This is a genomic window from Ensifer sp. NPDC090286 (assembly GCF_044769565.1).
Taxonomy (GTDB): domain Bacteria; phylum Pseudomonadota; class Alphaproteobacteria; order Rhizobiales; family Rhizobiaceae; genus Ensifer.
In genome coordinates, this window is record NZ_JBIVYF010000001.1 from 1498428 (window position 1) to 1714979 (window position 216552).

A 216552-nucleotide genomic window follows, 5' to 3' on the forward strand; every position below is an offset into this window, starting at 1 on the left:
CGGCCGCGCACTTGCCAACCTTGTCACCGGCGAAACCTCGGCGATCCCGCTCGCCGAAACGCCTGTTACGCCCGACACCTGGCGCACGGTGAAGTCCGCCTTCTACCACGCCGGCGCCCAGGCCAAGCACTTCATCGACCGGCGGTTTTAAGGCGACCCTCAATCTTGAAGGCCAAAACCGCTTGCGATTTGAGATCAGTCGGCGTAGCCTGAACTGATCGCACATCGCAAGCAGACCCGTGTGAACGCGCCATTCAAGACAAGGAACTGGCCATGGCTAAGCTCGTGTTCGGAATGAACCAGTCGCTGGACGGCTACGTCGACCACATGGAGTTTGCGCCAAGTCCCACGCTCTTCCGCCACTTCATCAAGGAGGCCGAACAGCAGACGGGCAGCCTGTACGGACGCCGCATCTACGAAATCATGCGCTATTGGGATGAAGAGTATCCTGAGTGGGATGCCGACAGACAGGCCTTCGCAGCGGCGTGGCGGAAACAGCCGAAATGGGTCGTCTCGCGCTCGCAGCCATCCGTCGGCCCCAATGCCCGGCTCATCGACGGTGATCTTGGCGACGCAGTGCGCAAGCTGAAGGCCGAACACGACGGCGAGATCGAAGTGGCCGGCCCCGTCCTGGCGCACAGCCTCACTGAGCTTGGGCTGATCGACGAGTACCGGATCTACCTGCACCCCGTCGTCCTTGGTCGCGGCAACCCCTATTTCGCCGGCCCGCGCCCACGGCTTCGCCTGATCTCTCATGACCGGATGGGCGAGGATGTGGTGAGGCTGGCTTACGTTCCGGCTTAGTCTTGCGACGAACCTTTCCGAAAAGCAAAACGCCCCGGACCATTCCTGACCCGAGGCGTTGCGGCAAACCAGGCCGCCGCATGCCGAGCCGACCAGGCCGCTGGCAGAGAAGCCAAAATCGTTGGACAGTGGCCCGACTAAAGGTTCTCCTGATAAAACGGGATAAGCCTGGCGAGAGCGATGGCGACAGGCTCGGGCTTGTCGTAGAGATCGTAGTGTGACCAGCCTTCAGCGACGACAAGCTCTTTCTTTTTAGAGGCGGCCCGCTCGATGATTTCGCAACCATCGCGATACGCGCCGAAGGCGCCGACCTGATCTCCGACGACCACGCAAAGCGGCTGCGTCAAAAGCACTTCGGCGAGGTGGAAGGCGTCCCATCCGACGGCGGCGGCCTGATGTGACAGAAGCGAGCGGTTCAGCCCATTTGGCTTCTGTCCGCGCGTTGTGCGGTAGTAGTCGGTTGCCTCCAACGGATCCCGGTCGGTGACGCCCGCCGCGCGGGCCTGCTCCACCGAGGGCGCAAGCAGGTCATCGACGTGGAGGGTCTCCCCCCGCGCTTCGGCTGTTCGCTGTTTCGCCATTCTTTCCATCGCGCCAATCGGGTCGAGGCGGGTAAAGTTGCCCCGCATCAATCGACCGTAGTTTGCACCCGTCACCGTGCCAACAGCCTTGATCCGGCGCTCGGTCATGGCAGCGTTGATGGAATAACCGCCGCCGCCGCAGATGCCCAGCACACCGATCCGCTCCTCGTCGACATAGGGCAGCGTCACGAGATAATCGACGACGCGACGGAAGTCTTCGACGCGCTGCACGGGGTCCTCGATGGAGCGAGGCTCACCACCGCTCGCCCCCTGGAAGCTGGCGTCGAAGGCAATGACAATGAAGCCTTCCCTGGCCAGGGCGAGAGCATAGACATTGCCCGAGGTCTGCTCCTTGCAACTCCCAATGGGGTGGGCGCTGATGATGGTGGGATACGTCTTGCCCTCGTCGAAATTCGGCGGAAAGTGGATATCGGCGGCAATATCCCAGTACATGTCTTTGTTTCTGAAACTGACAGTCTTCATCTGTTGCCTCCTCATTTCAGTTCGGCCTGCGCTGGTTGGCCGCGGCATCGTTTGTTTATGGCGACAAAGATAAAGCCGTGGACGGCAGCGAAAAACCGGGGCATTCTTCAATCAGTTTGAAGCAAGCCTTCATAATAGAGCCCCATGGATCGCAACCTTTTGCCAGCAATTGCGGCGTTCGCAGAAGTTGCGCGCGCAGGCAGTTTTACCCGTGCAGCGTCGAAACTGAACATCTCACCTTCCGCGTTGTCGCAGACGATACGCGTTCTGGAGGAAAGGCTTTCGGCGCGGTTGCTCAACAGGTCTACGCGGTCCGTGTCCCTGACGGAAGAAGGGCGAAAGCTACTTGCGGATATCGATCCCAGCCTGGCGATGATCGAACATGCGGTCGGAGCAATCCAAGGCACAAAGGACCGGCCCGAAGGCGAGATACGTATCAGCAGTTCGCGGGTGGCAGCCCAGCATTTCCTCGACCCGTATCTCGGCGAGCTCGCTCGCCGCTATCCTTTGGTAAGGCTTGAGGTGGTGATCGACGATGGTTTCGGAGACATCATCCGGGATGGTTGCGACGGCGGAATACGGCTTCGCGAGAGCGTGGGCGACAGCATGATCGCCATCCCCATCAGTCCACCGGTCGCCATGGCTGTCGTTGCCTCACCCGCCTATTTTGCCACGTGCCCACCGCCCGGAACGCCCTATGATCTGGAGCGTCACAATTGCCTTGGTTTCCGGCACGGCAACAGCAGTGCCCTGTCCTCCTGGGAATTTACTGACCCCAATACGAGCCGTGACTTCGCCATTGAACCCAACGGCTCATTCGTTACCAATGGTGACGATATGATGTTGAGTGCCGCGCTCCAGGGCGTTGGGCTTGTCATGCACTTGGATTTTGCCGTTCGAGATCACGTTGCGCGCGGCGCATTGGTCCGGGTGTTGGAGCCTTGGTGTCCACCGTTTGACGGGTTCGACCTCTACCTGCCTTCGCGTGACCAAATGCCTGCCAAGCTGAGAGCGCTGGTTGATTTCTTGACAGAGAAGAGGCGGCGGTGAGCCACCCGCGGGCCGACACTGGGACACGGGCGCTGTTGGCGCGAAGAACCCCTCACCGGATGCGGACCTGATCCCGTTCCGCACCTGGTCCCGCAACGCAAAACGCCCCGGATCATCCCTGACCCGAGGCGTCGTCTATCAAAAGAGCAACGTGCTTAAGCCGCTGCGCGATAACCCGAAGCGGCGCTGACCTGCACCTGGCCGGACGTGCGGAAGGCGCGAAGACGCGTGGCGATCGTCTCGGCCTCGCCCGTCAGCGCCTGGCTGGCGGCGTTGGCCTGCTCGACCATCGCGGCGTTCTGCTGGGTGATCTGGTCCATCTGGGTGATGGCGGTGTTGACCTCCTGCAGACCGGTTGCCTGTTCGGCGGTGCTGGCGCGGATAGCGCCGAAGACGGAGCTGACTTCGACCACCTGGGCGACGATCTGCTGCAGCGACTGCGCCACCTGGTTGACCGAGTTGACGCCGTCGTCCACCTGGCCGCGCGACTTGGCGATCAGGCCCTGAATGTCCTTGGCGGCATCGGCGCAGCGTTGCGCCAGTGCCCGGACTTCCGAAGCGACGACCGCAAAGCCCCTGCCCGCCTCGCCGGCACGGGCGGCCTCGATGCCGGCATTGAGCGCCAGAAGGTTGGTCTGGAAGGCGATCTCGTCGATGACGTCGACGATCCGCGCGATGCTGGCGGAAGACGTCTGGATCTCCTGCATCACCTCGATCGCGTGGCTGACGATCTCGCCGCTCTGTTCGGCATTGGCGCGTGCGGCAATCACGGTCGAGTTCGCCTGGTTGGCGCCTTCGGCCGTCTGCTTGACGGTGCGCGTCACCTGCTCGACGGCCGCGGCCGTCTCTTCGAGGTTGGCCGCCTGGCGCTCCGTGCGCCGGGCAAGGTCGTCGGCAGCCGCCGCGATTTCCTTGGCGCTGGTGTGGATCTGGCTGGCGCCGGCCTCGATGCCGCCGATGGCGCGCGCAAGCTCGCCGATCGCGTGGTTGAAGTTTTCGCCAAGCTCCTGATAGGCAACCGGCAGGTCCGCGCCGATGCGCGCCGTCAGGTCGCCATCGGCGATCTTCTTCAGCGCCGCGCCGAAGGTCTTGCTGATCAGCGCGCGTTCGGCGGCCAGCACTTCTTCCTGCACGGCGCGCTGCTTGGTGACGTCGGAGGCGTCCATGTAGACGGAGATCGACAGATCCATGTCGAGGAAGACGCCCTTGATCAGGCTCGACAGCATCGCGCCCATGTCCTCGGCCGAGGTCCCCTTGCGCGAGAACAGGCCGGCCTTCGGCCAGTGCGCCTTGACGATTTCGGTGATCAGATGCTCGGCGACCAGCGCATAGCCGCCGATGTACCAGCGCGGCTCGAGCCCGATGCGGGCGTGCACCAGGCCGATGGTGCGAACCTTGGCGCTGTAGTCCTCGTTGAAATTGGCATCGACGATGTTGGCCCAGTGGCCGACCTGCGCGCCCTTGGCGCGGTCGATATGAGCGTCGGAGGAGAAGAAGCTCTTGGTCTCGGGCGTCGTCTTGACCTTGACGTAGAACTTGTCGAGCGCGGGCTTCAGTTCCTTTTCCAGGATCGGCTTCAGCGCCTTCAGGCTCGTCTTGGCGGCGTCATCGAGCGCCATGAAATTCAGACGACCGGCAACGTCTTGCGTGCCGGCAGCGGCGTGTTCCGTTTTCATGCGCGAACTTCCCTGCATGCTCATTTCTGGATCATGGAGACAGGATCAAGGGCGCTTAAGCGTCTGAGATCATGGCCGCAATCATGGCGGCTGGTTACCCCGTAGCGGCGATCGCAGGGGCAAGCTGTATCCTGCGCCACTGATAGAAGCGCAGGGTAAAGGAAGCCTTACGCGAAACAGCTATTTCGCGAGGCCTGAAATACAACTCAACCGGAACTGACGAATATCAATTCCGGTTGATACGCAATAAACGGTGGGACGCCAGGGGATCAGGCGGCGTTGCGCGAGGCCCAGGACGGCATGCGCGCAGCCCAAGAGCGGCGCGCCTTGACCGGCATCAGCGCCTGCACTTCCTTGGCAAGGGCTGCGGCGTTTTCGCGCGCCTTGTCGAGATTGCTGACCCGGTTCGGATCCATGGTCTGCAGCGTGCCGCCACAGTCGAAGATCTCGCGATAGGCGGCGCGCTCGACGATCGGCGTATCGAGCACCGAGACGCCGCGCTCGGAAAGCATCGCCTTGATCGTCTGCAGCGCGCGCGTGGTGACCAGCGAATTGACGCGGGTGAGCACGACCGAATGGTTGATCTTGAGGCCCGAACGGTCCTGGATCTGGCGGATCAGCTCAAGGATCTGCGCCGCACCCTTGGCGTCCATGGCACAGCCCTGCACCGGGATCAGCACCTGGTCGGAGATGGCAAGCGCAAGCGCTACGATCTGGTCCTTGGCGCCCGCGAGATCGATGACGATGTAATCCGCCTCGTCCTTCGCCTCGCGGATATGACATTCGAGCGAGCCGGGCGTGATGTGCGAAATGACGGTGAGATTGGCGATATGGCCGGAAGCCTCCGACCAGCTGGTGATCCAGCGCTGCGGATCCGCATCGAGGACGACCACCCGGTGCCCCTGCCGCGCCAGTTCCGTCGACAGGATCAGCGCCGCGGTCGTCTTGCCCGCGCCACCCTTTGCATTGGCGAAAGTGATGACCGCCATGATATTCCCCATTCTCTGCATGTTTCGCGCTTACCACGGAGCGCAGGGCTGGTGGTTCGCTTCTTAACGAAACCTTACAGAAGATGGTTAACGAAACGGTAACGCCGGCACGTCAAACCTGACAGTCTGCCTTAAAGTTGCGTGGCGGCGACACTGCTATGACGATGAAAATACTGGGGTTCTGGCCTCAGACCGGAAAAATCGCCGGTTCGCTTACGTGCTGTGATCGATAGCACATCGACGAGAACGGCCCGTGCCGTACTTCCTCGCCTGCCGGGCTGAGCAGCATCAGCACGTCACTGGCAAACGTCTGGGCGTTGGCCTGCGCCTTGGCAAGATTGCTGACCTTCGCGGGATCGAGGGAGGAGAGCGTATCGCCCTGCTCGAACAGTTCGCGGAAGGCGGTGCGTTCGACGAGCGGGGTATCGACGAGCCGGATACGGTTCTCCGAAAGCAGCAGCTTGACCCGGCGCATCGCCCGCGTCGTGACGATCGGGTTGACACGCGTCAGGAACACGGCGTGGTTGATGTTGGCGCGCGCGTTATTTTCGATGTAGCGGATCAGGTCCAGCACCTGGATGGCGCCACGCGCATCCATGACGCAACCCTGTACCGGGATCAGTGTCAGGTCCGAAAGGCCGATCGCCAGCGCCACCAGCACGTCGGCCGCCCCGGAGAGATCGATGATCACGTGCTCGACCTGGCCGCGCAGCCGCCGGAGATGATCGCTGAGCGTCGTGGTCGCGACACCGGAGAGAACGAAGAGATTGCCATCGTTGCGGCCGTGACGGAACCAGTCGGTCATGCAAGCGAGTGGATCGCAATCAAGAACCGCAACGCGATCGCCGCGCCGTGCCAATTCGCAGGCAAGCAGCAAGGCTGCCGTTGTCTTGCCGGCTCCCCCCTTCGCATTCGCGAGGGAAACAATCGCCATCGGTCGACCCTAACTCAACGCAGGCCCGGATTTTCTCGGGACCAATACATACGCACACCCTAATGCAAGCGTTCCAGACCGCGGTAAACAAAGCGTAAAGAAAACGCTCCGTGAGCCCGAAACGTGACAGTTCGATGACGATTAGGTGACAGATCGCCCGCAATGGCAAGTGGTATTTTGGGGCTAACTAAACCGGGCGTCCGACGCCTTCGCCAGGCGGCAAAGGCGTCGGAAATCGTTCAGATGCACTCGCGGAAGAGCTTCTTCGCCGCGTCGAGCGTGAGCTCCACCGGGTTGCCGCCAGCCGTCGGGTCGACGATCGCCATTTCCGACATCTCGTCGATCCGGTCGGTGCCGACGCCGAGGGCCGAGAGCTTGTCCGGAACGCCGAGTTCCTCGCGCAGCTTCAGCACGTAATCGTAGAAGCCGTCGAAGCCGCCGGAAATGCCGAGATAGGCGGCAGCGCGCCCTATTCTGTCTTCGATCGCCGGGCGGTTGAAGCGCAGCACCGGCGGCATCACGACCGCATTGGTCATGCCGTGGTGGGTGTTGTAGATCGCACCAACAGGATGCGACAGGGAGTGAATGGCGCCAAGCCCCTTCTGGAAGGCGACGGCGCCCATGGCTGCCGCACTCATCATATTGGCGCGGGCCTCGATGTCCGTGCCGTCCTTGTAGGCGCGCGGCAGGTATTCCTTGACGAGCCGCATGCCTTCAAGCGCGATGCCGGCCGACATCGGGTGGTAGAAGGGCGAGGAATAGGCTTCCAGGCAATGGGCAAAGGCATCCATGCCGGTGCCGGCGGTGATCACCTTGGGCATGCCGACCGTCAGTTCCGGATCGCAGATCGTCACTGCCGGCAGGAACTTCGGGTGGAAGATCACCTTCTTCACGTGGCTTGCCGAATTGGTGATGACGCTGGCGCGGCCGACTTCCGAGCCGGTGCCGGCGGTCGTCGGCACCGCAATGATTGGTGCGATGCCTTCGACGCTCGCGCGCGTCCACCAGTCGCCGATATCCTCGAAGTCCCAGACCGGGCGGCTCTGCCCGGCCATGAAGGCGACGCACTTGCCGAGATCGAGGCCCGAGCCGCCGCCGAAGGCGACGACACCGTCATGGCCACCGTCCTTGAAGGCCTTCACGCCAGCTGCAAGGTTGACGTCGTTCGGGTTCGGGTCGACGTCGGCGAAGATCGCCCGGCCGAGGCCGGCAGCCTCGAGAATGTCGAGCGCATTCTGGGTGATCGCCATCGGCGCGAGGCCCCGGTCGGTGATCAGCAGCGGCTTCTTCATGCCCACCGCCTTGCAATGGTCGGCAAGCTCCTTGATCCGGCCGGCACCGAACTTGATGGACGTCGGATAGCTCCAGTTGGCGGTGATGGTCATGCGGTGACTTTCTTCAGATGGTAGGATTTCGGACGGGTGAGGTTCTGGAAGCCGATGACCGACAGCGAACCGCCGCGGCCGGTTTCCTTGACGCCGGTCCAGCAGAGCGCCGGGTCGAGATAGTCGGCGCGGTTCATGAACACGGTGCCGGTCTCAATGTCGGCGCCGATGCGCGCGGCGCGCTCGGCATCGCGGGTCCAGAGCGATGCGGTGAGGCCGTACTGGCTGTCGTTCATCAGTTCGATCGCCTGGCTGTCGCTCTTCACCTTCATGATGCCGACCGCCGGACCAAAGGTCTCTTCGCGCATGAAGGCCATGGAGTGGTCGACATTGACGAGGACCTGCGGCGCGAGATAGGCGCCGCCGTCATCGGCCGGGAACAGCTTCGGATCGACCAATGCCTTGGCGCCCTTAGAGATCGCATCGGCGATCTGCTCACGCACAGTCGCGGCAAAGCGCTTGTTGGCCATCGGCCCGAGCGTCGTTTCCGGGTCGAGCGGATTGCCGAGCTTGTAGTTGGAGACCCAGGCGACCGACTTCTCGACGAACGCGTCATAGAGAGACTCGTGCACATAGATGCGCTCGATGCCGCAGCAGCACTGGCCGGAATTGTAGGTGGCGCCGTCCATCAGCGTGTCGACGGCCGCGTCGAGATCCGCATCTTCCATGACGTAGCCCGGATCCTTGCCGCCGAGTTCGAGGCCAAGCCCGGTAAACGTACCGGCGGCAGCCCGCTCGATCGAGCGCCCGCCTTCGACCGAGCCGGTGAAGTTGACGAAGTCGAAGCTCTTGGCCGCGATCAGCGCCGCGGTCGTTTCATGGTCGAGGAAGATGTTCTGGAAGACATCGGCGGGAACGCCGGCTTCGACGAAGGCGCGCACCATGCGCTCGCCGACGAGGATCGTCTGGCTCGCGTGCTTGATGATGACCGTGTTGCCGGCCATCAGCGCCGGCGCGACCGTGTTGATCGCGGTCATGTAGGGGTAGTTCCAGGGCGCCACGACGAAGACGACGCCATGCGGCTCGCGGGCGATGCGGCGCTCGAAGCGGTCGCTCTCTTCGATCACCAGCGGCTTCAGCGCATCGGCTGCGATCGTCGCGACATAGTTCGAGCGCTCGTTGAAGCCCTTGAACTCGCCGCCATAGCGCACCGGCCGGCCCATCTGCCAGGCAAGCTCCGGAACCACCTCGTCGACCATCTCGTTGAGGCGCGCGACACCGGCCAGAACCAGATTGACGCGCTCGTCGAGCGGACGGCGCGCCCAGGCCTTCTGCGCCTGGCGGGCGCGGGAAACCACCTGCTTTGCCATTTCCAGCGGCATTGCCGGGCGTTCCGCGTAGACCTCGCCATTAACAGGCGAAATGCACTTGATCATGCTCATGATCGTCTTCCTGCTTTCATTGCGAATGATGCGATGGCCGCTCCGGTCAGGAACGGCCATCCTTGTGAGTGATTGTGTCGCGGGTCAGGCCCGTTCGAAACCGCGCGCGACCTCCCAGTCGGTGACGCGGCGGTCGTATTCTTCCTGCTCCCAGCGCCCCGCCCGTGCATAGTGCTCGATGACCTCGTCGCCAAAGGCAGCACGCAGCATCTTCGATTCCGTCAGGGCCGCCGTCGCGTCACGAAGCGTGCGCGGGATCTCGCGCACATCCTTGCCGCCATAGGCGTCGCCGACGAAGGGCGCTTCCAATTCCATCTTGTTCTCGATACCGGAAATGCCGGCCGCGATCAAAGCGGCAAAGGCGAGATAGGGATTGAGATCGGAGCCGCCGACGCGGCATTCGATGCGGATCGCCTTGGTGTCTTCGCCGCAAAGGCGATAGCCGGCCGTGCGGTTGTCCTTGCTCCAGACCGCCTTGGTCGGCGCGAACGTACCGGCCATGAAACGCTTGTAGGAGTTGATGTAAGGCGCAAGGAAGTAAGTAATCTCGCTCGCATGGGTGAGAAGGCCTGCCACATAGTGGCGCATCATCTCCGACATGCCGTATTTGCCGCTCTCGTCGTAGAACTTCGACGACTTGCCGTCGGCACTCCAGAGCGACTGGTGAATATGCGAGGAGGAACCCGCAGCCTGATAGTTCCACTTGGCGAGGAAAGTGATCGCCTTGCCGCGCGACCAGGCGATTTCCTTGCAGCCGTTCTTGATGATCGCATGGCGGTCGGCCATCGTCAGCGCGTCGGCGTAACGAACGTTGATTTCTTCCTGGCCGGCCGATGCTTCGCCCTTCGAGTTCTCGACCGGGATATCGGCCCCCTGGAGACCGTTGCGGATCGCCCGCATCACGTCCTCTTCCTTGGTCGTCTGGAAGATGTGGTAGTCCTCGTTGTAGCCGCTGACGAGCTGCAGGTCGCGGTAGCCGGATTGGCGGGCGTCGTCATAGGACTGGTCGAACAGGAAGAACTCGAGTTCGCTCGCCATATAGGCCTTGAGGCCCATCTTCTCGAGCCGCGCCACCTGCTTCTTCAGGATCGCGCGCGGCGAATGCGGCACTTCCTCATGGGTGTGATGGTCGAGCATGTCGCAGAGCACCAGCGCCGTGCCTTCGAGCCAGGGAATGCGGCGAAGCGTCGAAAGGTCCGGCTTCATCGTATAGTCGCCATAGCCCTTTTCCCAGCTTGTCGCCTTGTAGCCGGGAACGGTCTCCATCTCCATGTCGGTCGCAAGCAGGTAGTTGCAGCTATGCGTTTCCTTCCAGGCGCCATCGACGAAGAACTGCGCATGGAAGCGCTTGCCCATCAGCCGGCCCTGCATGTCGACCTGGCAGGCAAGCACCGTATCGATGCGGCCGGCGGCGACGTCTTCCTTCAACTCGTCAAACGTATAGCTCATCAACTTCCATCCCATGTTTGGTCACGCGGCCGTTCCCTTGGTGACGATATTTTTGGGCCGCGTGAACGTGATCCGTTCAACCAACCGGAGCAGTTCCGGCAAAAGAAAAGGCGGAAGTCGCGGTCGCGCTCCCGCCTTGTTGTTGTCGCTTAGACCTGGCCGACAGCCTTTTCGGCGGCGGCGATCTCGGCCTGGCGGCGTGCCACTTCGTCGCCGATCGGCGGGCCACGGAAGCGGCGGCTTTCAAGGCCGAACCAGATCAGCGCCGTCAGCACCAGGAAGCCCACGGTGATGTAGAGCGCCCAGTCGTTCGGCGGCTGAACGCCGAGGATGAAGATCAGCACCATCGCGATGATCGACAGGACGGCGAACAGCTTGAACATGCTTTCGCCGAGGTTCCACGGGCCCATCTTGTCCCACTTCGAGGTTCCCCAGGCGAAGAGGCCGAGCGTGATCGGGATCGCGAAGGAGAAGAACAGGAAGATGACGGTGCACGAGACGACGATCGTGTAGACCGGGGTTTCGCCGATCGAGACGAGCGAGGAGCCCCAGACGAAGAGGACTGCGAGGATCGAACCGACCCAGATCGCCGCGACCGGCGTGCGGTAGGTCGGGCTCACCTTGGCGAGCGCCTTGGAGGCCGGCAGGCCGCCGTCACGCGAAAACGCAAAGATCATGCGCGACACCGAGGTCACCGTTGCCAGGCCGCACAGCCACTGGCTGACGAGGATGGCGAGGTAGAGGATGTCCTTGATGATCGGGTGAACCTGCGCTTCCATCGCCCAGAAGAATACGTTCCAGCCCTGCTTGGCAGCGTCGTCCATGTTCGGGATCATGAGTACGAACGAGCACAGCATGATGTAGCCGAAGAGCGCCGACCAGAGCACCGAGGAGACCATGCCGCGCGGCACCGAATGGGCCGCCTTGACGGTTTCTTCCGAAGTATGCGCCGAGGCGTCGTAGCCGGTGATCGTGTAGATCGGCAGCAGCAGGCCGAGCAGGAACACCCAGGTGCCCGAGGTTTCCGGCCAGACATTGCCGCCCGCTTCACCGGAATAGTTGGAGAAGGTGAAGAGACGGGCGATATCGTAGCTGTCGGCTGCGGCCAGGCAGACGACCGCAAGCAGGATCGCGGTTGCAAAGATCAGGTAGCCCGAGAAGTCCGTGAGCTTGGCGGTCAGCCCGATGCCCATGTGGTTCACCAGTGCCTGCCCGCCGGTGATGATGGCGAGGAAGACGATGCGGGTCAGTGTCGTGTCGGCGAGGCCGAAGTACGGCGTGCCGAAGGAACCCATGAAGAAGTAGTAGGTGCCGACGTTGATGGCGCCGAGAACGGTGACGAGACCGAGGAGGTTGAACCAGGCGGTCAGCCAGCCTGTGAAGCGGTTGCCGAGGATCGAGCCCCAGTGATAGAGGCCACCAGCCGTTGGATAGGCCGAGCTGATCTGTGCCATGGCAACGGCGAAGACGAAGGAAATGAAGCAGCCGAGCGGCCAGCCGATGCCGATCGCCGCGCCCCCCGCGCCTGCGGTCGCCTGGGCGAGCGAGTTGATGCCGCCCGAAAGAATGCAGATGATCGAGAACGACACCGCGAAGTTCGAGAACTGGCTCATGCGCCGCTCGAGCTCCTGGGCATAGCCCATCGAGTGCAGGACACTCATGTCCTGCTTTTTGTCTGAATCGCTGTAGTCCGACATTTTTCTTCCCCTGATTTCTTCAGACCACGCCGCCCCATTGCGGCAGGGTCCCATCAACCACCTGCCCCGGCTGGCCGGAACAGGACCGCGGCAACGCCGCTCCCCAGGGTCTTTTATTGTGCCGAAAGTGCCGCCGTGCCCTTGCGCAGCAGCCCTTCCAGGTAATCGGCCATGACCCTTTGGCCGATGTCATTGCGAATGAGATCGTTGCGGATCTCGATCATCACATTCGGCAGTCCGTTGTGGACGCCGTATTCGATCAGGCTATGGGTAACGCCGTCGGCCGGGCCATAGGGCTCGTTGCGACGGATATCGTAGGCGACCTGCCCTTTCGTGGCGGTCGCAAGCATGTGGTCGGCGAGCCGGCTGTCGGCATCGTGCAGCACGCCCACTTCGACGGCGCGCGGCTTGCCGAAATAGACGGGCGTGAAACTGTGCATGGTGACGAGAACAGGCGGGCGTCCCGCGGCCTTGCGATCGGACACGAACCGCGCGACCGCATCGTGGAACGGCCGATAGATCTCGTCGACCCGGGCCTGGCGTTCGTCGGCCGACATCGTCCGGTTTCCCGGTATCTCGTAGACCTCGCTGACGGCAGGCATCGCCGCGTCCGCTTCCGGCGGGCGATTGCAGTCATAGGCAAGGCGGGAGAAGCGTTGATAGATCAAGGACCCGTCGAGCTTTGCCGCAAGCAGCTTGGCGACCGCAAGCGCGCCGGGGTCCCAGGCGATATGGCTTTCGAGCGCCTGCTCGCTGAGGCCGAGCGTGCCCAGCCGTTCTGGAACCAGGCGCGAGGCATGCTCGCAGACGAGCACGATATCGCCCTTGCCTCCGGCGTTTTCGATCGCAACCGGATCGCCATCTGCTTCGGTCAAAAGTCGCGTCAACACCGGCATCCCCTCTTGCCCCGTTAGACGTTCGTTAATGAAAAGAATTCTTCAGAGGATGGCACATGTCAATCAAAATCTGAAACGATCTCTTCAAAATTGCGATTGACTCCAATTGTGACAGCGATGTTTAATCTGTCACAAACCGGCTTAAGATCGGTTCAGGGGAGACAATTTGAGCAGCAAGGCGACGTCCACCACCGTGTCGGATGTGATCAACGCCCACTTCACCGTGCTGACCCGCGCGGAGAAGCAATTGGCGGAGACGCTTCTCGACAATTATCCCGTTTCGGGACTCGGTTCGATCACCACGGTTGCCGAGAACGCCGGCGTTTCGACCCCGACGGTCGCCCGCATGGTGCAGAAGCTTGGCTTCCGCGGTTTCCCGGATTTCCAGGCGCGGCTGCATCAGGAACTGGAAGCGACGATTTCCAATCCGATCGCCAAGCACGACCGCTGGGCCGCCAATGCGCCCGGCACCCACACGCTCAACCGCTTTGCCGACGCGATCACCAGCAATCTGCGCGAGACGCTGACCCAGATCGAGCCGCAGGAATTCGACGCGGCAGCGGCCCTCATCGCCGACCGCAAGCGCAGCATCTACCTGCTTGGCGGCCGCATCACCCGCTCGCTCGCCGACTATCTCTTCACCCACCTTCAGGTCATCCGCCCGGGTGTCATCGAGATCGCCTCCAATGCCAGCGCCTGGCCGCACTACGTGCTCGACATGCGCCAGGGCGACGTGCTGATTCTCTTCGACATTCGCCGCTACGAGCAGGAAATGGTGACGCTCGCCAAATCCGCCCGCGAGCGCGGCGTGGAAATCATCCTTTTTACCGATCGCTGGAGTTCGCCGGTCGCCAAGTCCGCCTCCAGAGTGTTCCGCTCGCAGATCGAGGTGCCGTCCGCCTGGGACAGCTCCGTCGTCATCCTGTTCCTGATCGAGGCTTTGATCGAGGCCGTACAGAGTTCGAACTGGGACGAGACCCGGGATCGGATGAAAACGCTCGAGGGACTGTTCGATTCCACCCGCATCTTTCGCAAACCGGTCTAGGAGAATTCGCCGACACGTTCACAGGATTTCATGCAGTTATGCGACAGTGGCCCGCCGAAGCCAAAAAAGAAATGTTCTTACAACGACATACGCGGCGCGAACGGATAAACCCCTGTCACATTACTTTCATCGCATCTCTTTAACAGCTTCGCCGAAATCGACTGAAACCCCACGAATTTGACTAAACCCATAAGGAGAACACCAGTGATTTCAAAAACCCAACGCCTGCTTTCGCTCTCCACCGCCATTTTCCTGGCAACGACCGCAATCGCCGCTGCCGAGCCGAGCGCCGAGCTCATCGAAGCCGCCAAGAAGGAAGGCATGCTGACGACGATCGCCCTGCCCCACGACTGGTGCGGCTACGGCGACGTCATCGCCTCCTTCAAGGCCAAGTATCCGGAAATCCAGGTCAACGAACTGAACCCGGATGCTGGCTCGGCCGACGAAGTCGAAGCCGTCAAGGCCAACAAGGACAACAAGGGCCCGCAGGCTCCTGACGTTGTCGACGTCGGTCTCGCCTTCGGTCCGCAGATGAAGGCCGAAGGCCTGCTGCAGCCCTACAAGGTCTCCACCTGGGACGAGATCCCGGACAGCGTCAAGGACGCCGAAGGCTACTGGTACGGCGACTATTACGGCGTCATGTCCTTCCTCGTGAACAAGGACCTCGTCCAGAACGCACCGAAGGACTGGACCGATCTGCTGAAGCCGGAATATGCCGGTCAGGTTGCTCTTGCCGGTGACCCGCGCGCCTCGAACCAGGCGATCCTCGGCGTTCTCGCCGCTGGCCTCGCCAAGGGCGCAAAGTCCGGCAAGGAAGCCGGTGAAGCCGGTCTCGGCTACTTCGCCGAACTCAACAAGAACGGCAACTTCGTTCCTGTCATCGGCAAGTCCGGCACGCTCGCCCAGGGCTCGACCCCGATCGTCGTCGCCTGGGACTACAACGCTCTCGGCTGGGCAAAGACGCTCAACGGCAACCCGCCGACCGAAGTCGTCGTTCCGGCCAGCGGTGTTCTCGCCGGCGTCTACGTTCAGGGCATCTCGGCCTACGCGCCGCACCCGAACGCTGCCAAGCTGTGGATGGAGCACCTCTATTCCGACGAAGGTCAGCTCGGCTGGCTCAAGGGCTTCTGCCACCCGACCCGCTTCAACGCCATGGTCAAGGCCGGCAAGGTTCCGCAGGAACTGATCGACGCCCTGCCGCCGGCAGCAGCTTACGAAAAGGCCTACTTCCCGACGCTCGAAGAAGTCGACGCCAACAAGGCTGCCGTCACCGGTGGCTGGGATGCCGTCGTCGGCGCGAACGTCCAGTAAGCCTTTCCACAGACATGTCGCCCCGGCCGGTTTTCCGGCCGGGGCGCATAGGTTATTCGTAAGAAATTCAAGTCTTTGGAGCGAGATCCGGAATCTGCGTGCGGCTTCCGTCTTCATCCCGCTTCTCGCTTGCAACAATCGATAACGCCCGCGTCGATAACGCGGCTTCAGGGGCGCGAACGGAATGTCATCTGCTAAACCCGACGCCAGCCCGCCGGCGCGTCGCCTACCGCTTCACTGGCTGGGCATTCTGCCCTTTGCCGCCTTCGTGACGCTGTTCCTGCTTCTGCCAACGATGAAGATCGTGGTCGGCGCGTTTCAGACGCCCGATGGCGGCTTCACGCTCGACAACATTCGCGGCCTGTTCACGCCGTCGATCCTCGGCGCCTACTGGATCTCCATCAAGATCAGCATCGCCTCCGCCCTTCTCGGCTGCCTGATCGGTTTTGCCATGGCGTCAGCCATCGTCTTCGGCGGCTTGCCGAAGGGGATCCGCGGGCCGCTTTTGACCTTTTCCGGCGTCGCCTCCAATTTCGCCGGCGTGCCGCTCGCCTTCGCCTTTCTCGCGACGCTCGGCCCGGTCGGCATCGTCACCGTCTTCCTGCGGTCGAACTTCGGTCTCGATCTCCGGATGCTTGGCTTCAACCTGCTCTCCTTCTGGGGGCTGACGGTCACCTATCTGTTCTTCCAGATCCCGCTGATGATCCTGATCATCACGCCGGCGCTCGACGGGCTGAAGCGCGAATGGCGCGAGGCCGCAGAAATCCTCGGCGCAACCGGCCTGCAATATTGGCGTATGGTCGCCTTCCCGATCCTGCTGCCGTCGCTGCTCGGCACGCTGGCGCTGCTGTTTGCCAATGCCTTCGGCGCCGTTGCGACCGCGATCGCGCTCACCGGCTCGTCGCTGTCGATCGTGCCGATCCTGCTTTTCGCCCAGATCCGCGGCGACGTGCTCGGCAATCCGCATCTCGGCTACGCTCTCGCCTTCGGCATGATCGTCGTCACCGGCATCGCCAACGCGATCTATATCTGGCTGCGCAGCCGCAGCGAAAGGTGGCTGAAATGAAGAAGATCTGGGCGTGGGGAGCCCTCGTTTTCGGCCTCCTCTATTTCATCTTGCCGCTCATCGGCATGACCAACTTCTCGCTCAAGATGCGTCGCGGCGAGTACTCCTTCGACGCCTACGCCAAGGTCTTTGCCGATCCGCGTTTCCAGGAGACCTTCACCTATTCGGTGATGCAGGCGCTATTCACCATCCTCTTCGGCGTGCTGCTCGTCGTGCCGACGGCCTATTGGGTGCGGCTGAAGCTGCCGCGGCTGCGTCCCATCATCGAGTTCATCACGCTCTTGCCGCTGGTCATTCCGGCGATCGTCATCGTCTTCGGCTACATCCGGCTCTACAACACCTCGAGCTGGCTGCCGCTGACGGGCTCGCTCACCGGCACCAACATCCTCCTGATGTTCGGCTATGCGACGCTTGCGCTGCCCTACATGTACCGCGCGGTCGACACCGGTCTTCGCACCATCGATGTCGCCACCTTGACCGAGGCGGCACAGAGCCTTGGCGCCGGCTGGGTGGCTATCCTTGCCAAAATCATCCTGCCGAACGTGCTCGTCGCCGTGCTTTCGGGCGCCTTCCTGACCTTTGCCATCGTCATCGGCGAGTTCACCATGGCGGCGCTGCTCAACCGCCCGGCTTTCGGCCCGTACATGCAGCTTCTGGGTGCCAACCGCGCCTATGAGCCGGCCGCACTCGCCGTCATCGCATTCGGCATCACCTGGGGCTGCCTCGGCCTCATCCAGCTCGTTTCGCGCTTCCAGAAAAGCGCGCCTCCAAAGGCCTGAGGACCGACCCATGAGTTTCCTGTCACTCACCAGCATCAAGAAGTCCTTCGGCCCGGTTCAGGTCGTGCATGATTTCAACATGAACATCGAAAAGGGCGAGTTCGTCTCGTTCCTCGGGCCGTCGGGCTGCGGCAAGACGACGGTGCTGCGCATGATCGCCGGCTTCGAGACGCCGACCAGCGGCCAGATCGTCATCAACGGCCGCGACCAGAATTCGCTGAAGCCCAACCAGCGCAACATCGGCATGGTGTTCCAGGCCTATGCGCTGTTTCCCAACATGAACGTGCATGACAACGTCGCCTTCGGTCTGAAGATCGCAGGCACAGACAAGTCGGAGATCGACGCGAGGGTGAAGCAGATGCTCGGGCTGATCAAGCTCGAGCACCTAGCGGACCGCTTCCCCTACCAGCTCTCCGGCGGCCAGCAGCAGCGCGTTGCGCTTGCCCGCGCGATTGCGGTCAAGCCGCAGGTGCTGCTGCTCGACGAGCCGCTTTCGGCGCTCGACGCCAAGATCCGCGTGTCGCTGCGCGAGGAAATCCGGCAGATCCAGCAGCAGCTCGGCATCACCACCGTCTTCGTCACCCACGACCAGGAAGAGGCACTGTCGATCTCCGATCGCATCGTGGTCATGAATGCCGGCCGTGCCGACCAGATCGGCACCCCCTTCGAGATCTACAACACGCCGGCGACCCGCTTCGTCGCGTCCTTCGTCGGCACGCTCAGCATCATCGAGGGCAAGGTGGCGGACCCGGCCGCGGGCTCGGTCACCATCGGCAACCAGCAGGTGGCGCTGAAGGACCCGATCGCCGGCATGAAGGGCGGCGACAGCATTTCGCTGGCGCTGCGTCCCGAAGCGGGCTCGATCGCCGAAGGTGCCAAGGGCGACACTTCGCTTGCCGGCGAGGTCGTCTCGACGAGCTTCCTCGGCTCGGTCATCCGCACGCGCCTCCGCGTCGGCGGCGACGTCATCTCCTTCGACATGTTCAACAATCCGGGCGTCGCCCCGCCGGTTTCCGGCGACAACGTCACGCTGCGCTTTGCCGCCAAGGACCTGCTCGTCATTCGCGAGTAGCGCGAGACAATGCGACAGGCCGGCGCGTCACGCGCCGGCCTGAAGCCATCGTGGCGTTGCTGCGGCAAGGTACCCGCCGACGAGGTATCGAGACCATGGCCAAGGCCGAACCCAGCGCCTTCGTCCGGCATATCCAGGATGAACTCTCCGGCATCGGGCCGGTCCAGATCGACCGCTTCTTCGGCGGCTGGGCCTATCTCGTTGCCGACAAGCGCTTTGCCGTCAGCATCAAGGACCGCCTTTACTTCCGGGTCGATCGGGGGCTGAAAGATGCGCTCGTTGCCGAGGGTTGCCAGCCCTTCAGCTACGCGAAGGGCGGAAAGACGGTGGTCGTGCATCGCTTCTACGAAGCGCCGCTGGATTGTCTCGACGACCGGGACGCACTGCTCCATTGGGCCAATCGCGCGCTTGCCGCCGAAGACGACGATCTGCGCTGATCATCATGCATCCGCTCTCGACCACCGGCCGAGGCGGCTCCACTTCGGGGAACGAATTTGCCGTCGCTCCGTCGCACAAGGAAAAATCTGTCGTGATTTCCGGCATTTTCGTCGCACCGTGCGTTTGACCGCGCGCGGTCGCCCTATATAGTCGCGTTGTTCTCAGGGCGGGGCGAAATTCCCCACCGGCGGTAGCGGTCGCAAGGCCGAAGCCCGCGAGCGCCTTGGAGCTTACGCTCCAGGGGTCAGCAGATCCGGTCAGATTCCGGAGCCGACGGTCACAGTCCGGATGGAAGAGAGCAAGCAGTACCGTGGGTTCCCGCGAAGGGACCTCGCGCGCATGCATGTTCGCCCGACGGGATCATTGGAAAAACGCCAAACCCTGAAAGGCTTGAGACCATGACCATTCTTTCCCACCCCACAGCCAAGATCGCGATCGTTCGTGCCCGTTGGCATGCCGATATCGTCGACCGCTGCGTCGATGCCTTTGTTGCGCAATGGACGAAGCTCGGCGGCTCGGCGGCCGATGTCGAGATCTTCGACGTGCCGGGCGCACTCGAAATCCCGCTGCATGCACAGACGCTGGCCAAAACCGGCCGCTATGCCGCGATCCTCGGTACTGCCTTCGTCGTCGACGGCGGCATCTACCGCCACGATTTCGTCGCCGGCACCGTGCTCGACGGCATGATGCGCGTGCAGCTCGACACCGACGTGCCGGTGCTTTCGGCCGTGCTGACGCCGCATAATTTCCAGGAAAGCGAACCGCTGATCGCCTTCTTCCGCGAGCACTTCGTCACCAAGGGCACGGAAGCGGCCAACGCCTGCGCCCAGATCCTCGACGCCCGCGCCAAGCTGGCGCTGGTCAACGCCTGATCGACGGCTGCCGCCACCTTCTCCCCGCTCGCGGGGAGAAGGACACGCTTAAGGAACCGCCGCCTAGCCGCCCGGTGCCATCAAGCACGGCGTTCCAGAAGCTCCGAGCTTATGAGGGTTCTCGCCCCCTGTCCTCGCCTGCGAGGAGAGGATTGGTCCTCGGATTGAACCCGCGGAGAGGGGCGGATCGCGCCAGCAACCGTAGCTGAATCAACCTCTGAAGCCGCTGAATCACATCGCCAGCAACAGCGAATAACCCGCTGTTTCGACTCGCAAAATCAATGCACCGCATCACTCTTGTGCAGGCTGCGCTCCAGAGCCGCCATGCGGTGGCGATGCCCAGCCACTTCGTAGCCGACGATGGTGACGACCGGTGCCAGCATCAGGATGATCAGGCACTTGGCCATGTCGAGCCCGGCGATCGCCGCAACCACGGATGCTGCCAGCACCAGCGCTGTGCCGGCGAGCAGCCAGAGATGCAGGCGGTCCACCTGCTGCATGAGATAGGCGTACATCGCGTAGAGCAGCCCGATGTAGCACGCGACAGGCACCGCCACCGTCAGCACCGTTGCGACCGAACCGATATGCGCCTTGTGTTCGATGTAATAGGCCGCCACATGCAGGCCGGCACCGGTGGCGACGATCGATGCGAAGATCGGCATGTGGCCGTAGCCCCAGACGAAGGCCCGCTTGAGACGGTAGTGGTGCAGGATCTCCGCACTCGGCAGCAGGAAATAGATCCACCACATGCCGAAGGTGAGCCCCGTGCCGGCGAGGCAGACGAGCGCGACATTGAGGTCCCAGCCCTGCCCCTCGACCACGGCCGAGATCGAGGCGACCGTGCCGACGACCCCTTCCCCAAGGGCGATGATGGCAAGAAGCCCGTAGCGCTCGGCGATGTGGTGCGCATGCCAGGGCGTGCCGCCGTCCCGCGTCTCGGCGAAATAGGGGCCTAGCATTTCGATCGCCGTGAGCCCGACGACCATGGCGAAGGTCACCAGCAGCGAGAAGTCGACGAAGATCAGCACGATCCAGCCGATCTGGGCGACGCTGATCGCTTTCACATAGGTGAGGCAGGCATTGCGCCGCGCCGGGTCCTGGCGGCTCGCGCGCAGCCACTGGAAGAGCATCGCCACCCGCATGACGACGTAGCCGAGCACCATGATGCCATTGTCGAGATGCGCGCCCTTGTCGATCGACTCGAACATCGGCGGCAGGCCGATCGCAAGGATCAGCACGCCGACCATCTGCACCATGGTAACGGTGCGGAAAATCCAGTCGTCCGTGTCATAGGCGGAGGCGAACCAGCTGAAATTGATCCAGGCCCAGCAGATCGAGAAGGTCGCAAGCGCAAAGCCGAAGAGGCCGGCAAAGATGTGCCCCTCGGCAAGGAAATGGGCAAGCTGCGAAGCAGCCAGGCTGAAGGCAATGACGAAGGTCAGGTCGAACAGCAGCTCGAGCGTCGTCGCGGTCCGATGATGTTCATGCGTGTCGCGGCCGCTCATGCGCGCCACGTGGTGGTGCGCGCTTTGATGCGGCTCGGTCGAGGTGGTTTCACTCATGCGGCAGCGCCCCCCATTTGACGATCCGCAAGAATATTCAAATATTTGCAGAAGCCTCGTCAAGACGAAGCGCAAGACCGGACATGAAAACGCCCGGCATCGCTGCCGGGCGTGTCGTCACGATGCCTGAGGGAGGATCAACGGCATCGCGAGATAGGGTAAGCCTTGAACCGGGAACCGGATGCAGACGGCAAGCCGTCCGCCCTTTTCCTCAACCGGCTCGCGCCGCATCCAGGCGGTTGATCGCCTCGACATTGCCGGCCGAAGAGCCGTTCGGATCGAATTCGGAGGCGAGCCAGGTGTCGACGATCGACTTTGCCAGTTCCGGTCCGATGACGCGGGCGCCCATGGTGATGATCTGGGCGTTGTTCGACTTTGCCGCACGCTCGGCCGAATAGGTGTCGTGCGTCAACGCCGCGCGGATGCCCGGCACCTTGTTGGCGGAGATGCACACGCCGATGCCGGTGCCGCAGAACAGGATGCCGCGGTCATGCTTGCCCTCGACAACCTGCTGCGCCAGGTTCTGCGCGAGGTCCGCATAGAAGCCGGACTGGCTGAGGTCGACGACTTCCACGTCGCTGCGGCCGCTCAGATGGGCGGCGATGACATCCAGCAGGGGCTTGCCGGCGCTGTCGGCTCCAATTGCAATCTTCATGATTGTTCCTTTCGTTCTTCTTGAGCTGCAACGGCCGGAGGCTCAGATCGCCTTGGCGACGCGCTGCAGAATGTCGAGATAGCCATTCACGTCCCAGGCGGAACGGCCGATGAAGAGGCCGTCGATATGCGCCTGGGTGATCAGTTCTTCGCAATTGCCGGGATTGACGCTGCCGCCGTAGAGCACCGGCACGCGCCGCCCGAGGGCCGCTTCCGCCACCTCGGCAATGCGCTTGTGGCGCGCGTCGGCATAGTCTGCCGTCGCCGGAATGCCGTTGACGCCGATCGCCCAGACCGGCTCATAGGCAAGCAGGATCGTCGCCGACTTCGCCTCGCCCTCAAGCAGCGTCAGCGCGCCTTCGACCTGGCGCTTCAGCACCTGGTCCGCCTCGCCCGCCTCGCGCTCGGCAAGCGTCTCGCCGATGCAGATCAAAGGCACCAGGCCATGGCGCACGGCGGCTGCCGTCTTCAGGCCGACGGTGCGGTCGGTCTCGCCGAAATGTTCGCGACGCTCGCTGTGGCCGAGCTCGACCACGTCGAGGTTGCAGTCTTTCAGCATCAGCGGCGACACCTCGCCGGTCCAGGCGCCGGCATCGTCCCAATGCATGTTCTGCGCACCAACCTTGACGCTGGTGCCGGAAAGTCGCGCCTTGACCTCGCGCACCGCGGTGAACGGCGGAATGACGAAGCGCTGGATGCGCTCGTCACGCGATGCGTCGGCGGCCGCAAGCCCCTCGGCAAAGGCCATCGCCTCTGCGAGCGTCTTGTTCATCTTCCAGCTGGTTCCGACCCAGAGGCCCGACTTCTTCATGCTTTCTCCTTGGAATTGTCGATCCTGACCAGCCGGATGCCCGCCTCTTCGAGCGGGGCGGCATGCTCGGCGGCAACCTCGGCGCCGGTCAAAACCGCGTCGAAGGCATCGAGCCCGGTCAGGAAATGCAGCGCCGAGCGCCCGAATTTGTCGTGATCGACCAGCAGGTATTTGCGCTTGGCCGCCTTCACCATCAGGCGCTTGGCCTGCACCACTTCCTGATCCTGGTGGAAGGCGGTCGTGCCCTCGATCGCCGAACTCGACAGGAAGGCGACATCGACGCGCAGCGACCTGAGCGCCTCGTCCGTGACGATGCCGAAGAAGCCGTTGAACTTCTTGCTGTACTGGCCGCCGAGCGCGATGACATTGATGCCGGGTGCGCCCGAGAGGCTGGTGATCACGCCGAGATTGTTGGTGATGACCGTCAAGGGGCGAATGTCGCGAATGCATTCGGCGATCGCGCCCGTCGTCGAACTGTCGTCGATCAGGATGCTCTGCCCCGGCTCGATGAGCGACGCCGCATGTTCGGCGATCCGTCGCTTTTCGGCGGTGGCGATCTTCTCGCGGTAGCGGAAGTCGCTTTCGAACTGCGGGCTCGACTGGATCGAGGCGCCGCCATGCACTTTGCGCAGGAGGCCCGCCTGCTCGAGGTCGTCGAGGTCGCGGTGCACCGTCATCTTGCTGACGCCGAAGCGTAAGGACAGGTCTTCGACGGAGGCCGTTCCCGCCTCCATCAGCACATCCATGATCGCCTGTCGCCTGTCTTCCGGCTTCATCGTCTCGGTCCCGATCGCGCGCAGCCTTGGCCGCGCTCACCGTGAGAAGATAACACCTATTTGTGATATTTCAATTTATCGAACGTGATTTTGTGATCTTTCAGTGTGATTTTTCTGTGCGATTGAAGCCCGTGTCGATGTGCGGCTCCCAGAATTCGACCGACTCCCGGATCATCTCGACGACGTTGTGATCCGTCGGCTCGCGCTCACGGAAGGAAAGCTCCAGGCAGATCTCGTTGTCGGTGCCGCCACCGGCTTTGATCGCGCCGATCAGCTTTTCCGGCGTGATCCGGCCGTCGCGGTTATAGGCGGCGGTAAACGGCCAGTGGCCGCCCTTGTTCATCGACGACTGCTTGATGTGGATGATCGGCGAACGCTCCGGGAAGGCCCCTGCCCAGGCATAGGGATCGATATCGTCCGGGTTGGCGGAGGTAACGTCGCCATGGTCGATATCGACCATCATCTTCATCGGGATCGGCAGCTGCGCTTCTGCGAGCCGCCGGTCGAGCGTCCGGCATTCCGCGATCGTGTGGCCGAACTCGCGGCCGACCGACATCGGCTCCCAGAAGACATAGGAAAGCCCCGCCGCCTTGCCGTGCTCGGCAACCTCCCGCCAGCAGTCGATGGCGATCCGCATCATCTCCTCGCGCCGCGCCGGGTCGTCATAATCCTTCAGCGTGAAGATCGCGAACTGCGTGCCCATGCCGGAGGCGCCAAGTTCGGCGGAGATATCCGCAAAGGTCTTGAACCAGTCGACATAGTAGCGCCTGACATCCGGATCCGGATGGCCGAAATGGTTGAGGCGGCCATAGGGGCCGGTCATGCCCGAGGTGATCTTCACGCCGGTGCGGTCGAGCGCCCGTCGAAACTGCCTGAGGGTCTTGGCGATCGTTGCCGCTGGCCAGCCCGGATTGACGAATTCGTGAGTGAGCTGCACGTAGCCGATACGGATCTTCTCGGCGATCGTGTCGATGAGGTCATCGGGCTCGGCGAAGCGGTTGACCAGCGGATTGGTGTTGAGCGACAGCGTGAAGGCCACGATCGGCTCCCCCTACCAGATGAATTTCGGAAGAATGAAATCGGGGCTGGCGCCGTGTTCGGCAAACAGCTGACGGCGCTCCTCGTCCGAGGCGTTCTCAAGGATCCCGGTCGTCACCAGCACCGAGTGAAGCCCTGCATTCGCGGCACCGGCAATATCGTGCTCGATACTGTCGCCGATCGCACAGACCCGTGTCGGTTCGGGCTGCCCGAGGAAATCGAGCGCGAGCGCATAGATGTCGGCGAAGGGCTTGCCGATCCAGCGCACGGTACCCCCGAGCTCCTCGTAGAGCTCGGCGATGCGGCCGGCGGCAAAGGCGTTCCCGGCCTTCGTCAACATGATCTTGTCGGGATTGGTGCAGAGGCAGGGAATGCCGCGTTTTGCCGCCGGGGCCAGCATCGCCTCATAGTGGGAGAGCGGATAGACGTCTCCCTCGCTTCCCGCCAGAAGCACGATGTCGGCGTCCGCACCGTTTTCGGTACGTTGGAGATCAAGCCCGGCAATCGGCGACTGGTCGTCGTCGCGGCTGACCAACAGGCACTTGCGCGTACCACTGCTCGCGCCCGCGCCCTCCCGCCTGAGGATCTGCCAGGCGACCTCGCCCGACGTCAGAAACCAGTCCCAGCTTCCCGGAACAAAACCGAGATCGGCGAGCCGACGGTCGTTTTCCGCCGAGCGTTTGCCGGAATTGGAGAGAATGATGATGCGCTTTCCCGCATCCTTCAGCCGAACCAGCGTTTCGGCCGCGCCCGGATAGGGCCCGCGACCATCGCGCAGCACGCCGAACTGATCGATCAGGAAGGCGTCGTAGCGATCGGCAATCTCGCCCAGTCCCTCGATTGCAGTCGCTTGGGAAAACGTCACAGCACACCAGCCTTTCTCGCGCCGGCCAGCGCCAGCCGCGCCGTGCCGGCGGCCGCCTCCTCGGAAGACGCGGACAGGAATGGCACGCCGAGCTTGCGCGCCCGGATCGCGCTCCAGACCGCGTTCTTCGCGCCGCCGCCGACGCTACGCAGCGACCGCAGCGCCGGCCCGCCAAGCGACGTCAGCCGCTGATAGGCGAGGCTCTCGACGCCGGCTATACCCTCGAAGATTGCCTTGAGGAAGATCGCGTCGTCGGCCGGTCGCGGGCTCATGCGCGGGGCGAAATCCGGATCGGCGATCGGAAAGCGCTCGCCGGGCTTCACCAGCGGATAATAGTCGAGCCCGGTGTCGATGGCCGGATCGATCCCGGCCGAAAGCGTTACGATCCGCTCCGGCGAGAAATGCTCGGCCAGCACCACGCCGCCCGTATTAGACGCTCCGCCCGCCAGCCACATCTCGCCGATGCGGTGGCTGTAGAGCCCGTATTCCGGCGCAAACAGCGGACGGTCGGACAGCATCTTCACCGTAAGCGTCGTGCCGAGCGCACTGACGCCGTCACCCGGCTGATCGGCGCCGGTGGCCAGGAACGAGGCGCAGCCGTCCGTCGTGCCGGCAACGATCACAACGTCATCCGAAAGCCCGAAAGCATCGGCCGCTTCCGGCGCAATCGTCGCGATCGGCGCGCCGGCCGGCAGCACATCCGGCAGCAGATCGACGCGTGCGCCGGTCCTTTCCATCCAGTCCGGCCAGGACCGCGACACCGGGTCATAGCCGGTCTTCAACGCATTGTTCTCGTCGGAGACATCGTAGAGCCCGGTGAAATGCCCCGAGAGCCAATCGGCCTGATGGATCACCCGGAAGACACCCGGCAGCGACTGGAAAGCGAGAAGCTTGGCAAGACCGGATGTCGCGCCATGGGCGGCACTTTCGCGCGGCGCATGGGCGGAGACCGCATCGAGAAGCGCGCGATCGGCAACCGGATCGTTGTACATCATCGGCGTCCCCAGCGGCGCGCCTCTCTCATCGATCGGCAGCATCGTGCCCGACGTGCCGTCGATCGAAAGTGCAACGACCTTCCGCCTGTCGATACCCCCAAGCGCTTCCTCAAGCGCCGCCTGCACCGCTTTCCACCAACCCACGGGATCGCGGTGATCCGCGGAGAAAGCCGAAAGCTTCGCCGCACCTGATGCGACGACGGTCCCGTCCACCGCCATGGCGACCGCACGGGCGCCCGAAGTGCCAAGATCGATGCCGATGACGAGCTTGTCCGATTGGCCGCTCATTGCAGCACCTGCCCGGCGCGATTGAGCTGCTGGCGGTATTTCTCGGCATCCCAGCCGAGAAGCTCGGCGTTCTCCGCGTCTGTCAAATAACGGAGCCGTGCATCCGCAGGGATGCGCGCCGTCACGTCCGCAAGGCATCGCGCCATGGCGAAGGCGCCGGCGGAGATCTCCTTCTGCACCAGCACGCCCTTGCCCGGGAAGAGCAGCAACGGCGGCAGGCTGTTACCTGCCGCACGCAGCTTCGTCTCGATCGAAAGCGCGGTCTCGCCGGGCGCGGCGACCACGACACCCTTGCCAAGGAAGATAACATGATCGGGGTAGAGGCTGCCGCCGGCGGCAAGCCGACAACTGTCGAGATCGGCGGCGACCGAATGCAGGGCAACGTCCTCCGGTAGACGGTAATCGCTATCGACCGCAAGGCGCGAAAGCGCCGCCACATCGGTGGCGGGAGCGATCCTGCGTGCGCCGGTCAGCCGACGGGTAATATCCGTGAGCAGGATCGCCACGTCGACCACGGTTTCAGCAGCGACCACCAGGCCGTGATTGCCGAGCACCAGCACCGACGTGTTGTCCTGCATACGTTCGGCAATCGCCCGCGCAAGCGGCAGGCCCGGGCGAGCATAGGGCACGAAAACATGGGGGTAGCCGGCAAGCCGCTCGGCAGCGATTGCCGCACCGTTGGTCTGCACCGCCGTCGCGATCGTCTCGACGCAGTGCACATGCACCACCACCTTTTGCGGCATCAGCGCATGCACGGTCGTTTCAATCGAGGGGCGCAGGCCCGAGGGGTTGCGCTCGGCGATCACGAAATCCTGCGCCTTCTCGGTTGCCGGGTCGTTCGCATCCAGTGCTTCGAGCAAGGGCTCGAGCGCCACCGGCACCATGACGTCGCGCTGGCGGGCATGCGCCAGCCACAGACCAGACGCCTTGATCCAGAGCGTTCCGCCCTCCTTGATCGAGGTGTTTCCGCCCGCCCCCTGCACCAGCAGCGGGTCCGCCCCGACGCGGGCCGAAAGATCGAGAAGCGCTTCGAATTCCAGACTTCGCATCCGTTCTCCTTCAGGCCGCGGCCTGCTGGCGGTCCAGCCAATGGGTAAAGGCCTGCCGCTCGGCCTGCGTCATGTGCAGACCATGCTTGGTGCGCCGGTCGAGAATGTCGTCCGCCGTCAGCGCCCATTCGTTTTCGATGAGGAAGCGCGCCTCGCATTCACGGAAGAGCGGGCCGAAGGCCGCACCGAGATCGTCGAGCGACGTGGCGCCAGCCAGCAGCGCATGTGTCCGGGTGCCGTAGAGCCGCGCGTAGTGCTTGGCGAGGTCCGATGGCAACCAGCGATAGCGCGCCTTAAGCTCGCCCAGGAATAAATCGAAATCGGCCTCCGCCATGTCGCCGCCCGGCAGATGCGCCTTCGCCGTCCAGGCTGGTCCCAGCTTGGGGAAGAACGGCTTCAGCCGTTCCAGCGCATGTTCGGAGAGCTTGCGAAACGTGGTGATCTTGCCGCCGAAGACCGAAAGCAGCGGCGCCTGCCCGTCGGCCGCATCGACCTCGAAGATATAGTCACGGGTGACCGCCGACGGGTTTTCGGCATTGTCGTCATAGAGCGGCCGCACGCCGGAGAAGCTGTGAACGATATCGTCCGACGTCAGCTGCTGCTTGAAGTAGCGGTTCACCGATTTCAGGAGATAGGCGATCTCGTTGTCGTCTGCGGCCACGTCCTCCGGCCGGCCTTCGTAGGGGATATCGGTCGTGCCGATCAGCGCCAGGTCGTTCTGGTAGGGATTGATGAAGATCACGCGCTTGTCCGGGTTCTGCACCAGATAGGCCTGCCGCCCCTCCCAGAATTTCGGCACGACGATGTGACTGCCCTTGACCAGCCGCACGCTGCGGCTGGAGTTTAAGCCGCCGATCCGGCCGATGACGTCGTTGACCCAGGGACCGGCGGTGTTGACCACGCAGCGCGCCCTCGCCTCGGTCTTGGCGCCGGTGCGCGTATCGGTCATTTCGATAGACCAGATCCCGTCGCGCCTACGGATCGCGCTGCACGCGGTGCGCGTCAGCACGCGGGCGCCACGATCACGTGCATCGAGCGCGTTCAGAACGACCAGACGCGCGTCGTCCACCCAACAGTCGGAATACTCAAAGGCCTTGCGATACGCACGCTTGATCGGCGCGCCCTCTGGCGCGGTCGAAAGGTCGAGGCTCCGGGTGCCCGGCAGCCGCTTGCGGCCGCCGAGATGGTCGTAGAGGAAGAGCCCAAGGCGAACGAGCCAAGCCGGCCGGTCCTCAGGGTTATGCGGCAGCACGAAGCGCATCGGCCAGATGATATGCGGCGCGGATTGCAGCAGCACCTCGCGCTCGATCAGCGCCTCGCGCACCAGGCGGAACTCGTAATATTCGAGGTAGCGCAGGCCACCATGCACCAGCTTGCCGGAGCGCGAGCTGGTTCCCTGGGCCAGATCGTCCTTCTCGCACAGCAACACCGAGAGCCCGCGCCCTGCCGCGTCGCGTGCAATGCCCGCACCGTTGACGCCGCCGCCGACGACGAACAGATCGTATATTCCGGTCTCGGAACTCAACGTCGTTCCTCCTGTCATCAGCACGGATTGACCGGCGGCAGACCGGCGATGTAGCGGCGGACTTCCTCGGCCGCCATTTCGGCGGCAAAGGTGACGGTGCGCACCGAGGCGCCGGCGATATGCGGCGTCAGCGTCACGTTCGGCAGTTGCAACAGCGGCCAGTCCTCAGGCACCGGTTCGATCGCGAAGGTCTCCAGCATCGCCGCCGACAGGTGGCCGCTCACCAGGTTCTCGTAAAGCGCGTCATAGTCGCAGAGCGGTCCGCGCGCCGTGTTCACGAAGATTGCGCCGGGTTTCATCCGTGCAAAGGTCTCGGCATTCATCATGTTGCGCGTTTCTTCAGTGACGCGCGGATGAAGCGTCACAAGGTCGGAGCGGGAAAGCAGCGCATCAAGCGAAACCTGCTCGACACCGGCGTTGAGATCGTCGGCCGAGAGCTGCACATAGGGATCATGCACCAGCACCTTGGTGCCGAAGGCCCGCAAGAGCCGCACCACCTTGGTGCCAATATTGCCGTAGCCGATGACGCCGACGGTCATCTCGCAAAGCTCGCGGCCGGTGCGATCGGCGCGGTAGAGATCGCCGCGCCATTCGCCCTTGCGCAGGGCCTCATGGCCGGTACGGATCAGCCGTGTCTCGGCAAGAATGGCGCCGAGCGTGAACTCGGCGACGGCGTTGGCATTGCGGCCGGGCGTATTGACGACACGAACGCCCGCATCGCGCGCGGCTCCCATGTCGATATTGACAGGACCGCCGCGCGAGACGGCGACGAGCTTAAGGCCGGGCAACGCCTCGAGCATTCCGCGCGACAGCGGCGCCAGCTGCGTCACCAGGATTTCGGCATCGCCGATGAAGTCGATCATATCCTCCGGCTTGCCGAGATATTCCTTGAGACCGTCCATGCCTTCGACGGCATAGCCGTGCTCCATCGGCACATCCGGCCAGGGCAGTTCGAGCGTGCGGATGTCATGGCCGTTGCCGGTTGCCTCGACGATCTTGTCGCGAAACACGTCCGGCAGCATGAACCGGTCGCCGATAATGGCTATCTTCTTCATTTCGATGTTTCCTGTTGAGTTCCCGCGGCCGCACCTTGGGAGAGTGCGTGCCAGACGGGCCTGAGCGCTGTGCGCGACTGCTGGTAGGTGGGGAAGAGTTCGTCATAGCGGCGGGCAAGCGCCGGGTCGGCGGCTTCCGCCGGCCGTTGATAGGGCGTGACCCAATCGCCGAGGCAATCAGCCATCGAGGGATAGATGCCGAGCGAGACGGCGGCGATCATCGCTGCACCGGCGGCCCCCGCCTCCTCCCGCTCGCTCGTCTGGACGCTAGCGCCAATTGCGGCGCCGAGAATGCGGCGGAGCGAAGCGCTGCGGGCAGCGCCACCCGTCAGGCGAATACGCCCGGGCAGCGGCCCCATCTCGGCGTAGCAATCGCGCGCGGCCATGGCGAGCCCGTCAAGGACCGCCTTCACCATGTCGGGAAAGCCGTGGTTGATCGAGAGCCCGACGAAGGAGGCACGCGCGGTTGCGTCGACGAAGGGCCCGCGCTCGCCGGCCTCCGAAATATAGGGCTGGAAGATGAGCGGCGTGTCCTTCGCCTCCGCCAGCCAGCCATCGACATAAGCGAGCAGCTCGCTCTTCGATTTCTCCACCCCCATGCCCTTCAGCAGGCCCGAGGCCAGCGAGAGGATCCAGTCGATATTCAGCGTCGCCGCCATGTTCGACTGCATCTGCGCGTAGGCGCCGGGGATCGGCATGCACATGGTGTAGCCGGTCAGATCCCGGTTCAGCCGCACATCGTCGGCGCCGTTGGCGAGCCGCATATGCATGCCAGTCGAGCCGATGATCGAGCAGCCCGTATCGGTGCCCGGATCATAAAGCCCGGCGCCAAGCGCGGTGCAGACGACATCGACGTAACCGAGCACGATCGGCGTGCCCTCGGTGAGGCCGGTAATGCCTGCTGCCTCCGCCGAAAGTGCGTGATGGGTCGCAGCACCATCGACGATCTCCGGCAGCACATGTTTCAGCTTTTCGAGCCCGAGAAAGCGGATGACATCGTCGTTGTAGCTGCGGGTGCGAAAATTGCCGAAGCTGAAATTGGCTTCGGAGGGATCGGTCGCCCGCTTGCCGGTCAGCTTGAAATAGAGCCAGTCCTTGCAGTGGAACGTGGTGGCGACGCCCGAGAGCATCTCGGGCGCATGGTCGCTCATCCAGCGCAGCTGCGGCCCCTGCTGGCAGGCGGCAAGCCCCGAGCCGGTGCTTTCGAACCGGGCGATGTCGCCGCTGTCGGCGCGAAGCCGCTCGACGGTCTCGCCGGCGCGCGCATCGAGCCACAGCCAGCCCTTGCCGACCGGGGCGCCCGCTCTGTCGATCATCCAGGTGCCATCGCCCTGACCGGTCACCGCGATCGCGGCGACGCGGCCGGCGAGGTTTTCGATCTTCTCGGAGAGCTGCTTCAGCGTCGTTGCCGCGTCGGCCCACGTGCGGTCGAGATCCTGCACGCTGCCGGCGCGGCCGACGGCCTCATAGGCGTTCGGCAGCGCCGCCGCGGCGATCTGCCGGCCGCGCAGATCGAAGGCCACCGACTTGATGACCGAGGTGCCCGCATCGATGCCGATGAGGATGTCCCGCATCAGGCGAGCTCCTGTCCATGGCTGATCGCCCGCCCGCTCTCGCCGTCGAAGACGTGCAGGCTCGACGGATCGAGATGGATGCCGATCGGCTGGCCGACATCGAGTTCGGTCCGGTCATGCTCGACGAGCACCATGGTGCCGCCGGCAAAGTCCGCGGCAATATGGGTCTGGTCGCCGAGCCACTGGTTGACAGCGACCCGTCCGGTCACACCATCGACGCTGCGGCGCACCGAATAGGGCCTGATGCCGAGCACCACCTTCTGCCGCTTGATCAGTTCGTCGCGCACCGCATGCGAAAAATCCGAAGCCGGATATTCGAGCCGCACGCCGTCCTTGAGGCCAAAGGCCATCTTGCTTTCGGAGCCGGTGACACTGGCTTCAAAGACGTTCATCGGCGGCTCGCCGACGAAGGTGCCGGTGAAGAGATTGGCCGGCCGTTCCTTGATCTTCTGCGGCGTGTCGAACTGCTGCAGCACACCGCCTTCCATGACGGCGATGCGGTCGGCAAGCGCATTGGCCTCGGTCTGGTCATGGGTGACGAGGATCGCCGTCAGCCCGCGTTCCTTGATGAAATGCTTGATGCGGCCGCGCAAAAGCGCGCGCAGCTGCGGCTCGAGCTGTCCCATCGGCTCGTCGAGCAGATGCAGGTTGGCATCACGGATGAGCGCCCGCCCGAGCGAGGCGCGCTGCTGCTGTCCGCCGGAAATCGAGCTCGGGTAGCGCCCGAGAATGTCCTCGATTTCAAGCAGCTTGGCGATGCCCGCCACCTTTTCGTCGACGACGCTCTGCGAGAGCTTCGAGGCTTTCAGCGCGAAGGCGATGTTCTCGCGCACCGTCAGCGGCGGATAGAGCGAGTAGCCTTCAAACGCCATGGCGACGTTGCGGCGCACCGGCGGCAGGGTCTGGACCTCGCGTCCGGCAAGCGAGATCGTGCCGCGCGATACCGCCTCGAAACCGGCGATCATGCGCAGCGTCGAGGTCTTGCCGCAGCCGGACGAGCCGAGCAGCGCGATGATCTCACCCTTCCGCACATCCATGTTCAGCTTCTTCACGGCGTGCACGCCGAAGTCGACCGGCCCGTAGAACTTGTCGACGTCCTTGATCAAAAGAGCGGTGTCGCTCATGCCGCTTCTCCATCGCGCTTGGCTGCAAGGTCGGCGCGCGGCAGCAGGACGCCGCTCGCCTTGTCGAAGAGGAAAGCTTGCATGCCATTGACGGCAATATGGGCGGGCCCTGCGGTCGGACCAGGCGTGCCGGCCGGGCGCGACACCAGGATTTCGCGACCACGGGCGGTCAGCGCCAACGTTACGGTCTTTTCATTGAGCGGCGTTTCCGCCTCCACCGTCACAGGGATGGCACCCGGTGCTGCCGCATCGACGAAGCTGATTGTCTCGGGACGCAGGCCAAGCACGCACTGGCGGCCGACGACATCGGCGCCGTAATCCCCAAGCCGCACCCGGACGTTCGAAAGCTCGACGAAGACGTCTCCGCCGCTGCGCTGCGGCGTGACATCGAGCAGGTTGATGGTGGGGTCGCCGAAGAGCCGAGCGATCTCGATATCGGCCGGCGCGTTGTAGATCTCCTGCGGCGTACCGATCTGGCGGATGCGGCCAGCGGCCATGACCGCGATCCGGTCGCCGAGCGCCATCGCCTCCTTGTAATCCTGGGTGACGTAGACGACCGTCGCGCCTTCCGCAGCCAGGAGCCGCGGCAGTTCCAGCCGCATCTCGAAACGCAGCTTGGCATCGACGTTACGCAGGGGATCGTCGAGCAGCAAAAGCGGCGGCGAGCCGACGAGCGCACGAGCAAGGGCGGTGCGCTGCTTCTGGCCGTTCGAAAGCGCCTTCGGGTGATGCGTCAGCACATGGTCGATCTTCAGCAGCTTGGCGACCTTCTGCACGCCGGCGGCGATCTTCTCCTTCGACGATCGCGTCGCCGTCAGCGGGCTTGCGATATTGTCGAAGGCGCTCATATGCGGGAACAGCGCAAAGTTCTGGAAAGCCATGCCGACGCCGCGGTGCTCGGCGTCCACATCGGTCATGTCCTCGCCGCCGATCAGCACCCTGCCCTCGTCCGGCTCGATGACGCCGGCGACCAACCGGAGCAGCACGGTCTTGCCGGCGCCGGAGGGGCCGAAGAGCACCAGCCGCTCGCCATCGGCAACATCGAGCGTGAGGTCGTCGAGAACCGTCTGGCTCTTGTAGCGCTTGACGATATTCTTCAGTTGCAGCGTGGTCATGAGTTACCCTTTCACCGCGCCGAGCGACAGGCCTTCGACAAGGTAGCGCTGGGCGTAGAGTGCAAGTGCGAGCGTCGGCGTGACCGAAAGCACGATGGCCGCGGCGATCTGCCCGTATTGGATGCCCGAGGAGGTGACGAAGGCAAGTGCGCCCACCGTCACCGGCTGCTTGTCGGCGGACGCCAGCACCAACGCGAACACGAAGTTGTTCCATGCGAAGATGAAGGCGAGCAGGCCGGCAGCGGCAATGCCCGGTCCGGCGAGCGGCAGGGCGATCTTGCGGAAGGTCGCAAACCACGAATGGCCAGCGATGCGATAGGCATATTCGACGTCGGCCGAGATGTCCTCGAAGTAGCCGCGCACGATCCAGAGAATGAGCGGCAGGCAGATCAGCTGGTAGACCCAGATCAGGCCGAAATAGGTGTTGGAAAGGCCGAGCCACTGGAAATACTGGGTCAGCGGCAACAGCACCAGAAGCGGCGGCGCGAAGCGGAAGGACAGCAGCGTGAACGCGATGTCTTCCGAGCCCTTGAACTTGTGCCGGGCAAAGGCATAGGCAGCAGGCACGCCGAGCACCAACGCCACGGCAACGGAGGCGACCGACAGGAAGATCGAGTTGCCGAGATTGCGCATGAAGGCGATGTCGAGCGTGCCGGCCGCCGTCTGCAGCTTACCGGTGATCAGCGCCGCATAGTTCGACAAGGTCGGCGAAAACACGACCGATGGCGGGATGGCCAGGATCGTCTCGTTCGTCTGGAACGACATCAGGAAGATCCAGAAGATCGGGAACATGAAAAAGATGACGACAAGCGTCAGGGCGAGACCGCGTAAAGTCCGTTCGAGCGGAGACATGGTTTCCATCGGTCCCTCCCTTAAGCTTCGCCGCGTGCGCGTTCGCGCAGCCGCAGCCAGTTCTTGATGAAGACGTTGGACAGCGTGTAGGTGATCGCCCAGAGGATGATCAGCAGCGCTGCCGAACGGCCGACATTGGTCGACTGGAAGAAGTTGAGATAGGCCTCGACCTGGAAGACGGTGAGCGTGTTGCCAGGCCCGCCTTGGGTCATCGCGTAGATGATGTCGAACTGCTGGATACTGTCGAGCAACCGGAACAGCGTCGCCGTCAGGATGTAGGGTGTGAGCATCGGCAGCGTGATGCGGAAGAAGACGAAGCTGCGCGGAACGCCATCGAGTGCCGCCGCCTCGAAGGGCTGGGTCGGCAGCGAGCGAAGGCCCGCAAGCAGCAGGATCATGATGAAGGGCGTATAGACCCAGATATCGACCAGCACGACGGTCAGCAGCGCGGTATCCGGCGAGGACGCCCAGCGGAAATCATGCAGCCCGATCAGGCTTGCGAGATAGCTGAGGATGCCGAAGCTCGGATTGGTCATCAGTTTCCACATCAAGGCGGCGAGCGCCGGTGCGATCATCAGCGGCAGGAGCAGCATGATCGAGATGAAGTTGTTGACCGCCGAGCGCCGCTGCAAGAGTAGCGCAATACCGAGACCGAGCAGCAGTTCCAGCGTCACGGTGAGGCCGGCATAGAGCAGCGACACCTTGAGCGTGTTCCAGAAAGCCGGATCGGTGAAGAAGTTGAGGTAGTTTTCGCCCCAGTTGAACTGGCGCGCCCAGGGCTGGCTCAACCGGTAGCGCTGGAAGGAGTAGATGACCGCCGTGAAGAACGGGATGAGGATGCCGATGCAGACGAGCAGCGCCGGCAGGCTCAGCACGTAGGGAAGCATCTTCCTGCTGATCCTGAAACCGGAGGCTGGTCTCTTGAGCGTTTCTGTTGAAGCCATGTCGAGCTCCGTTCCTGAAGTCTTTAAAGAGCACGCGGCACGCGGCGGCCTTCAGGCGTCGCGCCAGTTCCTCGGCATCTCAGGTTGATTTCGATGCGGCCCCAAATAGGTCGCAACAGGCCGGCTCAGCCGGCATCGCGGGATGCCCGGCGCCACCGGAGCGCCGTGCGTTCAGACGAACGCACGAAGGACGCTCTGGCACTCTGAGTGTGGCGCCGGGCATCGCTTGGGAGGCCTATCAGCCGAGACCCGCCTCTTGGAGCTGGCGGTTGATGCTTTCGACGAGCTGGTCGAGACCTTCATCGACGGGCACCTGCTTGGCCACCATCTTCTGCAGTGTCGATGCCCATTCGGTGGTGACGTCGAAGAACAGCGGCTGCGGCGTGAACTTGATGGAGGCGCCGGCGGCCGAGGCGTCGAACATTTCGACATAACCCGGATACTTGCCGTTGAGCTTCTCGCGGAACATCTCGTCCTTCCAGATCGACTGGCGAACCGGATCGACGAAGTCCATCTTGGTGGCGCCGAACAGCGCGTGCTCCGGACCGGAAGCCCATTGCAGGAAGTACCAGGTGGCGTCCTTGTCCTTGGAGAAGTTGGACATGGCGAGCGACCAGATCCAGATGTTCGGCGTCGAGGCGGTCGCTTCCGGGTTGGCGGCAAAGGCGGCATAACCGAGCTTGCCGGCCATCTTGTTGTCACCGCCGTTCATAAAGTAGCCGAGGCAATCGGCGTCGAAGATCATTGCCGAGGCGCCGGCGCCAAGGTCGGTGCCGACCTGGTACCAGGTGTAAGTCGACCAGTCCTTCGGACCGCTTTCCTGGATCATCTGCACGAACTTGGCGTGATAGGCCTTGGATTCCGCCGTGCCCATCGCTGCCGACAGCTTGCCGTCGGCCGAAACGTTCAGGTCCTTCTGGTTGAAGTTGGCGTAACCCGACAGGAAGCCCGGATGGATCGTCGCCCAGGAGCGCGAACCGCGAACGCCGATGCCGTAGATGCCGCCGATGTCCTTCTGCAGCTTGGCCGCAACCGTGATCATGTCGTCGAGATTCTTCGGCAGCTCGACGCCGGCCTTGTCGAACATCTCGCGGTTATAGGTGATGTTGTTCTGCTCGAATGCCCACGGAATACACCACTGCTTGGCGTCTTCCGAACCGAGCGCCCCGCCCGGCTGGCCGTTCCAGGCGCAGGAGTTCTTCACGCCGGCCAGGAAATCGTCCCAGTTGTAGTTGGGGTTGGTTTTGGCCGGGTCCTTGATCCACTCGTTGAGGTCGGCGATCCAGCCGGCCGGACCATAGGTCCAGGTCATGTAGGCGCCAGTCATGAAGGCATCGTATTCGGCCGAGCCGGACGACAGCGCCGCCGTCACCTTGTCGAAATAGACGTCTTCCGGGAACACGTCATAGGTAACGTCGATGCCCGTCAGGTCCTTGAAGGCCTGCAGGTTGGCAATCATCGCATCGGCGTAAGGGTGCTTGTTCAAAAGCAGCTTCAGCTTCTTGCCGGAATGTGCCTTCCAGTCGAAATCGGCGGCCAGCGCCTGCGTCGACATCATGTTGAACAGCGTGCCGGCCGTGCCGGCTGCCAGGCCTGCAGCCCCCAATCCCTTGAGCATGCCGCGGCGGTCCACCTCCCCACGCAGGAATGCGCTGATGAGGTCCTTCTCCTTCTCGTACATTCGTCTTCTCCTCCGTTGCGGGTATGATTGCGACTGCCGGCTACCCCACCGGTATTCCTCCCTTTAAGACCGTGGGCAGATCCTCCCTGCCCTCATGGCCTCGAATGTGTCAGCGCCTCATGCGCCGTCGGCGGCCAGCGCCCTCGCAGTCCTCTCGTCGGTAATGAGACCGCTCAAATGCCCGCTGGCGAGAACGGCGCGAATAGCGGGCACCTTGATCTTGCCGCCGGCCACAGCGACCGTGCGGCGGTTCTTCAGGTCCTCGCGGCTGAGCGTAAACGTGCGGTCGGAAAGCGTGGTCTCGACCGGCTTGCCGTCGCGGTCGAAGAAGTGGCCGAGCAGTTCGCCCATCGCCCCGCCCTTCTGGATGTCCTCGATCTCGCTCGTCTCGATCATGCCGGTCGAAACCAGCGACGCCTCGCGCTCGACGGTGCCGATGCCGACCATCAGGAGATCGGCTGTCTTGGCGAGATCGAAGACCTCGCGCACGCCGCGCTGGCTGAAGAGCACGTCGCGATCCTCGATCGTGTTGGCGAAGAACGGCACCGGCATGACATAGGCCTCGGCACCGGTGCGCTCGGCGAGCCGGTGGATCACGTCATGCGGGTTGGCGGAGAACTTGCGGGTGAGCCCGCCGAGCAGCGAGACGAAGCGGGTGTTGCCGCTTCCGATCCGCGGCAGGTATTCGACACAGGCGGCGAGTGTGCGGCCGTGGCCGACGCCGACCAGCGCGGTCTCGCCGCGCTCGATCTCGCGCTTCAGGAACTGCGCACCGGAAATGCCGAGCGCCTTCAAGGGCAGTTCGTCAGAGTCAAAGTCTGGCACCACTTCGCAGTAGTCGAGGCCAAAGCGGGCCGAAAGCGCCTGCTCGAGTTCGACGCATTCGGAGACTTCGCCGTCGATATAGACCTTCACCAGCCCTTCCTGGTTGGCCTTCATGATCAGCCGGTGGGCTTTCAGCGAGGTCAGCCCCAGACGCTTGGCGACCTCCGCCTGGGTCAGGCCGCCGGCATAGTGCAGCCACGCTGCCCGCGTCGCCATGCTGGTCTCGTCGTCCCGAATGCCTGTCCCGCCGATCGTCATTGTTTCCACCCGGTTCTTGTTGCGCTGCATGATAATTTTTGCACCGCGTGATATTTTTATCCGTTAATGAAAGAAATTTCATGACGTGAAAAAAATGTCAATAGCACCTGACAAATGAGCGATCACGTTTGTGAAGAGGCGGTTGAGCGGTCGCGACGGCTGCACGCAATGGCAGCGGCCGTCGGCAGGCAACGGAGATCAGGCGTTCTTGGGAAGTGGGAAAGGCACCGCACGACGGACGATCGACCGACCGTCGGCGGTGCACGGGTCGCCGGATTATTGCCCGAGGTTTCGGAGGTAGAGCGACAGCAATTGCGTCTGCGAGGAAATGCCGAGCTTGCGGTAGACGTTGCGGCGGTGGACCTTCACCGTGCCGGTGGAGATGCCGAGCCGGAGCCCGATCGATTCCGACGAATGGCCCTGCAGCACCAACTCGATGATCGAGGCTTCGCGCTCCGTCAGATTGAGATGTTGCCAGACGCCGTCGGCCGGCGGATGCGTCGCCTTGCGTTTGCTGCGCCCGGTTTTGGCCAGCGCCGCATCGAAGCGGCGGCCGAGATCGGCCCAATGATGGCGCACCAGGCCGGAGACCAGCGGCTCCACCTTTTTCAGAAGCGCGAACTCAGCAGTGCTGAAAGTCCCCGTCGCCTCGCGCCGCATCAGCGAAAGCACGACGGTGATCTGCTCGTCGACCGGCACGAAGAAACCGACCTCTTCGGCAAGCCCGGTCTGTACGTAGTAAGTGCGGTAGTATTCCGACGAGAAGAACCGGTCGGGCGCCAGCTCCCGCATCCGCCAGACGCCGGGCTCACTCTTGATCGCCGCGTGGTAGAACGGGTCGAGCAGATACGGCCCGGCCTGGTAGAGGCTGACGAAGAGCACGTGATCCCTGGCGTTGAAGGTGCTGTAGAGATCGATCGGCCGCTCCTTGCCGCGATAGGCGAAGACGACAACGTAGTCGAAGGTCATCAGCTTTGACATCAGCCGCCGATAGGTGGAGCCGACGGTCTCGTCGTCCATCGCCGCCCCCGCCACCAGCGGCGCCATGACCTGAAAAAGTCCTTCGAGATCGACGCTCAAACCGCCCTCCCGGCCGGTGTTTCCTGCTCTGGGGTATACTCCTCACACAGAGCAATCCGCGTTGAAATACCTCTCTCGGGGTATATACCGGCTAGGCATGTGGTGACTAGGCTGCGTGTCAATGACGGTGGAGTGCCGGGATACGAGATCCTGGCGACATCCGAAAACAACCGCAGGGAACAGACGTGACATCCGCTTCGACGAACGACATCGAGTTCCGTTCGGTCGCCAAACGTTATGGCGCCGTGACGGCCGTTTCCGACATCAATCTCGAGGTGCCGCGCGGCGCCTTCATGGCGCTTCTCGGGCCGTCGGGCTGCGGCAAGACCACCTGCCTGCGCATGATCGGCGGCTTCGAGCAGCCGAGCGAAGGCACGGTCTTCATCAGCGGCGAGCCGATGAACGGGGTTGCCGCCTATCGCCGCCCGGTCAACATGGTGTTCCAGCACTATGCGCTATTCCCCCATCTCGATGTCGAAGCCAACGTCTCCTACGGCTTGAGGCAGATGCGGCCGCGCATCGCCAGCGCCGAGATCGCACGCCGCGCCCAGGAGGCGCTGGAAATGGTGCGGCTCGGCGGCTTCGGCAAACGCCGCATCCACGAAATGTCCGGCGGCCAGCAGCAGCGCGTGGCGCTCGCTCGCGCCATCGTCAACAAGCCGAAGGTGCTTCTGCTCGACGAACCGCTGGCGGCCCTCGACAAGAAGCTGCGCACCGCCATGCAGATCGAGCTGCAGACCCTGCAGCGCGAACTCGGCATTACCTTCGTGCTTGTCACCCACGACCAGGAAGAAGCGCTGTCGATGAGCGATTTCGTCTGCGTCATGAACGCCGGCCGCATCGTCCAGGTCGGCCCGCCGCAGGAAATCTACGACCGGCCCGCAAGCCTTTTCGTCGCCGATTTCGTCGGCAAGACCAATCGTATCGATGCCACGGTCGACGGCACCTCGTCGCTCGTCCTTGCCAATGGCGCCCGCTTCGCCACCTCCGCCGTCAACGGCACAAAAGGTGCAGCAACGGTGGCGCTGAGACCCGAGGCGATCCGGCTCGCCCGCAACGGCGCGGCAAGCGCTGAAGCATTGGCCGGCACGGTCACGCACCGGATCTTCCTGGGGTCGGCGGTCGAATATTCCGTCGCCGTCGACGGTCTCGGCGATTTCCTGGTCACCGCCGACCGCCGCACGCTCGGGGACAGCGAACTCGTCGAGCCCGGCGAAAAGGTCGGCCTCGCCTTCGATCCGAACGCGCTTCACGTCTTTCCAGCCTGACATCGCCCGGCTTCGAAAAGCCGGTTCTGCCGCCTACGCATGAACGTCAAACGATAAAGGGAACAGCGTCATGAGCAAATGGTACAGAGAAAATGCCCCGATTAACGCCGACCAGCTCTCGGACGAACTGATGCGCCTGAAGCGCGGCTCGGTCACGCGCCGCCATTTCCTCGGCGTCACCGGCCTCGGCCTTGCGACCGCCGTGCTCGCACGCCAGCCGGGCCTCTTCAATTCCACCGCCTTTGCCGGCGATCTCGGCACGCAGATGTCGATCGCCACCTGGCCGAACTACCACGACCCGGCAACCTTCGAGGCCTTCCAGGCAGCAACCGGCGTTGCCGTCGAAGTCAACGTCTTCGGCTCCAACGAGGAGATGCTGGCCAAACTCCAGGCCGGCGGCACCGGCTGGGATCTCTTCGTTCCCACCAACTACACGATCTCGACCTATGTGAAGCTCGGCCTCATCGACGAGCTCGATATGTCAAAGCTTCCGAACTACGACGCCGCGACCGAGACCGCCCGTTTCACCAACGAGGGCACTGTCGATGGCAAGACCTATGCGGTGCCGAAGAACTGGGGCACGACCGGCATTGCGGTCAATTCGGCGAAGATCAAGAAGCCGGTCACCAGCTGGAAGGAATTCTTCGAGATCGCCATGACCGACGGCGACGGCCGCGCCATGGTGCACGACTACCAGCTCACCACCATCGGCAACGCGCTGGTGTCGCTCGGCTATTCCTTCAACTCGATCAAGCCGGAAGAACTCGCCAAGGCCGAGGAACTGCTGATCAAGGTCAAGCCGCATCTCTACGCCATCAACAGCGACTACCAGCCGTCGATGCGCGCGACCGATGCCTGGATGACCATGTGCTGGACCAATGACGGCGCACAGCTCAACCGCGACATGCCGGAAATCCTGTTCACGCTCGGCAAGGACGGCGGCGAGATCTGGTCGGACTTCTACGCGATCCCGAAGAGTGCGGCCAACAAGGCGGCCGGCTATGCGCTGCTCAACTACCTGATGGCGCCGGAAAACGCCATGAAGGAGCACATCGCCAACGGTGCGCCGACCACAGACAGCCGCGTCCTGAAGCTGCTGCCCGTCGACGTGACATCCAACAAGATCGTCTACCCGGACGAGGCATCGCTGACGCCGCTCGAATTCGGCGCCGCCGTGACCCTCACCGACCCCGGCCGCGCCGAACTGATGGCACGCTTCAAGTCGGCCTGATCAAACGCGACGGCATCTGAGGGAAGCGCCCCTTATCCGCCTGCCGGCACCTTCTCCCCGTCCTGACGGGGAGAAGGGACAAGCCGAGAGCTCCCTGCCCTCCTGCTTCTGCCGGAAGAAAGGGACCGGGCGGGCGCCACTAGTCCCCTTCTCCCCGCAAACGGGGAGAAGGGGGCCGGCAGGCCGGATGAAGGGCTTTCCTCACCGTTTAGCGCGACGACCAAAACATTCTGGAACACAACGGACCAAACCTTATGACCGCGGCAACGAATACGAAGAGAAACCTGGTGACGGCGGCGCTGGTGGCGCCGGCCGCGGCCTGGTTGATGATCTTCCTCGTGCTGCCCTTCATCGCCATGCTGGTCTTCGCCTTTGGCGAGCGCGCACCGGAAGGCGGCTACCAGGCGGCCTTCACCTTTGCGCAATTTGCCAACCTGCCGACGCGAGCGGCCGCCTTCTGGAACACGCTGATCCTGGCGCCGATCGGCGCGCTTGCCTGCCTGCTGATCGCCTACCCGGTCGCCTACTACCTTGCGGTCAAGGCGAACCCGCGCTACCGGCTGATCCTCGTGTCGCTCGTCGTCGTGCCCTTCTGGACCAGCCTGCTCGTGCGCACCTATGCCTGGATGTACATCCTCGGCTCCCGCGGCATCCCGAACCTGCTTTCGATGATCGGCATCGAGGACGTCCGGATGCTGAACACCCCGGGCGCAGTCCTGCTCGGCATCGTCTACGGCTACCTGCCGCTGATGATCATGCCGATCTATGTGAGCCTTGAAAAACTCGACCGCCGCCTGCTCGAAGCCTCCGCCGATCTCGGCGGGAGACCGGTCTCGACCTTCTTCGGCGTCACCCTGCCCTTGTCGCTGCCGGGCGTCATGACCGGCGTCGCACTGGTGACGATCCTGCTGCTCGGCGAGTACCTGATCCCGCAGCTCTTGGGCGGCGGCAAGGTGTTCTTCATCGGCAATGCGCTGGTCGATCTCTTCCTGCAATCGAGAAACTGGCCCTTCGGCTCGGCGATCGCCGTCACGCTGGTTGCCGTCGTCGTGGTGATCCTGATGGTGGCCATGCGCATCGCCTTCCGCGTCGCCGGCACAAGACAGGTGGATCTCGTCTGATGCGCGCCTTCATCTCCTCCGTCTATCTCTTCCTCTACGCGCCGATCGCGCTGGTCGTGCTGTTCTCCTTCAACGCCGGACGCAACGCCAGCGAGTTCACCGGCTTTTCGACCGCCTGGTACGGCAAGGCGCTTGGCAACACCTTCCTGGTCTCGGCCCTGCAGAACAGCCTGCTGATCGCTTTTACCAGCGCCACGCTCGCCGCGATCTTCGGCACCATGGCGGCCCTTGGCATGGAGCGGCTGGCGCCGCGCAACCGCGCGATCTTCGATGCGCTCTTTGCCGCGGCAATCGTCGTGCCCGGCGTCGTCATCGGCATTGCGACGCTGGTGGCGCTCGTTGCCGTCTTCTCCTTCGTCAACCCGGCGCTGGCGACGATCTGGCCCGGCGACCAGCCGCCGCAGCTCGGGCTTGGCTACGGCTCGATCATCGCCGCCCACGGCCTGTTCTCGATGGCGCTGGTGACGATGATCGTGAAGGCCCGCATCGCCAGCCTCGGCCGCGATATCGTCGAGGCATCTGGTGATCTCTACGCAACCCCGCTCACCACCTTCCGGCTGATCGTGCTGCCGCAGATCCTGCCCTCGATCCTTGCCGGCTTCCTCTTGGCCTTCACCTTCTCCTTCGACGACTTCATCATCGCCTTCTTCGTCGCGGGCTCGAAGACCACGCTGCCGATCTACGTCTTCGCCTCGATCCGCCGCGGCGTGACGCCCGAGATCAACGCGATCGCGACGCTGGTGCTCGTCGCCTCGCTGCTTCTGATCCTGACCGCCCGCATCCTGATGCGGGAAAAGAAAACGAAATCCGGGGAGTGAAACCATGATCCTGAAAGACCGGGTCGCGATCGTGACCGGAGCGGGCTCCGGGATCGGTCAGGCGGGTGCCGCCATCATGGCGCGCGAAGGCGCCCATGTCGTCGTGGTCGACCGCAGCCTTTCGGCAGCAGCAACCGCCGTGGAAGACATCGCCGCGAAGGGCGGCAGCGCCGAGGCGCTGGCGATCGACGTGACGGATGACGCTGCCCTTTCCGACGGCATAGCCGATATCCTCTACCGCCATCGCCGCATCGACATCCTGCACAACCATGCAGGCGCGCAGGTCGCAGGCGATCTGGAGGAGGTCGAGGTCGCAGGCTTCGACCGCTCCTGGAACCTCAACGTGCGCGCGCATTTCATGGCGGCCCGCCTGGTCATGCCGTCGATGCGGGCTGCCGGCCGCGGTGTCATCCTCAACACGTCCTCTTCCTCGGGCGTGCTCTACGACCGCGAGATGATCGCCTATACGACCACCAAACACGCCGTCATCGCCATGACCAAGCAGATGGCCGGCGACTACGCCCGCCACGGCATCCGCGTCAACGCGCTCTGCCCCGGCTGGGTCGACACGCCCTTCAACGAACCTTTCATCGCGCAAATGGGCGGCCGCGGCGCGATCGAATCCTATATCCGCGAAAAGGTCCCGCTCGGCCGCTGGGCCAGCGTAGACGAGATCGCCGAGTCGATCCTCTTCCTCGTCTCCGACCGCTCCTCCTACATGACCGGCCAGATCCTGGTGGTCGATGGCGGCGAGACGGTGGTGTAGCGAGCCGTTAGGACGGAACAACACCCCGGCAGGCCCACGCAACCGCCGCAAAGGACCGCGGCCCATCCGGCTGGCCGGCTTCGTAGGCGGCGCGAATGGCCGCGTCGAGCTTCGCCCGCATCCCCGCATCCAGCGAGCCGACATACTTGCCGAGCGGCCCCTCGCCTGCGGCAATCGGCTCCCAGAAATCGGCGAAGGACTGATAGTCCATGCGGATCAGCAGCGAGGTCTGCCGGACGTCCGCGAGGCCATTCGAGACGAAGCTCTGCATCATCTCACCCGGCCGCATCATCGGCTGGAAACAATAGCGACCGCGCACCTGCTCGGCATTGCCATCGAGCATGGCCGCCACATCGAGCACCATGCGCATGCCCGGCATGCCGCCGAAATGATCCCAGACAGCGGCCGCAACGACGCCGCCCGGCCGCGTGACCCGGCGCATTTCGGCAATAGCCTTGCCGGCTTCCGGCACGAAGTGCAGCACCAGCAGCGCCAGCGCCCGGTCGAAGGACGCATCGGAGAAGGGCAACGCGCAGGCATCGGCCTGCTGGACTTTGATCCGCGGATCGGAATTCGCTATGATCGTCGCCTCGACGAAGACGGGCGAGAAGTCAATCGCAACGATGTCGCTGACATCGGCCGCACGCGGCAGCGCAAATGTCAGACTTCCCGTGCCGCAACCGACGTCCAGCACCCGCTCGCCGTCGGCAACACCCGCAAAATCGATGAACAGCGGCGCAAGCTGCCGGCTCCATCGCCCCATCAGCTGCTCGTAACCGGCAGCACTCTGCACATTGAAGCTCGATGTCATGATCGCCTCCGGGCAGTGAGACCTGCATTGTAACGTGCCGCAGGGGCGACACCAAGACACCGGGTCACCGCTCGAGCACCGTCAGCATCAACGGTGCGAGCAACGGTCGTCCGGTCGCCTGCACGAGCGGGCGTGATTTCGAGAATGGCCAAAGCTGCAAGGAAGTCAGGAAGATTGAGGCGTCGGAAGCGGGTTGCCCGGGATCTGTCGCAACAATTCCGCCAATCGTTGTTGCCAATGCGGATTGCGCTGTCTCAGCGGCCCTAAAGCATCGCCTGACGCGTTCTCCATTTCGCTCATCAACGCGCGCGATGATCGAGCTTCTGCAAGACGCCCGGCAGCCACATAACAGCAGGCCAGCGTTTCCTGGACCGGTCGCCAGGACGGGCGCACCTTTTGGGCCTTCACGGCGGCAGCGAGCGCACTCGATCCGTCGCCGGCAAACAGGTGGGCGAGCGCCAGAAAATTCAGCCAGACGAAGTTCTGCGGGTCGTTGGCGTTCAACATGAGACCGTGTTCCAGCGGCGCTATGGCACCGGACGCGTTTCCCCTGAACAGCTCCGCCATTCCGCGGACAAGGTGGCCAAGGGCGAAACTCGGGCTGATCTCGATCGCCCTTTCGGCGGCAAGAATCGCCTGCTCGGGCGCATTCGCATAGGCGCTGCAGATCGCGAGCGCATAGTGTGTGTACGGGTTCTTTTCGTCGAGCCGAACGGCCGCCAAGGCGGCGTCCAAACCCTCCCGGATGTCATCGGAAGGATGCTCGCTCCATCCGTAGGCGACGATGCCGGCGCTTACGCGGCCAAGCCAGAGATGCGCTTCGGCAAGCTCGGGATCAAGCCGACAGGCCTCCCTGAACAGCTCTCGCGCCATCAGATGGGTCTGCTGGCCAACGTGGTGAAAGTACCAGGTCCCCTGCCGCACGATCTCCCACGCCGTCAAATTTCCCGTGTGCCGCGACGCCGCGGGGAGTGACGCCGTCTTCAGCAGTTCCGGTTCTATTGCGCCTGCAACTCTCTCTGCGATGGCGTCTTGAACTGCGAATGCCTCTTCCATTTCCAGGTCATACCGTTCGGCCCAGACCTGGCTGGCGCAGCTGGTTTCGACCAGTTGCGTGGAGACCCGAAGACGGCCACCGGAGCGGCGCACGCTTCCTTCGAGCACGTAATCGACGCCAAGGTCTCGGCCCACCTGCTTGGCACTCACCGACCTGTGCTTGTAGACGAAACTTGAATTGCGCCCGATGACCCGAAACCACCGAAATCGCGTGAGCGCTGTGATCACGTCTTCGGTGATTCCATCGACCAGATAGGACTGTTGCTTGTCGCTGCTCAGATTTGCAAACGGCAGGATCGCGATCGATGGTCTGCCCGGGTTCGCGGGCGACCCTGGCAACGCCGGCGGCGCATCAAGGGCAGCATGCAGGCAATTGACCCGGCCGGCAAAACGATACCCCGCACGCGGCACGGTGGCGATCCATTCGCTGCCCTCCGGTTGAGAGCCTAGAAATTTCCGCAAGGCAGCGATCTGAACCGAGAGATTGCTTTCCTCGACGACGGCCGTGGGCCAGGCTGCCTCCATCAGCGCAGACTTGCTCACGACCTGCATCGGCGCTCGCACCAGCGCGTGCAGAAGCAGCAAGCCCTTATGGCCAATGGCGACCCGCCGCCCATCACACGTCAGTGCGCCGCGCTGCATGTCGAGCATGAATGTCCCGAACGCGAACAGTCGCGGCTCGACGCTATCGGCCACGACTTCTTCGGAAGAATTCGGAACTTTTCGCCCTTCCATTCAGGACTCCAGCCGGTCTTCTTGCGATCCTTTTGCGCAGGTCACCAGACTACCACAGAGGAGGCCGAAACATGACGATTTCAGAAGAACGAACCGACGCGCGACCAGGCTTCTCGGGAGCCAAGGCCCTCATATCCAAAGGAGACGCCGGTTACCGCGCCGAACAGGGGTCCGATTACCTGCCCGGCGTCAGTGCGGAGTCCGTTGGCTCCACCACGCTGTGGCTCGGTATCGCGACGATCCCGCCTGGAAAGCGCACCAAGGCGCATGTGCACGAGCGCCACGAGACGGCCTTCTACATGTTGAGCGGCGAAGAGCTTGAACTGTGGAGTGGCGATGAACTCCAGCACCGGGATGTGATGCACCCGGGAGATTATCTCTACATCCCCGCCAACGTGTTGCACGTGGCCGTTAATCGGGGAGGTCAACCAGCCGTCTTTGTCGGGGCGCGCAACGAGCCCACCGCGCAGGAAAGCCTTGTTCTCTATCCTGAAATGGATTCCCGCGTGCCATGACAGGTGTGAGGCTGCTTACGGCAAAGCCGCAGCTTCTCACACCTTCACATGCCCTATGCCCTTGGCGGCGATCTCCTCGAAGCTCTCGTCATAGCCGGCATCCGCATAGCGGATGACGCCGAGGGACGTGTCGTTGGTGAGCGCATAGTCGAGCCGCTCGTCGGCCTCAACGGTACCATCGGCGACGACCGTCACGCCGCAGCTGGTCATGTAGCCGGCATAGCCGCCGCCGCCGGAATGCACGACGACGAGATCGGCCATGGACGAGCAGAGCAGCATGGCGTCGAGCAGCGGCCAGTCGGCGATCGCGTCCGATCCGTCCTTCATCCGCTCGGTCATGATGTTGGGATGCGCCATGGCGCCGGCATCGAGATGGTCGCGGGAAAACGCGATCGGGCCTTTCAGTTCGCCGGATGCCACCAGTTCGTTGACGCGCCGCGCCAGTTCCGTGCGCTCGCCATGCCCCAGCCAGGCGATGCGGGCCGGCAGGCCCTCAAACGGGATATGCTGGCGCGCAAGCCGGATCCAGTTGGTGACGATGCGGTTGTGCGGGAACATGTCGAGCAGCAGGTCGTCGATCCGGGCAATGTCGCCCTCCTCGCCGGAAAGCGCCATCCAGCGGAACGGACCGATGGCGCGGGCAAAGAGCGGGCGCAGATAGGCTTCGGTGAAGATCGGTATGTCGAAGGCATTGGCAACGCCGCCCTCGCGCGCCTGGGTGCGGATCAGGTTGCCGTTGTCGAAGACTTCCGCACCCTTCTTCAGGAAGTCGAGCATCGCCTTGACGTGCTCGACGATCGAGGCCCGGCTTGCCGCCATCAGCTGTCCCTGGCCGTCGTCGCGCAGCGATTTCACCTCGTCGAGGCTCATGCCTTTCGGCACGTAACCGTAGACAAGGTCGTGCGCCGAGGTCTGGTCGGTCACCACGTCCGGCACGATGCCGCGCCGGGCGATCTCCGGATAGATCTCCGCCGCGTTGCCGACGAGGCCGACGGAAAGCGCCCGCTTATCCTTGACCGCCGCGTCGATCATCGCGAGCGCCGTATCGAGATCGGGCGCGATCTCCTGCAGGTAGCCGATCTCCTGGCGCTTTCGCGCCCGATCGGCGTCGATATCGACGCAGAGGATCGCCGCTCCCGCCATGCGGCCGGCAAGCGGCTGCGCGCCGCCCATGCCCCCGAGGCCGGCGGTCAGCACGAAACGGCCGGAGAGATCACCGCCGAAGCGGCGTTCGGCAATGCGCATGAAGATCTCGTAGGTGCCCTGGATCACGCCCTGGCTGCCGATATATTGCCAGGCGCCGGCCGTCAGCCCGCCCCAGCAGATCAGCCCTTTTCGCTGCAGATCATAGAACACCTCGGCCTTCGCCCATTGGCCCACGATGTTGCAATTGGCCATAATGACGAGCGGCGCCTTGGCATGGGTCTTCAACAGGCCGACGGGCTTGCCCGACTGGATGATGAGCGTCTGGCCCTCGTCCATTTCGGTGAGCGCCTTGACGATGGCGCGGTGCGCCGGCCAGTTCCGCGCCGCCTTGCCGAGAGCCGCGTAAACGACGAGATTGTCCGGGTCCTCGCCGACCGAAAGGACGTTTTCCAAGAGCCGCAGCAACGCTTCCTGCCGCCAGCCCTTGGCGCGCAGCTCCGGGCCGCCGGGAATGGGAAAACCAGGATGACGGGGATTGGCCTTGGGCATCGTCTCATTCCTTGTTGTTGTCTCGGCGGGGCAGACCCCAACTTCACTTCGGCGGCAACGTCTCGACAAAGGTTATCGCCCCATCGAGCAGCCGCTTTCGCAGGGCATCGTCGCCATAGGCGTCCGCCCCGGCACGCACCCAGCCATGCATCGCCCGCCCGTTCATCACCATCAGCTCGATATCAGGCAGAGCGAGCGCCCAGCCGTCATTGCCCTTGCCGAGCCGGACGAGCAGCGAACCCTCGCGCGCACCGAGCAGCAGGTTGCCGTGAAGCAGATAGGCCCAGCCACCGAACATCGCCTTTTCCGAGAGCCCGGCGCGGTCGCCGAGCTCTTCACGGATCAACTCTTCCAGTCCGGCATCGCGCGCCATGACGTCGCCCCTCAGTTGCCTGCAAGCGCGTAGCGGGCAAGTTCGATGCCCATCGCCTTTTCGACCGAGGGATAGACCGTCGGGTCGAGCACGCTGGAGGACAGCGGGATTACCGTCTTCGGCACATGCAGCACAAAGATCTTCATGCCCACTTGCAGCTGGCCGACGCTCAAGGGCTCGCCCTCCGGTGACAGCGTGGTGATGACGTCGGGGAAGGTCGCAAGTCGTGTGCCTTCCGCAGAGTCAACCGCCATATATTCGTTCATCACGTGGAGGACCGTAGAGTCAGCGCCCTTCCCGAGCGTTACCGTGCCGATGTCAAAAGCTTCCTTGGTGTAGACGACCGATTTGTCGTTGATCGTGCCTTCGGCCAGGATCGCTCCATTGGTGGCCTTGACGATTGCATCGATGATGGCGCTGCCGCCCTTGGCTTCGGCAGCGATAATCGCCTCCCCGAGCGCCAGCGCCAGCGAGATGCCGCCGAGCGCCGCATTGGCTTTGACGTAAGATGCCCTGACCGGATTGCGGCAGGAGGCGATGAAGCCACCGGACATGTCGGAAGCGGTCCGCAGGATCGGCGAGACCTTGGCGGTGGCGCCGCGCACCACCAGTTCGATATAGCGGTTCTCTTCGCGGTTGCCGCCGACCGCCGTCTGGATCATCGGCTCGGGCGAACCGGCAAGGCCGATCGAGCCCATGTCGCCGGTCGGGTGCGCGCGAATATCGCCGACCGCGTCGACCACCTTGGTGCCGAGGATCGCCGAGGGCAGCCAGCCGTTGAGCGTCGAGGACTTGCCGTTCTGGCCAATGATCAGGCCTGAAAGCTTTTCGCCGAGCGCCTCCTGCAACAGCTGCACCGCCTTGACGTAATCGACCCCGCGCATCTCCCACGGCGTGGTCGAGGCCGGCGCGCCGATCGCGGCTGCCGTCGCCACCCAGTCCTGCGCGTCGAGTTCGTCGATCGAGACGAGTTCGGGCTTGCCGATCGAAACCGCGGCATAGCCGAGCATGCGCCCGTGGTCGGCCCAGCCGCCACCACCCGCCGCATAGACGGAACCGCCCTTGACCGCCGCCTCGACGTCCTTTTCCTTCAGTATCCGGCCCATCTCACACCTTCTCCTGCAATTTCTTGTCGAGCCTCTTCACCGCATCGAAGAGAACGGCGGCGCCAAGCGCGATATCGTCGTTTTCGGCCCACTCCTCCGGCGCATGCGAACGTCCGCCGAGGCAGGGAATGAAGATCATCGCCGAGCGGGTGATGCGCCCCATCCAGGCGGTGTCGTGACCGGCGCCGGAGGCCATGCGTCGACGCTTGGCGCCGATCGCATCGCAGCTTTCTTCCAGCGTCGAAAGCAGCAGCGGATCGCCCGGCGTCGGGTGGTTGTCGGAGATCACATTGGCGGGCGGGATGGTCACGCCCGATGCCTCGGCGACACCCTGGCAGAGGGAGCCGAGCGTTGCCAGGAACCGTTCCATCTGCGGCCGCAGCTCGGCACGCGCATCGATCAGCAGCCGGACGCGAGACGGCACCACATTGGCTGCGTTCGGTTCAATCGAGAATTCACCGACCGTCGCGGTGAAATGCCCGTCGCCATGAGAAAATTCCGTCGCCAGCCGCTCGATCTCCAGCACCAGATGCGAGGCGGCGACCAGCGCATCGCGCCGATGCCCCATCGGCGTCGTGCCGGCGTGATCCGCCTGCCCTTCTACGATAATCTCGATGCGGGTGATGCCCGAGATGGCGGTAACGACCCCGACATCGAGCCGGCCAGTCTCCAGCACCGGCCCCTGCTCGATGTGCAGTTCGAGGAAAGCCTTGATGTCGGAGCGCTTTGAACCCGCGAGCCGCGACGGATCACCGCCCACTTCGACGATACCCTGCCTGAGGCTCAGATCCCCTTGCGTGCGGCTGAGCCAGCCATCCGGGAGCACGCCCGCCATGCCGCGACTGCCGACGCAGGAGACGCCGAAGATCGACACTTCCTCCGCCAGGAAATCGACGATCTCCAGGTCGTGGTCGAGCTCGATGCCGTTGTCGGCAAGCGCGCGCGCGACTTCGAGCGCCGCCGCCACGCCGGCAATGCCGTCGAAGCGGCCACCATCGGGCACCGTGTCCGAGTGCGAGCCGAGCAGGATGGTGCCGAGCGCCGACTTTTTCCCCTTGCGCCGGCCGATCAGGTTGCCGGCAGCGTCGATCCGGGTTTCAAGCCCGGCGGCGCGAAAGCGCCGGTCGAGAAAGGCGCGGCCTTCGAGAAACAGCGGCGTGAAGGCGCGGCGCGTATAGGGCCGGTCCGGTTCGGTTATCCCGGCGAGACCGTTGACGATCCCGGCGATGCGGCTTGCATTGACGGGCAGATTGGCTGGAACTTTGTGGGCGGTCTTGCTCATTTCGCCTCCTGAAGCGCCAGGGTTGGAAGCGGCCGGACAAACTGTCCCGCACCGGGCTCGGCCAATACCTGGCGACCATCGAAGGCAAGCTTGCCGCGCAGATAGGTGGCAGAGACACGCCAGGGCAGCCGGATGCCGTTATAGGGCGACCAGCCGACAACGTTGTGACCGCTTGCCGCCGCATCATAGACATAGGGCTCCGGCGTCATGACGATGATGTCGGCATCCTTGCCCGCTTCGAGCGCGCCTTTCTGGTGGTCAAGGCGGAAATGCCGGGCCGGGTTCAGCGTCATCAGCTCCGCCGCCCGCGTCAGCGGGATGCCGCGTTCCAGCGCGCCCTTGACGAAGAGCGGCACCATGACCTCGAGCCCCGGCACGCCGGACGCATTGGCCAGCATCTCCGGATTGGTCTTGCGGTCCTCCGACCAGCTGACATGGTCGGTCGAGACCATCGTTACCGTGCCGTCGGCCACATGCCGCCAGAGCTTTTCCACCTCGGCGCGCGGCCGGATCGGCGGGTTGATCTTCGCCTTGCCGCCGAGACGGCGAACGTCGTTCTCCTCGTCGAGCGTGAGATAGTGAATGCAGCACTCGATCGTCGCCCTGTAGCCCTGGGCGCGGTAGGCGGCAGCGATCTCGTAGCCGCGGCCGAGCGAGCAGTGCACCACATGCGCCGGGCAGCCGGTGGCCACCCCCGTCTCGTAGATCTGGTTGGTGGCGAGTAGCTCCGTCAGCGGCGGGCGCGACAGGCCATGGGCGCGATAGTCGGTGATGCCGGCTGCCTTGACCTTGTCGATCGCCGCACGCACCGCCTCGTCGTCCTCGTTGTGCACGCCGGCAGCAAGCCCCGTCGGCGAGATCGCACGGAAGCAGTCTTCGAGCAGCGCTGCCGGAATGCGCGGGAAGCGTTTGGGATCGGTCCCGAAGGTCGAGAACTTGAAGGCGGCAACTCCGCCCTCCACCATTTCGAGAATGCGCGCTGGTCCCTCCTCCGGATCGACCGTGCCATAGAGCGCGAAATCGACACGCGCCTGCGGTCCCGCATGGTCGATCTTGCGCCGCAGCGCGTCGGCCGAGCAGACGAGATTGCCTTCGTCATAAGGCATGTCGACAATAGTGGTGACGCCACCGGCGGCTGCCGAGCGGGTCGACCAGATGAAATCTTCCTGGTTCTTCTGCGACAGCGAATGCACCTGCGCATCGACAGCGCCCGGCAGGATCAGCGCGTTGCCGAGATCGTGCCGCTCGCGCGCCGCCGGTGCCGCCCCCTGCCCGACATGCACCACCTTGCCGTCGCGAACCGCCACATGGCCGCCCTCGACGATCGTTTCGGGGAGAACAACGGTGCCTTTCAGAACGAGATCGAAATCGGACATGCTGCTCTCCCAATCGGATTATTTGTCGAGCGCGAAGAAGTCGTCGAACTCCGGCATCGGCGCGGAGGCGACGAAGGAGCGCAGGAGATCGTGGCAGGTGAAGGCAGCCTGCAGCGCCTCGATCTCCTTCGAGAGCGGCCGGTCCTTCAGATAGATCGCGCTGACGGAGCGGGTCTGGTCGTAGGCGCGCTTGACGATCCCCTGCGGCTGGTCGCCGACGAGGTCGATTGCCTGCGCCGAGAGCATCGCCTCGATCGCCGCCAACTGACGAAGATCGCGCACCTGCGTTTCCATGCGCTCGACGATTAGCGGCAGGAATGTCGCCTCCTCCTCGAGCCCGCCCGCCACGACGATCGACTGCGCCGACAGCGGCACGGCGAGCGACTGCACGCGCATGTAGAGTTCGACCGCAAGCTTCATCAGCGGCCCGAGCCCGGTCGCGACCTCGCCCGGCGCCACCAGATTGACCGAGAGATTGCGGCGGCCGCCATTCGCAAGAAGGATGCAGCGGTTCAAGACGTTGCGCGCCGCATGCGAAAAGGCGATCTGCGCCGCCTCGATATAAAGCGTCGTCGTCAGCGGCAGCGAGGCGCCGGAGGAATGCACCTGCCCGCCGATGACAACAGGGTTGTCGTCGGAGAGATAGGTCTGCTCCACCAACCGGCCGGCCGCAACCAGCAGCGTATCGACCACCGCGCCGAACACCTGGGCGGTCATGCGCAGGCTCAAGGGATCGTGGATCGCCGTCGGCACCGGCCAGTCGGAGATGCCGGACTGGCCATAGAGCCATGAGCCGACCACCGCCTCGCCGCGGGTCGAGAGTGTTGCCGCCACCCGCCAGGGATCGGCAGACGCCCCGAGCGCTTGCGACGACATGACCCCGGTGACGAGCAGCACGCGGATGGCCGAGGCCGCTTCGCGCAGCACATTGGCGGCAGCCGAAAAGGCGATGGCGTTGACGCTGAGCGCCGCCAGCGCGTCGCGCGGCTGCATCACGAAGGGCTCCAGGCTGGCTTCGGCAAGCGCCGTCTCGGCCGAGACGAGACGCCCCTGATAATAGGCCTCGCCGACGCCCGTCAGCACCGAGGCGATCTGGCCCATCAGGCCGATATCGGCGCAGCCCATCGATCCGTGGCGGCGCACCGCCGGAATGATATCGTGTTCGCTGAGGGCCAGAAACGCCCGGATCAGGTCCGGGCTGCAGCCGGTGTGGCCTCGCATCGCGGTGTTGACGCGGATGGCGATCGCCATGCGCACGATCGCCGGCGCAAAGAACTCGCCGGTACCGAAGTGATGCGCGCGCACCAGCGAATTGTTGAACTCGGCAAGATCGTCGGCCGTCCAGAGCCGATCCTTCATCGAGCCGACGCCGGTGTTGGAGCCGTAGACCGGCAGTCCCATCGCGATGCGGTCGGCGATCACCTTGTGGGCGGCCGCCACCCGCTCCATGCCGCCGCCATCCGCCACCAGCCGCACCCGCCCCGCCCCGATATCCTCGAGCGTCGCGAAATCCAGCGGTTTTCCGCAGAGAACGATGGTCTTGACCTGGTGCAGCATGCCGATACGGATCCTCCCGCGCATGGCCGCCTATGCTTTCGATGGGGTGCGCGGATGCTCTGGTGTCTCGCAACCGACGCTCGAAAATGCCGGTTCGCAGGATGCATGCTATGCGCTTATCGCACGTCCATGCTATATCCCAAATCTGGAACGGGTGATGCCGAATTCAGAACAGCCGTTCGGCGTTCGTGGTTTCCGGGGATTTGGCTATGGATCTGGCGACGATCGTGCTGGTCGATGCGGTGCTGCGCGAAGGGGGCATTCGCCGCGCAGCCACGCTTGCAGGTCGCGCACCATCGAGCGTCAGCGCCGCTGTCAAACGCTTCGAACAGGCGGTCTCGATGCCGCTCTTCCGGCGCGAGGAAACAACGCTGGTCCTGACGCTGGAGGCGCGCAGCCGCGCGGACGATGTCAGGCAGGCGACCACAGGTATTGCCGGCATCCTGGCGCTCGCCGGCAAGGCGGCAACCGACCCCGTGCCGCCGATCGGGCTCGTCGCGCTCGACCGCTTCGTTCGGGTCGCCCGATCCGGCAGCATCCGTGCCACGGCAAAGGCGCTTGGCCTCGGCCAGCCGCAGCTGACGCGACAGATGGCGGACCTCGAACGCCATCTCGGCATCCGGCTGTTCGAGCGCTCCCATGGCGGCATCCTTTCGACCGCGACCGCCGAGAGGATCATCCCGCTCGTCGAAGCCCTGCTCGATATCTGGGCGCGGCTGACCCATGCCTCCGCCGATCGTTTCCGCCGCGATGTCGCCACCTGGCGGCTCGGCGCCGTCATGCCGCTTGGTCCGGAAAGCGAGATCGCCCGCATGCTGGCCGCACTGACGGCGAACTGGCACCGCGCCCGCCCGCGTCAGCCGCTGTTCATTTCCAGCACCACGGCCGACGAACTGCTTGCCGGTCTACGCAGCCGCCGCTTCGATGCCGCCCTGCTCGATGTCGCCGAAATCCCCGCCGACTGCGACGGCCGGCTGGTGTCGCAAACGCCGCTGGTTCTCGCCGGCCCAGCCTCCGCGCTTTCGGACCTGGGCGGCAACCTGCCACGGTTGCTCGCCGCCTGCCCGATCGCGGTGCCGAGCGTCAGGAGCGGCCTTCGCCGCGAGGCCGCCCGTTTCCTCGACGACACGCTCGATGAAGCCGAGCGGCGGCGCATCACCCTCGTCGAAGTCGATTCCATCCCCGTGATCATTAACCTCGTTCGCCAGCACGGCTATCTCTCGGTGCTGCCGCAATCCTCGCTCGCCCGCGTGCATCGTCCGCCGGCCATGATCCGGCTCGGCCCGGCCTATCGGCAGTCGCTCACCCTCGTCTGGCCACGCGGCGCGTTTGCCGCCGAGATCGGCGAGCTGATGATTTCGATGATGAAGACGACCGCGGCGGCGTGATCGTTTGCAACGTTGCGCGACGCCAAGGACATTGCATTCGGCCCGCCCTCATTCCTGTGCTTGTCACAGGAATCCAGTCGATGCGCGTCGGCGCATCGGATAGACTCTTCAGCCCAAGGACTTGGGCTCGCTGGATTCCTGTGACGAGCACAGGAATGAGGGAGAAAAAGCCGTCGTGAACTCAGGCGGGCTCCGTACATGGCGCACCAGCTCGCAACCTTTCCGTCACGCACCGCACCGGATTCAATTCCTGATCATCGGCCACCAACCACTTGAAACGACTCCGGAAATCCCCGCTTCATTCAACACATGAAGGGCGCCGTTCATCCCTTCAGCTTCAGCCGCCTGCGGGTTTCGCTCGGGCTTTCGCGGTAGTGCGCCCGGTAACTGCGCGAGAAGGACGATGACGAGTTGAAGCCGGAGATCGCGGCGATGTCGGCAAATTCCATCCGCGTCTCGATCACCTTGCGGCGCGCCGCGTTAAGACGGAGTGCCAGATAATGTTCGTGCGGCGCCACCCCCATCGTGTCGCGAAAGAGATCCTGCAGGTGCCGGGTGCTGACGCCGATGCGGCGGGCGAGCCTTGCGAGCGTCAGCGGCGCCTCCACCGTTTCCTCCATCAGCTTCACGGCAGCGCCGACGCGCGGATCGAGAATGCGCATGTTGCCGATCGTCGGCATCTGCAGAAGGTCGCCGCGGGTGCGCTCCTGCTCGTAGATGAAAAGGCGGGAGACTTCGAGCGCCAGCGAGTAGCCGTGCGCCCGGCGGATCAGTTCCAACATCAGATCAAGCGTCGGCAGCGAGCCGCCGGTCGTGATGCGCTTGCCGTCGATGACGAAGCGCTCGCGCACCATAATCACCTGCGGGTAAGCGGCGGTGAAATCCTCGAAATCCTCCCAGTGGGTGGTTGCCTTGAAATTGTCGAGCAGGCTGGTCTCGGCAAGCAGCCAGGAGCCTGACTCGATGCCGGCCATCATCTCGCGGTGCCTTGCCGTCTGCGAGAGCAGCATCTTCAATTGCGAGGTGGCGCTGCGCTCCCAGTTGTAGCTCGAGAGGATGAAAAGCGGCGACGTTTCGCGCTGCGGCCGGAAAGCCCCGGAAACCGGAATGGGAATGCCGCTCTTCGTTTCGATCGGCGCCCCATCGGGGCTGTAGATCGTCCAATCGTAGAGCGGGCGGCCGGCAATGCGATTGGCCGCACGCATCGGCTCGATCACTGACGCAACGAGGATCAGATTGGTTTCCGGCAGTACCAGGATATCGACGTGCTGCACCTGCGAAACGTTCTGATCCATGGCCAAACTTCTCCGCCTCATCGCCGATAATGTATAGAATGAAGCCGATAATGAAAAGCAACGCGGTCCTTCTTGGCTCGTAATGGGGCCAATAAAAGGGAGACAGCAATGCCGCTCAGCATGAACCGCGAGGTATTCATCACCTGTGCCGTCACCGGCTCGGGAGACACCGTTTCAAAGTCCAGCCACGTGCCGATCACGCCGAAACAGATCGCCGAAGCGGCGGTCGAAGCGGCCAAGGCCGGCGCTGCCGTGATCCACTGCCACGTTCGCGATCCGGAGACCGGCGCACCGTCGCGCAGGCTCGATCTCTACCGGGAAGTGACCGACCGCATCCGCTCCGCCGATATCGATATCGTCCTGAACCTGACGGCCGGCATGGGCGGCGATCTCGTATTCGGTAATGTCGAGAAGCCCCTCCCCGTCAACGAGACCGGCACCGACATGGCCGGCGCCACCGAGCGTGTCGCCCATGTGGCCGAATGTCTGCCGGAGATCTGCACGCTCGACTGCGGCACCATGAACTTCTCGCTCGGCGACTACGTCATGACCAACACGCCGTCGATGCTGCGCGAAATGGCCCGCCAGATGACGGCACTCGGCGTGCGCCCGGAGATCGAGGCCTTCGATACCGGCCATCTCTGGTTTGCCAAGCAGCTCGTCGAGGAAGGCCTGATCGAGGATCCGGTGCTGATCCAGCTCTGCATGGGTATTCCGTGGGGTGCCCCTGACGACCTCAACACCTTCATGGCGATGGTCAACAACGTGCCCGCCAACTGGACCTTCTCGGCCTTCTCCATCGGCCGCAATGCGCTTGCCTATCCGGCAGCGGCGATCCTTGCCGGCGGCAATGTCCGCGTCGGCCTCGAGGACAACCTCTATATCGGCAAGGGCCAGCTCGCGACCAACGGCCAGCTCGTCGAAAAGGCCGTCGGCGTCATCGAGGGCATGGGCGCCAAGATCATCGGACCGAAGGAGGTCCGCGAGAAACTGAAGCTGACGAAGCGCTGAGCCTACCTAGTGCCGGAGAGGGCCCCTCATCCGCCTGCCGGCACCTTCTCCCCGCATGACGGGGAGAAGGACGCAAGCCGAGGGCGCCCAGTCCCCTCTCCCCAGGGTGAGGGGCAAACCCTAGGTCAGAGGCAAGCATGTCGGCAGTCCGCAATTTTAGAAGTCGAGGTGAGGAATGACTGAAATCAAGAAAGCAGCCTGTGTCGGCGGTGGCGTCATCGGTGGCGCCTGGGTGGCGCGTTTTGCGCTTGCCGGCATCGACGTAAAAATTTTCGACCCGCATCCGGAGGCCGAGCGCATCATCGGCGAGGTCATGGCCAATGCCGAGCGCGCATACGCCATGCTGACCATGGCGCCGCTGCCGCCGAAGGGAAAACTCACCTTCTGCAAGAGCATCGAGGAAGCGGTCGAAGGCGCTGACTGGATTCAGGAAAGCGTGCCGGAACGGCTGGAGCTGAAGCGCGGCGTCATCACCAAGATCGATGCGGCCGCACGGCCCGATGCGCTGATCGGCTCGTCCACTTCGGGCCTGCTGCCGTCCGATCTCCAGGCCGAAATGCACCACCCGGAACGCATGTTCGTGGCGCATCCCTATAACCCGGTCTACCTCCTGCCGCTCGTCGAACTGGTCGGCGGCAAGAAGACGTCGAAAGCGACGATCGAGCGCGCCATGTCTGGCGTCGAGCAGATCGGCATGAAGGGCGTTGTCATCGCCAAGGAGATCGAGGCCTTCGTCGGCGACCGCCTGCTCGAGGCGCTCTGGCGCGAGGCGCTTTGGCTGATCCAGGACGACATCTGCGATACCGAAACGCTCGACAACGTCATGCGTTATTCCTTCGGCATGCGTTGGGCGCAGATGGGCCTGTTCGAGACCTATCGCATCGCCGGCGGCGAGGCCGGCATGCGTCACTTCCTCGCGCAGTTCGGCCCGTGCCTCAAATGGCCGTGGACGAAGTTCACCGATGTCGTCGATCTCGACGATGCGCTGGTCGAAAAGATCGGCGCCCAGTCGGACGCGCAGGCCGCCGGCCGCTCGATCCGCGAGCTCGAGCGCATCCGCGACGAAAACCTCGTCGGCATCATGCATGCGCTGAAATCTGGCAACGGCGGTGAAGGCTGGGGTGCAGGCAAACTGCTCGCCGACTTCGAAGCCAAGCTCTGGGCAAACGCGAAGAAGCCGGAAGCCGATCTCGGCGACGTCAAGCCGCTGCGCATCCTCGACACCAAGGTCAGTGCCGCCTGGGTCGACTACAACGGCCACATGACCGAGCACCGCTATCTGCAGGTCTTCGGCGACACCTCCGATGGCGTGCTGCGCCTGATCGGCGTCGATCTCGAATACGTGCGCGACGGCCACAGCTACTACACCGTCGAGACCCACATCCGGAACCTCGGCGAAGCCAAGCTCGGCGAGGCGCTCTATTCGACCTGCCAGATCCTGTCGTCCGACGAAAAGCGCCTGCATATCTTCTCGACGATCTACAATGCCGCGACCAACGAGGCCGTGGCCACCGCCGAACAGATGATGCTGCATGTCGACAGCAAGGCCGGCAAGGCGGTCGCGGCACCCGAGGCGGTGCTGAGCAAGCTGCGCGCGATTACCGAAGCCCATGCGCAGCTGCCGACGCCTGACGGTGCCGGACGCTTCGTCGGCCAGAAGCGCGCCTGACCGCAACAGCGGCAGGCCGGCAACGACAGGCAGCTTCGCCTTGTGGCGGAGCCGCAAACCGCAGCCGAAGGACGCTTGAGGAGGCGGCCATCGTTTGCGGCACCGACGTCAGCGGCGCGAAAACGAGGGGAACAACACAATGAATTTCGCACTGACCGAAGAACAGCAGATGATCGTCGATACGGTCAGGAGCTTCGTCGAAACCGAAATCTATCCGCATGAGGACGAGGTCGAGCGCACCGGCGTGGTGCCCCGCGAACTCGGCCAGGAGATCGCCCGCAAATGCAAGGAGATCGGCTTTTTCGGCTGTAACTTCCCAGAGGAAGTGGGCGGCGCCGGTCTCGACCACACGTCCTTCACACTGGTCGAGCGCGAGCTTGGCCGCGGCTCCATGGGCCTCACCGTCTTCTTCGGCCGCCCCTCGGGTATCCTGATGGCCTGCAACGCCGAGCAGCGTGAGAAGTACCTGCTGCCGGCGGTCAAGGGCGACAAGTTCGACGCACTCGCCATGACCGAGCCGGACGCCGGCTCCGACGTGCGTGGCATGAAGTGTTTCGCCCGAAAGGACGGCGACGACTGGATCGTCAACGGCACCAAGCACTTCATCAGCCATGCCGACATCGCCGATTTCGTCATCGTCTTCATCGCAACCGGCGAAGAGGACACGCCGCGCGGGCCGAAGAAGAAGATCACCTGTTTCCTCGTCGACCGCGGCACGCCGGGCTTCGAGATCCGCAAGGGCTACAACTCCGTTTCCCACCGCGGCTACAACAACTGCGTCCTCACCTTCGACGATTGCCGCCTGCCCTCCGCCCAGATCCTCGGCGAAGTGCACAAGGGTTTTGACGTCGCCAATGACTGGTTGTTCGCCACCCGCCTGACGGTGGCGGCGACCTCCGTCGGCCGCGCTCGCCGCGCCTTCGACTATGCGCTGAATTACGCCGCCGAGCGCAAGCAGTTCGGCAAGCCGATCGGCGCCAATCAGGGCGTCTCCTTCAAGCTCGCCGACATGATCACCGAGATCGACGCCGCCGACCTTTTGACGCTGTCGGCCGCCTGGCGGCTCGACAACGGCCTGCCGTCGAACCGCGAGATCGCATCCGCCAAGGTCTTTGCCACCGAAATGCTCGCCCGCGTCACCGACGAGGCGATCCAGATCTTTGGCGGCATGGGCCTGATGGACGACCTGCCGCTCGCCCGCTTCTGGCGCGACGCCCGCGTCGAGCGCATCTGGGACGGAACGTCCGAAATCCAGCGCCACATCATCAGCCGCGACCTCTTGCGGCCGCTGGGGGCGTAATGAGGATGTTTGACCAGGCTTCCTCTCCCTCCCTCATTCCTGTGCTTGTCACAGGAATCCAGCAGCGGCACGTCCGTACCGCGCACGGCCAAAGCAAACAACGCATGCGCTTCGAAGTGAAGAGAGCCCTTACCGGCTTGCCGACGCAAGCCGGCTGGATTCCTGTGACAAGCACAGGAATGAGGACGTTGGTGGCGAGCGCTCCGACAGCCATCGGCATGACGGAGTGCAAAGCGGCATGACCTCCACGCCCCGCTCCCTCGATCGCCTCATCCGTCCGCGCACCATCGCCGTCTTTGGCGGCAAGGAAGCGCGGCGCGTTATCGAACAATGCGACAAGATGGGTTTTACCGGAGAGATCTGGCCGGTGCACCCGCGCGAAACCGAAATCTTCGGCCGCAAGTGCTACCGCTCCGTCGCCGAACTTCCGGGCGCCCCGGACGCCTCCTTCGTCGGCGTCAACCGGCAGCTGACGATCGACATCATCCGCGATCTCGCGAGCCGCGGCGCGGGCGGCGCTGTCTGCTATGCCTCGGGCTTCCGAGAGGCGGCGAGCGAGCTTGACGACGGCAACGACATGCAGGAGGCGCTGGTGCAAGCGGCCGCCGACATGCCGATCGTCGGGCCCAATTGCTACGGCTTCATCAACATGCTCGATGGCGCCCTGCTCTGGCCGGACCAGCACGGCATGCAGCGCGTCGAAAAGGGCGTCGCGATCCTGACGCAGTCCTCCAACATCGCCTGCAACATCTCGATGCAGACGCGCGGCCTGCCGCTCGCCTACGTCATGACCGCCGGCAACCAGGCGCAAACGGGCTTGTCCGACATCGCCTGCGCCGTGCTCGAAGATCCGCGCGTCACCGCCGTCGGCCTGCACATCGAGGGCTTCGACAGTATGGCAGCGCTGGAGCGGCTGGCGACCCGGGCACGCGAACTCGGCAAGCCGGTGGTGACGCTGAAGGTCGGCAAGTCGGAGGCCGCGCAGCTGGCGACGGTGTCGCACACGGCGTCTCTTGCCGGTAACGACCGTGTCTCCTCTGCCCTGCTTGCTCGCCTCGGCATCGGCCGCGTCGACACGCTGCCCGCACTTCTGGAAACCCTGAAGCTGCTGCACGTGGCAGGCCCGCTCGACAGCCGCGACATCTCCTCGATGAGCTGCTCCGGCGGCGAGGCCTCGCTGATGGCGGATGCCGGCGAACGCTACCGAGTGAACTACCGCCCCTTGCGCGACGAGCAGAAGAAGCCGCTGAAGGACGCGCTCGGCGAGATGGTGACGATCGCCAACCCGCTCGACTACCACACCTTCGTTTGGGGCAACCGCGAGAAGCAGACGACCGCTTTCACCGGGATGATGAAGGGCGGCTATGCCATCAATCTGCTCGTGCTCGACTTCCCCCGTCTCGACCGCTGCGACCCGGCCGACTGGGAGACCACCTGCCATGCCGTGATCGACGCGGCGAGAGCCACCGGCGCTCGCGCCGGCATCGTCGCAAGCCTCGGCGAAAACATGCCGGAGGCAACCGCGCTCTTTCTGATGAAGGCCGGCATCGTGCCCTTCTTCGGCATCGAGGAGGCCTTGGCCGCGATCGAGACGGCAGCCGATATCGGCGCTGTCTGGGCAAAGCCCGCCCCGCCCCGTCTGCTCGACGGTATTGAAGCCGACGATGGTGAAGCCGTCACCCTCAGCGAACACGAGGCGAAGGTGGAGCTTGCCGCCGCAGGCCTCACCGTGCCGAAGGGCAAGACGGCGGCAACCGCCGAGGAGGCAGCAGCGGCTGCCGAAGCGCTCGGCTTCCCGGTCGTACTGAAGGGCCTCGGCGTCGCCCACAAGACCGAGGCGGGCGCAGTGAAACTCAACCTCACGAGCCGCGATGAGGTCCATGCGGCGGCCAAAACCATGGCCGGGGTCGCCTCCGGCTACCTCGTCGAAAAGATGGTGGGCAAGCCCGTCGCCGAACTCATCATCGGCGCCATGCGCGACCCCGTCGCCGGGCCGGTTCTGACCATCGGCGCCGGCGGCATCCTTGTGGAACTGCTCGACGATTCCGCCATCCTGACGCTGCCGACGACACCGGAAGCGATCAGCGCGGCGATCGGCGGGCTGAAGATCCGCAAGCTGCTCGACGGTTATCGCGGGGCGCCTGCCGCCGATTACGCCGCTTTGATCGAGGCTGTCGCGGCAGCGGCATCCTATGTCGTTGCAAACGCTTCGAAACTCGAAGAACTGGATATCAATCCTATGATGGTGTTGCCGAACGGTCAGGGTGCCGTTGCTGCCGACGCCCTGATCCGCCGGAGGAAATGACAGAGATGACCGGACCGATCCGCACACGCCGCGAAGGCGGCATTCTCGAAGTCACCATCGACCGGCCGAAGGCCAATGCCATCGACCTGGCGACCAGCCGGGTGATGGGCGAGATCTTCCGCGATTTCCGCGACGACGACACCTTGCGCGTCGCCATCATCACCGGCGCCGGCGAAAAATTCTTCTGTCCGGGATGGGACTTGAAGGCGGCCGCCGGCGGTGACGCCGTCGACGGCGACTATGGCGTCGGCGGGTTCGGCGGCATGCAGGAGCTGCGCGATCTCAACAAGCCGATCATCGCGGCGATCAACGGCATCTGCTGCGGCGGTGGGCTGGAAATCGCGCTTTCGACCGACCTGATCCTTGCCGCCGAACACGCGACTTTCGCGCTGCCCGAAATCCGCTCCGGCACCGTTGCCGACGCCGCCTCGATCAAACTGCCGAAGCGCATCCCCTATCACATCGCCATGGACATGCTGCTCACCGGCCGCTGGCTCGATGCAGTCGAGGCCAACCGCTGGGGTTTCGTCAACGAGATCCTGCCGGCGGGCAAGCTGATGGACCGCGCCTGGGAACTGGCGCGCCTGCTCGAAAGCGGCCCGCCGCTCGTTTATGCCGCGATCAAGGAAGTGGTGCGTGCCGCCGAGGGCGACACCTTCCAGGGGACGATGAACAAGATCACCAAGCGACAGTTCAAGACCGTCGATATTCTCTATTCGAGCGAAGATCAGCTGGAAGGCGTGCGCGCCTTCACCGAGAAGCGCGACCCCGTCTGGAAGGGTCGCTAGAGCATCCCGCTTTCGCGTGAAATCACCGAAAGCGCATCCCCGCCAAGCCTTGGCGGCGCAGGCAACCGAGCCGGGCGACCGGCACCAAGACGTGACGAGACGCGCGGGAAAAGCCGCGCGCCATCAAACACGCATCCATAAGCCAAGCTTATGGAAATAAATTGTAATTTAGGGCGTTACAAGAAGAGTTCCAGCGATTACGCTTATCGATCTGAACGAAGGACGCCCCCGGCTGGGGAAGGAGAAGACGACAGAAAGAGAAGAAAAAGCGGCCGTCAGGCCGATCCGAAGCCATCTGATACAATGGCTGTACGCAGCAATCTCTACCAACCACTACGAACGGCGAATGCCGACAACAGAAGGGAACAGGGGAATGAGCGATTACAAGGATTACCTCACACGCCAGGTCATGCTCGGCAAGATGAACCGCCGCGAGTTTTTGGGCCGCGCGGCCGCTGCCGGCATTCTCGCCTCGACCGCAGGCACGCTGTTTGCCACCAGCGCTCAGGCGCAGGAGCCGAAGCGCGGCGGCCACCTGAAGCTCGGTCTTGAAGGCGCTGCCGCCACCGACTCGAAGGACCCGGCCAAGGCGCTTTCGCAGTTCATGTTCGTCGTCGGCCGCAACTGGGGCGACATGCTGGTCGAAAGCCACCCGACGACGGGCGCGCCAGTGCCGGCCCTTGCCGAATCCTGGGAGCCGTCAGCCGACGCCTCGACCTGGACCTTCAATATCCGCAAGGGCGTGAAATTCCATGACGGCAAGGAACTGACGCTCGACGACGTTATCAAGACGCTGCAGCGCCACACCGACGAAAAATCAGAATCCGGCGCACTCGGCGTGATGAAGTCGATCAAGGAGATCAAGGCCGACGGCGACAAGCTGGTGCTCGTGCTGACCGAAGGCAATGCCGACCTGCCGCTGCTCCTTACCGACTATCACCTGATCATCCAGCCGGGCGGCGGCATCGACAAGCCGGACGCGATGATCGGCACCGGTCCCTTCAAGGTCACGAGCTTCGAAGCCGGCGTTCGCGCCACCTTCGAGAAGAACGCCGACGACTGGCGCACCGACCGCGGCTACGTGGACTCAGTCGAGCTGATCGCCATGAACGACGCGACTGCCCGTATCGCCGCCCTTTCGTCCGGCCAGGTGCACTACATCAACCGCGTCGATCCGAAGACGGTCAACCTTCTGAAGAAGGCGCCGACGGTCGAGATCCTGAACACCTCCGGCCGCGGCCACTACGTGTTCATCATGCATTGCAACACCGCCCCCTTCGACAACAACGACCTGCGCATGGCGCTGAAATATTCGATGGACCGCGAGACCATGGTCCAGCGCATCCTCGGCGGCTACGGCAAGGTCGGCAACGACTTCCCGATCAACGATACCTATGCCCTCTTCCCCGAAGGCATCGAGCAGCGCGCCTACGATCCGGACAAGGCGGCCTTCCACTACAAGAAATCCGGCCATAACGGTCCGGTGCTCCTGCGCACCTCCGACGTCGCCTTCCCGGGTGCAGTAGATGCGGCCGTGCTCTACCAGGAAAGCGCCAAGAAGGCGGGCATCGAGATCGAGGTCAAGCGCGAGCCGGGCGACGGCTACTGGACCAACGTCTGGAACGTGCAGCCCTTCTCCACCTCCTACTGGGGCGGCCGTCCGACCCAGGACCAGATGTATTCGACCGCTTACCTGTCGACCGCTGACTGGAACGACACCCGCTTCAAGCGCCCGGACTTCGACAAGATCCTGCTCGAGGCCCGTGCCGAACTCGACGAGGCCAAGCGCAAGGACATGTACCGCACCATGGCGATGATGGTGCGTGACGAAGGCGGCCTGATCCTGCCGATGTTCAACGACTTCGTGAACGCCTCCACCAAGCAGGTGAAGGGCTATGTGCACGATATCGGCAACGACATGTCGAACGGTTACGTCGCAACCCGGGTATGGCTGGACGCATGATGATGGAAAGCGGACCGCTCACTGGTCCGGTTTCGACGGATGGAACCGCGGGTGCAACACACCCGCGGTCTGCCGAACTTTCCGGAGTACCAGCAAAACCAATCCCTGCCGCCAATCCCTCGAATGGTGAAATCGGCGGCACCTTCTGGCGACGCTTCACCTTCCGCCGCCCGCTCGCGGCGTTGGTCCTGCAGCGCCTCGGCCTGAGCGTCGGGCTGCTCTTTGCCGTATCGCTGATGATCTTCGGCGGCATCGAGGCGCTTCCGGGCGACTTCGCCACCACCTATCTCGGCCAGTCGGCAACGCCGCAGGCGGTCGAAAACATCCGCAAGGATCTCGGCCTCGATCGCCCCTGGACCGAACGCTACGTCTCCTGGCTCGGCGGCGCCTTGCAGGGCGATTTCGGCACCTCCTGGGCGAGCAAGAACTCGGTCGGCGAACAGATTTCCAAGCGCCTCGGCAACTCGCTGTTCCTCGCCTTCTTCGCGGCCCTCGTTTCCGTGCCGCTCGCCGTCGGGCTCGGCATGCTGGCGGTACAGTTTCGAAACCGGCTGCCCGACAAGATCGTCAACGTCGTCTCGCTCGCGGCCATCTCCCTGCCCGAGTTCTTCGTCGGCTATCTGCTGATCATGTTCTTTGCCGTCAAATACGGCGTCGCGACCTTCCCTGCGACCGTCTATGACAGCATGAGCTTCACCGAGCGTCTCTCGGCGATCGCCCTTCCGGTCGCGACCCTCGTGCTGGTCGTACTTGCCCACATGATGCGTATGACCCGGGCGGCGATCCTCAACGTCATGTCGTCGGCCTATGTCGAGACGGCAGAGTTGAAGGGGCTCGGCATGTTCCGCATCATCGCGCGTCACGCCGCCCCCAACGCCGTGGCGCCGGTCATCAACGTCATTGCGCTCAACCTTGCCTATCTCGTTGTCGGCGTGGTCGTCGTCGAAGTGGTCTTCGTCTATCCCGGCATGGGCCAATACATGGTGGATGCGGTGACCGTGCGCGACATGCCGGTCGTTCAGGCCTGCGGCCTGATCTTTGCCGCCTTCTACATCTTCCTGAACATGGCGGCCGACATTCTCGCGATCATCGCCAACCCGAGACTGAGGCATCCGCGATGAACCTGAGATCCATCCCCTTCAGCGCCTGGATCGGCATCGCCGGCATCGCGATCGCGATCTTCTGCGCCCTCTTTGCGCCCGTCATCGCCCCCTTCGGCGAACGTGATGTTGTCGGCGACGTCTGGCTTCCGGCCGGCGGCGACTTCCTGCTCGGCACCGACAATCTCGGCCGCGACCTGCTCTCGCGTCTGATCTATGGCGCCCGCACCACCATCTTCGTGGCGCTGGCGGCAACCGTGCTCTCCTTCTCGCTGGGCATGCTGTTGAGCTTCACGGCCGCCGTCGTTGGCGGCTTCACCGACCAGCTCTTCTCCCGCTTCAACGACCTGATGATGGCGATCCCGACGCTGATCTTCGCCCTCGTCGTTCTCGCCGTGCTGCCGCAGCACCTGTGGATCCTGATCCTCGTGATGGCGGTGCTCGACAGTACCCGCGTCTTCCGCATCGGCCGCGCCGTCGCGCTCGACGTCGCGGTCATGGAGTTCGTCGAGGCGGCACGGCTGCGCGGCGAAGGTTCGCTCTGGATTATCTTCCGCGAGATCCTGCCGAACACGCTGTCGCCGCTGCTCGCCGAATTCGGCCTGCGCTTCGCCTTCTCGATCCTGTTTCTCTCCACCCTCTCCTTCCTCGGGCTCGGCATCCAGCCGCCGGCGGCCGACTGGGGCGGCATGGTCAAGGACAACAAGGACGGCATCATCTTCGGCATCTCGGCGGCGCTGATCCCGGGGGCAGCGATCGCCACGCTCGCGATCTGCGTCAACCTCGTGGTCGACTGGCTGATGAAGAGAACCTCCAGCCTCAAGGGAGGACGCGGCGATGCCTGAGATGCTTTCCGTCAAGAACCTCAAGATCGAAGCGACCAGCTATCCGCCAGGCGAACCGCCCAAGGTCGTCACCCTCGTCGAAGGCGTGTCTTTCACCGTGCAGAAGGGCAAGGTGCTTGGGCTCATCGGCGAATCCGGCGCCGGCAAGTCGACGATCGGGCTTTCGGCGCTTGCCTATGGCCGCGGTGGCGTGCGCATTACCGGCGGAGAAGTCCTGCTCGATGGCAAGGACATCCTGACGCTCGACAGACAAGGCATCCGCTCGATCCGCGGCGCCCGCGTCTGCTATGTCGCGCAGTCGGCGGCCGCCGCCTTCAACCCGGCCCACAGGTTGGGCGATCAGGTGATCGAGGCGTCGCTGCGCCACGGCATCATGAGCCGCGACGAGGCAAAGAAACGGGCGCTCTATCTCTTCCGGGTGCTCGGCCTGCCCAATCCGGAAACCTTCGGTGACCGCTACCCGCATCAGGTCTCCGGCGGGCAACTGCAGCGCGCCATGACCGCCATGGCGCTCTGCCCCAACCCGGAACTGATCGTCTTCGACGAGCCGACAACGGCGCTCGACGTGACGACCCAGATCGACGTGCTCGCCGCAATCAAGCACGCGATCGAGGAAACGCATACGGCAGCGCTCTATATCACCCACGATCTTGCGGTCGTTGCCCAGATCTCCGACGACATCATGGTGCTGCGCCACGGCAAGACGGTGGAATACGGCTCGACGAAACAGATCATCGAGGCTCCGCGGGAAGACTACACCCGGGCACTCGTCAGCGTCCGCCAGACGAAACGCGAGGAAGCTGCCGACCAGACCGGGACGCAGCTGAAGATCGAAAATATCAGTGCCGGCTATGCCAACGGCTTCAAGGTGCTGCACGATGTCTCGATGCATCTGCCGAAGGGCCAGACGCTGGCGATCGTCGGCGAAAGCGGTTCAGGCAAGTCGACGCTCGCCCGCGTCATCACCGGGCTCCTGCCGCCGACCGAGGGTCGCATCTCGTTCGAAGGCAAGGAGCTGCCGCGCGCCCTGAAGGGCCGTAGCAACGACGAGCTTCGCCGCATCCAGATGATCTACCAGATGGCCGATACGGCGATGAACCCGCGCCAGACGGTACGCGACATCGTCGGGCGTCCACTCTCCTTCTACTTCGGCCTGCACGGCCAGAAGAAGACCGAGCGGGTGAACGAGTTGCTCGACCAGATCGAGATGGGCAGCCGCTTCCTCGATCGTTACCCGGCCGAACTATCGGGCGGCCAGAAGCAGCGCGTGGCGATCGCCCGCGCTCTTGCCGCCAAGCCGGAGCTGATCCTCTGCGACGAGCCGACCTCCGCGCTTGATCCGCTGGTGGCTGAAGGCATCCTGAATCTGCTTTTGAAGCTTCAGGAGGAAACCGCTGTTTCCTATGTCTTTATCACCCACGACATCGCCATCGTGCGGGCGATCGCCGACAGCGTCGCGGTCATGCATCGCGGCCGCCTCGTGCGCTTCGGGCCGAAGTCGAAGGTGCTGTCGCCGCCCTTCGACGACTACACCGACCTCTTGTTGAAGTCGGTTCCGGAGATGGAGATCGGCTGGCTGGAGCGCGTCTTGAAGACGCGCCGCATGGAAAGCGCCGGCAACTGAAAAACGAAAAGGCGGCACAATCGCGTGCCGCCTTTTCCCATCTCCCCGGATCAATCAGCGTTGCCAGAAGGCCTTGCTCGTCTCGGCCCGCACCTGCGCCATGGTCATCCCGATATCCCTCAGCCGCTCCGGATATTGGTCGGCCATCCGCTGAAGTTGCTCGCGGACGCGAACGCGGTCCTCCCAGATGACAAGGATACGGAAGGGATCGTGACGGCCAAGGCTGTCGGCCAGATACTTGGCCGGCTGGCTGAGATCCAGCCGGACAGCATGATAGAAATCGGACATTCCGGAAAGCAGGCTGCTCATCGCCGTTCCCACCTCTTCTGGCCCCTTGGGGCGTTGAAACACTGTCGGAACTTTAGGCGTGTCGGACGCGCGCCACATCGCGCAGCTGCTGTGTTTTCCTCTCCTGCATTTGTAGTATTTTGGCGGCAGCGCCGCGTGTCCCGTTGGACGCGTGAGAGGCGCTGTGGCACCTTGCCGTATGTCGCCATTGAAAACGGCCCGGTCAGATGGCAGGAAGCAGCCATGAACCGTATCCCGACACCACAGGTCGCCACCGAAACCCTGTCAGACCGCGAGCGCGCCGTGGCCGAGCGCTTTGCCGCCGGCCTGACCTATCGCGAAATCGGCGAGGCACTGTTCATCGCGCCGTCGACGGTGCGCACGCACCTGGCGACGATCTACGGCAAGCTCGGCGTCCGCAACAAGATCGAGCTTGCCGCCTCGGTCGCGCAGATGGTGGCCGGCAGGACGGCAACACAAGCAGTCGCGCCATCGCGGTTGGCTGAGCCAGCCTCACCGACACTCGCGGTCTTCCCCATCGAAAGCCTCAATCCGGAGGAGCGCTGGCGCCGTTTCGCCGATGGCCTGTCGTCCGATATCTGCGTCGACCTGGCCCGCTTCGCTGATATCCCGGTCATCGCCTTCCACACGATGAAACTGCTCGGCAACAGGCCCGAGAGCTTCGAAGACCATGTCCAGGCGGTTGGCGCCACCTATGCCATCACCGGGCAGCTGCGCGCCGACGACCGGCGGGTCCGCCTGACGATCCAGCTTTCCGACACGCGCAGCGGCATGACGCTCTGGAGCGAGCGCTACGAGCGCACGATGGAAGACGTGCTGACGCTGCAGGACAGCCTCACCGAAAGCGTTATCAACGTGCTCGCCGGCTGCTTCGGCACGCTGGCCGCCATCGGCCGCAAGGCGAGCCGGCAGAAGCCGCCGGGCAGCCTGCAGGCTTATGACTACTTTCTGCTGGGCGTCGAACAGCACAATCGCTTCAGCCCCGACGGCAACGCCGCCGCCATGCAGTTGCTCACCCGCTCGATCGAACTCGATCCGACGCGCGCACGCGCCTGGACGGAGCTTGCCTATGCCCATTCCATCCAGGCGGCCAACGGCTTCGGCGACGACCTCGAAAGCGCAAGAAAGAACTGGCGAAGCGCCGCCGAGGAGGCGCTGCGGCTCGATCCGACGGATCCTGCCGGCCATACCTGCATCGGCGATTTCAAAGCCTGCATCGGTGATCTCGCAGGCGCCGCCGAGGCCCATGCCCGGGCGCTCGAATATGGCAGGAACAACGCCGATACGCTGGCACTGCTCGCAGGAGCCAAGGCCCTGATCGTCGGCGATCCCGCCGATGGGATTCCCTTCATCGAGCGCGCCCTCTCGCTCAACCCACTCGGCCCGCCCTGGTACCATGGCATGTTCGGGCGCGTTCTCTTCGTCGTCGGGCGCTATCGCGAATGCCTGTCCGCGCTTGAAAAGAGTTCGCAGGAATCGCCCAACACACTGATGTTCCAGGCGATGGCGCATGCCTACCTTGGCGAGATGGTTGAAGCGGCAGAGGTCGCGGCGCGGCTGCAAACCCAGTTCCCGTCGTTCACGGTCGAGGGCTTCGTTGCCGGCTATCCGATCTCCAATCCGCCGGCGCTTTCAGCCGTTCGGGAGGGTGCCCGGTTGGCGCGGCTCGACTGACGACAGCCGTCACTTCTGCCGGCAATCGACGTCGCCCACCCGCTGCGCCGCCTCGCCTTCGAAGGTCACCGTCGCCTCGCCCTTGGCCGTGCAATCGCCCTTTTCGCCGCTGCCGGCGCGGAAATGCACCACCGGCTGGCCCTCGATCATGATGCTCGGCACCACCTCGTAAAGTTCCGGCGGGCAATTGGCGACGTCGGAGAGCCTGAGCGCCGGCTGGCCGCCGATCATCACGCTGGAAGCACCCGAGAGCGCACAGGACGGGACCGGCGTCCGTGCTTCCTCGGCCTTTGCCGGTGACATCGGCAAGGCGACGCACAGGCAGGCGATGGCGACCACAACAGATTTCATTGATCCCTCCTCAATCTCCCCTTTCGACGAAACCTACCACATGGCGACGCCGCCTCAATATTCGGTCGGTATGCTCAAGAGCTCGGCATCGGGCGTATCGAGGAAGGCCCGGACCGTCTGCGGCAGGTGCCGCGAGCCGAAGGACAGCACGCCGCAGCGCGAGAGCATCTGCCGCAAGTCCGGCTGTTCCCCGAGCGAGCGCCAGATCATCCGCGATGCGTAAGGCAGGTTCTCCTTGCGCCAGGAGACCCCCATGGTGGTGCCGCGCAGATAGACCCGCTGGTGCACTTCGAACGGCAAAAGGATCGTCTGCGCCAGCATCGGCTCCCGCCCGATGCTGCGCTCGGCGATGAAGATCCGATTTCGCCAAAGAGTGACGAGGCCGACATATTTGGAGAACTGCTGGATCTCGTTTGCGGGATCGCGGATGCGCTCGATCGATTTCACCCGGATCGAGCCCGCCTCCTCGTAGATCCGCGCGCAGGAGCAGACGACGAGGCCCGGCCACGAGAGCGACACGTGATAGGTCTGATAGTAGCCGATATGACGCCTGAGGCCGGCGATGTCGCCCGGAAAGCCCTCAAGCAACAGGCCGGCATCCGAGCGATCCCGATCCGGCCGCGTCATGCGCGCCTCGAACTGTTTGGCCGGCAACGCGAAGTCTTCCGCGGAGAGCCCGAAGAAGCGGGCAATGCGCGCGACATTGTGCGCCGACGGCCGTGCCTCGCCGGCGATATAGCGGTTGAACTGCTGCCGGTTGATGCCGATCTCGCGGCAAATCTGCGAGATCGACCGTTTGGTCGCACAGGCGAACCTGAGATTGGCGGCGAAGATTTCGACGTCCTGCACGATACTATCCGAACCCCATTCAGCGCAGTTTCAGCCCGTTCGAACCGAAGGCGCCCAGGTAGCGTAAAAGAGCGTAAGAGCGCGTCAAGTCGCGAAATTGTGTGACGGCCGGCAAACGCTAGGTTTTCCTCACAAGCATCACACAAAGGGAACCCTGAAATGACCGAATTCGCGAAGCGTCCTGACGGCCTCCTTATCCCGGCGAACATGGCTTCGACCGGCCTCAGCCGGCGCGGCTTTCTGGCCGGCACCGCAGCGCTGGGTCTTGCCGCCGGCTTCGGTGGCACGCTCGCGGCAACCGATGCACGCGCGCAAGAGCCAAAGCGCGGTGGCCATCTGAAACTTGGCCTCAAGGGCGGCGCCACCACGGATTCGCTCGATCCCGCCGCCTATAGTGGTTCGGTCTCCTTCGTCATCGGCCACCTGTGGGGCGACACACTGGTCGAATCCGACCCGAAGACCGGCGCGCCGCTGCCGGCGCTCGCCGAATCTTGGGAACCGTCTGCCGATGCGTCGCAGTGGACCTTCAAGATCCGTAGCGACGTGAGCTTCCACGACGGCAGCAAGCTGACGGTCGCCGACGTCGTCGCGACGCTGAAGCGCCATGCGGACGAAGGCTCGAAGTCCGGCGCGCTCGGGCTGATGCGCTCGATCAAGACGATCGAGGAGAAGGCAGGCAGCCTGGTGCTGACGCTCACCGAAGGCAATGCCGACCTGCCGCTGCTTCTGACCGACTACCACCTGATCATCCAGCCGAAGGGCGGCGTCGACAATCCGGCCTCGCCCATCGGCACCGGTCCCTACAAGCTTTCAAGCTACGAGGCTGGCCTGCGAGCCACCTTTGAAAAGAACGCCGACGACTGGCGCTCCGACCGCGGCTTCGTCGACAGTGTCGAGATCATCGTGATGAACGACACGACGGCGCGCATTGCAGCACTTTCCTCCGGTCAGGTCCATTTCATCAACAACATCGACCCGAAGACCGTGCCGCTCTTGAAGCGCGCCCCGCGTGTCGAGATCCTGCGCACCGCCGGCAAGGGCTTCTACAGCTTCCTGATGCATTGCGACACCGCGCCCTTCGACAACAACGACCTGCGGCTGGCGCTGAAATATGCGGTAGACCGCCAGGCGATCCTCGATCGGGTGCTCGGCGGCTTCGGCACGCTCGGCAACGACTATCCGGTCAACGGCAACTATGCGCTGGCACCTGAGGGCATCGAGCAGCGCGCCTATGACCCGGACAAGGCCGCCTTCCACTTCAAGAAGTCCGGCCACGACAGGCCGATCCTCTTGCGCACCTCCGACGCCGCCTTCCCCGGGGCTTCCGACGCCGCCGTGCTCTTCCAGGAAAGCGCCAAGAAGGCCGGCATCGAGATCGAAGTGCGCCGCGAGCCGGAAGACGGCTACTGGACCAATGTCTGGAACGTGCAGCCGTTCTGCGCCTCCTATTGGGGCGGAAGGCCGACGCAGGATTCGCGCTACTCGACCTCCTACCTCTCGACCGCCGAGTGGAACGACACGCGCTTCAAGCGCGAGGATTTCGACAAGCTGCTGCTTCAGGCCCGCTCCGAGCTCGACGAAGCCAAGCGCAAGGAGATGTATCACACCATGGCGATGACGGTGCGCGACGAAGGCGGCCTGATCCTGCCGGTCTTCAACGACTACGTGAACGCCGCCTCCGCCTCGCTCAAGGGCTTTGTCGACGACATCGGCAACGACCTCTCGAACGGCTACGTCGGCAGCCGCGTCTGGTTCGACAGCTAAGCCATTGCGATGAAAGCCGGACGCGGGTTCGCGTCCGGGACTTCCCGAGAGACCAAAGAGATCGTTAGAACCAAAATGTCAGAACGCGAATTCACTGTCATAGAAAACGAATGGATCCGGCTGAAGGATGGCACCGAGCTTGCCGCCCGCATCTGGATGCCCGCCGGCGCTAAGGCCGATCCGGTTCCGGCCGTGCTCGAATACCTGCCCTACCGCAAGCAGGGCGGCACGAGCCTGCGTGACGAGTCCACCTACCCCGTCTTTGCCGCCGCCGGCATTGCCGGCGTCCGCGTCGACATCAGAGGTTCAGGCGAAAGCGAAGGCGTGATCGACGGCGAATATACGCGGCGCGAGCTTTCCGACGGCTGCGAGATCGTCGAATGGATTGCCGCCCAGCCCTGGTCCAACGGCAAGGTCGGCATGATGGGCATCTCCTGGGGCGGCTTCAACTGCCTGCAGGTCGCGGCCTTGAGACCGCCGGCGTTGAAAGCCGTCATCTCCATCGCCTCCACGGTCGACCGCTACAACGACGACATCCACTACAAGAACGGCTGCCATCTCTCGGCCCAGCTGTCCTGGGCGGCGACCATGCTCGGCTACCAGTCGCGCTCGCCGGATCCCGCCATCGTCGGCGACCGCTGGAAGCAGATGTGGATGGAGCGGTTGGAGAAAGAACCCTTCTTCATGGAGGAGTGGCTGGAGCACCAGCGTCGCGACGAATTCTGGCAGCACGGGTCGATCTGCGAAGATTTCGACAGGGTCGGCATTCCGGCGCTGGTCATCGCCGGCTGGGCCGACGGCTACCGCAACACGCCCCTGAAGGCGGTCGAAGGCCTTGGCGACAGGGCCAAGGCGCTGATCGGCCCGTGGGTGCACAAATACCCGCATTTCGCCTTCCCGAAGCCGCGCGCCGATTTCCATGGCGAGGCGATCCGCTGGTGGAACCGCTGGCTGCGCGACGAGGAAAACGGCGCCGAGAACGGACCGCAGGTGCGTGCCTATATCCTCGACGGCCCGCGCCCGTCGCTTCGGCGCGACAGCGATCCGGGCCGCTGGGTGGCGAAGGACGCCTGGACCGCACCGGAAATGCAGCTTTTCGGCGTCTCGCATGACGGACGGCTGACGCCATCTGCCGGCGGCACCGGCATCGGCGAGGTCTACCTGAAATCGCCACTCGATACCGGCACGGCGTCCGGCGAGTACTTCACGCTGAAGCCCGATGCCGAAATGGCCGGCGACCAGCGCATCGACGATGCCGGCTCGCTTGTCTTCGAAACCGCGCCGCTGCTGGAAGCGGCCGACTATCTCGGCCAGCCGACGCTGACCGTCGACGTCACCTGCCAGGCGCCGACCGCCAATCTCGCCGTCCGCCTGGTCGACGTGCATCCTGACGGTACCGCCACCCGCGTCGCCTTCGGCGTGCTCAACCTGGCGCACCGCGACAGCAACACCCAGCCGCGCGCCATGGAGCCCGGCCGCAAGACGCGGATAACGCTCACGCTCGATGCCTGCGGCTACCGCTTCCGCGCGGGAAATCGCATCCGCGTCTCGCTCTCGACCTCCTATTGGCCGCTGATCCTTCCCGCCCCCACCGATCCGGGTCTTTCGATCGACACGGCAAGCCTGTCGCTCGCCCTTCCGCTGCTGGGCGCGCACAAGGAGATCGTCGTGCCCGAGCCGGAGAACCCCGATCCGCTGCCAAAGTATCGCGAGCTGACGCGCGGCATTTCGAGCCGCACCGTCGAGCGCGACATGACCCACGGCATGACCCACTACCGGATCTACGAGGACACCGGGCTGTCCGAACATCCGGATACGGGCCTTGCCACCCAGGACATCCGCGACGAGACCTGGTCGATCGCACCGGACGACCCGCTGTCGATGATCGGCACCTCGACCTGGACCTGCGTCGCCAAGCGCGAGGGCTGGTCGGTGCGCACCGTCGCGACCTCGACGCTCCACTGCACACAGAACGAGTGGATCACCGAGGCCGAGGTCGTCGCCTACGAGGGCGACACGCCGATCTTCGAGAAGCACTTCAAGAAGCGCATCCCGCGCGATTTCATGTGAGCGGCACCCACGGAGCGGGCCGGCGGCCGATCGGCGCCACGCCCGCTCCGGCGGCCCTGTCTTGACATCGTCGGCACATCATTGTACCAATCGGTAAATACTTGACCGATCGGTACACAAATGCGCCATTTCTTCTCGCGTCATCAGCCTCCCGTTCATATCAACCGTGGCCTGATTGCCGGCATCGGCGGCCTCGTCGCCATCGCCGCCGTCGGCGCGCTGACAGGCCTTGTCGGCCACCCCATGCTGATGGCGCCCTTCGGCGCCAGCTGCGTGCTGATCTTCTCCGTCACGGCGAGCCCGCTGTCGCAGCCGGCCAACGTCGTCGGCGGCCACTTCGTCGCCACGCTCGTCGGCCTGGTCCTCAGATCAGTCTTTCCGAACGAGTGGTGGGCGGTCGCCATCGCCGTCGGTGCGGCGATCGCGCTGATGGCGGCGCTCCGCATCACCCATCCGCCGGCGGGCGCCAACCCACTCGTCGTCTTTGCCGCCGATCCCGGCTTCGAATTCCTGCTCTTCCCGGTGCTGACCGGCTCGCTTATTCTCGTCGCCGTTGGCGCGCTGTTCCACCGCTTCGCCAAGGTCGAGTATCCGCTGGCGAGGAAGCCCGCATGAGCCGCGTCGTCACGGAGCGAAAGGACGTCATCTCCATGCTTGCGGAAATTTTCCGCGAGCACGGTTATGACGGCACCAGCCTCAGCCTGATCACCGAGAAGACCGGGCTCGGCAAAGGCAGCCTCTACCACTTCTTCCCGGGCGGGAAGGAGGAGATGGCCGAGGCCGTGCTTGGCGATATCTCCGCCTGGTTCCGCACGCACATCTTCGAGCCGCTACGCAATGCCGAAGATCCCGCCGCGGCGCTGGACGCGATGTTTGCCGCCGTCGACGGCTACTTCCGCCAGGGCAGACGCCTCTGCCTGATGGGGGTGATCGCCACCAGCGGCGCGCACGACCGCTTCGCCCGCGAACTCAACCGCTATTTCTCCGACTGGCGCGCCGATCTTTCCGTCACGCTTGAACGCGCCGGCACGCCCGCTGCCGAGTGCGACGGCCTTGCCGAGGAAATCGTCGGCGGCATCCAGGGCGCGCTGATCCTTGCCCGCAGCCTGGAGGACCCCGGTGCCTTCGGCCGGGTGCTGACCCGCCTCAAGGCGCGGTGCCTCACGGTATCATCGTAAAGCAGGCGACCAGGCTTCCTCCCTCACCCAAATTGACAAAAATCAGATCGTTGCTTGAGCCAGCCTTGACAATCGCCTTTGCGCCCGGATATTAACCGATGAGTTAAATAACTCTACGGTTAAAGACTGGGCACATTGGGGCGCCCAGAGGAGGAGGATTCATGACAGCGGCGACCGCAAACGCAGCACGCAAGGATATCAGCTTGGAAATCGTGCGCGACTTCGAGGCGCCGATAAACCTCGTCTTCAAGGTCTGGTCGACGCCGGAGCATCTGTTGCGCTGGTGGGGGCCGCGGGATTTCACGCCGCATTCGGTCAACATGGACTTCCGTCCGGGCGGCGCTTGGCGCGCCTGCATCCGTTCGCCCGAAGGCCAGGACTATTGGATGGGCGGCATCTTTCGCGAAGTGCGCGAGCCCGAGAAGCTGGTCTTCACCTTCGCCTGGGATGAAGACGGCGAGCCCGGCAGCGACACGCTGATCACCGTTTCCTTTGCCGATATCGGCGGCAAGACGCGGCTGGTCTTCCAGCAAACACCATTCGAGACCGTCGAAGAGCGCGACTCGCACCAGGATGGCTGGGGCGAGTGCCTCGAGCGGCTCAGGGATTACGTCGACCATGTCTAACATCGCAAACCTTGAAACCGAAAACGCGCCCGGTCCGAAGGCGACCCGGCGCGAATGGATCGGGCTCGCCGTGCTGGCGCTGCCCTGCATGCTCTATTCCATGGACCTGACGGTGCTGAACCTCGCCGTCCCGCAGCTTGCCGAACAGCTCAAGCCCTCGGCCGCCCAGCTTCTCTGGATCATCGATATCTACGGCTTCATGGTCGCAGGCTCGCTGATCACCATGGGCACGCTCGGCGATCGCATCGGCCGGCGCCGGCTGCTGATGATCGGCTCGGTCGCCTTTGGCCTGGCGTCGATCTTCGCCGCCTTTGCCTGGAATGCCGAGACCCTGATCATCGCGCGTGCCGTGCTCGGTGTGGCGGCGGCGACCCTTGCGCCCTCCACCCTCTCGCTCATCCGCAACATGTTCCTCGACGATCGCCAGCGCACCTTTGCGATTGGGGTGTGGATCGCCAGCTTCTCGGCCGGCGGCGCCATCGGCCCCGTGGTCGGCGGGCTGATGCTGTCGCAATTCTGGTGGGGTTCGGTCTTCCTGCTCGCCGTGCCGGTCATGGTGCTGATCCTCATCCTCGGCCCGATCCTCCTGCCGGAATTCCGCGACCCCGAGGCCGGCCGGATCGACCTCGTCAGCGCCGCCCAGTCGCTCGTCGCCGTGCTTTCGGTGATCTACGGCATGAAGCACGTTGCCGAGGCCGGCTTCGATACCATCGCGGCCTTCTTCATCCTGCTCGGCATCGTCGTCGCGATCCTGTTTGCGCGGCGCCAGCTCCGTCTCGCCGACCCGCTGATCGACCTGGCGCTGTTCAGGACGCCGGCCTTCAGCGCCGCCCTTGGCGTCAACATTCTCGGCCTGTTCGTCGGCTTCGGCGCCTTCCTGTTCGTGGCGCAGTACCTGCAGCTGGTGCTTGGGCTCACCCCCTTCGTTGCCGGTCTCTGGTCCGTGCCGACGGGCGTGGCGATGATCGTCGCGTCGATGACCGTGCCGATGCTTGCCACCCGTTTTGCCGCCTCAAACCTGATTGCGGCGGGCTTCGTGCTGACGGCGATCGGCTTTGCCATCTGCACCCAGGTCGGCACCGAAAGCAGCCCGCTGCTGGTGACGACCGGCCTCGTCGTGCTCTGCCTCGGCTTTGCCCCCGTCGGTACTCTGACGACGGACATGATCGTCGGCTCGGCACCGCCGGAGCGCGCCGGTGCAGCGTCAGCCATCTCCGAGACCAGCTTCGAGTTCGGCGGTGCGCTCGGCATTGCCGTACTCGGCAGCCTTTTGACCTCGGCCTATCGCGGCCGCATGGACCAGCTGGTGGTCACCGGCCTGCCGGAGGAAACCGTAGCCGCCGCCCGCCAGACACTCGGCGGCGCTGTCGCCGTGGCTGCCGACCTGCCACCTGCAGAGGCCGAACGGCTGCTGACGGCGGCGCGCGACGTCTTCACCCAGTCCTTCGCCTTCACCGCCTCGATCTGCGTGCTGCTATCGCTCGGCACCGCACTCATCGCCTTCCTGCTCCTGCGCAAGGCCAGCGATGACGGTGACGGCAAGGCGCAGGTGGCCGCCGATCAGCCGGCGCCTTCGGGCAACGCGGGATAACGGTGCCCGGCGCCAGACGCCAGACCGGAAACGCAAAGGTGCGCAAATCTCAAGCGGCGCCGGCCTCGGCCGGCGGGTGGTGATCTGCGCCCAATCCCAGGGAGGAAACCGATGAAGAAGCTCTATCGCGGCAGCTGCCACTGCAAGGCCGTCACCTTCGAAGGCCAGCTCGATCTTGCCGAGGGCATCCGCCGCTGCAACTGCTCCTTCTGCGCCAAGACGCGCATGCAGAAGGCCTTCGCGCTGCGCGAGGAATTCGAGATCACGTCAGGCAAGGACCGGCTGACGAGTTACCGGGCCGACAATTCGAGCTGGATCGAAGGCGACGTCGATCACTACTTTTGCAGCCGCTGCGGTGTCCGGCCCTTCTCGCGCGGCTACCACAAGGATTTCATCGGCCACTTCTACGCGGTCAATGTCGCCTGCCTCGATGGCGTCAGCGACGCGGAACTCGCCGCGGCGCCGATCATCTTTGAAAACGGCCGCGACGACGACCACTTCAACACGCCCGCCGACACGCGCTTCATGTAGGCGCGGCGGCCTGTCAGGCGACGGTCAGCGCCCGGAGCGCATCGAGCGCCCGCTCGGCATCTGCTTCCGGCACGAAAATATGGTCGTGGTAATAGGCGGCGATCACATTGGCGCTGATGCCTTCGCGCGTCAGCGCCGCAGAAACGGCGGCCGTCAGGCCGACCGCTTCGAGCGCCGAGTGCACGTTGAGCGTAATGCGGCGCAGCAACGGGCCGTAGCCGAGCCCCGCCCCGTCGGCGGCAGCGCGGGTAACGACCAGCGTCAGCCCTTCGTCCTCGCGATAGGTGGCAAGCGGCTCCAGCGCCTGGTAGCGCGCCGCGTCCCGATAGGCGACGGTGCAATAGACATAGGTCTGCGGAAACAGCACCGGGCTCATCGTCGCCAGGAGTTTCGCGAGATCCGTTTCTCCAGCCATGGCATCGTCCCCTGTTCTCGGCGCCTCATATCCGTCCAGTGGTAGCGGATCGTCACGTTGGCGTGAAGCACGCGATCGCGATTTGACCGTTGCCAATCCCATGAAAACATGAGGTCATCGAACGTCCGGCGCTGAAGCCGGACGATGGGAGGACGCGATGGCGCGCAGCAAGTCGGCACAGATCGCAGGCAGACCTTTCATGAACCTGGCAGCGGCAGTCTTTGCCGCGCTGATGGCATCGGCGCCGGTCGCCGCCGCCCAGGAACCGGCCGTCGTAATTCCGCCGCCTTCGCTGGACGAGAAATCATCCGCATCGACGGAAGTCGCCGTCTTCGCCGGCGGCTGCTTCTGGGGTGTTCAGGGCGTCTTCCAGCACCTCAAAGGCGTGAAGAAGGCCGTCTCCGGCTATGCCGGCGGCACGGCGGCAACCGCCGACTACGAGACGGTGAGCGGCGGCAAGACCGGCCACGCGGAATCGGTGGAAGTGACCTTCGATCCGCGCGAAGTGACCTATGGCCGGCTGCTGCAGGTGTTCTTCTCCGTCGCCCACAATCCGACGCAACTCAACTACCAGGGGCCGGATCATGGTCCCCAGTATCGCTCGGCGCTCTTTGCCGTCACGGATGAACAGAAGCGGATCGCCGATGCCTATATAGACCAGCTCGGCAAGTCTGGCGCCTTCCCGGCGAGGATCGTCACGCAGGTCTCGCCCTTCAAGGGATTCTACGCCGCCGAGGACTACCATCAGGATTTCCTGACCCGAAACCCGACCCATCCCTACATCGTCTATAACGACCTGCCGAAGATCGAGAACCTGAGAACCCTGTTCCCTGACGCTTTCCAGGCAAATCCGGTGCTGGTGTTCAAGGCGAAGAGTTAGGGCCGTTCCAGCCGACACGACGGTTCGGCGTTGCCGCACCCGCTGCCAGCGCGTCAGCGCGTCCCGACGAGAACAGCCACCCCTTTCGCCAGCCGGCGGAAGCCGTCCCGCGCGCCCTCGCTCATGTGCCGCGCCCTGAGCCAGGCGTGGATCATCTGCGGCTCCTCGCGGAAGGTGACGTTGACGCCGGCGGCCGCAAGTCGTGCCGCATAGATTCGCGCATCGTCGCGCAAGGGATCGAAGAAGGCGCCGGTGATGTAGCTCGGCGGCAGGCCGGAAAGGTCCGTTTCCGCCAAGGGTGCGGCGAAAGGATTGTCAACCGGCGCCTTCAGGATATCGCGATAGTAGCTGACATCGGCGGTCGTCAGCCCCGGCGCCTCGGCCATCTCCTCGTAAGATCCCGAGACAAGATCGCCGCCAAGGCCCGGATAGATCAGCGCCTGGCCGACAATGCCCTTGAGACCTTCCGCCCGAGCCTTCAGAACGATGCCCGCCGTCAGGTTGCCGCCGGCGCTGTCACCGGCAACGACAACAGGACAGCCATCGGACAGCAATTCCTTCAGCACCGCGTAGCAATCGTCGAACGCGGCCGGCCAGACATGCTCCGGGGCCAGGCGATAATCGACCGAAACCAGTTCGGCGTGGGCAAAATCGGAGAGTTCGGCGCAGATCGCATCATGGCTGTCGAGCGAGCCGACGACAAAGCCGCCGCCGTGGATGTAGTAGATACGCGTCTCGGTCGATACCGTGGCCGGCGTGTAGTGCCGGATCGGGATGAGACCATCGACAAGTGTGTCTTCGCGGGTGAGCCCTTTCGGGCTCGGCGCATCGAATTCGGCGCAGAGCGCGTCATACCATTTGCGCTGCTGTTCGATCGGGGCATCGACCGCATCGGCCGGATAGAAGTCCTCGCAGCGGCGGTGGAAAGCGAGGATACCGGGCTCGCTCGGCATCGGTTTGGCGCTTGCCCTGTTGTCCATTTCACGTCCTCGCTCGATCAAGCGGCATCACTGGCATTCAGGTCGTCACGGGAGCGGGTCGGCTCAGAATTTGCGGGGTTGATAACACCACCCCCTGCAATTACTGATTTAGACCTCCTACCTACAATCCGCTCCGATTCTCTGTCCCGTGGTGTCTCCATGAAAGTATTGCAGGCCTTTCGCAATCGCCATCCTGTTTGCGCCGCATTGATTGGCTTCTTCGTCGCGCCGACAGTCATGATGGCATATCTCGGGCGTTGGAAGCTCGTGCTGTTGTATTTCGTGGCGGAGGTCGCGCTGTACTTTGGTGGATCCTGGGCGATAGCGGTAGCCTTCGGTACTGGCGACGCGACGTGGCTGGTGAGCCTTGCGCTGCTGGCATTCCGGGTTCTCGGCGCGATGCACGGCTATCGGCTCGCCGGCGGGCTTCCTTCGGGTCACGTCTTTCCCTGGTATGCCCGTTGGTACGGCCTCGTTCTGATCTTCATCGCCGCACCCATCGCCTTCACGTCGCTGCTGTTTCAATTTTTCAGCATGCCGGCGAATTCGATGTACCCGACGCTTCAGCCCGGCGACCGTGTCGTCGCGAACAAGTTTGCCTATGGCTACGGCAAGTTCTCGCTTCCCTTCAGAAGTGGGCCACAATCGAAGATCTTTGCGCGCAAGCCGGAACGGGGTGACCTCGTTGTTTTTGCCAACCCGGCCCAGCCCGACACCGACTACATCAAACGCGTCATCGGCTTGCCCGGCGACAAGGTGCAATTGAGGGGTGGCTACCTTTACATCAACGGACAAGCTGCGCCGAAGCAGCAAATAGAAGTGCAGCAGAGTAGCGACGTCAGGGACGGCGCGTTCGCAATCTATAGCGAGTCGCTGCCCAACGATCGCGCCTACCGCCTGGCCGAAGACAAGCCTGTCGCCGACACGCCGGAATTCATCGTCCCCGACGGCCAATATTTCGTGCTCGGCGACAACAGGAACTTCAGCGTCGACAGTCGGCACGACATCGGTTTCGTTCCCGAGGACAACATTTTTGCGAAGGTCGCCCTGGTCCTGTTCAACGACCGCAATGGTTTCGACCGCTTCGGATGGGTGAACTGACGCAAGCCAAACAAAGCGCGGCGTCACGGCGACCGACGGCGCCGCGCAAACGAGCAAGGTTCACCCGCTTGCCAGCCGCGCCCCACACCTATTAACTCGCGCCATGGCCTTCACTTTCAGACAGTTGCAGTATTTCGTCGCCGTTGCCGAACAGGGGTCGATCACCCGTGCGGCGCAGAACCTGTCGATCTCGCAATCCTCGATCACCGAGGCGATCAAGGAGCTTGAAGGCGATCTCGGCGTCGAGCTTTTCGACCGGCACCCGCGCGGCCTGTCGATCACCCATAACGGCCACCAGTTCCTGCGCCACGCCACCAAGATCCTCTCCAATGTCTCCGACGCCCGTCGGAGTTTCTCCGACAGCCGCGAGGAGACCGGCGGCAAGCTCAATCTCGGCGTCACTTCGCTGGTCGCCGGCTATGTGCTTTCCGATCTGCTTGCCCGCTATCGCCGCGCCTGCCCCGGTGTCGAGGTCAGCGCCATCGAGGACAACGGTTCCTATCTCGAACATCTGCTGATCGGCGGCGAACTCGACGTTGCCGTCATGGTCATCTCCAACCTGCGCGACCGCATGGCGCTGCAGGCGGAAATCCTCGAGACCTCGCCCTATCGGCTGTGGCTGCCGATCGGCCATCCGCTCGTCAGCGCCGACATCATCTCCGTCAGCGATATCGCCAAGGAACCGCTGATCATGCTGACAGTCGACGAAATCGAGGAGAACACCGGCAAGCTTCTGACCGCGCTCGGCGCCCGTCCGCACGTGGCATTCCGCACCCGTTCGGTGGAGGCGGTGCGCAGTCTGGTCGCGACCGGCGCCGGCATCGCGCTCCTGCCCGATCTCGTCTACCGCCCCTGGTCGCTGGAAGGCGACCGCATCGAAAGCCGGGACGTCTCCGGCGCCCTTCCCGTCGTGCAGGTCGGCATGGTCTGGCGCAAGGGTTCCGGCCTGCCACAATCGGCGCGCGACTTCGTCGGCATCGCCGAGGCGCTCCGAAGCGCCAGGCCGCGCTAATTCCCTGGATTTATTAGCCTTCTCCCGTCACTGACCACACCTTTTGCGTGCCTCCCGACTAGAGATATCGGAAAAACCGAAAGCGACATTCTGTTTAATGAATTTGCGAATACGGTGAAATGAAGGCACGCTTCATCCTGGGAACGAAGCCGCAAAACGCGGCTCAAAACTGGGAGAATTCAGATGAAGCAGATGCTCAAATCCTGCACGGCATTGACCCTGTCGCTCGGCCTTGTCGCCCCGGCATTCGCGCAGGAGCCGCTGAAGGAACTCGGCAAGGGTGAAGGCGAACTCTCCATCGTCGCCTGGGCCGGCTACATCGAGCGCGGCGAGACTGACAAGGCCTATGACTGGGTCACGGATTTCGAGAAGCAAACGGGCTGCAAGGTCTCGGTCAAGACTGCCGCCACCTCGGACGAAATGGTGGCGCTGATGAACGAAGGCGGCTTCGACCTCGTCACCGCCTCGGGCGACGCCTCGCTGCGCCTCGTCGCCGGCAAGCGCGTCCAGCCGATCAACACCGACCTCATCCCGAGCTGGAAGACCATCGACGAGCGCATGCAGAACGCCCCCTGGTATACGGTCAACGGCGTACACTACGGCACGCCTTATGTCTGGGGCCCGAACGTCCTGATGTACAACAAGGACGCCTTCAAGGGCGAAGCGCCGAAGAGCTGGAACGTTGTCTTCGAGGAAATGAACCTACCCGACGGCAAGTCCAACAAGGGCCGCGTCCAGGCCTATGACGGCCCGATCCACGTGGCCGACGCTGCCAACTACCTGATGGCGCACAAGCCGGAACTCGGCATCAAGGACCCCTACGAGCTCAACGAAGACCAGTACAAGGCAGCGCTCGAGCTGCTGCGCGGCCAGCGCAAGATCGTCGGCCGCTACTGGCACGACGCGATGATCCAGATCGACGACTTCAAGAACGAAGGCGTCGTCGCCTCCGGCTCCTGGCCGTTCCAGGTGAACCTGATGGAAGCCGAGAAGCTGCCGATCGCCTCGACCATTCCGGAAGAAGGCGTGACCGGATGGGCCGACACGACCATGCTGCATGCCGACAGCCAGCATCCGAACTGCGCCTATATGTGGATGGAACACTCGCTGTCGCCGAAGGTCCAGGGTGACGTCTCCGCCTGGTTCGGCGCCAACCCGTCGGTGGGTGCCGCCTGCAAGGGCAACGAGCTCTTGACCGACGCCGGCTGCAAGACCAACGGCTACGAGGACTTCGACAAGGTGAAGTTCTGGAAGACGCCGGTGACGAAGTGCGCAAGCCAGGGCGAATGCGTGCCCTATCACCGCTGGGTCTCCGACTATATCGGCGTGATCGGCGGCCGCTGAGCCGTCAGACCTATCGCAAGCATTTGCCCCTCACCCTGCCCCTCTCCCCGCACGCGGGGAGAGGGAACGCCCTCGGCCAAACCGCAGGGCGTGAACCTGAGGCAAGACGCCCGCCGCACGTCCCCTTCGCCCCGCCTGCAGGGAGAAGGTGCCCGGCAGGGCGGATGAGGGGCCACATTTCCGGAGCCATCCTATGACCACCGCCGTTCTCTTCGACAATGTTTCCCGCCATTTCGGCGCCGTGCGCGCCGTCGATGGCGTGAACCTCGAGATTGCCGAGGGCGAGTTCTTCGCCATGCTCGGCCCCTCCGGCTCGGGCAAGACCACGTGTCTGCGCCTGATGGCCGGCTTCGAGCAGCCGACCGGCGGCCACATCGAGATCTTCGGCGAAACCGCCGAGGGCGTGCCGCCCTATCGCCGCAGCGTCAACACCGTCTTTCAGGACTATGCCCTCTTCCCGCATCTCTCGATCCTCGACAACGTCGCCTACGGGCTGATGGTCAAGGGCGTCGGCCGCGAAGAACGCCGCAAGGCGGCCGAGGACGCGCTCGCCATGGTCAAGCTGCCGGGCTATGGCGCCCGCCGCCCCGGCCAGCTCTCCGGCGGCCAGCGCCAGCGCGTGGCGCTCGCCCGCGCGCTCGTCAACAAGCCCAAGGTGCTGCTGCTCGACGAGCCGCTCGGCGCGCTCGACCTGAAGCTGCGCGAGCAGATGCAGGAGGAACTGAAGAGCCTGCAGAAATCGCTCGGCATCACCTTCGTCTTCGTCACCCACGACCAGGGCGAGGCTCTGTCTATGGCCGACCGCATCGCCGTCTTCAACGATGGCCGCATCCAACAGCTCGGCAGCCCCGAAGACGTCTACAAGCAGCCGAAGACCCGCTTCGTCGCAGACTTCGTCGGTTCGTCCAACGTGCTGCCGCAAAAGCTCTGCCAGCGGCTCGGGCTGAAGGCACCCTTTGCCAGCCTGCGTCCCGAGGCGATCGCCATCGCCGCGCCGACCAATGGCGCGCTCAGCCTGTCGGGCACCGTCTCGGCCCATAGTTTCCTCGGCGCCGTCAACCGCGTCGTCGTCGATGTCGATGGCGCCCGCGTTGCCGTTGCCAGCCCCGCAGCCCTCGCCGTGCCCGCGCTCGGTAGCCCCGTCACCATCAGCTTCGCCGCCAACGAGCTGCACCCGATGGAGGACGCATGACCGCCTTTGCCGAACCCCTCGTGTTGCCGGAGCGCCGCGGCCCCGCCGGCCGCCTGTCGGACTTTTTCTGGCGTCACCCGCACCTGCTGTTGACACTGATGCTCGCGCCGCCGCTGCTCTGGCTCGGCGTCGTCTATCTCGGTTCGCTCTTTGCGCTTCTGCTGCAGAGCTTCTTCTCGATCGACGATTTCTCAGGGCTGATCAATTACGAGTTCACCTTTGCGACCTATCGCCAGCTCCTCAGCGAGACCAATCTCGACATCATCCTGCGCACCGTCTTGATGGCCGCAACCGTCACCATCGCTTCCGCCATCGTCGCCTTCCCGATTGCCTATTACGCGGCGCGTTACGCCCAGGGAAAATGGAAGGTGCTCTTCTATCTCGGCGTCATGCTGCCGCTCTGGTCGAGCTATCTGGTCAAGATCTATGCCTGGAAGCTGATCCTCGCCAAGGAAGGCATCCTCACCTGGATCTTCGGCAAGCTGCACCTGCTCTGGCTGCTCGACGGCTGGCTGGCGCTGCCTATCGTCGGCGGCAACTCGCTCTCGGTCAGCTACACCGGCACCTTCATCGTCTTCGTCTATGTCTGGCTGCCCTTCATGATCCTGCCGATCCAGGCGGCACTGGAGCGCGTGCCCGGCAACCTGATCGAGGCATCATCCGACCTCGGCGGCACGCCAGCGCAGACCTTCCGCTTCGTGCTGTTTCCGCTGGCGCTGCCCGGCATCGTCGCCGGCTCGATCTTCACGTTTTCGCTGACGCTCGGCGACTACATCATCCCGCAGATCGTCGGCTCGTCGCGCCTCTTCATCGGCCAGGCGGTCTACGCCCAGCAGGGCACCGCCGGCAACATCCCGCTCGCCGCCGCCTTCACCGTGGTGCCGATCGTCATCATGGGCGCCTACCTCTTCATGGCCAAACGCATGGGGGCCTTCGATGCGCTCTGATCGCCTCAACCGCTCGCCGATGGGTCTGAAGATCGCAGCCGGCATCGGCCTCGCCTTCCTGCACCTGCCGATCCTGCTCATCTTCCTCTACGCTTTCACCACTGAGGAGAAGAGCTACCAGTTCCCGCCGCCCGGCCTGACGACGCAATGGTTTGCCGTTGCCTGGAACCGGCCCGATGTCTGGGCGGCGCTGACACTCTCGGTCAAGGTCGCGTCGATCGCCACCGCCGTGGCGCTGGTGCTCGGGACCCTTTGTGCCGCCGCCGTCAGCCAGACGCGCTTCTTCGGCCGCGAAACGGTCTCGCTGCTCGTCATCCTGCCGATCGCACTTCCCGGCATCATCACCGGCATTGCGCTCCGCTCCGCTTTCTCGATGGCCGATATCCCGTTCTCGTTCTGGACCATCGTGCTCGGCCACGCGACCTTCTGCATTGTCGTCGTCTACAACAATGCGGTCGCCCGTTTCCGCCGCATCTCCGGCTCGCTGATCGAGGCCTCGATGGATCTCGGCGCCGACGGTTTCCAGACCTTCCGCCACATCATCCTGCCGAACATCGGCACGGCGCTCTTGGCCGGCGGCATGCTCGCCTTCGCGCTGTCCTTCGACGAGGTGATCGTCACCACCTTTACCGCCGGCCAGCAATCGACGCTTCCGATCTGGATGCTCGAAGAGCTGATCCGCCCGCGCCAGCGGCCGGTGACCAATGTGGTCGCCATGGTCGTGGTGCTCGTCACCTTCCTGCCGATCCTCGGCGCCTACTACCTCACCCGCGACGGCGACCAGATCGCCGGCGCCGGCAAATAACTCGACTTTCAAGGGAGAACAGACATGGACACCCAACTGCTGATCGGATCGCGCTTCGAGGCCGGCACCGAGGCCGACGAACACATCCTGAACCCGCGGACGGGCGGCAAGATCGTCGATCTGCCGGAAGCCTCGCACGCCCAGGTCGAGGCAGCCGTCGACGCCGCCGAGAGCGCCTTCACCAGCTGGTCGCAGACCACACCGGCCGAGCGCTCCAACTATCTCTTGAAGATCGCCGACGCGATCGAGAAGGATGCCGACGGCTTTGCAGCGCTGGAGGCGCTGAACTGCGGCAAGCCGATCAACGCGGTGAGGAACGACGAAATTCCGGCGATCGTCGACTGCTGGCGCTTCTTTGCCGGTGCGGTGCGCAACCTGCATGCGCCGACCGCAGGCGAATACCTGCCCGGCCACACCTCGATGATCCGCCGCGACCCGATCGGCATCGTCGGCTCGATCGCGCCGTGGAACTATCCGCTGATGATGATGGCCTGGAAGCTGGCGCCGGCGATCGCCGGCGGCAACACCGTCGTCTTCAAGCCCTCCGAACAGACGCCGCTGACGGCGCTGAAGCTGGCGCGCGTGCTTGCCGACATCCTGCCGGAAGGCGTGGTGAACGTCGTTTCAGGCCGCGGCGAAACCGTCGGCAACGCGCTGATCAACCACCCGAAGATCTCGATGGTCTCGATCACCGGCGACATCGCCACCGGCAAGAAGGTGCTGGCGGCGGCCGCCAAGACCGTGAAGCGCACCCATCTGGAGCTTGGCGGCAAGGCTCCGGTCATCGTCTATGACGACGCCGATCTCGAAGCGGTGGTAAACGGCATTCGCACCTTCGGCTATTACAACGCCGGTCAGGACTGCACCGCCGCCTGCCGCATCTATGCCGAAGCCGGCATCTACGAGAAGCTGGTCGCCGACCTCACCTCGGCCGTCTCGACCATCCGCTACAATCTCGCCGACGACACCGAAAACGAGATCGGCCCCTTGATCTCGCGCCGCCAGCGCGACCGTGTCGCAAGCTTCGTCGAGCGCGCCGCCGACCAGAAGCACATCGAGATCACCACCGGCGGGGCGGCCGGCAGCGCCGACGGCTTCTTCTTCCAGCCGACGGTTGTGGCCGGCGCCACACAGGAGGACGAGATCGTGCGGCGCGAAGTCTTCGGCCCCGTCGTCTCCGTCACCCGCTTCACCGGCAAGGACGACGCGATCGCCTGGGCCAACGACAGCGACTACGGCCTTGCCTCCTCCGTCTGGACCAAGGACATTTCCCGGGCGATGAAGGCGGCCTCGCGCCTGCAGTATGGCTGCACCTGGATCAACACCCATTTCATGCTGACCAACGAGATGCCGCATGGCGGCGTCAAGCAGTCGGGCTACGGCAAGGACATGTCGGTCTATGCGCTCGAGGACTACACCGCCGTTCGCCACATCATGATCAACCACGGCTGAGGCTCACCGCCCCGGACGCGGAGAATGCATGCAAACGAAACAAACGGGAGGAGTTTGCGATGTACCGTCGTCAATTGCTTGTTGCAGCTGGGGCTCTCGGCCTCAGCGCCCTCGTGCTCACGCCGGCGGCCTTTGCCGCCGATGCGGCACCCGACGTGGTCGCGGCCTATGTCGCGGCCTGGAACGCCCACGACTCAGGCAAGGCCGCATCCTACTTTGCCGACGACGTCACCTATTACGACGCGTCGGTGGGCACGCCAGTGACCGGCAAGGATGCCGCCAAGACCGGCGTCATCGACAATTTCCTGAACGCCGCTCCCGATGCCGTCTGGACGATGAAGGGCGACCCGATCGCCAGCGGCGACAAGGTCTCTTTCGAATGGGAGTTCTCCGGCACCAACTCCGGTGCCTGGGCCGATGGCACGGCGGCGACCAACAAGAGCTTCAAGTTCACCGGCGCCTCGGTCTTCACCGTCAAGGATGGCAAGATCGCCACCCAGAACGACTATTACGACGCGCTCGGCTTCTACAAGCAGCTGGGCCTGATGCAATAGGCGAGTCCGATGGCCGCAGGCTCCGGCTTGCGACCATCGCATCCGAGCCCGAAATCATGAGCATAAAACTCATAAATGACTTGCACAGCACGAAATCATGAGTAACACGATCACCTTATGAGTTTCTGACCACGCTCAGAAGGTGTCCAATGCTTGCAGGACGGCGTTCGTCTACGGCTGTAGTTCCGATCGGGCTTGCCCCTGTGCGGGTGACGCGATGACGGCTGCTGTTTCCGAACAGGTCATGGCGACCGGTGGTCCCAAGGCATTGTCGGCCGCCTTTGCCGGCCCCCATGCCTGGTGCAACGAGAAGATGGTGCTCGCGGACGAACTGTCCGACGGCGTGGCGTTGACGGATTTCTTTTCCTCCGGCGCCTTCGATCGGGCGCTCGACATCTACACGGAAAAGTCCGGCGCCAGCGACCGGCGCGCCGTCGCCTCCATGTGGTCGCTCTATTACTTCTCCGCCCTCACCATCCCCTATCTGGTGGCGCGCGTTCTCGACCACCATGTCCTTCCCGTCTCCTTCGACCGCATGAAGGTGGCGCTTGCCGAGGACGGCCTGCCCCGCGCCTTCGGCGTCGCCACCTCGGGCGATTGGCAGGAGGGAGACGACAGCGACGTTTTCGTGACACTTGCTCCCCTCATGCAGGGGCATCTGCGCGAGGTCGTCGGCCACCTCAAATCCGTCGGCGGCATCGCCCCGAAGCTCGCCTGGAACAATGCGCTCGTCTATATCGACTATGCGCTGCGCGCCTCCGGCATCGAGCCGCTGAACGCGCAGGCCGACGCGCTGATCGGCAGCAAGTCCCTGCCGGACGGCACGCCCAACCCCTTCTTCGATTGCCTGCGGCACGAGGAGGAAGACGGCGCGCGTGTCTGCCGGCGCAAGATCTGCTGCCTGCGCTATCTGCTGCCCGGGGTCCCGAGCTGCGGCAGCCTCTGCGCCCTCCCGAGCCAAAGGAACCAATAGGTTTGTCTTCCCGCTTCCCCTTCCCGGCCGTCCTGCGGCTGACGTTCGTTGTCATCACCGCCCTGCTCTTTGCCGTCTCCGCCCGCGCCGAAGGCATCTGGCCGATGACCGTCACCGATGCGGTCGGCCGCGAGGTGACGATATCGGCAAAGCCGAAGGCGATCCTGCTTGGAAGCGGCTTCAATCTCGTCGCCCTGTCGCTCATCCATCCCGATCCCGTCAGCCTGCTTGCCGCCTGGTCCGGCGACATGAAGACCGACAACCCCGAGATCTACGAGAGCTTCCGGCGGAAATTCCCTGCGATCGCCGACGTGCCGCAGATCGACGACGGCACCGGCCCGGGCCTTTCCTTCGAGACGCTGCTGACGGTGAAGGCCGATCTCGCGCTGCTCAACAACTGGCAGTCCGACACCGAGTCCGGCAGGCGCGCCATCGAGTACCTGACCGGCATCGGCGTGCCGGTGGTGGTGGTCGATTTCAACAACGACGCGCTGACCGGCACGCCGCGCATGATGCGTCTGCTCGGCCGGATCCTCGAACGGGACGAACAGGCCGAAGCCTTCGCCCGGTTCTACGAGGACAAGCTCAAGCTGATCCGCGACCGCATCGCCGCCAAGCCGGAACCGCGCCCGCTGGTGCTGATGGACGCCTTCCCCCAGCCCGACCGCTGTTGCTGGGCCTATGGCACCGGCGGCCTCGGCGAATTCCTGACGGTGGCCGGGGGCCGCAACTTTGCCGAAGGCGTGCTGCCGCGGCCGGGCGGCACCGTCAACGCCGAGGCGATCATGGCCGCCAATCCGGAAATCTATATCGCCACCTCCTCGCCCGGCGGCAAATACGGCACGCTCTCGATCGGCCCCGGCATCAGCGAGGACGAAGCCCGCGAGACGCTCGCCCGCACCATCGAGGCGCCGGCTCTGAAGACCATCCGCGCCATCGAGGAAAAGCGCGTGCACGGTCTCTGGAACTTCTTCAACGCGATCCCGCTCAACATCGTCGCCGCCGAAGCCTTCGCCACCTGGATCCGGCCGGATCTGTTCGGCGATCTCGATCCGCAAAAGAGCCTTGCCGAGATCAACGCCCGCTTCGCCGCGGTGCCTTTCGAAGGCACCTATTGGGTGGACCTGACACCCGCCAGATAGGGAGGCGTCCTGCACACGCGGGCGCGGGAGCGCATGACGTGGTCACGCGTGTTCACCAATTCGTCAGGGTGCTTCCTTTCGTCCGACGCCCCGGCGTGTTGCCAGTCGGCGCCCACCCTATATAAAGGCCAGGTGGTGGAGCGCGCCGTTCCGAGAAGGCGAGCGTCGCTGTAACACGTTGATCGGCTGCACGATTTCTCTGTTGCGTCGATTCCGGACCAAGGAATGATGCGGGGTTGAGGAGGATCTTGATGCTGTGGTTGATTGCGTTACCGCTGGGTCTTATCGTCGTGTATCTGGCAGCGCGCTTCAGCCGCTTTCGTCATTGGGCCGAACCGATCCTCTCCGTCGCCGTGGCGCTCGGCCTGCTCGTCGCCTTCATCATCTGGTTTGTCGATCGCGACGGCCGCACGCCTCCCGCTCCGAAGCCCGTCGAGACGACGCAGCCCGCCGGCCTCACGGCCGCCGATGTCGCCCTGGAAGGCCTGACCTTCGAACAGAGCCAGCCGGAAAGAAGCTTCCGGCTGCGCGGCACGGTGACGAACAAAGGACCGCAGCTGCTCGAATATTTCCGCCTCGCGGTCACGCTCGAAAACTGCCCCGACGACGTGTGCGAGACGATCGGCAACGACACAGCACTGATCCTCGCCCGCGTACCGGCGGGCCAGAGCCGTTCGTTCGAAACCTTCCTCACCTTCCCCAACCGCGAGGGCGAAAGCCTGACGGCGCCGAAATGGACGACCGAGATCCAGGAAGTCCGCGGCGCCAACCGTTAGTCGGCGGCGCGGGAGAGACAAGCAGCTAAGCTTTATCTCACGTCTGCCCGCGCCCGACCGTCAAGCCGCTGCGGGGCGCTGCAAAGCCTCGACGAGCTTCGCCGTCGACAGCACCTCGGCAAATTCCGCCCGCAAGGTCGCCACATGGGCGCGATGGATATCGCGCGCCGAAATCACTCCACCTTCGCCGTCCGGCTGGTCGAAGCAGTCGCAGGCATCGTCCACCAGTATCATGCGGTAGCCGAGATTGGCGCCGACGCGCACCGAGGTCGAGACGCACATGTCGGTTGAAATGCCGAAGGCGACGACCGTGTCGACGCCGAGACGACGCAGGCGCAGATCGAGATCCGTGCCGATAAAGGCGGCATTGACGCCCTTGGTGACGAGCGCCTCGTCTCCCATCGGTCCGAAACCGGGCCTGAAACCGTTGCCGGGGGCACCCAGCGAAAGCGTCGAACCGGGCATGATGCTGTCGTGGCGCACGTGAATGATCGGCCGACCGCTTGCCCGCCAGGCGGCAAGGAGCGCAAGGCCGTTTTCATCGACCGCGTCGTTCCAACGGCGCGGCCAGGGGGCGCTGTCAAAGGCCTGCTGCATGTCGATCGGCAGCAGCACGGCATTCTCGGGAATATTCAGTTTGGGCATGGAAAGGCTCCGTTATTGCAGGGATACGCTATCTTGCCTATCGTCCGGTTTCACTGGACATGATGACGCCTGACCGGACAAATGTCCGGATATGGCGACAAGGAGGCGACGTTTTGACGGAAATCGATGAGAAGGATCGCCTGCTATTGGCGGCGCTCAGGCAGGATTCGCGCCAGAGCCTGGTGGCGTTGGCCCGCCACAGCGGCCTGTCGCGCAGCGCGGCCCATGACCGGCTGCGGCGGCTGGAATCGAAGGGCGTGATTGCCGGCTACACCATCCGCCTCGGCATCGAAGACCAGAGCCCGACGGTCAAATCGCTGATCGCCATCACCTTCCAGCCCGGCAAGAACTGCGACCACATCGTGCCGCATCTCTCGGCCATGCCGCCCATCGTCACCTGCTGGTCGCTCGCCGGCGCCACCGACCTGATGGTGCTGGTCGAATGCGCCTCCAACGGCGATCTCGACACCATCCGCCGGCAGATATCGATCATCCCGGGCGTCGCGACGGTGCAGACACACGTGGCGCTGAGGACGCATTTCAACCGGCGGGACTAAAGAAACGAAATGCGTCGCCGGCGCGCTTGCACCGGCGACGCGATTTGCCTACGGCTTGACGTTCAGGCCGGCCGGCTGATCTCGTCGAGGTACCAGTTAATGTAGCGCAGTTCGTTCTGCTCCATCGGCGCGATCGGGCCCGGCACGAAATAGTGCGAGCGCACGCCGCGCGACGTGTGCTCGATGATCGCCTTGTCTTCGTCGGTCGTCACTTTCCAGAGCCAGGTGAGCTTTTCCAGATCGTAGTCGCGCCCCTCCTCGGCCTTGCCGTCGACGAGCCAGATCAGCTCCATCTCAGAGGTTTCGGCCGTCTTCGGTATGAAGCGGTAGATCATGCCGTGGTCCGGATAGCAGACGAGGAAGGTGGTGCCGCCGAGATGGATCGAGGTGACGCCGCCGTCGAAATCGGTGAAGCGGCCCATCAGCGTGCTCAGCGCCTGTCCGTCCTTGCTGCCGGTCTGGACGCCGTCATAGAGCGCGTAGCGGAAGGCATGGATGGTCTCCTTGCCGCCGGTGGAATTCTGCCAGTGATTGCCGGACGCGACCTCGATGCCGAGCGCGCAGGTGCGCGCCTCCATCCTGGCGTTCAGCTCCTCGATCATGTGCAGCGGCTGTTCCAGCGCATGGGTTTCGGAATATTCCGGATGCGCCGGGCCGCAATGGTAGCACTCGACGTAATTCTCGACCGCAAGCTTCCAGTTGGCGTCAACCGGATAGGACTGACGATGGGCGATCTTCGCCGAGCCCCAGCCATATTGACCGCAGGTCGCGTGCAGCAGCCGCTCGACCTCGGAGAAATCGAGTGGGTCGGCGGCAAAGGAGATGAAGATCAGCCCCTCGACGACACGGACGTTGAGTTTCTTCAGCCCGTGGTCCTCGCGCTTGAAGTCCTTGGGCATCAGCCTTGCTGCCTTCAGCGCGCCGTCATTGCCGTAGGTCCAGGCGTGGTAGGGACAGACGAAGGCGCGGGCATTGCCCTTGTCCTTGGTGCAGACCTCGGCACCGCGGTGACGGCAGACATTGAGCATCGCGTGGATCTCGCCGCTCGCCGTCCGGGTGACGATCACCTGCTCGGACGCCATGCGGAAGACCTCGAAATCATTGGCGTTCGGGATCGCGCTTTCATGGGCGACGCAGTGCCAGTGACGCCGGAACACGCGCTCAAGGTCCCGCTCATAGATTTCCGGGTCGAGATAGAAGGCGCGGGCAAGCCCATGGCCGGGACGATGGGCGGCGACCAGCTGATCGATGCGGTCGCCCGCAACTGCCGTATCCTTAAGCTCCGATGCGAGCATGGATTGAACTCCAGAAAGAAGACCGGAAACCCGCGATCCGGCACGCGTATGCTTTCTATGTGGCCCATCAGCCGCGCGGTGATGGGCTGTGCTCAAGCATCGAGCGCACGGCTAGACACCAATTCAGAGCGCCTGCCCTACATCCGCACCCGCTCCGATCGCGGGTCGTACATCGGCTTCAGCGACGCTTCGGCCTTCACCCGCGTTCCGGCAATCTCGACCTCGAAGTTCGAGCCGAGCACATCGTCTGCGCTCTCGCCTTCCGACGGCACGTAGCCAAGCCCGATCGCGCCGCCGAGATGGTGGCCATAGTTGCCTGAGGTGATCGTGCCGACGATCTTGCCGTCGCGCACGATCGCCTCGTTGTGGAAGAGCAGCGGCTCGGGTTCCGTAAGGCGGAACTGCACCAGCCGGCGCGACAGCCCGCGATTGTGCTTGGCGAGCACCGCCTCTCGGCCGATGAAATCACCCTTGTCGGCCTTCACCGCAAAGCCGAGGCCGGCTTCGAGCACATGATCCTCGTCGGTGATGTCGTGGCCGAAATGGCGGAAGGCCTTTTCGATGCGGCAGCTGTCGAGCGTGTGGATGCCGCAGAGCTTCAGGCCCAGCCCCTCGCCGGCTTCTTCCAATGCTTCGAACACATGCGCCGTCTGGTCGGTCGGGACATAAAGTTCCCAGCCGAGTTCGCCGACATAGGTGACGCGGTGGGCGCGGGCGAGGCCCATGCCGACCTCGATTTCGCGCGCGGTGCCGAAGGGATGGGCGGCGTTCGAGAAGTCGTTGGGGCTGACCTTCTGCATCAATTCGCGCGCTTTCGGCCCCATGACGCAAAGCACGCTTTCGCCGGCGCCGACATCGGTGATGACAACGAATTCATCGGTCAGATGCTTGCGCAGCCAGGCAAGGTCGCGCTGCAGCGTGGCGCCGGGCACGACCAGCAGGAAGGCGGTTTCCGAAAGACGCGTCACCGTCAGGTCGCTCTCGATGCCGCCGCGGGCGTTCAGCATCTGGGTGTAGACGATGCGGCCGGGCTCGACGTTCATCTCGTTGGCGCAGAGCCGCTGGAGGAAGGTAAGCGCGTCGCGCCCCTCCACCCGGATCTTGCCGAAGGAGGTCATGTCGAACAGGCCGACGCCGTTTCGAACCGCCAGATGCTCATCCCTCTGGTTCTCGAACCAGTTCTGCCGCTTCCAGGAATAGCGGTACTCGCGCTCCTGGCCTTCCTTCGCAAACCAGTTGGCGCGCTCCCAGCCGGCGACCTCACCGAAGACGGCACCGCGGGCCTTCAGGTGCTCATGCAGCGGCGAGCGCCGCACGCCGCGGGCCGTCGCCATCTGGCGGTAGGGAAAATGGTCGGCATAGAGCAGGCCGAGCGTCTCCGAGACGCGATCCTTGAGGTAAGCGCGGTTCTTCTGGAACGGCTGCGCCCGGCGGATATCCACCTCCCAGAGATCGAACGGCGGCTCGCCGTCGTTCATCCATTGCGCGAGCGCCATGCCGGCGCCGCCGGAGGAAACGATGCCAATCGAGTTGTAGCCGGCCGCCACCCAGTAGCCCTTCACCTCAGGCGCTTCGCCGAGATAGTAGCGGTCGTCGGGCGTGAAGCTTTCCGGGCCGTTGAAGAAGGTATGGATACCGGCCGTTTCCAGCATCGGCATGCGGTTGACAGCCATTTCGAGGATCGGCGCGAAGTGGTCGAAATCGTCGGGCAACTGGTCGAAACAGAAGTCCTCGCGGATGCCGTCCATGCCCCAGGGCTTGGCCGTGAGCTCGAAGGCGCCGATCAGCATCTTGCCGGCGTCTTCCTTGTAGTAGGTGCACTCGTCGGGCACGCGCAGCACCGGCAGGCGCTTCAATTCCGGGATCGCCTCGGTGACGATGTAGAAATGCTCGCAGGCGTGCAGCGGCACGGTAACGCCCGATTGCCGCGCAAACTCCCTGCCCCACATGCCCGCGCAGTTGACGACATGATCGGTCTCGATCGTGTAGCTTTCGCCGTTCTGCTCGCAGGTGACGCCGGTGACCCGACCGTCCTTCTTCAACACGGAGGTGACCTTGACGCCCTCGATGATCGTTGCGCCGTTCTGCCGGGCGCCCTTGGCAAGCGCCATGGCGATGTTGGCCGGGTCGCACTGGCCGTCGAGCGGCAGGTGCGCCGCCGCCTTCACATCCGAGGTGTTGAGGTGCGGATACATCGCCTTCACCTCGTCAGGCGTGATCTCGCGCACGTCGACATTGAAGGCGCGCGCCAGCGACGCCTGGCGATAGATCTCTTCCTTGCGCTCCTCGGTCAGCGCCACGGTGATCGAGCCGTTCTGACGCATGCCGGTGGAAATGCCGGTCTCGGCCTCAAGCTTGACGTAGAGGTCGGCCGAATATTTCGCGAGCCGCGTCATGTTCTGCGAGGCGCGCAACTGGCCGATGAGGCCGGCCGCGTGCCAGGTGGTGCCTGACGTCAGTTGCTTGCGCTCGAGCAGCACCACATCGGTCCAGCCGAGCTTGGCCAGGTGATAGGCGACCGAACAGCCGGAGACGCCACCGCCGATGATGACCGCACGGGCTTTGGAGGGAATGGGCTTGGTCATGCGCGCAGTCTTTCGTTGGAGGGATCCCAGAGCGGTTGGTCCGCCTCGACCGTCGCCTTGAAGCGGTCGCCGAAAATCTCGACCTCGATTTCCTTGCCAGGCACGGCGAGATCGGCCCTGAGCATGCCGAGCGCGATCGACTTACCGACGCGGTGGCCCCAGTTGCCCGACGTCGTCTCGCCGACCACCTCTCCGCCCGACCAGAGCGTCGACATATAGGGCGCGTCGCAGCCTTCGGCGGCAACCGTCAGCGTCACGAAGCGCTTGGTAACGCCCTGCTGCTTCTCGCGCTCCAGCGCCGCCTTGCCCTTGAAGCCGGGCTTGCCCCAATCGACGAAGCGCTCGAGCCCGCCCTGCAGGATGGTGTAATCGGTCGACAGATCGCCCTTCCAGGCGCGATAGCCCTTCTCGATGCGCAGGCTGTCGAGCGCCTCCATGCCGAAGGGTTTGAGCCCGTGCTTCTGCCCGGCCGCCCAGACGGCGTCGAAGATGATGGCCGTGTCCTCGACCTTGGTGTGGATCTCCCAGCCGAGTTCTCCGGCGAAGGAGACGCGCACCAGCTGGCAATAGCGCCCGGCGATCTGCGCCGTCTGGTGCGTGAGCCATCCCTTGGAAAGGTCCGCCTCGCTGACCTCGGCCAGGATCGCGCGCGACTTCGGCCCGCTCAGGATCTGGCAAGAGAAGGACGTCGTCACGTCGTCGATGCTGAAGGCGGCGTCGGCCGGCCGGTGCTTCATCAGCCATTCGAAATCGTGCCACTGCGCCGTTGCGGCGGTGATCAGGAAGAAGAAGTCCTCATCCAGCATCATAACCGACATTTCGGTGACGATCCGCCCCTTGTCGTCGGCGAAATAGGCAAGGCCGATGCGACCGGGTTTCGGCACGCGGCCGGTGATGAGGCTGGACAGCCATGCGGTCGCGCCCTCGCCTTTCACCCGGAAGCGCGAGAAGCCCGGCAGGTCGAGAATGCCGGCAGCGTCGCGCACGGCCAGGCACTCCTCCTTGATGCGCTCCGCCCACGGGCCTTCGCGGCCCCAGGTCTGCGTCGCCTCTTCGGACGTGTCGTCGCCCGGTTTGGCGTACCACATGGCGCGCTCCCAGCCGTTATAGGGCTTGAACTGGGCGCCAAGCGCTGCGATCCGGTCATGGATCGGCGACAGTTTCTTGCCCCGGCCCGCGGGCCAATAATGCTTCGGAAAATGCATCGCATATTCGTGGCCGTAGATCTCCATGCCCTTGGCGATGCAATAGTCCTGGTCGGTATAGTCGGTGTAGCGACGCGGATCGCAGGACCACATGTCCCACTCGGTCTGGCCCTCGGTGATCCATTCGGCGAGCACCTTGCCGGCACCGCCCGCCTGGCAGATACCGAAGGTGAAGACGCAGGCCTCGAAGGCGTTCGGCACGCCCGGCATCGGTCCGATCAGCGGGTTGCCGTCGGGCGCATAGGGGATCGGCCCGTTGATGATGCGTGACAGGCCGGCCGTGCCGAGGATCGGCACGCGCTCGACCGCATCGTTCAGATACCATTCCAGCCGGTCGAGATCGTCGGGGAAGAGTTGGAAGGAAAAGTCCTCCGGCATCGGGTCGTCGGGCGTTGTCCAATGGGCGCGGCAGTTGCGCTCGTAGGGCCCGAGGTTCATGCCGTTCTTTTCCTGGCGCAGATAGTAGGAGCTGTCGACGTCACGGAGCAACGGCAGCTTGTGGCCGGCCTCCTTCGACCAGGCGGCAAGCTCCGGGATCTCGTCGAACAGGATGTACTGGTGGCTCATCACCATCATCGGCACATCGCGGCCGAACATCTTGCCGACCTCGCGGGCATAGTAGCCGGCGGCGTTGACGACATATTCGCAGCGGATCTCGCCCTGCGGCGTCGAGATCACCCATTCGTCGTTTTCGCGGCGCGCGGCCGTGACGGGACAGAACCGGATGATCTTGGCACCCATGTCGCGCGCGCCCTTGGCGAGCGCCTGCGTCAGCTGCGCCGGATCGATGTCGCCGTCATAGGGATCGTAGAGCGCCCCGGTCAGCTCGTGCGTTTCGAGGAACGGATAGCGGGCGCGCATCTCGTCGGGCGATAGAATGTCGAGATCCATGCCCTGGTAGCGCCCCATGCCGACGACGCGCTTGAACTCCTGCAGCCGCTCCTTGGAGTGACCGAGCCGGATCGAGCCGGTGACGTGATAGTTCATCGGGTAATCGACGAGCGTGCCGAGATCGCGATAGAGCGACGCCGAGTAGCGCTGCATGTTCATGATCGACCAGGATGACGAAAAGGTCGGCACGTTGCCGGCGGCATGCCAGGTGGAGCCCGCCGTCAGCTCGTTCTTTTCCAGAAGCACGCAATCGGTCCAGCCGGCCTTGGCGAGATGGTAGAGCGAGGAAGCGCCGATCGCTCCCCCACCGATGATCACGACACGCGCGTGCGACGGCAAATTCGACATCAACTGTTCCCTCGTTTTGGCGAATTCTTGCCGGGGAAGCCGGGCGTCATCAAGCAACGGAAACAGTCTTTATTGATCGATGTTTTCGATTAGATTGGAGCGAACACAGCGGGAGAGAACGGCATGCAGGTGGAGCTGATCGAAACCTTCCTGGACCTGATGGAGAGCCGCTCCTTCAACCGCACCGCCGAGCGGCTGAACCTCACCCAGTCGACCGTCTCGCATCGGGTGAAGGCACTGGAAGCGCAGTTCAACCGCAAGCTCTTTACCCGCAACAAGGGCGGCACCGTGCCGACGGCCGCAGGACTGCGTTTTCTCGATTACGCGAAAGCCCTGCAAAACCAATGGCATGAGGCCACACGCGCAGTCACCAATGCCGGCGCGCTCGAACGCTCCATGCGGCTTGGTGTCCAGCATGATCTGGCGGAAGCCTTTGCCGGGGAATGGATGGCGACGATCCGACGGGAGATGCCCGGCATCGAGATCTACATGGAGGCGGACTACTCCAACCAGATGAACCGCGATCTCGGCGCCGGCGACCTTGATCTGGCGATCCTCTATACGCCCCACTACCTGCCCGATCTTTATTACGAACGGATCGGCGATCTGCATTACGTTATGGTGAGCACAGAGGCGCGGACGCTCGCCGAGATCCGCTCCGAGAGCTACATCCGCTCAAGTTACTCGCCAGGCTTCGATCGCGCCCACCGGCTGGCGCTGCCGCATCTCTCCGCAGCGCTGCTTGCCGCCGGGCAGAACATGGCGATCACCCGGCTGTTGTCCACACTCGGCGGGTCGGCCTATGTGACGGCCGCGACGGCCGAGCGACTGGCGAGCGATGGACTTGCCGCGCGCGTTCAGGATGCCCCCGTCATTGCGCAGACCGTCTATGCCGCCACCAGCCTGCGCACCCGCCATGCCCACCAGCACCGCAAAATCATCGCGGCCATGGCCGATCTTCTCGCAACGCTGCCGGCGCCGAATTCGGAAACGGGTTAGGCCATGCGGCGCTGGATCAGCCGCTGAACCATCATCAGGATGGAAACGATCGCGAGGTAGTAGACCAACGCTGCCGAATACCACTCGACGAAACGGAAACTGGACGCGATCGCGTCGTTGACGACGGCCATGATCTCGCGCATCGAGATCACATAGGCAAGCGAGGTCAGCTTGATCAGGTTGATGAATTCGTTGACGAGCACCGGCATGACGATCCGGAGCGCCTGCGGCAAGACCACCAGGAAGAAGGTCTGCCAGCGGTTGAGGCCGAGCGCGCGGGCCGCGTCCGTCTGCCCCTGGCCGATCGCCGCAAGCGCGCCGCGCATCGCTTCGGCCATGTAGGCGGCCGTGACCAGCGTGAAGGCGATGAAGGCGGCGACGAAGGGCGTGTACCAGGGCGCGCGCGTCAGGCCCGGAAAGAGCTGCGGCGCGCCGTTCCAGACGATCAGCAGCACGAGGATCAGCGGTGACGAGCGAAACAGCCAAACATAGAGCTGCGCTGCCGTGCGCCTGACCGTCGCCATCGAGTTGAGTGCAACGGCAAGAGGCAGGCAGAGCAGAAACGACGCCGCCTGCACCAGGATCGACAGCAGGATGGCGATGCCCGCCCCCTGCAGCATGACGGGCATGGTCAGGGCATCGAAAAACAGTTTCGTATCGAAGTTCATGCCCCGCCTCCTTCAGATCAGGAGTCGTAGTCGACGTCGAAGAGCGCCGGATCGAGCCCGTATTTCTTGGCGAGATCGCTGAAGAAGCCCTTCTCCTTGAGCGCCTTCAGCCCTGCCTTTACCGCGGCTGCATCGCCACCCTCGCGGCGGCTGTAGATGCCGTACTTGAAGTCGGAAGCCCAGATGTAGGGGAGCGTAAGCGCGCCGTCGGAACGCGACGCGCGATAGGCGCCCTCAGCCTCCTCCGTCACGGTCGCATCGACGCGGCCGACGAGCACCTGCTGGTAGGCGGCCTGCTGGGTCGGATATTCCTGTACCTCGACCGGCGGCAGGCCCTTGGCGGTCAGCGCCTCGTTCAGCGGCCCGATCCGCTCTTCCTTGTAGTAAGCGCCGGCTTCAAGCGCGATCACCTTGCCGCTCAGGTCCTCCGGCACCTTGATCGCATCGCTGCCCGCCTTGGTGACCATCGCCGTCGCCGATTTCATATAGGGCACGCCATCATAGGTCTCGCGCCGCTTGGCGTTGATGTAGATGCCGCTGACGATGACGTCGCAGCGCCCGGCCCCGAGCGTCGGCAAGAGACCGGCAAATTCGGTGACGGTGTAGTTCACCTTCGCGTCCCATTGCGCTGCCAGCGCTTCGGCGATCTCGATGTCGATGCCGGTCGGCGTGGCATCGGCCGGATGTTCCTTGAAGGAAAGCGGCGGAAAGGCCGCGGTGGTGCAGACGCCGACCTCTCCATCGGCGGCAAAAGCCGGCGGCTCGGCCTGTGCGACACCGGCGGAAAGCGCGACGGTTGCAAGAAGGGTTGCGCAGGATGCCAGTCTGATCATCTTCATTCCCCTCAGTGTGCTGGTGAAACGCGGCCGACGATGTCGCCATAGGTCTGGCTGTCGAAGGCAGGAAGGATAAGCGGATCCACGAAGCCGTCGCGCCGCGCCGTCAGCACGTATTGCATCATCGACGCATTGTCGGGCATCTCGAAAACCTGGACGAAGTCGTAGATCCCGAGCGTGGCATAGAAGGCGACCGAGCGGCCGCCGAGTGCGGCGACCCGATCCTCGCTCACCTTGCGCCGGGCACCGCTGTCGGAGAGCTCGGCCAGTCCCTTGGAGGTCAGGCGCATCAGCGAGATATATCTTTGCATGGGGCATCATTCCGTTGAAACGGTTGGCAAAAACGTTTTGACGATGTGAAGTTGATGTCGCGCTTAGCGCGCGGCTCTCGCAAGACCCGCGATGACCGCATCGCTGGTCGAGACCGTGCCGAAGATGCCGTTCTCGATCGAGATCATGTTGATCGCCGCTTCATGTGCCCACTGCTCGCCGCTGGCGCAGCAGTCCGAAATCGTCAGGCACTGGAAATTGCGGTCGCAGGCTTCGCGCAGCGTCGTATGCACGCAGACATCCGTGGTGCAGCCGGTAAAGAGCATGTGGGTGATGCCCTGGGATCTCAGCACGTGCTCGAGGTCCGTGTAGGTGAAGGAGCTGTTGCAGGTCTTGTCGATGATGACGTCGGTGTCGGCGACATCGAGTTCAGGCAAGAGCTGGAACCCCGGGCTCGAGCGCAACAGCACCTGCGTGTCCTCAAGGCCGGAGCGCTTGCGGCGCCATTTCTCGTAAGGCGTCATGTCGGCGAGATCGGCGCGGTAGCCCTGGCGCGTGTGGATGATCAGGCAGCCGGCTTGACGTGCCGCCGCAATCACCCGGTTGACCGCCGGCACGATGGCCGCCAGCGGCGCCGGGTCATAGCCCATCGACGCGAAGTAGCCGTTGGGCGAGCAGAAGTCGATCTGCAGATCGATCACCATCAGCGCAGTCTGCGCCGGTACCAGCTTTCCATCATAAGGAAAATCAAACGGTTGTGCCTCGATCATCATCGTTCTCCCTCTCTCCGCACAGAGTCATAGGAGCAAAAATCGATTGGGAATAGCGATTTTTTATGCTTGATATTGTGCAGTCTGGCTAAACGATTTCACGCCATAAGGGCGCGATCGGAGCAGGAGAACTCACGTGAAGGCGTTGCATTTCCTGCCCTACATCCGGGCGTTCGAGGCGGTCGCGCGCATCGGTTCCGTGCGCCAGGCGGCGGACGAACTGGGCCTCAGCCCTGGCGCCGTTTCGCTGCAATTGCGCCGGCTCTCGGAAACGACGGGACTGACGCTGCTTGAGAAATCCGGGCGCAACATCAAGCTCACGGCCGCCGGCCGCGAGTTCGCGCAGACGGTCTCCCACGCGATCGGCAATCTTGCCGCAGCCGTCGAGGACGGCACCGACCGCAGGCTCGAAAGCCACCAGCGCAAGCTGACGGTCGGCCTGCCGCCGGCGCTGGCGATTGCCTGGATGGCCGGCCTCCTCGTACAGTTCGCGGGTGCGCGCGGCGTTACCGATCTTTCGATGCGCAATTGCATCCGCGCCAGCGACGTCGTCTGGGACGATGTCGACCTCGCCATCGTCTATGACAACCCGCCCTTTGACGGCCTGTGGTGGCAGGCGGTCAGCGACGTCAAGCTGCGCACGGTCTGCTCGCCGCTGCTGTTTCCACGGCTCGAAGGGCCGCTGCGTGAAAAGAAGCTGCGCGACGTTACGCTGCTGCACGAGGATGACGGCCGGGAATGGACGCGCTGGTCGGCCGCCTCGCGCATCTCGCTCGAAGGCAGCCGCAGCGTGCGCGTGCAATCGGTCGCGATCGCCGTCGCCTCGGCGCTGCAGGGCCAGGGCATCGCGCTCGTCTCCGACGTGCTGACGCGCTCCTATCTCTATGAGGGGCGCCTGATCCAGCCTTTCCCGACGGCGATACCGGCGTCGGCCGGCTACTACCTGCTCTGCCCGACCGAAAAGGCCGAGGAGCCGCTGATTCAGGCCTTCGCCAACCAGATCGCCGCGCACCTGCGCGGCGAGCGGTCCGGCGACAAGCAGGCCTAGATCATTTCATCGTTTCCTTGAAACGATGAAATGATCTAACTCTTTGAAATTACGCATTTCCGTCCGGAAAACCGTTTCACACTTTTCCTGGAATTGCTCTAGTAGCGCCCCTTGAGCATCGTCTTCAGCCGCTCGGCATCCGCTTCGGTCACACCGGGCGGTGCCATCACCTGCATCCACGCGTCGATATAGTGTTCCGGCGCGTAGACATGGCCGTAGCCGATCGGCGAGGTGGTCGCGAGCGCCATGTCGGCAAGCAGCTGGAACATGGTGACAACCGGGAACCAGCGGAGCGCCGGAGAGACGTCCGCTCCGCGCGGCGCCTTCATCCAGTCCGGTTCGCGGTAGAAGGAATGGGGATCGAAGAAGGTGATCGGGTCACTGGCATATTGCAGATACACGATGCGGACATTGCCCCAGGTCGCACCCGGAATGTTCAGCGCATTCTCCTGGTTGGTGAAACGGATCACCGAGCCGTCGCGATAGAGCGGCCGCCATTCCGGCGAGCCGGGATTGCGGTTTCGCGTGATCTGCAGCCACGTCTTCGTCGGGAACGGCGAGCCGACCCAGAGAGCGCCCTGGAACGGATCGCTGATGATGTCGAAGGGATCGACCGAGCCTTGCGAATTCATCGAGCCGAGGCTCAGACCATAGAGATAGAGCTTCGGCCTTTTGTCCTTCGGCAGCGTCGTCCAGTAGCCGTAGACAGCATCGAACAGCGCATCGGCGGTCTCGGCGCCATATTCCGGCTCGACCAGCAGCGACAGCCAGCTCGTGAGGTAGGAGTACTGAACCGCGACGCTCGCAACGTCGCCCTTCAGCAGATATTCGAGCGAATCGAGGCCCGGCGGATCGATCCAGCCGGTGCCGGTCGGCACGACGATCAGGAGGTTCGAGCGCTCGAAACCGCCGACGCGCTTCAGTTCTTCGAGCGCCAGCTTCGCCCGCTCCTTGGCGGTCTCGGCCGAGTTGAGGCCGGCATAGACGCGCAAGGGCTCCTTCGCCTCTCCGCTAAAGAAGCCGCCGATGTCCTTCGCCGCCGGGCCGGAGGCGATGAACTGGCGGCCCTGGCGGCCAAGCTCGTCCCAGCGCATCAGCGAGGCGCTGCTGCCGGTCTTTGAGGGATCGCTCGGCGGCGCGACATCGGGGTCGATCAAAGCATCCAGCCGCTGGAACGAGCTGTCGGCGGCATGCAGCACGAAGCGGAAGATGACGCCATCGGCGGCCGACCAGAACAGTGCGAGCGCCGCAACCACGCCGGCGACTTTCGCCATCGGTCGCGTCAGCACATATTCGAACCGCCGGGTCAGAAACTGGAAGGTCAGCCGGAAGAGCCGCGCAAGCAGCACGATGACGACGAAGACGAGCGCCGCGATCAGGCCGAGCTTGAACGGCTCGGCGCTTTCGACCGGGTGCATGCCCATGATCTCGCGCACGGTGTTCTGCCAGTAGGCCGTGCGCCAAAGGAAGGTGAGTGCAACCGCGATGCAGCCGAACGCCGCCACCACCTTCACGGTGAAACCGGTGCGCCCGCGGATCTCCGGCAGGTCGAGCAAGGACCATAGCCAGCGCATGAGCACGCCGATCGCATAGCCGGCGGAAAGCGACAGGCCGGAGATTACCGCCTGCACCACATAGGGCCGCGGGATCAGGCTCGGCGTCAGCGACATTGCGAAGAAGAAAACGCCGACGATCAGGCCCGTGGTCGAAAACGAAGCCAGAAGCGCGGAGACGAAACGCGGCACCGGCAGTCTCGACAGTCGCGTCCGTTGAAGATTTTCCATGGCCGGTCCCACCTTATGCAGTCCTGTCGCCGGAACGGTCGGAGGCCGTCCGGGCCAACCCTCGAGCCTGCGGCTTATCAGCCGGCGGAAGGTCGCTTTATCACGTTGAATTGCTGCACATTTATCCCCCAATCGGCGACGATTTGACGAAACATGCAGCAGGCGTTGGCTGCAATGTCGCCTCCCCCTCGCGCCCAGTCAATTGCCGCAACCGCAAGACGCGTTATTCCTGACGTTTGAGCGAAATGCTCGCCCTCACGCGCGGGTCACCTCGACCGGCGTCTTCATGATGATTTCGCGGTGCGGGAACGGGATCGAAACGCCCGCCGCCTTGAACGCATCCCAGAGCGCCATCAGCACCTGGCCGCGAATGTTGGTGAGCCCGTTGCTCGGATCGGAGATCCAGAACCTCAGCTTGAAGTCCAGCGACGATGCGCCGAAGCCGGTCATCCAGCAGACCGGCTGGGCATAGCTGCTCGCGACCCGCGGCAGCGATGCGGCCGTCTCGATGGCTATGCGCGCCACCTCGTGCGGGTCGCTGTCATAGGAGGTGCCGAAATCGATCTCGATGCGCACGAAGTCGCTGGAGAACGACCAGTTCACCACCTGCTGCGAAATGAAGTCCTCGTTCGGAATGAGGTACTCCTTGCCATCCCGGGTGATGACGGAAACGAAGCGGGAGCGCAGGTCGCGGACCGACCCGAAGGTATCGCCGAGCGTGATCGTGTCGCCCGGCTTGATCGACTTGTCGAGCAGGATGATGATGCCGGAGATGAAGTTGGAAACCACCTTCTGCAGACCGAAACCGATACCGACGCCGACCGCCCCGGAAAACACCGTCAGCGCCGTCAGGTCGATGCCGGTGGCCGACAGTGCGATTGCGCCGGCAAAGCCAATCAGCGCGATCTTCACCAGCTTGCTGATCAGCACCTTGAAGGAGGGCGTCAGGTCCGCTGACCGCTGGATCCAGTGAGACGAGACATTGCCGATCAAAACCGCAAGCCAGATCAGCGCGGACGAAAGCACGATGGCTTTGAGGACGAGCAGCAGCGACAGGCGAACCGCGCCGAGGCTGATCGCAACGCCGTCGAGCGTCGTCAGGATCACCCGATCGAGCCCGACCGCATAGAGCGCAAAATAGATCCAGCCGACGACGGCGGTAACGCGCGCCAGCATCTGGTTGCGGATGATGCGTGTGAGCACCGAGATGACGAACCACGCCGCCGTCAGCGTCAACGCGGTCGCCACCAGCCAGCGATAGGACGGCCATCCGAAGCGCAGGATCATCCCGTCGGCGATCCAGAGCCAGACGATCAGAAACAGCCAGCGCAACCGGCGCATGAAAGCGATGATGACGCGCAGCAGATCCGGATTGCCCTTGATCGTGCGGGCCCGGGCTTCGACCCGCGGCTCTATCCGCTTTGCCAGCGCGCCGCAGACCAGGTAACCGGCGGCGATGATGGCGAGCTGGTAATAGGTCCATGCGTTCAAAAAGACCGTCTGCAGCCACGAAGCGGCGGCATCGAGCGCTGTTGCGAAATCCATCGTCTCTCTCCGAGAGATCGAGGCGCCCGCCGAGCGTGTGGGACGCCCTCCTAACCCGAATCTAGGGCAGCCCTGACGGTTTCAAAGCCGATCGACGATTATCGAAGTGCTTCAGAGGTTTAATGGAGGGGTTGAGCGCTAGATCCGCCGCTCCTTGATGGTGTTCATCACGAAGCTCGTCTCGATCGAGGCGACGCATTTGAGCCTTGCGATCTTCTCCTTGATGAAGCGCTCGTACTGATCGAGGCCGGCACTCATGACCTTCAGCACGTAGTCGCGCGAGCCGGTCACCAGATGGCATTCGAGCACCTCGTCCCAGCCACGCACGGCCTCTTCGAACATGACGATCTCGTCCTCGTGCTGGCGGCTGAGCGTAACGGTCGCAATCGCCGTCATCGTCCAGCCGTCGACCGCGGGATCGACCAGCGCCGTATAGCCGCGGATGACGCCGGTCTCTTCCAGCCGCCGCAGCCGGCGCAGACAAGGCGACGCCGAGAGCCCCACCCGCTCGGCGAGCTCGTTGTTGGTCAGCCGGGCATCCGCCACCAGCTCCTTCAAAATCCTGCGATCCGTCTCGTCGGCAATTTTCTGCGCCATATCTCTCCAACTCAGCCAAATCTTTGCGCAACTCAAAGACATCGAGCCGGAAATAGCAAGGATCGGCCCAAGCATCTGATATAATTTGCCTGTCAGTCGAGTCCGCTTCGCTTGAGGAGACAAGCCATGACCGCACCGCATCCCTCCAAAACCCACATCGGAAACCACAAGCTGCATCCCGAAACGCAGATGCTGAACTATGGCTACGATCCGGAACTGTCGGAGGGCGCGGTCAAACCGCCGGTCTTTCTGACCTCCACCTTCGTCTTCCGCTCCGCCGAAGAGGGCCGCGACTTCTTCGACTTCGTCTCCGGCCGCAAGGAGCCGCCGGCGGGCGTCGGCGCCGGCCTCGTCTATTCGCGCTTCAACCACCCGAACAGCGAGATCGTCGAGGACCGCCTCGCCGTCTACGAGCGCACCGAAAGCTGCGCGCTGTTTTCCTCCGGCATGTCGGCGATCGCCACGACCTTGCTCGCCTTCGTCAAGCCCGGTGACGCGGTGCTGCACAGCCAGCCGCTCTATGGCGGCACCGAGACGCTGCTTGCCCGCACCTTCCTCAATCTCGGCGTCGCGGCCGTCGGCTTTGCCGATGGCGTCAACGAAGCGGCCGTATCGGCCGCCGCCGAAGAGGCGATGGCCAAGGGCCGGGTCTCGGTGATCCTGGTCGAGACTCCGGCGAACCCGACCAATAGCCTCGTCGACGTCGCCATGATCCGCCGCGTTGCCGATGCGATCGGCCGGAAGCAGGGCCACACCCCTGTGGTCGCCTGCGACAACACGCTGCTCGGTCCGGTCTTCCAGCGCCCGATCGAACACGGCGCGGACATCTCGCTCTATTCGCTGACCAAATATGTCGGCGGCCATTCCGACCTCATCGCGGGCGCGGCGCTCGGCTCCAAGGCGGTGATGAAGCAGGTGAAGGCGCTGCGCGGCGCGATCGGCACTCAACTCGATCCGCACTCCTGCTGGATGCTCGGCCGTTCGCTGGAAACGCTGTCTGTGCGCATGCAGAAGGCCGACGACAACGCCCGCATCGTCGCCGAATTCCTGCGCGACCACCCGAAGGTCGAGCGCATCCACTACCTGCCCTTCCACGGCGAGGACACGCCCGTCGGCCGCACCTTCAAGGCACAGTGCACCGGCGCCGGCTCGACCTTCTCCTTCGACATCGCGGGCGGCCAGGAGGCGGCCTTCCGCTTCCTGAACGCGCTGCAGATCTTCAAGCTTGCCGTCAGCCTCGGCGGCACGGAATCGCTCGCCAGCCACCCGGCGGCCATGACCCATTCCGGCGTGCCGATCGAGGTGCGCCACCGCATCGGCGTGCTGGAATCAACCATCCGCCTTTCGATCGGCATCGAGCATCCCGACGACCTCGTCGCCGATCTTTCAAACGCGCTGTCGCTCGCCTGACGCAATCGGCCGCCGGTCCAGCCGGCGGCCTCTTCGCTGATTTCAGATGGCGCAATTCCGGACGGAAAACCGCTGCCCACTTTTCCTGGAATTGGCTCGCTTGCCTGGCGCAATTCCGGACGGAAAACCGCTGCGCACTTTTCCTGGAATTGGCTCGCTTGACTGGCGCAATTCCGGACGGAAAACCGCTACGCACTTTTCCTGGAATTGGCTCGCTTGCCTGGCGCAATTCCGGACGGAAAACCGCTGCGCACTTTTCCTGGAATTGCTTTAGTGCGCCAGGATGTTGACGATATTGCCGAAGGGGTCGCGCATGTAGAAACGGCGCACGCCCCAGGGCTCGTTGGTAAGGTCGTAGACGATCTCGACGCCGGCGGCCTTGGCGCGCTGATAGGCCCGGTCGACGTCGTCGACCTCGATCGAAAGCACCGGCACCGGCGTATCGTTGCCGCCCTCGCTGGCGATGCTCACTTGCGGCATCGCGGCCTGCCCTTCGGCGGCAAAGGTAACGATCCAGCCGTGGTCCATCACCACGTCCAGTTCCAGAAGGTCGCCGTAGAAGGCGCGCGCCACCTGCGGGTCAGGGGCGTAGAGGTTTGAGACGATACGCTTGACGGTCATGCATTTCCTCCTCCGGTGAGCCGCAACGCGGCCACATCGGCGCTCAATGGTTGTTCGGCTCCTGGCACTGCATCCTATACTGCCCGCCAATGGCAGCCGTTTGAAGCGGAAGTTGCAGCGCGTCAGGATCCCTTCCCGTTTGCGCCGGCAAGCGCGACCCGCACCAGCGTCGCTGCAGCCTTGCCCGCCGTCTCCATGTAGCTCGCGTCACGATGCAGCAGCACCACGGCGAAACTGCCGTCGAGCAACAGCAGGATCTGCTTTGCCAGCATGGCAGGCTCGGCGGCACTCGCTTCGGCAAAGGTCTCGGCCATCCAGGCCTCGAACTTCTTCTTGTGGGCCGCACCGATACGGATCGCCGGGTGGCCTGGCATGTTGGCAAGCTCGGCAGAGGTGCGCAGGAACCCGCAACCCTTCCACTTCGGATGGCGCGCCGCCCGCGCCAGGTTGACGAAGATCGCCTCGACCCTGTCGGCAAGGTCCCCGTCGCCCGCGTCGAACCACTTCCGGAAGAGCTTGAGATTGGGCTGGTCGCGACTTTCGAGGTAGGCGGCGATCAGCGCGTCCTTGCTGTCGAAATGATAGTAGAGCGTGCGCTTGGTCACGCCCGCCGCCTCCGCCACCGCATCGACGCTGACCGCGCGGATGCCCTCGGCATAGAACAGCTTTTCCGCCGCTGCGACGATCACCTCCCGGGTCGACTTCTCTGCTTTCGTCATCTCTAAAGTATACCGACTAGTGAATATACATCCTATCTTCCCTCACCTAGCCTCTCCCCGTCAACACCTGCCGGAGAGCAACCATGTCGAACACCGTGCTGATGCAGATTTCCGAGGGCATCGCCCTCCTCACCCTCAACCGTCCGCCGAAACTGAACGCGCTGAACTACGAGCTGATCGACCGGCTCATGGGCCTTCTCGACGAGATCGAGGTGAACCATGCCGTCAGCGCGGTGATCATCACCGGCGCCGGCGAGCGGGCCTTTTCCGCCGGCGGCGATATTCATGAGTTCTCGGAAAGCGTCGCCAAGGGCGTGAACCCGGCGGTGCGCGATTTCGTCCGTCGCGGCCAGGGCCTGACGGCGCGGCTCGAAGCCTTCCCGAAACCGATCATCGCCGCCGTCAACGGGCTTGCCTGTGGCGGCGGCTGCGAGATCACGGAGGCCGTGCATCTGGCTGTTGCCAGCGACCGGGCGCGCTTTGCCAAGCCGGAGATCAAGCTCGGCATGCCGCCGACCTTCGGCGGCACCCAGCGGCTGCCGCGGCTTGCCGGCCGCAAGCGCGCGCTGGAACTGCTTTTGACCGGCGAGGATTTCCCGGCCGATCACGCGCTGGAGCTGGGGCTCGTCAACCGCGTCGTCCCGCATGACGAGCTGATCGCGTCCGCCCGTGACCTGGCAAAGCGCATCATGGCGCACTCACCCCTCGCCGTCCGCTCGATCATCACTGCCGTCACCCGCGGCCTCAACATGTCGATCGCCGAGGGATTGCTGGTCGAGAGCGAGCAGTTTGCCCAGATGGTGCCGACCAACGATCTCGCCGATGCTCTCGCCGCCTGGAAGGGACGGCGCGTCCACGACGACCCGCCGCGGCCTGGTCTCTTTTCGCGATACTTTTAAATTCAACCGAACGGTTGACAATTAGGCCAATCCAGACGACATTCAACGATATGGTTGAATATCAGAACGCACATCTCGATGCCGTGTTTCATGCGCTTTCGGACCCGACGCGGCGCGCCATGCTCCAGGACCTTTCGCAGGGCGAAAGACTGGTGGGCGAGCTTGCGGCGCCGTTCTCGATCTCGCTGGCCGCGGCATCGAAGCACATCAAGGTGCTGGAAGGAGCAGGTCTGGTGCGCCGCGAAGTGAAAGGTCGCACGCATGTGTGCCGGCTCGATGCCGCGCCGATGCATGCAGGCATGGAGTGGATGCGCCACTACGAAGCCTTCTGGCGCACCCGCATCGACGTACTCGAGGCGCTGCTTCTCGCCGAAGACGCCACCAACCAAACTGATCCGGAGGATAAGCCATGACTTCGTCTGCCACAGCCTTTGCCGGCGCCGATTACGGCCGCGTCGTCGCACCGGACGCGGTGCGCATCGAGCGCCTGCTTCCCGGCCCGATCGAGCGCGTCTGGTCCTATCTGACGGAGGAAAGCAAGCGCCGGCTCTGGATGGCATCGGGAACGATCGGGTCGAAGGAAGGAGCCGAGGTCGAGCACGTCTTCCGCCACTCGGAACTGACAGCGGAAGACGACCGGCCACCGCAGAAATATGCCGAGCACGCCGGCGAGGTGCGCAATTACGGTCACGTGCTCGCCTGGGAGCCGCCCCGGCTGCTGGCCTATACCTGGAACGAAGAAACCGGCACCCCCTCGGAGGTCCGTTTCGAGCTCAGCCCCCGCGGCGACAAGGTGCTGCTCGTCGTCACCCATAAACGCATCGCAGACCGCGCCATCATGACCAGCTTCTCCGCCGGCTGGCACGTGCATCTCGACATTCTGCGCGCGCTGCTGGAAGGCGAAAGGCCGGCGGCCTTCTGGAGCAAATTTGCCGACCTGGAAGCGCAATATGACGCGCGTATTCCCAAGCCCTGACGGCGGGATGGGCTCTGAGGTCAAGACGCGTGCAGGCGCCGGCAAGGATCCACTTGCCGGCGCTTTTCGTCAGGCACGGGCGAAACCGAGAATGAAGAACGCCAGCGCGCCGATCGATGCGAAGGTGCGCACGTGGTTCCACCAGACCCAATCGGTCAGATAGCGCTCACGCCAGAGATCGGTCGCCGCCTGGCCGGGCGCTGCGGCGGCGAGCGCATCGTTCATCGGCACGTTGAAGACGATGGTCACCAGCAGCACGCCGACGACATAGGCGATGCCGCCGGCGGCAAGCCACCACCTCCCCTCGCCGCCCGAGAGGAAGGCGACGACGATGAGCGCCAGGGCGAGCAGCGCCGTGCCCATGAAGGCGCTGAGGAAGATCGGGTTCTGGATCACGACATTGATCGCATTCATCGCAGCGATCCCCTGCTCCGGCGGCAGCCGCGACAGGGCCTGCATGATGCAGACCGAGAAGATGAAGAACAGCCCGGCCATCAGGCCGGAGCCGATCGCGGCGGCAAACGCCAGAGCGGGGATCAGGGGGATCATGCGGCAAGACTCCAAACACCAGTTGCTGCGGTTTCCCGAGCGTAGGCTGCAAAGTCACGCGGACGCCGCCCAAGCACATGCTCGACATCGGACGTCAGGTTTGAATTGCGCCCGTCGAGCACCGAGGTGAAGAGATAGCGGATGAGTTCGACATAGTCATCAGGCACGCCGTCGGCCTGCAAGTGTGCCGCGAAGTCGGCAACCGGTATCGCCTGATAGGAGATCGGGCGGTTGGCAGCCGCGGCGATTTCGGCCACGGCGTCGGCAAAGGTCATCAGCCGCGGGCCGGTCAGCGAATAGACCTTGCCGACATGGCGGTCGTCGAGAAGCGCTTCGACAGCGACGTCGGCAATGTCGTCGCAGCTGACGAACGGCTCGGTGACCGTATCCACGGGCAGGAAGACGGAACCGCTCAAGACACCCTCGGCGAGGAAGCCTTCGTCGAAGTTTTCGAAGAACCAGCTGCCCCGGATGACCGTCCAGTCGGCGCCGGAGGCCTGCAGCGCGCGCTCTGCCGCTTCCGCCTCGTCCTCGCCACGCCCCGACAGCAGCACCAGCCGCTTGACGCCGGCGCTGACGGCAAGGCTCGAGAACTTGGCGATCACCTCGACGGAGCCCGGCACCGCCAGATCCGGCTGGAAGCAGACATAGATGCGATCGACGTTTTCAAGGACCGGCGCCCATGTCTGCTCTTCCGTCCAGTCGAAGGAAGGCGACGCCGAACGGGCGCCGATGCGCACCGCGACGCCCCGCTCTCGAAGGCGCTCGGCCACCCGCCGCCCCGTCTTGCCGGTACCGCCCAAAACCAGTGTGATTTTCTGAGACATCGTTTCCTCCTGAGGTTCCACCAACAAACATGAGTATCTCTCACATTTGCAAATGTGATAAATCCTCGTATTTTAGGAGTCAAGTCAAAATGTGAGCATTACTCATGATTCCAGATGCAAGTCCCGCCACGCTTCCCGCTGACGACGAGCCTGCGCTGCGCCGGACACCGAGCCAGAAGCGCAGTCGCGAGCGCGTCGAGCAGATCCTTGCCTGCGCGACGGCGCTCATCCAGGAAAAGGGCAGCGACGCCATGCGCATGAGCGAAGTCGCTGAAAAGGCTGGAATATCGATCGGGTCGCTGTATCAGTACTTCCCCGACAAGGCGGCGATCGTGCGCACGCTCGCCGAGCGCTACAATGCGGTCTGCAACGAGTGCATCGCGGCCGAACTGGCCAAGGTGACCTCGATCGCCGAGCTGCGCGACGCCTTCTCGCTTTTGTTCGACATCTATTACGAGATGTTCCTCGCCGAGCCGGTCATGCGCGACATCTGGTCGGCGATGCAGGCCGACAAGGCGCTGCGCGAAATCGACCTTGCGCAAAGCCGCGCCGGCGGAAAGCTGCTGGCCGATGTCTGGGCCCGGCTTGTGCCGGCGACGCCGCGCGAGGAAATCGACAGCGCCGCCTTCCTGATCATGCATCTCGGCGACTGCACCATGCGGCTTGCGGTCTCGGTCGAGCGCGCCGAGGGCGACCAGATCGTCGAGGCCTACAAGCGCATGACCATCAAGGATTTTGTCGCGGATGGACCGCGCGGCGGCGCAGGCTCAATTGACAACTCCATGACAGAATCCTAATCATCTGGGATCGATTGGTTCCCGGGACGCGAACGCGTTTCGGGAGTAAACGGGAACGTGACGGATGGACCCACTCTGGGCATTCAAATCACGGCCGACCCCGCGACTGTAGAGCGACGTCGATCTTGCCGTTCCGGAGCGATCCGGAAGAAGCCACTGGAAAGGCCGCGAGAGGGCGGCCGAACTGGGAAGGCGAGGCAGACCGAGGGCTTCCCGCCCAACGCCGTGAGCCAGGAAACCTGCCACTCGATGCGGGCATAGGGCCCAACCGGGAATTTCCCGATGCCATCACGGAGGTTGTCATGGCTACGTCTACCATTTCGAGCACCCCGCTCTCCCTCAGCGATCGTCTGACCGCTGGCGTCATCGCGCTGTTCATCGGCGCATTCCTCGTCTTCGGCGCCGGCCTTGCCAACTCGGCCGTGCTGCACGACACGGCGCACGACACCCGCCACTCCTACGGCTTCCCCTGCCACTGACCGATGCCTCGGAACGTCAACAACGTTCCGCATCGAACAATCTGCGGACCTGAACGCATCCGGCCCGAGCCGGATGTCGGCTTGTGTGCATCCCGGTTTTTCCGGCGTGCGAAAGCCATCCGCAGCACAGGCAAAATGGGAAGGCTCAAGGACCACGCCGCAGCGCGTGGCTTTTGTCGTTATCGAGGGATTTCAAGATGATTGTCAGAACGCTTCTGGCCGCGATCGTGGCTGGATTGATTGCCGGTGTCTTCATGACCGGCGCCCAGGAATTGCGCGTCACGCCGCTGATCCTGCATGCGGAAGAATTCGAAGGCGAGGCTCCGGCCCCCACCGAACAGCCCGCCGCCCAACCGGGTGCGGCACAGCCTGCCGCGGAAAACCACGACCAGCATTCGTCGCTCAAAGCCGTGTCGCCGCTCGGCGCCTTGCTCGACGCGCTGTCGCCGATCACGCCGGCCTATGCCCATGAGGGCGAGCACGAGGAAGGCGGCATCATGTTCGGCATGAGCCGCTTCTCCGGCACGCTGATCGCGAACCTCGTGACCGGTTCCGGCTTCGGCCTGCTGCTCGCCGGCGTCAGCCTGGTGATCGGCTACCCGATCACGCTTCGGAACGGCGCGCTCTGGGGCGCCTGCGGCTGGCTTGCCGTGCACATGCTGCCGGCGATCGGCCTGCCGCCGGAACTGCCTGGCTTTCCGGCCGCCGAACTGGGCGACCGCCAGACCTGGTGGCTCGCAACGGTGGCGCTTTCGGCTGTCGGCCTTTATCTCGTCGTCCTGCGCGAGGAGATCGTCTCCAAGGTCGCGGGCCTCGTGCTGATCGCAGCGCCCCATGTCTACGGTGCGCCGCAGCCGCTCGACATCACCAGCAACGTTCCGGCCGTGCTCGGCGCAGAGTTTGCGGTTGCCGCACTCGCCACCACGCTCGCCTTCTGGATCGTGCTCGGCGTCGTCTCCGGCTTCATCAACGAGCGCTTCGTCAAAGCATAGTGATCGCCGATCACGGATCGTCAGCAAACCGACGGCGGGGTTCAGGCCCCGCCGTTTTGCATGAGATGGGTCACCAGCCGCGCACGGCGATCTTCCGGCTCCAGCAGGACGCAGGTGTCGCAGAAGCTACCGCCCTCCGTCTTGAAATAGAGACAGCAGCCGCAGCGGATCCGATACTGGCGCGAAATGTGTTCACCACTTGCCGGATCGACAGCCGCAATCTGCTCGTAGCAAAGCGCATCTGAATAGAGCCGCGAGCCCGGTCGCTTGACGATCGCCAGCGCCTCGGCCATGCCGCGCGCCTCATCTCCGATCGCGCGGCCGATTTCGAGGAACGCGCCAGCCAGAGCATCCGCCGCGAGCCGCCACTGCGCCCCGCTCGAGAGCCCTGTCCGTGCCTTGAGAACTGCAATGACGGGCGTCAGATGAGCGATGAAGCCCCGCTCGAAAGCTCTGACGCCCTCCTCTCCACCCTTGCGCTCCGTCGCCGGCGGCTGGAGGCAAAAATGATAGCATTTGCCCGCGATTGCGGCGCCACGGTGAAGCCGCGTCCAATCCTCGAAACGAATGCCGGCGACCTCCAGCTGCAGCCCGGCACCGAGATGGAACGCGCCGAGGACTACGCTCAGCTGGCGGCTATAGAAGGCGATCAGATGCGCCGCCCGGATCCGGTCAGTCATGCCGACCCCGAAGAAATCCTGATAGGCCATCCCCGCCTCAAGCCCAGCGCTGCCCGCAGCCCAGAAGTCGCCCGGTGCGCTGAATTCGCTGTCCGGCCCGAGTGACACGGCAGCATCCGGAAACTGGGCACGCAGATGGTCCGCGACGGCCAGCGCCTGCGGCGCAAATGCCGCCGCGATCTCCGCTGTCGGCCGGTGGTCGTTCAAGCGCATGCCGTCTCCGTTGCCCATTCTCATCCCTTGGCGCTGGATGCGGGCGGATTGCCACGCGCACCCTCCCTTTGCCGCAGCCAGCCACCGTCGAAGCCGGCTCGTTGAAGGCCGAGGCGGATCGCCGGTATGCCGCGCATCAGCGTCCAGACAAGGCCGCTTCGCCAGTTCTCGATCATCATGACAACGAGGCCCTGGTCAAGACCGACGACCCGCGCATCGATCCAGCCCTCCGGCCCGCCGCCACCAAGGCTCGGGTTGAAGCCGCCGGGAAAGCGCCCCTCGTTCAGAAGTCCCGGATAACTCTCCGCCATATGCACCAGCGAGGCCTGCGCCGCCTCAGGCTCGAACGGCAGGCAGGCAGGCGGCGCCCAGGGCACGAGCGTGCCGTCATCAGGGCCGTAGGGCGCGCCGCGGTTCACATAGCCGAAAAGCCGCTGCTGGCGCCCATCGCGAAAGCGCACTCGGCCGCGCGGCGCATGGCAGGCGCTGAAGCCCCACAGGTGTTCGCCATATCCGACAAAGTGTCCGGGATTGGAACGCGCATGGTCCCGCTGCAACGCGATGGCGCGCCGGGTATTTTCGAAATAATCCGTTCCCCGCTCCCGCATCGGTCGGTCGGCCAGCGCGTGCAGATCGAGCCAGGCCTGCGGGAAGAGATGGATGAAGAGCGGCGCCGCATGCAGGTGCGGCCGGCCCTCGACGGGGATCCAGTCATGGCCCTCGGCATAGGCCGCATAATGCTCCGGTTCGATCGCATGTTCGGGCGCGCCGAGTGCCAGCACATAGAGCAGCAGCGCTTCGCTATAACCCCGCCAGCGATGTTTCAAAAACCGCCCCGGCGGCCGCCAGCCCATCGTCAGCGTATCGCCGCGATTGAGCGCCCAGCGCCAGTCGACCCGCGCATAGAGCCTGTCAGCAAGCGCACGGATCTCGCCTTCGACCGCGTCGTCGCGGCGGAAATAGGCGCAAGCCGTCAGGCAGCCGGCAATCAGCAGCGCCGTGTCAACGGTCGAAAGCTCGCACTGCCAGGCGCGCGCGCCGGTCCGCATGTCGAGGAAGTGGTAGTAGAAGCCGCGATAGCCGGTCGCCTGCCGGTGGCAGGACTGCGGGCTTTGGGCAAGGAAGCGCAGGGTCGTCACCACCCGCCGCGCCGCATCGCCGCGCGAAAGCCAGCCGCGCTCGACGCCGACCGGGTAGCAGGAAAGGCCGAAGCCGGTCGCAGCGATACTCGCCGGCGCGCCCGGCAACGCAGTGTCGGCGATCAGCCCGGTGACCGGATCGGAATGTTCGAGGAAATAGCCGAACGCCGCCTGCTGCAATCGATCGATCTGAAATCGCTCGGTATTTTCGCTACGCTGCTGCATCCCGCCTTTCCCGGTCGGCATCCGGGCTCATGCATGACCCGGCAAAATCACTCTTTAGTGAAGGCCAACTACACCCAAACGGTCGCCGAAATCCAATCTTGTGTTACAGTCTTCTAATCTGACCGCGCGCAATGACTGGTTGAAGCGATGTTGAGCGTGTTGGCGTTACTCCTTTCATTGAGTGGTGGCCCGAGCCCATCGACCGCCGAGGCGACGAATGTCGACGTCGAACTGATCCTGGCGGTCGACATGTCCGGCTCCATGGATCTCGACGAGGCTCGCATCCAGCGGGCCGGCTATGTCGAGGCGCTGCGGCACCGCGACTTTCTCGATGCCGTCGAAAGCGGCCAGCTCGGCCGCATCGCGATCGGCTATTTCGAATGGGCTGGAACGGTGAACGAATCCTCCGTCGTCGCCTGGCGGGTGATCGACACCGCCGCCGACGCGGATGCCTTCGCCAAGCTGATCGAGCAGCGCCCGGTCGGGACCCGGCGCGGCACTTCGATCTCCAACGCCATTACCTACGGCACCGCACTGATCGATTCCAACGCTTACAGCGGCGTGCGGCGGGTCATCGACATCTCCGGCGACGGGCCCAACAACATCGGCCCACCGGTGCTTCCGGCCCGCGAGACCGCGATTGCGCGCGGCATCACCATCAACGGGCTTGCGATCCTCATCCGCCCGTCGGTTTCCACCGGCCCGCTCGACCAGTATTATGCCGAATGTGTCATCGGCGGCCCCGGCTCCTTCGTGCTGCCGGTGCACGAGCCCGAAGATTTCTCCATCGCGATCCGCCAGAAACTGGTGCTCGAAGTCAGCGGTCTGCAACCGCCGCCGAGGATACGCTATGTCGATGCCTTCCCGGCCCCCGACTGCCTGGTCGGCGAGAAACTGCGGCCCGGATTCCTCGACCGGGTCTATCCGGAACTCGACAAGTAGCCTCCCCCGACCTGAGGATCATGCGTAATCGCACGCAACCTTTGCGCGTCAGATTGTCGTTTCCCTTCGCCTCGTCCGACGATAAGATAGCGCGTTGCTTCGCGGATCGATTCATGTCCTTGACCACCACGCCCCATCAGGCCGAACTGGCCACCGACCCGACCACCGACATCGGCAGTCAGCATATCCGCGATACGTTGCGCGATGCGATCGTCGAGCGGCGGCTTGCGCCTGGCACCAAGCTTTCGGAAAGCGACGTCGGCGAACTCTTCAATGTCAGCCGCACCCTGGTGCGCGCCGCTCTGCAGGCTTTGTCCTATGAAGGACTCGTCAACGTCGAGAAGAACCGCGGTGCTTTCGTCGCCCACCCGTCCATCGACGAGGCGCGCCAGATCTTTGCGACCCGCCGGCTGATCGAGCCTGGTGTCGTGCGCGCCGCCGCCGCCCGGATCGGCAAGGCGGAGATTGCCGAACTCAGGCGCATGCTGGCAGCCGAGCGGCAACTGACCGAACAGCGCGGCCAATCGGCCCGTCGTGCGGAGATCAAGGCATCGGGCGATTTCCACCTGGCGCTTGCCGACCTCTCCGGTAACGCGATCCTGCGCCGCTTCATGGACGAACTCGTCGCCCGCTCCTCGCTGGTCATTGCACTTTACGGACAATCGACGGTTTCGAGCTGCGGCCACAGCGAACACGACGAGATCGTCAACGCCATCGAGCGCGGCGACATCGACGCAGCCGCACGGCTGATGGTCCACCACATCGACCATATCGAAGCCGACCTCGACCTGCGCGTTCTGAAATCGACCGACCTGAAGGCTGCGCTGGAACTCTGATCCCGCTTGCGCCTCAGTGTTCCAGGTAGGCGGCTACAACCTGCGCCGGGCCTGGATTTTCGAAACCTTTCAACACCGGTCCGAACTCCACGGCGCTTCCCTGCCGCACGTCCCTTCGTCCGCCATCGGCGAAGATGCGCCCGCGAAAAGATCCCGCTCGCATAGCCGAAGAGGAGCCGGTTGCCGTCAACACGGACAAAAATCGACCAGCAACGTGGAACCATCCCGTCGCTCTCGCGTTGCCCTCTCGCTCGAAAAGACTGTGAACGAGGAATACAATGAGCGAGAAACTCTTTCCCACGCCCATCCCCCTGAAACTATCGGCAAGACGGCAGACTGTGGTCAGAACGGTGTTCGAGGCCGTGGAACTGCTCCGGCAATGGCCGGGCCGTCGTGGACGGGAATATCGCGCAGCCCTGAGGCGATGCCTGGATGCGCTGGATGGATTGACGAGTACGGACCGGGCGAGCCGCTGCTTTGCCGCCGCCGCCCGGGAATCGGGCCTGTTGCTGGCCTGATCCGGCGACCAGGATGATCCGGAACCACAAGCGTGGTCCGGCACATCAAGCGCTCGGAGTTTGAAGCTTTCACGATGCGCCGAAGGACGATCGGCGCGTCGCCCCAACCGAAGACGCCTCTACTGCGATCAGCAAGATTTAAAGTCGCGCGCGGCGATCAGTCCGCGAGTTCGGCCGCTTCTTTCGGCCCGCGGTCGGCAAGCGCCTTGAGCGCCGCCTTGTCGAGCCGCCAGTCCGGCGCGCCATAGCCGAGCGGCCATTTGTACGGCTCCTTGTCGTTGAAGAAGACAACGGTCGTCAGCAGCGGAAAGGCCCGGCGATAGGTCTGCTGGTCGAGGATTTCGGCATACCAGGCACGCTTGTAATCGGCCGAACCGGATACTCCGAGTTCGGCGATCATGACCGGTTTGCCGAAGCCCGATACCCGCTGGTATTTTTCTTTCAGCGCTTCGCCGAAGCGGCGCTCGCGGCCCCAATAGTCGACGTCCATCTTCTGCAGGCCCCAGATCGGGATGCCGACGACATCGACGACATCGTCGCCCGGATAATAGGCCGCGAGATTGCGGTGCCCCTTCGGCGACCAGACATAGCGTGCAGCCGGCGCCAGTTCCCGGCATTTGCGCACGAAATAGCGGAACGCCGCCTTGTAGCCTTCGCTGTCGCGGCGCGCCCAGGGATAGCGCTCGCCGGGCTCCTCCATCTCATGGCCCCAGCGAATGTAGACCTGCCCGCCGAAATCGGCGGCGCGCGTGCAAATGTCGGTGATCTCGCGATCGAAGCGGCCCTTGCCGATATCGGCAAACAGCCGGTTGCCACCGGCGCGCCAGTCGGCGGCGTGGGTATAGGGCTCGACCGACAGCATCAGTGCCCGCCCCTGTCGCGCCGCGTTCGCGAATTTCCGCTTCAGCTGCGCCCGATCCGGTTTCTGCCAGTAGACGAAGACATGCTCGAGCGTCAGCGCGTCGCTGTCTGCGACCGCGTCGTGCGGGTCGTAGACACCGATCTCCACCGTGCGCGCGTCCCGCCCTCTTGCCTCAGGCGTGATGGCGGCGGTCGTCATCGTTCGGTCGATACCGTCGATGGCATCCTGCGCGCAGGCCGGCGTGGCTCCGGCAACCGCCAGAAGCACCAGCGCGCCAGCGCCCAGGACCGATCTTGGAACTGCAATAGGCAACGATATTCTCCGGCGGGCCATATGTGGCACCGCATGAAATCAGACATGGCTTGCTGCGCGCTGGAAACCTGTGCGACCGCGAGGCCGTGGGCATCATGCCCGGATGGCGAAAAGGACCGCTACGGCTGTCGACCGACGCAGTCTCCATGATCGGCTGCGCCCGGCTTGCCGAACGCGAAAGGCCGTTAAAGCGATGCTCTCAGGAAGCAGTGCGACGTGCGCCCGAAGCCGCTCGGCGAGCAGATATAGGGTGCGCGGCCGAGATAGGCGGTCGTGCGCCTGCGCGTCGGCGCCGGCTCGACGATATCCTCGTCCGCCTCGGCGACTTTCAGATCCTTCGCTTCCTTGCGAACCTTGATCGCCGGGCTCGCATAGGCGCTCGAATGGCCCGAAGCAAACAGCGGCGTTTCGCTGATGACCGTCGACGAGCAGCCGGCGGACAGAAGCAGGAGGCTGAGAACTGATGTTGTCGGTACGAGAAACTTGAAACCCGAAACGGCGGTGCGGCTTGCGCCGGCACATGCGGATTTGATTCGCATAAACGTCCTTTCGAATAGCGGTCCAGCCGCCCGGGGCTTCCATAGGGCGAAAAGGCGGCGATCTTCAACCCCCTCCTTCATTATTCATTGCTTAAATTAAAAATTCCTTTCGCGGCGTTTTCCGCCATGGTTGTGCCGGCCACTTTCGCCACGCGCTGACGGACGTCGGCGCCTTGCGGACAACAGGCGCACGACATCGGCGTCGGCTATCAGCGAAACAATTTCGCAAAAGCAAAGGCTTGCCGAGGCGGCCGCATCGCGCCATCGGCGAACGGCGATCCGTCTCCGCCGCTTCCGCACCACCACGCCCGGTGGCAATCTCCGGCTGACGCCACGGCTGATACCCCTGACAAAAAAATCGACCTCGCCGCCGGCGCGTCAGCGAAATCCGCAGCACGGCTGGCCGTCGGAACGACGGATTCACTCATTCCCCATTTTTAGCTACCGCGCATTTACAGATCCTTGACCTCTGACCGCCACCTTGGAGCGAGGCGCAACATGTTTGAGCGTATGCGCCCACTCCAAAACTGCCCGCCTCCCGCGGGCATTTTTTTGTGGCCCTTCGCCGCAAGCGCATTGCCGGCCGGCATTGCCCGAGACCTCCCCCTCCTCCTGCGCGCGCCGCAGACGCTCGGCGCCCGCAATCGTCCCACGGGTTGAGAACTTTTCAAGGTCCGCCCCCTGACCCGGACGGCCAGGAAGCCGCAAAGGCTTCGCGCCTGCGTGTTTACCACACTGCGAAAGTCCCATTGCGCGAATTTAAGGAGTTGTTAATAATAAAAAGGGGAGAGCGAGGGGCAATCCAAATTGGATCAGGGCACGGGTACCGACATCGTCGGAGCCGCCGGCATCGCTGGTGCGCGCATAACCATCATCGTTTCCGCACTCGGCGCCGGCGGCACCGAGCACGTCGTCAGCCTCGTTGCCAGCCACTGGGCCCGCCTCGGCTGCGCTGTCACGGTGATCACGCTCGAAGCGCCAACCTCCGCCCCCTATTACCGGCTCGATCCACGCGTCGCCATCGAGCGGCTCGACGTGCCGGCCCAGAAGGCCGGCAAGCTGCGCGCCACCTGGCTGGTGGCAAGAAGGCTCTACCGGCTGCGCTCGACCATCAGCCGCACCCGTCCCGACTTCGTCCTGAGCTTCCTGACGCGCACGAACGTGTTGACGCTTCTTGCAACACGGGGCCTCAGGCTTCCGGTGATCGTGTCCGAGCGCAACAACCCGGCGGTGCAGCCCTTCGGCCCCTTCTGGAAATGGCTGCAGCTTCGCCTCTACCCGCGCGCCTTTGCGCTGGTGACCATGACCAAGGGGGCCCTCGACTATTTCCCGCCGGACGTCCGCCGCCACGGGCGGGTGATCGCCAATGCCATCAACCTGCCCGCCGGCTGGCAAAAGAAGCGCGGCAACAATGCGCTCACCGCCGTCGGCCGGCTGACGGAGCAAAAAGGCTTCGACTTGCTGCTCGAAGCCTTCGCCAAGGTGGCCGCCGACCACCCGGAATGGAAGCTCGTCATCTGGGGTGAAGGCGAAGCGAGAAAAGCGCTGGAAGCCCAGCGCGACGCGTTTGGCCTTGCTGAGCGAGTGGAAATGCCGGGCGTCACGCCGAAACCCGGCCTCTGGGTCGAAACCGCCGACCTCTTCGTCCTGTCGTCCCGCTACGAAGGCTGGGGCATCGCCCTGCTCGAAGCCATGGCCGCAGGCCTCCCCGTCGTTTCCTTCGCCTGCGATTGGGGCCCGACCGACATGATCGCCCAAGGCGAAGACGGCATCCTCGTCGAAAACGGCAACATCGACGCCCTGGCCGCCGCCCTCTCCAACCTGATGGCCGACGAGCCCCTCCGCGCCCGCCTTTCCGCCAACGCCGAAGCCAATGTCAGGCGCTACGACGCCGATCATATCCTTACCCAATGGGACGCGATCGCCCTGTCAGCACTGGAACACTCCCCCACCCGCAAAGCCGCGACCAAGCAGCCGAGCGTGCCCGTTTCAGGCGAACTGGCAAGCTGGATGTACATGACAAGCTGGATTTTTTGAGTGGTGGGCCCGGAGGGCCTGCGAAGATCAAGCGAAATCAATTGGCTACCGAATCGGTTAGCCAACGCTGTTCAGTGAATGTTCTCGATTTCTGGCGAACCTCATTTGGCCAACCACTTAGCCACCCACTTCGCCCAAACCGAAAGCTTCGCAGGGCCAACGAAGGCCCCACTCAGGACCACCGCAGCCATAAAAAGGATCAATAGGGAAACGGGGTAAATTCCCAAAGCAGTTGCCTTGAGGCCGAGGATTTCAATAGTGAGGGAGTCTGTGACTTTTTCCATCGCGCACCTCTGCTTTCAAAAAACAGTAGGCTGCTGCTGCTGCGCATGGTCGCATATCCGCAAGGACATGCAATGCATAATGAGGGAACGCCTATAAACATTGACTTTTCAGGTGGCCTCACACCTTCGCAAGCGGCGCGAATTTCGCAACTTAATTAACCTAATGTTGTTTTCGTTGCTTTTTTACAAAAGCCCGTTGATCGGCGCGTTGAACACTTTGACGCATTGTGCAGTCTGCTGGAAAACGCTGACGATCCGCTCGATCGTCTCTTCCATGGCGTAAAACCCGTGCCTGGGTAAATTGACCTTGCCGCCGAGCGCGGAGACGTCCTGGTTGTTCTTGCTAGATCCATGGTAGCGCTGAACCGTCTCACCCCCCGCTCCTCGATCCGTCGCTCCGTGGCTTGAAATGGTGCCGCATGCCGGAGCAAGCTAAGTGCCTCGAATCAATAGCTTGCCGCCGCGTGGGGCACGCGGCCTGGACGCCAGTTGAATTGGCTCCAAAGAATATGGAACTCGACCACCGATTGAGTTAGTGGTCTCCTCAACTGGGCGCCGGCCCAAAGGAGAGGCGATGTTTAAAGAGAAGACAGTTTTTGTCATCGGGGCTGGCGCGAGTGCCGAGTACGGCCCGGGCGCCTTCCCCATTGGTAGCGGCCTTAGAGAACAAATCGCGCAGATGTCCCAGCTGGCAAGGGGAGCCGCGAACTCAACCGCCCACGACAAGCTGCTTTCATATCACCTCAAGAAGAAGTACTCGCAGGCCGAAATCGACGCCAGACTTGAGGCGCTCCAACTCATTCGCACTCGAATCTACCTTTACAATTCGATAGACGCGTTCATCGATCGGCATCATGACAACCAGCACGTGGCGGAAATAGGCAAAATTCAAATCGGTTGCGCCATAGCGCAAGCCGAGGCTAAATCCACTCTTACCGCCGCTCTGCTCGAAAGTGAAAACGGGCTCTTTAAGCTTGGGCAAATGAAGGACACTTGGCTGGAACCATTTGCGCGGCAATTGTTCACCGGAGTGCGTGAAGCCAGCAACGTCGGCCGCGACGTCACTATCATTTGCTTCAATTACGATCGCTGCATCGAGCATTACTTGATGCACGCCATCTCACAAAGCTACGGCGTTTCGTTCGAGGAGGCTCACCAGATCGTTGAGGATATGGACATAATCCATCCTTATGGAACCCTGGGTAGGCTCCCCGGCTCTGCACGCCCGGGTGAGTACGAAACTCCATTTGGAGCGGCAGTTACCAACGAAACGCCAATATGGTCCTGGGCTGAGCGTCTCAAAACGTACACAGAGCGAGTAGAGGAAGTGGAGACGCTGAAGCGAATTCGCAGCGCAATTGCCTACTCCCATCAACTGATTTTCCTGGGCTTCGGGTTCACCCCTGAGAACATGACGCTATTGTTTTCAGGTGAGGAAACGAAGCAGCCGACCCGCAAGTTAATCTATTCAACTGGCAAAGGGATTTCGCGTCAGGACGCATTGGCAGTTCGCCATAAAATCGGCAGGCTTTTTGAGCTGGACTACGGCGCGATCGGCGGTGGCTCCTGGAGAAACGAAGCAACCATCGAACACGATGTCACCTGCAAACAAATGTTCGAATTGTATTGGCAAACATTTGCCCGCTAGCCTGCCGACGCCCTGATTGAACTGGCTCATAACCATTGGTTCGCGCTCGACGCGAAGGCCACGATGTTCGAAGAGGCGGCCGGCGTGGTCATCAGGAAACCGAAGGCGCCAGCAGTCCACTGACGGCCTCCCTATTTCTCGGCGTTGACTCTCGCCTCGCACGAGAACAATATAAGAACATTCGAAGGCGAGCATCGCCGTCAACCAGACACCGACAATTGAAGTACTCTGGCGCCTGCCGGAGAAGGAGAAGCCATGTCCGCCGCACAGCAACGCACCGAAACTGAGGACGTGGAACCGATCGACGAGCTTGCCGCTGCCCTCGCCTGGCACCTAGGAGATAAGGACGCCACCATTCGAACACTGCTCGATGACTGCAAGCACCTTCGCCAGCAACTGGCCTTCGCGAGAGGAACGATGAGTGTCGGCTTTGCCCGGGGTTGGCGACCCAGCCTTGATCGCTCCGTGGACGGCCAGCGATGAGCGACGAGCAACCAGGCGCAAAGAAGTCGACCTCAGGCCCTTGGGTGCATCTCTGCGAACACCTGGGCTGCAGGGATTGGGGCGGATGGGGCTTTGCTTCCGGCAAGGGGCAGTCGCAGTGGTACTGCTATGCCCATCGCGAAGACGGTGAAAAGAGCAATGCCTAAAAACGATGCCTGGTGGCTGTCAGAGTTCGTGCTGAAAATCCAGGTGGTTTGCGAGTGCGGGCTCAAGAAGCAGTACGACGCCAAAGCCCTTCTGGACCGTATAGGCGATGAACGCATGCCCAGCCTTCTACCCCGGATCGCGCGCGCCAACGGATGCACGAAGACCGAGAACCAGGTCCGTGACCGTTGCAGGCTCGGCTATGCGCATCCGCTACCGGAGCTTTCGCCCTCCCGAAGGAACCGGCCGGCAATAGCGCGGCGCCGGCCGGCAGACCTGAGGAAGTTACCTTTGCAAACCTTCCAGAGTGGTACGAGCTATTTTGCTGCTGCAAACGCTGCGGCCGTGAGCAACATCTGGATCGACACTCTTTGGTACGCCGTTTCGGGAGGACGCAATCGATCCTGGCGCTGGCGCTGCGGATGCGTTGCACGAAATGCAGCAACAAGAGCGGCAACAAGATCAAGATCGGCAGGTTGAAGCGGTGAGTTGTGTGAAGAAATTGGTTGCGGCGATGGTCGGCGGTCTCCTGGTGGTCTCGACGGCCGGCGCCGGAAGCTCGATCACAGGTCGAGCATCCGTCATCGACGGGGACACGATCGACATCGGAAAAACCAGGGTGCGGTTCAGTGGGATTGATGCGCCGGAAAGTTGGCAACGGTGCCAGGATGGCGATGGAGGCAGCTACCGATGCGGCCATGCGGCCGCCCTGGCGCTCGATCGCTTCCTTGCTGCGTCTCGGCCGACCCGGTGCGAGTTAGCGGGCCACGATCGAGACCGCCGCATAGGAACTTGCTTTCGTGCCGATGGCGCCGACGTGAACCGCTGGCTCGTTGAGAACGGCCACGCTCTGGACTGGCCGCGATACAGCAAAGGGGCGTATGCAGACGCGCAGCGCGCGGCGCAGGCGGGCGGGCTGGGGATCTGGCGGGGAGAATTTCAACTGCCCTGCGAGGTGCGGGCGAAGCGCTGGAAGCGGGAACCTAGCTGCGATTGAGCCGGCCGCCGGCCCCTTATCTTCACCAATATTTGCGGGGAGTTAGTCTACGCTATTACGCTGTTGTCGTCGTTTATTGCAGTGACCGCATACAAAGTGGATACTTTGCTAGTGGCCAACGCCTTTAACATCGCGTGGGCGGGATCGTCCGGTGTGCCAATGACTTGTGCATAAGCAGGGTTACGATTCTTCGTGTCATGGACTACCCGAATGGCTAGTTTGTAGCTCTTCCCGATCTCTTTGATGTTTCCCGCGTTTAAAATCACCATGAAGTCTTCGGCGCCAACACGGAAACTTGAGCTACTGGCGCAAGCCCGCAAGCGGCTTTTTCGATCCCCCTCATAGAACTCCAAGTAGGAAGTTGAGAGATACGTTTCTTTTGGTCTGTCGGGTTTTTCCTCTCGCAGCTTATAGAGTTGCGGATGGACCCCAACAGCTACTCCGTCCTTTCGAATGACGCGATTCCGGGGGCATACACGAACTACATGGTGGTCATCGGGGATGTTCGATAGGGCCATGGATCCTCGCCAAGAGAGCCAGCGATGTGGGAACAAACGAGCGAAGCGGCGACTGTCCTGCCGCTATTTCGTTCCCATCGTCCGACGAAAAATCACTTGTCCAGTGGACGTTTGGACTAGGCAGAAACGCCGCAGTAACCGTGCCTCCATCACCCACATATGCGCAGAGCAAATTTCCGTCCGCATCAAATCCGAGAGACGACCAATCCAGGTGCCGAGCTTCCACAAGCCATTTTAGGAAGTTTACGTAAGATGCCTTTCGGGGTAAATCATCATCTTCCTCCCATCCTTCCGGATTTAAGAGATAGTCGAGTTCAGCAAACAATCTGGCGCGATCCTCAAACGACAAATACATGGCGTACTGCGCTGTCGCCACCTTAAAGTCCATAGCGACGTGCGGAAGAGGAGGGCCCATGTCAGTAAAGCCTGACCGAGAGGAAACAGGGCCTGGCTTGTCGTTATGATTTGAACTTTCATAGGACTTCAGAGCGTAACTCGCTCCGGCCCCGATAGAAGCCTCTGGCCCCTGCTCGATCATCTGAAAGTCATCCTTGCCTCGTCAGTGACTAACCGCTCGAATACGCGGTTCTTTACATTTCGAAGAGCATTTAGGCTCGCCAACACTTCATCAATTTTAACCGGTATATCCTTGTCAACAAAGACGTCGATATCGAGCAACATCGAGGCTTTGTTAATTAGGACCGGATCTAGCTGCCCAGCCTGCAGAATAACGGAGGCCCCCGACGGTTCGACGTGTTGTAACTTCACAAAGTGAGTTGCAAGCGAATCGTAGTCTACACCCGGCGCGCTTGGATACAAGTTCAAGTAGCGACGCGGATCGACCGGAACACTTCCATCGGACGATACGTCAATCCTATTGATAAACCGCGTAGCAAAACGCGTGATTTTCTTGTACCCGCACACCTTGCGAAACACTTCAAAATCAGCCTCGAAGCTTTCGAATAGCTTTTCCCATGAAAGGTAGGGTGTGAGACGAGCAGTTACCAGGCTTTTTGGGCGAATGTTGCAAAGATCTGAAGCGTCGTTACCAATGCACTTGTACCACTGCTGCACAAGGTCAGGACGAGCTTCCTTCGCGACACCTTCCGAATTGACTTTCAAACTGAAAGTGTAGTCGCGCATGATCTCGCTGTGCGGGTATTTCCGCTCAAGCTTTTTGGCCAATCGCTCCATATCTCGATTTGACAGTGGATCGGAAGAGAACTGGATTTCCAACACGGCTTCCAGGATCGGTGGTTTTGCATATGCGGTCATAATCGACGACCCTAGAACTCTAACGTTGCAACGTTGAACTGGCTAAGCTTGTGCGGACGGTGCGTCAACTCGTAGCGTTCCGCCGAATTTTGATTGCGTGAAAAAAAACGGCGATGATGATCAAACTGCAACTTATAGAGGTTGATCGACCCTCATCTGCCCGCAAGCTGCCAGCGGCTTCCTTTGCAAGCTGTCCTTAGCCCTTTCCCATGACAGCGAAAACGATCCGCCTAACTCCCTCGGCGAAACTGACCCCGAGCGCCATTGCTGCTATGCCGGTGACGCCGAGCGCGCCGATTCCCATAAGCTTCCACCGCCGCACGTCATCGGTTACCGGCTTCATCTCCGCCACGTCGGCGACGATAGTCGCGGCAGAAGTCTCGAGATGTCCGACGCGGGCGACAAGCTCGTCCATCCGGCGATGGACAGCAGAACGGCTCTCCGCGGCTTTGTCCTCCGCTCGGTCGGCGCCCTCCTCTATCCGGCGCATGGTGTCTTGCAGGGCTCGCATCCCCGCCGCCAGTTCGCCAAGCTGGCGGTGCACTGCCGCATCAATGTCTGCTGGTGCCATCAGCCCCGTTCCCCGTGTCTTGTACATTCCGCCTTCGTCCAGATCGCCGCGGCGCAGATGCCGACGGCGGTCCGGTCAATCTTCCGCTGATCTGCCGGCGTCGCCCCGCGCGCGCCGATGAGATCAGTGCCGACCACGCGCCGGAGACCGTCCGCACTTGCCGGCGCCGTAGTTCCACACGCCGCCCCGATCGAGGCATAGGTCAAAATCGCTGCGAGCATTGCTCGCTGCATCACCGCTCGCATTGTTCTGCCTTTCAATCTTGGTGGTGACGGACTGCGCGCCGTCCGCGCGGATCTCGATGACGAGCCAGGTGATGCCGGCGAGCACGAGCCCGCTGACGACGAAGCGCGGCCACATGTCAGCGGGCCGGCGCGCGGTTCACCGACCAGCGGCCGGTGACGAACATGAACAGGGCGATCGAGCCGATGACGATCAGCAGCGCGGCGATGCCGGCGGCGTAGGGATTGTTGACGCCCAGCACCGCCGAAAGACCAGCGCCGCCGAACAAGCCACCGACAGTGGTCACCACCGTTCCGCTCTTCCCGGCCGGCACGTCGTCGGCCGCCGCCGCTGCCGGCTTAACGTCCGCGATTTCGGCCGGCGATCGGGCCGCCTCGAGCGCGTCGAGGAAGCTCCGGTAATACCCGGCGATCAGCTTCGCCTTGTCGGTGCTGATGATGCGTCGCGCGCCGACCGGATCGTTGTCGACCTGGTTGAAATAGTCGGTGAGCTTCTGGCCGGTGAAGAGCCCCTTGATCATGCCATCGAAGAGGATGCGAATGGCGGTTGCCATCTCGGCCGCCTTCTCCGGCGTCTTGGCAAGACCGAACTTCTCATAGTTTTCCTTGCCGGTAATCTGCGGCAGGCCCCGGCCGCGATAGAGCCAGCCGTCGTCGGGAGCCGTGTTGCCCATCCGGCCGCCATAAACCTTGTTCGCGAGCTTGCGCGGGTTTCGGGCGAAGGGTTTGGCGCTGGCGATCGTCGGAAGGCGGGTCGGCCACACCTCGGCGATGCGCTCTGCGGTATAGCTCAGGTTCTCCGTCACCGGCTGCATCATGGCGCCGGTCTCATGGAAGACGGTCGCCAGCATGTAGGCGAGATGGCGATTGTCGATCACTTTGCCGGTCGACTGGCGCCGATCCCACTCGTCGAGGATGGCGATCATGCCATCCTTCTGAGACTGCTTCATGCTCACGCCAAAGGGTGCGCGCTTCGCATAGGCGAAGAACGTTTCGCGGTTCATCGAATTTACCTCTTCGTTAGGAAAACAGGCCACCATCCAAGCACGGCATGATGCCGGCTGGGGGAACATGATGGGCTATGATTGGAATGGCGCTCGCGGGCGCCGGATGAAGATCGCGCGATTTGGAACGGCCGTCGCACTGGCGGCCCTGCTGGTATCGGTCGCGGCGCAGGTGGTGACGCGAGCGATCTAATTGGAACGTCGGCGGCCGAAGTTCGTTCAATCCCAATGAAGATCGATTGGGACTACATTCAGAAGCATTGGGATTGGCTCGGCCACATCGTCGAAGCTCTGGTTATGGCCGTGATCGTCGCCGTGCTGTTTATGGTCGCCTTTCCCTCTAAGACAGCATTTTTGCTCGGCCTCGCCTTCTCGGCCGGTCACTTTCACGGCCGAGAGAAACGCGATTATGAGACCAGCGTGAAGATGCGACCGCCACACCTCAAAGGCTATTTGATGTGGCGATGGAGTTGGGACCAGGCGACGGACTTTTGGCCCACGGCCGGCGTCGTCGCAGTCGTGGCCCTTTTGATCAAGTATGCAGGCTAGGCTTGCCCTGAAGGGAGCGCCGCCTCACTTGTCTCATGCCAAGTCGGGGACGCTTGCGCCGCCCCAAATCGCGCCCGCATAACCATGACGAAATCGGGCTCGTGCTTTTCGAGGGCCGATAACGTCTCGTTCAACGCGGCGACGACCGTGTCCAGACTGGTCGCGTGGCGCTCATTCTCTTCCAGCGCGAGCGCCAGCTGTTTCTTCAGGGATGCCGCGAGAGAGGACATATTACGCTCCGTAGTCGACGATGGCGGCAGCAATGATCGCCTCGGCCGTGGTCGCCTCGGCGACAGCCTTCTTCGCGCCGAGACGCTTGGCTTCGATACCGGCCGAGACGGTCTGCCATTGCTCAAAGGTCGCGATGATTTCGGCAGCCTTTGTCGCGACCGTGACACCGTCGATCGCCGCCTCGGCGACGATGTGCGGGATCTCGGCTTCGGGTGCCGGCGGGACAGCAACGGCCGCACGCGCCTCGGCGAGCTTCTGCTGATAGGCCATGACCTGACCGGAGCCGGGCGTGATGAAATTCTGCCGATACTTTTCGGCTTCGCGGTCGATCTTGCCGATCGCATCGGCGCGCAGCGCGACGAGATCCGGAGCGGGCTGAACCGGGTCCCACGAGGTGAACAGGCCCGCCAGCGCTGGCGGCAGCGCCGGCCAGTCCGACACCGGGTTATCGACAAAGGCGTCCTCTTGCTTGCCGAGTTGTGCGACGATCGCGTCCCGATCGGCCGCCGGCAGCAGCGCCGTGACGCGGCCAGCAATCTGGAACCAGTACTCGCGCTCGTTCATGATCTGCTGCCGGCCGAGCCACCATGCGGTGGCGGCCATCGAGCGATGGATAGTGCCGGCCGCCATCGCCGCGTGAAGTGCCTCCATCATCGGGTTGTAGTTGCTTTCAATGCTGTACATGCTGGTTTCCTTCAGGGTTGGGGGATGCCGAAGATGTAGTAGCGGATGCCGATGGGGGCGTAGGCGCCTGAGGTGCGCCAGTTTCCGGGACTGTCGCCACGATTATAGTAATCGCCGACATTGCCCCGGAAGGTATGGAACCGGACGTTGTTCTGCGTCAGCTCGCAATAGGTGCTTTCGCCGGCATGGTACTGGTTGCCGTTGTAGATGTACTTCAGCCGCTTCACGAACGGCAGGCGATACATGGCGTTCCACGAGCCGCTGACCGTGAAGCCGAGGGTCTGGTAGGAACCGCCGCCGTGAGCCGTGAGATATTTGACCATCGGGAACATGCCGGTTCCGTCGAAAGGAACGTCAACGATCACGTCGTTGCCGGCGGCGACGTTGAAGTAGCCCTCTGCGAGGATCTGCACCTGCGGCCAACGCGTATCGACGTAGATGTCGTTCCAGTTCGGCGGATTGGCCGAGCCGGGCCGAAGTAGCTGGAAGACGGCGACGCCGTTCTCAGTGAAAGTGCGCCAAACTCTGTTGCCGCCGCTCGTCGGCGGACTGTTGTCTTCGAGATAGAGGTAGAAGCGCGCCCGCATGGCCTGGCTGGCGGCAAAATAGATCTTGGTCCCGTCGAACCAGTACTCCGCACCGAAGTCGAGATCGACCGACGATGAAGGGTAGTTGATCACCGAGCCGTTATAGAAGTGGACATCCAGCGCCACCATGTCCGGAAGCGGGATGCCGGTTTCATAGAAGCTGACGCCAGCGGGAAGCGGGATGTCTGCAGCGGCAATCACCTTCACCGGGATCCGCGACGTGTCGATCGCGAGTTGCGCCGGGGTCGCCGAGTCGACGTGAAAACCGGGCTTTGCGATGACGAGGGCCTGCGGCGTGATCTTGAAGGTCTTGGTTCCGTTTGGCGCGAGCGGCGAGGCTTCGTCCAGGGGGACATTGTTTCCCGGCAGGTTCCAAACGATCAGGCGCTTGTCGCGCGACAGGAACTTGTTGAAGGCGTCGATGGTATCGCGTGCTGTAATCCTCGTCAGTGCTCCGTAGGCCATTGTACCGTACTGGCTGACCGAACCTGTGAAACCCTCGACCCAGCCAACCTGCGCGTAGTTCCCGACCGCATAAAACCCGCCCTGGCCGCGATAGTAGGAGCCGCTGTCGGTCCAATGGACCATCTGCTGGTTATAGCGATTGCTGCCGCCGCCTTTCTTGGCCTTCCAGTCAAAAAGCGGAACGTTGTAGCGCAGGTTTGGGAATGCCGAGTTGCGGTAAAACCACTCGCTCATGCCGCCGCCAGAGCCCTCCAATTTCTGGAAGTTGCTCGGCCCGGAGCCGGCCGGGTGGTAGTTATAGACCGCGCCGTCGTTCAGCCCCGGCCGCGATATGACGTTGCAAAGCTCCATGTCGGCGATGTTCACTTTCGGAAGCTTGCTGTTGTAGAGGAATTTCCAGCGCTCGTTGTCCGGCGTCGAATACGGATCATCGGCGTTGTTCTTCATGACCTTGACGGCGGCCGAGCCGGTGTAGTCGTTGCCAATTCGCCAGCGCGCCATCAGGTAAAGCCCTCAATCCCGCCAGTGTTGAAGTCGATCAAAAGCTTGCCATTGACGCTACGGGCCACGCCCGAGAAGTAGGCATCGCCGAAGCTGGCCGAGATAGCCGAAAGGCTGTTCACGCTCAGCTTGTTGGCAGTGATCGAACCGTCGACGATCAACTCGGCCGACGCCGCCCTGCGAAGAACCGGTTTCGACCAATGGACCGGATTTCCATAGACGCCCCAAGGCCGATCGGTGATCAGGAACATACGCATCTTGCTCTTACCGCTCGGCGCGGTCACGCGGCCACTGAGCTTCACCCAGCCGGTGTTCGCCGGCACAGAGGAAACCGTGGCGAAGTGCGAGGAGCCGCCCGCCTCGTCCATGAACTCGATCGAGAGATAGGCCGGATAGGTCGACACCCAATTCCAGCACCAGACAGAGGCGAAAAACACGTCGCCGGCCTGGCAGGGATAGACCGCCGAAATCGCGACGTTGCGTTCGTCGCCATAGACGCGCCACGCGCCATAATCCGCACCGGCCTCGGAGGCGCTGTTGAAGATGCCCTTGTTCTGGCCGTAGAGCGTCCACCCATCGGTAAGCCCCGTCGCGAAGTCGTTGACGATGATGTTGGAGAAGTCCGTCAGCACGAGCTGCTTGGCTGTGATCGAGTTGGCGGCGATATGGTTGGCGCCGACGCTGCCGGCAGCAATCTTCTCGCCGGTGATTGCAGCGGCCATGATCTTGTCGCCGGTGATCGCGCCAAAGGCGATCTTATCGGCGGTGACCGAGGCCGCATTCAGCTTCTCTGTCGTGATCGCCCCTGCAGCAACCTTGTCGGCAATCACCGCGCCGGTCGCGAGGTAATCGGGACCGATGAAGGTGAAGCCGCCAGGTTCCCAATCGGAATACGCGATCTGGTTAGGGCCGGCCTCGCCGAAATACGGTCGCACGACGAAGACATAGCTGTTGGCATTGCCCGCGACCGTCGGCTGCTTGCGGATGTAGAGTTCGGCGACGACTGCATTGGCCGGCGCGGTCGCCATCAGCCCGAGCTGGTAGTAGCCAGAGAGCGCCGTCCCGCCAAACGAGCCGCTGTAACCCGAGGAGACGTTTTCGGTGATGAAGTTGCCCGAGGCGTCAAACCACGAAATGCCGATGTAGGCGGGGCACCGGTGGGCGGCGACGAAGATGAACGCCTCGTAGCGCTTGCCGGGGATGACAGACAAGGTTTTCCCGGTCGCCACCTGCAGGATGCTCGGGTCCGCATTGGCGTCGTTTTGGCCCAACACCATGGTGCGCGGTTGCGTCGCCAGCGCCCATGGGTCGCCTGCGAGGTTGAAGGTGAACGCCCGGTTGGCGATGCCGTTCTGGTTCCAGGTCAACCAGCCCTGCCAGGCACCATAGAACTCGGTGTTGCGCAGCAGGTTCTTGCCCTTGCCGACGGCCATCTTTTCGGCCGTGATCGCCGCCGCCTGGATTTCGGTCGCGCCGATCGCCGCCGCCGCGACCTTGCCGGCGACAACGGAGAAGGCCGCAAGCTCCGAAGCCGTGATGGCGTTCGCGGCAATCTTCGGCGAGGTGATGGCGTCATCCGCGATCTGGGTGCCGGTGATCTGACCGACGACATCGCCGGCGGACGTCGCGGACGTCCAGTTGCCGCCCGTGAAACGGTAAAGCTTGCCATTGAAGAACGCCTGCCGACCTTCGAAGTTGCCGGTCGTTGGGAGCGCGCCAGAGATGATCTCGACCGGCGTGATGCCGGCGGCAAACTTCGTCAGCCCGATCGCCTGCTCGGCTATCTTGCCGGCCGAGATCGCGCCGTTCGCGACCAGCTCCTCGGTGACGGCTCCAACGGCGATCTTCGCCGACGACACCGCCCGCTCGGCGATTTTGAGGCTCGTCACGGCCTCGTTCATGATCTTCTCGGCCGTTACGGCGGCGTCGGCGATCTTCTGAGCAATGATCGAGTTGTCGAGGATATCGACGGCGGTGATCAGAGCGTTCGGCGTCGTGACGGTTTTCCAGTCCGACCATTCGGTTGGCCGATTTGAGTACGGCACGAACCTGCCGCGCACCTCATACTGCGTGTTCGGAAGGAATGTTCCCGGTAAAACCCACGCATAGGGTGGCGCATACGAAATAGCCTCGCTCTGGTAGACCACTTCCTGCGACGTTTTAAGGCGAACCTCGACCAGCACGTTCTTCACGTCATCCTGATCCGGCGAGCAGCTTACCTTGATAGATGGCCGGCGCGCGTTTTCGTAGGGCTCTACGGCCCAGCCGGTCATCACTTGCGGCGGCGGAACGATCGGCCCGGTCGGGCCGACCGAGACCGGCAGCTCCTTGTCCGACGACCAGCTATAATCTGCCGGGTCGATCTCGCGGAACGCCACCACCTGGTTGACGCCCGGCAGATCGTCCATGTCGCCCATGAGGAAGGCTTTGCTGTCGTACCCGTTGCGCACGGAGGTCCATTCGATCGGGTCGAGCGGTTCCAGCAGCCAAGCCTCCGGCGGCATGGTGCCCGTGTGCCGAATGAAGCGGCGCTCTTCCTCGATCGCCGCATACATCAGCCGCTGCACCTGCGTGCCATAGGGCACCATCGGATAGGAGAGGTCCGCAATCAGCCGCTGGCCGTCGTCGGCCGCCTCATAGGTCGCATTGTAGCGCGGCGGGGCGTCCTTCGTGGTCCAGTCTTCGGCCGGTTCCGGATAGTTGGCATGCGCGCCATTATAGGTCTGCTCGTGCGCCGGAAACTGATCCTGCTGCTGCTCGCTCGTGATGACGATGTCTTCGTCGGTGAACGCGTAGACGGGCAGCCCCGGCATGCCGCAGATGGTCTTGTAGATGCCGCCAAGCTCGGCAGTGCGGCCATTACAGCTCTTGTCGAGTTCCTTGATCGCCTCGATCGGCTGATAGTTCAAAACGATCTCGGCGCCGCAGCGGAACTGCTTTTCCGTACCGCCGCTGGCGACGGCGACCAGCCGGTCACACTCGTTCATCGCCGCCATCCAATTGGATGCCGGAAGCTGGAAGGCGGCCAGGTTCTGACCGCCATAGAACCACTCGCCGTTATAGGAGAGGCCGCGAAGCAGGTTGTATTGGGCGACCTTCGTGTTGTCGCTCCACTCATAGGTCGACGGATCGCCCCAGCGATGCGGACCCGAGCCGCCGGCCGTCGTGTCCTTGCGAAGGTCATAGAACTTGATGCCCTGAAGCACGAACTTGCAGCGCGGCGGGCTGGTCATCACCTCGCGGTTTACGCGTGCGGTAATGATCGCATAGGCGACCCCGCGGCCGATCATGTCCGCGAGCCACGGGCGCGTTGCATCGCCACCGAACGTGCTCGACAGATACGGGTCGACGGCTGTCTGCGTGCCGTCGCGGAACCGCACCCAAAGGTGATCCTTGCCGCCCTGACGATACTGAAGCACCGGATAACCGGCCTCGGCCGGCGCCGCGTTCCAGTCGATCGTGCATTTCTCGCCGTTGATCCAGATCGTGCTGGACATGCCGGCAATCGGCAGGTCGGAGAGCGAGATCACCAGCACGAGGTAGGCGTTCGGCGTCTTGCCGGCCTGCCCGTAAGAATTGACGTATTCAAGCTGCCCCGCCGTGGCATAGGTGCCGATGATGAACGACATCGGATTGTCGCCGCCAACTGTCATCGAGCCTTTGACGCCGGCCGGACGCTGCTCCTCGCGCTTCGAGCGGGCACGCGCCAGCAGCGACATGCCCGCCTTGAGCGCGACACCAAGCACGAGCTGCCCGATCGTGCCGATCTTGGCGACGGCGCTGATGATGCCGACGATAGCCGAAACCGGATCGGCATAGGCATGGGAGGTCGTTGCCAGCAGGAACCAGCCCGCCAGCAGCAGAACGGAAAGACGCATGAAGGATCAGACCCGGAAGAGGCGAGACGCCGTGAGAAGGTCGACAGAGCCGAGGCCGGCGCTATCAGGTTGCGTGACGAAGATGCGAGAGCCCTGCACGAGCCCGAGCGACCACGCGCCGCCGCCAAGGTCGAGGGCGGCGATATCGCCGATCTGGCCGAAGGCCGGTCCCTCCATCACTTCGGGCAGGATCGACGCGGCGAAGTCCGCATGATTGTCAAAGCCGAGCCGGCGAAGCTTCTTGAGGCCGCCCGCAAGCGTGGAGTACTTGCCGCGAAGCTTGGCGGCCGGGTCGGTGCCCGTCATCGCCGCGACGGCCCCGGCCGCGAACAACGCGCAGTCGTGCCGGCCATATTCGAACGGCAGCCGTCGCACGCTCGAGACGTAGGCGGCGAGGCGCGGATACCAATCGTCGAGCCGTTTCATTGACCGCCCCTGAACTGTTCCTGATTGCTGGATGCCGGAGGCGGCGTGAGCGTGCCCTTGTGTTCGCCCCACCAGAATTCCCATTGACCGGCGACGCCACCGTAGCGCCGGAAACGATCGCCGCTCCGGCGCTTCTGGCTTTCGTCCGACTTCTTCGCCGGGTTGGTGCGGGTGAGCACGCGGGCATGCGAAACGACATCGACAGCAATCCCGCCTTCGCCACCCTTGGCCGGCGTTTTGATCGGCGCCTTGTTGATGAAGCCGAATTGTTGAATGATCGGCGGCGCGATCAGCTCGTGAGTGTCGAGATCGAGGAAACCACGATGGATCTCGATCGGCGCCAACCGCGTGTTGTAGCCCCGGAACGCTTGCTGCACGGCGGCGCTCACCTGGCTAAGGGCGATTTGCACCGTGCGAATAGCGATTTCCGGAGAGCGCTTGATCTGGCCGACACTCAAGATTGCCCCCCAGGCGTGATAGGTGCGCGTGACTGGCAGGCCGGTCTCACCCGACATGACCGTCACGTCGACGGTATCTTCGCCATTCCAGAACCCGATCGATTCCAGCGCGCCGGTTGTCCGGTTCTTCGCCGTGATCCAGACGAAGCTACGCGGGATCACACCTTGGCGGGCCTGCACATAGGCAGACGTTGCGCCGTCTACTGCTCTGACCATGTCGGTTCCTTAGAGGGTCTGTTGCGCCTGGAAGCGCATGCCCGACGTGAAGACGTTTTCGCCGGCTCCCGGATCGAAAGAACCGGGAATGATCTTCATCTTGGGGGCGGGCTTGATCAGGGTGATTGCCTGCCCGACTGCCGCGCCGGGTTTCAGGTGCGGACGCACTTCGAAGGTGTTCGTGGCGCCGGCGCCGTTGGCTGTCGCTACTTCCGCAACACGGTGAAACGCACGGCGCACCGGGTTGCTGCCGTAGTCGTGGTGGAAGAGATCGCCGACCGAGAGCTTATAGCCGGCCGGCAAACCCGACACCGTCAGCGATTTCCGGTTGGCGCCGATCGATGCGATGGCCGGAGCGGCGGCGCCGAGGATTACGCCGCCGGGATCGAACCGTGGATACTGCTTGCGAGGGTCAAAGAGGTAGAAGGTTCCTATCGAACCATCCATGCTCTCTATCAAGGCCTGCACCTCCGCCGCGTCGGCATGGCGCAGGTCCATGATCGAAACCTCCGCCTTCCAGATCTTTGGCCCTAGATCCGCCGCCAGGAACTCGCCGGAACCGAGCCCGGAGTATTCCTCCTGCCCGTCGAGCCAGAACTTGACCGACGACAGCCGGAGCTTGTCAGCGAACTCCGCGATGGGCCGTGGAAAAACAAGCGCCATGATCAGCCCACCGCATAAGGATCGTTGTTGATTTCGCTGACGCGGCCGGGCAGGACCGATCGCGAAAACTCGTCGAAGCCCGCCTGCATCTGCTGCTCGGTCGCGACCCTCATGCGTTCCATCAATTCCTTGTCGCCGTTGCCGGAGACAGAGATCTTGCTGTGAAACTCAAAGCGGGTCGTCTGGTTCTGGTTCGCCGGTGCGCGCATCGGCGTCACGCCGGAAAGCCGGTGGTTCGGGATGACCTCTTCACCGCCCTTGAAGCGCACGAGCTCCGGCCCCTTCTCCCCGACCCAGGCAACACCCGGGCGGGCAGAAGGCGTCCCTGCCGCGTAGCCCCGCATTCCAGCCCAAGGATCGGCCGCGGACGAACCGCCGAAGAGACCACCAAGCAGGCCGAACAGACCGCCCCCGCCCTTGCCTGCGTTGCCGACGGTGAACACCGCGTCGATGACATCGGTCAGGAGCTTATCGGCGATCCGATCGAGGACGCCGAGTGCAGCATCTCCGAAGGATGCCCAAACCGACTTCCCGCGCTCAATGCCGGCAAAGAAGTCGTCGAAGAAGCCCCGCGTCAGGTGCTTCCCGAAATCCATCGCCTCGCCCATCAGGCGGGTCTGCTCCTCGATCGACGCCATGGTCTGAGCGAGTGCCGAAAGCTCGCTCTTCTGGACGTCGGTGAGTGAGATGCCGCGCTGCTGGGCCTCGTTCAGGAACTGCTGTTCGTAGCGGAGCGCGGCGGCGGCTTCGGCCGTCAGGCCCAGAGCGTCACGTTCCGCCTCAAGCATCGAGATCTGGCGCTCGGCGCCCTTCACGATGTCGTCGTATTTCTCAAGGTCGCTTTTGCCGCGCTTCGTCTTCGACTTCTCATCGACGTCGGTAAGACCCTTGGCGAGCTCTCGGAGTTTGTCGGACGCGGCCGATGCACCGCGGCCGATCGCGTCAACCACACCCCCGACGTAGTCTTTGCCCTGAGCCGAGTTGTAGGCATCACTGGCGGCCTTCATCGCTGCGCCAGCAGCGCCACGATAGGGGTTCTCAGGCCGATCAAACTTCACCGGCTCAATAATGAAATCATTGTAGTTCTTCAGTGGCTGCCCAATAGACTCCATCCAAAGGGCGTAATTGTTGACCAGGTTGTTGAGCCCATCCACTGCCTTCTGAACCATGGCTTCGATGCCGCCGATGACCCTATCAGCAGTTGAGTAGACGAAATCTCCGATGGCATCCGGCAACTTCCCCCAGACCGCCTTGATCGACTCATATCCACCGACGAAAGCCCCGATGACCGCGTTGACGCCGTTTTTCGCGTCGGCGACGATGTCGCGTCCGAAGATCCCCTTCAGTTCATCGCGGAAGACGATTGCCGCTGCGACAGCGGCGGTGATGCCGGCCACGAACGCGATTGCAGGGTTTGCCAAGGCGAACGCGCCCGCGACGATGCCTAGCTGCACGACGAGGCGTGCGAGAAGCGCAACCAACGAGATGATGCCGCCGACAATCGTTGGAGCGTATAGCAGGGTCAAAGCCGCTGCTGCTGCCACAGCAAATGGCGCGACCGGTTCAAGTACGTCCGCGAGACCGATCAATGCGGACTGAGCGAGTTTTGACCAGTTCGCAAGCTGCAGTAGCGCTGCAACAAGCGCAATGACGCCGATGGTGACAAGGCTCACCGGGGAAATGACCGACAGGAATGCTTCACCGAGTCCTCGGACGGGGTTCTCCATCGTCGACAGCACAGCTGCGAGCTGAGTTCCTTGCTGCAACGCGATCTGCATTGGCCCCATGCCCATCTGGGCGGAAACGGCGATGTCTTGGAATTGGGCGGCGATATTGGCGAGATTGCCTCGCCCCGCCGCGCCGTGGCTGTTCTGATTGGCAGCCACATTCAACAAATGGATTTGCTTCGATGCAGCAGCGGCCGCCGCGCCCTCACTTGCATACGCCTTCGCGGCCGCGGAAGCAGCACCAGTCACACCGCGATTGGCCACGGTGAGCCCCTCAACTTCTGCCTGCGCGCGCGCGGCCGCACCGGATACCTTGTTCAGTTCCGTCGTGGCGCGCTCGGTCCCGTCCGTCTTTACCTGGATGCCGAGTTGGGCGATGTCTGCCATAGCTTTTCCTTTTCGGAGAACGTGCGCTATCGTCCCGCCGATTCAATCGGAGGATGATCCATGCGCTTGGCTAGTTTGCTGTTGTTCCTCGCCGCCGCCCCTTCTGCGTCGGCGGCGTGTGGGCAAGGCGCCCCTCTCGTCGTCCTTGGCTGGACAGCCGCAGCGAAAGGCGAGGCTACCACCCAATACTCGCTTGAAATTTCCAGCTCTCTCAAGAAGCCGGCCCGGATGGTCTCTGGCTACGTCACGTTCCGCGATGCGCTGGGCAAAGACATGGGCGCCTTCGAGATTCCTCGCGATGACGCTGTTCCTGCGAATTCCAAGTTCGCGCTCGACATAGATGTCGGAAGTTTGGTTGTCCCCCGCATTCTAACCATCAACAAGGCCGATGTGGTCGTTGAGGCTTGCGTAGAAGGCGTGGTCTACGAAGACGGCACCAAGGAAGAATTCAAGTAGAAGGCGGCCCGAAGGCCGCCTCTGGTTGTTGCAGGCTAAGCAGCGTTTTCGAGGTATCCGATCACGGCTCGCACCATCCGGTCTGCCGCCTCGCAGCCGTAGACGCCATCTTCATCACCCAACGCAAAACGAAGTGCCTCGAGCGCACTCTCTCTGGTCCTAGCGGGCTCGTTCCAATTGTCGAGGATGGCTTGCCACGGCTCATACGTCTCGACTGTTCCATACTCCTCGTCAGTGAGGCGGCCGAAGGCAATCAATCCGGCCCTGTACTCGGTGATCGCGCTCATCAGCGGATCGTAAGCGACCAAACCAATCGTTGCCGGAGTGGATGCGGCGACGACCGCACCGCGGATGAAGGTCCTGCGATTCATGCTGGCACCGCCTCTCCACCGGTCAGAACCGGCTTTGGAGTGGTGGGGACGGCGTAGGTGTTACCGGTGTCGCGCTCGCCGCGGGCAAGAAATGCCGCGACGACCGGGTTTTGGGCGAGAGAGGAGAGCTTGATCATGCTGCTCGCCCGATCTTGATCTCCTCGGGAACGCGTGAAACGAAGTATTCGAGCCCTTTTGCCGTGATGTACGACCGTGGCCGCGCCTTGTCGTCGACAATCTCGCTCTTGACCTCAAAAATTCCCGCCTGAATGTACTGAACCCGCGGCACGAGCGCAGTGCCTTGGTAGAACATGTACTTCTGTTTGAGCCACCGCACGAACAGGTTGGGACGGCAATTCATCGACCTTGCCGCGTTCTGAAGCGTGTACAGCCCGTCAGAGTTAATGTAGGCGTCATAGAAAGATGTCTTCGGCTTGTCAGCATCGATCTTGCTTTCGAGCGCGAGTACTTTTTCGACGTTGTCGAGAAGAAGCTTACGCAGCGATGAAGGGTCATTCAGCGCGGACGCTGGATTTGCGACCATTCCTTCCAGTTCGCGCAGCCGAGCAAGTACCTTACGGCGAAGCGGGGCGCTGTAGCCCAGGAGCAGAGTTTCAGTCAGTTCACGATCAAGCAGATACTCGGTCTGCTGGCGGTTCATGGTGTCGAGATAGATGTGCGCAAATTTGCTCACATCTTCCTCGAGGTCGGCCAGCATCTTCTCAATGTCACGCTTGACATCAGGGTGACGCTTTCCGGTGAGGTCGGCGATCTCGCGGCTAGACATTGTCAATGCGCCGGCCGCCGTGGTAATGATCACGTCAGTCATCTCGGTTCTCCTAAAACCGTGTTGATAGGGAGGCCGCCCTGCAAGGCGGCGTTCATTCGGAAAGGCGAAGCTGGTTTCCTAGGCCGGTGCTTCGCCTTTTTCCTTTTCTTGGCCTTCACGTATTAGTCGGATTATCTCGTCATTGAGTGACGTGAAGTTTTCCTTGGCTTTCGCCGCGAGCCAATCACGCAGTGGCGCCGGCAGGCGCAACGTGAGACTCGACCTTTTAACGTTTTCCATGTACTCCTTCTTTCTGACGTCTAATTGACGTCACCAACGTATCAGACGTCAAAGTGACGTCAAGCGCCAAAATGACGTCAAATGGAAAAAGATCAAGATATAGTCCGGACGAGCCTGCGCCTACCCAAGACGCTGTACGATCGTATCTTCGAGGCAGCAGAGTCTCGCGGCGTCACCATGCACGCGGAAATCCTCACGAGGCTCACTTTTGCGATGGATTTTGACGATAAAATCAACGAGGGACCTTCCGAGCTCGCAGAGGTGCTGACAAAAAAACTCGACACGCAAGAAGCTTTGATGCGAGAGACGCGAGAAGAAATCTCGATCATGAAAGCATGGCTTCGCACAGAGCGGGAAAAAAGGGAGGCATCCAGCGAAGTGCCCAGCCCCAAAAGCCCCGGGAAAGACAAGCGATAACCTCCTCTACCCGTTGAACACCCGCGCAAGCTGTCAGGACTAACGGTTGTCTGGCAACAGGCTGACATCCGACATTTCATCCGACAGGTGGGGAACGTCTATCAATAAGAACAATAGGTTAGTCAGGATCCACTGACCAAAAATTAGTGGCGGATGCTTTAATCTCAACAGTTTACGAGCGATCGGCCCCCAGACAGACTATCCACAGGGATTTTCCACATGAGCGCTATTGGTGAATTCGCATTTGACCAAAACCACGGCAGGAAGGCTCTTATCGATCACCTCAAGTCCAACGAATTGCATTATCCGGGCAATGTTGAGATCACCTACTACGGCACGTCCTACGCCAAAGTCGAAGCTTTCACCCCTGAAAATGCGCGGCATCTGACGGCCGCCAAAACCGGATGGCCACCAAAGGACGACAAATGACTTCCGTCAGCGAAGGCACCGACATCGAAACCGCCCTCGCCTCCTATATGGCCGAAGAGAACGCCGACCGCGAAGAGGCGCTGCGCCGCATCCTCCGCGACTGGTTGATCGGGCATGGGTATCTGCCGGTGACCGAGGGCGAGGTGCAAGGTGGCGGCGATCCGCTTGGGATTTAGACAATCGCACCGTACTACTTTTGGGCGAATGGACGCGAAAGGAGGTTGTGCCATCATCGCGAGGGGGCAAATCTCATGACAGACGCAAATCTTTTGGCAGACGAAGATTTTTGGAAAGGCGTCGCGGGAGTTACGGGTGTTGTGGCAGCCCTTCTAGGTGTTGCAATCGCCCTGATCGATCGCAGTAGCAAGAACCGTGTTGCGCAGCACGACGCGGAGAAGGCAGCGCTTGGAAGCCAACTCGCTGAAAAGGACGTCGAGATCGCCGAACTAAAAGCGGACATCAAAGCAGCCCAGCGCTTGAAGGAAATTGACGACAGGATCAACGAGTTGAAAAAACTGCAAGGGCTGGCAACGCCTCCTGCACTTGAAGAGTTCACTCAGATTTTGCTTCAGGAGAAGCCTTCCCAGTCACCGCCCGCGAGCAAACTTGATGGGGCCGCCATCAAGGACGATATTAGGAAGATCGACGAACTGCGGGCTGAATCGGTCCCAACCATCGAACCAGAACTTCGAAGCGCAATCGCGACGTCCGCTTTTTTCGGCAAGGACTATGAGTTCGCAGCTCAGCAGTTCGAACAGGTTGCGATTTCAGACACAGCAGATTGGCGCACCCATCTCGCCCACGGCGTGTCACTCGCGAACCAACGAAACGGGGACGCGACGAACCTCTCTGCAGCTCGAGCCTACGGCGAGGCAATCGCACTTGCTCCAAAAGACCTGTCGCCAGATACCAGATCGAAGTTGTTCGTCTATCGAGGCGCAATGTTTAAGCGCCTTGGGCGTTTGCGGGAGGCTGAAGCCGACCTCAGAATCGGTTTGGAGCTCGCTCATGATGCCCGCGCCAAACTGGATGCCCAGTACAACCTTTCGGGGGTCCTTGCTCAAATAGGCAAGGAAGAGCAAGCACTCGAACTCCTTCAAGAGGTCTGCAAAGATCCTGGCTACCGAGCAGCAGTCGCTTCGCACCAAGCGGATTACTACGCTCCTATTTCTAACAACTATCGGTTCCAAACTCTGCTGTTGGGGACGACAGGATAGGGCAGCCTAATCTGCTTCCCGTACCCTGATTGCCTCGCTTTCCTTCTCGATCTCGGAGCAGAACCGGACATCCATCGCCCGGAGAATGCCCACCTCCTCTCGAGTGACAATGTTGCCCGAGAGTTTGCACCAGGCCTGAAGTTCGAGGTTTGAGATGGGAACCGGCCCCGAGAACCCCGGCGGCTGTGACTGCCGGAGTTCCCAGAACCAATCCCAGATGAAGGCGCCGTGCTCAGGCACGTCCGGATCGGGGCTGTCGGTCTCGAAAGCCTCGTTGCGATCTCGCCGGGTCTCGCCGTCCTTGTCCCGGACACTGTCATACCGGGCAATGACGGCAACTGCCTCGGCTAGGGCTTCGCCGAGCTCTTCGTAAAATTTGCGCGGTCCTCCGCGGCAGAAGCAACCTGGTCATAGATCCAGCCGGCCTCTTCCAGGACCTCACGGGCCTTCTCGAAGTTGCATTCGGGTTTCTCGCCCTTCCAGTCGTGATCACCCCAATCCCATGAGGCGATGGCAGCGGCCGCCCGGTCCAGGTACTCGGCCTCGACCTTAGAGGCGGTCAGCTTCTTCTTCCGACTGGCGAGGAACTTGTCGCTGTGCTGGCGCGCGATCCGCTTCACCGCATCGCTTTCGGTCGAGCGGATCATGAAGCGGATGCCGATCGGCTCATCGGTGTCCGGGCCGGTGAGCTTGAGTTCGTAGAGCTGCTCGGAATTGACGAGCTTCGAAATGTCCATGTTTCACCTTTGCTTACGGGATGGTGGTCGGGTTCACGCGGATCGGCAATTGGTTGAGGCCGATCGTGAAGCGTTCGAGCTCGAAATCGTCGGAGCCGCCGCCCGGGTAGAGCGGGCCCGAGACGACGCCACGGCTGTAGAAGATCGTGTTGGTTTTGCCGGCGCCGCCGTCGTTGCGCTCGATCTTGATCGCCATGTTGTCGAGGTTGAGCGGGTCGCCGAAAGTGCGTAGGATCATCTGGCCGGCATCGTCGAAGACGGATGCGACCTCGATCTGAGGGTCGCCGGCGTTCGCCGTGCCCTTCTGCTTCTGGGTCACCGGCTCGTCGAGCGTGTTGTAGCTATTCATCGTGCTGTCGGCGCCGAAATCGCCGACGTTTCCGACCTTCCCGACCTGCACCCAGGTCAACGCCACATAGGCGGACTGGATGAGATCGGTATTCTGGGCGAGCGCGCAAACATAGACTTTGCTGCCCTTCTTCGTTGCCTTGTTTGCCATGTCAGTTCTCCGGTTCGAAGGCGTGGTAGGGAATGGTGACCGGGATCTGCACCCGCTCACTCTCTTGGAGCGGTCCTGCCGCCCATGGCTCGCTGCTGATCGTGATCCTCACGCCAGAGGCGAAGAGTGTCTGGTCCTTGAAGTGGTCGATGATCTGGTCGACGACTTCGAGCGCACCGATGATGCCTTGCCCGACCGGCCAGACGACCGAGACTTGAAGCAGCCCCCGCTTCTGCTGCGGGTCGTCGCCCATGGTGATCTGCCGCGTGCGGTTCGGCATGAAGGACAGACGCAGGTACTTCGCCGGCAGTTGCTGACCGGCGGCCGGAAACACGACGTTCGGCCCGGCGATCGGCAACACCTGAGGCATTGCGCGCAGCCGATCGGCCAGCGCCGTGAAGATGATTGCGTCGGTACCGGTCGCCATGTATCGATTGCCTATGTCCGAAAAGCCGCCTCTCAGCGACGATGAAGTCTATGGGCGCATCTACGCCGCCCTACTGGCATTGGGACGCGGCGACGGCGCGACGGTTCGTGGCGACACCAGTTTGAAAGCGGCGCGCAAAGCACTGACCGTGCTTCAACTTGGTTTGCTGGTTTCCATGGATAAGGGAACGGAGACGAACTCCGCGATCAAAGTCCCAGGCGAGCCTTCAGTTCTGCCGCCTTGCGATCAACAATAATCGGCCAGTTCTGAGCGGCCATCCGCACGAAACCATCGGCGGGCTGACCGCTTGCGCCATACTCTCGGTGTCCGGCATATGAGGCCGTGTAACCGAAATAGAGCGTGTCTCCGATATCGGCGCCGGCAATGACGGCCTCGATCTGCGCGAAATCCGCGGAGTACCCCGTACCCGCAACCGGGTTCGCAGAGGCTACAATCGCCGGCATCGATGTCGAAGATGCAAGCAGCGACGCCCGCAGAAAGCCGGTATCGACCCGCATCCGCCCGCCCTGCCCGACTGGCGTCTGCATCTCCTCGACGACCTCTTGCACGCTTTCCTTGAAGACTGCGTCAACCGCGCCCTCGACCTTGTCGGCCCATTGAGCGACTGCAGCGCTGAACGAGAGCGTCGTCATCAGACCGCTTCGGCTCGGAAGCGTCGCGCCACCGCGCCGATGTAATCGACCTTGTATTCAAGCCGGCAGCGGCAGCCCGAAATTTCGCTGATTGGCGCGCGCGGGTCGCCCGGATAGCGAAGGATCGAGCCTGAAGGGCTCTGGAACGTCTCGTCGAGGCCGACAGTTTTTCCATTCAAATGGCGGTGCGAGTGGCGAACGCGATTGTCCCCGGCCGAACGCCAGGTTTTGATGACGTCCTGCGCCTGAACCTTCCCGCCTTCGATCTGTTGGCGGATCGCTTCGTCGCGAGCCGAGCCGAGCGCCATCATGGTTTCGGTACGCGCCAGCATCTCGCCGCGGAGAACCAGGTTCTTGTCGCGGAGCCGACCGATGATCTTTCCCAGCGCGTCGCCCGTGATCGGCCTCCCGTCCCGGATGGCTGCTGCGATGGCGCGATCGAACCGCTTGTCGCGGGTTTTGAGCTCGAAGTACTCGCTCATGAGCTTCGGGTCACCCGATGCCAGATTGACGCGAGCACGCTCAATAAACGCGATCTGGTGGCGAGTGAGGCCGATGACGCCACCCTCGCGCTGCTTGGTCACCCGGTTGACGCGGCCGACAACGTCGAGCGCTGTCGCGCGCGGGTTCGCGCCTCGGGCCAGTCCGGCTTCCAGCGCATGGCAGATGCCCTGCCTCTGATCGTCGGTGATGTGCGTGACCATCGTCGACGACAGTTCACGCAAGATGGCTTCTGCGGCCGGGTTTCGAACGCCGAAGCGCCAGATGACGCGGTTGCCCTGTGGGTCTGTCACCTTTGGCAGTTCTGCGACGGCATTCGTGCCGCCGGCATTGAAGGCTTCCTGGAGGGCGATTTCGAGAGCTGAGAAAGCCTCCGGTTCGATCTGCATGGCGTCGACCGCACCATTGATGTCACCGCGCTCAAGCCGCTCGATGACACGAGCCAGAACGATGGACGAGCGGATCTCGTCGATCGCATCGCGGAACGCAGTGGCCAGCTTCGGCTCGAACGTGGCGAGCAGTTCGTCAAATGTCATTTTTCGCCCTGCGTACAAGCAACCAACCTAGCGTGGCGCTAAGATGGGCCCGCCGAAGCGGGCCCCAATTGACTAGCCACCTTTTTTGCCGGTGACCGTCCAGTCGCACTTTGTGACCGCTCTTTTGCCTGTATCCATCAGGACGACATCGGCGTTTTCGGGCTTGTCGGAATAATCAAGCGCGGCCACGAATCTCCACTCTTTGTATTGACCGCAGTCCGGGAGACGGAACGTGAAGCTTCCGTTTCCCGGCACAGGGCGAATTGAAGAGCTCTTCCTTTCGCCCGATGACGTGTAGCCAAGCAGTACACAACCCCTATGCTCTTCACCGGTTTGGTTATGAAATGTCAGCACCAGATCTTCGGCATATGCCTGCCTGGCGCCAAAACCCGTAATCAAAGCAAGAAATGAAAATGCGACGTATTTTATCATTTCCAAGCCTCCGCTTAAAGTTGCGAGTAGATCAAATCACACCCTCCTAAAAAAGCGAATCATTTTCGAAGAATGACGTCGGCTAAGCCGGTCTTCCTTGGACGATAAACACGACGTTGGTCACGCCGTCGTAACGGTTCGGGTCACCCGCCACGATGGCGTAGTCAGTACCGTTGGCGGTGACGACGTCGCCGACGGTCGGCTCGATCGCTAGCCCAACGGCGCTGATGTAGATCTGCATATCGCCGCTGCGGATGGTCGTGCCGTCGATGTAGCGGGCCTCGTAGGCCATCGGGACGAGTGTGGCGGGGTATGAGGTGACGACAGGGTCGCCACCGAGGACAGGATCGGGCGGCGTCACGCAGGTGACCAAGCCGGCTTGGCCGAACTTGGATATGAGGCGCTGCGCCGTGACCTGAAGACCTCTGTATGTACGGTTTTCCATGCCAGCCTCTTTGATCGTTCTCGCAATACCTGTCATCTGTCCAAGATGCCGTTAGGCGAAACCCTATCCAATTGCTGTCCTTGAATAATCGAACGATTTTCCAAGATGTTAAAAAGCGGCACGGCCCCTCGGCGAACTCGGCCCTTCGCCTTTTGAGATACGATCGTAACTTCCATTGGCTTCTGCTCGGGCGGAGGCGGTGTAAATGCGAAATCAACAGTTTTCACCGCGACCCGGCTGCCCACCGCCCCACCAGCAGCAGTCCACTTTCCGTTCTCAAATTCAGAACCAACGCCTGCCGCCGTAGTAACTTGCACGCGAACCGAGTAGCTAAAGTTGTTCATAGGTGTGTCGTCATTCGACATTTGAGACACCCACTCTTTCAGCCTGAAATCACTCGGATCAACCTTTATGTTGGTGTAACTCGCAGATTTTTCGCAAGACTTTCGATCACTATCGAGATTAAAGCTGTACTCTACTTTTCCGTTTCTATACGACTCCCGCGCCACATCTAGATTGGCCGAGTAAAGTAGCTTATCCACCCCGACTGGGGCCAGCCATGTTATTGGATTTACCCCTACTCCGGCATTATCAGTCGTGTATTGTGTTATAATGTAAGTCGCCGTCCAGTGCTCAAATTTCGACGCCGCCGCCTTGTTGTTTGCGAACGTCGTTTGTATTTCACACTGAATAATACCTGATAATTTAGCTATACTTTCCGGTTCGCTTTCTGGCAATGTGGGTAGTGTATTACACCCAGACAAAACAATCGCCGACAAGCACCCCAATGAGTTCCTCATTGCCCCCTCCCGCGTTCGAAGGGTCAAATATTAACTGTACGTTTACATTTGTCGAGATCACACGCAATTTATTGATGTGCGGCAAAAATCACTCTATCGTCAGACGACTGCGATGGCCGGCGAACTTGCCATGACGAATGGCCACAGTATCCCCTCGACCACGGTGACAACCGGTGTTGTGAGCGCGACTGCATAGTCGATGTCGCCAGAGGGAGATGTCGCGTATTCGACCTCGATCTGTCCGACCTTCTCACGCTTCACGGTCGATGTGCCGGTGACGACGGGCGACAGGCTGCCCGGGTTCGTCAGTTCAAGGAATGCCGCCTCGTATGAAGCGTTGATGATTGCGACCGGGACCTCTGCCGACGGGATCGCCTCGCCGTAATAGGTCTGCGCCCCAGTGCGCGGCCATGCCCGCTCTTGAGCGTATCCGCCGATGCGACGGCCACTGAACCGAGGTTCGTACCGATCGATCACCAGAGAGCCGCGCTGGCGCGCTGCGGTTTTCTGGGCATCGGTCGTACCGTCGGGGAAGACATAGCCGGCCGCCGTAGCGTACGCCGTGAAGCCGTCGTTATCGCCGTATCCAGCCATGTCGTTCTCCGATGGGTAGAAGCAGGCGCTTATGCGCCGGGCTTGGTTGCGAGGTCTTCGAGCGCCGCGATGATCTCGTCCTTCTTCGCCGGCGTCTTGTCGCCGAGAAGCTTGGAGGCCGCGGACTTGAACGACATGAACTGCACGTTCGGGTCGGCCGCCATTGCGAGGACGTCGGTCACTGACTTCGAACCGCCGCCTTCGTCCGCATCCTCGTCACCATCAAGGGTCAGATGGCCGGCATCCACCCAGGCTTTGACCACGGGATGATCCTTGACCGTCTTCCAGTCTGATGCTTCGACCTCGAGCGAGCCGCCTCCGGCAATGACCGGACCGCCCGGAATGCCGAAGCCGCCCGGGCGCGTATTCTGAATAGTAAGCTTGGACATAGCGAATACTCCTCAGATGCCGTCGAGGTAGCGCATCGCGCCCGGACGACGAACTTCGACACCGCCGAGACGGAAGATGCCCGGCACTTCGAACTTCAGCAGACGCTGTTCGGCCTGCAGCCAGCGAAGCGGCATCGGCACGTGCATCTTCACGACGTCGGGCGAGCGGCGGTAAGCCACCATGCGGTGAGTGCTGCCGGCACCCGCGGTCTCCAGACCGAACACCGCCCGAATGGTCAGCGGACGACCGGTGCGAATGGTGTAGATGTTCGCCCGCTGGATATGCTCCAGGATCGTCGTGGTCATCGTCGCGTCGAGACGCTTCGTGGCGATGAGTGCATAACGATCCTGGTCGAGCAGAATGGTGTCTGCCTGCTCGATGCCGTTCGAGGCGGTGAAGATGACGCCAAGGACACTGTTGACGTCGGCAAGGATCTCGTCGGCCGTCTTGGTGGTCCAGGTCGCGGTACCGCCCGCCCCGTTCGCCGCGGTGATGGCCGTGACGGACGTGGTGTTGAGCAGCCCAGTCATGCCGAGCTTGGCGCGGCCAAGGAAAGCGACGTTGTCGACATACTGCTCGTACTTGCGGCGGGCAGCGTCGGCGCGGTCGTTCTGCAGGCGGATGCCGTATGCCTGGGCATGGGCAAGCTCCTGCAGATTGTACCGGTAGCCGATCGCCGCCATCCAGACACGGCTATTGCCGCTGTCGAGCTTGAAGTCGACGAACGGGATGTCATCGCCATCCGCCGCGAACTCGCGAGCCTGGCCGACGTCATCACCCATCGAGAAGAAGTCGATGGCGGTGGTCCAGTCCGGCGCCGAGTTGTCGACCGGCACGAGCTCGCGATACTGGAAGTCGGGATACTGGCGAGCGTAGATGCCTGGCTCGATGTAATTCTGAGCCGTGCGAAGGAAGTTCAGCGCCAGCGCGGGCGCGTCAGTGGTGAACATGTGCGTTCTCCTTACTTGGTGACGCCCAGGCGCAGGCGCGCGAGCTGGTTGGTGCCGCTCGTGACGCTTGCCCATTCGGCATTTTCGATGAGTTGGTTTGCCGCCGAGTTCGACACGTTTGTGAACGTGCCGGTCGGCGTCATGTAGACCGCATCGCCGTGGGCGACGGCCACAACCGCGATGACCCAGATGGAACCGTTCTTGCGAACGCTGAGCTGGTCGTACGGCTTGAACACTTCGCCATTCGCGGCCGGCACGGTCCGGTCTGCGATCGCGACGCCGGCGAACTTGCCGAGCGCCGTCGGCAGCCTCACCGTGTCTTCGACGGTGCCAAAGATGACACCGCGACCGAACGGAATGTCACCGGAGCCCGCCTCGACGATGGCTGAAACATTCCAGCCAGGTTCAGTGGTGGCGATCATGCCGGCATAGCCCGCCGGCGTGTCGCGAGAATAGGATACTGTCGGGAAGGCCATTATGCGTTCTCCTTCTGATTGCCCAGCCAGGCGTTACGATCGCGGGCAAGCATTGCTTCGTAGGCCTTGTTGGAGTCGGTGAGGTCCGCGTCGGAGGTAAGCCCCTGCTTGACGACGGTGCGGAACGGATCGGCGCCGCCCTTGGCCGCGTCCTCGACGAGCGTATCGAAGCGGGCATCGATGTAGGCTTCCGACTTGTCGGCGACGGCGGCATCGCCAATCCTGGCGACGACGACAGCCTTGCGGATGGCAGCATCGGAAAGGCCTTCGGTCTTGACGTCCTTCGCCAGGACATTGGCCTTCGCGATGAGATCGGCGCGGCCCGCGACGCGCTTGTCGAGGTCGGCGTCGGAAAGCACCTTGGCCTTCGTGGCATCGATCTCGGCATCCTTCTTCGCCAGTTCGGCATCCTTGGCGGCCAGAGCCGTCTGATGTGCCGTTTCGGTGGCGGTAAGCTTGGAAATGGCGTCGGCAAGGCGCTGCTGCAGCGTGCCGATCACCGTGGCACCCTGATCGGTTACTTCAACCGGGATGCCATCGACGGTAACCGTCTTCAGGGTCATGATCTTTTCCTCTTGCGGTTTCTGATCACTGGTGAACGGGGCAGCGCCCCACTGTCCCACACCGTCGCCGATGCGAGCTTGTGATCCGGCGCGGCCACGCTCGACGATGGCGACGTGGTTGATCCGGATATCTTTCTGGATGGCGTCGTAGGCCTCGCCCTCGGGCGTTGTGCCTGACTCCCATGCGAGATCGCAGGTGTAGCCGGCGGAAAGCTCGCGCTTGCCCTCGTCGATCGCCTTGATCGCCGCTGCATCCATGACGACGAGCGGGATGCGGACGAACTCACCGTCGCGGGCGACCTCGTCGCCGATCTGGCCAACCGATACGGCCTTCCACGTGTCGGCGGTCACCGCTTGCGTCGGATGATCGTTCGTCACCGGCTTGTGCGCGTAGCTTCCGAGGCTGGCCTTGTCGAAAACCTGCTCTGCCGATCGGTAGACCTTCACCGACTGCATTTCCGGCTTCCCGACCTCACGGCCGGCATAAAGCTGGATGCCAGTGCGGGCGGTCTTAACGTCCGCGACAAGGTAGCCGTCGGCGGTCCGTCGCGTGCCCGCGAAGGTTGCGGCATCGATAAACTGCATGTAAAGCCCTCTGCGTTGTCGGCTGCGACGCCGTTTGAAAGCTTGGAAACTATGGAAACCGTCGGATTTCGCTTGGACGACCGTCTAGAAAGAGAGCTTCGGCTGCTCTTGGGCAGCACGGGGCCGAATGGATACAACGAGAAACACCGAGTAGATTTGATTGACGGTAAGCTGACCGTAGAAGTTCGCTCAAACGAGCATCCTCCGCCTCACTTCCATGTGAGGTACAACGGTGAAGATGCCAGCTTCTGTATTTTAACCGGCAGAAGGCTTCCAAAAGCTCGCGGTCTGGAGCGGCATGAGAAAATGATCCAGTTATGGTGGAGCAAGCACAAGCGCACGATCGCCATTTATTGGAATGAGTCGCGGCCTGCGGGGTGCAAAGTTGGGACAGTGCCTATCCCCGATGAACCGTGATCAGAGGAGCTTCTGAGCTTCCAGCGCTGCACGCTCTTCGGCCTCGTGCGGCTCTTGCTCGGATAGTTCCCCATATTCGTCTATTGCGGAATCGAGCCCCGGCAACGAACCGTCCTCGACCAGGACGTTCACCAATGCATCGGACACAGCTTCGCGAGGAATAATTTCCTGCCCCGGTGAAGTGCCCACCAATTGGCGAGCGGCGTCAGCCTTTGTCTTGAAGACGTCTGCCTTTTCTTTCTCCGACATGCCCCACAGCGGCGCCCACTCGTAGTAGATATCCGGGTCACGCGATCCAAGGGCGCTGCGAATGATGCACTCGTCGAGGCGCGCCATGGCCGGCGTCATCTCAACCGACTGCATGGCTTGCAGGCGATCGTAGTAGTTGCGCAGGTCGCTTTCGCCCGTGGCATTCATCCCTGCCGGGGACTGGCCGAGGAGACGCGTTGCCGGAATGTCGGCAGCACCCGAAACGATCTGCAGAAACGACATCAGGACGTCGGGCAGCGTGGCGAAATTCGCCTGCTTCTGTTCGAACTCCTCTTCCTTGTCGAGAAGGAGGTCGCCGTTGATGCCCTTGGCCGTGGCCGCGAGCGTGTAGCGCTCCATGATCTTGGCGCGATACTCGGCGTTGCCGAGGTTCTGCATGAAATCCGGAATGCGGATCACGTTTACCTTGGCCTCGAAGACGAGGCTGGCAATGTTCGCCGCGGTACCGTCGGCCTGCTTGATCGCCTCGACGACGGAGAGAAGCACGCTGTCGCCCCAGCCCTGAGATGTGGTGAAAAACTCCTCGTCCGGCTGGGCGGCGCCATTGAAGATGACCACGCGAGACGGATGAATTTCAAGCTGCTGGCCGCCTGCCGAACTCACCTGATAGAGCTTGGGCTTGCCGTACCATTCCGACGCCGGGTCTCGCTCGATCTCGCCAGCGGTGAGATTGCGCTTTGACATGACCGTGAGGTACTTCAATCCACCCTTGCCAACGCGCTCGACGTCGAGAGACGTACTGAGTTCCAGATCGCCGGTACCTATGACGATGGCGGCGCCACCCCAAAGCCGAGCCTTGACCTTGGCGTCGAGGATCTTGCCCTTGACGTTGAGGCGCGTCTCTTCCTTTTCGATAGCCTCGATCTGGGCTTTCTTCGCCTGCCAATCACGCCAGGCGCGAACGCTGTCGAATGCCGGGATATCGACGATCTTCCGCGGCAGCCACGCGCCACGATAGGCGTTGAGCAACTCCTCGTCCGAAAGCATCGGCATCGAGTAGAAGGTCGCCGACGCCTTATCCCGACTGGTGCCAAGGTTGGCGACCATGTTCGTCAGGCTGTCGCGGACGAAAGCGATGATGTTGTTTCCCATGTCCGCCCCTAAACGTTCGCCAGCGTGTACGTGCTCGCGCTCAGAAGCGCATTGAATGCTCGGCTCGTGCTGTCGGCGTCGTCATCGTGTGCCGCTTCAGGGAAACCCTCGAGCGACGAAAACCAAGTCTCGTTCCATGGTCCGCGCAGGACCAGGACGTTGCCCGCTTCCGCCTGGGCTGAGAACGGGCTGAAACGCGTGATCTTGTCACCGGATTCGGGCGTGGCCCGGACGGTGAAGCCTGCAAGCAGCTTGGTCAGGTTGGTGACCTGCGATTTACCGGCCTGCCCGGGGTCCTGTGGCAGTGAGACATGCACGTCCTTGCCATCGGCTTCCGCCGTGTTCCTGATCAGGCGCTCGACACCGGAGGGAGACATTCGCTCTCGGCAGTGATGCGCTACGATGTATCGACCGTCGGGCAGCTTTCCGATCTTGGTACCGGCGGTCCAGTCCGGATCGTTGCCCTCTGTCTTTGGCGTCGCGCCAAGGTCCCAGCCTCGCATCCATCGCGCGCCGGCCGGGATTGCATCGACGACCTCACACCAGCCGCGGCGGAACAAGAGGCCGGCTGCAGGCCTGATCTTCCAGTTGCCGCCGAGGAGGCGCTCGCGCTCAACCGTCGGCAGGGCCATTAGGTTGGCGAGGTATCCGGGGTCGGCCGCCATGAGCGCGGCGTTGTCCGTCAGTTTCGCCGGGATGAAGGTCACCGACTTCGGCGGGATCGGCTTGCCGTCCACCGGGTTCTTGTAGTCTGCGAGCTCGTCCGGATCATCTGCCCAGATGATGGCGTCGCCGATTCGAACGAACCAACGAAGGACGCCGGCCCGCTCCGGTATCGGGAGACCGGTATCCTGGTTGATCCACCACGAAATGAACTCGGCAACCCAGCTATCTGCGTCCGGGTTGCAGGTCGCTCTGACATACGGCCTGACGCCGCACATCGAACGGTTGCGCGACAGCAAGTACCAGAACTGCTTTGCACTGAAGTGCGTGAGCTCGTCGAAGCAAATCAGCGGGATCTGCGAGCCCTGCCAGTTCGATACCGTCTTGTCGTGCTCAAGGTGGGCAAAGCTGACCGACGACCCGGCAGGGAACGTCCATGACAGGTCGGGCGCGACCTTCGGCTTTGCATTCAGGCTGGGATACAGCTTCTCGCTCTCGTCCCATAGACCGCCTTCGTTTCGGACCTGCACCAGCGTGCGCCGGAAGAAGACCGCGCCAAACTGCGGGTTGGTGACATGGCGCAGCGGCTCCATGAGGAGCGCCCACGTTTTGCCGCCGCCTGCCGAGCCGCCGTAGATGGCGATATCCGCCGGCGAGGCGAGGAATGATGTCTGCGGGCCCGGCTGTGGCCGGATGACCGTCTGGGCGCCCTGCCCTTGCTCAAACCCTGCCATTATCGGGCAACTGGAAGATCGTCACCGGGGAGACCGGCGTCGGCAGGTCCTTGCCATCCTTGCCGGTGATCTCACGCCGGTTCGTATATGCGCCGCCAACCTCTTCCGCCGCTTGCTTCAAGAGTGACGATGCCAGCACCATGTTGCCCTGGTTCTCTGCCTTGTCTGCCATGCGCTGAAGAGCGCGGAGACGAACGGCGCGATGGCTGATCGCGATCGTGGCGGTATCCTCAAGGAAGGTCTTGCGGGTCTCTTCGAACAGCATCCGCCACTTCTCTGCGAGGTTGCTGCCCGCTTTCTTCGTCGGGTCATAGCCTTCAACCGACTGGCGCGTGATCGTGGCGCCGAATTCCTTCCTGACTGCCTCGACGACAACAGACGGCGTGTCGAAGCATGAGAGGCTTTGGACGATGAAGGTTTTGACCTCGTCCTTCAGTGTACCCTTGGCCATGCTTGTGTCAGGCTCCCGTCAGGAGAATCATATGACCTACAAATCCCGAGTACCCTCTGATCCGGCGTACCTTCTCGCACTGGGACAGGCGACATACAGCTACTCATATCTTGAATGGCAGGTGATCTGGCTCGCACAGAAACTTGACCAGGGCTTCGCGATTTCATCGACAAATGAGCTTGCCGGCGGAAAGATTGCCGCCCTGTTCAAATCGACGGTGAAGTCAGCGAAAACAAAAGTCAGCGACGTCACCTATGCACGCCTACGGGATGGCTATGCGGATTTGTTTCGCCTTGTTGCGATCCGCAACGATCTTCTCCACGCCCACCCCTTTACCGCCACTGACGGTCAAAGACTAGGACGCTACAAGGATGGGAAGAACGTCGAATGGACGATCGAAGGAATTGACGACGCGTGCATGCGGTTCGACAAGCTAGCGATTGAACTTAACGACATTTTTCACAAAGCGCTGCCCTAAGCCACCCTAAGCTGGCAGGTGCCGCATGCATGCGCGATCTGCACTCGGGCGACCTCGGGTTTCTGGTTGCCTGCGTCGATCATGGCACGGACACCAGCGGCATCTGCCCCATAGCGTCTGACCACACCGACGAATTCTTCGACATCGTGACCGCGGATGACGAACACCGGGCGGCCGGTCGACTTGCTGAACTTGGGTGCGCCGAAAGCATCAACGTGCTGGGCGGCGTGGTACAGCTCATGCTCGACCAGCGCCATGAATTCGGCGTCTCCGCACCCTCGGCAGTAATCGGCGTCCAACGTGATGATGAAATCCGGGACGTCGCCGAACCACTGCTTGACCTGCATCTCGGCACGAGCGCGGGACCACTTGCCCATCGTGCCCTGGGGAGATCCTGTCTCGCACTGGCCGATGACGCGGCGGCCCTTCTTGCTGTTGCCGACAGTCGTCCAGAGGTAGCCGATGTCAGCGTGCTTCAAATGGGCGTGGTCCGGGTTGAACACTGGGGACGCCAGGTCGAGGAACGTCGCATCCACCCAGACGGGCATGTCACACGCTAGCGCGAAGGCTGGCGAAGTGATGTCGTCAAACATCGCAGAAGGAGGTTCTGGGCGCATCAATCTCACGATTATTGGCTCTGCATTACTTGCCGTTGGATTTCTCGCGACCCGCCCATGGCGCAACTCGTGATCTCTGACAGGTCACGCTTCGCCTGGCTGACGGCGCCTTTCTTCCGGCCGGCGCCTTGACGCTTGCCGCCGTGAGTCATCTTGATTTGGTTGTTATTCAAGCTCTAACGGGGTGGAAGTCCGGTGAGGTCGTTAGCCTGGCATTTCGGGATCGATTGTTTCTGTCCTGTCGCCGTTGTCTCGGATTGCTAACCTGAAACCCAGCCCCCGAAAGAAACAGAAAATTTATTCAATCGCTTGAGGATACGCGCCGGCAAAAAGGCTTCTGTTGTAAACTAGGCGAGTACATGTCCAAACTTTCAGGATTTGAAAATACGTTATTGAAGGTCAAAAATTACAAGTGCTTTGGCGATGTCGCAGCTGGTTTTGAATCTATCAGACCTATCAATGTCATTATCGGCAAGAATAACACCGGTAAATCGGCACTAGTCGATCTGTTCGACCTAGCTTCATCGCGAGGGAAGTCATTCAAAGAGCGACAACATAGGAGGGGAGCAGAGCACTTTGAGATAGTCGTCTCAACAATACTGACGGAGACACAACTCAGACGACATTTTCAAGAAAGCACCAGCGGCGGCCATCTGCCCGGAAACCACTGGCAGTATGGTAAAAGATTCCTTGATGCCAGAATTCTCAAATCACTCGATGAGCGAGGTCAAGCTTCTCTGATTGAGGGTATTACACTTGATAGTGTCAGAGACGACACCGCACGTTCTCTGAGCTCCGATCTCGCCAGCAACAGCGATTGGCCATTCGATGGTTTCACATTGATTAGGGTGGCAGCTGAGCGGGACGTTGTGCCTGAGGTCAGGAACCCTGCCCTTTCGCTGTCTCCGAATGGGAAGGGAACCACGAACACGATCCGTGGCTTCATTAACCAAGAGCAATACGACCGCGCCACCGTCGAAGTCGATTTGCTTGAGGAGCTAAACGAAATTTACTCGGGGGACAGCGAGTTTGAACGAATTTCATGCCGGGAGGACGATAACGGCCTTTGGGAGATATTTCTCGAAGAGAGCGTCAAAGGTGAAGTACGCTTGTCGCAATCTGGTAGCAGCCTGCAATCGGTATTCATCATCCTCTGTTACCTCCGTCTCCATTCCGTCTTGGCGGGGGTCAATTGGGGTAAGATCGTATTTGCTGTCGAGGAGCCCGAGAACAACTTACATCCAGCTCTATTGCGTCGCCTCTTAAACTTTCTGGCCCGGAAACGAGAGGAGCACGGCTTTATACTTGTTCTCACATCTCACTCACCAATTGGTATCGACTGGGCGTCGCGCCGCGAGGACAGCCAAATAATCCATGTCCAAAACGTCAAAGGTGTGGCATCCGCGACGTCGTCGTCTATGTATCTGGAGCAGCGAGCGATACTCGATGACCTAGATATTAGAGCATCCGACCTCCTTCAGGCGAATGGCGTTATCTGGGTAGAGGGACCATCTGATAGAATTTACATTCGGAAGTGGATAGACCTCTCCAGCGAAGGTGAGCTGAAAGAAGGCGTTCATTACTCAATGATGTTCTATGGAGGTCGATTGCTCTCCCACTTGGAAAGCTCACCTCCCGGCGACAATCGAGAACTGATCTCGATTCTTGGGCTAAACCGGAACGCAGCCATTGTGATTGACAGTGACAGACATCTCGGAAAACCCGCGGTCGGCAAGGCAAAAGCGAAAAAGCCTCGGATGGCAATAAATTCCACTAAAAAGCGCGTCAAGGACGAGGTTGAAGCGATGGGTGGGTATGTCTGGATAACTGAAGGCCGCGAGATCGAGAACTACGTCCCTAGAAGGGTATATGAACTTTTGGTCAACAAAGGACCTTTCGAGGCAGGGATTTACGACGCAATTCCCCAGCATAGCTATCTTAAACAGTTCCAAGAGAACAAGGTGGGCCTCGCACACTCGGCAGCATCTGCGTTGCAAGGTGATGACTTGCATCATCTGGACCTAAAGGAGCGTCTTGATGATCTATGCCGCCATATTCGTTCTTGGAACCGACTTTAACGTGACTGGAGCTATTAAACGGAGCCGAGCATAGCGTCCGCGTATCCCTCCGCTTCGATTTGAAGGCGACCACCCTGCGCATAGACTGCGGTCATTGGGTGGTCGCTCTTGCCCAGTCGGGGTCTATCTGCATTTTCCAGCAGCACTACCGGGCAATCTGAAATGAAAGCGCCCCCCACCGGGTGACAAACCGGCGCGGGGCTCTCTGGCGCTGTATCGTGTTTGCCGCATTATGCGGCTGGTTGGCTACGCCGCGAGGCGCCTGAGTTAGGTCAGGCGGTCGGGCTTGTTGCTTCTGCGAAGGATAGTCACGCTGGAACGCTCGCTCGGGCGCCCGGCGGCAAGCACTTGCCGCTCGATTCGGTTGGCCCTTCGTCGAACCCAAACCCGATAGGGACGTGGCGGAACGCTATCTTTGTCCATATCGACACCGGTTCCTAAGCGCAAATCACGACTATATTTTTTCTATAGCATTCTCGTGCACACGGGGGAAGTGTGTTCTTGCTGATTTTTCCTTAATTTGCCACCGTTATCGAAGCCCCAGTGGATAGACAAAGCGGTAAGCCCCTCCTTTAGAAATTCTGTATAGGCGCGCTGCAATGTTCGGTTCGGCGAAAGCTCGGAAATTGCCTTCCCCTCGCCGGCCACCTTGACCATCACGTCGTAGCCGATGCCGAGAACCCGACGAGCTTCCGCGAGATCAATGCCGGCCTGGATCTGGCTATCGGACAGCGCCGAGCGCGGGCCGCCGCCGTCGACCGGCTCGCGGCTGTAGTCGAACGATCCCGCTCCGGAAGCGCCTAGAGCTTCCCAGATGCGACGGAAGCGTTCGCCGGCCCTCTCCTGCGCTTCGTTGATCAGCTTGCGCTGCTTGAGGACGATGAGGGCGCTTTCCTTGACGTTGACCGCGGCGAGGATTTGCTTTGGGTTCCACGTCTCGCCGTCGTGCGCCGGGTTATGGAGCGGATTGTCGATCTGCTTCAACTCGACGTGCGCCTGGCGCGAGCCGATCGTAGGAAGGGAGATCGTGTTCATCTTTGCCTTGCGGCCGCGTCTTGCCATTATGCGATGATCCTGTTTCGAAGCGCGTACCCGAACAATCCAATCGTGGTCGGGCACCCTGTCGCGTTTTTCGCCCGGTTCACGTACCGGGTGATGGTGTTCTTCCGCGTCCCCATGATTTCCGCCGCCTCGGCGTATCCCTTGCCGATCGAGAGAAGGTAGATCGCCTCGCGCTGGCGCTTGTTGAGGGCCTTTGCGGTGTTCACTGGAAGCTCCTTTCGGATCGTCGCTGCTCGGCAGCCAGGTATTCTTCGCGGGTCTGTGGCTTCAGGTGAGCCAAGCCACTCGGCTTCGGAGGCGCTTTGTCGGGCGGCTTCGCCGGCTGGTCTTTCCACCGGTCGTCGGAGAGCCATTTGACAGGCGAGCACCACTGGCGATCATCGGTTTTGGCGGCGTAGGTTCGAACACCCGCCATGATCTCGTCGAGGTTGGCGCGCTTGATGGCTTGGGAAAAAGCCTTCTCCGCCGAAGGCCTGCCGGTCTTGTTGGGGTATGCATCCCAAAAATTTTCGAAATCGATTTTAGAATCGGGCGCGCTCGCGTCTTCCGAACGAAGTGAGGAAGTATCCGATCGAAGAGAGGATAGGTCAGAGGTTGTCGGTAACGCGCCCGTATCATTGCAGGTGCTATCCACATGCTCTGCACTTGCATTGCTTTTGCTTTTACCCTTGCTGAATCTGGCTTCAGCAGCTGCTCGGCGCTTCTCGATGATGTCGTCGGCCTTGGCGAGTTCGGCATCGATGCGCTTGTGTGTCCAGCCAGGCCCGAAGAGCATGGCAAGCATGTCCCTGCTCTCTTCCCATTGTTCCGGGCTGAGCTTGGCGATACGGGCGATCAAGCGCTCGTTCTCAGGCAGTGCACCGTTCTGCCAGTAGTGCATGATCAGCAGCAGATAAGCGCCGTGTTCTGTCGCAGTCAGGTGGCCAGTGTCAGCGAGGTAGTCGGCAATGTGCAGAGGCATCCAGGCGCGGTTGCTCATCGGATCACCTCGACCTCGATGCCGAAGCAAGCCTTCATCAGCTTCCGCTTCATGGTGAAATCGCGGGTCGCCACACCCTTGATGTCGACGACGCGGCGCGATCTGTCGCGGCGATCGAAGAACACGAAATCGGCACGGTAGCGCGCGACCAGAACGCCGTTGACCATCAGGTCATACTCGCGCTGGCGCTCGATGTCGGTCACCTCTCCCGCCTTCTCGCGTTGCTTCAGGACGGCATAGAAGGAAGCTTCAGCCTTGCTGTCGAAAAGGATCCCATCGAGCAACGTCCGCTTGGCACCGTACTTGTTGCCGCGTTTCGGCGTAGCAAGGGACGCCTGGTACTCCTTGGCCGACATACGTTCACCATTCATCGCGACGCCCTCCGCTCTGGCCGAGGACGTGGGCAGTGCTATCGTACCCTGCGTAGGGGACGAGCTTACGCTTCTGCGCAGCTGGTGCAGCCTGAGGCTTCCGAACGGATTCGATGTATTCAGCCTCTTTGCGCAGATACTCGCGGTTCAAGTGATCGTTGATCAGGGTATCGGCCTCATGCTCCTTGATGTCCAAGGCATCGGAGATGGCAATGGAATCAGGGCCGAAACGGGCGTAGGCGTCGAGGAAGGTCATGCTGCAACCTCGTCTCGGCAGGCTTCGTAGTCGTCGACGCGCTCGAGCCGCTTGCGGCAGGGCGCTATCCACCGTTGGCGGGTATCTTTCTCGCCTTTCAGCCAAACGATCCACGAATAGGCCGTCGCACTCGACGCCTCAGGGTCTACCTTCACCATGGCTACACGCTCGCAAAACTGAAGCACGAGCGCTGGCGGCGTATCACGGAACAACTGTTCGTATCGGCCAACGCCTTCCAGGAAGGCGGAACGGACAATGATGGCGCAGCCGATCCGGCTGGTATCCAGAGCACGTTCGACGAAGCGGTCGGCCAGAGTGAACGGCGGGTTAGTGACGGTCCAATCGACTTCCTCGAGCCGATACGGGAACAAGAAATCCTCTACCGCCCAGCCACAGCCATAATCCATGATGTCGCTGGCGTCGCCGAAGTACTCGCGAAGCGGTCGCACCATGAAGCCACGGTTGGCAGCGGGCTCGCGCACTGTCTTCGTTGAGAGGTCGTGGCCGAGAGCGGCCAAGGTTTCGCACAGAGCACGAGTGGCCCAAGGTGGTGTCGGGAAATCGTCGAGCGAACGCTTCGGTTCGGAACGCTGCTGCATGACGGCGCTGGAGGTGTTCTGGCTCACGCTGCCGCCCCTTCCTGATTTCGCCGCTCAAGCGCCTTCAGATATGCGGCCTTGATCTCTTCGAACCGATCGACGTCGTATTCCTTGGTGGCGATTTCCCCCTCGGGGCGTGGCTTCTTGGAGCCGTGGCCGTGGTCTTCGAGCCAGGTCATGGCGCTGGCGATGCGGCGATCTAGCCACTGGATCATCTCGGCGGGGTCGGTCATCGGCGCGTTCTCCAGACTTCGTCCGGGTCGATGCGCTTGACGGCCGTCGCCTTGTCGAGCTGACAAGAATCGTAGTTTGATGCGTAGTCGAAATCGGGAGCGTTGAGATGCTGTCGGACCGCAACTTTTGTGTGACTATCGCATCGGCACTCGCGCTCATCGCATTTGTTGTTCTGATGCGTTTCATGCCGGATTTCTTGGCCTGGAAGAATTGGCAGGCCTGTGGGCCAGGAAACTGCAATATTCAAAGTTGGTTGTCGGCACTGAGTGGATGGGTGGCTGCCTTTGCGGCATTTTTGACAATCCGATACCTCAGTAGACAGATCACTGAAGCAAACAGAAACCACTACGACATGGTTTCCTTGCAAGTGCACAAAGACGCGAACTTGGCCAGGATAATCATTAGCCAGAGCAAGACAGCGAGAGCCTATGCCAAGAACGTCGTAGCTGGACAGAACCCACACATGATGAGGTCCGTCGGCCTTCACTTCCTTCAGAACCTTAAGAAAATTATTGACGGCAAAGAGTTCGATGAATTTGAAGACAGAATTGGGAGTAATCTGTTTGCAGGCCTCGAGGCGACTCGAGTTTTCATCGATCAGTCTATAATTTTTGTGCGTGAGACTTTTACCGAGACGAACATCTTGCAAATGGAACCGGAATTGAAAGCCGCCCACTTCATGCAACTCGACATGCAATTGCATAATCTGGAAGTATACACTGCTGCTTGCATCAATAGCGCCGAGGAATTTCTCCGTCGCTGGAACAAGGGTGCGACTACGAACTAAACAGATGCACGCCCCACCGGCCCCCTTTACCCACATCGGCAAATTCAGCCCGAACGCCTCAAACAGGTTAAGGCTTGCCAAGACCTGATCCCAAGACCTTTCAGTGATGATAACAATGGGATCACTCCGTTGGCCGTTTCCGGCGCATCCAATGGAGGAACTTCTCAATTTGAAGCCTCCCCCATTCCCACGCTCTTATCAGAGCGCTTACGAGCAGGCGCATGGGTGCTCCTCAGTTCCTTGCGAGCGGCGCGATGTTGCGCCGCTGCAACTTCGTTTCTCAGGCACAAATCGTCATAGGCCAGCATCAGCGCCCGATAAGCTGAGCCGGCGACGTCTTTCATTCCACGGGTCTTGTACTGAAGTCGATAGAGGTAGCTTTCGGGAATGCCGGTCTCGTCCGAGATCCTGCCCCGGATGGCCTTTTCACGATCTCCGCGCCCCTTGAACTCAGCGTCCATAAGGGCGGCGTACCAACCTTTAGCCTCTATCAATGCTGAACTTGTCATCTTTGCCTCGGAAACAGGTTTTCCGGATCTGGAAACTCTTTTGCCGTACATTTCTCGGTTCCTGTGCGATCACTCGTCCTCGTTGAAGGAGACGCGTGATGCACTGCACAGGCATTACTTCCGATGGAGAGGACGGCGCCGCGCCAACGGCTGCCGGTCCCTCCAATGTCATTCCCTTTCGCGAGGCCGCCGCCGCAGCACTCGGCCTCGCCGCCGGTGACGATCCCCTGTCGTCACCGGCCATTCCCTTGGGATCTGCTGTTCAAGCCGTGGTCATGAGACTGGCAAACAAGCGGATCCGATTGAGGGTTTCCGGTCCCGACCGGGAGGACAGCCGGGACCGGAATTGATCGCGAGGGAGGAAGAGGCGCGATCAATCCAGGATGACGCGGCGACGGAGGTCGGACAGGACCGCCGTCGCGATTTCGTCGTCCGTCATGGCTTGGAAATTCTTCTGGGCCGTCTCCCGACGGAACTGCGCCTCGGCGAACCAAGCCACACCAGCCAGAAGCGGAAAGGCGAGCGCCAATGTCGCGGCGAACAAGATTTGAACGGCAATCATGCTGCTCTTCTTCTGGTGAAATTCGTACGGGGCGGCCGGCGTTCGACGTCGAGCATCACGGCGCGGTCGAACTGCTCGTCTGGAAGCGAGACTCCGGTCTCGATCTCGATCGCGTAGACCTCTGCCCTGCTCTCCTGGGTTTCGTGATGGTGTTCGATGCGGGTTTGGGAGTTCATGCGAACTCCTCGTGCTCGCGCATCGCCTTGGTGCAGGAGTGGCAATGATTTCTGCCGGAGCCGCCGCACTGCTCACCCGGATTCCGGCAATGCGGCCTCAACGGGGATGGCGCCTTCACGATGGATTGGGGTGCCCGTTCAGCCTCCGGGCCAGAGGGTTCAAGGTTGACGGGGCCTCCTTCGAGACCTGCGCGCTCTGCGCTGCGATCTACATCTTCGCCTCCTTCATTGGCGCCGGCAGCTTCCACCGCAGCGCTGGGGGATTCTGTTTCGCCGTGAGTGGCAGTGGCGATCTCGGTGTGCTTGGTGACGATGTTGGCGCCGCCGTCAGCGCGGGGCGCGTCGTCGAGGATTTCGCCGGTCGTCGGATCAAAGCGCTCTTCGCGCTCGATCAGGATGTCTACGGCGGTGAGCAATGCCGCCCTGCCCGCGTTCGTCTGCATGGCGGTCGCGACCGTAGCGACGAGCTTCGGGCTCGGTTCGGCCTCCGGCTCGTCGAACAGATCGTGCTGGATCATGCCGAGCGCCTGGAGATACGTGTCGAGGATGGCTTCCTGTTCGGCGCGCTCGTCGGCGTCCTGCTTTCGGATCGAGATGACCTTGCGCAGGATTTTGGCATCGAAGCCGGAGGATTTCGCCTCGCCGTAAACATCCTTGATGTCGTCGGCGATGGTCTGCTTTTCTGCGTCGAGGCGTTCAATGCGTTCGATGAAGGCGCGGAGCTGGTCACGCGCGACGATGTGAGCTTCAGACATGGTCGGTCCTCAGGCTGGGAAGCCGTAATCGGCTGCAATTTGTGGGTCGTACTCGCCGTCACGCTGGGCAGGAGCCGATGCGGCAGCCCTCGCGAGAAACGCGGCGTTGTCAGCCGGGCGACCCGCAAGGATTTCGGCACGCACTTGCTTGCCGGCGAAATGAAAATCGGCGGGGTGGCCTTTCCAAGCGTTCGCTATGGTGGCGCACCGCTCGCGCTCGTCGTGGATCGCCTTGGCGATCTCCTCGATGGAGGCCTTGCGGAGACCAGCGGTACCACCGCAGGATTCGACGCAGTTGCACAGCAGGTTATCGAGCGCCTCTTCCGCCGCCTTCATGATGTCTTCGGGAATCTGGGTCTCGGCGCTCATTGGGCGGCCTCCGCCTTCACAGCGAAGACAAAGTCGTTTGCGGTCACCTTGCCGCTCGTGGCCCTCGATATCCGGGCGATGATTTCCGGCTTGGGGATCCGACCAGCAAATTTGTATCGCCAGAGCGCCTGCCGAGTGACGCCGATACGCTCGGCAAATTCGGCATCAGAGGTTTTCGTCTTTGAGAGCCAGGATGTAAGGGTCATAAAGCAAGCATGTCACCATTTTGGTGACGGCGCAAGCATAAATGTCACCAATTTGGATACTCGCATGACGTCCAGACTGGTGACATGACTCGCCTATGACAAAAGGAAAGTTCCCAAACGGCCTCCGAAAGGCAATGGACGCCAAAAGCATTGGCCTGACAGAGCTTGCAAGGCAGGTGGGAACGACCAAACAGAACATTGAACGATGGGCCAACGGCGAGCGCGCTCTTAAGCCAGAAATGGCCGCAAAGATTGCGCCTATTCTCGACGTCACCGCCGCGCAGCTGCTTCTTCTGCCGGATGAGGCCGGCCCGAGCGACAGATCAAGCACGAAGTCAAAAGATGAGAAGATGGGGGCCGACGCGCTGGCTGCACTGCGCGCCGCCCTTATAGCCTATGGCGTTGACAAATCGCAGCTGGCCACATTGCTGCCCGTCATCGACACCTTCGTTAAGAAGGCAAAGCCGGCGCAATCAGAACAAACGGATTCTCGTGGTCAATCTCAACCCGCCACTCCCCGCCGTGTAAAAGCGCCATGAGGTAGGAGACCTCTGCCGCCTTTCGTTTGATGACGACCTCCGGGTCTAGGGACGAAAGAGCGCCAGCGGATTCCATTATCTCGCCGACGATCTCCTCTTGCTTGGTTCGATACTTCCGCCTGATCTGGTGAATGATCGCCATCGCTCGCCCCTCCCTAGATTTTTTCGGTGTCAAAAATGGCTTCCGGCAAATTCTTGCCGAGGTTGGGACACTGCCGATCGAGACACTCTGCCATACTATTTCTCCCCAGTTGGCTTGCACGGGGGTAAGAATGGCGGGAAAACAAGAACGAAACAAGAACAATTTAGGAAATCATTCACACACGTTAACGGCAACCAGATGACGAGACTTCCCGTTTTGCGAGTCGCCTTCTGTTGTGCAATTCTGCTGTCTCGGAATCAATGTCGGCGGTTCGTCGCGTAGCCAAGGGGATGACCTTGTCGGAAGGCCTGAAAGAGACACGTGTCAAACACGAGTTTGGCAGCTCCGAGACCGAGCGCAAATTGGACTGCCTTCGGAGCTACTTGGCAGCGTATTCCGTTGCGTTGAGCAAACAGAGCTTCGCCCGAATCTACATAGATGCTTTCGCAGGTACCGGCGACAGGACTGAGACTCGCGCTGCCCTGCCCTCCTTTTTCAACGGCAACGTAGGATCAGTTGACGAGATTACAACGCCAGGCTCGGCGCGTATCGCGATCGAAACGGCGCCAGCTTTTCACTCCATCGCCCTCATCGAAAACGATCCCGAAAAGGTGATCGCACTGCGTGCGATTGCAGAAGAATATCCCAACCGCAGACTGCATATCCGAGAAGGTGATGCGAACGCTGAGGTGCAGCGCATTTGCAATCGTTACAGTTGGAAGAAGGAACGCATGCGCGGGGTCATTTTTCTCGACCCTTATGGGATGGAAGTGAGTTGGGATACTGTTGCATCCATCGCGCGCACCGAGGCCCTCGACTGTTGGTATTTCTTTCCATTGTCGGGCTTGTACCGAAACGCTCCGAAGGATCCGCTCAAGCTGGACCAAGGCAAAATCGATGCGCTCAATCGCGTCTTCGGAACCGATAGTTGGAGGCAAGATTGGTACGCAACCGAGGAAGGCTTAACGGACCTTCTTGGAGACCTTTTCAACCGTGAGAGGCGGATCGTTGATGCTGACAAGATTGAGGAATGGGTGCACGCAAGGCTAAAATCTGTCTTTAAGGGGACGGTTTTGAAGCCTCTGCGCCTTAAACATGCGAACGGCGCTCCTATGGCCTCTCTCTTCTTCGCCGTATCGAACCCGAGTAAGGCCGCGGTAAAAGTCGCCACCGATATCGCCAATCACATACTCAAGGCCGGCATCTGATCCCATGTCGTTCCTCGATATGAACGACCGGCCGCTTTCTTGTTTACGCCGCCCCATTGCTTGAAGAAGAATGCAGCGCCAGCGTCAGTGCACATGTCGAAAATCTCATCCACCCATACAGGTTTAAGCGATCGAGCCTTCGGGCCAGATTCGCCGCCGACAATCGCCCACTGAATGTTGTCCAGGTGACCGCCAGCGACAGATCCGATAAGCGGCTCAAAGGATACAAATCGGATCGCCGCTGGCACATTGCGAAGATCGTCCAGGCGGTGAAGAACGCGCCCATCCTCCACGCTCGTCCCGAGCCAAACGTTTGGCAGCACCGTGAACCCATTACTAAGGATTGCAGCCATGCGATCCGGACGCTTGGTGAGAATTTGGTACGTGTGCCGGCGCGTGTTCGACATTGCTACCCAGACCTTGCGGATGAAATCGACCGGCACGTCGGGATGGAACAGATCAGACATGGAGTTGACGAAAACATTTCTTGGCTTCATCCACCCCGCCGGGACAGACAGCGCAGCTTCGTCTAGATAGAGAGCGCCCGTCCATTTCGGCCGACCGCCACTTTTCCGCGTTAGGCCTTTGTACTTCTCAAGGCCCATCGCTTCGAGGCGGGCCGCCATCCGCATCGCATAACAGTTCGTGCAGCCGGCACTCATTATTGAGCATCCGGCGACTGGATTCCACGTCGCATCTGTCCATTCGATTGTGGTCTCTGCCATAGGACGATTCTCCTATTCGAAAACTAGACGGTAAATGAGGGTTCATTAAGGAACTGTGCTTGGCTCGCGGGCAGCGGACTTTTTGCTGCCTGCGATTCTAGCAGGTTCGCGTCACCACTCAATCAAAATCGTCACCATTTCGGTGACTTTTTATGTTGACGCGTCACCAATTCGGTGACATGCTTCCTTTCATCAGCAAGGCGCTGACGAGAGGACGAAGCAAATGGCGATGGCAGAGATCAAGACCGGCATGCAGCAGCAGCTTGAAGCGTTGTTCGTGCAGGTCACCGGCAACTCGTCGGACCAGGAATGCAAGGAAGCGCTGCGCGAGTTCGTGAAGGCGACCTATTCGAGCCTGTCGTCTCTGGCTTGGTACATGGGCGCCGACGGCAAGTGCATTCAGGCCGAGGCCGTCCCGGCTTCCGAAATCGCCGACAAGGCTTTCTTCGAGATCGACCGCGAACGCGAGTTCGAAAGCTCCGCCTTTATCCCGGTCTACTCCACCTTGAACCACGCTGCTCAGGGGATTGCACGATGAAGCACATCTCATCCTTCAAGCCCCGTCGCGTGAAGCTGCATGAACTGTACCGCGAGATTGAAGCGCTCGGCGGCGTCGACACCGACCCACAGGGCGAAGCCTACAACCGGGCCATCCTCGATGCGCTGTCGATCCTGCGCGCCTCCGGCTTCGCCGAGGGCTCGTATGTCGATCAGCCCGCTTACGACCGCCTCGCCGCTCGCGAGTTCGCGCCGTCGATCGGGGCTTCGCTGACATGACCCGCCCCATCCAATACGCGTGCAGCCCAGCCGAGCGCTACTGCGAGTGCGGCCACTGCCGCCTCCCGCCGGCGCGAAACATCGATCTGGACGCCTTCGCCAAAGCGAACCGCGACTTCAGCGCGGCCGCCTACTTCATGATCCTCCTGTTCGCCCTCCTCGCCTTCATGGCGATCGGCTTTGCGAACACGGAGGAGATCCACCGGAAAATCGTAGCCGAGAGGACCGTCTGATGACCGCTCCCGCAATCGAACACAACGTGCGCCGACAGACCGAGGCGGCAAAGGCCCTACTCGTCGATCTCCGCCACCAGGGCGCCGACGACGACGCCGAATTGGTCGCCGACACCATCGAGGGCGAAACCAACCTCATGGAGGCGCTCGCGGAAGCGATCGCAGAACTCGACGAGTGCGACGTTCTCGTGACTGGCCTCAAGGCTAAGGAAGCCGAATTCGAGGCGCGCCGGAAGGCGGTCGAGAACCGCGCCGACCGGATCCGCGCCTTGATCGAACAGGCGATGCTTCAGACCGACCAGAAGTCGATGAAGCTGCCAACCGCGACGCTGTCACTTTCGCAGCGCGCGCCGGGCCTGATCGTCACCGACGAGGCGGATATCCCGGCCAAGTATTGGGTTGAGCAACCCCGTCCCGCGCCGAAGCTCGACAAGAAAGCCCTTACCGCCGACCTGCGCGAGGAGAATGCCGCCGCTATCCCCGGCGCCACCCTCGACAACGGCTCATTCTCTCTCACGGTCCGGAGGAAGTGACCATGAACGCGATCACCCGCTATGACATGACCCCGAAGCAGATTGCGCTCGTGAAGTCCACGGTGGCGAAGGACTGCAACGAGGAAGAATTCAACCTCTTCTGCGAAGTCGCACGCGCAAAGGGTCTCGACCCTTTCCTTGGGCAGATCATCCCTATGGTCTTCTCCAAGGGCGACGCTGAAAAGCGGAAGATGACGATCATCATCACCCGCGACGGCCAGCGCGTCATTGCTCAGCGCTGCGGCGACTATCGCCCCGCCAGCAAGCCGACACAGTTCGAAACCGACAAGGAACTCGTGTCGCTGACGAACCCGCTCGGGATCGTGGCCGCTACCGTCTATCTATGGAAGAGAGACCAGTCGGGCGAATGGTTCGAGGTCGTGGGCCAGGCCTACTGGGACGAGTTCGCGCCGATCAAGCGCAAAGCCGCCGGCGGGTATAAGTGGGAAGACACCGGCGAGACCTGGCCGGACAGCGGCAAGCCGAAGAGAAAGAAAGTTGCCGTAGGCGAAGAAACCGAAGTGCTGGACGATTCCGGCAACTGGTGCCGCATGCCTCGCCTGATGATCGAGAAGTGCGCGCAGATGCAGGCGTTGCGCGCCGGATGGCCGGAGCAGTTCACCGGCACCTATGACGAAGCCGAGATGGACCGCGCGAAGGTCCTCGACCTCACTGCCTCCGAAGTCGTCGAAAAGGAACGCGAAGACCACCGGATGCGCGCGATCGGCGCTGCAAACTCGATCACCGTCACCTGGGGCGACAACTGGGCGCTCGAGAATGTGCCGGTCGGGCAGTTCGCAGACGCGGTTATGCGGTTCATTGCGGAATCGTCGCCGGATACGGTCGCGAAATGGCAGGACGTGAACCGGGAGCCGTTGAAACGCTTCTGGGCTCTGCAGCCGGGCGACGCGCTGGCGCTCAAGAAGGAAATCGGAGCCGCCATCGCTCGCAAGCCCTCGCGGCCGGCGAACGACGAGCTTCGCAACCATCCGCTCATGGCAGGTTGAGATGCAGCCGCTTCCTTTCATCTGGACCGGAGACAGCTTCCAGCCCGTCAATCGGCACTGGGCAAGGAAGTGCGACGAGCGCTTCGTCGTCGGGCAGTCCTACACGCTGGATGAAATCCACGTGCGCTCGACGGCGACCCACGCTCACTACTTCGCAACGCTGCACGACATCTGGCAGAGCCTTCCGGAGCATCTTTCCGAGCAGTTCCCGACCGAGGAGCACCTTCGGAAATATGCCCTGATCAAGAAGGGCTACTGCACGATGCAGCAGCACGTCTGCAAGTCGAAGGCCGAGGCCGAGCGCCTCGCCGCCGTGATCAAACCCTACGACGGATATCAGCTCGTCATCACCGACGAGAATATCGTCACCGTTTTTCACGCCACCAGCCAAGACTACCGGTCCATGGACAAGCGCACCTTCGCCGAAAGCAAGGAGAAGGTCCTGGACTGGTGCATGTCTCTGGTGAGCGGCGATCGTGAAGGAGCCGCGGCATGAAGAATCCGAACCCCATCAACCTTCAGTCGTCCGAAGAGACCCGCAAGGCTGGGTGGCAGGCGGAAACCCGCGATGCCGACGGCCACCTTTGCCGGGTGCATGCGCCGTTCGAAACGGACGAGGAAATCGTCTGGATGGTTCGCGAAGCGCTTGAGCATGGCGAGACCGTGACGATCTGGCCGATGAAAGGCGGTGCGGCATGACCGAACTTCGCATAGCTCCCCCCTTCGAAGGCCAGCAGTTCACCAGCCACCAGCAGTGGGTGAACAAGGCATCGTCCTGGCTCACCTGCCACCCGCAGTACAACAACACCCAGCACGGCGAGACCAAGGGCTGGCGCGGCCACCACTTCACCGCCATGTGCTTCGATAGCCTTGGGCGTAGCGTCACCAACGGTGGCGACTTCAGGCGCGCCGAAGAGGAAGGCGCTTTTCCTGTCTGGTGGGTTTGGCCCGACCAGATTGTCGAATTGGTAGACCGCATAGGAAAACTTGGCGCCTCCCTCGATCAGGCGAGAGGTGGTTCATCATGCCTGTAGGCTCCCTCCTCCGCTCTCTCCGCACCTGGTGGTTCCTTCGGAAAATAGAACGAGGTCTCTACCGCAAGCACCCGCAGCTTCGCGAGCGCGCCGAGGCGATTGCCGCCGCTCGCCGGAACCACCGCAAAACGAAACAACTTCAGGAAGACCAGCAGAACGACATGCTGCGCCTTCTCCGGGAGAACATGTGATGGCCTTCCGTATCGCCAACAACAACCACCTCGATGCGGCCCCAGCCCGACGCCCCGCAAAGAAACCCGCCTATCTGGCGTTCCTGCACCACCTGCCGTGCACGGTCTCTGGCGTCTATGGCGTCCAGGCTGCCCACGTCTCCTATCCGAGCCTTTGGCATGGAGCCTACGGGCGCGGCAAAGGAACGAAGGTTCCGGATCGCTTCGCGCTTCCGCTGTCGCCGGCCGAACACGACCTGCAGCATTCCTGCAAGCTGGGCTCCGAGCGCGACTACTGGGCCTCGAAGGGCATTGACCCCCACGAGCTCGCGAACGCTCTCTGGGGCGTCTACTGCGACTATGAAGAGGCCGAGGCAATCGTTCGCTGCACCGCCATCATCAATCAGCGCCTGGCTGCAGTCGGAGCGCTCCGTTCGAGGGACGAGGCATGACCGCCGCAAAATCGGACCAAATCGCCTACGCGCCTCGTGGGCTAAGCCGCCCGGAAGCTGCGCGGTACATTGGCGTCGGCGAGACTAAATTCGATGAGATGGTTTCAGATCGGCTGATGCCGCGCCCGAAGCGAATCGGTGGCCGCGTCGTCTGGGATCGAATCGCGCTCGATGTCGCCTTTTCCGCCCTACCCGAAGAAGGAAGCAACCGCATCGACGACTTGTTGTCAGGTCGTGCATAGCCGCATACCTTTCGCGCCATGAGCGACGAACAAGAACCTCGCCCCTACCTTTCCTCCTACGAAGACCGCCACGGGAAAACTCGTTGGCGATTTCGCCGTGCCGGAAAGACGATCCAGATAAAAGGCCTGCCGGGGGAACCAGATTTCGAGGGTGCCTATCAGGCGGCGATCGAGGGCCGTGAGTACAAGCCGGCCACCGCTGTGGATCTTCCCGGTAGGGCTATCCCCGGAAGCTTCCGCGATGCCTGGAAACGGGTTCAGAAAACGCCGGAGTGGCTGGCATTCGATCCGGCCACCAAGGAGCAGAATATCCGCCTCGCCGACGAGTTCCTGATACTACGCGTTGTCAAAGAGCACCCAGATGTCTGGGGCGACATGCTCGTAAAGGACCTGAAGCGGCGCCATGTTAAGGCAATCATAGCTCACTTCAGCGCCACGCCTCACAAGGCGAAGCATCTCCTGACGACGGTCCGCAAGATGATCTATGTCGCTCTCGACGAGGAATGGATCGAGGCGGACCCGACCTGGAAAATGAACTACCGGCCCGAATACAAGGGCTGGCGAGCTTGGACCGTCGAAGAGCGCGAAAAGTTCGAGGCTCGCTGGCCACTCGGCTCTACTCCCCGCACCGCCTATGGCCTTGCACTCTGGCTTGGCAACCGCCGCTCGGACGTCGCGCGGGTGCGTTGGGACTGGTTCGACTTCCGCCGCGGTGTTGTGACCGTCAAGCAAAAGAAGGGCGACAAGGAACTCGCTCTGCCGATCACGCCTATGTTGCGTGAGATTGTCGAGCCGCTGAAACGCGAGAGCGAATTTGTGCTCGTCACCGCCTATGGAAAACCCTTCTCGGAAAAGTCACTCACCGGCCGCATGGCCGACTGGACACATAGCGCCGGCATGCCGAAAGGCTGCACCCTTCACGGCCTCAGAAAGACGCTGGGCAAGATGCTGGCGGAGACCGGAGCAACGACTCGCCAGCTGATGGATACGCTCGGGCATGACGATATCGCGCACGCTGAACTCTACAGCCGTGAGGCCGAACAGCAGCGGCTTGCCAGAGACGCGATGACGCGCTTAACTCGCCGCGTTCACACCAAAAAGCCGGCTGGCTAACCCTTTGGCTAACCTCACTGGCTAACCACCATATAAGCATTTGAAATCGTTATATATTGGTGGGCCCGGAGGGACTCGAACCCCCAACCAAGCGGTTATGAGCCGCCGGCTCTAACCATTGAGCTACAGGCCCACTCTGGATCCGCTCCTGTCCTTAAACCGTAACGGTCCAAGGATAAGACACGGGGTGCAGCAACTTTAAGTGCTACGGTGGCCTTTGCGCTTCTGAACGAGGCGTGGCACCGTCTTGATCCAGGCCCGCGAACCAATGGCAGTTTGCGGGGTGGCCAAGGCTCTAGCGGAAAACCTTTTTGCGGACAAGCCATTGCCGCAATGCTCACACAATCGATAGCCAAGAAGACGCTTGGGACGGAACAACCGGAGAGACATTGAAGATGATTTCCACACGCACTGCCCGCACGCTTTCGATCGCCGCCTTCGCTGCAGCTTTTGCTGGCGTTGCCGCCGCTCAGGCGCAGGAGACGGACAAGGACAAGGCAACCATCATCGTTGCCGGCGAGGGCCGCGCGACGACCGCGCCGGACATGGCGGTCCTGCAACTGAGCGTCGTTAAGGATGGCAAGACCGCGCGCGAAGCGCTGGACGCCAACAACAAGACCATGGCCGAAGTGCTGAAGGCGCTGAAGGACGGCGGCATTGCCGATCGCGACCTGCAGACGAGCGGCTTCATGCTCAACCCGCAATACACCTATCCGACCAACACAGACGGCAGCAACCGCGCGCCGGAACTGATCGGTTACCAGGTGACCAACGGCGTCAGCGTCCGCGTTCGCGATCTCGCCAAGCTCGGCGAAGTGATCGACAAGTCGGTTTCGCTCGGCGTCAACCAGGGCGGCGGCGTGCAGTTCACCAACGACAAGCCGGAAGCCGTGATCACCGAAGCGCGCAAGGCCGCCGTTGCCGATGCCGTCGAGAAGGCCAAGGTGCTCGCCGAAGCTGCCGGCGTCTCGGTCGGCAAGATCGTCAACATTTCCGAGCAGGGCTTCCGCCCCGAGCCGGTGCCGATGATGCGCGCCGGCATGGCCAAGGAATATGCCGCCGACTCAGTTCCGGTCGCGACCGGCGAAAACAGCTACAACGTGACGGTCAACGTGACCTTCGAAATCAAGCAGTAAGCTTCCAGCAGGGCCTGCCGTTAAGCGCAGGCCCTCGCATCTTCCTTGCCCCTGGCTCCGGAACCGGCGTCAGGGGCAAGTTCGTTTTGGGGGACACGATTGCTGGACCTCAGACGCTCTTCGCCGGGCCAGACCGGCCGACGACATAGCTTTCGCCGACCGTTGCCCTGATGACCGCTGGCTGCTCCGGCAAACCGCTCCCGGCAGTATCCGCGCGCCCTTCTCCGATTGTGAGCAGCCGTTTGTCTTAGGGAGAAGGCGCGGCGCCTTTTGACCGGATGACCTATCCCGCGGCCAGGCCGCAAGGTCGTCGATCAGGTACCGGAGATCAGCAGACGGGCATGACAGTCGCTCGGTAGGCGCACGCGGTCCTCGAACCGGTCAAAAATGTCAGCAGGTTCGGTAAAGCTTGCGCGCGGCCTCAGACCGGATAGAAGGACGCCCGCCCGACCATCGTACCGAGCCGCGCATCCCTCTGGCGTCGCGCCGCAACGCTGGAAAAATCGTCGAGAGAAAGGCGAACCGCGTGTCCGCGCCACGCAGGCGGTCCCGCATTGGGAACGACAAGCTACGGATGCTAGCCACCCCTCAGCGGCCTACCTCTACCACGCCACGACGAGAAGGCTGCGTGGCCCGAGAGGCATGACAAACAAAAAAGCCCCCCATGCCGTAGCATGAGGGGCCATTCTTCCGCCGGCCGGGGGAGACGAGGCGGGAAGATTGCTTGGATGTTACCAGCGGCCGATCGTCGGGCAGCCACGGGCGTTTGCGAAGACGATCGTCTGGCGGTAGCCGTCACGACGGCCTTCGACGACGACGCGGCGCGAGGAAACGTCGGCAACATAGGCGCGGCGGAAGCCACGGTCGCGGGCCTTGTCGACGGCCATCCAGGGGGCGCAACGGCCGCGGCGGTCACGGTCCCAGTGGCGGTCGCGGCCGCGACCCCAGTCGCGCTCGTCGCCATAGCCACCGTTGTGATCGCGATACTGCACATCGACGCCGCCGCGCGGGCCGAAGCCGAATTCGATCGAGTCAGCCGAAGCGGTGGAGGCAGCGCCAAGCAGGCCGGTCATTCCGATGACGGCAGCAGCAGCGGCGTTAAAAAAGCGGTTCTTCATAAGATCTCTCCAGGCTTGAAGGGTTCAAAGGGCAATCACCGTCCCAAGCGATTGATCAGAGGATAGGGTCGCCAAGCTGAACGACAGCGGAACCCGATGTTCATGGGAGGTTCAGGTTGCCAGAACCTGACGATCGGCCCCTGCGCCAAGGCACACCGATCTAGATAAGGCGTTGCTTATAAACGAATATTTCGAAGGACTTTTCTCGAAACGCAAGCGCTGCGAAGGGTTCTCGCCCGGGCCCGGACAGGCAACGAATCAGGCGAACAAATCGGCATGCGAGAGGAGATTCGCACCGATATTTCCGTCTCGGAGCACGGTTACGTGACCGACGGGCGGTGAAAAAAGCAAAAAGGAAGGGCGCCGGCGGTGGGCAACCGTCGGCAATCTGCCGCTCAGCCGGCAAGCGCCTGTTCGAAGACGCGAATGTTGCGATAATGGCTGAGACGGGTGATCGTGCCGTCCTCGATCTCGAAGACGAGCACGCTCGGAATGGAGTAGCTCTGGCCCGTTGCGGGCGGAAATCCCTCCATTGTCTCGCGGTAGGTGCCGCGCGCCGTCAGGTCGGCGGCGACGCGCTGGCCGAACGCGTCACGCATCAGCACCACATCGCCGAACTGCTCGTCGAAGCGGCGCAGATAATTCATCAGCCAGGCGCGCAAGGGGCCGACGCCGACGGTGCGCTGACCGGTGAGCGAATCGAGCTCGACGTCCTCGTTGACGAGCGGCGCCAGCGCCTCGAAATCCCGCTGGTTCAGCGCCTCGATGAAGCGGCTGGCAATCGTCTGTGCATCGGTCATCCCTGCTCCTCCCCGGCATGAAAGGCCGGCTCTCAAGGCTCTACTCGTGCCCCTTTATCTAGAACCGCTCCGCCGCCATTCAATCGCGCGCCGGTCGATCAGGCGGAAAGATGCAGGACGATCTCGCGGCCATGCGGGCGGTCGCGGTGCTCGAAGAGATAAAGCCCCTGCCAGGTGCCGGTGAGCATGCGGCCGCCAGCGACGGGGATGCCGAGCGATACCGGCGTCAGCGCCGCCTTGATATGCGCCGGCATATCGTCGGGCCCTTCCTGGGTGTGCACGATCCAGCGCATGGAGGGATCGGAGGACGGCGGCACGAGGCGGCGGAAAAAGCCGTCGAGGTCGCGCTTTACGTCCGGGTCGGCATTTTCCTGGATGAGAAGCGAACAGGAGGTGTGCCGCACGAAGACGGTGAGCAACCCCTCGCCTCCCGCATTGGCGCGCACGAAGGCGGCCGCCTCGTCGGTAAATTCATAGAGCCCCTGGCCATGAGTGGCGATGGTGATGCGCGTTTGCGGCATGAAGGCCTCCGGCAGGCGGCCGCATCCGCCGGGGTGGCGGTGCGACCGGTTGATATGCCCAATGCTTCTATCCCCGGACCGTTCCCGGTCCAAGACGATCTGCCGCAAACCGTCGCGGTGGCGTGCCTACATCTGCAGGAAGGTCTCGAAGCCGCCATAGATCATGCGCTTGCCGTCGAAGACCTGCTTCCAGGCATCGCCCTGCAGCCGCGGATCGGCCATGACCTTGGCAACGATCGCGTCGCGTTCGGCGCGCGACTTGTAGGTGATCCAGGAGAAAACCACCGTTTCATCGTCCTTGGCCTGGACCGAACGGGGAAAGGACGTCACTTCGCCATAGGGCGCGTCGTCCGCCAGGCATTCGTTGTAGGAGAGCGCACCGTGCTCCATCCACACCACGCCCGCCGCCTTCGCCATCGCCTTGTAGGCCTCGATATTCGCCTTCGGCACGCCAACGATAAAGCCATCCACATAGGTCATCGACTTAGTCTCCTCTGTTCGTTCTACGAACATAGGACGCAGGGCGGCCAAGAGTTCCGACATCGGCACGGAATTTTCTTTCGGGCCGCAGCGCGGGGTTTGTCGGAATGGCGCTCCGTCGTTCGTCCTTGGCGCGTAGCATCCAAATCGGGAGACACCCATGCAAAAGATCACGCCGTTTCTCTGGTTCGACGATCAGCTGGAGGACGCCATCGCTTTCTATACCGCCATTTTCCGCAACACCCGCATCACCGACGTCAAGCGCGGTCCCGACGGCAGGGCCTTCACCGCTTCCTTCGAGCTCGAGGGTCAGCACTTCATGGGGCTTAACGGCGGGCCGCATTTCAAGTTCAGCGAGGCCGTATCGTTCTTCCTGCGCTGCAGCGACCAGGCGGAGGTGGATTACTACTGGGACAGGCTGTCTGATGGCGGCACGCCGCAGCGCTGCGGCTGGCTGAAGGACCGGTTCGGCCTCGCCTGGCAGATCATTCCGGACGCGCTGATGCGCCATCTCGGCGATCCCGATCCGGCGCGTGCGGCCCGCGCCCAGCAGGCGATGATGGGCATGGTCAAGATTGATGTCGCGGAACTCGAACGAGCGGCCGCAGGTTAGGCGGAAAGACAGCGCTCAGCCTGGCGCCGGCCTCAGCTGCCGCAACCTCGAAGCTGCCGGCTGTAGGCGGAGGCCATGCCGGCCGCGCGCTTGGCGCCGGTCTTGGCCGTATCACTCCAGTTGCCGCGGGCATAACCGGCATGCCCGTGATAGTAGGCAATGTAGAGCCGGTAGGCGTCGTTGAGCGCAATGCCGTTCTGCTGGGCGCTTTCCCGGTGGTACCAGGCGATAAAGCGGATTGCGTCGCCGAAATCCGAGCGCCGCGCCGCCCAGCGGCCTGTCTCGCTCTGATAGCGCGCCCAGGTGCCGTCAAGCGCCTGGGAATAGCCATAGGCGGTCGAGGCGCGCGTCCAGGGAATGAAGCCGAAAAGCTTGGTGCGTGGCGGCCGGGCATTATGGCGGAAGCCGGATTCGGTATAGATCGTCGCCATCAGGATCGGCACGGGCACGCCGTACTCACGCTGGGCGCTGTAGGCTTCCCGGCGCCAATTGTTGAAAAGGCCATCTCGCTGCTCGAAAACCGCGCAGGCATTCCGGGTGTCTCTCGGCACCGTTCCGCAGCCGGCCAGCAACAGGAGGACGACGACAAATACGCAACGCATCGCTGAACCTCTTGCTTCCCCGGGGCAACCGCTTGCACGCGGCAAGATATGGCCTCGGGAAAATATGCTCGAACACCGCGTGCCGCCCGTCGGGGGCAGCGGCGCTCCAGAAATTGATAAAACGTAAACGTTAAGGATCTCTTTTGATTCAAAGGAGAACGACCCGCCTCCCCTGTCAGGCCATTGAAATTCGCAGGCCGGAGGTTTTACGATCGCACACATCCGCAACCGCGCCGAAGCCTGGATGGCGCAAGGGAGAGACTTGATGCGCCTTCGTACCCTGTTGTTGGTCGCGGGATTGCTTGCCACGACTGGCGCTGCGCGCGCCGACGAATGCGCCGATGCCAGCGACCAGGCGACGATGAATGCCTGCGCCGGCAAGGCGCTGAAGGCTTCCGACGCCGAACTGAACGCGCTCTACCGGCAAATCCAGGGGCGCCTCAAGGACGACGCGGAAAAGACGAAGCTGCTCGTCACGGCGCAAAGGGCATGGGTCGCCTATCGCGATGCGGAATGCGACTTTGCAAGCTCCGGCGTCGCCGGTGGCTCGGCCCAGCCGATGATCACGCTTGAATGCCGCGACGACCGCACGAAGAAGCGCGTTGCCGACTTCAAGACCTATCTGAGCTGCGAGGAGGGCGACCTCAGTTGCGTCCTGCCGGCGGCAAACTGACCCGGAAAAGAGCGATGGCCGCGGCACTCGCCGTGGCGCTCCTCTGCCTTGCCGGCGGCGGCGCCGGCGCGGCAGACATCGATGCGCTTTATCGCAGTGACGCGATCGTCACCGGCACGGGCGAAGCCAACCGCGAAATCGGCTTTCGCGAATGCCTGCGTGAGGTGCTCGTCAAACTGTCCGGCGATCCGGCGATCACGGAGGCGCCCGGGTTTGCTGCAGCGGTGGCCAGGGCTGGCAGCTTCGTTTCGACCTTCTCCTATCGCGACCGCCTCGAAGGCATCCCGATCCATGACGAACAGGGCACGCACGACCGCCCGCATGATCTCAGCTGCCGCTATCGGCCGGCAACGCTCGATCCGCTGCTCGCAGACCTCGGCCGCAAGCCATGGCTCTCCCCTCGCCCCAGGATCGCCGTGTGGCTGGCGGTCAAGGACCAGCAGCGCCGCTTCGTGCTGGCGCGTGACGGCAGTGAAAGCCCCTACATGGTGGATTCGCTTCAGGCAGCGGCAGAGCCACTGGCGCTCTCGGCCGTGCTGCCGGATGCGGCGACCGTCACTGCCCGCAAATCCGCGCTCGACACCCTGCCGCAAGCGGATCCCGCGCAGGTCTTTTCGCCCGCGGCACAGACCGGCGGCGACATGCCGCTTGTCGGCACGCTCGTCTGGTCCGACGCTGCCCGCGGCTGGATCGCCCAATGGCAGATGGACGCGGGCGGCAGGCGCTATCGCTGGCAAGTGAGCGGCGTCAGCTTCGACGATGCCTTTCGCAACGCCATGCGCGGCGCCGCCCGCATCCTCTCGGGAAACGGTGCGCCGTGAATGAGGCATCCGGCGTTATGACCGCCATCTGCCGCACGGCCGCAACGTCGGCTGCTCATCCAAGCGAGGCGATCAGTTCGCGATAGGCAGCCTCAGGGAAGGCTTTCAGCGTCGTCGAGCGCACATTGCCGGCCATGCCCAGCGTGAGCGCGAAACGTGCGGCCACCGCATCGTCGGGCGCTTCGACGATCGCCACCATGTCGTAGTCGCCCATGGTCAGGAAGAAATGCTTGAAGGAGCCGCCCATCTCGCCGAGCACATTTCGTGCCAGGTCGAGCCGCTTCGGGGAATCGCGCACATTCTTGACGCCTTGCTCGGTCCAGTTGAGGAGCATGACATACGTCGTCATCTGACACCTCCACGGGGGCACGCTTCACGCCCGCGGTGCGATTGCTCCCGCGTACAAGACGGGGTGCCCCAGATTACTGCGAAGGGGCGACTATACTCCCCGGCGAAAGCACCCACAATAAATCGCATGGGTGAGGCGGAAACGAAAAAGCCGGGCACTTGGCCCGGCTTTTGATCTTTTGCGTGTACTCGACTTTAGCTGTCGAGGAAGCTTCTGAGCTTCCTGGAGCGGCTCGGATGCTTGAGCTTGCGAAGCGCCTTCGCCTCGATCTGACGGATACGTTCGCGGGTCACCGAGAACTGCTGGCCGACTTCTTCGAGCGTGTGGTCGGTGTTCATGCCGATGCCGAAGCGCATGCGCAGCACGCGCTCTTCGCGCGGCGTCAGCGAAGCGAGAACGCGGGTCGTCGTCTCGCGCAGGTTCGCCTGGATGGCGGCGTCGATCGGCAGCAGCGCGTTCTTGTCCTCGATGAAGTCGCCGAGGTGCGAGTCTTCTTCGTCACCGACAGGCGTTTCGAGCGAGATCGGCTCCTTGGCGATCTTCAGGACCTTGCGGACCTTTTCGAGCGGCATGGCGAGCTTTTCGGCCAGTTCTTCCGGCGTCGGCTCGCGGCCGATCTCGTGCAGCATCTGGCGCGAGGTACGGACGATCTTGTTGATCGTCTCGATCATGTGCACCGGAATACGGATCGTGCGGGCCTGGTCGGCGATCGACCGGGTGATCGCCTGACGGATCCACCAGGTGGCGTAGGTCGAGAACTTGTAGCCGCGGCGGTATTCGAACTTGTCGACCGCCTTCATCAGGCCGATGTTGCCTTCCTGGATGAGGTCGAGGAACTGCAGGCCGCGGTTGGTGTACTTCTTGGCGATGGAGATGACGAGGCGCAGGTTCGCTTCTACCATTTCCTTCTTGGCGATACGCGCTTCGCGCTCGCCCTTCTGCACCATGGATACGATCCGACGGAACTCGGCGATCGAGATGCCGGTTTCGGTCGCAAGGTTCTGGATCTCCTGGCGGATGTCGCGGATCGTCTGGTTTTCGCTCTTGGCGAATTCCTTCCAGCCCTTGCCGGCCAGGTTGCTGATCGACTTCATCCAGTTCGGGTCGAGTTCGGCACCCGAATACTGTTCCAGGAACGAGTCACGCTTGACGCCGTAGCTTTCTGCAAGGCGCAGCAGGCGGCCTTCGTTCTGCATCAGGCGCTTGGAGATGTCGTAGAGCTGCTCGACCAGGCTGTCGACGCGGTTTTGGTTGAGCGACAGCGACTTGACCGCCTTGATCAGCTCGTCCTTGAGCTCCTTGTAACGGCGCTCCTGGGCGGGCGAAAGCGTGCCGGTGGCAGCAAGGCGGGCTTCCACCTGCTGGTCCTGCAGCTTGCGCAGCTTCTTGTAGGTCTCGGCAATGATGTCGAGGGTTTCCATGACCTGCGGACGCAGTTCCGCTTCCATGGCGGCGAGCGAGAGGTTCGACTCGTCGTCGTCTTCCTCTTCTTCTTCGGCCGGCATGACATCGCCGCCGACATTGGTGATGTCGTCGTCGTTGGCAGGCGAACGGACCTTGCGGGTCTTTTCCTTTTCCTCGGCAGCCTTGCGGTCCGCCTCGATCTTTTCCGGGCTCTGGAACTGCGGTGCAGCCTTGGCCTCGGGACCGGAATAGGTGGTTTCGAGATCGATGATCTCGCGCAGCAGCGTCTGGCCTTCGTTCAGTTCGTCGCGCCAGATGATCAGCGCCTGGAAGGTCAGCGGGCTCTCACAGAGACCGGCGATCATCGTCTCGCGGCCAGCCTCGATGCGCTTGGCAATCGCGATTTCGCCTTCGCGGGAGAGAAGCTCGACCGAGCCCATTTCGCGCAGGTACATGCGCACCGGATCGTCGGTACGATCGGTCGGCTCTTTCTTCTTGCTGGTCGCAAGCGACGTGCCGCTGGAAGGCGCGAGTTCGCCACCTTCGCTGTCGCCGTCGTCGTCGCCGCCCTCGTCGTCACCGCCGCTGGCTGCCTCTTCGGCTTCCTCATCCTCGATCACGTTGATGCCCATGTCGGACAGCATCGCCATCGTGTCTTCGATCTGTTCGGAGGTGACTTCTTCGGACGGAAGGACCGAGTTGAGCTCGTCCATCGTCACGTAGCCGCGCTTCTTGGCGGCCTTGATCATCTTCTTGACAGCGTCATCGGAAAGATCGAGAAGCGGGCCGTCCGGAGCGCCTTCGCGTTCTACGTCAGCTTCTTCGTTTTCTTTGACTTTGGTTGCCATTTAGTTCGTCGCTTTCCTTGTCGCAACCGGCGTGAGCCCGGTGCCAATGCCGCTCGAAGGTCCGGGTGCGCCGCGCACCCGCCACCGAATCATTTCCCCTGACGTAACGGGATGATGTTTAATTCCTGTTTAACCACGAGTGTACTCGTGGCAAAGCGGGCAAGCTCCGACAGTCCTGCCACTGAAACGTCTCTGGCATGATTCCCTAACCGCCGTGTCATCTCGCCATTTCTTATTCGGAAATGGTGATTCCCAGAATTTTCGATCCCGTCAAGCATTTCCGCTGAAAAACCGGATGATTCGGTAAAAATCACCGTTCCTATCGCTTTTTGGGGTTTATCAGCTTCCGCTGAAGATGTAGGCGCTGCCCGCCAAAAGACAAGGGTAGCAACAATTTAATCGGCAAGGTCTCGTTGTGCCATATCCGCACGCGCAACCAGAGCTGCATTTTCCGGCCCGATTCTAAACCGATCGGCCGTCATACTTGACGACCTTCACCGCCTCGATATCAAATTCGGGCAGGCAGCGCAGGTTGACCGCCGCCATCTTCCCATGCGGCCCGTCGCCCTCGCCGAACGGCGCGATGCCGCAGGTGTCGCAGAATCGGTGCTGGATCACATGCTTGTTGAAGAGGTAGGTCGAGAGGTCCGCTTCCGGCGTCGTCAGCGTCAGCTTGTCGCGGGCAACGAAGGCCAGAAGCCCGCCACGGCGACGGCAGAGCGAACAATTGCAGTCGATCGCTTCGTTGAATTCCCCTTCCACCTCGAAGGCGATCTTGCCGCAGTGACAGCTTCCCTCATAACGCATGCAGGCTTCTCCTCTTCTCCCCGGCGCAACGACGCCGCCTCTGCCACCAAGATAGGGCGTCCCTGCCCTCAAGCAAGCGCAGGCAGCAGCCAGGCGCATGCACGCAAAACGATTCCCGAAGGAGCCGATTATCGATGCAAACTCGCAAGATTATTCCCGCTTTTCGCTTGCGCTTGAGCTGATCGCGCAGGAACTTCGCTCCGAAACGGAGGCTCGAATGCTCATCAAGGAAACCGACGCCATGCGCGTGCTATCGATCGCGCGGCGGCTCACCATAGCCGATGTCAAAGGCGAGAGCGCCGCACTGGCGCCTGTCATCGAGGCGGAGATGGAGCGCGCCGGTCTGACGCCGGCAGGCCCCTGGATCTTCATCGCGCAGAACCTGCCGAAAAACGCCAAGACCCTGTTCGACTGGCGGATCTGCCGCCCGGTCTCCGGCGGCAAGGATTATTGCGGTAAGCTCGATCTGGTCGAACTGGAGCCGATCATGGTGGCGTCCACGCTGCACCAGGGTCCGATGCGCAGCCTTTTCACCCAAGGCTACGCGCCGCTGGTCGCAAAGATCGAAATGTCCAGGCACAATTTCTCCGGCGAGAGCCGCGAAATCTACCATCGCTGGGCGGGCCAGGGCGCCCGCTATCACGAGATCGAGATCCAGTTCGGCCTTGCCAACTGAGCCGCCGCCCCTCACGGGTGCAACGGCCCTTTGGGCCTCACCAGTCCATGACGACCTTTCCGGAGTTGCCGGAGCGCATCGCTTCGAAGCCGTCGCGGAATTCGTCGATGGTGATGCGATGGGTGATGACCGGGGCAAGGTCGAGGCCGCCCTGAACGAAGGCGATCATCTTGTACCAGGTCTCGAACATCTCGCGGCCGTAGATGCCCTTGAGGTTGAGCATCTTGAAGATCACCTTGTTCCAGTCGATCTCGAAGCCCGCCGGTGCAATGCCGAGGATGGCGATCTTGCCGCCATTGTTCATCTTGTCGATCATGTCGCGGAAGGCGGGTGCGGCACCGGACATTTCAAGCCCGACGTCAAAACCCTCGGTCATGCCGATCGCCTTCATCACGTCGGCAAGGTTTTCCTTCGACGCGTCGACGACATGATCGATGCCGACGCTTTTGGCGAGCGCGAGGCGCGTCGGGTTGATGTCGGTGATCACAACCTTGCGCGCGCCCGAGCGCTTGGCGACCATCGCCCCCATGATGCCGATCGGGCCGGCGCCGGTCACCAGCACGTCCTCGCCGACGAGATCGAAGGACAAGGCCGTGTGCACTGCATTGCCGAACGGATCGAAGATGGCGGCGACTTCGTCGGGCACGTCCTCGGGGATCGGCACGACGTTGTATTCCGGCAGGCAGACGAACTCGCCGAACGAGCCCGGCCGGTTGACGCCGACGCCGAGCGTGTTGCGGCAGAGGTGTCCGCGGCCGGCGCGGCAGTTGCGGCACTTGCCGCAGACGATGTGCCCCTCGCCCGAGACCCGCTCACCGACATGGTACTTGGTGACGGCAGAGCCGACCTCGGCGATCTCGCCCATGAACTCGTGACCGACGACCATCGGCACCGGAATGGTCTTCTGCGCCCACTGGTCCCAGTTCCAGATGTGCACGTCGGTGCCGCAGATCGCCGACTTCTTGACCTTGATCAGCACGTCGTTCGGGCCGATCTCCGGCACCGGTACCCGCTCCATCCACAAGCCCACTTCGGCCTTCGACTTCACCAGCGCCTTCATCATGTTCGTCATCGGTCTCTCCCTCAGATCACGCCGAGGTCGCGGCCGACCTCTTCGAAGGCGGCGATCGCCCGGCGCACGTCCTGTTCGCTGTGGGCCGCCGACATCTGCGTGCGGATGCGCGCCTGGCCCTTCGGCACCACCGGGAAGGAGAAGCCGATGACATAGACGCCCTTCTTCAGCATGCGTGCCGCCATCTCCTGGGCAAGGGCTGCATCGCCGAGCATGACAGGGATGATCGGATGGCCTTCGCCGGCGAGCGTAAAGCCGAGCTTTGACATCTCGGTGCGGAACAGGCTGGCATTGGCGTATAGCCGCTCGCGAAGCGCATCGCCGTTGTCGATCAGGTCGAAGACTTTCAGCGATGCCGCGGCAATCACCGGCGCCAGCGTGTTGGAGAACAGATAGGGGCGCGAGCGCTGACGCAGCCAGTCGACCACCTCCGCCTTGCCCGAGGTGTAACCGCCGGAGGCACCGCCAAGTGCCTTGCCGAGCGTGCCGGTGATGATGTCGATCCGGCCTTCGACGCCGCAATGTTCGGCCGAGCCACGGCCATTCTTGCCGACGAAACCGACCGCATGGCTGTCGTCGACCATGACCATGGCGCCGTACTTGTCGGCGAGGTCGCAGACCCCTTGGAGATTGGCGATGATGCCATCCATCGAGAACACGCCGTCGGTGGCGATCAGCTTGAAGCGGCTGCCCTCGGCCTTCTTCAGTTCCTCTTCCAGCGCCGCCATGTCGTTGTTGGCATAACGGAAGCGCTTGGCCTTCGACAGCCGCACGCCGTCGATGATCGAGGCATGGTTGAGCGCGTCGGAGATGATCGCATCCTCTTCGCCCAAGAGCGTTTCGAACAGGCCGCCATTGGCGTCGAAACACGACGAATAGAGGATCGTGTCTTCCATCCCGAGGAAGGACGAAATGCGCGCTTCCAGCTGTTTATGCTCCTCCTGCGTGCCGCAGATGAAGCGCACCGAGGCCATGCCGTAGCCGTAGCGGTCGAGCGCCTGCTTGCCGGCCTCGGCCAGTTCTTCGTTGTCGGCCAAGCCGAGATAGTTGTTGGCGCAGAAGTTGAGCACCCGCTCGCCCGAGGCGACCTTGATCTCACCCGCCTGCTTCGAGGTGATCACACGCTCCGCCTTGTACAGCCCTGATGACTTCAGGCCCTCGAGTTCTGAACGGAGATGGGAGAGGAAGGCTGAAGTCATGGTGCTCTCGCTTCAAGAAAACATCGCGTGCCTGACGAGTATCACGACGGCTTTTGACTTGCAGCAAAATCCGGCGCTTGACCGGATCCAGCGTAAAAACGACAGGGCATTTCATGGCGAGACGCTGATGGCGATGGATTGTGTCGCTTCGGGTACCCTGAGGGACATTTTCTGTCCGGCTTCGAGCTGGATGCTCACCATTCCTCGCGCCGCCGACGCGGCGCTGCTGGATTCCTGTGACAAGCACAGGAATGAGGGCTGAATTTTAGCGACCCCGTCACAATCTACAATTTCTACTTGAAACCGTCCGCAATTTCGGCAGCCTGAGGATATGAAGGGGTATGTTTACATCCTAGCATCCAGGCGGAACGGTACGCTGTATATTGGGGTCACCCGCGACCTCCCCGGCCGTCTTTATGAGCACCAGAACGAACTGACGCCCGGGTTCACATCCAGGTACGATGTGAAAACCCTTGTCTGGTTCGAGGAGTTCGATCTGCTGACCACGGCAATCACCCGCGAAAAGACGATGAAGAAGTGGCCGCGGAAGTGGAAGGTGAACCTGATCGAGGCGATCAATCCGGAATGGCTCGACATTTCGAACCATCTGCACGCGTTGTGATACCTGCTATCCCGATCTGCGAAGGGAGCTCCATCCGCAGCGATGGGATAATAGACTGAGCCTCCCCTCCTCCCTCATTCCTGTGCTTGTCACAGGAATCCAGCAGCGCCGCGTCTGCGGCGCGAGAGGCCAATCAAGACCATCAGCGCGACGGCCTCAAAGTCAAGGCAACGCGCTGCGTTCAGCGATCCTGACGTGAATGTCGCGCGCGCGACCGCCTTCACCCCTCCACGTACCCGTCGATGACCGCGAGGAATGCCTCGCCGTAGCGTTCGCGTTTGCTTTCACCGATGCCGGGAATGTCGAGCAATTCGTCGAAGCCGCGCGGGCGCTCCTTGGCAAGCGCAATCAAGGTCGCGTCGGGGAAGACGACATAGGGCGGGACGTTCAACTCCTTGGCGATCGAGAAGCGCTCGGCGCGGAGCAGTTCGAAGAGTTCGAGATCGGAACCGGCGAGATCCGCCCGTTCGCGTTGCGCACCCGACTTCGCTCCACGCGCGGCCTTGCCGGAGGTCGGGCGGTCCTTGCGGAAAAACACCTGGCGCTCGCGCTTGAACACGGCGCGTGCGTCCGGTTCGAGCTTTATCGCCCCGAAGGCGGCATGATCGACACTGACAAGTCCTGCCGCCAGCAACTGCCGGAAGACCGATTGCCAGGTGCGAGCCGGCAGGTCCTTGCCGGCGCCGAAGACCGGCATGTCGACATGGCCGAAACGCTCGGTCTTCTCGTTGACCGTGCCCATCAGCACATCGACCACATGACCGGTGCCGAAACGCTCGCCGGTGCGATAGACCGCCGCCAGCGCCTTGATCGCCGCTTCCGTCCCGTCCCAGGTCTCGACCGGTTTCAGGCATGTGTCGCAATGGCCGCAGCGGCCGGGATGCGCCTCGCCGAAATGCGCGAGGATCGCCTGGCGGCGGCAGCCGGCGGTCTCGCAGATCGCAAGCAGCGCATTGAGCTTGCCGCGCTCGATGCGCTTGATGTCATCTGCCGCGCCACCCTCGTCGATCATCCGGCGGCGCTGCAAGACGTCGGCCATGCCATAGGCCATCCAGACCTCCGACGGCTGGCCGTCGCGCCCCGCACGCCCAGTCTCCTGGTAATAGGCCTCCACCGATCCCGGCAGATCGAGATGGGCGACATAGCGCACGTCGGGCTTGTCGATGCCCATGCCGAAAGCGACGGTCGCAACGAGGCAGAGGCTCTCTTCTTTCAAGAAAGCGTCCTGGTGCTTGTCGCGAAGCGTCCGGTCCATACCGGCGTGATAGGGCAGCGCGCGGATGCCCTGCGCGTTCAGCCATTCCGCCGTATCTTCGACCTTGGCGCGCGACAGACAATAGACGATACCGGACGCGCCCTTGAAGCGGGAGAGAAAGCGCAGCAATTGCTGCCGCGGCTGGTCGCGCTCGACGATTTCATAGGCGATGTTCGGCCGGTCGAAGCTGGTGGTAAAAACCTCGGCATTGTTGAGCGCCAGCCGCTCGACGATATCGTCACGCGTATGCGGATCGGCAGTGGCGGTGAGCGCGATGCGCGGCACGCCGGGATAGCGCTCGGCAAGCAGCCCGAGTGCGCGGTACTCGGGGCGGAAGTCATGGCCCCACTGCGAAACGCAGTGCGCCTCGTCGATGGCAAAAAGCGCGATGCGGGCATTGCCGATGAGATCGGAAAACCCGTCGGTCACGGTCCGCTCCGGCGTCACATAGAGAAGGTCGAGCGTGCCGTCGTGGATCTGGCGCCTGACCGCGATCGCCTCCTCGCGCGTCAGCGACGAATTCAGCGCAGCCGCATTGACGCCGAGCTGTTTCAGCGCCTCCACCTGGTCGCGCATCAGCGCGATCAGCGGCGAGACGACGACACCCAGGCCTGGGCGGCAGAGCGCCGGGATCTGGAAGCAAAGCGACTTGCCGGCGCCGGTCGGAAAGAGAACGACCGCATCGCCACCAGCGGTCACATGCTCGACCACTTCCTGCTGCCTGCCGCGAAAGGCGGAATAGCCATAAACGCGCTTCAGCACGTCGAGCGGTGCCTGGCCGGCTTCGTCGAAGAGCTTGCTGGCAGCGCTTCTTGAGGGCGTCGCCCTTTCGACGAACTCCATCACATCTCCTTCGGGAATCAGCTTAGGCCATCATGGCCACATGCGCAGGCAATGCCATAGCCCTTGCCGCAACTGAAGAGACAAGGGCTGTTTTTCCCCGAAGGCCCTGCTGCGCTTCATCGGGGATTGCCCGGTTTGCCAGCTTGACCTTGATAACACATCAGTACTTTAGTGACCCGCAAAAATCAGGAAGTCACCATGGCGAACATTCTCGCGGCGAGCGGCGGCGTCAAGCAGGTCATTTGCATCAATTGGGGTACGAAGTACGGCGCACCGTTCATCAACCGGCTCTACGCCATGGTGGCGCGCAACATCACCCCACCCTTCACCTTCACCTGCTTCAACGACAATTTCGAAGGATTGCGTCCGGAAATTCTCTGCGAGGACCTGCCGCCGCTGGACATCGGCGAAATGCCCAAGAACACGCCCGGCATCTGGCAGAAGTCGCGGCTCTGGGGCCCGAAGCTCGGCAATCTCAAGGGCCCCGTCCTGTTCCTGGACCTCGACCTGGTCATCGTCGGATCGCTCGATGGTTTCTTCGAGCAGGGGGAACCGGACGACGTCATCCTCGCCCGCAACCAGACGACGCCGTTCGAGCGCCTCGGCCAGACCTCGATTTTCCGCTTTCCGGTCGGCAAGCTGGTGCCATTGCAGGAGAGGTTCCGCGCCGACCCGCAAGGCATTGCCGACGAGTACCGTTTCGAACAGCGCTTCGTCACGCGCAATGCGCCGGGCGGAGCCAAACTCTTCCCCCGCCGCTGGGTCTTGCATTTCCGGCAGGACTGCCGCCGGCCGTTCCCGCTCAACTACTTCCTGGCGCCGCGCCTGCCGAAGGACGCACGCGTCGTGCTGTTCCCGCGCAACATCCTGCCGCAGCATGCGATCGAGGGGCGCTTCGGCAAGAAGGACAAGGTCTCCACGCCGCTCGGCCATATCCTCGGGCTGTTTGCATCCGACCGTTACGAGAAGAATGCGTTTCGCTACCTGCGCCACTACATTCGCCCATCGCCGTGGGTGGCCGAACATTGGCGCGAGTAGTCGAGACCTCGTCGAGAACAAGCATCCTTTCGCCGTGCGGGCCGGAAAAACCCAGCTGCTAGCGCGCCGCCGGCCCCTTCACGCGGCCTGACAGCACGCCGAAGCCCTCGATGATCGCTTCCTGGTTTTCAAGCCGCGTCACTTCGTGCTGCACCTCCTGAAGCGTGCGCAGCAACTGCGGCACGGCTTCGAGGTCGCCCTCCTCGGTCGCATAGGCCAGTTCACGTTCGAGCTCGCGCACCTGCCAATGCAATGCCTTCGAGCGTTGGTGCAGTGCCAGCGCCTGCAGATAACCTTCGCGGGCATCCTCTGGCGCAGCCGCCGTCGTCGCCGTCCAGAGCCTGGCATAGCGGATCTGCTGGTCGATCGCGCCGATCAGCGCGCCAAACCCCTCGCCCTGCAACTGTTCGAGCAGATCGTCGCGGTTGAGTCGTGGCCCCTGCGCGGCCGCAGCGTTCAACACCGCCGCCCAGCAGCGCTGCAGCTCGCGGTGATCGAACTCGATCGTCGAGATCTCGTCATACTCGTCGAACAGCAATTGCGGGTGGTTGACGATCGTAAGCGCCAGCACGCTCTCTCTCAAAAGCGGGGCCACCTGTTGTCCGCTGACCAGCGTCGAACGCGCCAGCCGATCGGAAATCGCCGTCGGCCCGCTCGCATTCGGTCCCCGTGGCTGACCGGCGCCACGCGCTCCGCCGCCACCGCCCTGCCGACCGCCACGCTCGAAGGGACGCCGCTCGCCCCGCCCTGCCCCTGAGGATTGCAGGAAGGCATGCAACCGGTCGCGCATATCCTGGCCATAGTGCCGGCGCACGCTTTCGTCGGCGATCACGGATGTCACCTGCTTCAGCCGCGCTTCGAGCTCGGCGCGCTTTTCCGGCGTATCGAAGGCGCCGCCCTGGACCTCGCGCTGCCAGACCATCTCGGCCAGCGAACGGGCATTGGCGAGCACCTTGTCGAAGGGCCCGCGGCCCTCCTGGCGCACGAGATCGTCGGGATCCTTGCCATCTGGAAGCATGGCGAAGCGGACCGAGCGGCCGGGCTTCAAGTGCGGCAGCGCCAGGTCGACGCCGCGGTTGGCGGCGCGAATGCCTGCGCCATCGCCGTCGAAGCAGAGCACCGGCTGCGACGTCATCTTCCACAAGAGATCGAGCTGGTTTTCGGTGAGCGCCGTGCCGAGCGGTGCCACGGCGTTTTCGACACCTGCCTGGTGCAGCGCGATCACGTCCATGTAGCCTTCGACGGCGATGATCGTTCCGGCCGCATCGTCGCCGCCGGCGTCGCGGGCGCCGCCTTGCGAAGCACGGCGCGCGCGGGCGAAATTGTAGAGAACGTTGCCCTTGTGGAAGAGCTCCGTCTCGTTGGAATTGAGGTACTTGGCCGGCGCGTCCGGCGACATGGCCCGACCACCGAACGCGATGACCTTTTCGCGCGACGACAGGATCGGGAACATGATGCGGTCGCGGAAGCGGTCGTAGGAAACCGGCACGTCCGGCCCGTGCACCACGAGGCCGCAAGCCTCGATCTGCTCCTTGGCGACGCCCTTGCCGGCGAGATGTTCCTTGAGCGCATTGCGGCTGTCGGGCGCGTAGCCCAAACGGAAGGTCTCGATCGTGCGCCCCGTAAGCCCGCGCTCGCGCAGATAGGCGCGCGCCTTGGCGCCACCCGCCGTCTGGAGCTGGTCTTCGAAATACGCGGTCGCCATTTCCATCACGTCGAGCAGGCTCGTCCGTTCCTTCTCCCGGCGCTCGGCCTGCGGATCCGGCTGCGGCATGGCAACGCCCGCCATGTCGGCGATCTGCTGTACGGCTTCCGGAAAGCTCAGGCCTTCGAGATCGGTGAGAAAACGGAAATGGTCGCCCGAGACACCGCAGCCGAAGCAATGGTAGCGGCCCTTGCGGTCCTCGCAGTGGAAGCTCGGCGACTTCTCGCCGTGAAAGGGGCAGCAGGCCCAATAGTCGCCGCGCGAGACGTTGGTCTTGCGCCGGTCCCAGGTAACGCGCTTGGCAATCACGTCCGAAATCGGAACGCGATCGCGTATCTCGTCAAGAAAGGACTGTGAAAAGCGCATGGATACCTCTGGTCGATCCTCCATATAGGCGGCATGGCCGGCGGGCGCTACAACGGTGATCCTGCTTGCACGCTATTCACAGGAGCGAAACGGGAATCGCACGTCGAATCACCAATCAAAAGTTGTGTGTGAATATTTTCTAAAGACCAAAAGTAGCGCTTGACACCCCTTTGACGAAAAGGATCAATTCGCCGTCTCGAATTGGATCACTTGCCATGGCCGTTTCCGTCAAAGTGCTCGCCTCCAGTCCGGCTTTCTTCAGCGCGGTGCTGAGCTATGCGCGCGGCATGGTGGAGATGTATGCGGCAAACCCACGGCTCGCCTCGATCTTTGCCTCGCAGCAACGCTGGCTGATGGCCCAATCCGGCCTTGCGCTCTATCACGACCGCGATCCGGATGATCCCTCGAGCGGCCTCTACAGCGGCCGTTTCATCAACTATGCCGTCATGCACGGGATCGCCAGCCGCAACACCGCAGCATCCTTCGTGCAGGAAATGGTCGCCTACCGCTTCGCCCGCTACATCACGGTGCAGCCGGACAAGCGCAGCCGGCCGCTGGAGCCCACCGAGGCGGCACTCGACTATGTCTGGAAATGGATGCAGTCCCATCTGGCCATCCTCGACGCCTTCGACGGCCAGTCGCGGCTGGCGCGGCTTAACGAAGAGCAGGACCGGTTCGGGCGGCTGCAGGCCGCGGTCGCCGCAGCGCTTGTGGGCAACGACACGGTCCGCCGTCCGGGCCCGACCTTCGACCTCTTCACCTGGGTCAATTCCGGCGGCGTGGTGATGGACGATCTCTTCTCGCGCATCGGCGACTTCGACCCCGAGGCGGAGCGCCACGCGATCGGGCCGGTTTCGCCGAGCGATCTCAGCGAACGCTTCATCATCTCCAAGACCCACCTCAAGCGGATCTTCGACAAGGCAGCGCTTTTGGGAAATATGGGGTGGGAGCGGACGCCCGGACGCGGCGCGGTCTGGCTGTCGAAAGCCTTCATCCGTGAATACTGGGATTACCAGGCGGAGAAGTTCGCCCTGATCGATCGCGCCTTCGAGGCGACGTTTCCGGCGAAAGCCGAGGTGGCGACGCCCGTCCTATCGCGACGGGCGCCGGCACTCACTTGAGCGGAGCTACTTGAGCAGTTCCTTCACCAGGCCGGAGGCCTTGGCGAAGTCCATCTGGCCGGGATAGCGCTCCTTGAGCACGTTCATGCACTTGCCCATGTCGCGCAGGCCATGTGCGCCGGTTTCGGCGATGACCGAGGCGCAGAGTTCCTTCACCCTGGCTTCCGGAAGCTGGGCCGGCAGGAACCGGTTGATGATGACGATTTCCTCACGCTCCTGCGCGGCAAGCTCCGGCCGGCCGGCGTCGTCGTAGATACGAGCCGATTCCTCGCGCTGCTTGATCATCTTGGCGAGGATCTGCAGGATGTCGTCATCGCTGACCGGGTCCTTGCCGAGGCCCCGATTGGCAATGTCCCGATCCTTGATCGCCGCCTGGATCAGCCGCACGGTCGAGGTACGCCGTGCGTCCTTGGCTTTGAGGGCTTCCTTCAGTGCGTCAGCGAACAGGTCGCGCATGTCTATACTCCATGTCGAAACCGGCCCGCGGTGCTCTGCCCGGAACCGGTTCGAAACCATTATTGTTGTCGTCGTCTTAAACCAGTGTGACAGGTGCAATCAAACGGAATACGCAACCGCTTGAATTATAAGGAATTTTATTTCCAGACAATTCACAGCGGCTGGTTGACCCGGTTAAGCGCTTTGGGTATTTTCCCGCACCTGCACAACATCGGCATGAGAGCACTTTTCCGCGGGGTCTCCGCGCGTCCATGCCTGAGCAAAGAAATGGCGATCGACTGCCGGGCTTTCAAGCCCCCGCGCTCCACGCCGCAACGGGATAGGAACGATGACCGCGACACCCGCATGGACCACTGAAAAACCAACCGCACTGCTCGTTCTGGCCGACGGCACCGTGATCGAGGGCAAGGGCATCGGCGCGACCGGCAAGGTGCAGGCGGAAGTCTGCTTCAACACGGCGCTGACCGGCTACCAGGAAATCCTGACGGACCCCTCCTATCTCGGCCAGATCGTCACCTTCACCTTCCCGCACATCGGCAACATCGGCGCCAATGACGAAGACATCGAAGACCTGACGCCGGCAGCACGCCACGGCGCGGTCGGCGTCATCTTCAAAGCCGACATCACCGAGCCGTCGAACTACCGCGCCGCCAAGCACCTCGACGTCTGGCTGAAGGCCCGCGGCATCATCGGCCTTTGCGGCATCGACACCCGCGCGCTCACCGCCTGGATCCGCGAAAACGGCATGCCGAACGCCGTCATCGCCCACGATCCCTCGGGCGTCTTCGATATCGACACGCTGAAGGCCGAAGCCAAGGCCTGGAGCGGCCTTGAAGGCCTCGACCTCGCCAAGGTCGCGACCTCCGGTCAGTCGTCGCGCTGGGACGAGCAGCCCTGGGTCTGGAACGAAGGCTATTCGACGCTCGGCGAAACCGATGCGGCCTACCACATCGTTGCGCTCGACTACGGCGTGAAGCGCAACATCCTGCGCCTCTTTGCCGGCCTCAATGCCCGCGTGACGGTGATGCCCGCCACGACCAGTGCCGACGAAGTGCTGGCGCAGAAGCCGGACGGCATCTTCCTGTCGAACGGCCCCGGCGACCCGGCAGCAACCGGGAAATACGCCGTGCCGGTCATCCAGGACCTTTTGAAGACCGATATCCCGCTCTTCGGCATCTGCCTCGGCCACCAGATGCTGGCGCTGGCACTCGGCGGCAAGACCGAGAAGATGCACCAGGGCCACCACGGCGCCAACCACCCGGTCAAGGACCACACCACGGGCAAGGTCGAGATCGTCTCGATGAACCACGGCTTCGCGGTCGATTCGAAGTCGCTGCCGCAGGGTGTTGATGAGACTCACATTTCGCTCTTCGACGGCACCAATTGCGGCCTGCGCGTCGCCGGCAAGCCGGTGTTCTCGGTCCAGCACCACCCGGAAGCCTCCCCCGGCCCACAGGACAGCCACTACCTCTTCCGCCGCTTCATGAACCTCGTGCGCGAGAAGAAGGGCGAACCGGCGCTGGCCGAACGCTGAGCGACCGATCGAGACAAGCTTCCAGGGCCCGCTTAGAGCGGGCCTTTTCTTTTCGAGCGTGCGCCTTCGTTGCCGCCGAACTCACCCTTCCTGCAGATGCGCGACGATGAAGTCGACGACGGCGCGGACCGACGGCAGTTGCCCACGCCGGTGCGGCATCAACAGCGTCGTCGTCACGCTGCCGGCCTCCCAGTCCGCAAGCACGCGCACGAGACTTCCGGCTTCGATTGCCGCCCGACAGATCTTTCGCGGCAACGCGGTGATGCCAAGACCGGAGACGGCAGCCTCGAGTAACACGTTGGATTCGTCCGCGAGAAACCGCGGCATTGGCCGAACCCTGACGACCACGCCCGCATCGTTGCGCATCGTCCATCCCTCTGCACTCAAGGAGGCAAGCAGCCCGTCGTGATGCGAAAGGTCGCTGGGCTCGCGCGGATGCCCGCTGCTTTCCAGATAGGCCGGCGCCGCCACCAGGAGGATCGCATCCGTTGCCACCCGCCGCTGTACCATGCCGGAATCGGGCAACGGCGCGAAGTGATCGCGCACCGCGATATCGAAGCCCTCTTGCACCACATCGACGAAACGATCCGTCGCGTGCAACATCACCTTCATCTTGGGATAGGTCTTCGCCAGCGGCGGCAGCAGCCCGGCCAGCATCATCTGCGCCGTCGGCACCGAGGCGGTGATCCTGACCGTGCCGCTCGGCTCGGCAAGACGGCCCTTGACGATGGCTTCGGCCGCCTCCGCCTCTATCAACATCGCCGAGGCATGCCGGTAGAAATCCTCGCCTATCTCCGTCACGGTGAAGCGGCGCGACGTTCGGTTGATCAGCCGGACGCCAAGCGTCTTTTCCAGCTCGGCCACGCGCTTGCTCAGCGTCGATTTCGGCACGTTCAGCGCCCGCGCCGCCGGCGCGAACCCCTTGTGATCGACCACATGAACAAAGACGATGAAGTCGTTGAGATTGCGCATCGCGGCTCCCAATGTCTGCAGATGTGAACGATACATCCACATTTGCCCGTCTTACGCAACATCGTCCATAAAATTATCTCTTCCTCATCGAAGCTTGATATCGAAGGAAGAGAGACAATGGGTATCTATCAAGACAAGAAAGCCGTGGTCATCGGCGGCACGCATGGCATGGGCCTGGCGACGGTCGAGCGTCTCGTCAACGGCGGCGCCGAGGTGCTCCTGACCGGAAACAACGAAGAGAACCTCGCCCGGATCCAGCAGCGCTTCGGCGACCGCGTTCATGCGGTAAAATCGGATATCGCCGACCTCGGCGAGATCGCCGTGCTCGGGGCGGCGGTCGGGCAGAAGCTGGGTTCGATCGACCTCCTGCACGTCAACGCCGGCACATCGCTGCTCGAGCCGTTCGACCAGGTGACGGAAGCATCCTACGATCGCCAGTTCACCATCAACACCAAGGGCGCCTTCTTCACCGTCCAGCGGCTGGCGCCTCTGATCCGCGACGGCGGCTCGATCGTCTTCACCTCGTCGGTTGCCGATGTCGGCGGCCATCCGGGAATGGCGGTCTATAGCGGCAGCAAGGCGGCGCTGATCTCGTTTGCCTCCGTCTTTGCCGCCGAACTTCTGCCGCGCGGCATTAGGGTGAACTCGGTCAGCCCGGGCTTCATCGATACGCCGACCAAGGGCGTGGCAGGCGTCACCGACGCCGAGCGTGCCGAGTTCAAGGCGCTCGGCGATGCGATCACGCCGATGGGCCGCAACGGCACGGCGGACGAGGTCGCCCGCGCCGTGCTCTTCCTCGCCTTCGACGCCACCTTCACCACCGGCGCACGCCTGACCGTCGATGGTGGCCTTGGCCAGCAATTGTCGCCTGCCGCCTGACGCGGCCCGGAGCGGAGAGACAACATGTCCAGATCCATCTCGATCATCGGGCTCGGCGCCATGGGCGCGGCACTCGCCGAAACCCTCATCGACGCGGGCAACACCATCACCGTCTGGAACCGTACGTCCGCACGGGCCGACGCCCTCGTTGCCCACGGCGCACGCCGGGCAGCAACGGTCGCCGGGGCCATTGCGGCCGGCGATATCCTCATCCTGTGCCTCACCGACTACGCCGCCGTCGAAACAACGCTGGCGGACGTCGGCGCCACCATCGCCGGCAAGACGGTCGTCAATCTCACCAATGGTCGTCCGGACGAAGTCCGGGCGATCGCCGCCCGGCTTGGTGGACTTGGCGCGCGCTATCTCGACGGCGGCATCATGGCAACGCCGCCGATGATCGGCACGCCGCACGCCTTCGTTCTCTATAGTGGGGACAGCGCTGCATTCAGGGATGCCGAGCAACAACTCGCTGCCTTCGGCCAAAGCGACTATCTCGGCGAGGATGCTGTTCTCGCCGCGGTCAGCGACCTCGCCTTGCTGTCGGCGATGTACGGTCTCTTCGGCGGCTATCTGCACGCAACCGCGCTCGCCGGCAGCGTCGGCTTCACCGCGAAGCAGTTCCTGCCGCTGGTCGAACCCTGGCTTGCCGCGATGATGACGGCGCTACCCGATTACGCCGAACGGATCGACAGCGGCGATCACGCCCGCGACGTGATGTCGAACCTTCAGATGCAATCGGTGGCGATCACCAACATCGTCGCCGCAAGCCGCAGCCTGGGCATCGATCCGGCTTTCATGGAGCCGATTGAAAGGCTGGCGAAAAAGCGCCTCGCCGCCGGCTTTGGCAGCGACGAGGCCTCGGGCCTGATCGAGGCGATGCGGGGCAAATAGAGGCCGTCGCAGAGGTCCGGATGCAAGTGCGCGCCGTTGGTGCTCGCCAAGCAAGCGACAAGCAGGTGGCCCGCGGTCGAAACGTCGCGGGCCACCGGCTTGTTGTTGACCCTCGGGCGCCCTTCGCGCATCTTCACCGCAACTGGAGGTGACGATGATTACAGGTCCACAGTGCCGCGCCGCCCGGGCGCTGATCGAAATTTCGCGCGAGATGCTTTCGAGCTTTTCCGGCGTCGACGAAGAGACAATCCTCAGGTTCGAGCGAAAGCTGGAAAAACCGGCCGACGCGGTGATCCTGTCGTTGAAGCATGCGCTCGAAAATGCCGGCGCGGTGTTTCTGCCGGAGGGCGAACGCGGGATCGGCGTGCGGCTGAAGTTCACCCGCTCCGAAGCCCGCCGCCTCTCGATCCTCGAAAGCGAGGGCGGCGTCGTCGGTGACGACGAGGTTCCCGGCGCCTGAGAATGGAATCTGATTTCAAGGCCTTAGCCGGCTGACTTGAATCGGCATGGCCAGCCGTTGAATCGCTTTGCGAACGAAAAAACCCGCCGTTTCCGGCGGGTTCTTTTTGTCAGGTGCGGTTGCTCGCGCTTACTTGCAGGCGGCGCAGAAGCGCTGGATGCGGCGGCAGGCTTCCTCGAGCTGGGCTTCCGACGTTGCATAGGAGATGCGGAAGTTCGGGCCGAGACCGAAGGCCGAACCGTGGACGACGGCGACGCCTTCGGACTCCAGGAGTTCGGACACGAAGTCTTCGTCCGTCTCGATGACCTTGCCCGACGGCGCGGTCTTGCCGATCAGGCCGGCGCAGGACGGGTAGACATAGAAGGCGCCTTCCGGCGTCGGGCACGAGATGCCCTTGGCCTGGTTCAGCATCGACACCACGAGATCGCGGCGGCCTTCGAAGATCTTCTTGTTTTCGGGAATGAAGTCCTGGGTGCCGTTCAGCGCCTCGACGGCAGCCCACTGCGCGATCGAAGTCGCGCCCGAGGTCTGCTGGCCCTGGATCATGTCCATGGCCTTGATCAGCTGCAGCGGGCCGGCTGCGTAGCCGATGCGCCAGCCGGTCATGGCATAGGCCTTGGAAACGCCGTTCATCGTCAGCGTGCGGTCATAAAGGCCGGGCTCGACTTCGACCGGGGTCGCGAACTTGAAGTCGCCATAGGTCAGGTGCTCGTACATGTCGTCGGTGAGGATCCAGACATGCGGATGCTTCATCAGCACGTCGGTCAGCGCCTTGAGCTCGGCATGCCTGTAGGCAGCACCCGACGGGTTGGACGGCGAGTTGAAGATGAACCACTTGGTCTTCGGCGTGATCGCCTTGTCGAGGTCCTCGGCCTTGAGCTTGAAGTTGTTCTCCTGCTTGGTCGAGACGGTGACCGGGGTACCGCCGCACAGCGCCACCATTTCCGGGTAGGAAACCCAGTAGGGCGCCGGGATGACGACTTCATCGCCCGCGTTCAGGGTCGCCATGAAGGCGTTGAAAAGAATCTGCTTTCCACCGGTGCCGACGATCGTCTGGGCAGCCGTGTAGTCGAGGTTGTTCTCGCGCTTGAACTTCTTGGCGATGGCTTCGCGCAGTTCCGGGATACCGGAGACCGGCGTGTACTTCGTCTCGCCGCGATTGATCGCGTCGATGGCGGCCTTCTTGATATTGTCGGGCGTGTCGAAATCCGGCTCTCCAGCGCCGAGGCCGATGACATCGCGGCCTTTCGCTTTCAGCTCACGGGCTTTCTGCGAAACGGCGATGGTGGCGGAAGGCTTTACACGGGAAAGGGCATCGGCAAGGAAGGCCATGGGTGAAGGTCCTGATCGTTTCGAGACGAGGTGATCGCTACGGAACTAAAAAGCCAGGCTCCATAGCGGTTAGGTCTATGTCGAAAGACGCCCGGTCTTGCAAGCGCCGGAACGGCAAAAACGCCGGAAACGCGGGCAAAAAGCGTTACCATGACAAAGTTTCATGAATGCGATCAGCATCGTCGATCGCAGGTCACGACACGCCGCGATGCATGACCGGCCGTAGAGCGCTGCGAAAACGGATTGTGGCGCCCGTTTGAACGACCACGAAACGTAACGATCAGAAACGGTTGTTGATCGCGATTTATTCAAAAAAATCAGCACAGTCCGCCGAATTTGCAAATGCCATAATTTAGCCACGACAACTGTCGCGGAACGCCGCAATTCCGTCGCGCAACAGCCGGCTTCCGGGCTTTTCCTCCGATGATCCGAACACATTCGCATTACGGGGGTTATGCAATGTTTCTCGACGACGAAATCGCTTCCATGAAGACACGGCAGAGCGAAGCACGCTGGGGCATGTATCTGGCGCTCGCGGCCCTTGCCGCCTGCATCCTGATGTTCATCGGGCTGATGACCCAGGCGGCCGCGCAAACGGCTGATGCCAAGCCGCGGCAGATGGCGGGTTACGTTCGCCCCAACGACGTCGGCGCCGGCGCCCTGCTCTTCCCGTCGAAGGAACCGGGCTATTTCGTCGAGGCGCCGCGGCTTGCGACCGACGTCCAGATCGACGTCAACGGCCCGATCATTCGCACCCGCGTCACCCAGCGGTTCGAGAACCCGAGCAAGGGCTGGGTCGAAGGCACCTATGTCTTTCCGCTACCCGAAGATTCGGCCGTCGATACGCTGAAGATGCAGATCGGCGACCGCTTCATCGACGGCCAGATCAAGCCGCGCCAGGCCGCCAAGGAAATCTACGAACAGGCAAAGGCCGAAGGCAAGAAGGCAGCGCTTCTCGAACAGCAGCGCCCGAACATATTCACCAACCAGGTCGCCAATATCGGCCCGGGCGAAACGGTGGTCGTGCAGATCGAGTACCAGAGCGCGGTGCGCCAGTCGAACGGGCTCTATTCTCTCCGTTTCCCGATGGTCGTGGCGCCCCGCTACAATCCGCAGCCGATCGTCCAGACCGTCGATCTCGACAGCCGTACCGGCTACGCCGTCAGCGACCCGGTCCCGGATCGCGAGAAGATCGAAGCCCCGGTCCTCGATCCCAAGGAAAACGCCAGGATCAACCCCGTCACGCTGACCGTGAACCTCAAGGCCGGCTTTCCGCTCGGCGAAGTGAAGTCCGGCTATCACGCGGTCGATATCGCCGGCCTCGACGATCTCAGCCGTCGGGTGACGCTGAAGGGCGACAGCGTGCCTGCCGACCGCGACTTCGAGCTCACCTGGAAGGCGATCGAGGGCAAAAGCCCCTATGCCGGCCTGTTCCGCGAGACGGTCGGCGGCAAGACCTATCTGCTTTCCTTCGTCACGCCGCCAGCTGTGGCGAGCGAGGCCGACGCCAAGCCGGTCAAGCGCGAGATCGTCTTCGTCATCGACAATTCCGGCTCCATGGCCGGCCCCTCGATGGAGCAGGCCAAGGAAAGCCTGGCGCTGGCGATCTCCAGGCTGAAGCCCGAGGACCGCTTCAACGTCATCCGCTTCGACGACACCATGTCGGTGCACTTCCCCGAACTGGTCGAAGCGACGCCGGACAAGCGGGAAGATGCCATCGCCTATGTGCGCGGCCTGACAGCCGATGGCGGCACCGAGATGCTGCCGGCGCTGGAAGCGGCCCTTCGCACGCAAGGACCGGTTAAGGCCGGCGCCCTTCGCCAGGTGGTCTTCCTGACCGATGGCGCGATCGGCAACGAGACGCAGCTTTTCGACGAGATCCAGAAGAACCGCGGCGACGCCCGCGTCTTCACCGTCGGCATCGGCTCGGCCCCGAACAGCCACTTCATGACCAAGGCCGCCGAATATGGCCGCGGCACCTTCACGCTGATCGGCTCGGAGAGCGAAGTCGCCGCGCGCATGGGCGAACTCTTCACCAAGCTCGAAAGCCCCGCCATGACGGATATCTCCGCCGCCTTCGAGGGCGCATCGGCCGGCGACATCACACCAAACCCGATGCCCGATCTTTATCGCGGCGAGCCCGTGGTGCTGACGGCCGAACTCGATGGCACCGCCCCCGAAGGCAAGCTGCAGATCCTCGGCAAGGCCGGCGACCAGCCCTGGCGGGTGGAGATGGACATCGCCAAGGCTTCAACCGGCGAAGGCATCGCCAAGCTCTGGGCCCGCCGCAAGATCGACGACCTCGAAGCGAGCGCGTCGACGATCGCCGACCCGGCGACCCTCGACAAGCGGATCGAGACGGTGGCGCTCGCCCACCATCTCGTCTCCCGCGTCACGAGCCTCGTTGCCGTCGACGCGACGCCATCGCGGCCCAGCAGCGAGAACCTCAGCGAAACGAAGCTGCCGCTCAATCTCCCGGCCGGCTGGGACTTCGGCAAGGTCTTCGGCGAAGTCCCTGTCGAGACCGTCCCCGGCAAGGTCGACGAACGCGCCGCGCTCGAAAGCCGAACCAAGCTTGCGATGGTGACGGCCGACCGCATGCTCGCCGCACCGACGGCGCGGGCGGCCGGTCTGATCGCTGAAGCCAACAACCAGGTGTCCCTGCCGCAGACGGCGACGGAAGCCGACAAGCAGATCCTGATCGGCCTGATGCTGCTTGCCTTCGCGCTTCTTGCCGGTACGACCTTCGTCTTCTGGCGCGCGCCGATCGCCGCCGTCGTCACTGCCGGAGTGCGCCGCCGTGGCCGCTGACAAGGATCAGTCCGAGCCACGGCCGGGCTTTCTCGCCCGCCTCTCGGCGGTCGAAACGATCGTGCTTGCGATCATCGCGCTCATTGCCCTTGCCGGCCTGCTTCTGATCGGCAAGGGCTTCTACATGAAAGCCAAGGCTGAGGTCTCACAGGTGCTGTTGAAGCGCACCTTCGAGGCGCAGCTTCATGGCAGCCCTGATGGCAAGCCCTGGCCCTGGGCCGATTTCCAGACGGCCGCCGAAATCTCGGCGCCACGGATCAACCGCTCGGCGATCGTGCTGGAAGGCGCAAGCGGCGAAGCGCTTGCCTTCGGGCCCGCCTGGCTGACGACGACGCCGCTCCCCGGCGACGAGGGTACCTCCGTCATCGCCGCCCATCGCGACACGCATTTTCGCTGGCTGAAGGACGTCAACCCTGGCGACCTCCTGGTGCTGACGCGCAAGGATGGCCGTCGCTTCCTGTTTCGGGCCGGCGAAAGCCGGGTTGCCCGCTGGGATGAAAGCGGCATCAACGCGTCTGCCAGCGGCCACCATCTGGCGCTCGCCACCTGCTGGCCCTTCGATGCGATCGAGCAGGGACCGATGCGCTACATCGTCGACGCCGAACTCATCGGCGAACAGCGCCCGGTGCCGCTGACGACGGGCTCGATCTCCAAATAAACCGCTTTTGATCGGATGTGACTTGAACCGCTCCCTCGATCGCCCCAGCTTGCCCTTGGACGAGTCTGTGTAGGAGAAGCGGAATGCGGCAAACGGGCGCTGGAACATCGGGATGGGCTGGCAAGCGGCCGAGTGCGGTCGCCATCCTGACCCTCTCCGTTGCACTGGCAGCGTTCGCACCTGCAAGCGCACAGGATGCCCGCGAATTCCCGAGCGAGAACGGCACCCTGCGCGTCGAGACGCTCGCGACCGGGCTTGAACACCCCTGGTCGGTCGAGGCGCTCCCCGATGGCGGTCTGATTATCAGCGAACGTCCGGGTCGGCTTAGGATCCTGCGCGACGGCAAGCTCTCGAAGCCGCTGACGGGCGTGCCAGAGGTCGCCGAGCGTGGCCAGGGCGGCCTGCTCGACATCGCGCTCGATCCCCGTTTCGCCGAAAACCGGACGCTCTACCTGACGATAGCCGCCAACGGCAAAGGCGGCTACGGCACTGCCGTCGTCCGGGCGAAACTCGCAGCCGACAGAACCGGCCTTACCGACGTCAAGGAACTCTTCCGGATGAGCAAGTTCACCGGCAAGGGCCAGCATTTCGGCTCACGCATCGCAATTGCGCCCGATGGCAGCCTGTTCTTCGGCATCGGCGACCGCGGCGAAGGTGACCGGGCGCAAGACCCGCGCGATCATGCCGGCGCCATCCTGCACATCAATGCCGACGGCAGCATTCCCGGATCGAACCCCTATCGCGGCGGCACCGGCGGCCTGCCGGAGATCTGGTCGAAGGGGCACCGCAATCCGCAGGGCATCGCCTTCGACCCGAAAGACGGCACGTTGCTGACCGTCGAGCACGGCGCGCGTGGCGGCGACGAGATCAACAATCCGAAGGCCGGCCACAATTACGGCTGGCCTGTCATTACCTACGGCAAGGATTATTCCGGCGCCGAGATCGGCGAAGGCACGTCGAAAGAGGGCCTCGACCAGCCGCTCTTCTATTGGGATCCCTCGATCGCGCCGGGCGCGCTTGCCGTTTATCGCGGCAAGATGTTTCCCGAATGGGACGGCGACCTTCTGGTGGCGGCGCTGAAGTACCAGTTGCTCGCCCGGCTCGAACGCGACGACAGCGGCGCGATCGGCTCAGAGGAGCGGTTGTTCGATGGCGAATTCGGCCGCATCCGCGACGTCGTCGTGGCACCCGACGGCGCCTTGCTGTTGGTGACGGATGAGGAAGACGGCGCCGTGCTCAGGGTCTCCAAGGCCGCAGAGCAATAGGCGGCGTCCGCCACCGGCTCACGACAGCCGGTCGCGCACCTCGCGCCGGAACATGAATTTCAGCCCGGACCAGACCGCGTCGACCGCGCAAACCTTCACATCCACAAGGCCGAGCGGCAGGAAGATTTCGCGCAAAACGTCCTCCGTCAGTGTCGTCGGCCGTTTCGACGCCTTCTTCGGCCAGGAGATCCACAGCATGCCGTCCGGCTTCAACCTCGCAGCCAGCTTCGGCGCAAGCTCTTCCAAAGCCGATCGCTCCGTTTCGAACACATGCGCATAATCGATGTCGCGCGCGGCCACCGCGTCGATCTCGGTCTCGCACCTCCGAAAGCCGGGAAAACCGCTGATCGCGTCGAGCCCGGCTGGCACCCCGAGAAGCAGGGCCTGCTGCCCGTCCTTCAGCCCCAGCTTGCGCTCGAGCGGTGTGCCGGAATAGCCGGCATCGCTCATAGACGCCGATCTCCGATGGAGGATAGGAGCCGAGCCCCCTCCTTAGCGCCCTTTCCCGGCACTGTGTTTCCGGCCGTTTCCATCGAAAGCAACTCCGCCCAACCTTGGCGACGATGAGCCTTGCCCGGCGAAAACGCAACTGCTAGACGCGCCTGTCCGAGGAGAGAACGACATGCCGCGCATTCAGGCCAATTTGCTGCTTTTGATTTCAGGCGCCATCTGGGGCGCCGGCTTCGTTGCGCAATCGACGGCCATGGATAAAATCAGCCCGCTGTGGTTCATCGCGTTGCGTTTCGCAATCGCGACACTGGTCGCCATGCCCCTCGCCATCATGGAAACGAAACGCGCAGCCGAACCGATCAAGCTGACGACCGTGCGCAATTTCATCTTCATCGGCCTGGCGCTCTTTGCCGGTGCCGTGACGCAGCAATTCGGGCTGCTCGACACCAGCGTCACCAATTCCGGCTTCCTCACCGGCCTCTACGTCGTCTTCGTGCCGGTCCTGATGGTGATCTTCCTGCGCCGCAAGCCGCACTGGATCATCTGGCCCGGCGCAATGATGGCGCTGTTCGGCATTTTCCTCCTGAGCGGCGGCACGCTGTCGGCGCTGACGGGGGGCGACTACCTGACGATCCTTTGTGCCCTGTTCTGGGCGGTGCAGATGTTGCTCATCGGCCTCTTCGCGCCAAGCAGCGGCCGGCCGATGCTGTTGTCGATGACGCAGTTTGCCGTCTGCGCCGTGCTCGGCTTTGTCTTCGCCGTGACGACCGAGCCGCTGAGCTTTGCCGCCATCGAGGGCGCGCTCTTCGAAATCCTCTATGCCGGCATCTTTTCGAGCGGCCTCGCCTTCATTCTCCAGGTCGTCGGGCAGCGCTACACCACGGCACCGCAGGCTGCGATCTTCCTGTCGAGCGAGGCGCTCTTTGCTGCCCTCTTCGGCGTTCTCCTGCTTGGCGAGGTCATCACCCCGATCGGCTATGCCGGCTGCGCCATCATCTTTGCCGCCATGCTGACGGTCGAGATCGTGCCGGAACTGACGAAGGGCCGCCGCGCCGCAGCCGCTGCCTGAGGGCGCCTCAGGGAACTATAAGCACCCACCGCCGAGACGCTGGACTGAGGCTTTACTTGCTATTGCTCAGGGCAACAGGCCCGTTGCTTCGCGACGAAGGCGTGGCTTCGCCGTGCGTTTTCGCCCCGAAACGGTAGTTGTAGATTTTCTGCAAGGAATCTACGTAAGAAACCGCCGACATGAGAAGCCTCAAACATATCAGGGAGTTGCCGACGGCATGCCCGATATGCGATTGGCCTGCTTTGCCAGCGCTGCACGGGAAATCGGCGAAAACCACTCAATTTTGCAGCAATTGTTTTCAAAAAGCTGTGATTTCAACAGCTTGCGATATATTTTGCGCAGCGCCCCGCAAAGCCGCAAATGACCGATTTTTGAGCAATGACAAGACGCAATACCAATCCCGAAAAGTTTTGCTTGCCAATTCAAAATAAACCCATCAATCTTACTTCCGTTCGGGCAATCTGCGAACACGGGAAGATCTTGAAATAAAAGCGGGCCGGAGACGCAAAAACTCCGGGCGGCCAGACCGATGGGAAGCAGCAATGCGACCTTTCCTATGGCTGGCTGCGGTAACCAGGACCCTTTCCTCAAACGTCGAGACCTGCCTGCCAACGCCCATTCGGGCAAAACTGCAATGCTGCCCGTCCGTCAAACGGGTGGAGAGAAAAGGACCTGACGCATGGCCGAAACTGGCACTGTAAAATTCTTCAACACCGACAAGGGCTTTGGTTTCATCAAGCCTGACAACGGTGGTGCAGATATCTTCGTACACATTTCCGCAGTCCAGGCTTCCGGCCTGACCGGTCTGACGGAAAACCAGAAGGTAAGCTTCGACACCGAACCGGATCGCCGCGGCAAAGGCCCGAAGGCGGTCAACCTGCAGATCTCCGGCTAACGCCGTTTTCTGCTGACAGATTCCAAGTTGAAGCCCGGCATTCTTGCCGGGTTTTTTTGTTCAGGCTCGGTTCAGTTTGGCCGCGTTAACCTTCCTGCATCATGAAGACCGGGTTGATCCGGTCCATGCGAAGGATTGAAGCCAAATGAACAAGTTCATCAAAGCCGCCGTTCTCTCGATCGCCGCAGCCGCTATGGTCATCCCGACCTTTGGCGCCGCCGAGGCAGGCGGCAGGCATCACCACAACAATGACGACGCATGGGCAGCCGGTGCAGCAGGTCTTGTTGCCGGCGCTCTGATCGGCGGCGCGATCGCTTCGCAGCCGCGTTACAACGGCGGCTACAACGAGCGCGTCTACATCGATCCGGAACCGGAATACGATTACTACGAGCCGCGTCCGGTCTATCGCCCTCGCCCGGTTTACCAGGCACGCCCTGTCGTCGTCGACAGCTACGGCGGCGGTTACCGCTCGCTCGAGCCCTGGACCCCGTCCTGGTACCGTTATTGCTCGCAGCGCTACCGCTCGTTCAACCCGGACAACGGCACCTTCCGCGGTTACGACGGCCGCAGCTACTTCTGCACCGCCGGCTGATCAGGCCCGAACGGACTTAAACAACGAAACGCAAGGCTCTCACGAGCCTTGCGTTTTTTCATTCCGAGCAGTCGACGCGGCTCGCTCCGGCGGGGTGAGCCCACGCAGATAGGGATTGGTGCGGCGCTCCTCGCCGATCTGGCCGCCCGGGCCATGGCCACAGATGAAGCCGACGGTATCGCCGAGCGGCAGGATCTTGTCGCGGATCGAATCGAGCAATTGCTGGTGATTGCCGCCGGGCAGGTCGGTGCGGCCGATCGAACCGTGGAAGAGCACGTCGCCGACATGGGCGAAGTTCTGCGCTCGGTTGAAATAGACCACGTGGCCCGGCGCATGGCCCGGGCAATGCAGGACTTCGAAGACATGGTTGCCGAAGGAGACGGTGTCGCCCTCTTCGAGCCAGCGATCGGGAATGACGTTCTGGACCTTCATCGCCAGCCCGAAGCGCTCGGCCTGGTTTTCCAACCTTTCGAGCAGCGGCAGGTCGTCTTTGTGCGGGCCGATGATTTCGAGCCCGAGCGCGTCCTTCAGTTCCTTGGCGCCGCCGGCATGGTCGATATGGCCGTGGGTGATCCAGATCGCCTTCAGCGTGATGCCGTTTTCGCGGACGGTCTGCAGGATGAGGTCGACATCGCCGCCCGGATCGACGATCACGCCTTCCTTGGTCTCGCTGTCGAACAGCACGGTGCAGTTCTGCTCGAAATGGGTAACCGGGATGATGCCCGCCTGTAACATGCGCGTCTGCCTCTCTAGAGCATGTCGCGCAAAACTGTGCAGCGGTATTGCGATAACGACATGCGATAAATCAGGAACCTAAAGCGTAGGAAGCGAATCTGGAAGATCGCGACGCGCTTTGGGATCTCGTCATCTTCCTATAGCGGCAATTGACGGCGGTGACAGCGCCAATCAGCGAAGCGAGGCTATTTGCGGCGCAGACAGCTGGGGCGCCGGCCATTGCACGGTGGTCATCAGCAGCGCCGAAATCGCGATCTCGGCAGCGACGACGATCCGCACCACCGGCTTGAGGCTGCGCGCGGCGACATTGGTCTGATCCGGCTGAGCATTCTGCATTGTATCCCCTCTCCCGTCGCCTGTTCTCCTGGCGTGTCCTGCCCTCGGCGACGGCTGGAGAATGTCACAGCGTCATATTTCGTGACGTTCCCGGGGGAACATCCGCGCGCTTGCCGGCGTTTGGCCCTCGTCAATATAAGGAGAAACACAATGGTGAAGCTTACCCGCCCCCTGTTGCGAGCCGCTGCGGCCGCGGGTTTGGTGTTGGCGATCGGTACCCCGTCCGCCTTTGCAGCCATGACCGCGACCACAGTGACGGACCTGAATATCCGCACGGGTCCGGGCCCTCAATATCCGACAGTCGGCCTTGCGGCCCGCGGCAGCACCGCGGTCATCGACGGCTGCGTCGAAGGCAGCAAGTGGTGCCGCATTGACGTCGGCGGCGTGCGCGGCTGGGTCTATGCCCAGTATCTAACGACGGATCTTGGCGGCTCGGCCGTCGTGGTCCAGGAGCGTCGTGCCGACCTCGCCATTCCCGCAGTCACCTATGAAGTGCAGCCCAATGATCCCGTGATCGTCAGCAGCGGCGACGAATTGATCGGCCCGGTCGAACAGATCGACCCGATCGTGCCGCCGGACAACGTGCGGACCTACGTCACGTCCAACCCCGGCGAGACCGTCTATCTCGATGGCGAAGTCGTCGTCGGTGCCGAACTGCCACAGACCGTGGCCGTTCACCGCGTGCCCGACTAC

General features: G+C 62.7%; 238 protein-coding genes, 1 tRNA gene, 1 pseudogene and 2 riboswitches (2 of these 242 running past the window's edge). Of the genes and pseudogenes, 110 read left to right on the forward strand and 130 right to left on the reverse strand.

The window, feature by feature from the left end; all coding sequences use genetic code 11:
• Positions 1–151 carry the 3' end of an NAD(P)/FAD-dependent oxidoreductase gene (locus tag ACIQUG_RS07485; RefSeq protein ID WP_402319185.1) on the forward strand. Its footprint begins 1139 nt before the window's first position, so only the last 151 of its 1290 coding nucleotides appear in the window; its start codon lies off the left edge, out of view; the stop codon is at positions 149–151.
• 122 nt (positions 152–273) lie between these two features.
• Positions 274–804 (forward strand): dihydrofolate reductase family protein, encoded by a 531-nt coding sequence (locus tag ACIQUG_RS07490; protein ID WP_402319188.1) that lies wholly within the window; start codon positions 274–276, stop codon positions 802–804.
• 137 nt (positions 805–941) lie between these two features.
• Here ACIQUG_RS07490 and ACIQUG_RS07495 read toward each other — a convergent pair whose 3' ends face one another.
• The gene (locus ACIQUG_RS07495; RefSeq protein WP_402319191.1) at positions 942–1868 is read right to left on the reverse strand and encodes an alpha/beta hydrolase; all 927 of its coding nucleotides are present in this window, start codon (positions 1866–1868) and stop codon (positions 942–944) included.
• A 144-nt stretch (positions 1869–2012) separates the two neighbouring features.
• Here ACIQUG_RS07495 and ACIQUG_RS07500 point away from each other — a divergent pair, with 144 nt between their 5' ends.
• Complete coding sequence (locus ACIQUG_RS07500) at positions 2013–2918, forward strand: LysR family transcriptional regulator (RefSeq protein WP_402319194.1); 906 nt, start codon at positions 2013–2015, stop codon at positions 2916–2918.
• 155 nt (positions 2919–3073) lie between these two features.
• Here the strand turns inward: ACIQUG_RS07500 and ACIQUG_RS07505 are convergent, their stop codons facing one another.
• The 8 genes from ACIQUG_RS07505 to ACIQUG_RS07540 all read right to left on the reverse strand — a co-directional run bounded on the left by ACIQUG_RS07505 (position 3074) and on the right by ACIQUG_RS07540 (position 13317).
• On the reverse strand, positions 3074–4594 hold the full coding sequence (locus ACIQUG_RS07505) for a methyl-accepting chemotaxis protein (protein ID WP_402319197.1): 1521 nt from the start codon (positions 4592–4594) through the stop codon (positions 3074–3076).
• A gap of 269 nt (positions 4595–4863) precedes the next feature.
• Positions 4864–5583 (reverse strand): AAA family ATPase, encoded by a 720-nt coding sequence (locus ACIQUG_RS07510; RefSeq protein WP_402319200.1) that lies wholly within the window; start codon positions 5581–5583, stop codon positions 4864–4866.
• 187 nt (positions 5584–5770) lie between these two features.
• The gene (locus ACIQUG_RS07515; protein WP_402319203.1) at positions 5771–6517 is read right to left on the reverse strand and encodes an AAA family ATPase; all 747 of its coding nucleotides are present in this window, start codon (positions 6515–6517) and stop codon (positions 5771–5773) included.
• Positions 6518–6756: 239 nt separating this feature from the next.
• Positions 6757–7902, reverse strand: a complete 1146-nt coding sequence (locus ACIQUG_RS07520; protein ID WP_402319205.1) for an iron-containing alcohol dehydrogenase — start codon at positions 7900–7902, stop codon at positions 6757–6759.
• Positions 7899–9284, reverse strand: coding sequence for an aldehyde dehydrogenase family protein (locus ACIQUG_RS07525; protein WP_402319208.1), 1386 nt, complete (start codon positions 9282–9284; stop codon positions 7899–7901). The genes ACIQUG_RS07520 and ACIQUG_RS07525 overlap by 4 nt, the downstream gene beginning before the upstream one ends.
• An 84-nt stretch (positions 9285–9368) precedes the next feature.
• Entirely contained in the window at positions 9369–10733 is a 1365-nt protein-coding gene (locus tag ACIQUG_RS07530; RefSeq protein ID WP_192446777.1) for a glutamine synthetase family protein, read from the reverse strand.
• A 149-nt stretch (positions 10734–10882) separates the two neighbouring features.
• Positions 10883–12430, reverse strand: a complete 1548-nt coding sequence (locus tag ACIQUG_RS07535; protein ID WP_402319211.1) for an amino acid permease — start codon at positions 12428–12430, stop codon at positions 10883–10885.
• A 113-nt stretch (positions 12431–12543) separates the two neighbouring features.
• Positions 12544–13317, reverse strand: coding sequence for an N-formylglutamate amidohydrolase (locus tag ACIQUG_RS07540; RefSeq protein WP_192446779.1), 774 nt, complete (start codon positions 13315–13317; stop codon positions 12544–12546).
• A 175-nt stretch (positions 13318–13492) separates the two neighbouring features.
• On the opposite strand from ACIQUG_RS07540, the gene ACIQUG_RS07545 reads away from it, so the two are divergent.
• The 7 genes from ACIQUG_RS07545 (at position 13493) to ACIQUG_RS07575 (ending at position 19909) form a co-directional block, all read left to right on the forward strand.
• A complete protein-coding gene (locus ACIQUG_RS07545) occupies positions 13493–14371 on the forward strand; it encodes a MurR/RpiR family transcriptional regulator (RefSeq protein WP_043615788.1) in 879 nt (292 codons plus the stop codon).
• Between the two features lie 204 nt (positions 14372–14575).
• On the forward strand, positions 14576–15682 hold the full coding sequence (locus ACIQUG_RS07550; protein ID WP_192446780.1) for an ABC transporter substrate-binding protein: 1107 nt from the start codon (positions 14576–14578) through the stop codon (positions 15680–15682).
• Between the two features lie 184 nt (positions 15683–15866).
• Entirely contained in the window at positions 15867–16748 is an 882-nt protein-coding gene (locus tag ACIQUG_RS07555; RefSeq protein WP_192446781.1) for an ABC transporter permease subunit, read from the forward strand.
• Positions 16745–17527 (forward strand): iron ABC transporter permease, encoded by a 783-nt coding sequence (locus ACIQUG_RS07560; protein ID WP_043615781.1) that lies wholly within the window; start codon positions 16745–16747, stop codon positions 17525–17527. Before ACIQUG_RS07555 ends, ACIQUG_RS07560 begins: the two co-directional genes overlap by 4 nt.
• Positions 17528–17537: 10 nt before the next feature.
• Positions 17538–18599: an ABC transporter ATP-binding protein gene (locus ACIQUG_RS07565; RefSeq protein WP_043615778.1), complete on the forward strand. Its 1062-nt coding sequence runs from the start codon at positions 17538–17540 to the stop codon at positions 18597–18599.
• 95 nt (positions 18600–18694) lie between these two features.
• Positions 18695–19036, forward strand: coding sequence for a TfoX/Sxy family protein (locus ACIQUG_RS07570; RefSeq protein WP_402319218.1), 342 nt, complete (start codon positions 18695–18697; stop codon positions 19034–19036).
• A 154-nt stretch (positions 19037–19190) separates the two neighbouring features.
• Positions 19191–19341, forward strand: a riboswitch (FMN riboswitch).
• A gap of 94 nt (positions 19342–19435) precedes the next feature.
• Complete coding sequence (locus tag ACIQUG_RS07575; protein ID WP_402319221.1) at positions 19436–19909, forward strand: 6,7-dimethyl-8-ribityllumazine synthase; 474 nt, start codon at positions 19436–19438, stop codon at positions 19907–19909.
• 278 nt (positions 19910–20187) lie between these two features.
• On the opposite strand, the gene ACIQUG_RS07580 is transcribed toward ACIQUG_RS07575, so the two are convergent.
• The 18 genes from ACIQUG_RS07580 to ACIQUG_RS07665 all read right to left on the reverse strand — a co-directional run bounded on the left by ACIQUG_RS07580 (position 20188) and on the right by ACIQUG_RS07665 (position 39920).
• The gene (locus ACIQUG_RS07580; RefSeq protein ID WP_402319224.1) at positions 20188–21471 is read right to left on the reverse strand and encodes a low temperature requirement protein A; all 1284 of its coding nucleotides are present in this window, start codon (positions 21469–21471) and stop codon (positions 20188–20190) included.
• A gap of 211 nt (positions 21472–21682) precedes the next feature.
• Positions 21683–22126, reverse strand: coding sequence for an RpiB/LacA/LacB family sugar-phosphate isomerase (locus ACIQUG_RS07585; RefSeq protein WP_043615766.1), 444 nt, complete (start codon positions 22124–22126; stop codon positions 21683–21685).
• 42 nt (positions 22127–22168) lie between these two features.
• Positions 22169–22936 carry a triose-phosphate isomerase gene (locus ACIQUG_RS07590; protein ID WP_402319227.1) on the reverse strand — a complete coding sequence of 256 codons (768 nt, stop codon included), beginning with the start codon at positions 22934–22936 and terminating at the stop codon, positions 22169–22171.
• Positions 22933–23712, reverse strand: coding sequence for a DeoR/GlpR family DNA-binding transcription regulator (locus ACIQUG_RS07595; RefSeq protein ID WP_402319229.1), 780 nt, complete (start codon positions 23710–23712; stop codon positions 22933–22935). Before ACIQUG_RS07595 ends, ACIQUG_RS07590 begins: the two co-directional genes overlap by 4 nt.
• 100 nt (positions 23713–23812) lie before the next feature.
• A complete protein-coding gene (locus ACIQUG_RS07600) occupies positions 23813–24751 on the reverse strand; it encodes a sugar phosphate isomerase/epimerase family protein (RefSeq protein WP_402319232.1) in 939 nt (312 codons plus the stop codon).
• Between the two features lie 12 nt (positions 24752–24763).
• A complete protein-coding gene (locus ACIQUG_RS07605; protein WP_402319235.1) occupies positions 24764–25615 on the reverse strand; it encodes a TIGR01459 family HAD-type hydrolase in 852 nt (283 codons plus the stop codon).
• Positions 25612–26898 (reverse strand): FGGY-family carbohydrate kinase, encoded by a 1287-nt coding sequence (locus ACIQUG_RS07610; RefSeq protein WP_402319238.1) that lies wholly within the window; start codon positions 26896–26898, stop codon positions 25612–25614. The genes ACIQUG_RS07605 and ACIQUG_RS07610 overlap by 4 nt, the downstream gene beginning before the upstream one ends.
• The gene (locus ACIQUG_RS07615) at positions 26895–27947 is read right to left on the reverse strand and encodes a class II aldolase/adducin family protein (protein ID WP_402319241.1); all 1053 of its coding nucleotides are present in this window, start codon (positions 27945–27947) and stop codon (positions 26895–26897) included. The genes ACIQUG_RS07610 and ACIQUG_RS07615 overlap by 4 nt, the downstream gene beginning before the upstream one ends.
• A 10-nt stretch (positions 27948–27957) precedes the next feature.
• Positions 27958–29490, reverse strand: a complete 1533-nt coding sequence (locus ACIQUG_RS07620) for a glycerol-3-phosphate dehydrogenase (protein ID WP_402320613.1) — start codon at positions 29488–29490, stop codon at positions 27958–27960.
• Positions 29490–30527, reverse strand: a complete 1038-nt coding sequence (locus ACIQUG_RS07625; RefSeq protein ID WP_402319244.1) for a 2-hydroxyacid dehydrogenase — start codon at positions 30525–30527, stop codon at positions 29490–29492. The genes ACIQUG_RS07620 and ACIQUG_RS07625 overlap by 1 nt, the downstream gene beginning before the upstream one ends.
• On the reverse strand, positions 30524–32101 hold the full coding sequence (locus tag ACIQUG_RS07630; RefSeq protein ID WP_402319247.1) for an FGGY-family carbohydrate kinase: 1578 nt from the start codon (positions 32099–32101) through the stop codon (positions 30524–30526). The genes ACIQUG_RS07625 and ACIQUG_RS07630 overlap by 4 nt, the downstream gene beginning before the upstream one ends.
• Positions 32101–33225 carry an ABC transporter ATP-binding protein gene (locus tag ACIQUG_RS07635; RefSeq protein WP_402319250.1) on the reverse strand — a complete coding sequence of 375 codons (1125 nt, stop codon included), beginning with the start codon at positions 33223–33225 and terminating at the stop codon, positions 32101–32103. The genes ACIQUG_RS07630 and ACIQUG_RS07635 overlap by 1 nt, the downstream gene beginning before the upstream one ends.
• Positions 33222–34340, reverse strand: a complete 1119-nt coding sequence (locus ACIQUG_RS07640; RefSeq protein ID WP_402319253.1) for an ABC transporter ATP-binding protein — start codon at positions 34338–34340, stop codon at positions 33222–33224. The genes ACIQUG_RS07635 and ACIQUG_RS07640 overlap by 4 nt, the downstream gene beginning before the upstream one ends.
• Before the next feature lie 3 nt (positions 34341–34343).
• On the reverse strand, positions 34344–35201 hold the full coding sequence (locus ACIQUG_RS07645; RefSeq protein WP_402319256.1) for a carbohydrate ABC transporter permease: 858 nt from the start codon (positions 35199–35201) through the stop codon (positions 34344–34346).
• 11 nt (positions 35202–35212) lie between these two features.
• Positions 35213–36136 carry a carbohydrate ABC transporter permease gene (locus tag ACIQUG_RS07650; protein ID WP_034792195.1) on the reverse strand — a complete coding sequence of 308 codons (924 nt, stop codon included), beginning with the start codon at positions 36134–36136 and terminating at the stop codon, positions 35213–35215.
• A gap of 238 nt (positions 36137–36374) precedes the next feature.
• Entirely contained in the window at positions 36375–37817 is a 1443-nt protein-coding gene (locus ACIQUG_RS07655; protein ID WP_043615733.1) for an extracellular solute-binding protein, read from the reverse strand.
• A 117-nt stretch (positions 37818–37934) separates the two neighbouring features.
• Positions 37935–38900 (reverse strand): sugar-binding transcriptional regulator, encoded by a 966-nt coding sequence (locus ACIQUG_RS07660; RefSeq protein WP_043615966.1) that lies wholly within the window; start codon positions 38898–38900, stop codon positions 37935–37937.
• Positions 38901–39176: 276 nt separating this feature from the next.
• Positions 39177–39920 carry a LuxR C-terminal-related transcriptional regulator gene (locus ACIQUG_RS07665; RefSeq protein ID WP_371826555.1) on the reverse strand — a complete coding sequence of 248 codons (744 nt, stop codon included), beginning with the start codon at positions 39918–39920 and terminating at the stop codon, positions 39177–39179.
• A 245-nt stretch (positions 39921–40165) separates the two neighbouring features.
• On the opposite strand from ACIQUG_RS07665, the gene ACIQUG_RS07670 reads away from it, so the two are divergent.
• The 5 genes from ACIQUG_RS07670 to ACIQUG_RS07690 all read left to right on the forward strand — a co-directional run bounded on the left by ACIQUG_RS07670 (position 40166) and on the right by ACIQUG_RS07690 (position 45184).
• A complete protein-coding gene (locus ACIQUG_RS07670) occupies positions 40166–41248 on the forward strand; it encodes an ABC transporter ATP-binding protein (protein ID WP_402319260.1) in 1083 nt (360 codons plus the stop codon).
• A gap of 70 nt (positions 41249–41318) precedes the next feature.
• Entirely contained in the window at positions 41319–42479 is a 1161-nt protein-coding gene (locus tag ACIQUG_RS07675) for a spermidine/putrescine ABC transporter substrate-binding protein (protein ID WP_402319263.1), read from the forward strand.
• A 254-nt stretch (positions 42480–42733) separates the two neighbouring features.
• A complete protein-coding gene (locus ACIQUG_RS07680; RefSeq protein ID WP_113540374.1) occupies positions 42734–43600 on the forward strand; it encodes an ABC transporter permease in 867 nt (288 codons plus the stop codon).
• Complete coding sequence (locus ACIQUG_RS07685) at positions 43600–44418, forward strand: ABC transporter permease (protein WP_402319267.1); 819 nt, start codon at positions 43600–43602, stop codon at positions 44416–44418. The genes ACIQUG_RS07680 and ACIQUG_RS07685 overlap by 1 nt, the downstream gene beginning before the upstream one ends.
• 4 nt (positions 44419–44422) lie before the next feature.
• Positions 44423–45184, forward strand: coding sequence for an SDR family NAD(P)-dependent oxidoreductase (locus tag ACIQUG_RS07690; protein ID WP_402319270.1), 762 nt, complete (start codon positions 44423–44425; stop codon positions 45182–45184).
• 7 nt (positions 45185–45191) lie between these two features.
• Here ACIQUG_RS07690 and ACIQUG_RS07695 read toward each other — a convergent pair whose 3' ends face one another.
• Both ACIQUG_RS07695 and ACIQUG_RS07700 read right to left on the reverse strand, forming a co-directional pair.
• Positions 45192–45995 (reverse strand): class I SAM-dependent methyltransferase, encoded by an 804-nt coding sequence (locus ACIQUG_RS07695; protein ID WP_402319273.1) that lies wholly within the window; start codon positions 45993–45995, stop codon positions 45192–45194.
• Between the two features lie 165 nt (positions 45996–46160).
• Positions 46161–47786 (reverse strand): winged helix-turn-helix domain-containing tetratricopeptide repeat protein, encoded by a 1626-nt coding sequence (locus tag ACIQUG_RS07700; protein ID WP_402319276.1) that lies wholly within the window; start codon positions 47784–47786, stop codon positions 46161–46163.
• Positions 47787–47857: 71 nt separating this feature from the next.
• Between ACIQUG_RS07700 and ACIQUG_RS07705 the strand changes: the two genes are divergently transcribed.
• Positions 47858–48301, forward strand: a complete 444-nt coding sequence (locus ACIQUG_RS07705) for a cupin domain-containing protein (protein WP_402319279.1) — start codon at positions 47858–47860, stop codon at positions 48299–48301.
• Between the two features lie 36 nt (positions 48302–48337).
• Here the strand turns inward: ACIQUG_RS07705 and ACIQUG_RS07710 are convergent, their stop codons facing one another.
• The 6 genes from ACIQUG_RS07710 to ACIQUG_RS07735 are packed head-to-tail and all read right to left on the reverse strand — an operon-like array spanning position 48338 to position 55690.
• A complete protein-coding gene (locus tag ACIQUG_RS07710; protein ID WP_402319282.1) occupies positions 48338–49996 on the reverse strand; it encodes a urocanate hydratase in 1659 nt (552 codons plus the stop codon).
• A gap of 43 nt (positions 49997–50039) precedes the next feature.
• Positions 50040–50369 carry a TfoX/Sxy family protein gene (locus ACIQUG_RS07715; protein ID WP_402319285.1) on the reverse strand — a complete coding sequence of 110 codons (330 nt, stop codon included), beginning with the start codon at positions 50367–50369 and terminating at the stop codon, positions 50040–50042.
• An 11-nt stretch (positions 50370–50380) separates the two neighbouring features.
• Positions 50381–51475 (reverse strand): DUF917 domain-containing protein, encoded by a 1095-nt coding sequence (locus ACIQUG_RS07720; RefSeq protein ID WP_402319288.1) that lies wholly within the window; start codon positions 51473–51475, stop codon positions 50381–50383.
• Between the two features lies 1 nt (position 51476).
• A complete protein-coding gene (locus ACIQUG_RS07725) occupies positions 51477–52757 on the reverse strand; it encodes a Zn-dependent hydrolase (RefSeq protein ID WP_402319290.1) in 1281 nt (426 codons plus the stop codon).
• The gene (locus tag ACIQUG_RS07730; RefSeq protein ID WP_402319292.1) at positions 52754–54133 is read right to left on the reverse strand and encodes a dihydroorotase family protein; all 1380 of its coding nucleotides are present in this window, start codon (positions 54131–54133) and stop codon (positions 52754–52756) included. Before ACIQUG_RS07730 ends, ACIQUG_RS07725 begins: the two co-directional genes overlap by 4 nt.
• A gap of 18 nt (positions 54134–54151) precedes the next feature.
• On the reverse strand, positions 54152–55690 hold the full coding sequence (locus ACIQUG_RS07735; RefSeq protein ID WP_402320618.1) for an aromatic amino acid lyase: 1539 nt from the start codon (positions 55688–55690) through the stop codon (positions 54152–54154).
• Between the two features lie 209 nt (positions 55691–55899).
• On the opposite strand from ACIQUG_RS07735, the gene ACIQUG_RS07740 reads away from it, so the two are divergent.
• The gene (locus ACIQUG_RS07740; protein ID WP_402319295.1) at positions 55900–57078 is read left to right on the forward strand and encodes a LysR family transcriptional regulator; all 1179 of its coding nucleotides are present in this window, start codon (positions 55900–55902) and stop codon (positions 57076–57078) included.
• A 323-nt stretch (positions 57079–57401) separates the two neighbouring features.
• On the opposite strand, the gene ACIQUG_RS07745 is transcribed toward ACIQUG_RS07740, so the two are convergent.
• The gene (locus ACIQUG_RS07745) at positions 57402–58373 is read right to left on the reverse strand and encodes a GlxA family transcriptional regulator (protein WP_402319298.1); all 972 of its coding nucleotides are present in this window, start codon (positions 58371–58373) and stop codon (positions 57402–57404) included.
• Positions 58374–58481: 108 nt separating this feature from the next.
• On the opposite strand from ACIQUG_RS07745, the gene ACIQUG_RS07750 reads away from it, so the two are divergent.
• The 9 genes from ACIQUG_RS07750 (at position 58482) to ACIQUG_RS07790 (ending at position 70978) form a co-directional block, all read left to right on the forward strand.
• Positions 58482–59384, forward strand: a complete 903-nt coding sequence (locus ACIQUG_RS07750; RefSeq protein WP_192446809.1) for a 3-keto-5-aminohexanoate cleavage protein — start codon at positions 58482–58484, stop codon at positions 59382–59384.
• Positions 59385–59559: 175 nt separating this feature from the next.
• Positions 59560–61053 carry a carnitine 3-dehydrogenase gene (locus ACIQUG_RS07755; protein WP_402319302.1) on the forward strand — a complete coding sequence of 498 codons (1494 nt, stop codon included), beginning with the start codon at positions 59560–59562 and terminating at the stop codon, positions 61051–61053.
• 139 nt (positions 61054–61192) lie between these two features.
• On the forward strand, positions 61193–62353 hold the full coding sequence (locus tag ACIQUG_RS07760) for an acyl-CoA dehydrogenase family protein (protein ID WP_029742617.1): 1161 nt from the start codon (positions 61193–61195) through the stop codon (positions 62351–62353).
• 238 nt (positions 62354–62591) lie between these two features.
• A complete protein-coding gene (locus ACIQUG_RS07765) occupies positions 62592–64658 on the forward strand; it encodes an acetate--CoA ligase family protein (RefSeq protein ID WP_402319306.1) in 2067 nt (688 codons plus the stop codon).
• A 5-nt stretch (positions 64659–64663) separates the two neighbouring features.
• A complete protein-coding gene (locus ACIQUG_RS07770) occupies positions 64664–65446 on the forward strand; it encodes a carnitinyl-CoA dehydratase (protein WP_043624779.1) in 783 nt (260 codons plus the stop codon).
• A 373-nt stretch (positions 65447–65819) separates the two neighbouring features.
• On the forward strand, positions 65820–67409 hold the full coding sequence (locus ACIQUG_RS07775) for an ABC transporter substrate-binding protein (RefSeq protein ID WP_402319309.1): 1590 nt from the start codon (positions 65820–65822) through the stop codon (positions 67407–67409).
• Entirely contained in the window at positions 67394–68530 is a 1137-nt protein-coding gene (locus ACIQUG_RS07780; RefSeq protein WP_402319312.1) for an ABC transporter permease, read from the forward strand. The genes ACIQUG_RS07775 and ACIQUG_RS07780 overlap by 16 nt, the downstream gene beginning before the upstream one ends.
• Positions 68527–69354 (forward strand): ABC transporter permease, encoded by an 828-nt coding sequence (locus tag ACIQUG_RS07785; RefSeq protein ID WP_043624703.1) that lies wholly within the window; start codon positions 68527–68529, stop codon positions 69352–69354. Before ACIQUG_RS07780 ends, ACIQUG_RS07785 begins: the two co-directional genes overlap by 4 nt.
• Positions 69347–70978, forward strand: coding sequence for an ABC transporter ATP-binding protein (locus tag ACIQUG_RS07790; protein ID WP_402319314.1), 1632 nt, complete (start codon positions 69347–69349; stop codon positions 70976–70978). Before ACIQUG_RS07785 ends, ACIQUG_RS07790 begins: the two co-directional genes overlap by 8 nt.
• 54 nt (positions 70979–71032) lie before the next feature.
• On the opposite strand, the gene ACIQUG_RS07795 is transcribed toward ACIQUG_RS07790, so the two are convergent.
• Positions 71033–71287: a DUF1127 domain-containing protein gene (locus tag ACIQUG_RS07795; protein WP_402319316.1), complete on the reverse strand. Its 255-nt coding sequence runs from the start codon at positions 71285–71287 to the stop codon at positions 71033–71035.
• Between the two features lie 222 nt (positions 71288–71509).
• On the opposite strand from ACIQUG_RS07795, the gene ACIQUG_RS07800 reads away from it, so the two are divergent.
• Positions 71510–72961, forward strand: coding sequence for a LuxR C-terminal-related transcriptional regulator (locus tag ACIQUG_RS07800; protein WP_402319319.1), 1452 nt, complete (start codon positions 71510–71512; stop codon positions 72959–72961).
• 9 nt (positions 72962–72970) lie between these two features.
• On the opposite strand, the gene ACIQUG_RS07805 is transcribed toward ACIQUG_RS07800, so the two are convergent.
• Positions 72971–73312, reverse strand: a complete 342-nt coding sequence (locus tag ACIQUG_RS07805; protein ID WP_402319322.1) for a PAAR domain-containing protein — start codon at positions 73310–73312, stop codon at positions 72971–72973.
• 54 nt (positions 73313–73366) lie between these two features.
• The gene (locus ACIQUG_RS07810; protein ID WP_402319325.1) at positions 73367–74161 is read right to left on the reverse strand and encodes a helix-turn-helix domain-containing protein; all 795 of its coding nucleotides are present in this window, start codon (positions 74159–74161) and stop codon (positions 73367–73369) included.
• Between the two features lie 207 nt (positions 74162–74368).
• On the opposite strand from ACIQUG_RS07810, the gene ACIQUG_RS07815 reads away from it, so the two are divergent.
• From ACIQUG_RS07815 to ACIQUG_RS07845, 7 genes are all read left to right on the forward strand, one after another.
• A complete protein-coding gene (locus ACIQUG_RS07815) occupies positions 74369–75925 on the forward strand; it encodes an ABC transporter substrate-binding protein (protein ID WP_402320621.1) in 1557 nt (518 codons plus the stop codon).
• Positions 75926–76000: 75 nt separating this feature from the next.
• Positions 76001–77995, forward strand: a complete 1995-nt coding sequence (locus ACIQUG_RS07820) for a CocE/NonD family hydrolase (RefSeq protein WP_402319328.1) — start codon at positions 76001–76003, stop codon at positions 77993–77995.
• 120 nt (positions 77996–78115) lie between these two features.
• Positions 78116–78610, forward strand: a complete 495-nt coding sequence (locus ACIQUG_RS07825; RefSeq protein ID WP_402319331.1) for an HPP family protein — start codon at positions 78116–78118, stop codon at positions 78608–78610.
• Positions 78607–79173, forward strand: coding sequence for a TetR/AcrR family transcriptional regulator (locus ACIQUG_RS07830; protein ID WP_402319334.1), 567 nt, complete (start codon positions 78607–78609; stop codon positions 79171–79173). Before ACIQUG_RS07825 ends, ACIQUG_RS07830 begins: the two co-directional genes overlap by 4 nt.
• 161 nt (positions 79174–79334) lie before the next feature.
• Positions 79335–79799, forward strand: coding sequence for an SRPBCC domain-containing protein (locus tag ACIQUG_RS07835; RefSeq protein ID WP_402319336.1), 465 nt, complete (start codon positions 79335–79337; stop codon positions 79797–79799).
• Positions 79792–81390, forward strand: a complete 1599-nt coding sequence (locus tag ACIQUG_RS07840; RefSeq protein WP_402319339.1) for an MFS transporter — start codon at positions 79792–79794, stop codon at positions 81388–81390. The genes ACIQUG_RS07835 and ACIQUG_RS07840 overlap by 8 nt, the downstream gene beginning before the upstream one ends.
• 111 nt (positions 81391–81501) lie before the next feature.
• On the forward strand, positions 81502–81921 hold the full coding sequence (locus ACIQUG_RS07845; protein WP_402319342.1) for a GFA family protein: 420 nt from the start codon (positions 81502–81504) through the stop codon (positions 81919–81921).
• A 13-nt stretch (positions 81922–81934) separates the two neighbouring features.
• Here ACIQUG_RS07845 and ACIQUG_RS07850 read toward each other — a convergent pair whose 3' ends face one another.
• Positions 81935–82336, reverse strand: a complete 402-nt coding sequence (locus tag ACIQUG_RS07850; RefSeq protein WP_402319345.1) for an ACT domain-containing protein — start codon at positions 82334–82336, stop codon at positions 81935–81937.
• 157 nt (positions 82337–82493) lie between these two features.
• Here ACIQUG_RS07850 and msrA point away from each other — a divergent pair, with 157 nt between their 5' ends.
• Entirely contained in the window at positions 82494–83216 is a 723-nt protein-coding gene (msrA, locus tag ACIQUG_RS07855) for a peptide-methionine (S)-S-oxide reductase MsrA (protein ID WP_402319348.1), read from the forward strand.
• A gap of 53 nt (positions 83217–83269) precedes the next feature.
• Here msrA and ACIQUG_RS07860 read toward each other — a convergent pair whose 3' ends face one another.
• Positions 83270–84196: an alpha/beta hydrolase gene (locus ACIQUG_RS07860; protein WP_402319352.1), complete on the reverse strand. Its 927-nt coding sequence runs from the start codon at positions 84194–84196 to the stop codon at positions 83270–83272.
• A 168-nt stretch (positions 84197–84364) separates the two neighbouring features.
• On the opposite strand from ACIQUG_RS07860, the gene lepB reads away from it, so the two are divergent.
• The 11 genes from lepB (at position 84365) to ACIQUG_RS07915 (ending at position 95494) form a co-directional block, all read left to right on the forward strand.
• The gene (lepB, locus tag ACIQUG_RS07865; RefSeq protein ID WP_402319354.1) at positions 84365–85297 is read left to right on the forward strand and encodes a signal peptidase I; all 933 of its coding nucleotides are present in this window, start codon (positions 84365–84367) and stop codon (positions 85295–85297) included.
• Between the two features lie 103 nt (positions 85298–85400).
• Positions 85401–86309 carry a LysR family transcriptional regulator gene (locus ACIQUG_RS07870; RefSeq protein ID WP_043624663.1) on the forward strand — a complete coding sequence of 303 codons (909 nt, stop codon included), beginning with the start codon at positions 85401–85403 and terminating at the stop codon, positions 86307–86309.
• Between the two features lie 183 nt (positions 86310–86492).
• Positions 86493–87653 (forward strand): ABC transporter substrate-binding protein, encoded by a 1161-nt coding sequence (locus ACIQUG_RS07875; RefSeq protein ID WP_043624660.1) that lies wholly within the window; start codon positions 86493–86495, stop codon positions 87651–87653.
• A gap of 193 nt (positions 87654–87846) precedes the next feature.
• Entirely contained in the window at positions 87847–88845 is a 999-nt protein-coding gene (locus ACIQUG_RS07880) for an ABC transporter ATP-binding protein (RefSeq protein ID WP_402319358.1), read from the forward strand.
• Entirely contained in the window at positions 88842–89792 is a 951-nt protein-coding gene (locus ACIQUG_RS07885; protein WP_402319361.1) for an ABC transporter permease, read from the forward strand. Before ACIQUG_RS07880 ends, ACIQUG_RS07885 begins: the two co-directional genes overlap by 4 nt.
• Positions 89782–90597, forward strand: coding sequence for an ABC transporter permease (locus tag ACIQUG_RS07890; RefSeq protein ID WP_402319364.1), 816 nt, complete (start codon positions 89782–89784; stop codon positions 90595–90597). The genes ACIQUG_RS07885 and ACIQUG_RS07890 overlap by 11 nt, the downstream gene beginning before the upstream one ends.
• Before the next feature lie 24 nt (positions 90598–90621).
• Positions 90622–92049, forward strand: coding sequence for a gamma-aminobutyraldehyde dehydrogenase (locus ACIQUG_RS07895; RefSeq protein WP_402319367.1), 1428 nt, complete (start codon positions 90622–90624; stop codon positions 92047–92049).
• Positions 92050–92108: 59 nt separating this feature from the next.
• Positions 92109–92603, forward strand: coding sequence for an ester cyclase (locus ACIQUG_RS07900; protein ID WP_402319370.1), 495 nt, complete (start codon positions 92109–92111; stop codon positions 92601–92603).
• A gap of 217 nt (positions 92604–92820) precedes the next feature.
• Positions 92821–93576 carry a siderophore-iron reductase FhuF gene (fhuF, locus tag ACIQUG_RS07905; protein ID WP_402319373.1) on the forward strand — a complete coding sequence of 252 codons (756 nt, stop codon included), beginning with the start codon at positions 92821–92823 and terminating at the stop codon, positions 93574–93576.
• A gap of 32 nt (positions 93577–93608) precedes the next feature.
• Entirely contained in the window at positions 93609–94718 is a 1110-nt protein-coding gene (locus ACIQUG_RS07910) for an ABC transporter substrate-binding protein (RefSeq protein WP_402320624.1), read from the forward strand.
• 251 nt (positions 94719–94969) lie between these two features.
• A complete protein-coding gene (locus ACIQUG_RS07915; RefSeq protein WP_402319376.1) occupies positions 94970–95494 on the forward strand; it encodes a hypothetical protein in 525 nt (174 codons plus the stop codon).
• A 60-nt stretch (positions 95495–95554) separates the two neighbouring features.
• On the opposite strand, the gene ACIQUG_RS07920 is transcribed toward ACIQUG_RS07915, so the two are convergent.
• Complete coding sequence (locus tag ACIQUG_RS07920; RefSeq protein WP_402319379.1) at positions 95555–96139, reverse strand: cysteine hydrolase family protein; 585 nt, start codon at positions 96137–96139, stop codon at positions 95555–95557.
• Between the two features lie 113 nt (positions 96140–96252).
• Here ACIQUG_RS07920 and ACIQUG_RS07925 point away from each other — a divergent pair, with 113 nt between their 5' ends.
• Entirely contained in the window at positions 96253–96696 is a 444-nt protein-coding gene (locus tag ACIQUG_RS07925; RefSeq protein ID WP_226020607.1) for an Lrp/AsnC family transcriptional regulator, read from the forward strand.
• Positions 96697–96758: 62 nt separating this feature from the next.
• Here ACIQUG_RS07925 and ACIQUG_RS07930 read toward each other — a convergent pair whose 3' ends face one another.
• From ACIQUG_RS07930 to ACIQUG_RS07940, 3 genes are all read right to left on the reverse strand, one after another.
• On the reverse strand, positions 96759–97991 hold the full coding sequence (locus ACIQUG_RS07930; RefSeq protein ID WP_402319384.1) for an aromatic ring-hydroxylating dioxygenase subunit alpha: 1233 nt from the start codon (positions 97989–97991) through the stop codon (positions 96759–96761).
• A gap of 137 nt (positions 97992–98128) precedes the next feature.
• Positions 98129–100576 (reverse strand): FAD-dependent oxidoreductase, encoded by a 2448-nt coding sequence (locus tag ACIQUG_RS07935; protein ID WP_402319387.1) that lies wholly within the window; start codon positions 100574–100576, stop codon positions 98129–98131.
• A complete protein-coding gene (locus ACIQUG_RS07940) occupies positions 100573–103020 on the reverse strand; it encodes an FAD-dependent oxidoreductase (protein ID WP_402319390.1) in 2448 nt (815 codons plus the stop codon). The genes ACIQUG_RS07935 and ACIQUG_RS07940 overlap by 4 nt, the downstream gene beginning before the upstream one ends.
• 123 nt (positions 103021–103143) lie before the next feature.
• Between ACIQUG_RS07940 and ACIQUG_RS07945 the strand changes: the two genes are divergently transcribed.
• Positions 103144–104019 (forward strand): LysR family transcriptional regulator, encoded by an 876-nt coding sequence (locus ACIQUG_RS07945; RefSeq protein WP_402319393.1) that lies wholly within the window; start codon positions 103144–103146, stop codon positions 104017–104019.
• On the opposite strand, the gene ACIQUG_RS07950 is transcribed toward ACIQUG_RS07945, so the two are convergent.
• From ACIQUG_RS07950 to ACIQUG_RS07965, 4 genes are all read right to left on the reverse strand, one after another.
• Positions 104016–104687, reverse strand: a complete 672-nt coding sequence (locus ACIQUG_RS07950) for an amino acid ABC transporter permease (protein ID WP_402319396.1) — start codon at positions 104685–104687, stop codon at positions 104016–104018. The two genes, ACIQUG_RS07945 and ACIQUG_RS07950, sit on opposite strands and share 4 nt — an antisense overlap.
• 17 nt (positions 104688–104704) lie before the next feature.
• Entirely contained in the window at positions 104705–105520 is an 816-nt protein-coding gene (locus ACIQUG_RS07955; RefSeq protein ID WP_402319398.1) for a transporter substrate-binding domain-containing protein, read from the reverse strand.
• An 11-nt stretch (positions 105521–105531) separates the two neighbouring features.
• The gene (locus ACIQUG_RS07960) at positions 105532–105834 is read right to left on the reverse strand and encodes a GYD domain-containing protein (protein ID WP_402319401.1); all 303 of its coding nucleotides are present in this window, start codon (positions 105832–105834) and stop codon (positions 105532–105534) included.
• Between the two features lie 63 nt (positions 105835–105897).
• Positions 105898–106563 (reverse strand): cysteine hydrolase family protein, encoded by a 666-nt coding sequence (locus ACIQUG_RS07965; RefSeq protein ID WP_402319404.1) that lies wholly within the window; start codon positions 106561–106563, stop codon positions 105898–105900.
• A 136-nt stretch (positions 106564–106699) separates the two neighbouring features.
• Here ACIQUG_RS07965 and ACIQUG_RS07970 point away from each other — a divergent pair, with 136 nt between their 5' ends.
• Positions 106700–107611 (forward strand): LysR substrate-binding domain-containing protein, encoded by a 912-nt coding sequence (locus ACIQUG_RS07970; RefSeq protein ID WP_402319407.1) that lies wholly within the window; start codon positions 106700–106702, stop codon positions 107609–107611.
• A gap of 98 nt (positions 107612–107709) precedes the next feature.
• On the opposite strand, the gene ACIQUG_RS07975 is transcribed toward ACIQUG_RS07970, so the two are convergent.
• The 3 genes from ACIQUG_RS07975 to ACIQUG_RS07985 form a co-directional block, all read right to left on the reverse strand.
• Positions 107710–109395, reverse strand: coding sequence for an alpha/beta hydrolase (locus ACIQUG_RS07975; RefSeq protein WP_402319409.1), 1686 nt, complete (start codon positions 109393–109395; stop codon positions 107710–107712).
• A gap of 255 nt (positions 109396–109650) precedes the next feature.
• Positions 109651–110940 (reverse strand): mechanosensitive ion channel family protein, encoded by a 1290-nt coding sequence (locus ACIQUG_RS07980; protein WP_402319412.1) that lies wholly within the window; start codon positions 110938–110940, stop codon positions 109651–109653.
• 138 nt (positions 110941–111078) lie between these two features.
• Complete coding sequence (locus ACIQUG_RS07985; protein ID WP_043624607.1) at positions 111079–111537, reverse strand: Lrp/AsnC family transcriptional regulator; 459 nt, start codon at positions 111535–111537, stop codon at positions 111079–111081.
• Between the two features lie 126 nt (positions 111538–111663).
• Between ACIQUG_RS07985 and ACIQUG_RS07990 the strand changes: the two genes are divergently transcribed.
• On the forward strand, positions 111664–112947 hold the full coding sequence (locus tag ACIQUG_RS07990) for a cystathionine gamma-synthase family protein (RefSeq protein WP_043624604.1): 1284 nt from the start codon (positions 111664–111666) through the stop codon (positions 112945–112947).
• Positions 112948–113217: 270 nt separating this feature from the next.
• On the opposite strand, the gene ACIQUG_RS07995 is transcribed toward ACIQUG_RS07990, so the two are convergent.
• Positions 113218–113568, reverse strand: coding sequence for a VOC family protein (locus tag ACIQUG_RS07995; protein WP_402319416.1), 351 nt, complete (start codon positions 113566–113568; stop codon positions 113218–113220).
• Positions 113569–113690: 122 nt separating this feature from the next.
• Complete coding sequence (locus tag ACIQUG_RS08000; RefSeq protein ID WP_402319419.1) at positions 113691–114287, reverse strand: TetR/AcrR family transcriptional regulator; 597 nt, start codon at positions 114285–114287, stop codon at positions 113691–113693.
• Between the two features lie 83 nt (positions 114288–114370).
• Between ACIQUG_RS08000 and ACIQUG_RS08005 the strand changes: the two genes are divergently transcribed.
• Genes ACIQUG_RS08005 through ACIQUG_RS08015 form a run of 3 tightly spaced genes read left to right on the forward strand, consistent with a single transcriptional unit; the run spans position 114371 to position 116162 of the window.
• Entirely contained in the window at positions 114371–115186 is an 816-nt protein-coding gene (locus tag ACIQUG_RS08005; RefSeq protein ID WP_402319422.1) for a crotonase/enoyl-CoA hydratase family protein, read from the forward strand.
• A 50-nt stretch (positions 115187–115236) separates the two neighbouring features.
• Positions 115237–115599 (forward strand): ArsR/SmtB family transcription factor, encoded by a 363-nt coding sequence (locus ACIQUG_RS08010; RefSeq protein ID WP_402319425.1) that lies wholly within the window; start codon positions 115237–115239, stop codon positions 115597–115599.
• A complete protein-coding gene (locus ACIQUG_RS08015) occupies positions 115596–116162 on the forward strand; it encodes an SRPBCC family protein (protein WP_402319427.1) in 567 nt (188 codons plus the stop codon). The genes ACIQUG_RS08010 and ACIQUG_RS08015 overlap by 4 nt, the downstream gene beginning before the upstream one ends.
• 69 nt (positions 116163–116231) lie before the next feature.
• On the opposite strand, the gene ACIQUG_RS08020 is transcribed toward ACIQUG_RS08015, so the two are convergent.
• Positions 116232–116711: a DUF1772 domain-containing protein gene (locus ACIQUG_RS08020; protein WP_402319430.1), complete on the reverse strand. Its 480-nt coding sequence runs from the start codon at positions 116709–116711 to the stop codon at positions 116232–116234.
• Complete coding sequence (locus tag ACIQUG_RS08025) at positions 116708–117538, reverse strand: NAD(P)H-binding protein (protein WP_402319433.1); 831 nt, start codon at positions 117536–117538, stop codon at positions 116708–116710. The genes ACIQUG_RS08020 and ACIQUG_RS08025 overlap by 4 nt, the downstream gene beginning before the upstream one ends.
• A 104-nt stretch (positions 117539–117642) precedes the next feature.
• Between ACIQUG_RS08025 and ACIQUG_RS08030 the strand changes: the two genes are divergently transcribed.
• From ACIQUG_RS08030 to ACIQUG_RS08040, 3 genes are all read left to right on the forward strand, one after another.
• Positions 117643–118335, forward strand: coding sequence for a TetR/AcrR family transcriptional regulator (locus ACIQUG_RS08030; protein WP_402319436.1), 693 nt, complete (start codon positions 117643–117645; stop codon positions 118333–118335).
• Positions 118334–118597, forward strand: a riboswitch (cobalamin riboswitch). Its footprint overlaps the gene before it by 2 nt.
• Before the next feature lie 40 nt (positions 118598–118637).
• On the forward strand, positions 118638–118814 hold the full coding sequence (locus tag ACIQUG_RS08035) for a CbtB-domain containing protein (protein WP_034791966.1): 177 nt from the start codon (positions 118638–118640) through the stop codon (positions 118812–118814).
• Positions 118815–119011: 197 nt separating this feature from the next.
• Positions 119012–119806, forward strand: coding sequence for a CbtA family protein (locus tag ACIQUG_RS08040; RefSeq protein ID WP_402319439.1), 795 nt, complete (start codon positions 119012–119014; stop codon positions 119804–119806).
• A 41-nt stretch (positions 119807–119847) separates the two neighbouring features.
• On the opposite strand, the gene ACIQUG_RS08045 is transcribed toward ACIQUG_RS08040, so the two are convergent.
• Positions 119848–120699: a ferric iron reductase gene (locus ACIQUG_RS08045; RefSeq protein WP_402319442.1), complete on the reverse strand. Its 852-nt coding sequence runs from the start codon at positions 120697–120699 to the stop codon at positions 119848–119850.
• A 20-nt stretch (positions 120700–120719) separates the two neighbouring features.
• The gene (locus ACIQUG_RS08050) at positions 120720–122063 is read right to left on the reverse strand and encodes a glucoamylase family protein (protein WP_402319445.1); all 1344 of its coding nucleotides are present in this window, start codon (positions 122061–122063) and stop codon (positions 120720–120722) included.
• Between the two features lie 147 nt (positions 122064–122210).
• Here ACIQUG_RS08050 and ACIQUG_RS08055 point away from each other — a divergent pair, with 147 nt between their 5' ends.
• The 3 genes from ACIQUG_RS08055 (at position 122211) to ACIQUG_RS08065 (ending at position 124359) form a co-directional block, all read left to right on the forward strand.
• Positions 122211–123005, forward strand: coding sequence for a DUF1194 domain-containing protein (locus ACIQUG_RS08055; protein ID WP_402319448.1), 795 nt, complete (start codon positions 122211–122213; stop codon positions 123003–123005).
• 113 nt (positions 123006–123118) lie between these two features.
• Positions 123119–123841: a GntR family transcriptional regulator gene (locus tag ACIQUG_RS08060; RefSeq protein WP_402319450.1), complete on the forward strand. Its 723-nt coding sequence runs from the start codon at positions 123119–123121 to the stop codon at positions 123839–123841.
• 278 nt (positions 123842–124119) lie between these two features.
• Positions 124120–124359 carry a DUF982 domain-containing protein gene (locus tag ACIQUG_RS08065; protein ID WP_034791960.1) on the forward strand — a complete coding sequence of 80 codons (240 nt, stop codon included), beginning with the start codon at positions 124120–124122 and terminating at the stop codon, positions 124357–124359.
• Between the two features lie 157 nt (positions 124360–124516).
• Here ACIQUG_RS08065 and ACIQUG_RS08070 read toward each other — a convergent pair whose 3' ends face one another.
• Both ACIQUG_RS08070 and ACIQUG_RS08075 read right to left on the reverse strand, forming a co-directional pair.
• Positions 124517–125533, reverse strand: a complete 1017-nt coding sequence (locus ACIQUG_RS08070; protein ID WP_402319453.1) for a glycoside hydrolase family 26 protein — start codon at positions 125531–125533, stop codon at positions 124517–124519.
• Between the two features lie 185 nt (positions 125534–125718).
• A complete protein-coding gene (locus ACIQUG_RS08075; protein WP_043624570.1) occupies positions 125719–126072 on the reverse strand; it encodes a hypothetical protein in 354 nt (117 codons plus the stop codon).
• A gap of 807 nt (positions 126073–126879) precedes the next feature.
• Here ACIQUG_RS08075 and ACIQUG_RS08080 point away from each other — a divergent pair.
• Complete coding sequence (locus ACIQUG_RS08080) at positions 126880–128109, forward strand: glycosyltransferase family 4 protein (protein ID WP_402319457.1); 1230 nt, start codon at positions 126880–126882, stop codon at positions 128107–128109.
• 101 nt (positions 128110–128210) lie between these two features.
• On the opposite strand, the gene ACIQUG_RS08085 is transcribed toward ACIQUG_RS08080, so the two are convergent.
• Positions 128211–128393, reverse strand: coding sequence for a hypothetical protein (locus ACIQUG_RS08085; RefSeq protein WP_402319460.1), 183 nt, complete (start codon positions 128391–128393; stop codon positions 128211–128213).
• Positions 128394–128967: 574 nt separating this feature from the next.
• Here ACIQUG_RS08085 and ACIQUG_RS08090 point away from each other — a divergent pair.
• The 4 genes from ACIQUG_RS08090 (at position 128968) to ACIQUG_RS08105 (ending at position 131686) form a co-directional block, all read left to right on the forward strand.
• Positions 128968–130041 carry a hypothetical protein gene (locus ACIQUG_RS08090; protein ID WP_402319463.1) on the forward strand — a complete coding sequence of 358 codons (1074 nt, stop codon included), beginning with the start codon at positions 128968–128970 and terminating at the stop codon, positions 130039–130041.
• A gap of 255 nt (positions 130042–130296) precedes the next feature.
• Positions 130297–130524, forward strand: a complete 228-nt coding sequence (locus ACIQUG_RS08095) for a hypothetical protein (RefSeq protein ID WP_402319466.1) — start codon at positions 130297–130299, stop codon at positions 130522–130524.
• Positions 130521–130691, forward strand: a complete 171-nt coding sequence (locus ACIQUG_RS08100) for a hypothetical protein (protein WP_402319469.1) — start codon at positions 130521–130523, stop codon at positions 130689–130691. Before ACIQUG_RS08095 ends, ACIQUG_RS08100 begins: the two co-directional genes overlap by 4 nt.
• A 512-nt stretch (positions 130692–131203) precedes the next feature.
• Positions 131204–131686 carry a thermonuclease family protein gene (locus tag ACIQUG_RS08105; protein ID WP_402320627.1) on the forward strand — a complete coding sequence of 161 codons (483 nt, stop codon included), beginning with the start codon at positions 131204–131206 and terminating at the stop codon, positions 131684–131686.
• A gap of 492 nt (positions 131687–132178) precedes the next feature.
• Here ACIQUG_RS08105 and ACIQUG_RS08110 read toward each other — a convergent pair whose 3' ends face one another.
• The 6 genes from ACIQUG_RS08110 to ACIQUG_RS08135 form a co-directional block, all read right to left on the reverse strand.
• The gene (locus tag ACIQUG_RS08110) at positions 132179–132742 is read right to left on the reverse strand and encodes a hypothetical protein (RefSeq protein WP_402319471.1); all 564 of its coding nucleotides are present in this window, start codon (positions 132740–132742) and stop codon (positions 132179–132181) included.
• Positions 132739–133479 (reverse strand): TIGR04255 family protein, encoded by a 741-nt coding sequence (locus tag ACIQUG_RS08115; RefSeq protein ID WP_402319475.1) that lies wholly within the window; start codon positions 133477–133479, stop codon positions 132739–132741. Before ACIQUG_RS08115 ends, ACIQUG_RS08110 begins: the two co-directional genes overlap by 4 nt.
• Before the next feature lie 196 nt (positions 133480–133675).
• Positions 133676–134050 carry a DUF1515 family protein gene (locus ACIQUG_RS08120; RefSeq protein WP_402319477.1) on the reverse strand — a complete coding sequence of 125 codons (375 nt, stop codon included), beginning with the start codon at positions 134048–134050 and terminating at the stop codon, positions 133676–133678.
• On the reverse strand, positions 134050–134283 hold the full coding sequence (locus ACIQUG_RS08125) for a hypothetical protein (protein ID WP_402319480.1): 234 nt from the start codon (positions 134281–134283) through the stop codon (positions 134050–134052). The genes ACIQUG_RS08120 and ACIQUG_RS08125 overlap by 1 nt, the downstream gene beginning before the upstream one ends.
• A complete protein-coding gene (locus ACIQUG_RS08130) occupies positions 134174–134410 on the reverse strand; it encodes a hypothetical protein (RefSeq protein ID WP_402320682.1) in 237 nt (78 codons plus the stop codon). The genes ACIQUG_RS08125 and ACIQUG_RS08130 overlap by 110 nt, the downstream gene beginning before the upstream one ends.
• A gap of 1 nt (position 134411) precedes the next feature.
• Positions 134412–135296, reverse strand: a complete 885-nt coding sequence (locus ACIQUG_RS08135; protein WP_402319483.1) for a chitinase — start codon at positions 135294–135296, stop codon at positions 134412–134414.
• A 228-nt stretch (positions 135297–135524) separates the two neighbouring features.
• On the opposite strand from ACIQUG_RS08135, the gene ACIQUG_RS08140 reads away from it, so the two are divergent.
• Positions 135525–135845, forward strand: coding sequence for a hypothetical protein (locus tag ACIQUG_RS08140; protein ID WP_402320630.1), 321 nt, complete (start codon positions 135525–135527; stop codon positions 135843–135845).
• Here the strand turns inward: ACIQUG_RS08140 and ACIQUG_RS08145 are convergent.
• From ACIQUG_RS08145 to ACIQUG_RS08180, 8 genes are read right to left on the reverse strand one after another with little or no spacing between them, the layout of a single operon-like run.
• A complete protein-coding gene (locus ACIQUG_RS08145; protein ID WP_402319486.1) occupies positions 135842–136075 on the reverse strand; it encodes a hypothetical protein in 234 nt (77 codons plus the stop codon). The two genes, ACIQUG_RS08140 and ACIQUG_RS08145, sit on opposite strands and share 4 nt — an antisense overlap.
• Before the next feature lies 1 nt (position 136076).
• The gene (locus ACIQUG_RS08150) at positions 136077–136760 is read right to left on the reverse strand and encodes a hypothetical protein (RefSeq protein ID WP_402319488.1); all 684 of its coding nucleotides are present in this window, start codon (positions 136758–136760) and stop codon (positions 136077–136079) included.
• An 11-nt stretch (positions 136761–136771) separates the two neighbouring features.
• Positions 136772–138313, reverse strand: coding sequence for a hypothetical protein (locus ACIQUG_RS08155; protein ID WP_402319490.1), 1542 nt, complete (start codon positions 138311–138313; stop codon positions 136772–136774).
• Positions 138313–142191, reverse strand: a complete 3879-nt coding sequence (locus ACIQUG_RS08160; protein ID WP_402319493.1) for a phage tail protein — start codon at positions 142189–142191, stop codon at positions 138313–138315. The genes ACIQUG_RS08155 and ACIQUG_RS08160 overlap by 1 nt, the downstream gene beginning before the upstream one ends.
• 6 nt (positions 142192–142197) lie before the next feature.
• On the reverse strand, positions 142198–142617 hold the full coding sequence (locus tag ACIQUG_RS08165; RefSeq protein WP_402319496.1) for a DUF6950 family protein: 420 nt from the start codon (positions 142615–142617) through the stop codon (positions 142198–142200).
• Complete coding sequence (locus ACIQUG_RS08170) at positions 142614–143291, reverse strand: hypothetical protein (RefSeq protein ID WP_402319498.1); 678 nt, start codon at positions 143289–143291, stop codon at positions 142614–142616. The genes ACIQUG_RS08165 and ACIQUG_RS08170 overlap by 4 nt, the downstream gene beginning before the upstream one ends.
• Positions 143292–143300: 9 nt before the next feature.
• Positions 143301–143954 carry a hypothetical protein gene (locus ACIQUG_RS08175; protein WP_402319501.1) on the reverse strand — a complete coding sequence of 218 codons (654 nt, stop codon included), beginning with the start codon at positions 143952–143954 and terminating at the stop codon, positions 143301–143303.
• A 2-nt stretch (positions 143955–143956) separates the two neighbouring features.
• A complete protein-coding gene (locus tag ACIQUG_RS08180; protein WP_402319504.1) occupies positions 143957–146068 on the reverse strand; it encodes a phage tail length tape measure family protein in 2112 nt (703 codons plus the stop codon).
• A 60-nt stretch (positions 146069–146128) separates the two neighbouring features.
• Here ACIQUG_RS08180 and ACIQUG_RS08185 point away from each other — a divergent pair, with 60 nt between their 5' ends.
• Entirely contained in the window at positions 146129–146524 is a 396-nt protein-coding gene (locus ACIQUG_RS08185) for a hypothetical protein (RefSeq protein ID WP_402319507.1), read from the forward strand.
• A gap of 35 nt (positions 146525–146559) precedes the next feature.
• On the opposite strand, the gene ACIQUG_RS08190 is transcribed toward ACIQUG_RS08185, so the two are convergent.
• The 4 genes from ACIQUG_RS08190 to ACIQUG_RS08205 form a co-directional block, all read right to left on the reverse strand.
• Positions 146560–146895, reverse strand: coding sequence for a hypothetical protein (locus ACIQUG_RS08190; protein WP_402319510.1), 336 nt, complete (start codon positions 146893–146895; stop codon positions 146560–146562).
• The gene (locus ACIQUG_RS08195) at positions 146892–147032 is read right to left on the reverse strand and encodes a hypothetical protein (protein ID WP_402319512.1); all 141 of its coding nucleotides are present in this window, start codon (positions 147030–147032) and stop codon (positions 146892–146894) included. The genes ACIQUG_RS08190 and ACIQUG_RS08195 overlap by 4 nt, the downstream gene beginning before the upstream one ends.
• Positions 147029–147724, reverse strand: coding sequence for a phage antirepressor KilAC domain-containing protein (locus ACIQUG_RS08200; protein ID WP_402319514.1), 696 nt, complete (start codon positions 147722–147724; stop codon positions 147029–147031). The genes ACIQUG_RS08195 and ACIQUG_RS08200 overlap by 4 nt, the downstream gene beginning before the upstream one ends.
• Positions 147725–147802: 78 nt before the next feature.
• On the reverse strand, positions 147803–147964 hold the full coding sequence (locus ACIQUG_RS08205) for an Arc family DNA-binding protein (RefSeq protein WP_402319517.1): 162 nt from the start codon (positions 147962–147964) through the stop codon (positions 147803–147805).
• 81 nt (positions 147965–148045) lie between these two features.
• On the opposite strand from ACIQUG_RS08205, the gene ACIQUG_RS08210 reads away from it, so the two are divergent.
• The 4 genes from ACIQUG_RS08210 (at position 148046) to ACIQUG_RS08225 (ending at position 150027) form a co-directional block, all read left to right on the forward strand.
• Positions 148046–148381 (forward strand): hypothetical protein, encoded by a 336-nt coding sequence (locus ACIQUG_RS08210; protein WP_402319520.1) that lies wholly within the window; start codon positions 148046–148048, stop codon positions 148379–148381.
• 219 nt (positions 148382–148600) lie between these two features.
• Positions 148601–148810 (forward strand): hypothetical protein, encoded by a 210-nt coding sequence (locus ACIQUG_RS08215; RefSeq protein WP_402319524.1) that lies wholly within the window; start codon positions 148601–148603, stop codon positions 148808–148810.
• Positions 148807–148986, forward strand: coding sequence for a hypothetical protein (locus ACIQUG_RS08220; RefSeq protein ID WP_402319527.1), 180 nt, complete (start codon positions 148807–148809; stop codon positions 148984–148986). The genes ACIQUG_RS08215 and ACIQUG_RS08220 overlap by 4 nt, the downstream gene beginning before the upstream one ends.
• A 75-nt stretch (positions 148987–149061) precedes the next feature.
• Complete coding sequence (locus ACIQUG_RS08225) at positions 149062–150027, forward strand: hypothetical protein (protein WP_402319530.1); 966 nt, start codon at positions 149062–149064, stop codon at positions 150025–150027.
• A gap of 6 nt (positions 150028–150033) precedes the next feature.
• Here the strand turns inward: ACIQUG_RS08225 and ACIQUG_RS08230 are convergent, their stop codons facing one another.
• Positions 150034–150267 (reverse strand): hypothetical protein, encoded by a 234-nt coding sequence (locus ACIQUG_RS08230; protein WP_402319533.1) that lies wholly within the window; start codon positions 150265–150267, stop codon positions 150034–150036.
• On the opposite strand from ACIQUG_RS08230, the gene ACIQUG_RS08235 reads away from it, so the two are divergent.
• A complete protein-coding gene (locus ACIQUG_RS08235) occupies positions 150256–150378 on the forward strand; it encodes a hypothetical protein (RefSeq protein ID WP_402320685.1) in 123 nt (40 codons plus the stop codon). The two genes, ACIQUG_RS08230 and ACIQUG_RS08235, sit on opposite strands and share 12 nt — an antisense overlap.
• Here ACIQUG_RS08235 and ACIQUG_RS08240 read toward each other — a convergent pair.
• The 13 genes from ACIQUG_RS08240 to ACIQUG_RS08300 all read right to left on the reverse strand — a co-directional run bounded on the left by ACIQUG_RS08240 (position 150375) and on the right by ACIQUG_RS08300 (position 158615).
• Positions 150375–150764 carry a hypothetical protein gene (locus tag ACIQUG_RS08240; RefSeq protein WP_090429185.1) on the reverse strand — a complete coding sequence of 130 codons (390 nt, stop codon included), beginning with the start codon at positions 150762–150764 and terminating at the stop codon, positions 150375–150377. The genes ACIQUG_RS08235 and ACIQUG_RS08240 overlap by 4 nt on opposite strands.
• Before the next feature lie 13 nt (positions 150765–150777).
• The gene (locus ACIQUG_RS08245; RefSeq protein WP_402319536.1) at positions 150778–151263 is read right to left on the reverse strand and encodes a hypothetical protein; all 486 of its coding nucleotides are present in this window, start codon (positions 151261–151263) and stop codon (positions 150778–150780) included.
• A 1-nt stretch (position 151264) separates the two neighbouring features.
• Positions 151265–151690 (reverse strand): phage tail terminator-like protein, encoded by a 426-nt coding sequence (locus ACIQUG_RS08250; protein ID WP_402319538.1) that lies wholly within the window; start codon positions 151688–151690, stop codon positions 151265–151267.
• Between the two features lie 206 nt (positions 151691–151896).
• Positions 151897–152343, reverse strand: coding sequence for an HK97 gp10 family phage protein (locus ACIQUG_RS08255; protein ID WP_402319541.1), 447 nt, complete (start codon positions 152341–152343; stop codon positions 151897–151899).
• Positions 152343–153380, reverse strand: a complete 1038-nt coding sequence (locus tag ACIQUG_RS08260) for a phage minor head protein (RefSeq protein ID WP_402319543.1) — start codon at positions 153378–153380, stop codon at positions 152343–152345. Before ACIQUG_RS08260 ends, ACIQUG_RS08255 begins: the two co-directional genes overlap by 1 nt.
• 72 nt (positions 153381–153452) lie before the next feature.
• Positions 153453–153812 (reverse strand): hypothetical protein, encoded by a 360-nt coding sequence (locus tag ACIQUG_RS08265; RefSeq protein ID WP_402319546.1) that lies wholly within the window; start codon positions 153810–153812, stop codon positions 153453–153455.
• 82 nt (positions 153813–153894) lie between these two features.
• Complete coding sequence (locus ACIQUG_RS08270; RefSeq protein WP_402319549.1) at positions 153895–154257, reverse strand: hypothetical protein; 363 nt, start codon at positions 154255–154257, stop codon at positions 153895–153897.
• 32 nt (positions 154258–154289) lie between these two features.
• A complete protein-coding gene (locus ACIQUG_RS08275) occupies positions 154290–155036 on the reverse strand; it encodes a hypothetical protein (RefSeq protein WP_402319552.1) in 747 nt (248 codons plus the stop codon).
• A gap of 120 nt (positions 155037–155156) precedes the next feature.
• Complete coding sequence (locus tag ACIQUG_RS08280; RefSeq protein WP_402319554.1) at positions 155157–155651, reverse strand: DnaT-like ssDNA-binding protein; 495 nt, start codon at positions 155649–155651, stop codon at positions 155157–155159.
• Between the two features lie 29 nt (positions 155652–155680).
• On the reverse strand, positions 155681–156040 hold the full coding sequence (locus ACIQUG_RS08285) for a hypothetical protein (RefSeq protein ID WP_402319557.1): 360 nt from the start codon (positions 156038–156040) through the stop codon (positions 155681–155683).
• Between the two features lie 12 nt (positions 156041–156052).
• On the reverse strand, positions 156053–156991 hold the full coding sequence (locus ACIQUG_RS08290; RefSeq protein WP_113736489.1) for a DUF2184 domain-containing protein: 939 nt from the start codon (positions 156989–156991) through the stop codon (positions 156053–156055).
• Between the two features lie 11 nt (positions 156992–157002).
• Positions 157003–157467, reverse strand: coding sequence for a hypothetical protein (locus ACIQUG_RS08295; RefSeq protein WP_402319560.1), 465 nt, complete (start codon positions 157465–157467; stop codon positions 157003–157005).
• Positions 157467–158615: a DUF2213 domain-containing protein gene (locus ACIQUG_RS08300; protein ID WP_402319563.1), complete on the reverse strand. Its 1149-nt coding sequence runs from the start codon at positions 158613–158615 to the stop codon at positions 157467–157469. The genes ACIQUG_RS08295 and ACIQUG_RS08300 overlap by 1 nt, the downstream gene beginning before the upstream one ends.
• 51 nt (positions 158616–158666) lie before the next feature.
• Between ACIQUG_RS08300 and ACIQUG_RS08305 the strand changes: the two genes are divergently transcribed.
• Positions 158667–159032, forward strand: a complete 366-nt coding sequence (locus ACIQUG_RS08305) for a DUF4160 domain-containing protein (protein WP_402319566.1) — start codon at positions 158667–158669, stop codon at positions 159030–159032.
• On the opposite strand, the gene ACIQUG_RS08310 is transcribed toward ACIQUG_RS08305, so the two are convergent.
• From ACIQUG_RS08310 to ACIQUG_RS08320, 3 genes are read right to left on the reverse strand one after another with little or no spacing between them, the layout of a single operon-like run.
• A complete protein-coding gene (locus ACIQUG_RS08310; protein WP_402319569.1) occupies positions 159033–160394 on the reverse strand; it encodes a DUF1073 domain-containing protein in 1362 nt (453 codons plus the stop codon).
• An 8-nt stretch (positions 160395–160402) separates the two neighbouring features.
• Positions 160403–161791, reverse strand: a complete 1389-nt coding sequence (gene terL, locus ACIQUG_RS08315; RefSeq protein WP_402319572.1) for a phage terminase large subunit — start codon at positions 161789–161791, stop codon at positions 160403–160405.
• A complete protein-coding gene (locus ACIQUG_RS08320) occupies positions 161778–162242 on the reverse strand; it encodes a DUF2280 domain-containing protein (protein ID WP_402319575.1) in 465 nt (154 codons plus the stop codon). The genes terL and ACIQUG_RS08320 overlap by 14 nt, the downstream gene beginning before the upstream one ends.
• Before the next feature lie 31 nt (positions 162243–162273).
• On the opposite strand from ACIQUG_RS08320, the gene ACIQUG_RS08325 reads away from it, so the two are divergent.
• The gene (locus ACIQUG_RS08325; RefSeq protein WP_402319578.1) at positions 162274–162720 is read left to right on the forward strand and encodes a hypothetical protein; all 447 of its coding nucleotides are present in this window, start codon (positions 162274–162276) and stop codon (positions 162718–162720) included.
• On the opposite strand, the gene ACIQUG_RS08330 is transcribed toward ACIQUG_RS08325, so the two are convergent.
• A complete protein-coding gene (locus tag ACIQUG_RS08330; protein WP_402319581.1) occupies positions 162717–163337 on the reverse strand; it encodes a putative metallopeptidase in 621 nt (206 codons plus the stop codon). The genes ACIQUG_RS08325 and ACIQUG_RS08330 overlap by 4 nt on opposite strands.
• A 359-nt stretch (positions 163338–163696) precedes the next feature.
• Between ACIQUG_RS08330 and ACIQUG_RS08335 the strand changes: the two genes are divergently transcribed.
• Entirely contained in the window at positions 163697–165415 is a 1719-nt protein-coding gene (locus ACIQUG_RS08335; RefSeq protein WP_402319583.1) for an ATP-dependent nuclease, read from the forward strand.
• Between the two features lie 465 nt (positions 165416–165880).
• Here the strand turns inward: ACIQUG_RS08335 and ACIQUG_RS08340 are convergent, their stop codons facing one another.
• The 7 genes from ACIQUG_RS08340 to ACIQUG_RS08370 are packed head-to-tail and all read right to left on the reverse strand — an operon-like array spanning position 165881 to position 168915.
• On the reverse strand, positions 165881–166477 hold the full coding sequence (locus tag ACIQUG_RS08340; RefSeq protein ID WP_402319585.1) for a hypothetical protein: 597 nt from the start codon (positions 166475–166477) through the stop codon (positions 165881–165883).
• On the reverse strand, positions 166477–166683 hold the full coding sequence (locus tag ACIQUG_RS08345) for a helix-turn-helix transcriptional regulator (RefSeq protein WP_402319588.1): 207 nt from the start codon (positions 166681–166683) through the stop codon (positions 166477–166479). Before ACIQUG_RS08345 ends, ACIQUG_RS08340 begins: the two co-directional genes overlap by 1 nt.
• On the reverse strand, positions 166680–167456 hold the full coding sequence (locus tag ACIQUG_RS08350; protein ID WP_402319591.1) for a YdaU family protein: 777 nt from the start codon (positions 167454–167456) through the stop codon (positions 166680–166682). Before ACIQUG_RS08350 ends, ACIQUG_RS08345 begins: the two co-directional genes overlap by 4 nt.
• The gene (locus ACIQUG_RS08355) at positions 167453–167827 is read right to left on the reverse strand and encodes a DUF1064 domain-containing protein (protein ID WP_402319594.1); all 375 of its coding nucleotides are present in this window, start codon (positions 167825–167827) and stop codon (positions 167453–167455) included. Before ACIQUG_RS08355 ends, ACIQUG_RS08350 begins: the two co-directional genes overlap by 4 nt.
• Positions 167817–168083 (reverse strand): hypothetical protein, encoded by a 267-nt coding sequence (locus ACIQUG_RS08360; protein ID WP_402319597.1) that lies wholly within the window; start codon positions 168081–168083, stop codon positions 167817–167819. Before ACIQUG_RS08360 ends, ACIQUG_RS08355 begins: the two co-directional genes overlap by 11 nt.
• Entirely contained in the window at positions 168080–168709 is a 630-nt protein-coding gene (locus tag ACIQUG_RS08365) for a methyltransferase (protein WP_402319599.1), read from the reverse strand. The genes ACIQUG_RS08360 and ACIQUG_RS08365 overlap by 4 nt, the downstream gene beginning before the upstream one ends.
• Positions 168706–168915, reverse strand: coding sequence for a hypothetical protein (locus ACIQUG_RS08370; protein WP_402319601.1), 210 nt, complete (start codon positions 168913–168915; stop codon positions 168706–168708). Before ACIQUG_RS08370 ends, ACIQUG_RS08365 begins: the two co-directional genes overlap by 4 nt.
• Before the next feature lie 107 nt (positions 168916–169022).
• Here ACIQUG_RS08370 and ACIQUG_RS08375 point away from each other — a divergent pair, with 107 nt between their 5' ends.
• Positions 169023–169703, forward strand: a complete 681-nt coding sequence (locus ACIQUG_RS08375; protein ID WP_402319604.1) for a hypothetical protein — start codon at positions 169023–169025, stop codon at positions 169701–169703.
• A gap of 164 nt (positions 169704–169867) precedes the next feature.
• Here the strand turns inward: ACIQUG_RS08375 and ACIQUG_RS08380 are convergent, their stop codons facing one another.
• On the reverse strand, positions 169868–170263 hold the full coding sequence (locus ACIQUG_RS08380) for a hypothetical protein (RefSeq protein ID WP_402319607.1): 396 nt from the start codon (positions 170261–170263) through the stop codon (positions 169868–169870).
• A gap of 47 nt (positions 170264–170310) precedes the next feature.
• On the opposite strand from ACIQUG_RS08380, the gene ACIQUG_RS08385 reads away from it, so the two are divergent.
• Positions 170311–170562 (forward strand): hypothetical protein, encoded by a 252-nt coding sequence (locus ACIQUG_RS08385; protein WP_402319610.1) that lies wholly within the window; start codon positions 170311–170313, stop codon positions 170560–170562.
• Between the two features lie 23 nt (positions 170563–170585).
• On the opposite strand, the gene ACIQUG_RS08390 is transcribed toward ACIQUG_RS08385, so the two are convergent.
• The 4 genes and pseudogenes from ACIQUG_RS08390 to ACIQUG_RS08405 all read right to left on the reverse strand — a co-directional run bounded on the left by ACIQUG_RS08390 (position 170586) and on the right by ACIQUG_RS08405 (position 172074).
• Positions 170586–170774 carry a hypothetical protein gene (locus ACIQUG_RS08390; protein ID WP_402319613.1) on the reverse strand — a complete coding sequence of 63 codons (189 nt, stop codon included), beginning with the start codon at positions 170772–170774 and terminating at the stop codon, positions 170586–170588.
• A complete protein-coding gene (locus ACIQUG_RS08395) occupies positions 170771–170950 on the reverse strand; it encodes a hypothetical protein (protein ID WP_402319616.1) in 180 nt (59 codons plus the stop codon). The genes ACIQUG_RS08390 and ACIQUG_RS08395 overlap by 4 nt, the downstream gene beginning before the upstream one ends.
• Positions 170951–171462: 512 nt before the next feature.
• Positions 171463–171705, reverse strand: a pseudogene (locus ACIQUG_RS08400) (DUF2312 domain-containing protein); the annotation flags it as partial.
• A 9-nt stretch (positions 171706–171714) separates the two neighbouring features.
• A complete protein-coding gene (locus ACIQUG_RS08405; protein ID WP_402319619.1) occupies positions 171715–172074 on the reverse strand; it encodes a hypothetical protein in 360 nt (119 codons plus the stop codon).
• Between the two features lie 340 nt (positions 172075–172414).
• Between ACIQUG_RS08405 and ACIQUG_RS08410 the strand changes: the two genes are divergently transcribed.
• Both ACIQUG_RS08410 and ACIQUG_RS08415 read left to right on the forward strand, forming a co-directional pair.
• Complete coding sequence (locus tag ACIQUG_RS08410; protein WP_402319622.1) at positions 172415–172819, forward strand: helix-turn-helix domain-containing protein; 405 nt, start codon at positions 172415–172417, stop codon at positions 172817–172819.
• A 438-nt stretch (positions 172820–173257) separates the two neighbouring features.
• Positions 173258–174169, forward strand: a complete 912-nt coding sequence (locus ACIQUG_RS08415; protein WP_402319625.1) for a three-Cys-motif partner protein TcmP — start codon at positions 173258–173260, stop codon at positions 174167–174169.
• Here ACIQUG_RS08415 and ACIQUG_RS08420 read toward each other — a convergent pair.
• A complete protein-coding gene (locus ACIQUG_RS08420) occupies positions 174145–174894 on the reverse strand; it encodes a DUF5131 family protein (protein WP_402319627.1) in 750 nt (249 codons plus the stop codon). The two genes, ACIQUG_RS08415 and ACIQUG_RS08420, sit on opposite strands and share 25 nt — an antisense overlap.
• Positions 174895–175117: 223 nt before the next feature.
• Between ACIQUG_RS08420 and ACIQUG_RS08425 the strand changes: the two genes are divergently transcribed.
• The 12 genes from ACIQUG_RS08425 to ACIQUG_RS08480 are packed head-to-tail and all read left to right on the forward strand — an operon-like array spanning position 175118 to position 180455.
• Positions 175118–175432, forward strand: a complete 315-nt coding sequence (locus ACIQUG_RS08425; RefSeq protein ID WP_402319630.1) for a hypothetical protein — start codon at positions 175118–175120, stop codon at positions 175430–175432.
• The gene (locus ACIQUG_RS08430; protein WP_402319633.1) at positions 175429–175671 is read left to right on the forward strand and encodes a hypothetical protein; all 243 of its coding nucleotides are present in this window, start codon (positions 175429–175431) and stop codon (positions 175669–175671) included. Before ACIQUG_RS08425 ends, ACIQUG_RS08430 begins: the two co-directional genes overlap by 4 nt.
• Complete coding sequence (locus tag ACIQUG_RS08435) at positions 175668–175904, forward strand: hypothetical protein (RefSeq protein ID WP_402319636.1); 237 nt, start codon at positions 175668–175670, stop codon at positions 175902–175904. The genes ACIQUG_RS08430 and ACIQUG_RS08435 overlap by 4 nt, the downstream gene beginning before the upstream one ends.
• Complete coding sequence (locus ACIQUG_RS08440) at positions 175904–176437, forward strand: siphovirus Gp157 family protein (RefSeq protein WP_402319639.1); 534 nt, start codon at positions 175904–175906, stop codon at positions 176435–176437. Before ACIQUG_RS08435 ends, ACIQUG_RS08440 begins: the two co-directional genes overlap by 1 nt.
• Before the next feature lie 2 nt (positions 176438–176439).
• Positions 176440–177444: a phage recombination protein Bet gene (gene bet, locus ACIQUG_RS08445; protein ID WP_402319641.1), complete on the forward strand. Its 1005-nt coding sequence runs from the start codon at positions 176440–176442 to the stop codon at positions 177442–177444.
• Between the two features lies 1 nt (position 177445).
• A complete protein-coding gene (locus ACIQUG_RS08450; RefSeq protein WP_402319644.1) occupies positions 177446–177940 on the forward strand; it encodes a hypothetical protein in 495 nt (164 codons plus the stop codon).
• Positions 177937–178143: a hypothetical protein gene (locus tag ACIQUG_RS08455; protein WP_402319647.1), complete on the forward strand. Its 207-nt coding sequence runs from the start codon at positions 177937–177939 to the stop codon at positions 178141–178143. The genes ACIQUG_RS08450 and ACIQUG_RS08455 overlap by 4 nt, the downstream gene beginning before the upstream one ends.
• On the forward strand, positions 178140–178478 hold the full coding sequence (locus tag ACIQUG_RS08460) for a hypothetical protein (protein ID WP_402319650.1): 339 nt from the start codon (positions 178140–178142) through the stop codon (positions 178476–178478). Before ACIQUG_RS08455 ends, ACIQUG_RS08460 begins: the two co-directional genes overlap by 4 nt.
• Positions 178469–178669 (forward strand): hypothetical protein, encoded by a 201-nt coding sequence (locus ACIQUG_RS08465; RefSeq protein WP_402319653.1) that lies wholly within the window; start codon positions 178469–178471, stop codon positions 178667–178669. The genes ACIQUG_RS08460 and ACIQUG_RS08465 overlap by 10 nt, the downstream gene beginning before the upstream one ends.
• Positions 178669–179100, forward strand: a complete 432-nt coding sequence (locus tag ACIQUG_RS08470; protein WP_402319656.1) for a DUF968 domain-containing protein — start codon at positions 178669–178671, stop codon at positions 179098–179100. Before ACIQUG_RS08465 ends, ACIQUG_RS08470 begins: the two co-directional genes overlap by 1 nt.
• On the forward strand, positions 179097–179342 hold the full coding sequence (locus ACIQUG_RS08475) for a helix-turn-helix transcriptional regulator (RefSeq protein ID WP_402319659.1): 246 nt from the start codon (positions 179097–179099) through the stop codon (positions 179340–179342). Before ACIQUG_RS08470 ends, ACIQUG_RS08475 begins: the two co-directional genes overlap by 4 nt.
• Before the next feature lie 18 nt (positions 179343–179360).
• Positions 179361–180455, forward strand: a complete 1095-nt coding sequence (locus ACIQUG_RS08480; RefSeq protein WP_402319662.1) for a tyrosine-type recombinase/integrase — start codon at positions 179361–179363, stop codon at positions 180453–180455.
• 57 nt (positions 180456–180512) lie between these two features.
• Here ACIQUG_RS08480 and ACIQUG_RS08485 read toward each other — a convergent pair.
• Positions 180513–180588: transfer RNA gene (locus tag ACIQUG_RS08485), tRNA-Ile, on the reverse strand.
• 262 nt (positions 180589–180850) lie between these two features.
• Between ACIQUG_RS08485 and ACIQUG_RS08490 the strand changes: the two genes are divergently transcribed.
• On the forward strand, positions 180851–181591 hold the full coding sequence (locus ACIQUG_RS08490; protein ID WP_402319665.1) for an SIMPL domain-containing protein: 741 nt from the start codon (positions 180851–180853) through the stop codon (positions 181589–181591).
• Between the two features lie 731 nt (positions 181592–182322).
• Here the strand turns inward: ACIQUG_RS08490 and ACIQUG_RS08495 are convergent.
• The 4 genes from ACIQUG_RS08495 to ACIQUG_RS08510 form a co-directional block, all read right to left on the reverse strand.
• Positions 182323–182709 (reverse strand): hypothetical protein, encoded by a 387-nt coding sequence (locus ACIQUG_RS08495; protein ID WP_402319668.1) that lies wholly within the window; start codon positions 182707–182709, stop codon positions 182323–182325.
• 395 nt (positions 182710–183104) lie between these two features.
• Positions 183105–183509, reverse strand: coding sequence for a ketosteroid isomerase-related protein (locus ACIQUG_RS08500; protein ID WP_402319670.1), 405 nt, complete (start codon positions 183507–183509; stop codon positions 183105–183107).
• A 98-nt stretch (positions 183510–183607) separates the two neighbouring features.
• Positions 183608–184030 (reverse strand): secondary thiamine-phosphate synthase enzyme YjbQ, encoded by a 423-nt coding sequence (locus ACIQUG_RS08505; protein ID WP_402319673.1) that lies wholly within the window; start codon positions 184028–184030, stop codon positions 183608–183610.
• Positions 184031–184156: 126 nt separating this feature from the next.
• On the reverse strand, positions 184157–184510 hold the full coding sequence (locus ACIQUG_RS08510) for a DUF1428 domain-containing protein (RefSeq protein WP_402319676.1): 354 nt from the start codon (positions 184508–184510) through the stop codon (positions 184157–184159).
• A gap of 160 nt (positions 184511–184670) precedes the next feature.
• On the opposite strand from ACIQUG_RS08510, the gene ACIQUG_RS08515 reads away from it, so the two are divergent.
• On the forward strand, positions 184671–185123 hold the full coding sequence (locus ACIQUG_RS08515) for a VOC family protein (RefSeq protein WP_402319679.1): 453 nt from the start codon (positions 184671–184673) through the stop codon (positions 185121–185123).
• A gap of 32 nt (positions 185124–185155) precedes the next feature.
• Here ACIQUG_RS08515 and ACIQUG_RS08520 read toward each other — a convergent pair whose 3' ends face one another.
• Positions 185156–185725, reverse strand: coding sequence for a hypothetical protein (locus ACIQUG_RS08520; protein ID WP_402319681.1), 570 nt, complete (start codon positions 185723–185725; stop codon positions 185156–185158).
• A 265-nt stretch (positions 185726–185990) separates the two neighbouring features.
• Between ACIQUG_RS08520 and ACIQUG_RS08525 the strand changes: the two genes are divergently transcribed.
• Both ACIQUG_RS08525 and ACIQUG_RS08530 read left to right on the forward strand, forming a co-directional pair.
• On the forward strand, positions 185991–186398 hold the full coding sequence (locus ACIQUG_RS08525; RefSeq protein WP_402319683.1) for a lysozyme inhibitor LprI family protein: 408 nt from the start codon (positions 185991–185993) through the stop codon (positions 186396–186398).
• Positions 186399–186412: 14 nt separating this feature from the next.
• Positions 186413–187219 carry a DUF2066 domain-containing protein gene (locus ACIQUG_RS08530; RefSeq protein ID WP_402319686.1) on the forward strand — a complete coding sequence of 269 codons (807 nt, stop codon included), beginning with the start codon at positions 186413–186415 and terminating at the stop codon, positions 187217–187219.
• Between the two features lie 55 nt (positions 187220–187274).
• Here ACIQUG_RS08530 and ACIQUG_RS08535 read toward each other — a convergent pair whose 3' ends face one another.
• The 3 genes from ACIQUG_RS08535 to ACIQUG_RS08545 form a co-directional block, all read right to left on the reverse strand.
• On the reverse strand, positions 187275–187568 hold the full coding sequence (locus ACIQUG_RS08535; protein WP_034803438.1) for a GYD domain-containing protein: 294 nt from the start codon (positions 187566–187568) through the stop codon (positions 187275–187277).
• Between the two features lie 194 nt (positions 187569–187762).
• Positions 187763–189820 carry an RNA polymerase sigma factor RpoD gene (gene rpoD / locus ACIQUG_RS08540; protein WP_043613292.1) on the reverse strand — a complete coding sequence of 686 codons (2058 nt, stop codon included), beginning with the start codon at positions 189818–189820 and terminating at the stop codon, positions 187763–187765.
• A gap of 462 nt (positions 189821–190282) precedes the next feature.
• Positions 190283–190627 carry a GFA family protein gene (locus tag ACIQUG_RS08545; protein ID WP_043613295.1) on the reverse strand — a complete coding sequence of 115 codons (345 nt, stop codon included), beginning with the start codon at positions 190625–190627 and terminating at the stop codon, positions 190283–190285.
• Between the two features lie 217 nt (positions 190628–190844).
• Between ACIQUG_RS08545 and ACIQUG_RS08550 the strand changes: the two genes are divergently transcribed.
• Entirely contained in the window at positions 190845–191303 is a 459-nt protein-coding gene (locus ACIQUG_RS08550) for a hypothetical protein (protein ID WP_402319691.1), read from the forward strand.
• 37 nt (positions 191304–191340) lie between these two features.
• On the opposite strand, the gene tdh is transcribed toward ACIQUG_RS08550, so the two are convergent.
• Both tdh and ACIQUG_RS08560 read right to left on the reverse strand, forming a co-directional pair.
• On the reverse strand, positions 191341–192375 hold the full coding sequence (gene tdh / locus ACIQUG_RS08555; RefSeq protein WP_402319694.1) for an L-threonine 3-dehydrogenase: 1035 nt from the start codon (positions 192373–192375) through the stop codon (positions 191341–191343).
• An 11-nt stretch (positions 192376–192386) separates the two neighbouring features.
• Complete coding sequence (locus ACIQUG_RS08560) at positions 192387–193574, reverse strand: glycine C-acetyltransferase (RefSeq protein WP_402319696.1); 1188 nt, start codon at positions 193572–193574, stop codon at positions 192387–192389.
• Here ACIQUG_RS08560 and ACIQUG_RS08565 point away from each other — a divergent pair.
• Positions 193573–193836 (forward strand): hypothetical protein, encoded by a 264-nt coding sequence (locus ACIQUG_RS08565; RefSeq protein ID WP_402319699.1) that lies wholly within the window; start codon positions 193573–193575, stop codon positions 193834–193836. The genes ACIQUG_RS08560 and ACIQUG_RS08565 overlap by 2 nt on opposite strands.
• A 69-nt stretch (positions 193837–193905) precedes the next feature.
• Positions 193906–194196 carry a GIY-YIG nuclease family protein gene (locus tag ACIQUG_RS08570; protein ID WP_402319701.1) on the forward strand — a complete coding sequence of 97 codons (291 nt, stop codon included), beginning with the start codon at positions 193906–193908 and terminating at the stop codon, positions 194194–194196.
• A gap of 220 nt (positions 194197–194416) precedes the next feature.
• Here ACIQUG_RS08570 and recQ read toward each other — a convergent pair whose 3' ends face one another.
• Complete coding sequence (gene recQ / locus ACIQUG_RS08575; RefSeq protein WP_402319704.1) at positions 194417–196294, reverse strand: DNA helicase RecQ; 1878 nt, start codon at positions 196292–196294, stop codon at positions 194417–194419.
• Positions 196295–196492: 198 nt separating this feature from the next.
• Here recQ and ACIQUG_RS08580 point away from each other — a divergent pair, with 198 nt between their 5' ends.
• Entirely contained in the window at positions 196493–197332 is an 840-nt protein-coding gene (locus ACIQUG_RS08580; protein ID WP_043624522.1) for a hypothetical protein, read from the forward strand.
• A 58-nt stretch (positions 197333–197390) separates the two neighbouring features.
• Here the strand turns inward: ACIQUG_RS08580 and dnaG are convergent, their stop codons facing one another.
• Entirely contained in the window at positions 197391–199403 is a 2013-nt protein-coding gene (gene dnaG / locus ACIQUG_RS08585) for a DNA primase (RefSeq protein ID WP_402319707.1), read from the reverse strand.
• A gap of 215 nt (positions 199404–199618) precedes the next feature.
• On the opposite strand from dnaG, the gene ACIQUG_RS08590 reads away from it, so the two are divergent.
• A complete protein-coding gene (locus ACIQUG_RS08590; RefSeq protein ID WP_402319710.1) occupies positions 199619–200524 on the forward strand; it encodes a hypothetical protein in 906 nt (301 codons plus the stop codon).
• A 6-nt stretch (positions 200525–200530) separates the two neighbouring features.
• Here ACIQUG_RS08590 and ACIQUG_RS08595 read toward each other — a convergent pair whose 3' ends face one another.
• The gene (locus ACIQUG_RS08595; RefSeq protein ID WP_192446875.1) at positions 200531–200980 is read right to left on the reverse strand and encodes a GatB/YqeY domain-containing protein; all 450 of its coding nucleotides are present in this window, start codon (positions 200978–200980) and stop codon (positions 200531–200533) included.
• Between the two features lie 328 nt (positions 200981–201308).
• On the opposite strand from ACIQUG_RS08595, the gene carA reads away from it, so the two are divergent.
• On the forward strand, positions 201309–202514 hold the full coding sequence (gene carA, locus ACIQUG_RS08600) for a glutamine-hydrolyzing carbamoyl-phosphate synthase small subunit (RefSeq protein ID WP_402319713.1): 1206 nt from the start codon (positions 201309–201311) through the stop codon (positions 202512–202514).
• Between the two features lie 81 nt (positions 202515–202595).
• On the opposite strand, the gene ACIQUG_RS08605 is transcribed toward carA, so the two are convergent.
• Positions 202596–203486 carry a LysR substrate-binding domain-containing protein gene (locus ACIQUG_RS08605; RefSeq protein ID WP_402319716.1) on the reverse strand — a complete coding sequence of 297 codons (891 nt, stop codon included), beginning with the start codon at positions 203484–203486 and terminating at the stop codon, positions 202596–202598.
• A gap of 117 nt (positions 203487–203603) precedes the next feature.
• Between ACIQUG_RS08605 and ACIQUG_RS08610 the strand changes: the two genes are divergently transcribed.
• The 3 genes from ACIQUG_RS08610 to ACIQUG_RS08620 all read left to right on the forward strand — a co-directional run bounded on the left by ACIQUG_RS08610 (position 203604) and on the right by ACIQUG_RS08620 (position 205716).
• A complete protein-coding gene (locus ACIQUG_RS08610) occupies positions 203604–204365 on the forward strand; it encodes an SDR family oxidoreductase (RefSeq protein WP_402319719.1) in 762 nt (253 codons plus the stop codon).
• 24 nt (positions 204366–204389) lie between these two features.
• Positions 204390–205256 (forward strand): NAD(P)-dependent oxidoreductase, encoded by an 867-nt coding sequence (locus ACIQUG_RS08615; RefSeq protein WP_402319722.1) that lies wholly within the window; start codon positions 204390–204392, stop codon positions 205254–205256.
• A 154-nt stretch (positions 205257–205410) separates the two neighbouring features.
• Positions 205411–205716 (forward strand): hypothetical protein, encoded by a 306-nt coding sequence (locus ACIQUG_RS08620; RefSeq protein WP_043624500.1) that lies wholly within the window; start codon positions 205411–205413, stop codon positions 205714–205716.
• Positions 205717–205845: 129 nt separating this feature from the next.
• On the opposite strand, the gene ACIQUG_RS08625 is transcribed toward ACIQUG_RS08620, so the two are convergent.
• Entirely contained in the window at positions 205846–207048 is a 1203-nt protein-coding gene (locus ACIQUG_RS08625) for a pyridoxal phosphate-dependent aminotransferase (RefSeq protein ID WP_402319726.1), read from the reverse strand.
• A 459-nt stretch (positions 207049–207507) separates the two neighbouring features.
• Here ACIQUG_RS08625 and ACIQUG_RS08630 point away from each other — a divergent pair, with 459 nt between their 5' ends.
• The 3 genes from ACIQUG_RS08630 (at position 207508) to ACIQUG_RS08640 (ending at position 211782) form a co-directional block, all read left to right on the forward strand.
• Positions 207508–209859 carry a marine proteobacterial sortase target protein gene (locus ACIQUG_RS08630; RefSeq protein WP_402319729.1) on the forward strand — a complete coding sequence of 784 codons (2352 nt, stop codon included), beginning with the start codon at positions 207508–207510 and terminating at the stop codon, positions 209857–209859.
• Positions 209765–210517: a class GN sortase gene (locus tag ACIQUG_RS08635; RefSeq protein ID WP_402319732.1), complete on the forward strand. Its 753-nt coding sequence runs from the start codon at positions 209765–209767 to the stop codon at positions 210515–210517. Before ACIQUG_RS08630 ends, ACIQUG_RS08635 begins: the two co-directional genes overlap by 95 nt.
• Before the next feature lie 83 nt (positions 210518–210600).
• Positions 210601–211782: a PQQ-dependent sugar dehydrogenase gene (locus tag ACIQUG_RS08640; RefSeq protein ID WP_402319735.1), complete on the forward strand. Its 1182-nt coding sequence runs from the start codon at positions 210601–210603 to the stop codon at positions 211780–211782.
• Positions 211783–211800: 18 nt separating this feature from the next.
• Here ACIQUG_RS08640 and ACIQUG_RS08645 read toward each other — a convergent pair whose 3' ends face one another.
• Positions 211801–212232, reverse strand: coding sequence for a hypothetical protein (locus tag ACIQUG_RS08645; RefSeq protein WP_402319738.1), 432 nt, complete (start codon positions 212230–212232; stop codon positions 211801–211803).
• A gap of 172 nt (positions 212233–212404) precedes the next feature.
• Here ACIQUG_RS08645 and ACIQUG_RS08650 point away from each other — a divergent pair, with 172 nt between their 5' ends.
• Positions 212405–213301, forward strand: coding sequence for a DMT family transporter (locus tag ACIQUG_RS08650; protein ID WP_402319741.1), 897 nt, complete (start codon positions 212405–212407; stop codon positions 213299–213301).
• Positions 213302–213499: 198 nt separating this feature from the next.
• Here ACIQUG_RS08650 and ACIQUG_RS08655 read toward each other — a convergent pair whose 3' ends face one another.
• On the reverse strand, positions 213500–213844 hold the full coding sequence (locus ACIQUG_RS08655) for a hypothetical protein (protein ID WP_402319744.1): 345 nt from the start codon (positions 213842–213844) through the stop codon (positions 213500–213502).
• Positions 213845–213980: 136 nt separating this feature from the next.
• Between ACIQUG_RS08655 and ACIQUG_RS08660 the strand changes: the two genes are divergently transcribed.
• Both ACIQUG_RS08660 and ACIQUG_RS08665 read left to right on the forward strand, forming a co-directional pair.
• A complete protein-coding gene (locus ACIQUG_RS08660) occupies positions 213981–214196 on the forward strand; it encodes a cold-shock protein (RefSeq protein ID WP_043618050.1) in 216 nt (71 codons plus the stop codon).
• Between the two features lie 145 nt (positions 214197–214341).
• The gene (locus ACIQUG_RS08665) at positions 214342–214788 is read left to right on the forward strand and encodes a BA14K family protein (RefSeq protein WP_402319747.1); all 447 of its coding nucleotides are present in this window, start codon (positions 214342–214344) and stop codon (positions 214786–214788) included.
• Positions 214789–214827: 39 nt separating this feature from the next.
• On the opposite strand, the gene ACIQUG_RS08670 is transcribed toward ACIQUG_RS08665, so the two are convergent.
• The gene (locus tag ACIQUG_RS08670) at positions 214828–215523 is read right to left on the reverse strand and encodes an MBL fold metallo-hydrolase (RefSeq protein ID WP_402319750.1); all 696 of its coding nucleotides are present in this window, start codon (positions 215521–215523) and stop codon (positions 214828–214830) included.
• Positions 215524–215694: 171 nt separating this feature from the next.
• Positions 215695–215859: a hypothetical protein gene (locus tag ACIQUG_RS08675; RefSeq protein ID WP_197067150.1), complete on the reverse strand. Its 165-nt coding sequence runs from the start codon at positions 215857–215859 to the stop codon at positions 215695–215697.
• Between the two features lie 150 nt (positions 215860–216009).
• Here ACIQUG_RS08675 and ACIQUG_RS08680 point away from each other — a divergent pair, with 150 nt between their 5' ends.
• Positions 216010–216552, forward strand: the 5' portion of a protein-coding gene (locus ACIQUG_RS08680; RefSeq protein WP_192446889.1) for a DUF1236 domain-containing protein. It continues 81 nt past the right edge of the window; 543 of the gene's 624 nt are visible here — the first part of the coding sequence; the start codon lies at positions 216010–216012; its stop codon lies off the right edge, out of view.

Excerpts from the sequence above, each read along its gene's own strand:
- ACIQUG_RS07490 (WP_402319188.1), top strand. The coding sequence starts at position 274 with ATGGCTAAGCTCGTGTTCGGAATGAACCAGTCGCTGGACGGCTACGTC.
- ACIQUG_RS07495 (WP_402319191.1), bottom strand. The coding sequence starts at position 1,868 with ATGAAGACTGTCAGTTTCAGAAACAAAGACATGTACTGGGATATTGCC.
- ACIQUG_RS07500 (WP_402319194.1), top strand. The coding sequence starts at position 2,013 with ATGGATCGCAACCTTTTGCCAGCAATTGCGGCGTTCGCAGAAGTTGCG.
- ACIQUG_RS07505 (WP_402319197.1), bottom strand. The coding sequence starts at position 4,594 with ATGAAAACGGAACACGCCGCTGCCGGCACGCAAGACGTTGCCGGTCGT.
- ACIQUG_RS07510 (WP_402319200.1), bottom strand. The coding sequence starts at position 5,583 with ATGGCGGTCATCACTTTCGCCAATGCAAAGGGTGGCGCGGGCAAGACG.
- ACIQUG_RS07515 (WP_402319203.1), bottom strand. The coding sequence starts at position 6,517 with ATGGCGATTGTTTCCCTCGCGAATGCGAAGGGGGGAGCCGGCAAGACA.
- ACIQUG_RS07520 (WP_402319205.1), bottom strand. The coding sequence starts at position 7,902 with ATGACCATCACCGCCAACTGGAGCTATCCGACGTCCATCAAGTTCGGT.
- ACIQUG_RS07525 (WP_402319208.1), bottom strand. The coding sequence starts at position 9,284 with ATGAGCATGATCAAGTGCATTTCGCCTGTTAATGGCGAGGTCTACGCG.
- ACIQUG_RS07530 (WP_192446777.1), bottom strand. The coding sequence starts at position 10,733 with ATGAGCTATACGTTTGACGAGTTGAAGGAAGACGTCGCCGCCGGCCGC.
- ACIQUG_RS07535 (WP_402319211.1), bottom strand. The coding sequence starts at position 12,430 with ATGTCGGACTACAGCGATTCAGACAAAAAGCAGGACATGAGTGTCCTG.
- ACIQUG_RS07555 (WP_192446781.1), top strand. The coding sequence starts at position 15,867 with ATGTCATCTGCTAAACCCGACGCCAGCCCGCCGGCGCGTCGCCTACCG.
- ACIQUG_RS07560 (WP_043615781.1), top strand. The coding sequence starts at position 16,745 with ATGAAGAAGATCTGGGCGTGGGGAGCCCTCGTTTTCGGCCTCCTCTAT.
- ACIQUG_RS07565 (WP_043615778.1), top strand. The coding sequence starts at position 17,538 with ATGAGTTTCCTGTCACTCACCAGCATCAAGAAGTCCTTCGGCCCGGTT.
- ACIQUG_RS07570 (WP_402319218.1), top strand. The coding sequence starts at position 18,695 with ATGGCCAAGGCCGAACCCAGCGCCTTCGTCCGGCATATCCAGGATGAA.
- ACIQUG_RS07575 (WP_402319221.1), top strand. The coding sequence starts at position 19,436 with ATGACCATTCTTTCCCACCCCACAGCCAAGATCGCGATCGTTCGTGCC.
- ACIQUG_RS07580 (WP_402319224.1), bottom strand. The coding sequence starts at position 21,471 with ATGAGTGAAACCACCTCGACCGAGCCGCATCAAAGCGCGCACCACCAC.
- ACIQUG_RS07585 (WP_043615766.1), bottom strand. The coding sequence starts at position 22,126 with ATGAAGATTGCAATTGGAGCCGACAGCGCCGGCAAGCCCCTGCTGGAT.
- ACIQUG_RS07590 (WP_402319227.1), bottom strand. The coding sequence starts at position 22,936 with ATGAAGAAGTCGGGCCTCTGGGTCGGAACCAGCTGGAAGATGAACAAG.
- ACIQUG_RS07595 (WP_402319229.1), bottom strand. The coding sequence starts at position 23,712 with ATGAAGCCGGAAGACAGGCGACAGGCGATCATGGATGTGCTGATGGAG.
- ACIQUG_RS07610 (WP_402319238.1), bottom strand. The coding sequence starts at position 26,898 with ATGAGCGGCCAATCGGACAAGCTCGTCATCGGCATCGATCTTGGCACT.
- ACIQUG_RS07615 (WP_402319241.1), bottom strand. The coding sequence starts at position 27,947 with ATGCGAAGTCTGGAATTCGAAGCGCTTCTCGATCTTTCGGCCCGCGTC.
- ACIQUG_RS07620 (WP_402320613.1), bottom strand. The coding sequence starts at position 29,490 with ATGACAGGAGGAACGACGTTGAGTTCCGAGACCGGAATATACGATCTG.
- ACIQUG_RS07625 (WP_402319244.1), bottom strand. The coding sequence starts at position 30,527 with ATGAAGAAGATAGCCATTATCGGCGACCGGTTCATGCTGCCGGACGTG.
- ACIQUG_RS07630 (WP_402319247.1), bottom strand. The coding sequence starts at position 32,101 with ATGCGGGACATCCTCATCGGCATCGATGCGGGCACCTCGGTCATCAAG.
- ACIQUG_RS07635 (WP_402319250.1), bottom strand. The coding sequence starts at position 33,225 with ATGAGCGACACCGCTCTTTTGATCAAGGACGTCGACAAGTTCTACGGG.
- ACIQUG_RS07640 (WP_402319253.1), bottom strand. The coding sequence starts at position 34,340 with ATGACCACGCTGCAACTGAAGAATATCGTCAAGCGCTACAAGAGCCAG.
- ACIQUG_RS07645 (WP_402319256.1), bottom strand. The coding sequence starts at position 35,201 with ATGGAAACCATGTCTCCGCTCGAACGGACTTTACGCGGTCTCGCCCTG.
- ACIQUG_RS07650 (WP_034792195.1), bottom strand. The coding sequence starts at position 36,136 with ATGGCTTCAACAGAAACGCTCAAGAGACCAGCCTCCGGTTTCAGGATC.
- ACIQUG_RS07655 (WP_043615733.1), bottom strand. The coding sequence starts at position 37,817 with ATGTACGAGAAGGAGAAGGACCTCATCAGCGCATTCCTGCGTGGGGAG.
- ACIQUG_RS07660 (WP_043615966.1), bottom strand. The coding sequence starts at position 38,900 with ATGACGATCGGCGGGACAGGCATTCGGGACGACGAGACCAGCATGGCG.
- ACIQUG_RS07665 (WP_371826555.1), bottom strand. The coding sequence starts at position 39,920 with ATGGACGACGAGACCGTCGGCTCCACCTATCGGCGGCTGATGTCAAAG.
- ACIQUG_RS07675 (WP_402319263.1), top strand. The coding sequence starts at position 41,319 with ATGAGCAAATGGTACAGAGAAAATGCCCCGATTAACGCCGACCAGCTC.
- ACIQUG_RS07680 (WP_113540374.1), top strand. The coding sequence starts at position 42,734 with ATGACCGCGGCAACGAATACGAAGAGAAACCTGGTGACGGCGGCGCTG.
- ACIQUG_RS07685 (WP_402319267.1), top strand. The coding sequence starts at position 43,600 with ATGCGCGCCTTCATCTCCTCCGTCTATCTCTTCCTCTACGCGCCGATC.
- ACIQUG_RS07690 (WP_402319270.1), top strand. The coding sequence starts at position 44,423 with ATGATCCTGAAAGACCGGGTCGCGATCGTGACCGGAGCGGGCTCCGGG.
- ACIQUG_RS07695 (WP_402319273.1), bottom strand. The coding sequence starts at position 45,995 with ATGACATCGAGCTTCAATGTGCAGAGTGCTGCCGGTTACGAGCAGCTG.
- ACIQUG_RS07700 (WP_402319276.1), bottom strand. The coding sequence starts at position 47,786 with ATGGAAGGGCGAAAAGTTCCGAATTCTTCCGAAGAAGTCGTGGCCGAT.
- ACIQUG_RS07705 (WP_402319279.1), top strand. The coding sequence starts at position 47,858 with ATGACGATTTCAGAAGAACGAACCGACGCGCGACCAGGCTTCTCGGGA.
- ACIQUG_RS07710 (WP_402319282.1), bottom strand. The coding sequence starts at position 49,996 with ATGCCCAAGGCCAATCCCCGTCATCCTGGTTTTCCCATTCCCGGCGGC.
- ACIQUG_RS07715 (WP_402319285.1), bottom strand. The coding sequence starts at position 50,369 with ATGGCGCGCGATGCCGGACTGGAAGAGTTGATCCGTGAAGAGCTCGGC.
- ACIQUG_RS07720 (WP_402319288.1), bottom strand. The coding sequence starts at position 51,475 with ATGGGCCGGATACTGAAGGAAAAGGACGTCGAGGCGGCGGTCAAGGGC.
- ACIQUG_RS07725 (WP_402319290.1), bottom strand. The coding sequence starts at position 52,757 with ATGAGCAAGACCGCCCACAAAGTTCCAGCCAATCTGCCCGTCAATGCA.
- ACIQUG_RS07730 (WP_402319292.1), bottom strand. The coding sequence starts at position 54,133 with ATGTCCGATTTCGATCTCGTTCTGAAAGGCACCGTTGTTCTCCCCGAA.
- ACIQUG_RS07735 (WP_402320618.1), bottom strand. The coding sequence starts at position 55,690 with ATGCTGCACCAGGTCAAGACCATCGTTCTCTGCGGAAAACCGCTGGAT.
- ACIQUG_RS07740 (WP_402319295.1), top strand. The coding sequence starts at position 55,900 with ATGGATCTGGCGACGATCGTGCTGGTCGATGCGGTGCTGCGCGAAGGG.
- ACIQUG_RS07745 (WP_402319298.1), bottom strand. The coding sequence starts at position 58,373 with ATGGATCAGAACGTTTCGCAGGTGCAGCACGTCGATATCCTGGTACTG.
- ACIQUG_RS07750 (WP_192446809.1), top strand. The coding sequence starts at position 58,482 with ATGCCGCTCAGCATGAACCGCGAGGTATTCATCACCTGTGCCGTCACC.
- ACIQUG_RS07755 (WP_402319302.1), top strand. The coding sequence starts at position 59,560 with ATGACTGAAATCAAGAAAGCAGCCTGTGTCGGCGGTGGCGTCATCGGT.
- ACIQUG_RS07760 (WP_029742617.1), top strand. The coding sequence starts at position 61,193 with ATGAATTTCGCACTGACCGAAGAACAGCAGATGATCGTCGATACGGTC.
- ACIQUG_RS07765 (WP_402319306.1), top strand. The coding sequence starts at position 62,592 with ATGACCTCCACGCCCCGCTCCCTCGATCGCCTCATCCGTCCGCGCACC.
- ACIQUG_RS07770 (WP_043624779.1), top strand. The coding sequence starts at position 64,664 with ATGACCGGACCGATCCGCACACGCCGCGAAGGCGGCATTCTCGAAGTC.
- ACIQUG_RS07775 (WP_402319309.1), top strand. The coding sequence starts at position 65,820 with ATGAGCGATTACAAGGATTACCTCACACGCCAGGTCATGCTCGGCAAG.
- ACIQUG_RS07780 (WP_402319312.1), top strand. The coding sequence starts at position 67,394 with ATGGCTGGACGCATGATGATGGAAAGCGGACCGCTCACTGGTCCGGTT.
- ACIQUG_RS07785 (WP_043624703.1), top strand. The coding sequence starts at position 68,527 with ATGAACCTGAGATCCATCCCCTTCAGCGCCTGGATCGGCATCGCCGGC.
- ACIQUG_RS07790 (WP_402319314.1), top strand. The coding sequence starts at position 69,347 with ATGCCTGAGATGCTTTCCGTCAAGAACCTCAAGATCGAAGCGACCAGC.
- ACIQUG_RS07795 (WP_402319316.1), bottom strand. The coding sequence starts at position 71,287 with ATGAGCAGCCTGCTTTCCGGAATGTCCGATTTCTATCATGCTGTCCGG.
- ACIQUG_RS07800 (WP_402319319.1), top strand. The coding sequence starts at position 71,510 with ATGAACCGTATCCCGACACCACAGGTCGCCACCGAAACCCTGTCAGAC.
- ACIQUG_RS07805 (WP_402319322.1), bottom strand. The coding sequence starts at position 73,312 with ATGAAATCTGTTGTGGTCGCCATCGCCTGCCTGTGCGTCGCCTTGCCG.
- ACIQUG_RS07815 (WP_402320621.1), top strand. The coding sequence starts at position 74,369 with ATGGCTTCGACCGGCCTCAGCCGGCGCGGCTTTCTGGCCGGCACCGCA.
- ACIQUG_RS07820 (WP_402319328.1), top strand. The coding sequence starts at position 76,001 with ATGTCAGAACGCGAATTCACTGTCATAGAAAACGAATGGATCCGGCTG.
- ACIQUG_RS07825 (WP_402319331.1), top strand. The coding sequence starts at position 78,116 with ATGCGCCATTTCTTCTCGCGTCATCAGCCTCCCGTTCATATCAACCGT.
- ACIQUG_RS07830 (WP_402319334.1), top strand. The coding sequence starts at position 78,607 with ATGAGCCGCGTCGTCACGGAGCGAAAGGACGTCATCTCCATGCTTGCG.
- ACIQUG_RS07835 (WP_402319336.1), top strand. The coding sequence starts at position 79,335 with ATGACAGCGGCGACCGCAAACGCAGCACGCAAGGATATCAGCTTGGAA.
- ACIQUG_RS07840 (WP_402319339.1), top strand. The coding sequence starts at position 79,792 with ATGTCTAACATCGCAAACCTTGAAACCGAAAACGCGCCCGGTCCGAAG.
- ACIQUG_RS07845 (WP_402319342.1), top strand. The coding sequence starts at position 81,502 with ATGAAGAAGCTCTATCGCGGCAGCTGCCACTGCAAGGCCGTCACCTTC.
- ACIQUG_RS07850 (WP_402319345.1), bottom strand. The coding sequence starts at position 82,336 with ATGGCTGGAGAAACGGATCTCGCGAAACTCCTGGCGACGATGAGCCCG.
- msrA (WP_402319348.1), top strand. The coding sequence starts at position 82,494 with ATGGCGCGCAGCAAGTCGGCACAGATCGCAGGCAGACCTTTCATGAAC.
- ACIQUG_RS07860 (WP_402319352.1), bottom strand. The coding sequence starts at position 84,196 with ATGGACAACAGGGCAAGCGCCAAACCGATGCCGAGCGAGCCCGGTATC.
- ACIQUG_RS07870 (WP_043624663.1), top strand. The coding sequence starts at position 85,401 with ATGGCCTTCACTTTCAGACAGTTGCAGTATTTCGTCGCCGTTGCCGAA.
- ACIQUG_RS07875 (WP_043624660.1), top strand. The coding sequence starts at position 86,493 with ATGAAGCAGATGCTCAAATCCTGCACGGCATTGACCCTGTCGCTCGGC.
- ACIQUG_RS07880 (WP_402319358.1), top strand. The coding sequence starts at position 87,847 with ATGACCACCGCCGTTCTCTTCGACAATGTTTCCCGCCATTTCGGCGCC.
- ACIQUG_RS07885 (WP_402319361.1), top strand. The coding sequence starts at position 88,842 with ATGACCGCCTTTGCCGAACCCCTCGTGTTGCCGGAGCGCCGCGGCCCC.
- ACIQUG_RS07890 (WP_402319364.1), top strand. The coding sequence starts at position 89,782 with ATGCGCTCTGATCGCCTCAACCGCTCGCCGATGGGTCTGAAGATCGCA.
- ACIQUG_RS07895 (WP_402319367.1), top strand. The coding sequence starts at position 90,622 with ATGGACACCCAACTGCTGATCGGATCGCGCTTCGAGGCCGGCACCGAG.
- ACIQUG_RS07900 (WP_402319370.1), top strand. The coding sequence starts at position 92,109 with ATGTACCGTCGTCAATTGCTTGTTGCAGCTGGGGCTCTCGGCCTCAGC.
- fhuF (WP_402319373.1), top strand. The coding sequence starts at position 92,821 with ATGACGGCTGCTGTTTCCGAACAGGTCATGGCGACCGGTGGTCCCAAG.
- ACIQUG_RS07915 (WP_402319376.1), top strand. The coding sequence starts at position 94,970 with ATGCTGTGGTTGATTGCGTTACCGCTGGGTCTTATCGTCGTGTATCTG.
- ACIQUG_RS07920 (WP_402319379.1), bottom strand. The coding sequence starts at position 96,139 with ATGCCCAAACTGAATATTCCCGAGAATGCCGTGCTGCTGCCGATCGAC.
- ACIQUG_RS07930 (WP_402319384.1), bottom strand. The coding sequence starts at position 97,991 with ATGCTCGCATCGGAGCTTAAGGATACGGCAGTTGCGGGCGACCGCATC.
- ACIQUG_RS07935 (WP_402319387.1), bottom strand. The coding sequence starts at position 100,576 with ATGACCAAGCCCATTCCCTCCAAAGCCCGTGCGGTCATCATCGGCGGT.
- ACIQUG_RS07940 (WP_402319390.1), bottom strand. The coding sequence starts at position 103,020 with ATGTCGAATTTGCCGTCGCACGCGCGTGTCGTGATCATCGGTGGGGGA.
- ACIQUG_RS07945 (WP_402319393.1), top strand. The coding sequence starts at position 103,144 with ATGCAGGTGGAGCTGATCGAAACCTTCCTGGACCTGATGGAGAGCCGC.
- ACIQUG_RS07950 (WP_402319396.1), bottom strand. The coding sequence starts at position 104,687 with ATGAACTTCGATACGAAACTGTTTTTCGATGCCCTGACCATGCCCGTC.
- ACIQUG_RS07955 (WP_402319398.1), bottom strand. The coding sequence starts at position 105,520 with ATGATCAGACTGGCATCCTGCGCAACCCTTCTTGCAACCGTCGCGCTT.
- ACIQUG_RS07960 (WP_402319401.1), bottom strand. The coding sequence starts at position 105,834 with ATGCAAAGATATATCTCGCTGATGCGCCTGACCTCCAAGGGACTGGCC.
- ACIQUG_RS07965 (WP_402319404.1), bottom strand. The coding sequence starts at position 106,563 with ATGATCGAGGCACAACCGTTTGATTTTCCTTATGATGGAAAGCTGGTA.
- ACIQUG_RS07975 (WP_402319409.1), bottom strand. The coding sequence starts at position 109,395 with ATGGAAAATCTTCAACGGACGCGACTGTCGAGACTGCCGGTGCCGCGT.
- ACIQUG_RS07980 (WP_402319412.1), bottom strand. The coding sequence starts at position 110,940 with ATGGATTTCGCAACAGCGCTCGATGCCGCCGCTTCGTGGCTGCAGACG.
- ACIQUG_RS07985 (WP_043624607.1), bottom strand. The coding sequence starts at position 111,537 with ATGGCGCAGAAAATTGCCGACGAGACGGATCGCAGGATTTTGAAGGAG.
- ACIQUG_RS07990 (WP_043624604.1), top strand. The coding sequence starts at position 111,664 with ATGACCGCACCGCATCCCTCCAAAACCCACATCGGAAACCACAAGCTG.
- ACIQUG_RS07995 (WP_402319416.1), bottom strand. The coding sequence starts at position 113,568 with ATGACCGTCAAGCGTATCGTCTCAAACCTCTACGCCCCTGACCCGCAG.
- ACIQUG_RS08000 (WP_402319419.1), bottom strand. The coding sequence starts at position 114,287 with ATGACGAAAGCAGAGAAGTCGACCCGGGAGGTGATCGTCGCAGCGGCG.
- ACIQUG_RS08005 (WP_402319422.1), top strand. The coding sequence starts at position 114,371 with ATGTCGAACACCGTGCTGATGCAGATTTCCGAGGGCATCGCCCTCCTC.
- ACIQUG_RS08010 (WP_402319425.1), top strand. The coding sequence starts at position 115,237 with ATGGTTGAATATCAGAACGCACATCTCGATGCCGTGTTTCATGCGCTT.
- ACIQUG_RS08015 (WP_402319427.1), top strand. The coding sequence starts at position 115,596 with ATGACTTCGTCTGCCACAGCCTTTGCCGGCGCCGATTACGGCCGCGTC.
- ACIQUG_RS08020 (WP_402319430.1), bottom strand. The coding sequence starts at position 116,711 with ATGATCCCCCTGATCCCCGCTCTGGCGTTTGCCGCCGCGATCGGCTCC.
- ACIQUG_RS08025 (WP_402319433.1), bottom strand. The coding sequence starts at position 117,538 with ATGTCTCAGAAAATCACACTGGTTTTGGGCGGTACCGGCAAGACGGGG.
- ACIQUG_RS08030 (WP_402319436.1), top strand. The coding sequence starts at position 117,643 with ATGATTCCAGATGCAAGTCCCGCCACGCTTCCCGCTGACGACGAGCCT.
- ACIQUG_RS08035 (WP_034791966.1), top strand. The coding sequence starts at position 118,638 with ATGGCTACGTCTACCATTTCGAGCACCCCGCTCTCCCTCAGCGATCGT.
- ACIQUG_RS08040 (WP_402319439.1), top strand. The coding sequence starts at position 119,012 with ATGATTGTCAGAACGCTTCTGGCCGCGATCGTGGCTGGATTGATTGCC.
- ACIQUG_RS08045 (WP_402319442.1), bottom strand. The coding sequence starts at position 120,699 with ATGCGCTTGAACGACCACCGGCCGACAGCGGAGATCGCGGCGGCATTT.
- ACIQUG_RS08050 (WP_402319445.1), bottom strand. The coding sequence starts at position 122,063 with ATGCAGCAGCGTAGCGAAAATACCGAGCGATTTCAGATCGATCGATTG.
- ACIQUG_RS08055 (WP_402319448.1), top strand. The coding sequence starts at position 122,211 with ATGTTGAGCGTGTTGGCGTTACTCCTTTCATTGAGTGGTGGCCCGAGC.
- ACIQUG_RS08060 (WP_402319450.1), top strand. The coding sequence starts at position 123,119 with ATGTCCTTGACCACCACGCCCCATCAGGCCGAACTGGCCACCGACCCG.
- ACIQUG_RS08065 (WP_034791960.1), top strand. The coding sequence starts at position 124,120 with ATGAGCGAGAAACTCTTTCCCACGCCCATCCCCCTGAAACTATCGGCA.
- ACIQUG_RS08075 (WP_043624570.1), bottom strand. The coding sequence starts at position 126,072 with ATGCGAATCAAATCCGCATGTGCCGGCGCAAGCCGCACCGCCGTTTCG.
- ACIQUG_RS08085 (WP_402319460.1), bottom strand. The coding sequence starts at position 128,393 with ATGGAAAAAGTCACAGACTCCCTCACTATTGAAATCCTCGGCCTCAAG.
- ACIQUG_RS08090 (WP_402319463.1), top strand. The coding sequence starts at position 128,968 with ATGTTTAAAGAGAAGACAGTTTTTGTCATCGGGGCTGGCGCGAGTGCC.
- ACIQUG_RS08095 (WP_402319466.1), top strand. The coding sequence starts at position 130,297 with ATGTCCGCCGCACAGCAACGCACCGAAACTGAGGACGTGGAACCGATC.
- ACIQUG_RS08100 (WP_402319469.1), top strand. The coding sequence starts at position 130,521 with ATGAGCGACGAGCAACCAGGCGCAAAGAAGTCGACCTCAGGCCCTTGG.
- ACIQUG_RS08105 (WP_402320627.1), top strand. The coding sequence starts at position 131,204 with ATGGTCGGCGGTCTCCTGGTGGTCTCGACGGCCGGCGCCGGAAGCTCG.
- ACIQUG_RS08110 (WP_402319471.1), bottom strand. The coding sequence starts at position 132,742 with ATGATCGAGCAGGGGCCAGAGGCTTCTATCGGGGCCGGAGCGAGTTAC.
- ACIQUG_RS08115 (WP_402319475.1), bottom strand. The coding sequence starts at position 133,479 with ATGACCGCATATGCAAAACCACCGATCCTGGAAGCCGTGTTGGAAATC.
- ACIQUG_RS08120 (WP_402319477.1), bottom strand. The coding sequence starts at position 134,050 with ATGGCACCAGCAGACATTGATGCGGCAGTGCACCGCCAGCTTGGCGAA.
- ACIQUG_RS08125 (WP_402319480.1), bottom strand. The coding sequence starts at position 134,283 with ATGCAGCGAGCAATGCTCGCAGCGATTTTGACCTATGCCTCGATCGGG.
- ACIQUG_RS08130 (WP_402320682.1), bottom strand. The coding sequence starts at position 134,410 with ATGTGGCCGCGCTTCGTCGTCAGCGGGCTCGTGCTCGCCGGCATCACC.
- ACIQUG_RS08135 (WP_402319483.1), bottom strand. The coding sequence starts at position 135,296 with ATGAACCGCGAAACGTTCTTCGCCTATGCGAAGCGCGCACCCTTTGGC.
- ACIQUG_RS08140 (WP_402320630.1), top strand. The coding sequence starts at position 135,525 with ATGAAGATCGATTGGGACTACATTCAGAAGCATTGGGATTGGCTCGGC.
- ACIQUG_RS08145 (WP_402319486.1), bottom strand. The coding sequence starts at position 136,075 with ATGTCCTCTCTCGCGGCATCCCTGAAGAAACAGCTGGCGCTCGCGCTG.
- ACIQUG_RS08150 (WP_402319488.1), bottom strand. The coding sequence starts at position 136,760 with ATGTACAGCATTGAAAGCAACTACAACCCGATGATGGAGGCACTTCAC.
- ACIQUG_RS08155 (WP_402319490.1), bottom strand. The coding sequence starts at position 138,313 with ATGGCGCGCTGGCGAATTGGCAACGACTACACCGGCTCGGCCGCCGTC.
- ACIQUG_RS08160 (WP_402319493.1), bottom strand. The coding sequence starts at position 142,191 with ATGCGTCTTTCCGTTCTGCTGCTGGCGGGCTGGTTCCTGCTGGCAACG.
- ACIQUG_RS08165 (WP_402319496.1), bottom strand. The coding sequence starts at position 142,617 with ATGAAACGGCTCGACGATTGGTATCCGCGCCTCGCCGCCTACGTCTCG.
- ACIQUG_RS08170 (WP_402319498.1), bottom strand. The coding sequence starts at position 143,291 with ATGGTCAGAGCAGTAGACGGCGCAACGTCTGCCTATGTGCAGGCCCGC.
- ACIQUG_RS08175 (WP_402319501.1), bottom strand. The coding sequence starts at position 143,954 with ATGGCGCTTGTTTTTCCACGGCCCATCGCGGAGTTCGCTGACAAGCTC.
- ACIQUG_RS08180 (WP_402319504.1), bottom strand. The coding sequence starts at position 146,068 with ATGGCAGACATCGCCCAACTCGGCATCCAGGTAAAGACGGACGGGACC.
- ACIQUG_RS08185 (WP_402319507.1), top strand. The coding sequence starts at position 146,129 with ATGCGCTTGGCTAGTTTGCTGTTGTTCCTCGCCGCCGCCCCTTCTGCG.
- ACIQUG_RS08190 (WP_402319510.1), bottom strand. The coding sequence starts at position 146,895 with ATGAATCGCAGGACCTTCATCCGCGGTGCGGTCGTCGCCGCATCCACT.
- ACIQUG_RS08195 (WP_402319512.1), bottom strand. The coding sequence starts at position 147,032 with ATGATCAAGCTCTCCTCTCTCGCCCAAAACCCGGTCGTCGCGGCATTT.
- ACIQUG_RS08200 (WP_402319514.1), bottom strand. The coding sequence starts at position 147,724 with ATGACTGACGTGATCATTACCACGGCGGCCGGCGCATTGACAATGTCT.
- ACIQUG_RS08205 (WP_402319517.1), bottom strand. The coding sequence starts at position 147,964 with ATGGAAAACGTTAAAAGGTCGAGTCTCACGTTGCGCCTGCCGGCGCCA.
- ACIQUG_RS08210 (WP_402319520.1), top strand. The coding sequence starts at position 148,046 with ATGGAAAAAGATCAAGATATAGTCCGGACGAGCCTGCGCCTACCCAAG.
- ACIQUG_RS08215 (WP_402319524.1), top strand. The coding sequence starts at position 148,601 with ATGAGCGCTATTGGTGAATTCGCATTTGACCAAAACCACGGCAGGAAG.
- ACIQUG_RS08220 (WP_402319527.1), top strand. The coding sequence starts at position 148,807 with ATGACTTCCGTCAGCGAAGGCACCGACATCGAAACCGCCCTCGCCTCC.
- ACIQUG_RS08225 (WP_402319530.1), top strand. The coding sequence starts at position 149,062 with ATGACAGACGCAAATCTTTTGGCAGACGAAGATTTTTGGAAAGGCGTC.
- ACIQUG_RS08240 (WP_090429185.1), bottom strand. The coding sequence starts at position 150,764 with ATGGACATTTCGAAGCTCGTCAATTCCGAGCAGCTCTACGAACTCAAG.
- ACIQUG_RS08245 (WP_402319536.1), bottom strand. The coding sequence starts at position 151,263 with ATGGCAAACAAGGCAACGAAGAAGGGCAGCAAAGTCTATGTTTGCGCG.
- ACIQUG_RS08250 (WP_402319538.1), bottom strand. The coding sequence starts at position 151,690 with ATGGCGACCGGTACCGACGCAATCATCTTCACGGCGCTGGCCGATCGG.
- ACIQUG_RS08255 (WP_402319541.1), bottom strand. The coding sequence starts at position 152,343 with ATGACGACGCTCTCGTTCAGCGCTGCAGTCGCTCAATGGGCCGACAAG.
- ACIQUG_RS08260 (WP_402319543.1), bottom strand. The coding sequence starts at position 153,380 with ATGACATTTGACGAACTGCTCGCCACGTTCGAGCCGAAGCTGGCCACT.
- ACIQUG_RS08265 (WP_402319546.1), bottom strand. The coding sequence starts at position 153,812 with ATGATAAAATACGTCGCATTTTCATTTCTTGCTTTGATTACGGGTTTT.
- ACIQUG_RS08270 (WP_402319549.1), bottom strand. The coding sequence starts at position 154,257 with ATGGAAAACCGTACATACAGAGGTCTTCAGGTCACGGCGCAGCGCCTC.
- ACIQUG_RS08280 (WP_402319554.1), bottom strand. The coding sequence starts at position 155,651 with ATGGCTGGATACGGCGATAACGACGGCTTCACGGCGTACGCTACGGCG.
- ACIQUG_RS08285 (WP_402319557.1), bottom strand. The coding sequence starts at position 156,040 with ATGTCCAAGCTTACTATTCAGAATACGCGCCCGGGCGGCTTCGGCATT.
- ACIQUG_RS08290 (WP_113736489.1), bottom strand. The coding sequence starts at position 156,991 with ATGTTCACCACTGACGCGCCCGCGCTGGCGCTGAACTTCCTTCGCACG.
- ACIQUG_RS08295 (WP_402319560.1), bottom strand. The coding sequence starts at position 157,467 with ATGGCCTTCCCGACAGTATCCTATTCTCGCGACACGCCGGCGGGCTAT.
- ACIQUG_RS08300 (WP_402319563.1), bottom strand. The coding sequence starts at position 158,615 with ATGCAGTTTATCGATGCCGCAACCTTCGCGGGCACGCGACGGACCGCC.
- ACIQUG_RS08305 (WP_402319566.1), top strand. The coding sequence starts at position 158,667 with ATGGAAACCGTCGGATTTCGCTTGGACGACCGTCTAGAAAGAGAGCTT.
- ACIQUG_RS08310 (WP_402319569.1), bottom strand. The coding sequence starts at position 160,394 with ATGGGAAACAACATCATCGCTTTCGTCCGCGACAGCCTGACGAACATG.
- terL (WP_402319572.1), bottom strand. The coding sequence starts at position 161,791 with ATGGCAGGGTTTGAGCAAGGGCAGGGCGCCCAGACGGTCATCCGGCCA.
- ACIQUG_RS08320 (WP_402319575.1), bottom strand. The coding sequence starts at position 162,242 with ATGGCCAAGGGTACACTGAAGGACGAGGTCAAAACCTTCATCGTCCAA.
- ACIQUG_RS08325 (WP_402319578.1), top strand. The coding sequence starts at position 162,274 with ATGACCTACAAATCCCGAGTACCCTCTGATCCGGCGTACCTTCTCGCA.
- ACIQUG_RS08330 (WP_402319581.1), bottom strand. The coding sequence starts at position 163,337 with ATGCGCCCAGAACCTCCTTCTGCGATGTTTGACGACATCACTTCGCCA.
- ACIQUG_RS08335 (WP_402319583.1), top strand. The coding sequence starts at position 163,697 with ATGTCCAAACTTTCAGGATTTGAAAATACGTTATTGAAGGTCAAAAAT.
- ACIQUG_RS08340 (WP_402319585.1), bottom strand. The coding sequence starts at position 166,477 with ATGGCAAGACGCGGCCGCAAGGCAAAGATGAACACGATCTCCCTTCCT.
- ACIQUG_RS08350 (WP_402319591.1), bottom strand. The coding sequence starts at position 167,456 with ATGAGCAACCGCGCCTGGATGCCTCTGCACATTGCCGACTACCTCGCT.
- ACIQUG_RS08355 (WP_402319594.1), bottom strand. The coding sequence starts at position 167,827 with ATGAATGGTGAACGTATGTCGGCCAAGGAGTACCAGGCGTCCCTTGCT.
- ACIQUG_RS08360 (WP_402319597.1), bottom strand. The coding sequence starts at position 168,083 with ATGACCTTCCTCGACGCCTACGCCCGTTTCGGCCCTGATTCCATTGCC.
- ACIQUG_RS08370 (WP_402319601.1), bottom strand. The coding sequence starts at position 168,915 with ATGACCGACCCCGCCGAGATGATCCAGTGGCTAGATCGCCGCATCGCC.
- ACIQUG_RS08375 (WP_402319604.1), top strand. The coding sequence starts at position 169,023 with ATGCTGTCGGACCGCAACTTTTGTGTGACTATCGCATCGGCACTCGCG.
- ACIQUG_RS08380 (WP_402319607.1), bottom strand. The coding sequence starts at position 170,263 with ATGTACGGCAAAAGAGTTTCCAGATCCGGAAAACCTGTTTCCGAGGCA.
- ACIQUG_RS08385 (WP_402319610.1), top strand. The coding sequence starts at position 170,311 with ATGCACTGCACAGGCATTACTTCCGATGGAGAGGACGGCGCCGCGCCA.
- ACIQUG_RS08390 (WP_402319613.1), bottom strand. The coding sequence starts at position 170,774 with ATGATTGCCGTTCAAATCTTGTTCGCCGCGACATTGGCGCTCGCCTTT.
- ACIQUG_RS08395 (WP_402319616.1), bottom strand. The coding sequence starts at position 170,950 with ATGAACTCCCAAACCCGCATCGAACACCATCACGAAACCCAGGAGAGC.
- ACIQUG_RS08405 (WP_402319619.1), bottom strand. The coding sequence starts at position 172,074 with ATGAGCGCCGAGACCCAGATTCCCGAAGACATCATGAAGGCGGCGGAA.
- ACIQUG_RS08410 (WP_402319622.1), top strand. The coding sequence starts at position 172,415 with ATGGACGCCAAAAGCATTGGCCTGACAGAGCTTGCAAGGCAGGTGGGA.
- ACIQUG_RS08420 (WP_402319627.1), bottom strand. The coding sequence starts at position 174,894 with ATGGCAGAGACCACAATCGAATGGACAGATGCGACGTGGAATCCAGTC.
- ACIQUG_RS08425 (WP_402319630.1), top strand. The coding sequence starts at position 175,118 with ATGGCGATGGCAGAGATCAAGACCGGCATGCAGCAGCAGCTTGAAGCG.
- ACIQUG_RS08430 (WP_402319633.1), top strand. The coding sequence starts at position 175,429 with ATGAAGCACATCTCATCCTTCAAGCCCCGTCGCGTGAAGCTGCATGAA.
- ACIQUG_RS08435 (WP_402319636.1), top strand. The coding sequence starts at position 175,668 with ATGACCCGCCCCATCCAATACGCGTGCAGCCCAGCCGAGCGCTACTGC.
- ACIQUG_RS08440 (WP_402319639.1), top strand. The coding sequence starts at position 175,904 with ATGACCGCTCCCGCAATCGAACACAACGTGCGCCGACAGACCGAGGCG.
- bet (WP_402319641.1), top strand. The coding sequence starts at position 176,440 with ATGAACGCGATCACCCGCTATGACATGACCCCGAAGCAGATTGCGCTC.
- ACIQUG_RS08450 (WP_402319644.1), top strand. The coding sequence starts at position 177,446 with ATGCAGCCGCTTCCTTTCATCTGGACCGGAGACAGCTTCCAGCCCGTC.
- ACIQUG_RS08455 (WP_402319647.1), top strand. The coding sequence starts at position 177,937 with ATGAAGAATCCGAACCCCATCAACCTTCAGTCGTCCGAAGAGACCCGC.
- ACIQUG_RS08460 (WP_402319650.1), top strand. The coding sequence starts at position 178,140 with ATGACCGAACTTCGCATAGCTCCCCCCTTCGAAGGCCAGCAGTTCACC.
- ACIQUG_RS08465 (WP_402319653.1), top strand. The coding sequence starts at position 178,469 with ATGCCTGTAGGCTCCCTCCTCCGCTCTCTCCGCACCTGGTGGTTCCTT.
- ACIQUG_RS08470 (WP_402319656.1), top strand. The coding sequence starts at position 178,669 with ATGGCCTTCCGTATCGCCAACAACAACCACCTCGATGCGGCCCCAGCC.
- ACIQUG_RS08475 (WP_402319659.1), top strand. The coding sequence starts at position 179,097 with ATGACCGCCGCAAAATCGGACCAAATCGCCTACGCGCCTCGTGGGCTA.
- ACIQUG_RS08480 (WP_402319662.1), top strand. The coding sequence starts at position 179,361 with ATGAGCGACGAACAAGAACCTCGCCCCTACCTTTCCTCCTACGAAGAC.
- ACIQUG_RS08490 (WP_402319665.1), top strand. The coding sequence starts at position 180,851 with ATGATTTCCACACGCACTGCCCGCACGCTTTCGATCGCCGCCTTCGCT.
- ACIQUG_RS08495 (WP_402319668.1), bottom strand. The coding sequence starts at position 182,709 with ATGAAGAACCGCTTTTTTAACGCCGCTGCTGCTGCCGTCATCGGAATG.
- ACIQUG_RS08500 (WP_402319670.1), bottom strand. The coding sequence starts at position 183,509 with ATGACCGATGCACAGACGATTGCCAGCCGCTTCATCGAGGCGCTGAAC.
- ACIQUG_RS08505 (WP_402319673.1), bottom strand. The coding sequence starts at position 184,030 with ATGCCGCAAACGCGCATCACCATCGCCACTCATGGCCAGGGGCTCTAT.
- ACIQUG_RS08510 (WP_402319676.1), bottom strand. The coding sequence starts at position 184,510 with ATGACCTATGTGGATGGCTTTATCGTTGGCGTGCCGAAGGCGAATATC.
- ACIQUG_RS08515 (WP_402319679.1), top strand. The coding sequence starts at position 184,671 with ATGCAAAAGATCACGCCGTTTCTCTGGTTCGACGATCAGCTGGAGGAC.
- ACIQUG_RS08520 (WP_402319681.1), bottom strand. The coding sequence starts at position 185,725 with ATGCGTTGCGTATTTGTCGTCGTCCTCCTGTTGCTGGCCGGCTGCGGA.
- ACIQUG_RS08525 (WP_402319683.1), top strand. The coding sequence starts at position 185,991 with ATGCGCCTTCGTACCCTGTTGTTGGTCGCGGGATTGCTTGCCACGACT.
- ACIQUG_RS08530 (WP_402319686.1), top strand. The coding sequence starts at position 186,413 with ATGGCCGCGGCACTCGCCGTGGCGCTCCTCTGCCTTGCCGGCGGCGGC.
- ACIQUG_RS08535 (WP_034803438.1), bottom strand. The coding sequence starts at position 187,568 with ATGACGACGTATGTCATGCTCCTCAACTGGACCGAGCAAGGCGTCAAG.
- rpoD (WP_043613292.1), bottom strand. The coding sequence starts at position 189,820 with ATGGCAACCAAAGTCAAAGAAAACGAAGAAGCTGACGTAGAACGCGAA.
- ACIQUG_RS08545 (WP_043613295.1), bottom strand. The coding sequence starts at position 190,627 with ATGCGTTATGAGGGAAGCTGTCACTGCGGCAAGATCGCCTTCGAGGTG.
- ACIQUG_RS08550 (WP_402319691.1), top strand. The coding sequence starts at position 190,845 with ATGCTCATCAAGGAAACCGACGCCATGCGCGTGCTATCGATCGCGCGG.
- tdh (WP_402319694.1), bottom strand. The coding sequence starts at position 192,375 with ATGACGAACATGATGAAGGCGCTGGTGAAGTCGAAGGCCGAAGTGGGC.
- ACIQUG_RS08565 (WP_402319699.1), top strand. The coding sequence starts at position 193,573 with ATGGTGCTCTCGCTTCAAGAAAACATCGCGTGCCTGACGAGTATCACG.
- ACIQUG_RS08560 (WP_402319696.1), bottom strand. The coding sequence starts at position 193,574 with ATGACTTCAGCCTTCCTCTCCCATCTCCGTTCAGAACTCGAGGGCCTG.
- ACIQUG_RS08570 (WP_402319701.1), top strand. The coding sequence starts at position 193,906 with ATGAAGGGGTATGTTTACATCCTAGCATCCAGGCGGAACGGTACGCTG.
- recQ (WP_402319704.1), bottom strand. The coding sequence starts at position 196,294 with ATGGAGTTCGTCGAAAGGGCGACGCCCTCAAGAAGCGCTGCCAGCAAG.
- ACIQUG_RS08580 (WP_043624522.1), top strand. The coding sequence starts at position 196,493 with ATGGCGAACATTCTCGCGGCGAGCGGCGGCGTCAAGCAGGTCATTTGC.
- dnaG (WP_402319707.1), bottom strand. The coding sequence starts at position 199,403 with ATGCGCTTTTCACAGTCCTTTCTTGACGAGATACGCGATCGCGTTCCG.
- ACIQUG_RS08590 (WP_402319710.1), top strand. The coding sequence starts at position 199,619 with ATGGCCGTTTCCGTCAAAGTGCTCGCCTCCAGTCCGGCTTTCTTCAGC.
- ACIQUG_RS08595 (WP_192446875.1), bottom strand. The coding sequence starts at position 200,980 with ATGCGCGACCTGTTCGCTGACGCACTGAAGGAAGCCCTCAAAGCCAAG.
- carA (WP_402319713.1), top strand. The coding sequence starts at position 201,309 with ATGACCGCGACACCCGCATGGACCACTGAAAAACCAACCGCACTGCTC.
- ACIQUG_RS08605 (WP_402319716.1), bottom strand. The coding sequence starts at position 203,486 with ATGCGCAATCTCAACGACTTCATCGTCTTTGTTCATGTGGTCGATCAC.
- ACIQUG_RS08610 (WP_402319719.1), top strand. The coding sequence starts at position 203,604 with ATGGGTATCTATCAAGACAAGAAAGCCGTGGTCATCGGCGGCACGCAT.
- ACIQUG_RS08615 (WP_402319722.1), top strand. The coding sequence starts at position 204,390 with ATGTCCAGATCCATCTCGATCATCGGGCTCGGCGCCATGGGCGCGGCA.
- ACIQUG_RS08620 (WP_043624500.1), top strand. The coding sequence starts at position 205,411 with ATGATTACAGGTCCACAGTGCCGCGCCGCCCGGGCGCTGATCGAAATT.
- ACIQUG_RS08625 (WP_402319726.1), bottom strand. The coding sequence starts at position 207,048 with ATGGCCTTCCTTGCCGATGCCCTTTCCCGTGTAAAGCCTTCCGCCACC.
- ACIQUG_RS08630 (WP_402319729.1), top strand. The coding sequence starts at position 207,508 with ATGTTTCTCGACGACGAAATCGCTTCCATGAAGACACGGCAGAGCGAA.
- ACIQUG_RS08640 (WP_402319735.1), top strand. The coding sequence starts at position 210,601 with ATGCGGCAAACGGGCGCTGGAACATCGGGATGGGCTGGCAAGCGGCCG.
- ACIQUG_RS08645 (WP_402319738.1), bottom strand. The coding sequence starts at position 212,232 with ATGAGCGATGCCGGCTATTCCGGCACACCGCTCGAGCGCAAGCTGGGG.
- ACIQUG_RS08650 (WP_402319741.1), top strand. The coding sequence starts at position 212,405 with ATGCCGCGCATTCAGGCCAATTTGCTGCTTTTGATTTCAGGCGCCATC.
- ACIQUG_RS08660 (WP_043618050.1), top strand. The coding sequence starts at position 213,981 with ATGGCCGAAACTGGCACTGTAAAATTCTTCAACACCGACAAGGGCTTT.
- ACIQUG_RS08665 (WP_402319747.1), top strand. The coding sequence starts at position 214,342 with ATGAACAAGTTCATCAAAGCCGCCGTTCTCTCGATCGCCGCAGCCGCT.
- ACIQUG_RS08670 (WP_402319750.1), bottom strand. The coding sequence starts at position 215,523 with ATGTTACAGGCGGGCATCATCCCGGTTACCCATTTCGAGCAGAACTGC.
- ACIQUG_RS08675 (WP_197067150.1), bottom strand. The coding sequence starts at position 215,859 with ATGCAGAATGCTCAGCCGGATCAGACCAATGTCGCCGCGCGCAGCCTC.